The organism is Haloferax sp. KTX1 (assembly GCF_902410085.1).
Lineage (GTDB): Archaea > Halobacteriota > Halobacteria > Halobacteriales > Haloferacaceae > Haloferax > Haloferax massiliensis.
The window spans coordinates 1-182662 of the sequence record NZ_CABPRH010000010.1 but is presented as its reverse complement, the minus strand read 5'-3'; the positions used below and the strand labels follow the sequence as shown (position 1 = coordinate 182662).

Genomic DNA, 182662 nt, shown 5'->3' with positions numbered 1-182662 from the left:
ACCCATCCCCGCCGGCGTTGATTCAGTTCTCACGCAACCCAGTGCAGACTGAGCGGTCCTCCCGTTCCCCTGACTGCCGGCCCCTCCCGGTCTCCGCGCCTCCGTCCGATTTTTCTCCTCGGCACCCGCAGGTTCACCGTGGACCGCCGCCAGTTCCTCCGCACCGTCAGTGCGAGCGCGCTCGCCGCCTCGACCGCCTCCGTCGCCGGTTCCCGTCCCGCCGCCGCCCACCCCGGGCCGTTCGAGCCGCTGGGCCGCATCGACGTCGACGGCGCGAAAGAGGCCGTCGTGTCGGCCGACGGCGAGACCGTCTTCGTCGCCGCGACCGACGGCTACGCCGCCGTCGACATCTCCGCACCCGACCGCCCCGAACTCGTCGCCGAGCGCCGCGACCTGCGTTCCGACCGCGAGGACGGCCCCTTCCGCGGCCTCTACGACGCGAAACTCGACGGGGACACGCTTCTCGTCGTCGGCCCGGCCAACCCGATTCCGGGCGCGCCGGCGGGCGTCCTCGTCGTCGACGTCTCGGACCCCGCGAACCCCGACGAAACCGCGTTCCACGAGACGGGCTTTCCCATCCACAACTGCTTCGCCGCCGATGGCCGGGCGTATCTGACCGCCAACGACGGCGACCGGAACCCGCTCGTCGTCCTCGACGTCGACTCCGGCGACGAGCTCGGCCGCTGGTCGGTCGTCGCCGCCGACGACCGCTGGGCCGACGTGCCGCCCTCGATGCGTTCCGTCCACGACGTGTGGGTCCGCGACGCGGTCGCGCACGTCGCCCTCTGGGACGCCGGGACGTGGCTCGTCGACCTCTCGGACCCCGCGTCGCCGTCGGTCCTCGGGACGGTCTCGCCCGGCGACCCCGAGGAACTCGCCGCGTTGCCCCCTCGCGGCCGCCACCGCGAGCGACGGACGCCGCCCGGCAACCACCACTACGTCGCCACCGACGACGCCGGCGACCTCCTCGGCGTCGGCGTCGAGTCGTGGGCCGTCGAGGTCGACCGCGACGACGGCCCGACCGAACTCGTCGGCGGCCCCGGCGGCGTCGAACTCTGGGACGTGTCGGACCCCGCGAATCCCGCGCGGCTCTCGACTATCGACCCGCCGGCCAGCCCGGACCCGACGGTCGGCGGCGTCTGGACCACGGCGCACAACTTCGACTTCCGCGACGACCGGCTCTACACCTCGTGGTACCGCGGCGGCGTCAAGCGCCACGACGTGTCGGACCCGACCGACCCCGTCGAACTCGCGTGGTGGCGCGACCCCGAGCGCGCGAGCTTCTGGACCGCGCAGTACGCCTACCCCTTCGCCGACGAGGGCGTCTTCGTCGCGTCGAGCCGCGGCGTCGACGACGCGTCGCCCGCGCTCTACACGTTCCCCGACCACGCCGGCGACCAGCGCGACCCGCCGACGCTCGGCGCGGCAACGACCACCGAATCGCTCGTCAACACGCCGACCCCGACCGGAGACGACGCGGCCCCGCCCGCGTCCGACACGAACTCTCCCACGTCGGCGACCGACGCGCCGGGGTTCGGACTCGGGGTCGGCGCGGCGGCCCTCGGCGTCGCCGGCTGGTTGGCCCGTCGTCGCGGGCGGCGCGACTGAGTGGGACCGACGCGACGGCCGGCGTTCCGGTCGAAGCGGTGACTCCCCGCCCGCGTGGTTCCCGCGTCGAATCTATCACGAACGACCGAGACAGCCTTTCTCTCGTCGGCCGGCGCGGTGGGAGAACCGTTTCATTCTAATCCGTGGGGTTCGAAGCATCGGGGTATGAGCGACGAGTCGGAGAGCCTCAAAGAGCGCGTCGAGACGTGGATGGTCGGTCAGATGCCGATTATCCAGATGCACGGCGGCAACAGCGTCGTGCGCAAGGCCGATGCGGAATCGGGGGAAGTCGTCGTCGAACTCGGGGGCGCGTGCGCCGGGTGCGGCATCTCGAACATCACCGCCCAGAACATCCAGTCGGACCTCATCATGACGTTCGACGAGGTGACCGACGTGCAGGTCAAGGTCCCCAGTTCGGGCGACCACGGCAGCAGTACCGTCGAGGGCGGCCGCGGCGGCGAACTGCAGTACGGCGACGAGGGTCCGGGGCACTTCTAACCCACCTTTTTTCACGGGGTCCTCGGCAACTTCGTTGCCTCGAACCCCGCCAAAAAATCTGGACCAAAAAAGGCGGCTACTCCCTTCGGTCGTAGCCGTACTGTTCCCTCCGATACGAGCACTCTGTTCCGCGATTCTCGATACGTACCCAGCCGTGTCGACCGCGTGACTAGCTCGGTCTTCCTCACGCTCGCTCTCCCCGTGGCCTTCGCGGGTGTTCGTCTGCCGGCCCAGATGTCGACCTATCGACGACTACCGCCGCCACGACGACTGCGTCCTCCCCGGCAACGACGACTGACCGGCTTCCGAAGTTGCGACGCCTACCCCGACAGCGCCGACTCCAGACTCGACGCCACCGACCGCGCTTTCTCGGCCAGTTCCTCGGAGATGTGGCCGGCCTCGACGGCCGCGTCGAGTTCGTCGTCGTCGACCCGCTCGACCGTCCCGTCGGCGTGTTTCACCACGTCCACGTGGAGGTCGACGTACCGAATCTGGTCGGGGAAGCACTCGACGGGCGTGCAGATGTTGACGTAGGTCCCTTTGACCGCGCCCTCGGAATCGCGGTACACCGTCGGATACCACCACCGGCCCTCGCGGAACTTCGTGACCGCCACGTCGCCGGACTCGCGGTCGACGCCGAGGGCGTCGTAGGTGCCGCCGCCGGTCATGCCGCGCCGGAGTTCGACGGTTCCCTCGGGGTCGCGCTCCGTCACCTCGCCGGAGCCGAGCGTGATGAGCCGACCGTCAGGTTTCCCGTGGCCGATTTCCACGTCGTCGCCTTCGAGCGGGCCGAACTGCGCGGTCACCACGTCGAAGGGGAACGCGCCGTCGTCGTCGCCGACCGACTCGCAGAGCGACTCCGCGAGGTCGACGCCGGCGGAGGCCTTCGGCGAGGCGGCCTTCGTCCGGTGGTGGCCGGGCATCGTCGTCTCGACGCCCCGGCGCTGGGAATCGAGTTCGAAGCGCGTCTCGCGGCCGAACCAGACCCACGTCGTCGCGGTGGGAGCCGCGACCGCCCGCGGGGCGTCGACGGGCTCGGCGAGCGCGTCGTCGAGTTCCCCGGCGACCTCGGCGGCCCGGTCGAGCGCGTCGTTCAGGGCGCTCATGTCGGCGTCGACGGCGTCGCGGTGCCAGCGGATGCCCCACCCCTCGGGCGGGTCGCCGCCGAGGAGGTCCGTCATCCCGGCCAGTTCGCGGGCGGCGGCCTCGTCGCGGGTGTCGACGCGGACGCCCTCCGAATCGGGGTCGAGGGTCGCCAGTCCCGCGACGGCGCGGACGTCGCCGGTCAGTTCGGCGCGGCGGGAGGCCCACGGCGGGGCCGACTCGGCGACCTGCACGCGGACCTCGTCGCCGACTTCCACGTGGCCGTCGACGTCGCCGTACGAGAGGTAGCCCTCGGTCTCGCCGAGGTCGCAGACCGCGCCGCCGCCGAGGGTGTCGGTCACGCGGGCGTCGAACACCGCGCCGGTCGGCGCGGGGTCGTCCCACGCGAAGGTGTCGACGCCGAGGTCTGAGAGGCGCTCGGTGGCCGTTTCGACCGCCTCGGGCGCGCCGGTCGCGCCGACGCCCTGTCGGTTCCGCGTCGTCTCGACCGACACGTCGTGGTCCGACGCGTCGAACTCTGCGTCGAAGCGCTCGCGGATCGGGCCGGACGCCTGCACCACGTCGTGGCCGGCGTCGAGGAAGACGCCCGTGAGGGCGGTGGCGTAGATGCCGCGGACGCGGACCCTCATAGCTCGTCGGCGTCGCGGGCGAAGGTGACGCGGGCGTCGACCGTCGGGCCGAGCGTCAGTTCGACCTTCTCGTCGGTGAGCACGCGGCCGCCCTCGATGGGGACGCCCCACGAGTCGAACTTGAGGTAGCCGCGGAGGTCCGCGCCGTGGGTGTAGAGATCGACGTGGTCGACGGCGTGTTCCTGCACGTCGCTGGCGCTGTGGGCCATCTCCATGTCGGAGTAACACGTCCCGCCGTCGCCGAAGAACGCGGCGATGGCGTCTGCGTCCGAGTCGACTGCGTCGCTCACGAGGTCCGACGCGGCCCGGAGGTCGTCGGTGTCGAGGCCGACCTCGCGGAGCGCCGCCTGTTCGCGGGGGTCGAAGTGCATACCCGCCCTTCGGAGCGGAGGCATTAACGTCGTACGGTCGGCCGTCGGTCGCCGAACCGACGGCTCCCCGCTGGGCGGCCGACCGCTCGCGGGATGCCGTGGCCAAAGCTATTACCAGATGCGATACCCTTTACCCCACGTGATGGACCAGCAGGACCCAGTCGAGCAGGCGTCCGACGGATCGGCCGACCTCTACGACATCGCGACGTGGGAGGAACGAACCTCGGTTGACGGGCTCGCGGTCGCGCTCTACCGGGTGTTGGTCGCGTCGACCCGCGCGCTGGTCGTTCTCGCCGCGCTCCTCATCCTCGTCGGTATCGGCGGCCTGTCGGCGCTCACCGACCCGCAGGTCGGCGCGCTCACCCTGCTGTCGGCGCTCCCGGCGCTCGCGCTCGCCGGCTACGTCTACTACTCCGACGTGACCGACGACGAGCCGCTGTCGATGCTCGTGGTGACGTTCCTCCTCGGCGTCCTCACCGCCACGTTCGCCGCGATTCTCAACTCGCTTCTGAGCAACGTCGGCCAGACTATCGCGGCCGAGTTCCAGTTGGCGCTCGGCTTCCTCGGCAGCGCCGTGTTCTACTTCCTCGTCGTCGGCCCGGTCGAAGAGACCGTCAAGCTCCTCGCGGTCAGGCTGTACGCCTACTCCCACGACAGCTTCAACGCCGTCATCGACGGGGCCGTCTACGGGGCGATGGCCGGCCTCGGCTTCGCCACCATCGAAAACGCCCTGTACATCACCCGCAACCTCACCTCGTCGGGGCTCGACGTCGGCTCCGGCGGCGTCGGCATCATCGCCGCCGGCGGGACGATTACCGCGGTCCGCGCGCTCGCCGGGCCGGGGCACGTCATCTACTCGGCCATCGCGGGCTACTACCTCGGCCTCGCCAAGTTCAACAAGGAGAACGCCGGTCCGATCGTCATCAAGGGCCTCGTCCTCGCGGCGCTGGTCCACGCGACGTACAACTCCACGGTCGGCATCGGATCGACCGTCATCGCGGGGATAACCGGCCTCGGCGGTCTCGCGGCTTTCCTCGTCTACGTCATCATCTACGACGGCGTCTTCGGGCTCTACCTCATCGGGAAGCTCCGCCGCTACAGTCGGGCCTACCACCGCGCCCACGCCCCCGGTCCGAGCGCGGCGTCGTTCAGCTCCGAGCAGACGGAGTTCGAGGACTGAGTCGGCGATGACGGCGCGGAAAAGCGAGCCGAGACGAACCGCGTGGCCCCCGTCCCGCTACTCGGCGACCAACCGCTCGGCGTAGCCGTCGAGCATCGATTCGACGTACTTCGCCACCACGTCGACCTCGACGTGAATCGGGTCGCCGACCTCCTTTTCGGAGAGCGTCGTCAGGTCGTAGGTCGTCGGGATGATGGCCACGGCGAATGAGTCGTCGCGGCGGTCGGCCACGGTGAGGCTGATGCCGTCGAGGCAGACCGAGCCCTTCTGGACGACGTACCTCGCCAGCGACTCGGGGAGGTCGAACTCGAAGAACCAGTCGTCGCCGACGCGCTCGACGTTCGCGACCGTCGTCGTACCGTCGACGTGACCCTGCACGATGTGACCGTCGAAGCGGTCGTCGGCCGCGAGGGCGCGTTCGAGATTGACGCGGTCGCCCTCGACGACGTCGCCGAGATAGGTCTTCTCGACCGTCTCCGCCGCGAGGAACACCTCGAACCAGTCGTCGCCGAACGCCTCGACGGTCAGACAGACGCCCGAGACCGCTATCGACTGGCCGTGGTGGAGGTCGTCGAACGCGAGGTCGGTCCGGATGCGGAGGCGGCGACCGCCGTCGGCGTCGGTCACGTCGACGATTTCGCCCGGCCCCTCCACGATTCCCGTGAACATACCCGCGGCTTCGGACGGGTGAAGTTAATGCCTACCGTTTCCGTTTCCCATCACGGTTTCGTGACTCACTCGCCCATACAATTTTACGCTCGTCGTCCGGAGAGTCGGTATGGACGTTCTGGCTCGCCTGCGGAGCAGTTTCGTCACGGGTCTCATTCTCGTCACCCCGCTGGCCGTGACCGTGTTCGTCCTCCAGTTCGCGTTCACCCGCATCACCGCCGCGCTCCGCCCGGTCGTCCGTCAGGTGACGCCGTTCCTCGCCGATGCGCTCAACTACTCCGGCGACATCGTCCTCATCTCGCAGGTGCTGTCGGCGCTCATCATCGCCGTGGCCGTCTCGCTTCTCGGCTACCTCGCGTCGATGAGCCTCGGCCAGCGGCTCTTCGGGAGCTTCGAGCGCGGCGTTCGGCTCCTCCCGCTCGTCCGCACCATCTACTTCGGCGTCCGGCAGGTGTCGGAGTCGCTCACCGAACCGACCGCCGGCTACGACCGCGTGGTGTTGGTCGAGTACCCGCGCGAGGGGCTGTTTTCCATCGGCTTCGTCACCAACGAAGCCCCGCCGTCGGTCTCCGAGATCTCCGACGACGACCTCTTTACCGTGTTCGTCCCGCACAGCCCGAACCCGACCGCCGGCGCGCTCATCATGGCTTCGTCCGACGAGATTCGCGAACTCGACATGCCGGTCCGCCGCGGCCTCCGCCTGCTCGTCACCACGGGGCTGAGCGTCGACGACCCCGAGACGCTCCCCTCGGGGCCCGCGGGATACGACCCCTCGAACGGCGAGGGCGGCGTCCGGGCGGAGTCGGACCAGCGACGCAACGCGGGCGAGAGCCGGGCCGAGTGACCTATATTCCCCAGATGAGGGCGATGCCGGCGGTCGTGACGACCGTGAGGAGGAGTTGGAGCGGCGCGCCCACGCGGAGGTAGTCGGTGAAGCGGTAGCCCCCCGGCCCGTACACCATCAGGTTCGTCTGGTAGCCGATGGGCGTCATGAACGCCGTGCTCCCGCCGAAGGTGACCGCGAGGGCGAAGCCGAAGGGGTCGGCACCGAGGCCGAACGCGGTGTCGATGGCGACCGGGAGCATGAGGACGACGCTGGCGACCGGCGTGATGACGTTCGCCAACAGCCCCGTGAGCAGGTAGAACGCGGCGACCACGGCGATGACGGGCAGGTAGGTCGCGGCGACGCCGACGAACTCCGAGAGGAGCGCGACGCCGCCGGTCAGCTGCAGCGCCCGCCCCAGCGGGATGACGCCCGCCAGCAGGAAGATGACGTTCCAGCTCACCGCGCCGTAGGCGTCGCTCGCGGACAGACAGCCGAGCGCGACCATCGCGGCGACGCCGCCGAGCGCGGCGATGGCGATCGGGACGACGCCGAGCGCGGCCAGTCCGATGACCGCCGCAATGACGGCGAACGCGCGGAACGCCGTCGGCGACAGTCCGCCGTCGTCCTCGATGAGTTCGTCGGCGACCTCGCTGGTCACGACGAAGTCGCCGCTGTCGCGGAGGTAGCGAGCCGTCTCGTTCGTCGTCTGGAGGAGCAGCGAGTCGCCGACCTGGAGGTCCACGTCTCTGAAGTGCTCGCGGATGAGGTCGCCGCCGCGCCGACGGACCGCGAGCACCGTCGCGTCGTAGCGCTCGCGGAGCCGCGCGCCGCCGATGGTCTCGCCGACGAGGCCGGACTCGCGGGGCACGACGAGTTCGACGAGCGCCACGCGGTCGGGGCGGTCGAGTTCGGCGTCGGTGACCGACGCGCGCGGGAGGAACCGCAGGTCCGCGAGGTCGCAGAAGCGCCGAATCGTCGCCGGGTCGCCCCGGATGGTCAGGATGTCGCGGGCGGCCACCTCGCGGTCGGAGTCGGCCGCGATGAAGTGCTCACCGCCGCGGAGCACGTCGAGGATGTCCACGTTGAGGTCGCGGTAGGTGTCGTCGGAGACCTCTCCCGCCGAGATGCCGACGAGCGGCGACCGCGCGGGGACGAGCACGCGGGCGAGAAACGGCTCGACGCCGTAGTTCCCGGTTCGGTTTCCGGGCTCGATTCGCTCGGGCAGGAGCCGCGGCGCGACCGTCAGGAGGTAGCCCGCGCCGACGACGAACACGACCGCGCCGAGGGGCGTGAACGTGAACATCGAAAACGGCGGCAGCCCGGTCGCCTCGGCGTAGGCCTCGCTGGCGACGAGGTTCGTCGCCGTCCCGACGAGGGTGAGCGTGCCGCCGAGCATCGAGGCGTACGAGAGGGGAATGAGGAGCTTCGACGGCGAGACGTTCGCCTGGTCGGCGAGGTCCGAGACCATCGGCACGAACACCGCAACGACCGGCGTGTTGTTGACGACGCCCGCGACGGGGCCGGTGAGGCCGACGATTGCGCCGAGCAGTCGGCTCTCGCTCCCGTTCGTGAACGAGGCGACCGCGTCGCCGAGGACGCGAATCGCGCCGGTCTGCCGAACCCCCTCGCTGAGGGCGTACATCGAGAGGACCGTGATGGTCGCGGCGCTCGAAAACCCAGATAGCCCCGTCTGGAGATCGACTCCCGTCCACGGTTCGAGGACGACGAGCGCGACGATGACGCCGATTGCCGTCACGTCCGGCGGGGCCGCCTCCGTCACGAAAAGCGCCATCGTGACGACGACGAGCGCGAAGACGACGAGCATCCCGGACGTGACGGCGACCATGCGGGCAGTCGACCCGGCGGCGGCTTAATGCTATCTCGCGTGACTGTCGACCGCCGCGACGAGTCGCTCGGTTCCCGCCGGTCGAACCTCGGCGGCGGCCGTGCCCGACCGCCGGTCGCGACGCTTTTAGTCGCCCGCGGAGTAGCCTCGGGCGATGCGACTCGGAATCCTGGAGATGGTCGGTCTCGCGGCGACCCTCATCTTCGCCATCCCCGTCGGCGGCTTCGGCCTCACGCTCCTCGCCGACGGGCGGACCGTCTTCGGCGGCGCGATGCTCCTTCTCGCGGTGCTCATGGTCGCGCTCCCGAAGTTCCTCACCATGCCGCAGGACGTCCCCTCGCTCGCGGCCGAGAAAGTCATCGGCGGCGTCGCAAAAGACCCGGACGACGACGAGTAACTACCGGCGACTCGGGTCGAGGCCGGTCGGCGCGTCGCCCAGCAGTCGCGGGCCGTCGTCGCCGACGACCAGCACGTCGGTCAGTTCGACCCGCCCGTGGTCCGGGTGCGTGACCGCGGCGCGGACTCGCAGGACGTTGCCGGCGACGAGTTCGCGGTCGCCGTCGAGCGGCGGGTCTTCGCGGGACGCGAGGCCGATGCCGCCGCCGACGTCTCTGGTCACCTCGTCGGCCATCGAGAAGCCGAACGCGGCGGTCTCCGCGCGGAGTTCGCTCCCGAGGAAGCCGGCGTCGTCGCCGGGGTCCGCCTCGACCAGACTGACCTTTCTGGCGGCGTCGCAGGCGACGTGCGCCCGGCGCTCCCACCCGCCGTCGGGGTCGACGACGAAGGTGCGAGCCAGCGCGCCGCGGTAGCCCGCCGGGCCGCGCGGGCCGACCGCGACGACTATCGGTTCGCCCGGTCGGAGTTCGACCGGCTCGCCCCCGTCGCCTCGGGTTCCCGCCCGGACCTCCGTCGCGCCCGCTGAATCGACGCCCTCGGCCGCGAGCGTCGCGTTCACCTGTCGGCGGAGCCGCTCGGTGGAAAGCGGCGCGCCGTCCCAGCGGAGGGCGGGCCGTTCGTCGTCACCGTCGCCCTCACGGCCGCTGTCGCCGTCGCGGTCGTCGGCTTCCTCGACCGTCGCCGCCGCCAGTATCGCGGCCGCGCGGCCGACGCCGCGAGTCGCCGCGCGCTGGGCGGCCTCGATTGCGTCGCGCTCGGCGGCGTCTTTCACCGCGCGGGCGGCTTCGACCGCCGCGGTCGACGCGAGGTCGTAGCCCGCCGCTTCGAGGTGGAGCGCGGCGTCGTGCGGAATCGTTCGGGGCGCGAGGACGGTCCCTTCGGGAGCGTCGGCCGAGTGCTCCGCAAGAACGGCCGCGGCGGCCTTCCCCGGCGGCCTGTCGTCGACGCGGACCGAGGCGACCGACAGGTCCGGCGGTTCGACGGTCGAGGGGACCCGGAGATGCGTCTCGCCGTCGACGCGGACGTACGCGAGGCCGCAGTCGAACGCGCGGCCGGTGAGGTAGCGACTCGTCGGGTCGGAGCCGCTGGGGACGGCGACGAAGCCGACGGCGTCTCGCTCGGACACGGCGGCGTCGATGGCGTCGCCGCCGCGAGGTCTCCCTCGCACGGGACGTTACGCCTCGGGCTCGGGCGCGGGCGGTTCCTGCGCGTCGTCGACGAGGTCCTGCGCGGGTGCCTCGCGAATCTCGTCGTGGAGCAGGACGCTGATGGGCAGCGTCGGCGCGCCGGTGACGAGGTTTTCGAGGACGATGAGGCGCTCCCGGGCGCGGGACATCCCGACGTAGAAGACGCGGCGCTCGTTGTCGGTGATGAGCGGGACGGGGCTCGTCGTCGAGGTGAACTCCTCGATACCGCGGGCTTCGAGTTCCTCGTCGGAGACGGAGGCGGCCATCTGTTCGACGACCTTCTCGGTCAGGTCGGTCGCCATGAACACGTGGTCGGCCTCGCGACCCTTCGCGGAGTGGATGGTGCCGACGCGGACGCGACTCGGGTCCATCCCCTCGTAGTCGCCGCCGAAGTACGCGTCGACGGACTTGCGCTGGAAACTCGTCACCTTGCGGACCATGTCGCTGGCGGACGAACTGTCCGGAGCGAACGGCGCGAAGTTCTTGATCTCCTTCGGCGTGAACTCGATGTTCGTAATGTCGTCGACGCCGACTTCCTCCTGTCTGTCGTCGATGGCGTCGAAGAGGTCGTCGCGGTCGTTCGTGCCGAACGCGGAGTCTTGGAGCATGTCCGCGAGGCGGCGGGCTTCGAGCCCGTCGACCGGCTCTTCGGCGTCGAGCGCCTCGACCGCGCGGACGTACTGCGTGAGGCGGTCGGTCCACATGCGCTGGTCGGTCAGCGTCGAGAAGGGGATGCCCGACGGGAGGAACTCGTCGATAAACTGGAACATCTGGTAGCGCGCGCGGAACAGCACCATCACGGTGCCTTCGTCCTTCTCGACGGTGTAGCGGACGTTCCGGGCGAGTTCGAGCATCGACGGGCTCTCGACGGCCTCGACCGCGCCGCCTTCCTTGCGGGGTTTGAGGTCCTTCTCCTGACGCTTGTCGATGTGGCGAATCTCCCGGTTGACGACGTTGAGGACGTTCGACGGGAGCCGGTAGGAGTTCGGGAGCACCACGTCCTCGTCGCGCTCGGCGTCGAGGAGGAGGTTCGGGTCGGCACCCTGCCACGCGTAGACGACCTGGTCGTCGTCGCCGGCGATGAGGACGCCCCGCATGTGGGGCTTCCACTCCTCGTACACGTCGTACTGGAGGGTCGTGATGTCCTGGAACTCGTCGATGACGAGGTAGTCGACGTTGGGGACGAGCGCGCGCTGCTTGACGCGTTCGAGCATGTCGGCGAATCCGACGAGTCCGTATTCGCCCTTGTAGGCGCGCCACGCGCGGATGGCCTCGGGGATGTCGATGCGGTCGTCGTCGGAGGGCCACGTCGGCGTGTACTTGTTGCCCTCCTGGGCGTTCGGGTCGACCTCCGGCGGGAGGCGGACCTCCTCGACGTTCCACTGGAAGGGCACGTCGTACCAGTCGGAGACGTCGCGGCGGGTGCGCTGGAGCCACTGGCTCGTGGCGATAATCTTGTTCCCGATGGTGGTCGAGCGGGCGGTCCGGCGGCCCGCGCCGCCGTACTCGTCTTCGAACTCGATGCCGTACTCCTCGCAGAACTCCTGTTTGTCGCTCTCGCCGACCACGTCGTTCCGCGAGAGACTCAGCAGTTCGTACGCCTTCGCGTGCATCGTCGAGACGTTCCCCTTCAGCGACCGCGGGTTGATGTCGAGCCGCTCCGCGAGCCGGTCGCGGACCTCGGCCGCCGCGGCTCGGGTGTAAGAGACAACGAGAATGTCGCGGATGGTGACGCCGTCTTGTTCGAGAATCTCCTCGACCTTGTCGAGCAAGGCCGTGGTCTTCCCGCTCCCCGGGCCGCCGAACAGCCGGGTGACGGTCGCGTCGGATTCGCTCATTGTGCACGTTCACGGTCTTATCGGTGATAAGCGACGTGCTTCGGACGAGGGCGAACGCGCCCGGAGTGGTGTACTCGCCGGGCGTTCGCGAACGGCTCACCGAGCGGGTGAAAACCGTCGAGAACAGGTGCTCGTGGCTTGGTCAGTTCGGACGCGTCAGGCCTCCGGCACCCACCCGCAGACGGAGCAGGTCGCCGCGCCCATGTCGTGCAGGGCCCCGCAGTCGGGACACTGCAGCTTGTTATAGGATCGGTCCCAGCGTGCCGGTTCTGTCTCGTGACCGCGGTCGGCCAAGAACTGGTCGAACAAGTCGTCACTGGGTGCTGAGGCCATACATGGTATGATATGGCATACCCCTATTTAGTTCCTACGACGACTCCGAGCCGTCGAAAACCGGGTGACTGCGCCGGACTGTCCGGCTCGTTTACAGGTCGTACAGCGACCCGTATTTCGACTCGACGTAGTCGAGGAAGTCGTCGGCGGCGAAGTCCTCGCCGGTCGCCCGCTTCACGAGGTCGTTGGTCTCGTAGCGGCGGCCGTGGCGGTGGACGTGCTCGCGGAGCCACTCGCGGAGGTCGCCGAACTCGCCGTCGGCCAGTTTCCCGTCGAGGTCGTCGATGTCCGCCTCGGCGGCCGAAAACAGCTGGGCGGCCATGACGGAGCCGAGCGAGTACGTCGGGAAGTAGCCGAAGTTCCCGTACGCCCAGTGGATGTCCTGCAGACAGCCCTCGGAGTCGGTGTCCGGGCGGATTCCGAGGTACTCCTCGTACTTGTCGTTCCACGCCTCCGGCACGTCCTCGACTGCGAGGTCGCCGGCGATGAGGTCGCGTTCGAGCTCGAACCGGATGACGATGTGCAGGTGGTAGGTCAGCTCGTCCGCCTCGACGCGGATGAGGTTGTCGTCGTACACCTGATTGGCGGCCTCGTAGGCCTCCTCGACCGTCGCGTCGACCTCCGGGAACCTGTCTTCGAGCGTGGGCAGGAAGTGCCGCCAGAAGGCCCGCGAGCGCCCGACGTGGTTCTCCCAGAGCCGCGACTGCGACTCGTGGACCGAGAGGTTTCGGTTCTCGCCGAGCGGCGTCGCGTACTGTTCGTCCGGCAGGCCGAGGGTGTACAGCGCGTGGCCGAACTCGTGGACGGTCGAGAACAGCGAGCCGAGCACGTCTGACTCGTCGTAGCGGGTCGTCACGCGGGCGTCGAACTGCGTCCCAGACGAGAACGGGTGCGGGGCGGTGTCGAGGCGGCCGCGCTCCCACGGGTAGCCGAGCGTCGTGAGCGCGTCGCGGACGAGTTCCTCTTGGTCCTCTTCGGGGAACTCGCCCTCGAAGGCGTCCACCGCGAGGTCGACGTCGGACTCGCGGATGTCTTCTATCATCGGGACGAGCACCTCGCGCACCTCGGCGAGAATCTCTTCGGCCTGTTCGAGGGGCAGACACGGCTCGTAGTCCTCGAACAGCACCTCGTAGGGGTCGCGGTCGGGGTCGATGTGCTCGGCGTACTGCCGCTTCAGTTCGACGTGTTTCTCCAGATGCGGCGCGAACGTCTCGAAGTCGTCTTCGGCCTTCGCCTGCTTCCACGCCGGGATGGCCTCCGAGGACGCCGCGGAAATCTTCTCGACGAGGTCGTTCGGCACGCGGGCCGCCCGCTCGTAGTCGCGGCGGAGTTCGCGCAGCACGTCGGCCTGCTCGTCGGTCGGGTCGTCGGCCTCGGCCGCGTCGAGGAGGTCGCCGAACTCGTCGTCGGTCAGGAGTTCGTGGCTCAAGGCGGAGAGCGCGGACATCTGCTGAGAGCGCGCGGGCGTCCCCTCGTCGGGCATCATGACCTGCTGGTCCCACGAGAGGATGCCGCCGGCGTTCTCGACGTTGGCGATTCGCTTGTACTTCGTGAGGAGCCGGTCGTACGCCGACTCCGAGTCGGATTCCGCGGAGGACTGTGCCATATTCGAACGGTGGCCCGGAGGCGTATTAAACCGCAGGAGGCGGGCATCGGTGCGGGTGTTTCGAGGTTCGTCTGCGACCGGTCGCTCACACTCCGCCGACGCGACGGCCGACACCGACGGCGTCGCAATCGACAACGCAACGGCCGTGACCAACACCGCGAAAGCCCCCGCGAGCGACGGCTCCCGCGGCGACGCGCGCTCCTCGGCCTCCGGCCTGCGGTGCTCACGCCGCCGGGGTTCGCCCTCGCTCGCGGCCCCTTTCAGTCCCGCCCGGTGGGTGTTCGGCCGTCGTCGCGGGTGGGGCGTTTAGGCGTAGTTGCCGGCGGATTTGACCGCGCTCACCAGCCTTCAACGAGCGCGCGGTACGTCTCGTAACACCGCGCCAGCACGTCGAGCGACACGCTCTCGTCTCTCGTGTGCGCCTCGCCGGGCTCCGAGGGGCCGTAGACGACGCAGGTCGTGCCGGCCTGCACCAGCCACCCGGCGTCGGTCGCGTGGGGCTTCGTCGTCTGTTCCGGCTCCGCGTCGCCGCGGGCCTCGTGGACCGACCGGGCGGCGTCGAGGACGCGCTCGGCGAAGTCGGCGTCGTCGCACGCCATCGGCGGGAGGTCCTGTTCGACGACCCACTCGACGCCCTCGATTTCCGCCGCCAGCGCGAGGTCGGCGAAGCCGCCGGGGACGGTCCGCTCGTCGATGGTCACCTCGCAGCGGTCGGGGATGACGTTCCACGCGCTCCCGCCGTCGATTTCGGTGACGGCGAGGCTCCCCGAGACGGGGTGGCCGAGGACCTCGGCGTCCGGCACCGAGAGGCCGCGGACCACGTCCACGGCGTCGGTCGCGCGGTAGACGGCGTTCTCGCCGCGCTCGGGTTCGCTGGCGTGACAGGCGGTCCCGGACGCGACGAGGGTGATCGCCCGGCGGCCGCGGTGGGCGACGACCACGTCCGTCCGGTCGGGGCCGGTGTAGTTCGTCGAGCCCTCGGCGACGACGGCGTAGTCGAGTTCGAGGCCGTCGTCGAGGGCCGCACGGACGCCCTCCCCGCCGATCTCCTCGCCGACGAACGAGGCGAAGACGACCTCCGAATCGGCGTCGGCGGCCGCGTCGCGGAAGGCGAGCATCGACGCAGCGACGGCCCCTTTCATGTCCGCCGCGCCGCGGCCGTAGAGGCGGCCGTCGCGGCTCTCGACCACGTAGTCGCCGTCGTCGGTCGTCTGTCGGTCGGCCGGCGGGACCACGTCGTGGTGGCCGACGAGCGCGAGCGATTCGCCGACGCCGGGATTGACGCGGGCGACGACGTTCCCCGCGTCGTCTCTGGTCACGTCGGCGTCGGTCTCCCCGCGGAGCCACGATTCGATGCGGTCGCCGACGGCGGTCTCGTCCTCGTGGCTCGGCACCGACACGAGCGCCGCCGCGAGGTCGCGGAGTTCGTCCATGCCGGCCCGTCGAAGGGTCGCCTCAAAAGCGTGTGGCGTCCGGCAGTCCGCGCGCGGCCCCGCCGCGACCGCGGTCGGGCACCGTCCCGCGGCCGCCGGCAGTTATCAGATTCCGAGAACGCGCGACCCGGCTTATTGCGCGTTCCTCGCACGTCCGAGTATGCGACTCGTCTCGACGTACGAACGGTTGCTCCGGGGAAGCATGGACGCGCTCGGCATCTCGGGTTCGGTCGAGAGAAAAGTCGTCGCCGCCGTCGCCATCCAGTTCGCGGTCTCGCTCGCGCAGGCCGCGCTCCCGTGGGTGGCGACCGGCGCGTTTCGACTCGAACTCTCGGCGCTCCTCCTGTTCGGTGCCGCCCTCGCGTTCGTCAACACGATTATCATCACGCGAAAAGACATCGTCTCGCCCATCGAGTCTCTCTCGTCGGCGGCCGCGGGCGTCGCGGCGGGCGACCTGTCTTCCCGCCCCCCGGAGGTGAGCGGCACCGACGAGGTGGCCCGCCTCGCCGACGACTTCGGCGCGATGCACGACCACCTCTGCGTCGTCGCCTCGCAGGCGGGGGCGCTCGCCGACCAGCGGTTCGACGACCCGGCGCTCGACGAGGACTTACCGGGCGAGTTCGGCGACGCGCTCGACCGGATGCAGCGCGACCTCGCCGACTACACGCGCAACCTCCAGCACCTCGTGGAGGCGTTCGCCGAGGCGACCTCGCGGGCGCAGGCGGGCGACCTCACCGCCACCATCGACACCGACGACTGGGGCGTCGACGACGAGCGATACGCGGCGGTCGCGGCGACCTACAACGACCTCGTCCGCACGCTCTCGTCGACCATCGGCGAGGTGCAGTCGTTCGCACAGGAGGTGTCGCGGATGAGTTCGACCGCCCGCGAGCACGTCCGCCGGGCCGACGCCGCCAGCGAGGAAGTCGCCGCCTCGGTCACCGAAATCTCCGACGGCGCGGGGGCGCAGACCGACCACCTCCAGACCGTCTCCGACGAGCTCAACACGCTCTCTGCGACCGTCGAGGAGATAGCCGCCTCCGCCGACGAGGCCGCGACCACCGCCGAGACGGCCTCCGAGCGCGGCGAGGTCGGCCGCGACGCGGCGACCGAGGCGATGGAGGAGTTGGACACCGTCGAGGCGCGCATCGACCGCACCGCCGACGCCGTCGCCGAACTCACAGAGAGCATCGAGGAGATAGACGAAATCGCGGCGTTCATCGAGCACGTGGGCTCGCAGACCGACCTGCTCGCCATCAACGCGGCCATCGAGGCCGCCCACGCGGGCGAGGCCGGCGACGGCTTCGGCGTCGTCGCACAGGAGGTCAAGTCGCTCGCCGAGGAGACCCGCGACTCGGCCGACGAGGTGTCCGGGCTCATCGCCGACATCACCGAACACTCCGAGGAGACGCTCGCCGACGTGCGGGAGATGAACCGGCAGGTCGCCGACAGTCTGGAGACCGTCACCGAGGCCATCGGCGAGTTCGAGAGCATCGTGGACATGGTGACTGACATCGACGCCAGCGTGGCCGAGGTGAGCGCCGCGACCGACCAGCAGGCCGAGTCGGCGGCGGACATCGCCGCCCGCGTCGACGACGTGGCGAACATCTCCGAGGAGACCGCCGGCCAGTCGCGGACCGTCGTGGAGACGGCCCGAGAGCAGTCCGACTCCATCGGCGACCTCGCGGACCAGACCGAGGTGCTGTCGTCGCAAGCCGCCGACCTCGACGACCTCGTCGAGTCGTTCGAGGTCGTCGACGGGGAGCGGGCGGCCGCGTCGGGCGACGACTGAGTCGGCGTCGCGGGACGCGGTATCACCCGACGCCCCGCCGGCGGTGTCACCGCTTTTATCTACAACCTTATCCGTCACCCGCCCAAACTCACGCGCATGAAAATAGTGCCGGACACGAGCGCGGTCATCGACGGTCGCGTGTCCGAGCGAGTCGACGACGGCACCTACGAGGGCGCCGACGTCCTCGTCCCCGAGGCGGTCGTCAGCGAACTCGAATCGCAGGCCAACGACGGCCGTGACACGGGCTGGGAGGGCCTCTCCGAACTCCAGCGGCTCGCCGAGTTCGCCGACGACGGCGTCATCGACCTCACGTACGTCGGTCGCCGCCCGAGTTCGGGCGAGACGAAGGGCGCGGGCGAGGGCGACATCGACGCGCTCATCCGCGACATCGCCACCGAGCGGTCGGCGACGCTCCTGACGAGCGACGTGGTGCAGGCCGAGGTGGCGCGGGCGAAGGGCGTCTCCGTCGAGTACGTCGAGGCCGCGGTCCGCGGCTCCGGCGGGCTCATCATCGAGCGCTTCTTCGACGACCAGACGATGTCGGTCCACCTCAAGACAGACACCCGCCCGAAGGCCAAACGCGGCGCGGTCGGCGAGATGCACTACCAGCCCATCGACGACGAGCCGACCGACGAGGCGACGATGAAGGAGTGGGCCGACGACATCGTCAACTCCGCCCGCGCCGCCACCGACGGCTTCGTCGAACTCTCCGAGCCGGGCATGGACATCGTCCAGTTCCGCGACTACCGCATCGCGGTCGCCCGCCCGCCGTTCGCCGACGGCATCGAAATCACCGCCGTCCGGCCCATCGTCAAGACCGAACTCGACGACTACGAGTTCGCCGACGAACTCCGCGACCGACTCGCGGAGCGCCAGCGCGGCGTCCTCATCGCCGGGTCGCCCGGTGCCGGGAAGTCCACGTTCGCGCAGGCGGTCGCCGAGTTCCTCAACGACAGCGACTACGCGGTCAAGACGATGGAGAAACCCCGCGACCTGCAGGTCGGCCCCGACATCACCCAGTACACCGCCCTCGGCGGCGACATGGCGAAGACGGCCGACTCCCTGCTGCTCGTGCGCCCGGACTACACCATCTACGACGAGGTCAGAAAGACCGAGGACTTCTCCGTGTTCTCCGACATGCGTCTGGCGGGCGTCGGCATGGTCGGCGTCGTCCACGCCACCCGCGCCATCGACGCGCTCCAGCGCCTCGTCGGCCGGGTCGAACTCGGCATGATTCCGCAGGTCGTCGACACCGTCGTCTACATCGAGGACGGCGAGGTCCACACGGTGTACGACGTGCGCACCGAGGTGAAGGTGCCCGAGGGCCTCTTCGCGGAGGACCTCGCCCGCCCGGTCATCCAGATTCGGGACTTCGAGACCGGCGCGCCGAAGTACGAGATTTACACGTTCAACCGGCAGGTCGTCACCGTCCCGCTCGGCGAGGACGGCGAGGAGAAGGAAAGCGGCGTCTCCCGGCTGGCGAAACAGGAGATCGAACGCGAGATTCGCTCTATCGCCCGCGGGCACGTCGACGTCGACCTGCAGGGCCAGAACCGCGCGGTCGTCTACGTCGAAGACGACGACATCTCCTACGTCATCGGGAAGGGCGGCGGCCGCATCTCCGACGTCGAAGACCGCCTCGGCATCGACATCGACGTGCGGACCCACGACGAGAAGCCCTCGTCGTCGGGACAGCACGCGGGCGCGAACGCCGGCGGACAGTCCGGCGCACCCAGTTCCGGCGGGGCGGCCGACGAGGGCGTCGTCGTGACGCCCGAGGTCACCTCGCGGCACGTCGTCGTCCGGATGGACGGCCACGTCGGCGAGACGGTCGAGGTCCGCGCCGACGGCGAGTACCTGTTCACGGCGACGGTCGGCCGCGGCGGCGACATTCAGGTCTCCCGCGGCAGCGCCATCGCCGAGGAACTGGAGAACGCGATCGATAGAAAACAGCAGATTACGGTCGTTCCGGCCTAACAGAACGGCCGAATCGTCGTTTTTGTCGTCTGTCGGTCGGTTTCGACCGGGTCGACACGTCGCAACTGGTCTCTTACGACACCGACTGCGAAGCGTGCGGTGGTTCCGCGGCGGTTCTGGTTACTCGGCGCAGCAGGCCTTTTCCTTGCCGCCGTCGGCTTTGGCCTGCGCCTGCTGCGGCGCGAGATCGGTCAACTGATAGAGGTTCTGTCGGGCGTCGGCGAAGTAGACGTCCTCGTCGACGATACCGATTCCCTCCAGTCGTTCGAGCGCGTAGCGAACGGTTCGCGCCGAGAGCATCGACTCTTCGACGATGCCTTTCTGCGTGAGCGGACCGTTGTATTCGAGCACTTTGAAAACGAGCTTCGCACTCGGTGGGAGGTCGTCGAGACTCTCCTCTTCTGTTCCAGCCATCGTTACGAATCGAAACGCGCTACCAGCATAAACCTTGTTGGCCGGCGACCGGCCGACAACGCTTTATCCGGGGGCGGCGGGAGGAACGAACGGCTTTTGACGCCGGATATCGCAGGGGAACACATGGCCACGGAAACGCAGACCGGACTCTCCAGTCACATTCGCGGAGTGACGGTCACGACACTCGCCTGCCTCGCCGGCATCGCCGCCGCGGTGGTCTCGGGTGCTGTGGTGGGGACGAGTCCCGAGGCCGCGACCAATCAGTTGGCCGTGGGTATCCTCGGGGCGCTCGTCCTCGTCCAGTTCCCGGTGCTTCGCGTCGTCGGCGTCGACGTGAGCGACTTCGGCGCGAAGGACTATCTCTACGTCGTGTTCATGACCTTCGCGCTCTGGTTCATCACGTTCGCCATCCTGCTGACTTCGGGTGTTCAGCTCTAACGATGGCCGACGATAGTATCGCCGTCGTCGACTTAGACCGGTGTTCTCCCGACCGCTGTAGCTACGAGTGCTCGAACTTCTGTCCGCCGAACCGGACGGGCAAAGAGTGCATCACGCTCCGCGGCGAGGACGCCGAGCAGGGCGGTCCCGACCAGGTGCGCATCTCCGAGGAAATCTGCCTCGGCGAGACCTGCGGCATCTGCGTCGAGAAGTGCCCCTTCGACGCAATCGAAATCATCAACCTCCCCTCGGAACTCGACGAGGACCCGACCCACCGCTACGGCGAGAACGCCTTCTCGCTGTACGGGCTTCCGGTCCCCGAGTCCGGGTCGGTCACGGGCATCCTCGGACCGAACGGTATCGGGAAGACCACGGCCGTCCGCGCCCTCGCGGGCGAGATGGTCCCCAACCTCGGCAACTACGACGACGACCCGACGTGGGAGGCCGTCCTCGACCGCTTCCGCGGGACCGAGCTCCAGAACTACGTCGAGCGAGTCCGCGACGGCGAGGTGTCCATCGCGCGCAAGCCGCAGTACGTCGACCAGATTCCCAAGCAGTTCGACGGGACGGCCCGCGAACTCCTCGAAGCGACCGACGAGCGCGGCGCGCTCGACTCCTACATCGACCGCCTCGACATCGGGCCCGTCGTCGACAACGACATCGAGACGCTGTCGGGCGGCGAACTCCAGCGGGTCGCCCTCGCGGCGACGCTCGCCCGCGACCGCGACTTCTACTTCCTCGACGAGATTTCGCCGTACCTCGACATCGGCCAGCGCGTCACCGCCGCGCGGCTCATCCGCGAACTCGCGGAGGACGAAGACCGCGCGGTCCTCGTGGTGGAACACGACCTCGCCATCCTCGACCTGCTCGCCGACACGCTCCACGTCGCCTACGGTGAGCCGGGCGCGTACGGTGTCATCACCGACCCCAAGTCGGTCAGAAACGGCATCAACGAGTACCTGAAGGGCTACCTCTCGAACGAGAACATGCGCATCCGCCCGGAGGCCATCACCTTCGAGGAACACGCCCCGCGGGAGACGACGAAGGCCGAACCCCTCGTCGAGTACCCCGACCTCGCCAAGTCCTACGGCGACGGCGAGTTCTCGCTCGACGTGGAGTCCGGCACCATCCACAACGGCGAAGTGCTCGGCGTCGTCGGTCCCAACGGTATCGGGAAGTCCACGCTCGCACAGCTGTTTACGGGCGACCTGACGCCCGACGTTGGCGACCTCGACTTCGCGCTCGACATCTCGTACAAGCCGCAGTACATCGAAATCGACCAGCCGATGCGGGTCGACGCGTTCCTCTCGTCTATCACCGACCAGTTCGGCTCGTCGTACTGGAACACCGAAATCGCGAACCCGCTCCAACTCAACCGCATCATGGAGCGCAACCTCACCGACCTCTCGGGCGGCGAGCGCCAGCGCGTCGCCATCGCGGCGTGTCTCTCGCAGGACGCCGACCTCTACCTGCTCGACGAGCCGTCGGCCCACCTCGACGTGGAACAGCGCGTGCAGGCCACCTCGGCCATCCGCCGCTACGCCGAGAACCACGACGCGACGGTCATGGTCATCGACCACGACATCTACATGATGGACCTGCTGGCGGACCGCCTGATGGTGTTCGACGGCGAGCCGTCCATCGAGGGCCACGCCTCGAAACCGCAGGAGATGCGCGACGGCATGAACGACTTCCTGTCGGACCTCGACATCACGTTCCGCCGCGACGAGCGCACCCAGCGCCCGCGCATCAACAAGCCCGACTCGCAGCTCGACCGCGAGCAGAAGCGCGCCGGCGAGTACTACTACGCCAAGTAGCGACCCGGTCGCTCGTTCGCGTTTCCGTCCGCTTCGTTTCCGCTCTCGCTCTCGTTTTTCGTTCCGTCTCAGCCGGCCGTTTCCCGCCGACAGCGACCCGGTTACACGCCGCGCCGCGAGTGACTCCGATGTTACTACGGACGTTTTCACGGCCACGCTCGAAGACTGGCGTATGACGAACGATTCTCCATCCGACGGCTCGCTCACGGACGACACCCACCTCGGTCGGGTCGCGCTCCGCGTCGGCTCGCTCGACCGCGTCGTCCCGTTCTACCGCGACGTGGTCGGCCTCGCGGTCGAACGCGACCGCGACGGCTCGCGGGCGGTCCTCTCGGCGGGCGAGACGCCCGTCGTCGTCCTCGACGAGGACCCCGACGCCCCGGAGCGCGGTCGCCGGGAGGCCGGGCTGTTCCACCTCGCGGTTCGCGTGCCCGACCGCGGGGCGCTCGGCGACGTGCTCGCCCGCGCCCGAGCCAGCGCCGCGGACGCCGGTGCGACCCTCTCCGGCGCGTCGGACCACCTCGTCAGCGAGGCGCTGTACTTCCGTGACCCGGAGGGCAACGGCGTCGAGGTCTACCGCGACCGCCCCCGCGAGGAGTGGCCGTGGACCGACGACCGCCGGGTGTCGATGGACACGCTCCCGCTCGACCTCGGGTCGCTCGCCGCCGACGCCGCCGGGGAGGACCGCGCCCCGGACGGCACCGACCTCGGACACGTCCACCTCGAAGTCACCGACGTCGCCCGCTCGCGGGACTTCTACGTCGGCGCGCTCGGGATGCGCGTCCGCGACGAGGGCTATCCCGGCGCGTCGTTCGTCGCCGCCGGCGAGTACCACCACCACGTCGGCCTGAACAGTTGGAACACCCGCAGCGCCCCGGTCGGTGAGGGCCGCGGCATCGAGTGGTTCGAGGTCGTCGTCCCCGACGCCGCGACGCTCGACGCGGTCCGCGAGTCGCTGGCCGCCGCCGGCCGCGAGGTCGACGAGGACGGGTTCGACGAGGCCGAGTCTGGTGACGGCGACGCCCCAAACGCGACCGATTCGCTCGTCGTCTCCGACCCCGACGGAATCGGCGTTCGCGTCGTTCACGGGGGCTGACGGGTCGATTCGGCCGAACGAATCGTTTTGTCGCTCGTCGTCCAACGAGAGGGTATGATATCGAGCGATTCGAGCGAGCGCCGTCGCGGGCTCTCCCTCCGGAGCCCGGCGTTCGACGACGGAAGCCCGATACCCCGCACCCACGGCTACGCGACCGAAAACGAGAGCCCGCCGCTCCGAATCGGCGGCGTGCCCCCCGGAACCGTCTCGCTCGCCCTCGTGATGGACGACCCCGACGCGGTGAAACCCGCGGGCGAGGTGTGGGACCACTGGTTGGTCTGGAACATCGACCCCGAAACCGACGCCATCGCCGCCGGCGAGACGCCGCCGGGCGCGGTCGAGGGAACCAACAGCTACGGCGAACCGGGCTACGGCGGCCCGAACCCACCGGACGGCGAGCACACTTATCGGTTCCTGCTGTACGCGCTCGACACCGCTCTCGACCTCGACGCCGGTGCGGCGAAAGCCGACCTGAAGCGCGCCATCGCGGGACACGTCGTCGCCGAGACGAAACTGACCGGGACCTACGCGCCCTGAAACGGACGGAAACGGGTCACCCGGTCAGCGGCCGCCGTCGGACTCGACGACCGCGCCCGCGCCGGAACCGGCGCCCGGCCCGGCCCCCGTCCTCGCGCCGCCATCGCCGTCGCTGCCCTCCCGGAGCGTCACGTCGTAGCCGAAGGCACGAATCACGTCGAGGTTCGTCCGCACGTGGTCCGTGACGGCGGGAATCCGCACGCGCCCCCCGGCGAGCGCGACCCAGACGAGGAGTTGGTCGGCCATGTGGCGGTCCACGGGCGCGTCGCCGCGGAGCCAGTCGAGAAACGACGCGGCGGCCCGCGACCCGACCGTCTCGGCCGGCGTGCCGCGCTCGCCGTAGGCGTCGAAGCCGGCGACGACCGACCCCGAGCCGTCGTCGCCTCTCTCGTCTTCTCCGCCCCGGGCGACGACGACCACGACCGAGCCGGGCGAGTCGCTCTCGACCGACGAGACCGCGGCGCGAACCGGGAGGTCGACGCCCGCCTCGGCGAGCGCGTCGCGGACGCCCTCGACCTGTCGGTCGGCCACCGCGGCGTCCGCGAGCGAGTCGCTTTCGACCGAGTAGACCCGGAGTTCGTCGGGCTCCGCGCGGCGGGTCAGTCGGAGCGGGGTCGGCTCGGCCGGGTCGACGCGGAGCGAGAGCGCGCCGCCGCCGGCCGGGTAGAAGCCGCGGCGGGACACCGAGACGCCGAAGTCGACGCCGAACGCCGAACACAGCGGGCGCTTCACGTACCGGAGGTAGTCCGCCGGCGGCGACCACCGAACGTCGGTGCCGCCGGTGACGGAAAGCGAAAGCGGGCCGTCGAGGGCGACGGCCGGGGGAAGAAGCGTCTCGCAGACGAGCGTCGCGCTCCCCGCGGTGCCGACGGCCACCTCTACCGGGTCGGTTCGGACGTCGCGCGGAGAAAAGCGGAGCGTCGACGAGCCGACCGCATTGCCGGCGACCTCGGCGTTCGAGACGGCCGCCGCGACGGAGACGCAGGCGACGTGCTGGGCCTTCAGCCCGGGCGTCGAGCGGTCCCCGCGGACGTTCGTCATCTCGAAGGGCTCGCCGGTGACGACCGAGAGCGCGAGGGCGGTTCTGAGTGGCTGTCCGCCGCCGTTTCGGCCGTCGAGTCGCCGCATTCAGCGGACGACGGTGACGGGGCAGGACGCCCGCTCGACGAGTTCCTTGGCGACGCTCCCGACCAGCCCCTCGTAGCGCTTCGAGAGGCCGCGGTGGCCGACGAAGATACCGTCGGCACCCGCCTCGTCGGCGTAGGCCGGAATCGCCTCGACGGGGTCGCCGTAGAGGAGTTCCGCGGTCGCTTCGATGCCCGCGTCGGCGGCGCGTTCGGCGGCCGCCTGCAGGACGCGCTCGGCGCGCGATTCCGCGTCTTCGAGGCTCTCGGCGACGATTCGGTCGCCGGTTCTGGCGACGCCCGCGACCGGTTCCTCGCCGCCTTCGACGAGGACCTGCGGTTCGACCGCGTGGACGACCGTGACCGTCGCACCCAGCGGTTCGAGCATCGTGAGCGCGTGGTCGAGCGCTCTGTCGGCGGCCGCAGAGCCGTCTACCGCAACGACGAAGTTCATACTCGTATACAGGTGCCGAGACGAGAAAAAGGGTGAGACGGTGTTCGTGCCCCGAGAACTAGTGGACGAGCCGACTGCAGGTGCCGCAGAGGTTCTCCTCTTTCACGTCGACCTCGCGGACCGTCGGCGAGAAGGACATGACGCACTTGTTGTTGTCGCAGTGTTCGAGGCCGAGGGTGTGGCCGATCTCGTGGACGACCTCCTTTCGCACGCGGTCGGACAGCACCTCGTCGGCGGGCTTGTTCGTGATGCCGCCGTCGGTGGAGGTCTGGAGGCGATAGGTGGAGATGACGGAGCCGTTGCCGTTGAGGTACGCGAGGCCGAAGACGTAGTTTCGGCGGCGGTAGTAGAGGTCCTTTTCGGTGATGCCGATGTTCTTCTCGCCGCGCCCGATGCGGCTCGCCAGCTCGATGAACTGCTCGGCCCGGTACTGGTTTCGGCTCCGGTCGAACGCGCCCTCGGGAATCGCCTGATTCGAGTGGACGGTCACGTCGCAGTCGTAGACGGAGCGGAGTCCGGCGGATGCCTCCCGCTTGACGGCCGCAGAAATATCCCCGATAGGCACGATATCGACGAGCATGCGAGGGATTAAGCGGGGGCGCTTCATAAATATCCCGACGTGGAAAAATCGCTGCGCGACGCGCTCGTCGCACGGTTATCCGGCTACGACCGCGCGGTCGAAGTCGGGGTCGGTCGGGAGTCCTCGACGGCGGTCGCCCTCGCCGACCGCGGGGTCGACGTGGTCGCCGTCGACGTGCACGACTTTTCCGTTCCCGGCGGCGTCTCGTTCGTCCGCGACGACGTGTTCGCCCGCGCCGACGCGCCCGACCTCGGCCCCTACGCCGACGCCGACGTCGTCTACGCCCTGAACGTCCCCGTCGAACTTCACCGGCCGACCGCCGAAGTCGCCCGCCGCGCCGACGCCGACTTCCTGTTTACCACGCTCGGCTACGACGAGCCGTCGATTCCGGTCGCCCGCGAGTCGCTGCCGGGCGACACGCTGTACGTCGCCGAGCGCGGGCGACCGGGGCGACCCGGTCGGTCCCGAGAGTAACCGCGACCCGTCCGGTCCCAAGAGTAAGGCACTTGCCCGCTCGTCGCGGGCTTCCGGTATGCACGCGGACGCTGTCGTCCTCGATATCGACGGAGTGCTCGTCGACGTCGCCGACTCCTACCGGCGCGCCATCGTCGAATCCGTGGACCGACACTACGGCACGACCATCACCCGCGACGAGGTCCAACTGTTCAAGGACGCCGGCGGCTTCAACAACGACTGGGAACTGACGTACGCGGCGGCGCTGTCCGTCCTCGCCGCCCGCGAGACCGACCTGTCGGTCGCCGCGTTCACCGACGAAATCGAGGCCCGCGGCGGCGGCCTCGACGCCGCCGAGGCGACCGTCGAAGCCCTGTGTTCCGACCCGAGCGCCGTCTTCGACGAGTGGGACCCCGAGGCGCTCCGCGAGACGTTTCAGGCGCTCTACCTCGGAAGCGACCGCTACCGCGACCTCGAAGGCGGCGAGCCGCCGTTCGAGGCCGACGGCTACATCAACGACGAGCCGGTGCTCCTCCGTCAGGAGACGCTCGACGCCTTCGGCGACCGCGAACTCGGCGTCGTCACGGGTCGGCCCAGCGCCGAGGCCGACATCGCGCTCGACCGCGTCGGCCTCGACGTGGCCGACGACCACCGGTTCACGATGGACGATTGGGAGGAGGGAAAACCCCACCCGGCCGCGCTCGTGACGGTCGCCGAGCGCCTCGGAGCCGAGTCGGTCGTCTTCGTCGGCGACACCCTCGACGACGTGAAGACGGCGCTGAACGCCGACGCCGCGGACCCCGACCGCGTCTACTACGGCGTCGGCGTCCTCTCGGGCGGCCTGACCGGCGACGACGGCCGACAGAAGTTCGCCGAAATCGGCGCGGCCGCCGTCGTCGAGGACGTGAACGAGGTTCCGGACCTCCTCGACTGATGGGACACCTCCGCGCCTTCGTCGTCACGCTGCTCGCGCTCGACGCGCTCGTGGTCGTCGTCGGGACGTACCTCCTCCCGCCGGACCCCGTCACGCAGTTGTTCCTCGTCGGGCCGCTGTTGCTTTTGGCCCCGGTGGTCGCGTGGTGGCTCGTCTACCGCGACGGCTTCGAGCGGGTGCAGGCGCTCGTCGAGTCCGACGACGACGCCTGACGCCTCAGCCGGACCGACTCCCGAACCGTTCACCGAGGTCGCCGACCAGCTTGACGAAGACGTACACCGGGAGCACCCATAGCAGCGCGACGCAGAAGACACCGAGCGCCGTTCCGAGGACGCCGTCGATATCCGGCCCGGTTCCCATGAAGATCAGTACGACGAACCACAGCGTCAGCGCCTGAAAGTACCTCGACTCGTTCACGTTCGAGCTACTTTCACACTCGTTGATATTTCTTCTCGCTCCCGAACACAGGCAGAACCGACCGGTCGCACAACCCTTTAGGTCGGCTCGGTCCGGAGGTGTGAGTATGCGAATCGCACTCCTCGGTGGGACCGGCGACATCGGCGAGGGCCTCGCCCTCCGCTGGGCCTACCACACCGACCACGAGGTCATCGTCGGGTCGCGCGACCCCGACAAGGCCCGCGCGAAGGCCGACGAGTACGAGACCGAACTCTCCAGCCGCGGCCGCGACGTGAAGGTAAACGGCTTCGCGAACGAGATGGCCGCCGACCGCGCCTCCGTGGTCGTCCTCGCCGTGCCGCCGTACCACGTCTCAGACACCGTCGAGGCCGTTTCCGACTCCCTCTCCGAAGGCGACGTGCTGGTCACGCCCGCGGCGGGCATGAAGCGCGACGACGACGGCTTCCACTACCACCCGCCGAAGGCGGGGAGCGTGACGGCGCTCGTCGCCGACGCGGCTCCCGACGACGTGCCGGTCGTCGGCGCGTTCCACAACCTCCCGGCCGGTCGGCTGGCCGACCTCGACGCCGACCTCGGCATCGACACGCTGCTCGTCGCCGACGACGACGACGCCAAGGAGACGGTCCGCCTGCTCGCCGAGGGCATCGACGGCCTCCGCGCGCTCGACGGCGGCGGCCTCGCCAACGCCCCCGAAATCGAGGGCATCACGCCGCTTCTCATCAACGTCGCACAGCACAACGACGGGCTGCACAACCTCGGCGTCGAGTTCAAGTAAGCACTCGACCCGCGTCTCGGTTCGCTCCGAGTTCAGTTCTCACGACAGTTCCGACCGCGGCACCGTCGCCGCCTCGCCGTAGAGCGTCCGCGCCACGAGCAGTCCGACGACGGCGACGAGCGCGACGCAGGCGAGGTACTCGACGCGGAAGCCGACCACCTCGGCCAGCGGGACGGCCACGAGCGGGCCGAGCGTCGACCCCGAGTCGCCGAAGACGTTGTAGACGCCGCCGAGTTTGCCCACGTCGTCGGCCGGGCTGAGGTCGCCGAGGTAGGCCAAAAGCGGCGGGTTCGACCCGCCGACGCCGACGCCGATGAGCGCCACGCCCGCGAGCGTCGAGGGAAGCGTCGGCACGAGCGCCAGCAGGGCGAACCCGGCCGCGAGGACGCCCAGCGCGGGGAGCGTCAGCGCCGCGCGGTTCGACAGCCGGTCGGAGTACCGCCCGACGACGAGCGTCGTGACGCTCGACGCGACGACGCCGACGGCCATCACGACGCCGCTGACGCCGGCCCCCGACAGCCCGCCGAGCGAGATGTCGTTCGCCGTCGCGTACAGCACGGCCGTCGAGAGGAGGACGCCCGAAAACAGGAAGCGGACGGCGAAGTTGACGGTGCCGACGGTGAAGATGCGGACGTCGGAGCCGACCAGTCGCGGCACGTCGCGGAGCGAACTCGCCGCCGTCACGTCGGTTTTCACGTCCGGGAGGACGGAGATGGCGACGAGGGCGGCGAACAGGCCCGCACAGCCCGCGACGGCGAACGCGGTGGCGTAGCCGAACGCGTCGGTGACCAGACCGCCGACGACGAGACCCGCGGGGAAACCGAGGCTCTGCCCGCCGCGCATGTAGCCGACCCACTTGCCGCGGTTTTCGCCCGAGGTGACGTGCGTGATGGTGCTGAACGCGCCGACGAAGACGAACGCCGAGCCGACGCCCCAGCAGGCCCGCGACAGGAGGAAGACGGTCGCGCTGTCGAGCGGAATCGGACCGGGGTCCAGCCCGAGGACGTAGCCGAACGGCGACAGCCCCTGCACGACGAACCCGGCTATCATCGGCCGGCGCGTCCCCATCCGGTCGAGTATCTGCCCGGCGGGCGTGTTCACGACCAGTCGGGTGAACCGGTTCGCCGAGAGGATGAGGCCGACCACGAACGGCGTGATGCCGATGATGGGGCCGAGCGTCGGGAGCGTCGGGAACGCGACGCCCGCCCCGACGCCGCCGAAGAAGACACCGGCGATGAGGCTCCCGGCGACGAACTCGACCGACGGCTCGTCGCCGCCGAACAGCCGACTCACGCGGCCGACCCTCGGGAGGGGAGCGCGGCGCATTGTGACGTTGGGTGCGAGAAAACGGACCGGCGGATACGAGTTCGGGGGGCGTGCATCGAGAGAGTGCGCTATCGTAAACGCACGCTCTTGGTGTTTTGCAATCGGGCCGTCTCGTCCGGGAACTGCGGCCGGTGAGGGGCGGCGGTCGCAGTCGCAATCGAAGTCGCGGCCGCGGTCGCAGTCGCGTTCGCGGAAGACACGGTCGCCGGCCCCTCAGAACCGCGTTTTCAGCTCTTCGCGCAGGTCGTCGAGCGAGGCGTCTTTCATCGACAGGAGGACGAGCAGGTGGTAGACGAGGTCGGCGCTCTCGTAGAGCAGTTCCTCGCCGTCGTCGTCCTTGGCCGCGAGGATGGTCTCTGTGGTCTCCTCGCCGAGCTTTTCGAGGACGTAGTTCTCGCCTTTCTCGTGGGTGAAAAGCATCGTCGTGTAGGAGTCTTCGGGGAGGTCGGCCTTGCGCGACTCGATGGTCGCAAAGAGCTCGTCTAAGACCTCGTCGGTCGGGGTGTCGGCGTCCATGGTCGCACGACGGGCGGGCGCGGAAAAAGACCCTCTGGTTCCGACGGGGCGGCCGTCGGCTCGTCCCCACCAGTGAGCCGGCCGCTCAGGCGTCGGCTTCGGCCGCCAGTTCGTCGAAGAACGCGAGGTCGTGGAGGCGGCTGTCGGGCGTCAGTTCGGGGTGGAACGACGTGCCGACGACGGGGCCGTCGCGGACGGCGACCGGGTTGCCGTCCCACTCGGCTAGCACCTCCACGCCGTCTCCGACCTCGTCGATGAGGGGCGCGCGGATGAACACCGCGTGGAACGGCGAGTCGAGGCCGGCCACGTCCAGCGGGGCCTCGAAGCTGTCGACCTGCCGGCCGAAGGCGTTGCGGTCGACCGTCGCGTCGAGGAGGTCGAGCGTGGTCACGCGGTCGTCCTTGGCGTCGCGCGAGGCGACGATGAGGCCGGCGCAGGTGGCGAGGACGGGCTTTCCGGCGTCGACGTGGGCGCGAATCTCGTCGGCGATGCCCTCGCGTTCGAGGAGTCGGGAGATGGTCGTGGACTCCCCGCCCGGCATGAGCAACACGTCGCAGTCGGGGACGAGGCCGTCGCTTCGGATTTCGACGATTTCGGCGTCGACGCCGTGAGCGTCGGCGGCCCGCTCGACGGCGTCGGCGTGCTCGGAGACGTCGCCCTGCACGGCGACGACGCCGGCGCGTAGCGTAGTCATGGACGGGTCTCGGGAAGCCGCAGACAAAAAGCGTCCGTTCGGCGGTCGGCGGTCGGCAGTCAGAACGCGAGCGAGTTCAGCACCAGCACACCGATGCCGAACAGCGCTCCCGCGGCGAAGACGGTTTTGGGGTCGATTCGAATCGCGTTGCGGTCCTCCGCGTCGAAGTAGCGGACGAGGCCCGCGCTCGACATCAGACCGCCGCTGTTCTGGCCCTTGCTCATGTTCCACCGTCCGTGCGTCCGCCGCCTAAACGTTTCGGCTCGCTTCGGAGCCGCGTGGCGCGCGGTCGGGGCGCTCACCCGAATCGCCGGCGAACGCGCCCCTCTTCGACCCGGTTCGCGGGCGTCTCGGCGCTCGACGACGCTGAATCCGTCCGTAACGCCCGGACGGACAACCGGAGAGCCGCGGGCCCATGAGTAATCCTTATGCGCGGGGACGGGCAAGATGCGTCGGGATACGATGACTGTTCGACTCTTGGACTTCTACGCGGACTGGTGCGGCCCTTGTAAGACGCAGGACCCGATTCTCGACGAACTCGAAGGCGACTACGAGAGCGTCGAGTTCGTCAAGGTCGACGTCGACGAGGAGCAGGACGTGGCCAACCAGTATCAGGTTCGCTCGCTTCCGACGCTCATCGTCGAGAACGACGACGGCATCGTCGACCGCTTCGTGGGCGTCACCCAGCGCGACGACATCGAGTCGGCGCTGAGCCAGGCCGGCGCGTAAGCGCGCCGCGGACCGCCGCGTTTTCCGACCCATCCGGACGACCGCCGCCCGCCCCGCGAGCGCCGGCGGCGTGTCTCGCAAGCGTTATACGACCGGCGGCGGGATTCGTATGCATGGCTAGTGACGCTGCGACGAAGCGGACGCTTGAGAAGCAGATCTGCATGCGGTGCAACGCGCGGAACCCCCAGAAAGCCAAGCAGTGCCGCAAGTGCGGCTACAAGCACCTTCGACCCAAGTCGAAGGAACGCCGCGCCGCGTAAGCCCGCACGCGTTTCTCTCAGGCGTCTCGCCGATACAGTTCGACCAGCACCGCGAGCAGCGCGAGCTGGACGAGCTTGTCCGCGACGCCGCCGATGCCGAAGATATCCGGCCAGTTGAGCGCGACGTAGAGGACCACTTGCCCGGCGGTGAAGGGGATACCGAGCAACACCACCCGCGAGCGGAGGCGCTCGTCGCCGCGCAGGACGCCGACGATGCCGGCGGCGAAGCCCGCCGCGGCCCCGATGAACGCGATGCCGAGCGGATCGGCGAGGTTCGCGGCCAGCGCGCCCGCCCCGAGCGCGAGGTGAATCAGCCCCGTCACGGCCGCGAGGCCGACGCCGGCGTAGTGCAGTCGCGTCAGGTCGCCGCCCGCGTCCCCGGTCGCGTCGGTCGCCATCTCACTCCTCCGGGTACTTCGGCTCGCGCCGCTCCGCGCGTTCGATGGCGCGTTCGAGCGCGTCGCGGACGGTGTCGCCGCCGGCCTCGTTTTCGAACGGGTCGCCGTGACCGGCGTACAGCGCCTCCACGGTCGAGGGAAGGCGGTCTAAGAGCGTGTGTAGGCTACTGATAAGGCGCTCGCGGGACTGCCCCGGCATGTCGGTGCGGCCGAAACTCCCGTCGTCGAACGCGCCGTCGTTGTAGACGAACACGTCGCCGGAGAACAGCGACCGCCCGCTCACGAGCGAGACGTGGTCGTCGGCGTGGCCGGGCGTGTAGACGACCTCGAACGACTCGTCGCCCATCTCGACGTGGTCGCCGTCCCCGAGTTCGTAGGTCCGAAGCGGGTGGTCGGCGTAGGCGTACACGTCGGGGTCGAACCGCTCGACCACCGCGTCGAGTTCGCCCACGTGGTCGGAGTGCTGGTGGGTGACGACCACCGCGTCGAGGTCGTCGGTGTGCTCGGCGACGACCGCCTCGACGCCCGGCATCGTCCCGGCGTCGACGAGGACGGTTCGCTCGCCGAGGACGAGGTAGGCGTTGCAGGTGAACGTCTCGGCGTCGGCGGTGACTGAAACGACTTCCATACCGCCTCGTACGCGCCCGACCGGAAAAAGTCGGGCGGACGAGGCGTCCCTGCTCGCGCGAATCGCCCCCGAACATCGGGCTCGCGCGACAAATCCTTTTTGGGGCTCGGTCGTGTACGTATGACTGTATGGGATTTGGGAGCTACGACGAGTCCGAACAAGGAGACCAGAACGTCGACTTCGACGAGGAAGACGGCGTCACGACGAGTGAGGAGAAACACGAGGGCGAGGTCGATTTCGAAATCGGCGCGTCCAACGACGAACTCCTCGACCGGCTCCAGGAGATTAAAGACGAGTGAAGCCGGGGTCTCGCGCCCTCGGGGTCGCGGAATCTTACTCCGGAGCGGCGCGCGCACCCACAGACGACGCTGACGACGCTCATTTTTCCACAGACCCGTCTCCGGAGAGCGTCCTCTGCGGCGCGGTCGTCCGCGCCGACCGGGTCGTCGACGGCCTCGCCTTCGAGACGTGCGCCGTCGGCGGCGACGACGCGACCGACGCCATCGCCTCGCTTTCCGCCTCCCTCGACCGGGAAGACGTGCGCTACCTGCTCGTCTCCGGCATCGCCCCGGCGTGGTTCAACCTCGTCGACGTCGAGCGCCTCGCCTCCGACCTCGACCGCCCGGTGTTGTCGGTCTCCTTCGAGGAGAGCGAGGGGCTCGAATCCGCGCTCGCCGAGCAGTTCTCGGGCGCGGCGCTCGACCGGCGACTCGCCGTCTACCGCGCGGCCCCGCCCCGCCGACCCGTCGAGGTGAACGGCGAGACGGTGTTCGTCCGGGCCGCCGGCTGCGACGACGACGAGGCCGCGCGGGTCGTCCGCGGATTTACCCCGGCCGGCGGCCGCCCCGAGCCGATTCGCGTGGCTCGGATGGCGGCCCGCGCCGCGCGACGCTTCGCCGGGGATTAAGCCGTCCCCGCCCTCCAATCGGGTATGGAACACATGGAGGGCCTCTGCGTGAGGGGCTGTGAGCGGTGCCCCGAACTCGTCGACTCGCGGAGTCGCATCGTCAACGGGGTCGGCCCCGACGACGCCGACCTGCTCTTCCTCGGCGAAGCGCCGGGCGCGAAGGAAGACGAGGGCGGCGAGCCGTTCGTGGGTCGCTCCGGCTCCGTGCTGGACGACGCGCTCCGCGAGGCCGGCCTCGCCCGCGCCGACGTTCGCATCACCAACTGCGTGCGGTGCCGCCCGCCGGACAACCGCGACCCGACGAGCGACGAGCTGTCGAACTGCCGGGGCTACCTCGCCCGCGAACTCGAACTCGTCGACCCGGAGCTAATCGTCACGCTCGGCAAAGTGCCCTCGCAACACCTCCTCGACCGCGGCGTCGCCATCACGAACGAATCGGGGTCGGTCGTGGACGCCCGCGTCGGCGACGCCTCCTACCGCGTCCTCCTCTCCGTGCACCCCGCGGCGACGCTCTACGACCGGAGCCAGCGCGAGGGCTTCTTCGAGACCATCGCGCGCGCGGCAGACCTCTCGGGGCTCGCCGACTCCGCGGACGGACAGGCCAGTCTCGGCGACTTCTGAGTGCGACGAGGCGATAAAAATTGTCCGCGGGAACGACTCCCGAACCGGGTCGCCGCGTTACTCCCAGATGGAGCGGGCCATCCGCTGGGGGAACTCGACGACGAGTTTGAGGAGGCTCGTCCCCTCCTCGTTGCCGCGGATGTACGACCGGACCCGCTGGCTCACGAACTCGACGGAGACGACGAGCATGAAGATGACGAGAATCGTCGCCATCATGTTCGTGTACCGGAACAGCCCGCGTTGGGTCTGGAGCACCTGACCGAGCCCGCCGCCGCCGATGAGTCCCATCGTGACGCCGATGCGGACGTTGATTTCGAGGATGTACATCGTCCACGCGATGAAGGGCGTAAAGACCTGCGAGAGCATCCCGAAGACGACCTTCTGGGGGCTGTTCGCGCCGGTCGATTCGATGGCCTCTATCGGGCCGTCCTCGACTTCTTCGAGGGCGTCCGTGAACAGGCGACCGAGGTTTCCCATCGTGTCGGTCCCGATGGCGAGCGTCGCCGTGAACGGCGAGACGCCGCCGAGGGGGATGTAGATGAGCGCCCACACCAGCGCCGGGATGGCGCGGATGACGCTCATCGTCCCGCGGAAGATGAAGTTGAACGGGTAGGGCGTCACGCGCTCGGAGCCGAGGACGCCGAGGATGAGCGCGCCGGGGATGCCGAGGACCGTCCCGGCGAAGCCCATCGCGAACGTGACGAACACCGCGCCGAGAACGGGGTTGCCGTCCTGGAACTGGAGGAGGAGGTTCCGCTCTTGGATGAACGCCCAGTACTGGCTGACGTCGACGAAGGGGACGACGCCGAACAGCGTCCCCGGCGGGAAGAAGTCGCCCAGCGCGTCGGTGAACTCCGGCCAGTACTCGACGATTTCGCCGACGGAAAAGCCCACCTCGCTCAGCGCGTTCGTGAAGAACCACGCGAAGAGGACGAGAACGACGACCGAAAACAGCAGTCGGACCCGCTTTGCGATCTGGATGTTCCGCAGCGCGTCCTCGATTCGGTCGGTATCAGTACTCATGTGACCTCGCTCCGCTCGTGGCGGCCGCGTTGTTCTCGGGCGGGCCGTCGGCCCGTTCTTCGCGGATGGCCTCCGTCTCGATGTCGCCGTAGATGCGGTCGATGACGTCGACGTTGAAGTCCTCGCGGTAGCCGTCGAAGACGATCTGTCCGTCTTTCATCCCGAGGAACCGCTCGCCGAACTCCCGGGCGATGTTGACTTGGTGGAGGCTCGCGATGGTCGTCAAGTCGCGCTCGTCGGCCGCGTCGCGGATGTACCGCATCACCGTCTCCGCGCTCGCGGGGTCGAGGCTCGCGACGGGCTCGTCGGCGAGCAGTAGGTTCGGGTTCTGGACCAGCGCGCGGGCGATGCCGACTCGCTGTTGCTGGCCGCCGCTCATCTTCCCGGCGCGCTGGTTGGCCTCGTCGAGCAGCCCGACGGTTTCGAGCGCGCGGAGCGCCTCTTTCTTGTCGTCGCCGTCGTACAGGCCGAGCAGGCTGCCGAGAAACGAGGTCCGGCCGAGCGCCCCGGTGAGCGCGTTGCTGTACGCGCTCATCTGTCCGAGTATGTAGTGTTGCTGAAATATCATTGCCACGTCGTTTCGAGGTCCCATCACGTTCGCGTCGTCGATGGTGATCGACCCGCTCGTCGGGCGAGTGATCCCGTTGAGACAGCGGAGGAGGGTCGACTTCCCCGCCCCCGATTGCCCGAGGACGACGACGAACTCGCCGTCCGGGATAGTGAACGAGACGTCGTCGAGGGCCGTGACATCTCCGTAGGATTTGCTGAGGTTCGTTACTTCGATCGTACTCATTATCGTGTCTGTCGCGTCGCGTGGTTCGCGCGCGGTCGAAACCGTTCGTCGGGTATCGACCGCACGGCACGGGAACAAAACCGGGGGGTTCGCTCTTACTGACCGAGCGTGACGCCGAGTTCGTCGAGGACTTCCTGAACGGGCGCGTAGTCGTCGACGGACCCCTGGTCGACCCCGGTAAACCAGAGCTGTTGGTCGTCGCTGAGGTCCTCGTTGATGAGGTCCTCCTCGGTCACGTTAAGCAGCGCCTCCTCGATGTCGGCGTACAGCCCCTGGTCCATGTCGGTGCGGCCGAGAATCGGCGCGCGCGGGATGGGGTCGGAACAGGAAAGCAGCTGCAGTTCGGGCGACTCGGTCCCGAGGTCGCCGTCGTTTTCGGCGGACATTTCGAGGAACTGCTCGGGGAACTGGTCTTCCGGGACGTGCGGTGCCGTCGAGAACGCGCCCGTGCCGGCGGCGACGACGTCGTCGCGGTTGACGAGCGTCTCGCGGGCCGTGGAGTGGTCGGAGAACTGCGCCTCGAAGTCCGCGGGGTTGCCGTCGGGGGCGCCGCCCGTGTCGAGTCCGGCTTTGCTCAGCATGTACAGCGGGAACAGCGACCCGCTCGTCGAGAGGCGGTCGGCGAACGCGACCGTCTCGCCTTCGAGGTCGGTCAGCTCTTCGATGCCGCTGTCGGGCGTCGTCGTGATGAGAGAGAAGTACCGCGAGGCCCCGTAGGCGATGCGGATTCCGATGACCTCGGTGATGCCCTCGTTGCCGCCCTGAATGGCGATTGCGGGCGCGGCGTCGGCGATGTCCGCCTGTCCGCTGTCGAGCGCCTGCAGCACCGCCGCGTAGTCGGCCGCCACGGTGGATTCGACCGTGACGCCGACTTCGGACTCGATGTAGTTGAAAAGCGGCTGATACTGCGCCTCCACGTCCACGTCCGACTCCGCGGGCGTCAGCGCGAACATGATGGACTCCGGTGACGACTCCGTCGTGGTCGACGTCGTCGTCGCCTCGGTCTCCGAGGACTCTCCCGACTCCGTCGTTGTCGTCGTGGCTCCCGAGTCGTCGCCGCCACCCGTACATCCACTGAGCGCCGTCAACCCCGCGACGCCAGTGACTCCTGCCGTTCTGATGAATTCTCGTCTACTCGCCATTGAACTCGTTTTATGATTCCGACACTTGTTGTTAAGATTTGCTATTTTTTCTCTATATTTGTATTGAATAGAAATGGGGTTTCCCGGTTGAGGGCTCTATCGCCCCAGCGAGCGCCCGTGAAGTCTTCGCGTCCGGACTTCGGACCTCCCCTCGCGGGACGGGTCGGGGGCGCGCAGCAGATTGTGCGGCCGGTCTCCGACGGCTCTCGCGGAGAACTCACCCCGAGGGAAAGTCACTTTGCTCCCCTCTGCGGACCATTCGGTATGAGCACGACACAGCCGCCCGAGGAGACCCTCGCCGACGTGGTGATGGTCGACTACGGGCTCGGAAACCTCCGGAGCGCCATGCGCGGACTCGAACGCGCGGGGGCGAACGTCGTCATCTCCGACGACCCCGCCGACTTCGACGACGCCGACGGCATCGTCCTCCCGGGCGTCGGCGCGTTCTCCGAGGGGATGGAAAACGCCGGGCCGTTCCGCGAACCGCTCGCCGAGGTCGCCGCCGACGGGACGCCCGTCTTCGGCATCTGCCTCGGCATGCAGATGCTTCTGACCTCCTCGGAGGAAGCCGACCACGCCGGCGAGGGAGAGGTGGAGGGACTCGACTTCATCCCCGGTCGCAACGTCCGGTTCGACGAGGGACAGAAGGTCCCGCACATGGGCTGGAACGAACTCAACGTCAAGCGCGACCACCCGCTCGTCGAGGGCGTCGACGGCGAGTACGCCTACTTCGTCCACTCGTACTACGCCGACCCCGACGACGAGCACGCGGTCGTCGCGTCGACCGACTACGGCGTGGAGTTCCCCGCGGTCGTCGCCAACGAGGCGGGCACCGTCTTCGGCACGCAGTTCCACCCCGAGAAGTCCGGCGAGACCGGCCTGACCATCCTCCGCAACTTCGTCGAGTTCTGCGCGGAGCGATAGGCCGAATCTGCCTGCCCCGACGGTCTTTTGTCGCCGCTTCGTGAAGGGGCGTCCATGCAGGCAGTCACGCTCGGTCCGGCGGGCACGTACTCCCATCGCGCCGCCCGCGCGGTCGCCGACGACGTCGCCTTCCGAGAATCGGTCACCTCTATCGTCCAAGCGGTCGCCGACGGGTCGTTCGAGCGCGGCGTCGTCCCCATCGAGAACAGCATCGAAGGGAGCGTCACCGAGAGCCTCGACGCCGTGGCGAACTCGGAGGTGAGCGTCGTCCAGGAAATCGTCACGCCCATCCGCCACGCGCTGTTGGCCCAGAGCGCGAACTTCGACGTCGTCGCCAGCCACTCCCAGGCGCTCGCGCAGTGCCGGACGTACCTCGAAGAGAACTACCCCGACGCGAAGCTCGAAGCCGTCGCCAGCACGGCCCGCGGCGTCGAGCGCGCCCGCGCCGACCCGACGGTCGCGGGCATCGGCCACCCCGATAACGCGGGTGACGACCTCGAAATCATCGCCGAGGACATCCAAGACCAGTCGTCGAACGCCACTCGGTTCCTCGTCATCGGCCCCGAGTCCGCCCGCTCGGACGCCGGCGGCAAGAGTTCGCTCGTCGTCTACCCGAACGCGAACTACCCCGGTCTCCTGTTGGAACTGCTCGAAGCGTTCGCCGAACGCGACATCAACCTCTCGCGCATCGAGTCGCGCCCGAGCGGCAACCGCCTCGGCGACTACCTGTTCCACATCGACGCCGACGCCGGCCTCTACGAAGAGCGGATGCAGGGGGCGCTCGAAGAAGTCGAGGGGATCGCCAGCAACGGCTGGGTCCGCGTCCTCGGGTCGTACGACACGCGACACGTCCTGTACTGACGCCGTCTCGACGCCGAGACGCCCGTCCCCCGCCGTACTGTTCGGTCCCGCCCCGCCCGGTCGCTCTCAAAATGTGGGTCTGGGCACATCTTTCTTTGTCGTCGGCGACGTATCTAGGCGCGTATGCAGAGAAATCCATTCGACGAGATAGAAGACCTGTTCGACCGGATGGGCCGGTCGTTCGAGGAGTCGGGAATCGCCCGACTGCAGGACATCTCCCTCGACGTCGTCGACGACGACGAGGCCGTCGAGGTCGTCGCCGACCTCCCCGGCTTCGAGAAGGACGACCTCGACGTGAGCGTCAGCGGCCGACGGCTCACCATCGCGGCCGACCGCGAGGAGTCGTCGGAGGTCGACGACGACCAGTACGTCCGTCGCGAGCGGAGTCAGCGCTCGGTCTCCCGGACGATTACGCTCCCCACCGAAGTCGCGCGCGACGAGGTGTCCGCATCGTACAAAAACGGCGTCCTGACCGTGACGCTTCCGAAGGCCGAACCCGCGGGCGACGACTCGACGCAAATCGACATCGAGTGACGCGGCTCATCTTTTGAATACCGGCGCTCGGGCCCCCGAGCCGTGCGAACTGCTATCCACGTTCCGGCAACGATTATCTCCTCAGACGGCGTCCATATGCCTCGGTGAAAACACACATGATGCGACGTACCAACCCCTTCGACGACTTCGAGGAACTGTTCGAGCGAATGTCCCGCCAGTTCGACGAGATGGGACGCCAGTTCGACCGCTCGGGCATGATGGCGCAGGTCCGCCACGAGATGGCAATCGACGTCACCGACCACGACGGCGAAATCGTCGTCACCGTCGACCTCCCGGGCTACGAGAAGGAGGACATCTCCCTGTCGGTCGCCAACCGCACGCTGACGGTCGAAGCGACGCGCGAACTCGACGAGGAACGCGCCGACGGCGAGTACCTCCGCCGCGAGCGCCGCCACGAGTCCGCCCGCCGCACGGTTCGCCTCCCCGAGTCGGTCGACGAGGACGGCGCGTCCGCCAGCTACCACAACGGCGTCCTGACGGTCACGCTGCCCAAGCGCGACGCCGAACCCGACGACTCCCGCCGCATCGACATCGACTGAGTCGGCGGTGACGCTGGAGTCTCTGACACGTCGCCCGCGATGGTCCACCCGTGGTGGGTCTCTCACGTTCTCCGTTTTGCTGTCTTTGTGATACACCGTCTCACGACTCGATTTCTCCAGTCGCACCCACGCCACTGAGAGGCAACATCTGCCGGAATCAGACAGCCGCGCAAGTCGAGTATAGGAGTTATTTTAGGCCGGGGTACCACTACCACGGATATGGACTACGACCCGCAGGAACTCGAAGCGCGTTGGCGGGAGCGCTGGTCCGAGTCCGGCCGATACGAGGCCGACCCGGACGCAGACGCCGACGACGCGACGTTCGTGACGGTGCCCTATCCGTACCCCAGCGGCGGGATGCACATCGGGCACGCGCGGACGTACACCGTTCCCGACGTGTACGCTCGCTACCGACGACAGCAGGGGGACAACGTCCTGTTTCCCATCGCGTGGCACGTCACCGGCACGCCCATTATCGGCGCGGTCGAACGCCTGAAAAACCGCGAGGAGAAACAGCTCTCGGTTCTGACCGACACCTACAACGTCCCCGAGGACACGCTTTCTGACCTCGAATCGCCCATGGGCTGGGCGCGGTACTTCATCGAGGAACACTACAAAAAGGGGATGCAGTCGCTCGGCCTGTCGGTCGACTGGCGGCGCGAGTTCACCACGAACAACGAGCGCTACTCGAAGTTCATCGAGTGGCAGTACCGGACGCTCCGCGAGCGCGGCCGACTGGAGAAGGGCCTCCACCCCGTCAAGTTCTGTACGAACGAGGAACAGCCGGTCACGACCCACGACCTGCTGGAAGGCGAGAACGCCGAGTTCCAGGAGTACACGCTGGTTCGCTTCGGCTGGGAGCGAGACGGCGGCGACGTGGTCGTCCCGATGGCGACGCTCCGCCCCGAGACGGTCCGCGGCGTGACCAACGCCTACATCGACCCCGAGGCGACCTACATCGTCGCCGAGGTCGACGGCGAGACGTGGTTCGTCTCCGACTACGCGGCCGACAAACTCGAATATCAGGCCCGCGACGTGGAGATTCTCGAAACCGTCGATGGTGCCGAACTCGTCGGTCAGACGGTCGAGAACCCCGTCACCGGCGACGACGTGCTCGTCCTGCCGGCCGACTTCGTCGACGCCGACAACGCGACGGGCGTCGTCATGTCGGTCCCGGCCCACAGCCCCGACGACTACGTCGCCCTGCAGGAGGCGAAAGCCGACGCCGACTACCTCGAATCGTTCGGCATCGACCCCGCCGACGTGGCCGCCATCGAGCCGATTCCGATTCTCGACATCGACTCCGACGACGACGCGTACGGCGAGATTCCCGCGAAGTCGGCCGTCGAGAACCGCGGCATCGAGTCCTCCGACGACCCCGCCCTCGAAAAGGCGACGAAGGACCTCTACAACAAGGAGTTCCACGCGGGTCGGCTCAAGGAGTTCTACGGCGACTACGCCGGCGGCCTCGTCGAGGAGGTCCGCGACGACTTCAAGGCCGACGGCATCGAGGCCGGCCAGTTCGACGTGATGCAGGAGTTCTCCGAGGAGGTCGTCTGCCGCTGCGGCGGCGACGTCGTCGTCGCCGAACAGGACACGTGGTTCCTCTCGTACGACGACGAGGACTGGAAGGGGCTCGCCCACGACGTGGCCGACGGGTTGGACGCCATCCCCGAGAACACCCGCGACGAGTACCACCACACCATCGACTGGCTCAACGGGTGGCCGTGCATCCGCAACTACGGCCTCGGCACTCGCCTGCCGTGGGACGACCAGTTCGTCATCGAGCCCCTCTCGGACTCGACTATCTACATGGCGTACTACACCATCGCCCACCGCCTGCAGGAGATTCCGACCGAGGAACTCACCCAGGAGTTCTTCGACGCGCTGTTCTACGGCCCCGAGGCCGTCGACGACGCGCCGGAGAAGGCGCTCGAACTGCGCGAGGAGTGGGACTACTGGTACCCCGTCGACTACCGGTTCTCCGGGAACGACCTCATCACGAACCACCTGACGTTCTACCAGTTCCACCACGGCGAGCTGTTCGACGAGCCGCAGTGGCCGCAGGGCATCGTCATCATGGGGATGGGTCTGCTCGAAGGCCAGAAGATGTCGTCGTCGAAGGGCCACGTCGTCCTCCCCGGCGAGGCCATCGGCGAGTACGGCGCGGACACCGTCCGCTTCTTCCTGCTCAACTCCGCCGAGCCGTGGCAGGACTACGACTGGCGCGACGACCTCGTCGGCTCGGTCCACGACCAACTGGAACGCTTCTGGAACCGCGCCCAGGAGATTATCGCCGACCCCGGTCCGGACGAACGGCCCGAACTGGAGACGGTCGACCGCTGGCTCCTGTCGAAACTGCAGGACACCGTCCGCGACGTGACGACCGCGATGGACGAGTCCGAGACGCGCTCGGCCAGTCAGGCGGCGTTCTACAACTTCGAGGAGTCGCTGCGGTGGTACCGCCGCCGGACCGACCTCGACCGCCCGGCCGCCAAGTGGACGCTCCGGACGGTCCTCGAAACCCGTCTGCGCCTGCTCGCCCCGTTCATCCCGTTCATGACGAACGAACTGCACGAGCAGTTGACCGGCACGCCCGCCGAGGACGCGCCGTGGCCCGAGCCGGACGCGACCTTCGAGGACGAGTCGGTCGAACTCGAAGAGCGACAGGTCGAGCGCCTGACCGAGGACGTGCGCGACATCATCGACGTGACCGATTCGGACCCCGACACCATCCGCGTCTACGTCGCCGCCGACTGGAAGCGCGACGTGTTCGAGACGGTCGTCGACAACGGCGACAACGTCGGCGCGATCATGGGACAGGTCATGCAGGACCCCGACCTCCGCGAGAAGGGCAACGACGTCAACGACCTCGTACAGGACCTCGTCGACCAGACCCGCGGCCGCGACGAGTCGACGCTCCGCGCCCAGCTCGAACTGGACGAGGCCGGCACCTACGAGCGCGCCGCCGACTTCCTCGCCCGCGAGTTCGACGCCGACGTCGAGGTGTTCGCCGAGGACGACCCCGACATAGTCGACCCGGCAGACCGCGCCTCGAAGGCGATTCCGTTCCGCCCCGCGGTCCACCTCGAATAGCCGGGGCGCGACGAACCCGACGCGGACTGCCCCCTCCGGCGCTCGATTTATCCTCTCGCCGAACTAACACTACCGCATGAGCGAAGACGACTCCCCGAGCCTCGCACGGAAGGCCTACCGCACCGTCACGCCGGGGTCGCACATGCGGCCCGACAGCGAGATGGACTCCATCGGGTGGACGATGTTTCTCATCCTCGTCGTCCTGTTGGTTCCGTTTCTGCCCTTCATCGCCATCGTCTACGTCCTCTCGAAGGCGTTCGGCTACCTCAACGCACAGCGCGGGCCGAGCCCGTAGCTCGCCGAATCGGACTGCAAAAGAAACGGGTGAATGCCAGCGGGGTCGCGTCGGGCGACCTTACTCGGCGAGCCCGAGGAGGTCGAACGCGTAGCCGTTGTCGTTTTCGAACGCGTGCTCGTAGGCGACGTGGGCCGCCGCGACGTCCTGAATCGCCAGTCCCGTCGAGTCGAAGACGCTGATGCCGTCGTCGCCGGTGCGGCCGTCGAGGTTCCCGAGGACGATGTCGCCGATTGCGCCGTAGATGTCGTCGTCGGTGAGGACGCCCTGATTGTACGGGACGTTGATCTCGCCGGAGTGGGTGGTCTGGGCGTGGTCGTCGATGACGAGCTTGGCGTCCAACAGCACCTCGTCGGCGAGTTCGTGTTTGCCCTCGGCGTCGGCACCCATCGCGTTGATGTGGGTGTGGTCGCCGACCGCGTCGCGCGGGACGATGGGCGACTCGACGGGCGTCACGGTCGACAGCACGTCACAGCTCGCGGCCTCCTCGATGGAGCCGGCGCGGATGTCGAACTCGTCTTCGAAGGCGTCGATGAAGTCGGCGACGCGTTCTTCGTCGAGGTCCGAGATGACGACTTCCTCGATGTCGCGGACCTCGCTGATGGCGCGAAGCTGCGTGTACGACTGGACGCCCGCGCCGACGATGCCCATCGAGGAGGCGTCCTCGACGGCGAGGTGGTCGGTGGCGACGGCCGCGGCCGCGCCGGTGCGGAGCATCGTGAGTTCCGTCCCGTCGAGCAGCGCCAGCGGGAAGGCGTTCTCGGGGTCGGAGTAGATCATCGTGCCCATGACCGTGGGCAGGTCGTACTTGTCGCCGTTGTCGGGGTGGACGTTGACCCACTTGATGCCCGCGGCGTCCCAGTCGCCCGCGTCGAGGTAGGCGGGCATCGACCGGAAGTCGCCGTTGTACTGCGGCAGGTCGATGTAGGACTTCGGCGGCATCTGGGCGTCGCCGGACTCGTAGGCGGCGAAGGCGTCCTCGATGGCCGAGATGAGCTCCGGCATCCGGACGTTCTCGTGAACGTCGTCCTTGTTCAACAGCAGCGTCTTGCGCATGGGGACACGTTGCCGTACCTGCTACTTAGTTCGTTCCATTTCTGAACACAACTGCAACTGTTTCTAAGAAAGTGGTAGAATTATCCAACTATGGTGGTATCGGTGACTCAACGTGGTCGGCCCTCGGTCGATTGTCGGGCCAGTCGCAATCGACGGCCTCCGACTGGCTCTGAATCGCGTGCCGTCGTTTTGCGGATGTCGCCGGGGCTACTCGGCGATTCGACTGCCGCCTAAAATGAAATGGTCTGTCGCGCGGTGCAGGCGTCGGGGGTGAGTGAAGGCGTTAGCCTAGCTTCACATCGCGCCGCCCATACCGCCCATGCCGCCCATGCCACCCATGCCGCCGGGTGCGCCGCCCTCGTCGTCGCCGTCGCCGCCGGTGGAGAGGTCACCGGCCGCGATGATGTCGTCTATCTTGAGGACGAGGTTCGCGGCTTCGGAGGCGGAGGCGACGGCCTGCTCCTTCGCGTGGGCCGTCTCGACGACGCCCGCGTCGAAGGCGTCTTCGACCTCGCCGGTGAAGACGTTCAGACCGGCGCGGACCTGACCGTCCTCGTGGGCCGCGCGGAGGTCGACGAGCGTGTCGATGGAGTCGAGACCGGCGTTCTCGGCGAGCACGCGCGGGACGAGTTCGAGCGCGTCGGCGAACGCCTCGACGGCGAGCTGCTCGCGTCCGGAGACGGAGTCGGCGTAGTTGCGGAGGCGCGCGGCGAGTTCGACCTCGATGGCGCCGCCGCCGGCGAGCACGCGGCCGTCGGCGACCGTCGAGGCGACGACGTCGAGGGCGTCCTGGACGCCGCGTTCGAGTTCGTCGACGACGTGGTCGGTGGAGCCGCGGAGCAGGAGCGTGACGCCGTGGACGTCGTCGCCGATGCCCTCGACGTAGAACAGCTCGTCGGCCTCGTCGCGGCGGACGGAGGCGCGGCCGAGGTCGGCGGCCTCGATGGAGTCGAGGTCGGAGACGACCGCCGCGCCGGTGATGTTCTTGAGGAAGCGGATGTCGGACTTCTTCGTCCGGCGGACCGCGAGGATGCCCTGCTTTGCGAGGTAGTGCTGGGCGAGGTCGTCGATGCCCTTCTGGCAGAAGACCACGTCAGCGCCGGAGTCGACGATCTGGTCGACCTTCGCCTTCAGCTGGGCCTCCTCCTGGTCGAGGAACTTCTGGAGCTGGTCGGGGTTCTCGATGGAGACGTTCGTGTCGATGTCGGTCTCCTCGACCTCGACGGGCTCGTTGAGCAGCAGCACGTCGGCCTCGTCGAACTCGACCGGCATGTCGTCGTGGACGGGGTCCTTGTCGATGACGGCACCGGAGAGGAGTTCGGACTCGGACGCGGAGCGACCGGTCTGGGTCTCGATGGCGACGTTTTCGAGGTCGACGACGTGGGAGCCGTCGTGGGCCTCGACGGTGACCTGCCGGACGGCGCGGACGATGAGGTCCGCGAGAAGCTCCTTGTTGAGCTCGGAGCTCTTGCCCGTCATGGAGGTCTCGGCGACCTTCTTCAGGAGTTCCTCGTCGTCGGGGTCGACGCGCTCCGCGATGTCGTCGATCTCCTCGCGCGCCTTCTCGGAGGCGAGGTTGAAGCCGCGGATGATGGCCGTCGGGTGGATGTCCTGTTCGAGGAGGTCCTCGGCGTTCTTGAGGAGTTCACCCGCGATGGCGACCGCCGTCGTCGTTCCGTCGCCGGCTTCGTCCTCCTGCGTCTCGGCGACCTCGACGATCATCTCGGCCGTCGGGTTGTCGATGTCCATCTCCTTGAGGATGGTGACGCCGTCGTTCGTGATGGTGACGTCGCCCATCGAGTCGACGAGCATCTTGTCCATCCCTTTGGGGCCGAGTGTGGAACGTACCGCCTCGGCGACTGCTCGTGCGGCGCGGATGTTGTACGCCTGCGCGTCGCGGTCCTTGACGCGCTGTGCATCCTCGCCCATGATGATCATCGGCTGACCCTGCTGCATTCGCTGGCTCATAGACAGGCCCTGATTGTTTGTGATTCTATAAAAAAGCTTCGCCGACGAATCGGAGGCCGGAATCCGAGCGTTCGGCGCGTACTCCCGATAACCGCGCGACTGAGGTCCCCTTCGAGGTGTTCGGGGAAACGTATGGTACGTCATTTCACACCACAATTTGCGCCCGGCCGAACCGCTTTATACGCTACTCCTCGACCGGCTCTTTCCAGTGGACCGTCACCGTCCCGACGGCGAACGCGTCGTCGCCCCCGTCGTCGCGGACGACGCGGATGGTGTTCGTCCCTTCGACGAGGCTCGCGCCGGTCACGGTGTCGACCCAGTACTGCCAGCCGTCGCCCGGCGGGATGTCGAACCCCGAAAGCGGGTCGCCGTTGATTCGAATCTCGTGGCCGTACTCGCCCACGTCGAACGCCTGAATGCCGAGATACGGCTCTCTGGGGTCGTCGGTCGGGACGTCGAACTCGAACGTCGCCGTCTCGTCTCCGGCGTCGTCCGCCCAGTCGAGGTCCAGCGTCTCGCCTTCCGGATGGAGATGCGACCCGATGAACACGGTCGCGTAGTTCGCGCGGTGGTGCACGCTCACACGTTCTGCTGCGCCGGATAAAAATTCGCGTGGTCGGCGGCCGGGTCGGCCGCGTCGTCAGTCGTCCTCTGGGAGTTCGTCCGCGAGGAACTCGCCTTCGGCGTCGTCGTTCGCGGCGTCGAGCGGGGGCTCGTCGTCGTTCTCGTCTAACACCGATAACTCGCGTTCGTACAGCCGCTCGGTGAGTTGGGTCCGCTTGTTGAGGCCCTTCTTCTCGCGGCCGGTCTTGGTGTCAGGCATTGTCAATCGTGGTATTGTATCCCATGGGGATGAATGTTTTGTCCGGACAGTTGATACGGTCGACTCTCGACGGGTGCCTCGGGTCGCGTCGAACTGGGGGTGCCCTGCCAGTGTCGACGTAAGTGGTCCTTGGTTGGTGGCGCGATAGACTCCGCCGACGGTTCCCGCCGTCCGGCGATTGAGGGAGAAGCTATGTGTCTCGGGCGCGAGGGGCGGGGTTCGAGTCGGTGTGCTCGGTGCGGGTCGGGGTCGAAGCTGTGGCTTTTCAGAGAAGCGCCGGGAGCGGGATTTGAACCTCGGTCACTCCACTCGCTCTCGCTGGTTTCGCTCCTTGGTTCATTCCCTCTCGGAGACGCTTCACGAAAACAGCCGTCCGCGACGCGCCGAAACGCGTCGCTCGGAGGTGTAGTTATCAGAGAAGCGCCAGGAGAGGGATTTGAACCCCCGATCCCAGAGGGAACACGCTTTCCAGGCGTGCGCCTTACCGCTCGGCCATCCTGGCTTACAACGCAACGTTCCCGCCTGGATAATTTAAGCCCTTCCTTTCCGTTCGAGTCGCGGTTCGATGGCGTATGTCACGGACGCGACCGCGACGCCGGCGGCGACCGCCACCGCGGCGACCGCCCCGAACGACGCGTCGATACCGACTCCGAGGAGGACCGCGCCCTGCGCGAGGACGCCCACGAGGAGGAGGCTCGCTGCGCCCCACGCGAGCGCGGACCGGACGCGGCGGGCCACGTTACGCCTCGTCGACGACGGCGACGGCCTCGATTTCGACGCCGACGCCCTTCGGCAGGTTACCGACCTCGACGGCCGAGCGGGCCGGCGGCTCCTCGTCGAAGTAGGTCGCGTACGTCTCGTTCATCTCGTCGAAGTCGTCGATGTCGGCGAGGAACACGGTCGTCTTCAGCACGTCGGTCGCGTCCGCGCCGGCCTCTGCGAGGATGGCCATCACGTTGTCGAGCGACTGCGTCGTCTGCGTCGCGATGTCCTCGTCGTCGAGGAGGTCGCCGTCCGGCGTCAGCGGAATCTGTCCCGCCGTGTAGAGCAGCGAGCCGTTGGTCGTCGCCTGACTGTACGCACCGACCGCGGCCGGCGCTTCGTCGGTCTCGATGACGCGCTTCATACGCGGTGGATTTCGCCACGACGCCATAAAATAGGGTGGAACGACCGGGTCCGCGGCGGGACGTCCCCGCCGCGGTCAGCCGGGTTACACCGATTTCCCGGAGAGGCTGATACCGGTCGTGAGGACGCCCGAGGCGAACAACAGCCCCATCCCGAGCGCGGTGACCACGTCGCCGTCTCGGAGGGCGACCCCCGCGACGGCGACGCTGACGACGACCAGTCCGAGGCCGAGGAGAGTCAGCGGTTTGGTGAGCGATTCGACGGTGGGTTCGGTGTTGGGGAGCGTAGCCATGATTGGATGGGTTGGTGTGGGTGTCGGGTGCGGTCGGTCAGGAGTACGATTCGCCGGTCTCGACGGGGCCGCTGAACGTCGAGTAGAGGATGCCGAAGTAGGTGAACACGAGCGGCAACAGAAGCGCCGACGCGACGCTCATGATGTTCAGCGGGAGCACCGACACGATGGCGTCCGCGACGGTCAGTCCGGTCGCGGGGTCGGCAAGCGGGAACATGAGGGTCGCCACGAGCGCGACGAACGCGAACACGAGGACCGGCACGGTCCCGAACGCGAGCGTGTAGCGCCCCTCGCGGAGCGAGAGCAGGTAGCCCGCGGCGGCGGCGAGGCTGACGACGACGAGCGCCAGCGGCACCGGCGCGAGGACGCCGAGGTCGGGGCGGACGGCGACGAGGTAGCCGAGCGTGACGACGACGAGCGCGAGGTAGGCCGCCATCGCCCGGGGGCCGTAGCCGGCCACGTCGCGCTGGAGGCTCCCGCGGGTCTTCATGGCGAGGAAGCCGACGCCGGCGACGACGGTGAGCGCGACGACGGCGAGACCGACGACGACGCCGGGCAGCGACAGGAGCGACTCGACGCCGAGGAGCCAGTGGGCGGCGAACACGCCGAGGAAGAAGGGCGCGCTCACGCTGCCGACGACGAACGCCCGACCCCACCACGTCTGCCACGCCTCGTCGTGGCGCTGTTCGTACATCTCGGGGGCGAGCCCGCGGAGGATGAGCGCCCCGAGGATGGCGAACATGAGCAGGTAGTGGCGGCTGAAGAGGTTCGCGTACACCGCCGGGAACGCGGCGAACAGCGCGCCGCCGAAGACGACGAGCCACACCTCGTTGCCGTCCCAGAAGGGGCCGATGGCGGCCAGAAGCGTCTCGCGTTCTTCCTCGTCGTCGCGGGTCGCGAAGATGGCTCCGACGCCGAAGTCGAAGCCGTCGAGGAACAGGAACATCCCGAGGATGAAGAAGACGAGCCCGAACCACAGCTCCTGCAGCGGCAGGCCGAAAAGCGGGCCGGTGGCGAACGCGCCGTAGTCAGTCATCGCCGGTCACCCCCGCGGGCGAGGCGGCCTCCGAACCCGCCTCAGTCTCGTCGACGCTCGGCGGCCCCTCGCGGATGATGCGGCGAATCACGTAGGTGTAGAGCGCGAGCAGGCCGGCGTACACGACGGCGAAGCCGGCGAGCGTGAGCGTCGCCTCGAAGCCGGTGAGTCCCGGCGACACCCCCTCGCTCGTCCTGAGGACGCCCTGAATGACCCACGGCTGTCGGCCCACCTCGGTGACGATCCAGCCGACCTCGACGGCGAAGATGCCGAGGAGCGACGAGCCGACGAACGCCTTGTGTAACAGGTCGTCGTCGTACAGCTCGTCGGTCCACCAGCGGTAGGCCGCCCAGAACGCCAACAGGATGAACCAGAACCCCGCGGCGACCATGAGCCGGAACGACCAGAACACGACGGCGACCGGCGGGGCCTCCGTGTCGAACTCGCTCAGGCCGGTGATTTCGGCCTGCGGGTCGCCGCCGCTGGCCAGCCACGACGCCCCGCCGGGGATGCCGATGCCGAACAGTTCCTTGGCGCGCGGGTCGGTGATGCCGTCGAGGCTCGTCGGGACGGCGAAGATGTACTCGGGGACGTAGCTGTCGGTCTCCCAGACGGCCTCCATGGCGGCGAACTTCTGCGGCTGGGTCTCGTAGACGTGCCGGCCGTAGGCGTCGCCGTGAATCGCCTGAAACGGCGCGGTCACGAGCAGGACGACGAGCGCGATCTTGAGCGTCTTCCGCCAGAAGCGCGCGCCCTCGCGGTCGTCGTCGGCGTCGATGCCGCGCTGCCAGACGTGGTACGCCGCGACGCCGGCCATGAACAGCGCGACCGACAGCACCGCGGCGTTCTGCATGTGGACGAACATCCACGGGAACCGCGGGTTGGCGTACGCCGCGATTGGGTCGACGAGCGAGACGACGAGCTGGCCGCTCTCGCGCGCGAGTTCGTACCCCCGCGGCGTCTGCATCCACGAGTTGGCGACGAGAATCCACACCGCCGAGAGCCACGTGCCGAGACCGACCGCGACGGCCGAAACCATATACAGCGCGTCGGAGACCTTCTCGCGGCCGAAGACGAACACCCCGAGGAACGTCGCTTCGAGCATGAACGCCATCATCCCCTCGGTGGCGAGCGGGCCGCCGAACAGCTCGCCGGCCGCTGTCGAGAACGCCGCGAAGTTCGTCCCGAACTCGAATTCGAGGACGATGCCGGTCACGGTGCCGACGACGAACGAGACGGCGAAAATCTTCGTCCAGAACCGCCTGAGCTGTTCGTACACCGGGTCGTCGGTGCGGATGTCCTTCCACGTGAAGTAGATGAGGAAGGGCGCGAGGCCCATGCTCATCACGGGGAAGATGATGTGGACGATGGTCGTGAGCGCGAACTGCAGCCGACTGGCGATGACTGGGTCGAGCATGGTGTGGGTTGCGGATCGCTGACGACGGGGCGAACCGAGGAGTGGGCGGGAGCTTCCCTCTTAAACGCCTTGGTATTGGGGGAGGGTCAACCCCCGCATGCTTCCCACGAACTGAAAATCATCGTAGACGGGTCCTACCCCCCGAATTCGACATAATAGACCGGGTTAAAAGTCGGGCGTTCGCGGGCTTCCGCGAACCGACGAAGATATGCCCAAACAGGTCGGATTCAGAACATGAATCTCGCGTATCAGCTCTTCTACGCCACGGCCGTTGCGCTCGGCGTCGCGTACCTCGCGTTCCCCGCGCGAGTCCACGCGTTCGGGTACGAGTTTCTCCGCGGTTCGTCGTCCGAGGGTTCCGGGGAGTCCGCCGCACCCGTCTGGCTCTACCGCGGCATCGGCGCGCTTCTCGTGTTCATCGGGGTCACTGGACTCGTCTGAGCGCCGGTCTCAAACCCGGAACCCGGCCGCTCCCGGCGACGCGGTCAGTCGAGGACGTCCACGTCGTAGCCCGCGTCGTGGAGCTCCCCGAGGAGCGAGTCGACGTGGTCGGGGCCGCGCATTTCGAGGTCGATTTCGACTTCCGTCGCGTTCAGCGCGATTTTCCGGGAGGTGCGGTCGTGCCTGACGGCGTAGATGTTCGCCTTCTCCGCGGCGATAATCCCGATGAGCTGTTCGAGCGAGCCGGGGCGGTCTTTCAGTTCGGTCCGAATCTTGAGGTACCGGCCCGTCTCGACGAGGCCGCGCATCACCACGGTCGTCAGCGTGTTCATGTCGATGTTGCCGCCGCACAGCGCGGGGACGACGACCTCGCCCTCCTCGTAGTCGAACTTCTGGAAGAGGAGCGCCGCGAGCGCGACGGCCCCCGCGCCCTCGACGAGCGTCTTCGCGCGTTCGAGCAGGTAGGTGAGCGCCACGGCGATCTCCTCGTCGGAGACGGTGACGACCTCGTCGACGCGCTCGCGGATGACCTCGAAGGGCTTGTCGCCGATTCTGCGGACGGCGATGCCGTCGGCGATGGTGTCCACCTCGTCGATGGTCTGAATCGACCCCTTGTTCAGCGAGTCCGCGGCGCTGGAGGCCTGTTCCGCCTGCACGCCGATGACGCGGGCGTCGGGGTACTGTTCTTTGATGGCCGTCGAGATGCCGGAGATGAGGCCGCCGCCGCCGATGGGGACGACCACGGTATCGAGGTCGGGGCAGTCCTCGGCGATTTCGAGGCCGATGGTCCCCTGCCCGGCCATGACGTACTCGTCGTCGAAGGCGTGGACGTACGTCCGGCCCTCCGACTCCTCGATTTCGTGGGCCTTCGCCTGCGCCTCGTCGTAGTCGTTGCCGTAGAGCACCACGTCGCCGCCGTAGCGCTCGGTCGCTTTCACCTTCGAAATCGGCGCGTACTCCGGCATGACGATTTTCGAGTTCACGCCCGCCCGCGAGGCCGCGAGCGCGACGCCTTGGGCGTGGTTGCCGGCGCTCGCGGTCACGACGCCGGCGTCTTTCTCCTCGTCGGAGAGCGTCGTGATGCGGTTCGTCGCGCCGCGAATCTTGAACGACCCCGTGCGCTGGGTGTTTTCGAGCTTCAGGTACACCTCGGCACCCGTCATCTCCGAGAAGGTGTGGGAGTACTCCAGCGGCGTCCGCCGGGCGACCGCTTCGACGCGCTCGCGGGCGGCTCGTACGTCGGTAAGCGTGAGCATGGTCGGAAATCGCCCGTGTCTGTGTTTAATCGTTCGGGAACCGCTCCGCATCAGGGGCGTGATGTCAACCCTCACGGTCGTCGGTTGAGAATCCGGCCTCGGCCCCGGCAACGCGCGCCGTCGCCGTCGCTCGCCGGTCGGTGAAGGGGAAAGGGGGAATGCACGCGTGTGACGTGCAACTGTCTTTCTGGTCCCCGTACATATAAACGTCCCCCACCCGGAGTGAAAGTGAAATCGGACGACGGCGGCGACCAAGCGCTCGCGTCTGACGCTCGGCATTCGCGCGTCGCATCGAACGCGACCGACGGGACCGCCGCTTCCGGTAGCGTCAACTGCGCGAGGTCCGTGGCCTCGGCATGAACATCGGTCGCCTCCGGCGGGTCTGGAAGCGCATCTTCTCGCTCGCGTGGCCGGTGATGGCCGAGCAGACCGCCCAGACGGCGATGCGGACCGTCGACGTGGCCGTCACCGCGGCGCTCTCCCCGGCCGCCGTCGTCGCTATCGGCCTCGCCGACCTCTACGCCCGGTTCCCGCTCCGCATCGGCCTCGGCCTCGGCGGCGGCGCGATCGCGCTCTCCAGTCAGGACACGGGGAGCGGCGCGGACGCCAACCGGAGCGAGGCCATCTCGACGGCGCTCCTCCTCGCGTTCCTCGCGGGCATCCCGTTCCTGATTTTCGGCTTCACGCTCGGCGAGGCGGCCATCGGCGCGTTCCCTGCGAGCGACCGTGCCGTCGCCCTCGGCACGACGTATCTCGCGGTCATCTTCGCCACGTCGCCCGCGCGGTTGGTCTCGCTCGTCGGCTCGCGGTCGCTGCAGGGCGTCGGCGACACCCGGACGCCGATGCTGGTCAACGTCTTCGCCAACGTCGTCAACATCGGGCTGTCGGTCGGTCTCGGCTTCGGACTCGCCGGTCTGCCGGCGCTCGGCGTGCTGGGCGTGGGCATCGCGACTTCCACCGCCAACGTCCTCTCGGCGGGACTGCTTCTGGTCGCGCTCGCCCGCCCCGCGTCACCGACCTCGCTGGTCCTCCCCCGCGACCGAACGGTCGCCGGCCAACTCGTCCGTATCGCCACCCCGCGGGTCGGTGAGGGTATCGCCGCCGAACTCGCGGAGTTCCCGTTCAACGCCCTGCTCCTCGGCTTCGGCGACGCCGTCAACGCCGGCTTCCAAATCGGCCGCCGGGTCTACCAGCAGGTCGCCAGCCCGCTGGCGCGCGGCTACAACGTCGCCGCCAGCGTCCTCGTCGGACAGGCCCTCGGGTCGGGCGACAGCGAGGCCGCGCGGTATCAGGGCGAGGCGGTGGCGCTCCTGTCTGTCGTCACGGTCGGCGGTATCGGTCTCCTGCTCGCGGCGTTCACCGAACCCGTCGTCGGCCTCCTCGGCTCCGGCGGCGGCGCGGACATCGAGTGGGCCGTGAAGTTCGCCGTCGCCTACGGCCTCGCCGCGCCGGGACTGGCGCTCTTCGTCGGTCTCTCCGGGTCGCTCCAGGGCGCGGGCGCGACGCGAATCCCCTTCGTCGCCCGGCTGACCGGGGTGTTCGGCTTCTTCGTCGGCCTGTCGTACCTGCTGGTCGACGTGTTCGGCTACGGCCCGCTCGGCGCGCGAATCGGCATCGTCCTGTCCTTTACGTGGATGGGGCTGTTCGCGCTCGTCGCGTTCTACTACGCCGACTGGGCGGGCCACGCCGACTCGCTCATGGTCGAACGCGGAAGCGTCGGCGTCGACGACGTGGGCGAAGACGACTGAGCGCGGCGCGCTCGGACGACGGACGGCGGAGACGGAAGCGGGAGCGCCCCCGGCGGGCGACGCGTCGCTCCGGGTGACGGGGAACGGGAAAAAGTCGCGTGCGACGCGTCGCCTATCGCTCGTCGACCGACGGGAAGTCGAGGTCCTTCTCGCCGGTGTAGCGGGCGCGGGGGCGGATGAGGCGGTTGTCCTCGTACTGTTCGAGGACGTGCGCTATCCAGCCGCCGACGCGCGAGACGGCGAAGATGGGGGTATAAAGGTCGATGGGGATGCCCATCTGGTAGTACGTCGACGCGGAGTAGAAGTCCACGTTCGGCGCGAGGCCCTTCTCCTCGCCGATGTACTCCTCGATGGCGACCGACATCTCGTACCACTTCATGTCGCCGGCGGCCTCGCCGAGCGCCTCGGACTTCGCGCCGAGAATCTTCGCGCGGGGGTCCTTGACGTTGTAGACGCGGTGGCCGAACCCGGCGACGCGCTCGCCGCGGTCGAGGGCGTCTTCGACCCACTCGGTCGGGTCCATGTCGCTGTCGTCGACGTCCTTCAGCATCCGCATGACGTTCGCGTTCGCGCCGCCGTGGAGCGACCCCGAGAGCGTGCCGACGGCCGAGGTGACCGCGCTGTAGAGGTCAGAGAGCGTCGAGGACGTGACCATCGCGGAGAACGTCGAGGCGTTCAGGCCGTGGTCGGCGTGGAGCACGAGCGCCATGTCGAACGTCTCGGCGAGCACCTCGTTCGGCTCCTCGCCGTTGAGCATGTAGAGGAAGTTCGCCGCGTGATTCAGGCTCTCGTCGGGTTCGACGTAGTCGTCGCCGCGACGGAAGCGGGCGTAGGCCGCCAGCACCGACGGCATCTTCGCCGTGATGCGCTTTGCCTTTTCGAGGTTGACCTCGCGGTCGGTCACGTCCTCGAAGTCGGCGTTTTCGTCGTACGCCGACATCGCGGAGACGAGCGTTCGGAGCGCCGCCATCGGCGACTCGTCCTGCTCTGCGAGCGCGCGCGCCACGTCGAGGACGCCGTCGTCGAGGCCGCGGTGGGCCGCGAGTTCGTCGGAGAACGCGTCGAGCTCCTCCCGCGTCGGCAGCTCCCCGTGCCACAGGAGATAGAGCACTTCCTCGTAGCTTGCGTCCCGTGCGAGGTCTTCGATATCGTACCCGCAGTAAACGAGTTGTCCCGCGTCGCCGTCGATGAAACTGAGCTTCGATTCGGTGACCAGCACACCTTCCAGCCCCCGCTTCAGTTCGCCTGACATACCCAAAACGTTGCCTACCATATCAAAAAAGCGTTACCGTTTTCACTCATATGTTATCGACCGCCATACACATACGACGGCAGCCCCGTCCGTCGGTTTCGCGGACAGTCGGTGTCTAAAATAGTGTTCGACAATTGTCGTCATTTCCGGCCCCCTTATACGGGGCTCCCGAGCGGGTCGCACGCGCCGCTCGGACGACCCGCGCAGTCATATACGTCGGCGGCGTAGTTCTCTCGAACCACGGTGGCACCACTATTCCTGGCAAGCCTTTTGCCGTCCCGTCGTGAAGCCGGGCGCATGAATCCGGAGGACATCGAGTACGAGCCTGTCAGCGTCAAGGCCGTCCTCGCCGAGATGAAAGACACCGCGGAGTTACTCATCGACCTCTCGTACTCCGCCGTCCTCCACGCGAACGACGACCTCGCGGCCGAGGTCCTCGACCTCGAAGAGCGGATGGACATCCTCCAGCTACAGGCGCGTATGAGCCTGATGATGGCCGCCCGCAGCCCCGAGGACGCCGAGGAACTCGCGCCCGTCCTCGGCGTCGTCGGCGCGGCCGAGAAGATTTCCGACGCCGCGGGCGATATCGCCAAGGTCGTCATCGAGGACATCGGCCTCCCGGACGCCATCCGCGCGGCGCTCCCCGAGGCCGTCGAGACGACGATTCGGTGCGAACTCACCGACGAGTCGCCCTACGCGGGCCGCGCGCTCGGCGACATCAACATGGAGACCGAGACGGGCGTCCGCGTCGTCGCCATCCACCGCGCCGGCGAGTGGGTGACGAACCCCGACCACGAGACGACGCTCCGCGCCGGCGACGTGCTCCTCCTCCGCGGCCGCGACGACGGCCTCCAGACCGTCCACGAGGCCGCCACCGGCCTCCGGTACGACCCGCCGGACGTGCCGGAGCCGACCATCGAGGACCTCGAACGCGCCGTCGACTCCATCGTCCTGATGAAGGACATGAGCGAACTCGCCGTCGACCTCGCCTACGGCGCGGTGCTGTTCGACAGCGAGGGCGTCGCCGAGGAGGTCGAGGAGCTCGAAGCCGAGGTGGACGCGCTCAAGTCCCGGTTCGAGGCGTGGACGCTCCGCGCGGCGAGCCGGGTCGAAGACCCCGTGTCGCTCCGCGGCCTCGTCCAACTGGCGGGCGCGACCGAGATGATTTCGGACGCCGCGCTCGAAATCGCGGAGGGCGTCCTCCGCGGCATCGACGCCCACCCGGTCGTCGCCGCCGCGGTCAAGGAGTCCGACGAGGTCATCATCCGCCTGCGGGTCGCCCCCCGAAGCGACCTCGCGGAGGCGACCCTCGGCGACCGGCGCGTCAAGACCGAAACGGGGATGCGCGTCATCGCGGTCCGCCGGGCCGGCGGCCGCGAGTGGGTCGTCTCGCCGGGGTCGGAAACGCGGCTCCACGGCGGTGACCTCATCATCGCCAAGGGGACCAGAGCCGGCGCGGAGCGACTGGGCGAACTCGTCGGCGACGAGCGCGAGTTCGACGAGTAGGCCGGGGTCGAAGGCCGAACCAACGGAACCGGCGACTCAGAGCGTCTTACTCAGCCGATACGCCGAGACGAGCGTGAGCACCGTCGCGACGAGCAGCGCCGTCGCGGAGGCGAGGACGAACGCGAGGAGGAGAAACCAGCCCTCGGGCCCGAGTATCGGGTACTCGCGGGTGCCGGCGAAGGGGCCGAACAGTTCGAGGACCCGAAACAGGTAGGCGACGACGGCCAACGCGAGGCCGACGGCCGCCCCGATAGCGGCGTTTCGGGGCACGTCCAGCGCCTGCACCAGTCCACCCGTCGGCGGCCGTTCGGGAACGTCGTCTGTCACGGTCGCCGGTTGCGGCCGCGAGACCATAGCGGCAACGCTTTCCTCGGGGGACCTCAGCGGACCGAACCCCTAAAGGGAGGTGGGTCCGAGGTTGGCGGTATGATTACCTTGGGAACGGCGAGCGCGGCCCCCGGGGAGATGGACGTGGGCCGCCTCGAAGTCGGCGAGTCCCGCGACGGCGGGAGCGTCGGCCTGCCCGTCGCCGTCATCAACGGTGCGTCGTCGGGCAAGACGCTCTACATGCAGGCGGCCTCGGACGGAGACGAACTCAACGGCGTCGGCGTCATCCAGCGGGTCGTCCCGCAGCTCGACCCCGCGGAGATTTCCGGGACGATTCTCGTCGTCGGCATCGTCAACTACCACGCCTTTCAGGTCGCGCAGCACCGGAACCCGATAGACGACACGAAGATGAACCGGGCGTACCCCGGCGACGAGCGCGGCACCTCCTCGGAGCGCATCGCGGCCGCGACGTTCGCCGCCGCCCGCGACGCCGACCTCATCGTCGACCTCCATCAGGGCTCGACGAGCCGGATGATAGACGAGGTCCGCGTCCGCTGCGGCCGCCACCACCGGATGCACGCGAAGTGCCTCCGGCTCGCCAAGACGTTCGGCTGCGGCTACGTCCTCGACCAGAAGGGGCCCGACGGCCAACTCGCCCGCGCCGCCCCCGACGCCGGGATTCCGACTATCGACCCCGAACTCGGCGGCTGCGTCGGCTGGGACGAAGAGAGCATCGAGAAGGGCGTCCGCGGCGTCTACAACGTCCTCCGCGGCTACGACTTCCTCGACGGCGACGCGGAGCTCGAAGCCCAGACCCGCGCCCGCGGCTTCGACCAGTACGGCTCGCCGGTCGGCGGGCTCGTCCGGTTCAAGCGCGACCTCGGGGAGCGCGTCTCCGCCGGCGACGTGGTGTTCGAGGTGACCGACGTGTTCGGCACGCTCAAAGCCCGCGTCACCGCCGACCACGACGGCCTCTTCTGGCGGGCGCGACGCCTCCCGCAGGTCGCCTCCGGCGAGTACGTCTGCTCCGTCGGTATCGACCTCGACACGTACTGACACCGGCTCCATTCCACTCCACTCGACCCTATCCCACTCGACTCACCCACCCACGTTCATGACGACATCACCCGAACTCCCGACCCGGCTCCGACTCGCGTGCGACGCCTGCGGCGAGACCTACGACGCGTGGCGCTGGCGCTGTGTCTGCGGCGAGCCGCTGGACTTCGCGGCCGACCCGTCGCCGTCGGCGGCCGCCCCCGCCGACGCCGACCTCGACTACCGCGACGGCCTCTGGGCGTTCGACGAGTTCCTCCCCACGGAGCCGCACGCCAGCCTCGGCGAGGGGATGACGCCCCTCGTCGACGCCGCGGAGTGGGAGGCCTCGTTCAAGCTGGAGTACGTTTTTCCCTCCGGTTCGTTCAAGGACCGCGGCGCGACGACGATGCTCTCTCTCGCGTCCGAACTCGGCGTCGAGCGCGTCGTCGAGGACTCGTCGGGCAACGCGGGGGCCGCCGTCGCCACCTACGCCGCTCGCGCCGGCATCGACGCCGAAATCTACGTGCCCGCGTCGGTCAAGCCCTCGAAGCTCCGCGCCATCGAGCGCGCCGGGGCGAAGCCGGTCCGAATCGAGGGCTCCAGACAGGCCGTGACCGACGCCTGCGTCGAGGCAGTCGAGGCCGACGACGCGTGGTACGCGAGCCACGCGTGGAACCCCGCGTTCTTCGCGGGGACGGCCACCGTCGCCTACGAAATCGCCGCCCAGCGCGACTGGACGGTCCCCGACGCGGTCGTCACGCCGCTGGGCCACGGGACGCTCTTCCTCGGCGCGTACCGCGGCTTCCGCGCGCTCTACGAGGCGGGGTGGACCGACCGGATGCCCGAACTGTACGGCGCGCAGGCCGCCGGCTACTCGCCCATCGCCGACGCCCGCCACCACACGGCCGACGAGACCAACGACGTCGCCGACGGCATCCAGATTCTCGACCCCGTCCGCGAGGCCGAGATTCACGAGGCGCTGGACGACACCGGCGGCGACGCCATCGCGCTGTCGGCCGACGCGGTCGAAGACGAACTCGACAGACTCCACCGCCACGGCTTCTACACGGAGCCGACCTGCGCCGTCGCGCCCGCGGCGCTCCGCGAACTGCGTCTCTCGGGCGTCCTCGACCGCGACGCCGACGTGGTCGTGCCGCTCACCGGGAGCGGACTCAAATCGTGAACTCGCTCAGTACACAGCCGAGATAGCGGCGGTCACGGCCGGAACCAGCCGAACAACGACCAGCCGCGCCCCGCGCGTTCGTCTCGCTCTCCGCCCCCGTCGCCGCCTTCGTCTCCGCCGTCGCTCACCCGCGCTTCGAGGTCGCGCCGTCGCTCCCGCTCCGCGTCGAGTTCGCCGCGGAGCCGCTCGTTTTCGGCGACGACGTCGTCGAGCCACGCCCGGAGTTCGTCGAACCGATCGAACGCCCCGCGCTCGCCAATCGGCGACGCGTCGGTGGGTGTCGCCGGCCGTCCTCCCGGGTCGGTCGCCGCGTCGTCCTCGTCGCGTCCGCCACGCCGCCGGCCGTCGTCCGACGGCGTGGACGACCGACGGACCGCGCTGGACCAGCCCGACGGGTCGTAGAACTCGCTCGTCTCCCGAATCGCTCGCTGGACCGTCTTCGCGCCGTAGGTCGACCCGTCGGCGTACGCGACCTCGTCCCACTTCGGCCGAAAGAGCCCGGAGTCCCGAAACAGGCGACACATCTGTCGCGCGTCGCCGGCCGTCCAGAACGCGAGGATGGAACACAGCGCCGCGTCCGCCTCGTCGCGGTCGTCGTAGTCGCTCGCGTCACCGCGCCACAGGTGGGTGAACGTCACGCGGTTCACGGCGGTCGAGGCGCGGTCGACTATCTCGTCGTCGTCGAGGTCGTTACCCGGACCGCTCATCTCGTCGAGGCGGGCGTCGGCGGGGGCTCGCCCCGCGCTCGGCGCGTCTGGGTTGGTCGAGTCGAGTGCGTTGACCGACTCGACCGGCGTCACCGTCGGCGGCTCCGGGTCGACTTCGACGTAGGCCCCGTGAACCGCAGCGAGCGCGTCGCTCCGCTCTGCAATCGCCGCGGGCGCGCCGTCGACGCGGTCGCCGGTCACGGGGCGGAACCGCGCGCCGTCCGAGAGTTCGAGGGCTTCGGCTCGGGTACGTCCCGCGGGGAGCGTCCCGCGGACGATTACCTGCAGGCCCGTCCCCGAGGGGCGGACCTCCGCGTAGGAGCCGAGTCGGTCGACGAGCGCCCGCGCCCAGCCCTCGGTCGCGCCGGTCTCGCCGTCGCGGCACCTATCGAGCGTGATACCGACGAACGGGTCGTCGTCGGTGAAGACGTAGCCCACGCCGTCGGCGGGGCCGTCCCGAACGCGCGCGAGCGCTTCGTCGAACGTCGCCCACGTCGAGGCGTCGGTCACGGACGCGGGGCCGCCGGTCGCGTCGCACGGGACCGCCCTCTCCCCGCCGTCACACCGCCGCATTCGCCACCCGACCCAGTTGGCCCGTTCGAGCAGGTCGTCCGGGAGCCGTTTCCGCGTCGGGATGGGTGGCGTCATCGCTACTTCCGGTCTCTGGAGCGATGCAAAAGCTGTTTCCCGCGAGCTATCTGTTTTGATAATTTGGTGTCAGTATCACCGCTCTCCGGGGCGGCCGGTCTCGACTGCGACTCAAAGAAACGCTCACTGCGCGCGGGGTTTGCCCGCGGATTCGGTCTCGGTATCGGTCGTCTTCGCGCCCTCGTAGGTGTTGAAGCCCAGCAGGTCGTTGAGCGGGCATTTCTGGGTGACCGCCGTGGTCGCGAGGACCGCTCCGACGAGGAGCGCCGCGACGGCGACGACGAGTCCGAGGGTTCCGGCCGCGATGGTCAGGAAGCCCGCGAGACCCGCCGCCCCGACGATAATCAGTACCGGCCCGAGGACGGCGCGCGCGATGCGGTCGTAACCGCCGACGTTCTTCTCCATGGTTGATTCACCGGTCCTAGCTACGCGCTCGGCGGCTAAATCGTGGATTGGTGGTTCTCGCGCCCGGAGAAGCGTGACTGTCTCGTCGGCCGACGCGTCGACCCGCCCGCGCTCTCGCGTCGGCTACCCGCGGCCGCCCCAGTCTATCCAGTCCTGTTCCCAGCCGTGGCCGGCGTGCCACCCCCGGCCCTCGTACTCGGGGTCCTCGCGTCGCGTCCGGTTTCTGACGATGCTCCCGGTCTGCTCGCCGTCCACGAGCAGCGGTTTGAACGACAGCGGGCCGAACGACTCGGCCACCTCGCCGTCCTCGACGGCGACGAGCGTCTGCTCGCCGACGCCTCTCGGCATGACGAGTCGGCCGCCGTCGGCGAGTTGCGCGAGGAGTCGGGCGGGCGGGCGGACCGCCGAGGCCTCGACGAGGATGCGGTCGAAGGGCGCGTAGTCGGCCAGCCCCTCCGCGCCGTCGCGGCAGTCCACGAGGACGCCGCCGTAGCCGGCGCGCTGGAGGTTCTCGCGCGCCTCGTAGACGAGCGAGCGCGTGATGTCGACGGCGTGGACGTGCGCGTCGCCGACGATTTCGGCGAGGACCGCGGCGGTGTAGCCGACGCCCGCGCCGACGACGAGCACCTCGTCGTCCGGCCGGGGGTCGAGCGCGGAGAGCAGGCGCGCGACCGTCGTCGGCGCGAGGATGGTCGTGTTCGTGTCGCGGTGCTCCGTCGGGCGGTTCTGATACGGCGAGTCGGTGACGAACTCGTGTCGCGGGACGCCGCGCATGGCGATGGAGACGGCCTCCGGGAGCGACTCCAGCGAGTGCTCCAGGCCGTCGACCATGTCGTCGCGCAGCACCGAGTTGTCCATGGTCGACCTCGGAGGTCGGTCCTAATCAACCGCACGCTCGCCGACGACCGCCTGCAGGTCGGTCCCCGGCACGTCTCGGACCGCACAGCCGCCGAATCCGGCCGATTCGACCCACGAGCGAACCGTCGCCTCGTCGTAGAGGTCGCCGCGGCCGGTCGCGAGCGCGTCCACCGCTCGCCCGGCCGTCGCATCGGTCGAACACCGGCCGTGCAGGCTGTCGATGAACACCGCCGACCCGCCGGGTTCGAGGGCGTCGTACGCGCCCGAGACGAGGGTCCGAGATTCGGCCGGGTCGCGCCCGGCGAAGGCGTCGCCGGCGAAGACCAGCTTGAACCCCGACGCCGGCGGGTCGGTCGGGTCGCCCGCGACGAGGTCCACGCCGGCGCGCGAGAGGAGCGGTCGGACGACCTCGACGGTCTCCGCGTCGTCGACGAGCGTCACGTCGCGGCCGCGGGCGAGAAATTCCCGGGCGAAGACGCCCGACGCGCCGCCGAGGTCGAGGACGCGCGTCGCGTCGGGGGCCTCGCGGACCGCGGCGGTGACGCAGGCCCGGACGACCGGTTCCTCGGTGGCGTCGTGCGCGCCGAGTCGGTTCCGAAGCCAGTCGTCCGGGAACGCGGGCGACTCGCCGGTCGCCATCGTCCTCGGGAGGTCGGCGTAGAGCGAAAAGCGGTCGAGCGCGTGCGGGAGGCGGCCGATGGAGCGCACGTCGCGCTTGGCGAGGAAGCCGAGCGCGCGGTTGGTTATCTCGTACTCGTCGCCGACGCGCTTGATGAAGCCCATCGCGGCCAGCGCCTCGACGATGATTCGGGCGGCTCGGGAGTCGATACCGGCGGTCTCGGCCACCGCCTCGGCGGTGCCGGCGCTCGTCGTGAGCGCGTCGATGACGCCGCTCTCGCGGGCGGCCCACAGGAGCGCGAGCGATTCGACCGACGACTGCGACCGGTCGCGGGTAGGCATGGTCGCATCGACGGGGCGGAAAACAAAAGGTCGTGCGTTGGGCGGGCGGGGCGGCCCGTCGGCGGCGGTTCGGCGTCGGCTCCGCCTTACCAGGCCGACCACGCGGTCGAGGTCTGGTCGCGGGCGTAGACGCGCTTCGCGTCCTTCGCGTACACCATGTCGCCGGGGTGGTCGAGCTTGCCGTGGCGGTACTCGGGGGCGTCCGAGCGGACGACGAGGCCTTCGATTTCGACCTCCTCGTCGCCGAACGCCTCCGTCTCGCCGACGACGAACTCGTAGTCGCCGGGGACGTTGACGGTGACGCTCCGGGTGTCCTCGCGCTTGCCGTCCTTCGGGTGGATGGTGACGTTGACCGCGACGTTGTCGACGACGCGGGTCCAGACGGTCTTCACGTCCGCGACTTCGGCCTCGTCGGCGCGCTGTTCGGGGCCGACCTCGATGCCCGTGATGCGCACGAGCTGAATCGCCTCGGGCGTGTCGACGATGAACTCGTCGCCGACCTCGATGGTCGCGCCGACCGGCACGGGCACCTCGGTCGAGACGGAGTCGCCGTCCTGCGAGACGACGACGTTCATCTCGGTCTCGTCGGGAATCTCGACTTTCTCCTTGTGGACGTGGCCGCATTCGGTACACCGGACGGTCGAGTGACCGCCGGGCTTCAGCACCTCGTGGACGGTGGGTTCGTCGGGCGAACACGTCGGACAGGAGAGGGGGACGCGCTCGCCGGCGTCGGGTAGGCTCATACGGGTCGCTAGCCCATCAGGCCGTAAAAAGCCGCCTTTCTCCGTTTCGGCGTGGGAGTCGGTGGCAGGACGCTCGCTCGGCGAACCGAACGGCCGGCCGCGGTCGCGGCGTGCGCCCGCTCAGGGCTGCGGCAGGTCGACTTCCTCGCCGTCGGCGTACACCGTCGGCTCGCGGATGATACCGTCGAGGTGGAGCGGCGCGTCCGTGTCGCCGCCGATGCCGGCGTCGTCGCCGATGGCGATGTGGACCGTGCCCGCGGCCTTCTCGTCGAGCAGGACGGAGCCGACGAGGTCGGTCACGCCGACGTTGGTGCCGATGCCGATTTCGGCGAGGTTGTAGGCGTCGTCGCCGACCTCCTCGGCCGCGGCCTCGACCTGCTCGCGGATGTCGTCGTCGGAAATCTCGGTGACGGAGCCGTCTTCGACCTCGAAGCGGAGCTCCTGTCCCTCGTCGAGGAGGCCGTGGGGCATCATCGTCCCGTCGACGACGTAGGTGCCCGTCGCGGACGCGGGGCTGAGGAAGATTTCGCCCGCGGGGAGGTTCGAGAACGAGCCGGCCTCCGCGATTGCGCCGGTGTCGGCGAGCCACTCGCGGTCGCCGCGGACGAACGTGATGTCCGTGCCCTTCTCGGTCGTGACGCGCAGTTCGTCGGCGTCGCCGACGGCGTCGAGCATCGCCGCGCTGTGGTCGTAGATGGCGTCGTAGTCGGCGTCGAGGCCGGTGACGAACACCTCCTCGGTGATGCCGGGGAGGGTCGCGCCGCGAGCGCCGGCGTCGCAGGCGTCGCCGCGGGCGCGGGTGTGGCTCAGGCTCTTCGTCGTCGGCGCGAGGAAGGCGTCGCAGGCCCGCATCGCGGCGGCGACCGGCGCGGGCGGCTCCTCGCCGTGTTGGTTCCCCGGCGGGTAGCGGACGATTGCGGCGTCGTCGGTCACCTCGCTCGCGACCTCGTAGAGCGCCTCGCCGATGCGCTCGCGCTTGTCGTCGGTGACGACGACGAGCGACTCGTCGGGTTGGAGGTCGAGACACTGGCGGACCGCCGTCTCGCTGGCGGCGCGGAGGTCTGCGTCGGATTCGGGCATGTTCACACCTGCGCCGCCGGCGCTGTTAGGCGTTCCCATCCCGTTCCCCCCGTTCGGTTCTGGCCTCTCCCGCCCCGAATCGAGGGTTTCACTCGCCTCGGAGGTAATCGAGGGACTCACTCGCCCGAGAGTTAATTTCTAAGTATTAACCATCGAAATAACTATAGTCGGCCCCGGTCGTTTGTCTCCCATGATACGAGTGGGTGTCAACGGCTACGGCACTATCGGCAAGCGCGTCGCCGACGCGGTCCACGCGCAGCCCGACATGGAACTCATCGGCGTGGCCAAGACCCAACCCAACTTCGAGGCGCACACCGCGGGCGAACGCGGCTACCCGATGTACGCCGCGATTCCGGAACGCTCGCCGCTGTTTTCCGAAGCCGGCGTCGACCTCGCCGGCGAGGTGGACGAACTGGTTGCCAAGGCGGACATCATCGTCGACTGCACGCCGTCCGGCATCGGCGCGGAGAACCGCGAACTGTACGAGACCCACCACACGCCCGCCATCTTCCAGGGCGGCGAGGACGCCGACGTGGCCGACGTGAGCTTCAACGCGCGGGCCAACTTCGACGCCGCCACCGACGCCGACTACGTCCGCGTCGTCTCCTGTAACACGACGGGACTGTCGCGCATCATCGCGCCGCTCGAAGCCGAGTACGGCGTCGAGAAGGTCCGGGCGACGCTCGTCCGCCGCGGCGGCGACCCCGGTCAGAACTCCCGCGGGCCGATAAACGACATCCTCCCGAACCCCATCAAGATTCCTTCTCACCACGGCCCCGACGTGAAGACCATCTTCCCGGACCTCGAAATCGACACGCTCGGGCTGAAGGTGCCGGCGACGCTGATGCACGTCCACGCGCTCAACGTCACGCTCGAAGACGACGTGACCGGCGCGCACGTCCGCCAACTGCTCGAAGGCGAGAACCGCGTCTACGTCATCCCGGAGGGGATGGGCATCGACGGCGCGGGCAAACTCATGGACTTCGCGCTCGACGCGGGCCGCCCGCGCGGCGACATGTGGGAAAACTGCGTGTGGGGCGAGTCCATCGGCGTCAACGGCCGGGACCTCTACCTGTTCCAGGCCATCCACCAGCAGTCCGACGTGATTCCCGAGAACGTCGACGCCATCCGCGCGATGTTCGACACCGAAGACCAGCAGACGAGCATGGAACTCACGGACCAGACGCTCGGTATCGGCATCTCCGGTAGCCCGTCCGGATTCGCTGAGCAGGCGCGCGCGGAGTTCGCCGACGACTAATCGGCGAATCGCCTGCTCAGTTCGGTGCGGTTCGATTCGATGCGGTTCGGTGCAGTACGGGACGGTTCGGGACAGTGTAGTGCGTCCACGACTTTTCCACCCACTCGCTTCGCTCCCTCAGAGCGACCGCGACGCGACGTTCCCGGTGTCGAGGTCCACGACCGCGACGTGGAACTCGTCGTCCGCGCCGGGAATCGGCAGGCCGCCGGGGTTGACGTGCGTCGTCTTCCCGCGGTGTTCGACCACCCGCTCGTGGGTGTGGCCGCGCAGGACGAAGTCGTACGTCTCGGACTCGACGAGCGCGTCGACCAGCCCGGCCTCGGTGCCGTGGTAGACCGCTATCTCTTGGCCGTCGAGCGTCAAGTGCGCGAAGTCGTCGTGGTAGGTGCCGAACGACTCGACCGCCTCGCGGAGCGCCCACTCGCCGTCGTTGTTGCCGCGGACGGCGTGGAAGTCGAAGTCCGCGTCGAACGGCGCGGCCGAGAAGGGGGCGACGATGTCGCCGCAGTGGACGACCGCGTCCACGCCCTCCGATTCGAAGTGCGAGACCGCGGCTTCGACGTAGTCGAGGTTGTCGTGCGTGTCGGAGACGACGCCGAGTTTCATGCGCGTCGCTTCGGCGGCGTCGGCTATCAACGTTGGGTGACACTTATGTCCCGCGTGGTCCCCGTTCGGGACGTGTCAGAACGCGACGACTCCGACGGCGACGCGGGCGAGACGGGCGGCTCCGCCGAGACCGCCGCCGACGATACCGGGGAAGTCGGGTCGTCGGCGCTCAGCGTGACGCTCGGCGGCGGAACGAACGTCGCCATCGGCGCGGCGATGGCGGGCTACGCGGCGTTCAGCGCCGGGTGGACGCTGGCGGTTCGCGCCTCGGGGGACTTCCCCGACGACAACGCCGTCGGCGGACTCCTCACGCTGTTGGTCTTCGCGGGCGGCGTCACGATTCTCGTCGACGGCGCGGCCGGCGCGTTCGCCGAGAAGAGAGACGGGTGACGCTACGCGCGTTTAGTCCTGCTTCAGCGCCTCGACGCCGGCGAGCGGCGCGCCGGTCAGCGCGCGGATGTACGCGCCGCCGGCGATGGAGACGTGGCCGAAGTCGGACTCGTCCATGCCGTACATCTCGATGGCGCGGGAGGTGTCGCCGCCGCCGACGACCGAAAAGCAGTCGGTCTCGGCGATGGCGCGGAGGACGCCGGTCGTGCCGACCGCGAAGCGCTCGTCTTCGAACAGGCCGAGCGCGCCCTTCACGAAGACGGCCTCGGAGTCGCGGATGATGGGGTCGTACTCGTCGACCGTCATCGAGCCCACGTCGAGGTACGCGCGGTCCTTCTCGGTGATGTTGGCGACCGCGATCTCGCCGCGGTCGTCGGTCTCGTTCTCGTAGGCGAGGTCGACCGCGAGCTTAATCTGGTCGCCGCGCTCGTCGAGAAGCGACTCGATGGTCTCGCGGTTTTCCTCCCACTGGTCGTCGAAGAAGTCCATCCCTTCGAGGTCGAAGCCGACGTCGTTGCCGGCGGCGCGGAGGAACAGCTCACCCGCGATACCGCCGAGGAGGAACTGGTCGACCTTGTCGCCGAGGTTGTTCATCACGTCGATGACGTCGGTGGCTTTCGTCCCGCCGACGACCATCGTCACCTGCCCGTCGAACTCGCGGGTGGCGATAGAGGAGTTCGCCTCGTACTCGGTCTGCATCACGCGGCCCGCGTAGGCGGGTAACACGAGCGGGAAGCCGACCAGCGAGGCGTGCGAGCGGTGGGCCGCCGAGTAGGCGTCGTTGACGTAGGCGTCGACGTGCTCGGCGAGGGTCCGGACGAACTCGGTGTCGGCCTTGACTTCGGGGTCCTCCTCGGGAAGCTCCTCGTCGCACATCCGCGTGTTTTCGAGGAGGAGCACCTCGCCCGCTTCGAGCGCGTCGATGGCGGCGATAGCGTCCTCACCATACGTATCGGCGACGAATCCCACGTCGCGGTCGATGTGGCTCGCGAGGATGTCGGCGTGCTGTTCGAGCGAGACGAAGTCGTCGCCGCCGGGGCGGCCCTGGTGGGCCATGAGGACGACGCGGTGGCCGGCCTCGGCGAGCTCGCGGACGGTCTCCGCGTGGCGGTCGAACCGTCGGTTGTCTTGGACCTCGCCGTCTTCGACCGGCGAATTGAGGTCGAGTCGGACGAGTACGCGCTGCTCCGGGTCGAGGTCGTCGAGGGTCTTGAACATCGGGTGGAAGAACGTGGAGGGATTACTTAGTGGTGGGTAGCTCGCGCTGAAATCGCGGGCGATTCGCGGCGGCGGTGTCTACTGGTGCGTGACGAAGTGGGCGACGTCGAGCATCCGGTTGGAGAACCCGTACTCGTTGTCGTACCACGTCAGAATCTTGTAGAGGCCGCCGTCGTTGACCTGGTTGGTCGTGTTGAGGTCGACGGTGCTGGAGAACGGCAGGCCGAGGATGTCACGCGAGGTGACCTCGTCGTCGGTGTAGCCGAGGACGCCCGCGAGCGGGCCGGAGTCGGCCGCGGCGCGGAAGGCGTCGTTGATCTCCTCGACCGAGGGCTTGTCTTCGAGGCGGACGACGAGCTCGGTGAGCGAGCCGTTCGGCACGGGGACTCGAATCGCCATGCCGTCGAGCTTGCCGTCGAGCTGGGGCAGAATCTGGGTGGCCGCCTGCGCCGCGCCGGTCGTCGTCGGGACGATGTTCTCGGCGGCGGCGCGCCCGCGGCGCTGCTTCGCGTGGGGGCTGTCGATGAGGTTCTGGCTGCCCGTGTAGGCGTGGACGGTCGTCAGGAGACCGTTCTCGATGCCGAACTCCTCGTCGAGCACCTTCGCGACCGGCGTGACGGAGTTGGTCGTACAGGAGGCGTTCGAGACGACGTCCTCGCCGTCGTACTCGTCGTGGTTGACGCCGTAGACGATCTGCTTGACCGGCTCGTCGCCCTTCGGCGGCGCGGAGATGACGACCTTGTCCGCGCCCGCTTCGAGGTGTGCGGAGGCGTCTTCCTTCGTGCGGAAGATGCCCGTACATTCGAGCGCCACGTCCACGTCGAGTTCGCCCCACGGAAGCTCCGCGGGGGACTGGACGTTGTAGAGGCCCACCGAGGTGCCGCCGATGGAAAGCGAGTCGCCGTCGCGCTCGACGCCGTCGAGTCGGCCCATGACGGAGTCGTACTTCGCGAGGTACGCCATGTCGTCGAAGTCCATGACGTCGTTGATGGCGACCAGTTCGACCTTCGGGTTGTCGAGGACGGCACGGAAGATGTTCCGGCCGATGCGGCCGAAGCCGTTGAGTGCCACCCGCACCACGTCCGATTCGTCCACGTTCTCGCCCGCGCTGAGGTAGGATTTTTCACTCATGTTCGAGTAGTATCCGTATTGATATGCCGGGCGCAAGAGTATATCTGTTTCGGTAAATCCGACTGAATCGAACGTTACCTTTCATTCACAATCACAATCCCGACAGAAACGAACAGGATCGATCAGACACGTGCGGAGATTGATACGCTAACCGGTGGGTCGAGCGGTCGGGTTGTAGACGGGCGCTCGCGGCCGAATTCTGGCGATTCGCTGGCAGGTGACTGTCACAGGCAGAAACGTTTTATCCTCCGATTTCATAGCGGCCCTCATGGTCAGAGACGACCGCGACGACCCGTTCGACAACATCTTCGACGAAATCGAACGGATGATGAACGACATGACCGGAGGCGACGCCGGATTCGCCTCCGAGACCCACATCGACGTGTACGATGAGGGCTCTACACTCCGACTCGTCGCGGACCTCCCGGGCGTCGACAAAGACGCCATCGACCTCAAGTGCGACGGTGAGACGCTGACTATCAGCGCCGCCGGTGACCGCCGCGAGTACGACGAACGCATCCGCCTCCCGGCCCGCGTCGACGAACACTCCGCGTCGGCCACCTTCAACAACGGCGTCCTGCAGGTCACGTTCGACCGCGCCGAGGACTCCGCCGCCATCGACGTCGAGTAACGACTCGACTTCGCCGCGGCCCGCTCAGGATTTCTTTGCGACCCGCTCGACGAGCGCCGCCAGTCGGTCGAAAAAGCCGTCGTCGTACTTCGCGTCGTCGTCGATGGTCGGCCGCGCGTTCGTCTCCGAGACGACGACCCGTCCGTCGGATTCGAGCAGGTCCACGCCGAGATAGCGGATGCCCAACTCCTCGGCGACCGCCTCGGCGAGGTCGCGGTGTCGCTTCGGGAGGGCCACGCCGACCGCCTCCGCGCCGCGGTGGACGTTGTGCTTCCAGCGCCCGCCGTCGCGCGCGCCGTCGGACAGGCGGCGCTCCACCGCGCCGACGACCTCGCCGTCGAGCACCATCGCCCGGTAGTCTCGCGCGTCCGGGAGCCACTCCTGAATCAGGAAGGACTTGTCGCCGGTCGCTCGGAAGTCGTGGACGAGGCTCAGCACGTCCGCGTGGCCCGAAAGGGAGTCCGGGTCGTGGGCCTTGGCGATGCCGACGCCCCGGGTCGTGGAGTTCGGCTTGACGACCACGGGATAGTCGAGGTCCGCGGATTCGACGGCGTCGAGCAGGTCGGACTCGTCGGCCGGGTTCGAGACGCAGACGCTCCGCGGGACCGGCAGGCCGGCGCGTTCGAGCGCCGCGATGACGCCCGCCTTGTTCCGCGAGGTGAGGACGTCCTCGCGCGTGTTCACCCACGGGAGGTCGTGTCTGGCGGTGACGACGCCGCCCTCCATCGGGCGGGAGGGATAGACGAAGCCGACGTCGAACGGCTCGGCCGGCGGCGTCGAGAGGTCGAGCGCGAACCCCTCGGCGGGGAGGTGTCCCACGTCGATGCCGCGGTCGCCGAGCGGGCCGCGCATTCGCTCGAACGTCTCGCTGGAGGTGGTGACCGCCAACCGAAGCATACGCTACGAGGCGGGGTCCCGGGGCAAAAATGGTGGGTTCGAGGCGAGGCGCGTTCCGAGCACGCGCCGGCGCGCAGACGCGAACTTACGCGACGAGCAGTTCTTCGCCGCGGTCGACGACGATGCGGCACGGCGGCGACATCTTGTTGTACGCGCGGCGGAAGGCGTCCTTCGCCGTCTCCGCGTCCTCGACGTCGCAGTAGATGGTGAACACGGTCTCGCCCTTGGGGATGCGAGCGGCGGTCCCGACGACCTTCCCGAACGACTGGCGCATCCCGTCGGAGACGCGGTCCGCACCCGCGCCGGTCGCCTGCTTGTTCTCGCGGATGACGTGGTGCGGGAACTTGCGCAGAATCATCTTGTACTGCTTTTCGCCCGCGTGCTTGAGCATGAGGCGGTTGGCAGACAGACGCGCGGATTCGAGCGAACCGTGGCGAATCTGCACTTCCTCTTCGACCTTCAGGCTGATCTGGACGGGGTAGTCCTCGGGGTCGGCCTGCAGGTCGCCCATGTTGTGCTGTGCGATCTTCGAACCGGGGATGCCCGTGATGTACTCGCGTCGGGTGTACGCCGGGTTCGTAATCTCCCGGTACATAGAGGCGGGTTTGTCTGACATGGTTACTTGTGAAACCGAAGGGTCAGGCGGGCTAAAAACGCTTCGAAGCTTCATTCGCCCGCCGCGGTCGTGTCAGGGGCTCGCACGCCGGTTCGCCGCGATGGGCCGCCGAACCGTAGTCGAGCAGCGCCGAGCGCCGGTGGCGGACGGGCCGCCCGTCCCCGCCGGGAGACACGCTTATGCGCCGCCACCGTCACGATTCGGACCATGTTGCTCGTCTGCGACTGTATGCCCGCGAACGGCCCCGCGTACTTCACCGACGCGCTCGCCGACCTCGCGCTCGACGGCCGCGAGGGGACCGTTCACTCGCTTCCCGACGACGGTCTCCCGACGCTCTCGGACGTCGACGCCGTCGTCCTCACCGGGAGCACCGCGGGCGTCTACGAGACCGACGGGCGGCCGTGGCTCGACGACGCGCGCCTGCTCGCCCGCGACCTCGTCGCCCGCGAACTGCCCACGCTCGGCGTCTGCTTCGGTCACCAACTCGTCAACGACGCCCTCGGCGGCACCGTCGAAGCCGGCGACCAGCGCCGCGGCATCGCCGACGTCGACCTCGGCGACGACCCCCTGTTCGAGGGCGTCTCCGGGCGCATCCCGATGGTCCACGGCGACTACGTCGTCGCCCCCGGCGACCGCATGGAGACCGTCGCCGCCGCGGACTACTACGACCACCTCGCCACGCGCCACGAGGACGCGCCCGTCTGGACGGTCCAGTACCACCCCGAGTTCACGGCCGCCCTCCTCGACCGCGTCGCCGACGACTTCGGCTGGCCCGAAAGCGACGCCGACCGCGACTTCGGCGGCGTGACGGCCGACCGAACCGTCGAGAACTTCGTCGCCGCCGCCGGGCTGGACTGATTAGGCGTCGTCGCCGTCGTCGGTGTCGCCATCGCCGTCGCCGTCTGCTGTTTCTCTTTCGTCCCGGCTCTCGCCGTCGTCCTCCTCGGCCGGCGGCTCGCCCGTCTCGGGGTCGAGCGCGACGAACTCCAGCCCCTCGCGGTCGAGCATGTCGGCGGCTCGCTCCGTGACCGAGGGGGCGACGAGCACGCCGCGAACCGGCTCGTCGTCGCCGAACTCGCGGTGGAGCGCGTCCACGTACCGGCGAAGCTGACTCGCCGCCGAGGGGCCGACGCGCCGGCGCTTCAACTCCACGACGACCGCGACGCCGTCGGCGTCCTCGCCGAAGATGTCGATAGCGCCCGCGTCGCTCTGCCGCTCGGTTTCGAGCGGCTCGAAGCCCGCTTCGAGGACGTCGGGGTCCGAGAGGATGTGCTGGCGCAGGTCCTCCTCGCTGCCGACGAGTTCGAGGTCGCTGCGGTCGTTGACGGCGTAGGCCGAACACTGCTCGACGCGCTCGAACTGCACGTCGAGTCGCTCGTCGGGGCTCGTGCGCGTGCTTCGGACCCGGAGCCGGCCGTCGCGGACGCTCGCGGAATGGGTGCATCCCGGCGGCTGCCAGTTGACGGGCGTCCGCTTCTCGTCGGTGTGGACCAGAATCGAGCCGTCCGGCTTCAGCACCACGAGGCGGTCGCCGGGACCGAGTTCGCTCGTCGCGCGGCCGTCGTAGTCGACCGTACACCGACCGAATATCGTCACCATGTCGCCGCGCTCGAAGGCGGCTTCGAGGTGGACGAGGGCGTCTCGGTGCGTCGGCCGGTGGAGTGTGTTCACCGTCATCCGGGTGTCGTCCCGCGGTTCGTCGTCGTCGGGGATAAGCCCCGCGTCGCGCGTCGCCCGCGGCGCTCGCCGGTCGTTCCGATTCGCTGGCAGGCTTATGTCGCCTCCGTGCGTATATCTCACATGCCCCCGAGTTTCGCCGACCACAACCGAATCGAGATGCCGGCCGAGGAGATAGACCGCCTGCTCCGCGAGGAGGGCGTCGGCGTCCTCTCGCTCGCGGACGACGGCGTCGCCTACGGGATTCCCCTCTCGTTCGGCTACGACGCCGACCGGGGGCGGCTCTACTTTGTTTTCCTCCGCCCCGGCGAGTCATCGAAGAAGACCGCGTTCGCCGAGCGGACCGCCCGCGCGAGCTTCGCCGTCTGGAACGCCCCTTCGCGGGACGAGTGGGAGAGCGTCGTCGTCGACGGCGAACTCCGCCGGGTCGACGACGGCGACTGGGACCGCGTCCGCGACGTGCTCGAAGACAACGCGTGGTACCCGACCCTGTTCTCGGAGACGGAGCCGATGCAGGACATCCTCGGGTGGGAGCTTCGTATCGACGCTCGGTCCGGTCTCCAGCGCCGGCGCGCGTGAGCGCCGCGCCATCGAGTGACCCGCCGCGGCCACCGGTGCGGTCAACCCTCGAACGCCGGGGTTGACCCCCGAACGCCGGTATCGTTATCGAACCCGGGACCGTCTGAGAATGCAGCCTATGCGACGGACGACGTTCGAGGAGGGAAGGAAGCTCGCGGCCGCGGTGCGGACGCCGAACCCCTCTCTCTCCGGCGTCGTCCGCGACGCGAGCGCGGAGGTTCTCGCCCTCGTCGACGCGCCGTTCCGAGACGTGGCCGACGCCCGCGACCGCCTGTCGGCGCTCGAATCGCTCCTGTACGAGCGCGGCGACCGCCGCGCCGCCTTCCTGACGATTTACGTCCGCGTGACCGCCGAGGTCGACCGCGGACTCGGCGGCGACAAATTCACCGACCCCGAGTGGGTCGCCGACTACCTCGTCACCTTCGCGGACCACTACCGCCGGGCGTTCCGCGCCTTCGAGCGCGGCGACCACGACGACGTGCCCGACCCGTGGCGACTCTCCTTCGAGACGGCGCTCGCCGGGGAGTCGCTCGTCGTGCAGGACGTGTTGCTCGGCGTCAACGCGCACGTCAACTACGACCTCGCGCTGGCGCTCCACGAGGTCGGCATCGACCCCGACCGCCCCGCGAAGTACGACGACCACCGCCGGATAAATCGGGTCCTCCGCCGTCTCGTCGACGAGGAACAGGCTCTCATCGCCGAGCGGTACGCCGACGGCGTCGCCGACATCGACGAGTCGCTGGGGCGGTTCGACGAGGCGCTGTCGTTTTTCACGCTCCGCGAGGGGCGACGGAACGCGTGGCGCGGCGCGGTCGCCCTGACGGACGGCCGGTTCCGCCCGGTCGAGCGCGTCGTCTACTGGTACTTGCGGAGCCTCGCGATGGGCGCGGGCCACTTCATCCTCGCGCCGAGTTCGAACCCCGCGGTGCGCCGCAGACTGGCGCAACTCGAAGCCGGCGACGGGCCGAGTACTTAAACCTCCCCGGATAGCGCGGGAGGAGATACCTCCCGTTGTCGGCTGTCTATAGATGTATGAACGCGTCATCCGTCTCCGCCGTCGAACAGTCGCTGACCCGAAACTCGCGCCGCAGCCACGTCCTCTCTGACCCGTCGAGCGCCCTCTCCGCGCTCAGCGACGGCGACAGTCGGCGCATCCTCGCCGCCTGCGACGAGGCCCCGCGGACCGCACAGGAGTGCGCCGAACTCTGTGACGTGCCGCTGTCGACGGTCTACCGGAAGCTCGACCGGCTCACCGAGGCGTCGCTCCTCGACGAGCGACTCCGTATCCAGACCGCGGCGCACCACCCGCGGGAGTTCGCGACCAACTTCGACACGCTCTCGTTTTCGTTCGACGACGCGGGCGTGTCGCTCGCGTTCCGGCAGGTCGCCACCGACGGCGGCGAAGACGGCGCGGAGGGTCGGTCGCGATGACCGCGACGAGAGCGTCGACGCCCTCGCCGTCGCCGACCGCGGCGCGGAGCGTCGACCCGACCCCACGGACGGAGCGAACGGAGACGGCGCTCGCCTCGCCGGAGGTGGACTGATGAGCGCGATGTCGCCGACGGACGACTACGAGTTCACGTGTCCGCAGTGCGGCGAGGGGTTCGCCGTCAACGGCGGGATGCGCGCGGCGGTCCTCGAACGCGGCTGTCCCATCTGCGGAAGCCCCGCCTCGACCGACGCCTTCGACCCATGTCCCGCGTGAGCCTCACTCCGTCGTCGCGTCCGGCCGCGGCGCGCGGCCCGGCGCGCGCTCGGCGTTCGAAAAACAGTAGGCTACATATACGTGTGCCACGCGTACTACGAACCACATGAGCGACAGCGCGGACTACACATTCGTCTGCCCGGAGTGTGCGGAGTCCATGCTGGTCAACGACTCCATGCGCGACGCCCTCCTCGAAAACGGCTGTGTCATCTGCAGCGCCGCGCTCACGCCGGACGCGTTTTCGACCGCTTGAGCGCCCCTCGGCCGCGACCGAGTCCCCCGGTTTCGCCAGACTGGGTACTCTCGGACGTCGCCGAGAAGTAACAGTAATTACGTCGGCCACGAGTTTGGTGGTACGAACCGATGTCTCTGGACCAACAGACCGAACTCTCGCCCGACGAGATACACGGGGTTCTCGCTCGTCACGAGACGGGCGTCCTCTCGCTCGCGAAGGCGGACGAACCATACGCGATACCCATCTCCTACGGCTACGACGGCGAGAGCGGCCGCTTCTATCTTCGGCTCGTCTCCACGCCCGAAAGCGAAAAGCGGCAGTTCCTCACGTCGTCGCCGCGGGCGCGACTCGTCGTCCACGAGTCGAACGACGGGAGCTATCGGAGCATCATCGCCGAGGGGACGCTCGAACGCGTCGACCCCGACGAGCTGACCGTCGAACGAATCGTCCAGTACGGCAAGGCCAAGCGCCCGCTGTTCGAAATCTGGGGCGAGACGAAACGCGACCTCGACATCCAACTGTTCGAACTCGACCCCGAGACGCTGGGCGGCCGGGCCGTCGAACTGGACGACGCGGAGCCCGAACAGTAATGCCCGCTGTCGTCGCATCCGGGACGGCCCTCGTCGCGGCGGTCGCCCCGTCCCGCGGCGACCCCCAAATCGCCCGCGCGTAACACGATGCCAGCCGGTATTCGCGCCACGGTCGAGTTCGCCTCGCCGTCGGTCTGCCCCGTCGCCTCGGTCGCTCACTCGACGGACTCCGTCGTCGACTCCGTCTCGACCAGCGTCGTCTCGACCCCCGGCGACGTCAGCGTCTCCGAGTTCGTCGTCGAGGCCGACGACCCGCCGGAGGCGTCCGCGCTCGAACCCATCTTCTCCTACGGGTCGAAGCATCTCTACCGCTACACCCACGACGGGAGCGCCGGCTGTCCCTGCGAGTGCCTCGGCGAGTTCGGCTGTCCGGTCGACCGCTACTTCGCCCAGCGCGGCAGCCTGACGCTCGTCTTCCACGCCGCCGACTACGAACAGCTCCAGGCCGTAATCGGCGAACTCCGCGAGCGCTTTCCGGGACTCGACATCAAGCGCCTCGTGCGCTCGCCGACCGGCGACGCCCCCGGCGACAGCGTCTTCGTCGACCGCGGGAAGCTCACCACCCGCCAGCTCGAAGTCCTCCAGACCGCCTACGGGATGGGCTACTTCGAGCGCCCGCGCGGAGCCAACGCGACCGAGGTCGCCGCGGAACTCGGCATCAACCAGTCGACGTTCTCGGAACACCTCGCCGCCGCCCTGACGAAACTGCTCGGCGATATTCTCGAAGAGGGCTAGCGGCCGCCGCGTCCCCGCCCGCCGGGAGTATATAAACGTCCCACGCTATCGGGGTTGTCCGTTGGTCCCCGTTCGCCGATTCTACAGAAGTATGAGTCAGGCTTCGCTCCCGTTCGATTTCCGCTCTGCAACCGCGTCGTCCGAACCCCGCGTCGTCGACGACCACGCCGAGGTCGACGCGCTGTTCTCGCTTCTCGAAGACGACGACTGCCGGTGCATCCTCGACGCGACTGACGGCGTCGCCCGCTCGGCGAGCGAACTCTCGGAGGCGTGCGACCTCCCGCTTTCGACGACCTACCGAAAACTCGACCCGCTCGCGGACGCCGGCCTCCTCTCGAAGCGCCTGCGCATCTCGCGGTCCGGCGCCCACACGGCCGAATACGAACGCACCGTCGACGACGTGACCGTCTCCGTCACCCCGTCGGGCGTCGAGGTTCGGGTCTCGCACCGCGACGTGACCGAGTCGGCGTCGGTGACGGCCTGAACGGCGCGCTCGCTCGCTGACCCGTACTCGCCGCCGACAGCGCCGAACCGACGCGATTCGCGGTGCCTACTTAAGATTTCACTCGTCGTACGGTCGTCGTGTACTCCGAGCGTATTCCCGTCCTGATTGTCGCAGTTCTCGTGCTCCTCGCCGGGTGTGCCGGCGGTGCGGACGTCGCGCCGGCCGCCCAGACCGACGATACCGGCGAATCCACCGGCGGCGGCGCGGCCGTCGACGGGTCCACCGACGGCGACGACTTCGAGTTGAACGACCCCGATCGCCTCCTCCGCGACGCCGGGAGCTTCACGGTCAGTTGGTCGTACGCCGGCGTCGACGCGGACGGCGTCGAAACCGCGGTCACCCGCGAGTTCGCCGCCGACCTCGAAGCCGAACGGTCGTACACCCGCACGACCTCGACGACCGACGGCCAACCCGACGCGGGGGCCGTCGAGCAGTTCGTCGCTGACGGCGTGACGTACGTCCGGGTCGGCGACGGCGACGAGGCCACCTACACCTCCTACGAGGGGTCGACGGAGGTTCTCGCCACCGCCATCGCGCTCTCGCAGGCCCGCGCGTACGGCGCTGACGACGACCTCACGTTCGCCGGCACCGAGACGTTCGACGGCGCGTCCGTCGAGCGCTACGAGCTGTCGGCCGCCAACGAGGCGCTGATTCTCGCCGGGTCGGCCGCGGCGCAGGGCGAACCCGGAAACCTGGAGGTCACGAGCTTCGAGTACGTCGTCCTCGTCGACGGAGACGGCCTCTCGCGCCACGAATCGTGGGCGTTCTCGGGGCGGATGGACGACGGGACCGAAGTGAGCGGGTCGTGGGAGTACTCCCTCACGGGCGTCGGCTCGACGACCGTCGACGAACCCGCGTGGCTCGACGAAGCGCGGGCGTAGGCGGGGATTCAACTGTCACTCTCGGTCTTAACATGGGACCGCCTCCCGGATTTGAACCTCACTCGCGACTCGGAGAGTTGCTCGCTGGTTCAAATCAGTCCGGCGTCGTTTCTTCGATTCTTCGCTCCGCTCAGAATCTCAGAATATGCCGCCTCCCGGATTTGAACCGGGGACAGCTCGATCTTCAGTCGAGTGCTCTCCCAGTCTGAGCTAAGGCGGCGCGATTCGACAGACGCGCAGGAGCGAAAAAACCATTTCGAATTGCGGCGCTACGACCCGCCGTACTCCGACTCCTCCCACCCCGTCACGTCGCTCGGGATGAGTTCGCCGTTGACGTGCCACTCGCGCGGGCGGAACGAGATGCCGAGCAGGGTCGCGTAGAACCCGGCGACGAACGCGACGATGATGTTGCCGGGGATGCCGCCGATGCCGGCGCTCCCGACGAGCGTCGCGCCCTCCGTGTACGTCGTGAGTTGGATGACCCACGCGACGAGCATCACGAGGAACAGCGGCAGGTACACCCGGCGGAGCCGGTGGGCCAGCGCCTCCTCGTAGGGTATCTTCATGTTCGGGGTGCGGTAGTCCTCGCCGAGCTTCTCCCGCCAGTTCTCGTCGAGAACGCCGCCGTCCGGGTCGAGCGCGTACGCCCAGACGTTCTGCTGAATCAGCCGGACCCGAGAGCGCCAGATGTCGTACGCGCGGAAGCGACGCGCCTCGATACTGAGGAAGATGCTCAGCGTCACCACCCCGAGAAGGATGAGGTAGTGCGGGTGCGTTTGTGCGGAAAACGACCACGTCAGAATCCCGGCCATCAGCGTAATCGCCCAGTTGCTGGTCCGGTCCAGCCGCTCCCGCCACGACTTCATCCGGTGTATCTCTCCCCGATAGAGGTGCGCAAACGACGACCCCGGCCCCATCGTCTCGTCGAAGACGCCCGCTCCGATGTGGGTGTCGTCCATTCCCGCGGGTGGTTCTAGCTCCCCGTCGTCGGACATTGTTGTTCGTTTGATGCACAACTACCGAGGGATAAGAGCCTTCTGGGTCGCGGGTCGGAACGGTGGCTCCCGCGCGCCGGGGCGACGCCGCACGCCCGGCGGCCCTGCGGCTCTGGGTGTGTGAAAAAACGCTCAGAAATCGATTCGTCTGTCTCTGAATTCGGAGACCGAATTACAGGCGCGTGACGTTCGTCGCGCGCGGGCCCTTGGGGGCCTGTTCGATGTCGAACTCCACTTCCTGACCCTCTTCGAGGTCCGGACCGCCAACATCTTCCATGTGGAAGAACACGTCGTCGTCCGCGTCGTCAGTAGAGATGAAACCGTAGCCGCCAGTGTCGTTGAAGAAGTCGACCTTACCTTTCGCCATTGCGACTGTACAACGTGCCTGCGAACGGATAACCCTTCCGCATGTGTGGGTCCCGCTCGCCCGGTTCGCCGTGGTCGCCGAGCGCCGCCGCTCGCGGGTGTGAAAAACGGAAGAAAGTTCGTCAGTCTGTGAATGTACTGCGGTGAACGGAAACCTGCTTAGAGGCGGGTGACGTTCGTCGCGCGGGGGCCCTTGGGGGCCTGCTCGATGTCGAACTCGATTTCCTGACCCTCTTCGAGGTCCGGACCGCCAACATCTTCCATGTGGAAGAACACGTCGTCGTCCGCGTCGTCAGTAGAGATGAAACCGTAGCCGCCAGTGTCGTTGAAGAAGTCGACCTTACCTTTCGCCATTGCCTTTGAATCAAGCGACCTCACGCAGATAAGTCTTCTGAAGACTGTCTCAGAGTTCTGTAGTGCCGTCTCTTCGGTTCTCCGGAGTTGGAACGTCTACATTCCGTGTTGTTCGATTGCGTCGTTGAGAACTCGGTCCTCGCCTCCCGGATTTGAACCCCACTCGCAACTCGGAGAGTTGCTCGCTGGTTCAGAATCCGGTCGGTGGCAGTTACAGTACCTGCCCCGCTCGCTCCGCTCGGTGGTCAGGTACAGAAAAATGCCGCCTCCCGGATTTGAACCGGGGACAGCTCGATCTTCAGTCGAGTGCTCTCCCAGTCTGAGCTAAGGCGGCTCGCACTTTTCCGAAGCCGGACCGCATCAAAAAGACTTTCGAATCGCCCGTCGGCGCTGGGTCAGCGGTGTCGGCCGCCCGTCGGACTCGCCCGCGCCCGCTCCGCCCGCGAGCGAATCTCCTTGAGCAGCTTCCGCTCCATGAGGAACTGGACCGGTTCGACGACCAACCGATTCATCACGCGCTCGCGGAGCGTCTTCGACCGCCCGCGGAACCTGACGACCAACCGCGTCGCACCGGGTGCCACTTCGTGCAGCGCGAAGGTCCACGTCGCCGGGCTCTCTCCGGTCTCCCACCCCGGCGCGCTCAACACGAGGCTCCGCTCGGGGTCCACGAAGGCGACCCGGAACGACGGCGCGCGCGACCCCGGCGGGCCGAGCCGTATCTCGTCGCCCACGTCGAGTCGCTGGTGCTGCGGGAGGATTCGGTCCGCGTTGTGAATCTGCAGACCGAACAGGTTCTCCAGTCGCTCGTAGCTGTAGAACCCGCCGCGGCCCTGCCCCAACTGGGCGAGCCACGGCCAGACCGCCCGCGCGGGGGCCGTAATCGTGATCGCCCGCGTCGAGGTGACGTCCGCGTCGCCGACGAAGTCGTCGCCGGGGAGCCAGCCCGTCGCCTCGTCGTCGGTCGTCCCCCAGCGCCTGTGCCACGGCCGAACCGCGAGGAGGTACGCCCCGACGACGCCGATTCCCGCGAGACCGAGTGCCCGGATGAGTCGTCTCGTGCCCATTTCCTTCACCGTTCGTGCCCCCTTGGAGAGGTGGTGAGATAACCCTACCTCCGGGCGTCCGAAGCCCGAACGAGCGCGACCCAGACGACCCCGCCGAGGACCGCGCCGACGAGGTTCGCCCCCGCGTCGGCGACGCCGAACGACCGATACGGGAGCACCGCCTGCACGACCTCGATAGCCGCGCCGAACGCGCCGGCGGCGACGACGGTCGCCGCGACCTCCTCGCGCCCCCTCGCGCGCACCGCGGACGCGAAGGCGAGCCCGAGGCCGGCGTACCCGGCCGCGTGGACCCACTTGTCGAGGCCGACGAGTCCGAACGGACCCATCGGTGTGAGGCTCCCCGGCGGCGTCGGAACGACCGACGCCACGAGGACGACGAGCGCGTATCCCAGGGCGACGGCCGCCCGCCGCGGGTTCTCGCGGAGTCGCGCGATTGGGTTCACTACTCGCCGATGGGCGCGACTCGGCCTAAAAGGGTTCGCGTCCTCGTGGCTCCGACCGCGACCACGTGAAATTAAATAGCAGGTTGGCGACACGTTTCGACAACCGTGCCGCTACTCCCCCGCTGGTTCACCTCCAAGAACTTCGCAGTACAGCTCATCATCCTCGCGTTGGTCTTCGACCCGCTCGGATTCGTCGGCGGCTACCTCCTCGCCCCGTCGCTGGGTGTCGAACCGCTCGTCGGCGGCGCGTTCGGTCTCGTTGCCGCCACCGTCCCGGTGTCTCTTTTGGTGATGCAACGAAGTGTGTGAGCGGAATCGGGCGGATTCGAACCTCGGTCGCAACGAGTTGCTCCCTGGTTCGAATCGCCCTCACGGAACAGATTTGTGACTCTCCGTTCGGTTCGTCACAAAATCTGATGGGCTCGGGCGGATTCGAACCACCGACCTCAGCCTTGTAAAGGCCGCGTCATAACCAACTAGACCACGAGCCCTGCACCTCAATCGAACCGGTTCGCGCTCATAACGGTTTTCGTTTCGACCGGTCCCCGGAACCCTTAGACGCGCGGCGACCGTCACGTCGGGCAATGACCTCTCGCGCGCGAATCGCGCTGCTCGTCGTCGCCGTCGTCGTCGCGGTCGCGAGCGTCGCGTACCTCACCAACCCGGCGGTCGTTCCCGGCTCGACCGACGGCTACGAACGGACCACGCTCACCGTCGTCGACGACGAGACCGGCGAGACGCTGGCGACCGTCGACGCCCGCGTCGCCGACACCCGTGCCAAGCGCTTCACCGGCCTGAGCGACACCGAATCGCTCGCCGAAAACGAGGGGATGTGGTTCGTCCACGACTCGTCTGGCACCTACGCCTACGTGATGCGCGACATGGACTTCCCCCTCGACATCGTCTTCGTCGCCGAAAACGGCACCATCACGCGCATCCACCACGCCGAACTCGACCCCGAGGGGACGAGCGAATCCGACCTCACCCGCTACCGCGGAACCGGGAGGTACGTCCTCGAACTCCCCTACGGCTACACGAACGAGACCGGCATCTCCGCGGGCGACCGGGTCGAAGCCGAGTAGAAGCGAAACGCCCGAAGGGCCGGCGACCGTAGGCCCCACCATGACAGAACACGTCGCGGCGCTCGCAGAACTCGAAGGCTGGCGCGCCGAGGGGTTCGCCGCGCGGGTCCACTACCGCGGGGCGGACGACGCCTACAGCATCGAGTACTACGAACCGTCCGACTGCGTCCTCTACTGGAAGGTGAAAGGCGACGGCGAGGTCGCGGTCCCCGTCGGCCGCGACACGGTCCCCGACCCGCTCCGCGAGCGCGTCCGGCAGGATCTCGTCGAGGCCGGCGTCGACCCCGACGTCGAAGACCGAGTCGTCTGACGTCCGGGCTGCGTCCGACCCGCTCCGACCGGTCTGTGTTCCAGTACGTCACGGATACTGATACGTAGTTGGTAATAATCTCATAATATCTGTATTTGTGCCGACGTGTTGTAGTCGAATATGTTCTATGTCGACACACATCACGAGGAGAGGTGCGCTTCGCGGACTGGGGCTCGCCGCGCTTCCGGCGCTCGCGCCGGGCGTGTCGCGGGCGAGGCCGACCGGGACGGTGCTCTCGGGATGCGCGAGCATCACCGAGTCGGGGCGGTACTACCTCGACGGCGACCTCGACTGTCTGGAGGTTCTCGCCGACGACGTCCGCGTCGACGGCCGGGGGTACGCCGTCGGCGGCGAGACGACGATTTCGGGCAGTCGCGTCTCGATAGCCGACATCGTACTGACGAAGGGCGGACGAATCACCGATTCGAGCCGGGTGACGATAGCGGACTCGCAGGTCACCGGCTATCCGAGCGACGAGAGACAACAGTTCGTCATCGCGGACTCGTCGCGCTGTGCGGTGACGAACACGACCTTTTTCACCTGGGAGGTGGGCGTCGCTCTCCGACGCACCGCGCGCACCCGGTTCGAGTCCTGCACGCTCGTCAGCCCCGTCGTACTCACGCTCGCGGACTCGCACCGAAACGAGTTCGTCGACTGCGAGTTCCTGACCGAGGACTTCCCGGTGAGACTCGTCGGAAGCTCTCGAAACCTGTTCCGACGGAACCTCGCCGACGGCGGTGGTCCCGGCTTCCACCTCCGCGACAGCCACCGAAACCGCTTCGTCGAGAACGAGGTGGACATCATCATCGCAGGCTTCGAACTCGTCGGAAGCGACCGCAACGCCCTCCACGAGAACGTCGTGACGACCGGCCTCTCGGCCCACGGCGTCACGCTGGAGGACTCTCACCGCAACCGACTCGTCCGGAACGACCTCTGCGGCGTCAGCCAACAGCCGGTCGTCGAGTCCGGCGGTTCGAGCGGGAACACGGTTCGCAACGCCCGGTGTTAATCTACCGGCGGACCCCTCCCGCACCCGAGTACTTTACTGCGAGCGCCCCCTGAAACGCTGTCGTGTCCCCCGATACCGACGACGACCCGTTCGAGGACCAACGAGCGCGGGTCGACAACCCGATGCGGCGGCTGTTCGCCGAGTACGGCCGCGACAACACCTTCGAGTTCCTCGTTGGCGTCCTCGCGAGCGTCGCCGCCCGCGTGCTCGACCTCATGCCGCCGGTCATCCTCGGCCTCGCCATCGACGCCATCATCCGGCAGGAAACCTCTTTCGCGGCCGGCTTCCCCGTCGTCCCCGAGGCGTGGATCGCCCCGTTCGTCCCCGCGACCAGAGACGGGCAGTTCTTCTTGGCGGTCGGCATCATCGTGTTCAGCTTCACCGCCGGCGCGCTGTTCCACTGGCTCCGCAACTGGGGGTGGAACGCCTTCGCCCAGCAGATTCAACACGACGTCCGGACCGACACCTACGACCGGATGCAACTGCTCAACATGGACTTCTTCGCCGACAAGCAGACCGGCGAGATGATGTCCATCCTCTCGAACGACGTGAACCGCCTCGAACGGTTCCTCAACGACGGGATGAACTCCTTTTTCCGCCTGTCCGTGATGGTCGTCGCCATCGCGGTGGTCCTCCTCTCGTACAACTGGCAACTCGCGCTCGTCGCGCTGCTGCCGGTGCCGCTCATCGCGCTGTTCACGTGGAAGTTCGTCGGCATCATCCAGCCGAAGTACGCCGACGTCCGCTCGTCGGTCGGCAAACTCAACTCCCGGTTGGAGAACAACCTCGGCGGTATCCAGGTCATCAAGACGTTCAACGCCGAACCCCACGAGTCCGACCGCGTCGACGGCGTCTCGATGGACTACTTCGACGCCAACTGGGACGCCATCAACACCCGCATCAAGTTCTTCCCCGCGCTCCGCATCCTCGCCGGTATCGGCTTCACCCTCACGTTCGTCGTCGGCGGCCTGTGGGTCATCAACGGACAGGGTCCCGGCCCCTTCACCGGCGACCTCGAAATCGGCGAGTTCGTCACGTTCATCCTGCTCACCCAGCAGTTCGTCTGGCCGCTGGCCCAGTTCGGACAGATTATCAACATGTACCAGCGCGCCCACGCCTCCAGCGCCCGCATCTTCGGCCTGATGGACGAGCCCGCGCGACTGGCCGAACAGCCCGACGCGCCCGACCTCGCCGTCTCCGAGGGCCGCGTCGAGTACGACGACGTGACCTTCGGCTACGGCGACGGCGAGACCATCGTGGAAGACATCTCGTTCGAGGTCGACGGCGGCGAGACGCTCGCGCTCGTCGGCCCCACGGGCGCGGGGAAATCGACGATTCTCAAGCTCCTGATGCGCATGTACGACCCCGACGAGGGGCGCGTCGGCATCGACGGTCAAGACGTGCGCGACGTGACCATCTCCAGCCTCCGGGAGTCCATCGCCTACGTCAGCCAGGAGACGTTCCTGTTCTACGGGACCGTCCGCGACAACATCACCTACGGGACGTTCGACGCCGACGACGAGGCGGTCGTCGCGGCCGCGAAAGCCGCCGAGGCCCACGAGTTCATCTCGAACCTCCCCGAGGGCTACGACACCAAGGTCGGCGAGCGCGGCGTGAAGCTCTCCGGCGGCCAGCGCCAGCGCGTCTCCATCGCCCGCGCCATCCTGAAAGACCCCGACATCCTCGTGCTCGACGAGGCCACTTCTGACGTCGACACCGAGACCGAGATGCTCATCCAGCGCTCGCTGGACGAACTCACGGCCGACCGGACGACGTTCAGCATCGCCCACCGGCTGTCGACCATCAAGGACGCGGAGCAGATCCTCGTCCTCGAAGACGGGCGCATCGTCGAGCGCGGCACCCACGACGACCTCCTGTCGGAAGACGGCCTCTACGCGCACCTCTGGGGCGTTCAGGCCGGCGAAATCGACCAACTCCCCGACGAGTTCGTCGAGCGCGCCGCCCGCCGGCAGGCCGAGGTCGACGCCGGCAACGACTGAGCGAAGCGCCCACCACTAAGGGCGGGGCCGTCCCTTCTGTCGCCATGCGACTCTCCGAGGCCACCTGGACCGAGGTCGCCGACCTCGACGCCGACCTCGCGCTCCTCCCGGTTGGAAGCACGGAACAGCACGGCCCGCACGCGCCGCTCGGCACCGATGCGCTCAACGCCGAATCGGTCGCCGAGGCCGGCGCGGAGGCGTTCGACGGCGAGGTCGTCGTCGGCCCGACCATCCCGGTCGGCGTCGCCGAGGAACACCGCGCCTTCGACGGCACGCTGTGGGTCTCGCCGGACACCTTCCGCGCGTACGTCCGCGAGACCGTCGAATCGCTCGCTCACCACGGCTTCGACCGCGTCGTCGTCGTCAACGGCCACGGCGGCAACATCGACGCGCTCGCGGAGCTCTGCCGGCGCGCCTCGCGGACGGGCGACGTCTACGCGGTCGCGTTTACGTGGTTCAATGCCGTCGGCGAACACTCCTCGGACATGGGCCACGGCGGCCCACTGGAGACCGCCTTACTCCGCCACACGAACCCCGAACTGGTCCGCGAGGACCGAATCGACGAGGCCCGCGCGGGCGGTGCCGACCGCTGGGGGGAGTGGGTCTCGGGCGTCAACCTCGCCCACGACTCCGACGAGTTCACCGACAACGGCGTCGTCGGCGACCCGGCCGACGGTGACGCCGAACGCGGCGCGGCACTGGAATCGCTCGCGGCCGGCTCGCTCGCGTCGCTCCTCGACGCGGTCGAGAACCGAGAACTCGACTGAGTGGTCGGCGTTCGGCCCACCGGCGCACCGATGGACCCGCGGCCCGGCGGGCGAGTTACTCCTCTTCTTCCTCGTCTTCGTCGTCGTCCGCCTCGTCCGCGTCTGCGTCGGCCGCCTCGGCCGCGTCGGTGAGCGCGCCGCGGAGCTGCGGCATCGTGTTGGTGAGGTCGCCGACGAGTTCGTGGGCCTCCTCGACCATCTCGATGAGCTCTTCGAGCTCTTCGATGGCCTCTTCGAGGTCCTCGGGGTCGTCGAACGCCTCGGCGCGCTGGCCGATGACGTACCACTTCTTGGCCTGTCGGACGTGTTCGGCCGCGCCCTCGACGTTGAGCGAGGACCGGAGGCCGTTGAGGACGCCGAGGACGTTGTCGGCCTCGGCCTCCCACACGTCGTCCGGGTCGGGGAGCGCCGACCGCGCCTCGCCGAGGTGCTCCTCGACGTCGGCGCGCATCTCCGCCGCCGCCTCTCCGAACAGGTCGTCGTCGCCGAGCGTGCTTTGACTCATGCTCACACGTTCGGCGCGTGGGGGTTTAAAAACGACCCCGAAAGTGAAAGTGAAATCGAACGACTCCGCGCTCGTCGCGGGTGGATTCTCAATCCACGTCGCCGAGGTAGACCGCGTCGTGTCCGTCGTCCACCTCGTCGGGGTCGCCGTTCCGAAGTCGGTCGCCGAGCGGGCCGGGGAAAAATCGGACCTCGCCGAGGTCGTCGAGCGGGAGCCATCGCACGCCGACCTGAACCGAGTCCCGTTCTGTCGGCTCATCAGGGTCGTCCGGGTCGTCTCCCACCCGCTCGCACCAGAAGAAGTGGTCGACTTGATGGCCGTCGTCGCCCCTGTCGTCGTAGTGCGTCGAGGGGACGAAGTCCCTGACGTACGCGAGCGACCCGACGGCCACCTCGTAGCCGGTCTCCTCGTACACTTCCCGGCGGACCGTCTCCGCGAGCGACTCACCGCGCTCTTGGCCGCCGCCGGGCGCGACGTACCAGTCCTCGCCGTCGGTGCGGTACCGAATCGTGAGGAGTTCGCCGTCGCGGACGACGAGGCCGCGGGCGGCGCTTCGCGGCCGGCTCATTCGACCGACACGAGTTTCATCAGCGGGTAGCCGTCTTCCATCTCCATGCGCGTCCGGACGCGCACGCCCTCGTAGTCGATTTCCATCTCGACTTCCATGAACCGCCCCGTGAGTTCGGTGTAGTCGGCGGCCGACTCGGCGAGTTCGGCGTCCAGCGCGTCATCGAGGATGTGCACGGAGACCGACTCGCAGTGCGGTTGGTTCTCGATGGCCTCGGCCATGGCCCGTTCGAGACTGCGGGCGCTGTCGGGCGAGACCGGCGTGCCGGCGAACTGGTGATAGAGCGTCCCGAACTTGATGCCCGCCTCGAAGCAGGCCGTCTGCGGGTCTGTGACCATACCGGGAACTCCGCCGCCGCCGGGTAAAGTTCGCCGGTCGTGGTGGCGAGCGAGCGCGAATCGGTCCTTACTTAGCCTCCCTCGCCGGACGTTACACCGAATGGACCAGCCGGTTTTGCTGACGGGGGCTGGCGGGCGCGTCGGCCAGGCGATACTAGGGCACATCGGCGACGCCTACGACTGGCGGCTGTTGGACCGCGAGCCACTCTCCGACGAGAAGATTCCCGAATCGGTCGACCCCACGGAGGTGTACGTCGCGGACGTCACCGACGAGACCGCCGTGCGAAACGCCATGGAGGGCGTCGAGGCCGTCATCCACCTCGCGGGCGACCCGCGGCCCGAAGCGCCGTGGGACAGCGTCCTGCGGAACAACATCGACGGCACCCAACAGATGTTCGACGCCGCGGTCGACGCCGGCGTCGAGAAGTTCGCGTTCGCCTCCTCGAACCACGCCGTCGGGGCGTACGAGACCACGGACCGGACGCCCGATATGTACCGCCCGCACCACGAGTTCCGACTCGACGGGACGGAACTGCCGCGCCCGAGTAACCTCTACGGCGTGAGCAAGGCCGCCGGCGAGACGCTCGGCCGGTACTACCACGACCACCACGACATCTCTGTCGTGAACGTCCGCATCGGCAACCTCACCCAGCACCACCCGCCGAAGGAGTACGAGCGCGGACAGGCGATGTGGCTGTCGTACCGCGATTGCGCGCACCTCTTCGAGTGCTGTATCGAGGCCGACTACGACTACGAAATCGTCTACGGTATCTCCGACAACGACCGCAAGTACTACTCCATCGACCGCGCCCGCGCGGTGCTCGGCTACGACCCCCAGGACAACTCCGCCGAGTTCACCTTCGAGGGCGAACCGCTGGACGAAGCCTGATTGCGGCGTCGAAACGCCGATTTTCGGCCCCGTTGCACGCCCGTTCTTTGGCTGGGTCGCCGTGTGAAACGCCCGGTCTGGATGCGTGCGAACGGAACGGGAGAAAGTTTATAGAAATCCGACACGAACGAGAGTGTAATGTCATTACTGGGTTCCAATGCGGAGAACTCGGGACTCTCGCTCCGCGACGCGGTGTTACTCGTCTGCTCCCTGTTCGTCTTTCACCTCGGTCGGGGATGGGCGCGGGGACTCGTCGAAGGGGACTATCTGATCGGCATCGTCGGCTTGCTCCTCGCCCTCGCCCCGGTCGTCTGGCTACTGCTCGTCATTCGAGAGGCGTATTTCTGAACCGATACCGTCTCCGACGACGTTCGACCGACCGCTCTTTTTCTCACTCGAACAGGCCGCTCACGTCGTCTTCGCGGCGTCGCCGCCGGCGGACGTGCTCGCCCAATCGCTGAAACACCAGCCCGCGCTGGGCCTCGTTGCGCACGAAGTCGAACACCATCGCCGTGAACTGCGTCTGTTCCCCCTCGGCGATCTCCTCGCGGGCGTATTCGACCGCGTCGGCGACGACATCCTCGTCGTAGCCGTTGAGTTCCTCCGCGAGCGTCTCGGCGGCGACGGCGACGGCGTCGAAATCGAGGTCGTCGTAGGTGACGACTCGCCCGTCAAGCCGGAGCGCGAGCGGGTCGTCGGCGACGGCGGGGTCGGCTTCGAGGCGCGCGAGAAACGCCCGCACCGCGGCGAGGTCGACGCCGCGGTAGTCGTCGCCGAGGTCGGCGAGGTACTGCCGGGCGCTCCGGGCGAGGCCGACCGCGCCGGAGTCGTTGCCGTCGCGGGCGTGGTGGACCGCCGCGGTGAACTGGATGAGGCCGTGGAGGAACCGCTCGTCGTCGGTGTCGCGTTCGAGCGACAGCCACCGCGACTCCCACGCGCCGTGGGCCGCCCGGTACGCGCCCGCGTTGTAGATGGCGGCGCCTGCGCGAAGCGAATCGTCCATGCGAACCGTTCGCCGTCCACGAGTAAAGATTCCGCGAAGACGGGGCTCGCCCGCCGTAGGCCTTGCATACTTATCCCTCTGGGGAGCATATGAGGTATGATAGCACATGAATACCCTCGAAACCCTCGTCGGAGGTGTCGAACGATGACCCAGTCTCCGGTTTGTATCCGCTGCGGTGAGCAGTACCTGTTCACGCGGGCGTACAAAGGCAACTACTGTCGGGACTGTCACGGGTCGTGGGCCGCGAAGGCCCGGTCCGAGGAGACGCCTCGCCCCCGTCCGCAGCGGTCGCGGACGACCTCGTCGGTCCGCCGCCGGGAGGACGACGAGCGGTCGCCCGACCTCGAACCGCCCTACGACGAGGCGTAAGCGCGCTTTTTCCGGTCTGGACTGCCGAGAGCGCTCGGCGTTCCGCGAGTTCCCCCGACGTTTCGGTTCGATTCGACCCGGTAGGAACCCGTTAGCGACGGTTAGTCAGTGGGTTCACCCCGTCGATTGACTCGGCCGGTGTCTCTATACGTCGTCCGGACCACCCCTACCGAAATGTCGTCCGAGCCGATTACCATCCATCTCGTCGGGGACTCCACGATGGCCGATAAGGAGGCGAACGAGCGTCCTGAGACCGGGTGGGGAATGCCCTTCGCCGACTGTTTCGACGACGCCGTCACGGTGGCGAACCACGCCCGAAACGGCCGCAGCACCCGCACCTTTCTGGAGGAGGGTCGTTGGCGTCCCGTGGTCCGCCAGTTGGCCGAGTCCGACTACGTGTTCGTCCAGTTCGGCCACAACGACGAGGTGCCCTCGAAGGAACAGCACACGACCGAAGCGGCGTTCGTTGACAACCTCCGCAAATTCGTCGGCGAGACGCGCGAACGCGGAGCGACGCCGGTGTTACTCACGTCCATCGCGCGCCGCCACTTCGACGACGGCGGCGTCCCGAAAGACACTCACCGCGAGTACGCCGACCTGACGAGAACCGTCGCGCGCGACCGCGACGTTCCGTTCATCGACATGGACGAGCGAACGCGGTCGCTCCTGGAGGAACTCGGCCCCGCAGCGTCGACGGCGCTCTACAACCACCTCGAACCCGGCGAACACCCGAACTATCCGGAGGGAATCGCCGACGACACGCATTTCAGCGAGCGCGGGGCGCGCCGCATGGCCGAACTGGTGCTCGACGGAATCGAAGAACTGGAACTCGGACTGGCCGCTCACGTCGAGTCCTGACGGAGATTTGAACTCACTCACTTCGCTCACTACGTTCGCTACGCTCCCTGTTCAAGTCTCCTCGGTGGCCGCTCACCGCGGACAGACCGAGAGCCACGGAGGGCTCTCGGACAGTAGTGTTCTAAAGGAAAGCGTCCTGACGGAGATTTGAACTCCGGTCCCTGGCTCCGCAAGCCAGGAGGATAGTCCACTACCCTATCAGGACTGTCTTACTGCATTCTCCGGTACTCGACGGTTACTTAAGACGGTTACGATGTGGACTCCCAGTGAACCGCGGGACCACGGCACGAGGCGGGCGTCGGTGTGCGTGTCGCACGCAAGGACTTTTTCGCCGGCAAGCCTAGCCCCGGACGTGAATCGGCGCGCGCTCCTCCTCGGAACCGCCGGACTGTGTGCCTCGCTCGCGGGGTGTTCGAGCGGCGGCGACGCGGCGGAGCAGTCACCGGCGGGCACCGGCGACGAGACCGGGACCGCGTCGCCGACGGCGACGGGGACGCCCCGACATCCGCGACTCGTCGGACGGTCGTTCACGCCCGTCCGCGCCGACGCCTGCCCGGCCGACGGCGGAGCGCTCGCGTCCGAGACGGAAACCGGCGTCTCCGTCGTCGGGTGCGTCTCGGGGGCGACCGACTGCGCCATCGCCCGACTCGCGCGGGCCGACTACGACGCGGCGTCGGACACGGCCACGCTCGTCGTCGAAACCGTCGAGCGCGCCGACGCGGAGAACTGCGCCGAATCGCCTGTCGCCCGCGGCTACGAGGCGACCCTCCGATTCGAGAGCGGCCTCCCCGGTCGGGCGGTCGTCGTCCACGACGACGCGAACGGCCGCCGGGAGGTCGCTCGCATCGACGTGGCCCCCTGACGGTCGCGTCCGAACGTTCAAAGCCGAGGGCGCGGCCACCCTCGCTATGTCGCTCGATTTGCGCCGTCGGTCGCGCGTTCCAATCCGGAGGAAAACAACGCTTAAGCGCCGCCCTTCCCTGTTCGACCATAGTATGAGTACGACGTTTGGTCTGCGGCGACGCGCGCGCTTCGTTCCGGGAGGTGACGCCTGATGGGCGTCATCCGGGAGGTCTACGACGACCTCGACACCGATGTCGAGTTCGAGGAGTTCGAGGCGGCGGTCAACGACAAGGTCGAACAGATGGGCGGCCTCGCCGACGAGGAGACGGCGGCGATGCTCATCGCCCACGAACTGCGCGACGAGGAGGTACACGGCATCGCCGACATCGAACCCGGCATGGAGGACGTGAAGTTCCTCGCCAAGGTCGTCAGCATCGGCGAGGTGCGGACGTTCGAGCGCGACGGCGAGGACGAAGACGGACGGGTCGTCAACATCGAGGTCGCCGACGAGACCGGACGCATCCGCGTCTCGCTGTGGGACGAGATGGCCGCCGGCGCGAAGGAGAACCTCGAAGTCGGCACCGTCCTCCGAATCGGCGGTCGTCCGAAAGACGGCTACAACGGCGTGGAAGTCAGCGCCAGCAAGGTCGAAGAGGACCTCGACGCCGAGGTCGACGTGCAGGTGCTCGACACCTACCGCGTCGAGGACCTCGCGCTCGGCCTCTCGGACGTGAACCTCGAAGGCAAGATTCTCGACGCCGGAACCGTCCGGACGTTCGACCGCGACGACGGCACCGAGGGTCGCGTCTCGAACCTCTCGGTCGGCGACCCGACCGGTCGCGTCCGCGTCACGCTCTGGGACGAGCGGGCGGACCTCGCCGAGGAACTCGAAACGGGCCAGTCGGTCGAGGTCGTCGACGGCTACGTCCGCGAGCGCGACGGCTCGCTCGAACTCCACGTCGGCTCCCGCGGCGCGGTCGAGGTCATCGACGCGGACATCGAGTACGTCCCCGAGACGACCGACATCGAGACGCTGGAACTCGGCCAGACGGTCGACATCGCCGGCGGCGTCATCGAGGCCGACGGCAAGCGCACTTTCGACCGCGACGACGGCTCGGAGGGACAGGTCCGAAACATCCGCGTCAAGGACGGCACCGGCGACATCCGGGTCGCCCTCTGGGGCGAGAAGGCCGACGCCGACGTCGACCTCGCGGACTACGTCGTCATCACCGACGCGGAGATCAAAGAGGGCTGGCAGGAGGACCTCGAAGCCTCCGCCGGCTGGCGGTCGTCCGTCACCGTGATGGACGAGGCGCCCGAGGGCGCGGCCGGAACCGACGCCGGCGACTCGGCACCCAGTCCGCCGAGCGACCAGGGCCTCGGCGCGTTCTCCAGTGACGGCTCGTCCGGGTCGTCCGACGGTACGTCCGCCGCGAACGGCGGGTCCTCGTCCGACGCGGCCGCGGCCGAGTCCGCCGGCGAGGAAGTCGAGTTCACCGGGACGGTCGTGCAGGCCGGGACGCCGGTCATTCTCGACGACGGCACGCAGACCAAGACCGTCGACACCGACGCCGACCTCGGCCTCGGCGACGAGGTGACCGTCTCCGGGACGGAGACCGACGGCCGCATCAGCGCCGAGGCGGTCGAAGTCCACACCGGCGCACAGCGGTAGGACGGAGAGGCCGCCGGTCGCCGACAGACCACCGGTCGCCGGTCGCCGGCCTGCTCCCGTCCCGGCGTCGGCGAGCCGTCGAATCTGACTCATTGTTCGCCCGGTTTCTGCGGGCTCTCGGCGCGAAATCCGACCGCTCGGGAGCCCTCCGTGCGATAAAATACAGAAGGGACCGCGACGGAAAGGATTATACGCCGCACGGACCCGATATGTGGGTATGAGTGTCGAGCTACCGTTCGCCCCGGTAGACGCGATTATCCGGCAGAACGCAGGTGAGTTGCGAGTGAGCGCCGGCGCCGCCGAGGCGCTCGCCCGCCGGATTCAGGACCGCGGCGCGGAACTCGCGATAGACGCCGCCGACCGGGCGACGGCGGACGGTCGCAAGACGTTGATGGCCGAGGACTTCGGCGTTCAACAGGTCGTCGACCGCGACGAACTCTCCCTCCCTATCGCCCCCATCGACCGCATCGCTCGCCTCCGAATCGACGACCGCTACCGGGTCGCGATGGACGCTCGAATCGCCCTGGCCGATATCCTCGAAGACTACGCCGTCAACGTTGCGAGCGCCGCCGTCAAACTCGCCCACCACGCCGACCGGCGGACGGTCCAATCCGAGGACATCGAGACCTACTTCTCCCTCTTCGAATAATGCAATTCGGCTACAGCGAAACGTGTCTCGACCACGACACCGGGCCGCGGCACCCAGAGACGGCCGACCGACTCCGTGCCATCCGGCGCGGACTGGCGAAGCGCCACGGCGTCGAGTACGTCGACGCCCCGCCCGCCGAGAAATCGACCGTCGCGGCCGTCCACGACGACGGCTACGTCGACGAGTTCCACGACTTCTGTCTCGACGGCGGCGGCAACTGGGACCCCGACACCGTCGCCGTCGAGGCGTCGTGGGACGCCGCGCTCACGTCCGCCGGCCTCGCGGAGTGGGCCGCCCGCGCCGCGCTCGACGGCGACGACGGCCGCGACACCCCGTTCTCGCTCGGCCGGCCGCCGGGCCACCACGCCGTCGAGGACGACGCCATGGGATTCTGTTTCTTCAACAACGCCGCCGTCGCCGCGCAGGCGGTCATCGACGACGGCCTCGCCGAGCGCGTCGCCATCTTCGACTGGGACGTCCACCACGGCAACGGCACGCAGGACATCTTCTACGACCGCGGCGACGTGTTCTACACGTCCATCCACGAGGACGGCCTCTACCCCGGCACGGGCGAGGTCGAAGAGACCGGCGCGGGCGACGGCGACGGCTCGACCCTCAACGTGCCGCTCCGCGCCGGCGCAGGGGACGCCGACTACGTCTACTCGTTCGGCGAGGCCATCGCGCCCGCCGTCGAGCGGTTCGACCCCGACCTGTTCATCGTGAGCGCCGGCTTCGACGCCCACCGCCACGACCCCATCTCGCGGATGCGCGTCTCGACCGAGGGCTACGCGATGCTCACCGAGTGCGTCCAGGACCTCTGTGAGTCGACCGACGCCGCCATCGCGTTCGTCCTCGAAGGCGGCTACGGCCTCGACACGCTCTCCGAGGGCGTCGCGACCGTCCACGAGACGTTCGACGGCCGCATCGCCATGGAGCCCGAGGAAGACCCCGACGAGAAGAACGTCGAGCTAGTCGACGACGTGCGCGCCGCTCACGGCCTCGGCGCGAAGTAACGACCCAACTCGGCACCGAACGACTCGGCGAGCGCGGCAACGTCGTCGCCGACGAGCACGTCGTAGCCGTCCTCTCTGAGCGTCGATTCCACGTGTTTTCCGAGCGCCACGTCGAACAGCGCGTCGCTTTCGAGGAAGTCGGTCGCCGAGGTGAACTCCCGCGCTCGCTCGACCACGTAGCGGTCGCCGTCGAGGAACGGCCCGTAGTGGTCGTCGCCGTCCTCGTACGCGCCGTAGAATCCCTCGGCGTGCCGACGGACGTGGACCGGCGGCCCCTCGTGGCGCTCGACCGCCGGGCGCTCGGCGACAGAGAGTTCGGCGAAGAGGACCGCCTCGCCCTCGGCGGCAACGTCGTCGGCGGCGAACGTCGCGCGCCGGAACACGTCGAAGCCGCGCCTGTCGAGGCCGTCGGCGACGCCGGTCAGCGACTTCCTGAGCTGTGGGTAGAGCTGGTCGTCCACGAGGTCCGGGCAGTCGAAGACGACGGCGACGGCCGTGGTCCCGCGGCGGTCGAGGTGGTCCCGAACGTCGTCGGCGTCGAGCGCCGGCGGGTCGGGCCGAAAGAACAGCGATTCGCGCGGGTCAGAAAGCAGGTCGCGGGCGTAGTGCTGGAGTCGGGCGACGTTCTCAGCCGAGCAGACCGCGGCGACGTTCCGCTCGGGGTCGGTCGGGTCGATGACGACGAGCGGGTCCGAAAACCGCCGCATTCCGTGGTCCTCCGGGTCGAACTCGACCTGCGGGCTCCAATCGGCGGCCGCCCGGAGCAGCGGTTCGAAGCCGCCGTGTCCGACGACGAGGAGTTCGGCGAGATAGCCCGAGAAGCCCTCGGTGCGGAGGTCGCTCCCGTAGGCACCGATGCCCTTCAGGAAGCGCTTGAAGACGCGCACGTCCGCCGCGAGGTCGTCGTCGAGGCGCTCGGTCAGGTAGGCGTTGTGGAAGGGCGTCCGGTCGACCGCCGAGCGGATGTCCGAGGCGGACGGCACGTCGTAACAGGGGACGAGGTCCACGTCGAAGCCGTCGTAGTCGCCTTTCACGTAGGGGTGTTCGGCGTACTCCTCGTGGCCGTCGGGGAGGACGGCGTGGCCGACTTCGAGGCCGTACCGTTCGAGTTCCTCGCGGTCGAGGTCGGCCGGGAAGCGCACGAACAGGTCGATGTCGCGGTCGCCCGAGAGCCACGTGCCGCGGGCGGTGCTGCCGACTTGGAGCGCGTCGGCGTCCACCGGCAGGTCCGCGAGCGCGTCGTGGACGCGGGATTCGAGGGCCGCCGCGGCGTCAGCGAGCGCCCGACGCTCCGCCTCGTCGGGGTCGATGCGCTCGCGGACCGCGGCGACGACCGCGGCGAGGTCCGAGTTCGTCATGCCCGCTGGTTTCCCGCGGGCGGGCGAAAGCGTGACGGTGCTCGTGCGACCGCGTCAGGCGGTGGCATCCGCCAGCCGTCGGTTAAAAACGAAAGCCCTATCAAGAAACATCGAATACGAGAGAGTGCAGACGAAAGCCGCCGTAGCTCAGTTGGTAGAGCACCTCGCTGTTAACGAGGTTGTCCCAGGTTCGAGTCCTGGCGGTGGCGCTTCTCCGTTTCTCGCGCCGACGAGCGGTTCGTCTCCGATTCGCCGGCGACGGCTTCTGATAAGACATAAGAGGGACGACGGGAAAGAATCGACCGAGGGCCCTTAGCTCAGTCTGGTCAGAGCGCTCGGCTCATAACCGGGTGGTCATGGGTTCGAACCCCATAGGGCCCATACGGTCCCGTTACGACTCCGAGCCGTTTACAGCGGGCGGCCCGGCTTTCTTCGACCTCGGGTCGCATAGCGTGTCGTGAGAGCGCACGCCTGCCGCGTGTCAACCGTACGTCGTTGTCGGCCGCGAGTATATAAATGGACTAACTGGCTAGCATAACCTCCATGCTGTTTTGTCGCGTATATACGGGTAATGTCTGAACACGACGATTCCACGGACTCCGCCGAAACGGCCGTCGTAACGGGCGCGAACAGCGGCCTCGGCTTCGAGGTGACGAAGGGGCTCGCCGAGCGGGGCACGCACGTCGTGATGGCGTGTCGAAGCACCGAGCGCGGCGAGGCCGCGAAACGGGAAATCGAGGCCGAGATACCCGAGGCGTCGCTGGAAGTGCACGAACTCGACCTCGCCGACCTCGACTCCGTCGCGGCGTTCGCGGAGTGGTTCGCGTCGGCGTACGACGAACTCGACGTGCTCTGTAACAACGCGGGCGTGATGGCCATCCCCCGGAAGGAGACCGCACAGGGCTTCGAGACGCAGTTCGGTGTGAACCACCTCGGTCACTTCGCGCTCACCGCCCGGCTCCTCCCCGTCTTAGAGCAGACGCCGGGCGAGTCGCGCGTCGTCACCCAAAGCAGTGTCGCCCACCGGAACGGCGAAATCGATTTCGACGACCTCCAGGGCGAGCGGTCCTACAGCGCGTGGGGCGCCTACGGGCAGTCGAAGCTGGCGAACGTCCTGTTCGGGTACGAACTCGACCGGCGGCTTCGCTCGGCGGACGCGAGCGTGGAGAGTATCGTCTGCCATCCCGGCTGGGCCGCGACGAACCTCCAGTTCCGCGGCCCCCAACAGTCGGGCTCTCAGCTTCGTCTCTGGATGATGAAACTCGCCAACGCCGTCATCGCCCAGAGCGCCGAGCGGGGCGCAGAGCCGATGCTCTACGCCGCGACCGACCCGAGCGTCGAGGGCGGCGACTTCATCGGTCCCGACGGGTTCCGGAACATGCGCGGTTCGCCCGAGGTACAGGAGTCGAGCGAGCGCTCCTACGACGTCGACCTCGCCCAGCGGCTGTGGGAGGTCTCTGAGGAGCTCACCGGCGTTTCCTTCGACCGGCCGCTGCTCGCAGCAACATAGCGCGCCAGCGAGTCGTTTTCGGAGACGCGGGACGTGAGTCCACAGAACGCCGAGTCCGCCCCGAGTTCTCTTTCCGAAACAGCGGACGTGCCCCGAGTGGAGCGCTCACCGACTGGTAATGGGGTTCAGGACGCTTCCGTTGGCAATCGTCTGACTGATGAGTCGGTGCTCCGCTCGACGGAGGAGGTCCGACAGGGCGGGTGCCGAGATATCGAGCTCTCGCGCGACATCGGCCGTCGACGCGCTCCGGGGCGTGTCGTAGTACCCGCGCGAAAAGGCGAGGCTCATCGCCTCGTACTGCCTGTCGGTCAGCCCGAACTGCGCCTGCTTGTCGGGACGTTCGGGGTCCGAAGAGATGTTGAGGAGTTCGAAGGGAAGCCCGTACGCCTGACAGCGGTCTCGCAACGTACTGAGGGCCTCGTAGTCGGCGAATATCTTTCGTTCGACCCAGCCCTCTCCGGTCACCGTCGCTTCCATCAACACGCCCTCGAACTCGCTGGGGTCGTGCGATTCGAGCTGATCCGTGGTTCTCTGGGTGACGACCTGGTAGAACCATCCCTTCGGCGTTTCCCCGACGGGCCGCACGTCGGCGACTTCCGGTTGAGCGTCGACCTCTGCCTCGAACGCCGCCTTCGCTTCCGGTTCGACACTGACCATGAGGAGGAATCTCGCGTCGTCGAGTCGAATCAGTTGCGAGAGCGAAATCTCCCGGGTCGGAAGCGACCGAGCTACCCCGACCAGAGGGAGCAACTCCGACCGCAGGAGGATTTCCGAGACGATTGCCATATCTATCGGTCGGTGTCGAACCACATATTTCCTGTCCGTGGCCGCGGTCGAGTCGGAGCACCCCGCGTCGGAGTCTCGACGGCCGAGACGCGAATTGACGCGACTACCGGTCTCACAGCTTTTATTTCGGTTCCGGTCGACTTCACAGTTCCAACTGGCTCTGCGTTCGTAGTTGATGGCGAGGACGAGCTACACAGCGGGAAGTCGGCGGTCACACCCGGACTCGCTAGACGGCGCCTGCGGGCGTCTCCCTCCAGAATTTCGATGATTAGCTCCGTCTGAGAATTTTTACTATTATCGCGAGTAAATGAATATCAATCGTTAAGTACGATGGGTTCGATATTTTTCATGCATGTCACGCGATAGCCAGTCTGATGACAGCCGACTCAGTCGGCGCCAGTACGTCGCCGGCGCGGGAGCGCTCGCGACGATGGGGCTCGCCGGCTGTTCCGGCGGCGGCGGTTCCGACGACGGTGGCGACGGCAGTACTACTGAAGCGGATGGCGACGGCGGCGACAGCAGTACCAGTGAAGACGGCGGCGACGGCGGTAATAGCGCCCCGGTCGAGGTGCTTCACGGCTGGACCGGCGGCGACGGCGCCGCGGCGGCCGAAGCGCTCGAAGCGGCGTTCAACGAGGCCTACCCCGACGTCGGCCTCGACATGAACCCCATCGGCGGCGGCGGGAATCAGAACCTCGACGCGGTCGTGGCGAACCGGCTCCAGAGCGACGACCCGCCGGGTTCGTTCGCCAACTGGCCGGGCCCGAACCTCCTCCGCTACGAGGGCGTCCTCGGCAGCGTCGACGACGTCTGGGAGGAGAACAACTTCGAGGAAGTGATGATCGACGAGGCGGTCGAACTCCACAAGCAGGGCGGCAGTTACCGGGCCGTCCCGCTGGGCTCCCACCGCCTGAACTGCCTGTTCTACAACGTCTCGGTCGTCGAAGAGGCCGGCATCGACGTCGAGTCCCTGAACAGCCCCTCGGCGCTCATCGACGCGTTCGAGACGGTGCAAAGCGAGACCGACGCGGTGCCGATGACTCACGCGATGTCCGGCACGTGGACGACGACGCAGCTGTGGGGCGCCGTGATGCTCGGCGTGAACGGCTACCAGCCGTACATGGACTTCCTCAACGGTGAGGCCTCCGAGAGCGCGGTTCGTTCGGCCTTCGAGACGACCGCCGAGATGCTCGAAAACTACATCTCCGACGACGCGGCCTCGCTCAACCTCACCTCGTCGAACCAGAACATCATCAACGGCAACGCCGCGTTCATCCACCAGGGCAACTGGGCGGCCGGCGCGTTCCGGAACGCCGAGAACTTCGACTACGGCGAAGACTGGGGCTTCAAGACGTTCCCCGGCACGGAGGGGATGTACACGCTCCACATGGACTCGTTCCTCTACCCGGCCGACAACCCGACGCCGGAGGCGTCGAAGGCCTGGTCGGCGTTCGTCGGCAGTCCCGAGGCGCAGATCGCGTTCAACCAGTACAAGGGCTCGATTCCGACGCGGACCGACGTGAACATGGACGAGTTCGGCCCGTACCTCCAGGAGACCGCCGAGGACTTCGCCAACGCGGAGTACCGTCCGCCGAACCTCCAGCACGGCCTCGGCGTCCCCTCCGAGACGATGACGGCGCTCAACGAAGTCATCTCCTCGGAGTTCACCGGACCGTACAACGTCGATGCCGCGACGCAGGGGTTCCTGGACGCGGTCTCGAACTGAACCCTAAGAAATGTCAAATTTTTATCAACGAGTGCGCCGCGCGATCACCCCCAGCTCTGGCGACGAGCAGCGGGTCGACGGTGACGGAGGCGAGCGCGACGAGGTCCGCACCGACGGTGGCGTCGTGAACGAGGACTCCCGGAGTTCGGGGTCCGAGTCGGGCGTTTTGGACCGTCTCGCCTCGGGAATCGACGGGCAGTTCGGAAGCGACTTCCTCGAATCGTCGATCTTCTGGGTCCCGCCGTTCCTGCTGATGGGGCTTTTCGTCTACGGCGCGGTCATCTGGAACTTCCTCATCTCGCTGACCGACTACCAGCGGTTCGCGAACGCCCCGGACTACTCGAACCTCGATTTCGAGATGTACACGCGGGCGCTCGCGGACTCGGGGTTCATCGACGCCGCGGTCAACACGTTCATACTGCTCGTCGCGTTCACGGTCGGGACGCTCGCGGTCGGTCTCGTACTGGCGATTCTGATCGACCGCGGAATCCGGTTCGAGAACTCGTTCCGGACGATCTACCTGCTGCCGATGAGCCTCTCGTTCGTCGTGACGGCTCAGTTCTGGCTGTGGATCTACAACTTCAACAACGGGATTGCCAACCGCGTCATCGGCGTCTTCGGACTCGGCCCGATTAGCTGGCTCGGCAATCAGGACATCGTCCTCTGGGCCGTCATCTTCGCGCTGATGTGGCAGTTCTCCGGGTACGCGATGGTCGTGTACCTCGCGGGGCTCCGCGCGATTCCCGACGAGCACTACGAGGCGGCGAAGGTCGACGGCGCGTCGACGCTGAAGATGTACTGGCGGGTCATCATCCCGCAGTTGAAGGGCGCGACGATAAGCGCCGCCGTCGTGTTGATGGTGTTCGGCATGAAGGCGTTCGACTTCCTCTACTCGCTGGTCGGCGGTTACCGGCCGCCGAACGGTGCCGACATCCTGGCCACGAAGATGGTCCGCGAGGCGTATGCGAACCTCAACTGGGCGTACGGCGCGGCGATCGCAATCGTCCTCTTTGCGATGGCGCTCGGCGTCATCGGCCCGTACCTCGTCTACGAATACCGGAGGAACAACCTATGAAAGACGACACGCTTCGAACGGACGGCGGAACTGCGACGATCGCGACCCGGCTGCGCCGGAACGTCGATCAGATGACGATCGAGGACGCCGGCCTGTACGTCGTCCTGCTGTTGGCGGCGGGGTTCTACCTCGTCCCGATCGAGTCCGGCTTGGTCACGTCGGTCAAGACCGGGACCGCTATCGTCCAGACCGCGCCGTTCGCCCCGCCCGGACCGTCCGGGTTCACACTGGCGAAGTGGCAGACCGCGGTCGAAGCCCTACTGCGCGGGATGGGCAACAGCATGCTGTACGCCGTGCCCGCGACGATCATCTCGGCGTTCGTCGGGAGCATCACCGCGTACGGGCTGACGATTCCGGACTGGAAGCAGTCGTACAAGGCGATGGTGCTGGCGCTCATCATCGCGGGGATCTTCATCCCGTACCAGGCCGTGTTGGTGCCGCTGACGCAGTTCTGGTCGCAGTGGGCTCAGCTCACCGACCTGCTTTCGTTCGTCTGGGCGCTCGGCATCCCGAACGACTACGTCGGCATCGTCGAACTCGTGGTGACCCACGTCGCCTACGGGATTCCGATCTGTACGCTGCTGTTCCGGACGTACTACAAGACGATGAGCGAGGAGATGATCGAGTCCGCGCGCCTCGACGGGGCGACGCTCCGGCGGGTGTACCGACGCATCGTCTTCCCGCTTTCGGGGCCGATGTTCGCCGTGGTCCTCATCTACCAGTTCACCCAGATCTGGAACGACCTCCTGTTCACGCTGGTGCTCGTCTCGACGGAGTCGAGCCCCGCGGCCCCCGTCGTGTTGATCCTCGCGGGGCTCGGTACCTCGATGGAGGGACAGGACTTCGCGCTCCGGATGGCCGGGGCGTTCTTCGCGGCGCTCCCGACGCTCGCGGTGTACATCTTCTTCGGCGACGAGTTCGCCGAGGGGGTGGCCGCGTGACGCGTCGGCACGGCGACGTGACCGCCGTCGAGGCCGTCTCGCACGGCGACCGCGGCCGCCGGAGGCGCTCGCCGCGGCGCGGAACCGACAGCTCACCAACGATACCTACTCAGAGATATGGCAACGCTTGAACTCGATTCGATAACGAAGACGTTCCAGGACGGCGACGAGGAAATCGTCGCTGTCGACGACATCTCGATGTCCATCGACGACGGGGAGTTCCTCGTCGTCGTCGGTCCGTCGGGCTGTGGGAAGTCGACGACGCTCCGGATGATCGCGGGACTGGAGTCGATCACGTCGGGCACGATTTCGCTCGGCGACCGCGTCATCAACGACGTCCCCTCTCAGGAGCGCGACATCGCGATGGTGTTCCAGTCGTACGCGCTGTACCCGCACATGACCGTCCGGCAGAACATGTCGTTCGGACTGGAGGAGTCGACGGACCTCCCGGACGACGAGATCGGCCGGATGGTCTCGGAGACGGCAGACCTGCTCGACATCCCGAGCCTGCTGGACCGGAAGCCGAGCGACCTCTCGGGCGGCCAACAGCAGCGCGTCGCGCTCGGCCGCGCCATCGTGCGCGACCCCGAGGTGTTCCTGATGGACGAACCGCTCAGCAACCTGGACGCGAAGCTCCGCGCGCAGATGCGGACGGAGCTCCAGCGACTGCAGGACGACCTCGGCGTCACGACCGTCTACGTCACTCACGACCAGACGGAGGCGATGACGATGGGCGACCGAATCGCCATCCTCGACGGCGGGGAGCTCCAGCAGATAGCGACGCCGCTTGAGTGTTACCACGAGCCGGCGAACCAGTTCGTCGCGAGCTTCCTCGGCGAGCCGTCGATGAACTTCTTCGACGTGACGCTCGAAGGCGACCGCCTGGTCGGGGACTCCTTCGAGTACCCGGTCGGCGCTGAGATACGCGACGACGTCGGCGACGCGACCGACCTCGTCCTCGGGATTCGACCCGAGTCAGTCGAACTCGTCGACGCCGCGAGCGGCGACCACGACTTCGAGATGGCGGTCGACGTCGTCGAACCGATGGGCGACGAGAACACGCTGTACCTGTATTTCGACCCCGACGCGGACCCCGAGACCGCAGGGACGCTGGTTGCGACCACGGACGGCCTCACGCGCATCAGTCCGGGCGAGACGGTCGTCGCGCAGATTCCGGAGGAGGCGATTCACCTCTTCGACCGGAAGACGGGCGAGGCGCTCCACAATCGGTCGATGGAGGAAGCCGCACAGCAGATCGACCTCGGCTGAGCGGACCGGCACTCCTTTTCCCGTCGTTCGGTCGCGCGCCGCTTCTCACCAGGGGTGGGTCCGGTCGACGCCGTCGGCGATGAGCGCCGCGGCGGCGACGTGGGCGTACGCGCACCAAGCGAGCGCCAGGAGGGCGGCGACGCTCCGCGCGATCGTCGCCGCGAGCGCGCTCCACGAGAGGACGACGAGGACGGCCCCGCCCACCCACGCGAGGAAGTACGTGCCCGAGGCCGCTCCGCGAAGGGCGTCTCGCCGAAGCCCGGAGCGGAGTCCCTCGCGGACGCTCACGGCGGTCGCGACAGGCAGGAGATACGCGCAGACGACCGTGACGAGCAGCGCCACGGTGGCGAGCATCGCCGTCGTCACGCCGCTCAGCACGGCCGGAACCGTGCCGGTCGCGGTCACGTAGCCGACGGCGACGACGGTGACCGCGGCCGGGAGGAGGTAGACGGCGGCGACGCCGACCACTCGCCCGGCGAGTCTGAGCGTCTCGGTCGTCGCCAACGGGGGAAAGCCGTCGCCGGCGAGCACGCCGCCGAGGAGGCCGAAGAAGGCGAGAAGCGGGGCGACGGCAAGCAGCGCCGGAGCCAGAAGCGTGAGGTCGGGCCAGAGTCGCGCCGCGAGGCGGAAGAGCGTCCCGGCGAGAAGGAGTGCGACGAGGCACGTCGCGGTGCCGTCCACTCGCGTGCGGTCCGCAAACGGGTACCGGAGAGCGTCGACGAACACGTCACGCCCCCCGCGTGCGGTCGGAGACGCCGCGCGTCGGCGAGTCGTCGGGCGCGCTAGTCACTGATCGGAACACGGCTATTCGCTCGACGGCACCGCGCAAAAGGGTGTTGATAGCACGACTAATCGGCCCCGAGCGGGGGAACACACGACACGTTCGAGACCGAATCGGATTCGAGAAACCGTGACCTCGTCCGCGGCGACCGCGGGGTCGAAAATAATATACTGAATCTGGTAGGTGGTCCGGTGAGACCGGAATCTATCAGCCGAATCGTTCCCCTCCATGCGCCTGCTTAGCACGTTCTATTCGCCGCTTTAGAAGCAATTGGCGAGATTCGGGAAACGGGATTTTAGGCGACACGAAAAATTGTTCGTTCTCGGATAAGTATTAAGTGGTCCCAGCCCCAACTACCAGTCGAGATGAGCACACAGAAGTCAGTCCTCAAGGAAGCAGGCAGCGTCGGCGACAACCCGGTTCGTCTCGACACCGAGAAGGCCGAACAGATCATCGAAGCGCTGAACACCGACCTCGCGGACGCGTACGTCCTCTACCACCAGCTCCACAAGCACCACTGGAACGTCGAGGGTGCCGAACACCTCCGCCTCCACGAGTTCCTTCAGGAGGCCTACGAGGAAGTCGAGGAGGCCGCGGACGAAATCGCAGAGCGTCTCCAGTCCATCGGCGGCGTCCCCCACGCCAGCATGCCCGCGCTGAGCGAGGCCGCGACCGTCGAACCCGAGGACGAGGACGTCTACGACATCCGCACGTCGCTCGAAAACGACCTCGAAATGTACGGCGACATCATCGAGAGCTACCGCGAGCACATCGAACTCGCCGCGGGTCTCGGCGACCACGCGACGGCGCACATGCTCCGCGAGCAACTCATCGAAATCGAAGAACACGCCCACGTCATCGACCACTACCTCGAAGACGACACGCTCGTTCAGTAAGCGTCGCCGCCGACGCGTCGGAGGACGCGGTTCCCGTTCCGACGGCCGACCCTTTTCTCGCGAACACTCCCGCGACGCGTAGCGACTGGACTCGTCGCGTTCGCATCCCGAGCACACCCCTTCGAATGGGACGCGACGAGACTGGACCGAGTGAGGTCGGGCGTTACCGAGTCACGTCGATGGTCACGTCGCTCGAAATCCAGCCGTCGCTGTTGCCCGACTCCATGAACACCGACTTCCCCGGCCCGCCCTTGCAGACGGATATCTCGGGGGAGTCGGGTCGGTCGGGCTCCGACGCGGATTCAGAGTTCGACTGCGTACCAGCGGCCATTGCGAGACTTTAGGGAAACCTAAAACAAAAAGGGTACGGTTCTGATTCGGCGCTTGGCGTGCTAATTGTTGACAAATCAGGGATTCGGTGTCGGTCCGTGCCGAGCCGTTCACCTCGCGGGCGTGTCGGGCGACGGCTGCGACCTCGTCTCGGTGCTCCCGTCCGCCTCGTCGTGGTCGGCCTCGCCGCGGAGCAGTGTCGCCGCGAGGCGCTCGGCGACTGTCCGGCTGACGTTTCCGACGAGTTGCATCGCCTCGTCCTCGTGGTCGTCGAGGCCGAGCACGTCCCGGCAGAACCGCGAGAGGGTCCGGTAGGTGTCGTAGAGGTCCGCGGCGGCGTCGCGGCCCTCAGCCGTGAGCGTCGCGCCCTCGTACGGCTCGTAGTCCACGAGCCCCTTGGCGTCGAGGTTCTGGAGGCGCTCCGTCGCCGCGGGCGGCGAGCGGTCGAGCGCGTCGGCGACGTATCCCGGCGAAATCGGCGCTTCCTCGTCGCCCTCCCGCTCAGCGATGTACAGGGTGAGGAGGTACTGCGGCGCGCCGATCATACGCGGCGGACGAGGTGGTCGCGGACGGCTCGCTGACAGTCCGCGCAGACGCCGCTCGTGCGGACCGCGGCCGTCAGGACCGGGTAGTCGGTCGCGCGGTCCTCGTAGAGGTACGCCGCGAGATGTCGGTGGTCGACTTCGACCGCCGCGGTTTGGTGGGTCGCCCCGTCGAGACGCCGCTGTCGCTCGCGGACCAGTCTGTCGCACGCCTCGCGGTGGTCGGCGAGCGTCTCGTGACGCCGCCGGAGGGCGTCGAACCCCAGCGCCGAAAGCGGCGTCTCGTCCGCCCGCGTCAGCCAGTCTTCGCACTCGTCCAGCACGGCGAGCGCCGCCCGGAGCGACCGCTCCTCGCCGTCGAGCGCCCGCCGCATCCCGTCGAGGCCGCGCTTCCGGTCCGCCGCCGCCGACACGACCGCCTCCTTGACCGCCGGCGTGAACCGCCCTCCCGCGTCCGAATCGAGCGCCGCCGCGACCTCCGGCCCGAACTCCTCGCGAATCGTCACCGAGAGCGGTTCGGACTCGTTCCCGTCGGCGACGCTGTGGGGCCGTATCGTCTCCGCGAACAGTTCGCGGACCCGTCGCCGTCCCGCGCCGGCGGCGGGGTTTCGCCGGGTCGGCGTCGGCGTCGATGCCGTTCCGCACGCGGTCGCTCGCGCGGTGTCCGCCGGCGGGCGCACCGACTGTGCGGCGAGCTTTCGCACGCGCCGCTCGAACCGCTCGACGGCCCGCCGCTTCGCCAGCACCTGCTCGCGCTCGCGCTCGACGCGGCCCAGCGCGTCTCGGACGCCCGCGGCCTCGTCACCAGCCACGTCCGCGCCCCGTCTGTCCGGTGCGCCCGACCCGGTGGTCTCGCCGCCGAGGCAATCGCGCACGTTCAACACGCACCCGCGTCGGTTCCGCCGCCGCACGCGAGCGCGCCGCGTCGGCTCGACTCCGACGACCGTTGCGATTCCTTGTCGGCCATACTCTTTAGGGCGGCCTAAAACGACATAGTGTCTTCGGTTTTTAGGCCATCCTAAAGAATGATCGCACGGTGGGAGACGGGTACCGGCCGCGTCGCCACGGTCGGTTCGCGGCGGTGCAGTCGAGACCGGACGCCGGCGGGCGGTCACTCCTCGGTCGCGTCCGGGCGGGTGCCCTTCGGGACGGCCCAGCCGAGTTCGGTGAGCGACGCCACGCAGACCGCCGCGACGACGACGTGCATCGCCATCAGCACGACCACGCCCGGCACCGTCGCGCCGGGGTCGGCGTACAGGAGTCCGATGTCGGGGAGGAACGACGCCACGAGCACCGCGGCGGCGACCCTGACGAACGTCCGGTCCGCGTCGGCGACGCGCCCCGTGAACAGCCCGTAGACGAGCGTCGCCCCGACCGCGCCGGCGGCCGAAAAGAGCACGACCGGCGGGTACGAAAGCGGCGCGAAGGGCTCGACGAGCCCAGTTTCGAGGACGAGCGTCAACAGGAGCGCGTTCGCGACGCTCGCGACCGCCGCGGTCGCCAGCCCGCGACGCGTGAGGTCCGTCCACGTCGGGCGGACCGCGGGTGTCACGGTTGCCATGCTAGCATGTAGCACGCCCCGGGTGATGAAGCTACGCGTCTTCGGCGATTCGTGACGCTCCGTGAGTCCGACACGCGGGTCGAAACCGGTCGGGGTGTCGCCCCGACTCAGTTGCCCGATTCGGCTCCCCCGATTCAGCCTGCCGGCTGCCTCCCCGACTCAGTTCTCGGTCAGGAGGCGGCGGAGCACGTAGTGGAGGATGCCGCCGTGTTCGACGTACGTCACCGCGGCGGGCGTGCCGACCTGCGCGGTCACGTCGAACTCGATTTCGGTCCCGTCGTCTTTCGTGGTGACGACGGTCAGTTCGTCGTTGACTTCGAGGCCGTCGTCGAGGCCGCGGATGTCGAACTGCTCGGAGCCGTCGAGGCCGAGCGACTCCCACGAGTCGCCGGCTTCGAACTGGAGCGGGAGGACGCCCATGCCGACGAGGTTGTCGCGGTAGATGCGCTCGTAGCTCTCGGCGATGGTCGCGCGCACGCCGAGGAGGTCCGTGCCCTTGGCCGCCCAGTCGCGGCTGGAGCCGGTCCCGAACTCGACGCCCGAGAGGACGACGAGCGGGGTCCCCTCCTCGCGGTAGCGCTGGCTCGCCTCGAAGACGGTCGTCTCCTCGCCCGTCGGGTGGTGAATCGTGTAGCCGCCCTCCACGTCGTCGAGCATCTGGTTCTCGATGCGGACGTTGGCGAACGTCCCGCGCATCATCACCTCGTGGTTGCCGCGGCGGGAGCCGTAAGTGTTGAAGTCCACGGGGTCGACGCCGTGGTCCACGAGCCACTGGCCGGCCGGGAGTTTCGACCCGAACGGCCCCGCGGGGCTGATGTGGTCGGTCGTCACCGTGTCGCCGAGCGTCAGGAGACACCGGGCGTCCTCGATGTCGGAGACGCCGGGTTTCTCCAGCGGGAAGTCCGTGAAGAACGGCGGCTCGCGGATGTAAGTCGACTCGTCGTCCCAGTCGTACACGTCGCCGGTCGGCGCTTCGAGCGCCTCCCAGCGCTCGTCGCCCTCGAACACCTCGGCGTACTTCTCGCGGAACATCGAGGGGTCGACGCTGTCGTGAATCGTCTCTCGGACCTCGTCGGCGTCCGGCCAGATGTCCGCGAGGTAGACGGCGTTGCCGTCGTCGTCGGTGCCGAGCGGGTCGGTTTCGAGGTCGATGTCCATCCGCCCGGCGAGGCCGTAGGCGACGACCAGCGGCGGGCTAGCGAGGTAGTTCGCGCGAATCTTCGGGTGGATGCGCGCCTCGAAGTTGCGGTTGCCGCTGAGGACGCTCGTCGTCCACAGCCCGTGGTCGTCGATGGCGTTCTCGATGGCTTCCGGGAGCGGCCCGGCGTTGCCGATGCAGGTGGTACAGCCGTAGCCGACCACGTCGTAGCCGAGCGCTTCGAGGTGCGGGAGCAGGTCGGCCTTCTTCAGGTACTCCGTGACGACGCGGCTCCCCGGCGCGAGGCTCGTCTTGACGTAGTCGGGGACGTCGAGGCCCTTCTCCAGCGCGTTGCGCGCGAGGAGACCCGCGGCGACCATGACCGAGGGGTTCGAGGTGTTCGTACAGGACGTGATGGCGCTGACGACGACGCTCCCGTGGCCGATTTCGACCGTCTCGCCGTCGAGGTCGACCTCGACGCGCTTCGTCAGTTCGCCGAGGTCGGGCTCCTCGGGTGCCGCCTCGGGCGTCTCGGTCAGTGTCCCGCCGTCGCCCGCGAGTTCGCCGTCGCCGCCGTCGCCTCCCTCGCCGAGCCAGCGGGCGATTGCCTCCTCGTCGACGTCGTCGACGACCTCCTCGAACTCGCCGTGGAGCAGTTTCCGGAAGTGCGTCTTCATGTCGCCCATCGGGACGCGGTCCTGCGGGCGCTTCGGCCCGGCGAGGCTCGGTTCGACCGCCGAGAGGTCCACGTCGACCGTCTCCGTGTACTCGGGGTGTTGCTCGCCGAAGAGGCCCTGCGCGTCGAGGTACTCGCGGACGAGTTCGATGTGTTCGGGCTCGCGGCCCGTGAGTTCGAGGTAGTCGAGCGTCGCCTCGTCGACCGGGAAGACGCTGATGGTCGACCCCTGTTCGGGGGCCATGTTGGAGATGGTCGCCCGGTCGGGGACCGAGAGGTTCCCCACGCCGGGGCCGAAGAACTCGACGAAGCGGTCGACGACGCCGACCTCGCGGAGCTGTTCGGTGACGTGCAACACGAGGTCGGTCGCGGTCGCGCCCTCGGGGAGTTCGCCGTCGAGTCTGACGCCGACGACCTCCGGGAGCTTCATCGTGATGGGCTGGCCGAGCATCGCCGCCTCGGCCTCGATGCCGCCGACGCCCCAGCCGACGACGCCGATGCCGCCTATCATGGGCGTGTGGCTGTCCGTGCCGACGAGCGTGTCGGGGAGGAGCCAGCGGTCGCCGCGCCACTCGCGGTCGTGGACGACCCGCCCGAGGTGTTCGAGGTTCACCTGGTGGACGATGCCCGTACCCGGCGGGACGACGCTGAAGTTGTCGAAGGCGTTCTGCGCCCACTTGAGCGCCTTGTAGCGCTCGGCGTTGCGCTCGTACTCCAACTCGACGTTCTTCTCGTAGGCGTCGGGCGAGCCGAAGAAGTCCACCTGCACGCTGTGGTCGATGACGAGGTCACACGGAACCTCGGGTTCGACGATTCTCGGGTCCTCCCCGGCGCGGTCGGCCGCCGACCGGAGCGCCGCGAGGTCGACGACCGCGGGCACGCCCGTCAGGTCCTGTAGCACCACGCGGGACGGCGTGAACGGGACTTCGACGTTCGGCACGTCCGGCTCCCACGAGGCGGCGTTTCGCACGTCCTCCTCGGTGACGATGTCGCCGTCGACGTTCCGAATCACCGACTCCAAGAGGATGCGGATGCTCACCGGTAGCCTGTCGAGTTCGCAGAGGCCCTGTTCTTCGAGGACAGTCAGGTCCGCCATCTTGTACGTGGTTCCGCCGTGTTCGAACTCACGGATGGCGTCCAGCGTATCTCCATCGCTCATGGTCGACAGATAGGGTCTCCGCGGGCTTGAATGCGGGACTCGTTCTCACGTCGTCGGAATCGAGGCGAACGGAGGGGCAGAACGGTACCATCTACAGGGGGCCGCGGCTCACGGCGACCGTTGGCGAGACTTCCCCAGTTCGCCCGCGACGATGACGCCGCCGTGTTCGAGAAGCGCGTACGAACAGTCCCAACAGCTGTACCGCAGGTCGTGGCCGCGGGCGACGGTCACGTCGGCGCGCTCGCCGCAGCGGTAACAGGTCTGATGGTCCGCCGGGTGGATGACGCGCATCGCCCTCGGACTACTCCTCCGGGACGCCCGCGACGCCGACGAACTCGTTGACCTCGTCTTGGACGTACCGGCGGACGAGCTCGCAGTAGTCCCACAGGAGGTCGTTGAACTGCTCGCGCTCGGGTTCGGTCAGGCTCTCGCCGCCCCGCGACCACGACGCCGGAATCTCCGAGTGACGGGTGCAGACGACCGAAATCGGGTGGTTCTTCGGATGGCCCATGACGACGGCGTACTCGTCTGTACCCCAGAGGCCGTCGCCGCCGTCGCCCGCGAGTTCCGCGTCCACCTCGTCGAGAAGCTGTCGCTCCTCGGCCGTGACGGCGGCGTCGTCGCCGGCGAACAGCTCGCGGTACGCCCGGTCGCGGGCCGTGTACGTCCACCCGTCGAGCCGCTCCCGCGCCCCTCGAAGGAGTCGTCTATCAGCTTCCATGGGTACCAAAAGGCGCGCCGAGGTGATAGGCGTAGGCCCGTTTCGCCCCGTCTCCTCCCGTCCCGTCGATTCAGTCGAGCGACCGCGCCGCGGTCAGTTTCTCCCTGAGCCGGTCGGCGTCGACGCGGAACTTGAACGCGGGTCGGCCGTCGACGTAGACGTACGGCACGCGCTCGCCGTACGTCTCGCGGAGTTCGTCGTCGGCGTCGACGTTCACGAGGTCGATATCGACCGGGACGTCCGCCTCCGCGGCGACGTCGCGGACGGTCGTCTCCGCCTCGTCGCAGAGGTGGCACTCCGTGCGCGTGTAGATGACGATGGGGACGGCGTCGCTCATCGCCCGATGTCGTCGCCGCGGCCTGTTGAGTCTTCTCGTCGGCGTCGTCTCCTGCGGCGGTTGTCCCGAACCGTCAGTCCTCGACGATGCCCGTGAACTCGTCGACGGGCATCACCGAGTAGTCGACGCTCAGGGTGTCGCGGGTCGCGCGAATCTTCCCGACGAACGTCGAGATGTCCGAGAGCTGTCCTTCGAGGACAAACAGCTCCATGCAGTAGTGGTTGCCGACGTGGTTGTGGAAGTTCGACTTCACGAGGCCCTCGTACTCGTGGCGCAGGCCCATCATCCGCTCTTCGACCGCGGTCGTCTCGTAGTCGAAGATGACGGTGACGACGGCCATCAGCTCGCGGTCTTCGAGCTTCTTGTCCTCGAACTCGCCGAGGAGGTTCCGGGCCGCCTCCCTGACGACCTCGCTTCGTCCCGTGTAGCCGTGCTCGCCGGCGAACGAGTCGATTCGTTCCAGAAGCTCCTCCGGCATGGAGACGCTGACGACGGTCATATATTAACTCCGATGAGAAATCCTATTAAAGATTCGTATCGACCCCCGAATCGTCCCCGCTCGTCCCGCGACGGCGACCGCGTATCTGAAGTATCTGTCGGCCGACTCTCGGCGGACATTTCTCCCCGATTCGCGTCGAAACCGCGGCTGACGGGGGTTCCGTCCGGGTGTTCTGCCGCCGTCGGCGTTGTCGATTCAGATACCGGAGGCGAACTGTTGATATAGGAGAAGCAACCAGTCACAAATCGATCGAATCCTCGTATGGCGACAACATCCGAACCCGGGCTCTCCGAGACGCGAATTCACGAGGTACTGAGTAACGACCGCCGGCGGATGGCCATCGAGTACCTCCAGGACGGCGACCTGACCCTCCGAGAACTCTCGGAGCGCATCGCGGAAGCCGAGACCGGAGAGTCGCCGCCGCCGCGAAACATCCGACAGAGCGCCTACGTCTCGCTGCAACAGACCCACATCCCGAAGCTCGCCGAACTCGACATCGTGACCTACGACGAGGAGTCGAAGGTCGTCTCGCTGGCCGAGGCCGGCGACGTGACGGTCTACATGGAAGTGGTCCCCGAGGGCGAACTCTCGTGGAGCGAGTACTACGCCGCCCTCGCCGCGCTCGGTATCGTCCTCATGATCGCCGTCGTCGTCGGCGTCCCCGTCGTCTCGAACGTCGGCGCGCCCGCCCTCGCCGCGCTCGTTTTCGCCGTCCTCGGCGGCTCCGCGGTCTACCAGCGTTGGTCACAGGAGCGCTGACGCGCTTCGTCGCCCCGCTTTTCTGTCGGTTTCCCGCCCCCGCCCTTCGCAACCGACCGGACTCTCTTTCGACCGCTCGACGCTCGGAGACGACGGTCCCGGCGACGCCCGCCGGCGTGACAGTTAGGTCGTCTCCGCCACGACTCGGCGTATGCACGACTCGGACGACCCCGACGGACCGCCGACGGTCTGCGGCGAGTGCGGCGCGCGACACTCGTTTCGGCGGCGGTACGTCACCGGCGGCGGCTGGCGAACCGTCTACCGGTGTTCCGAGTGCGGGTCCCGCGCGTCGAGCGACGCCGACGACGGCCCCGCGTGACCGAGCGAGTCGCGGCGGGGGCCGGCGGCGACCGCGGCGTCAGCAGTAGGTATCGCGCATCGTCCGCGCGAACAGCCCCTCGCGGTCGAGCGCGATGGCGACGAGGACGAACTCCTCGTCGAGGGGGCGCAGGACGAACACCTCGCGGGGCGCGTCCGGCGCGTCGGTCTCGTCGTCGAGGCGGTCCAAAAGCGGGTCCAGCGGGACGACGCCGTCACCGAACTCGTCGAACAGGTCGCGCGCGCCCGGCTGTTTCGCAAAGACGTAGAGCACGGCGTTCGGGTCGCCGTCGGTGCCGTAGGTGACGCGCGAGCCGATGGCCTCGCCGTCGCCGGTCGCCCGCCACGTCTCGCGGGCGGCCTCGAACAGCCCCGTCGCGGCCCCGACGAACCGAAAGCGGGTTCGGTCGCGGACCGTCACGGCCGCAAAGCGCGGGTCGCCGTCCTCCCAGCGCAGGGTGGCCCCGATTTCGTTGCCGGGTTCGAGCGCCGACACGCGCTCGGCGAGGGCGTCGTCGTAGCCGGTCTGCGGCACGTAGGTCGGCGAGTAGGCGTCGTCGGCGTCGGTCTCGACGGCCGGGTCGGTCCAGTCGACGCGCTCGTCGGGGAGTTCGAGCAAGAGGAGTTCGTCTCCGTCGCGCGGACTGCGATAAACCCGGAACCGGCCGGCCGTCGTGACCTCCATATCCGCGGCTACTGGGCGGACGGAAATACGCCTGCCGGTCGGCCGTCCGGTCGTCTCCTCGCCCGTCGGCGTTACCGCGAGATGCCGTCGCCCTCGTCGGCGACGACGCGCTCGACGTCCTCGGGGTTGACGACGGCGATGTCGCCTTCGACCGTCCGCTTGAACGACGCCGTCGCCGAGGCCCACTCCAGCGACTCGGCCACGCTTCCCCCGTCGAGGTGCTTTGCGAGATAGCCGCCGACGAAGGCGTCGCCGGTGCCGATGGCGTCGTACGTCTCGGCCTCGTAGACGCCCTGTTCGAACAGCGCGCCGTCGGACACCGCGAGCGACCCCGCCTCGCCGCGGGTGACGACGACGGTCTCGATGCCGTAGTCCTCGGCGAGTCCGCGGGCGACCGATTCGGCGTCGCCGTCGCGTCCGAGGACGGTCGCCGCGTCGCGCTCGGCGGCGAAAAGCAGGTCGATGGAGCCGAGCAGGTCGCGGTAGGCCTCGGCGGCCTCCTCGGGCGACCAGAGCTTCGTCCGGTAGTTCAGGTCGAAGGCGGTCGTCGTCCCGGCGTCCCGCGCCGCGTCGAGCACGTCGGCCGTGGTCTCGCGGAGCGTCTCGGAGAGCGCGGGCGTGATGCCGGTCGTGTAGCACACCTCGGCGTCGCGGACGGCGTCGAGGTCGAACTCGTCCGTCTCCAGCGTCGTCACGGCCGCGTCGGCGCGGTCGTAGACGACGTTCGTCGGGCGCGGGGCCGCCCCGTGTTCGAGGTAGTACACCCCCTGTCGGGAGTCGTCGGCCCAGACGACGCCGTCGGTGTCGACGCCGTGGCTCCGGAGTTCGCCGACGATTCGCCGGCCGAGCGGCGAGTCGGGGAGCTTCGAGCACCACGCGGCGTCCCGTCCGAGTCGGGCGACGGCGACGGCGACGTTGCTCTCCGCGCCGCCCGCCTGCACTTCGAGTTCGCGGGCGGTTTCGAGTCGCTCGCCACGCGGCGGCGACAGCCGAAGCATCGTCTCGCCGAAGGTCACGAATTCGGTCATGGGAGGCCGTTCGCGGGCGCGATATAAACCTCCGGCGTTGCCGTCGAACGAAGCGCCCGCGGTCGATTCGCCCGCTCTCTTGGCCGGCTTACGCGGCCGTCAACCGTCGGACGAGGTAGATGAACGCGATGGGGATGCTCAGGAACGGAACCGCCACGAGGTAGTACACGGGTGAGGGGACCCAGTCGCTCTCGCGGGCGAGGTCCAGCCGGTCGGCGTGGAGCGCCAGCGGCCCGACGACCACGGCGGCCGCCGTCCCGTAGAACCGAATCGCCTGCCCGACCGCGTCGGCCCACGGCGGCACGCTCGGCCCCGTCGCCGCGGTGAAGAGGTACGAGACGACGAGCGCCAGCGGCCCGAAGCAGATGCCCAGAACGACCAGCGGGTTCATCGCCTCCACCGTCTCGGTGCCCGGACTTGAATCCTCGCCGCGGCTATCGGTTCCGAGAATCGGCGAGCGGCCGTCGGGCGACCGAGACGACAGACCGGTCGGCGTCGCCCGCCGACCCGCCCCGCTCACTCCTCGCGTCGCCGCCCGCCGTGGCCGGGGTAGTCGCGCTCGAAACGCGAGGCGATTTCGTCGCGGTCGAACTCGATGACGACCGGTCGGCCGTGGGGGCAGGCGTAGGGGTTCTCGCAGTCGTCGAGCGCCGCGAGCAGGTCGAGCACGGAGCCCTCCCGGAGCGACGTGTTACCCGTAATCGAGGGGTAACACGCGAGGTCGGACAGCAGTTCGTCGGCGACGGCGTCGACGGTCTTCCGACCGCCGTCGGCCTCCTCGCGGACGAACGCCGTCAGCGCGTCGCGGAGCAGTCCGGGGTCGAGCGCGGCGTCGAACACCGCCGGCACGGTGCGCACCGAGACGGTCCGCTCGCCGGTTCGCCCGGCGTGGAAGCCCACCTGCGCCAGCGCCTCGCGGTACTCCTCGAACAGCGCCGCCTCGCGCGCGGTGAGTTCGAGGTCGACCGACTCGGCCAGCGCCTGCGTCGGCGTGTCGCCTTCGACCTCGCCTCGCAGGCGCTCGTAGTTCACGCGCTCGTCGGCGGCGTGCTGGTCGACGAGGACCAACCCCTCGTCGGTCTCGGCGACGATGTAGGTGTCCGCGAGTTGGCCGATGATTCGCATCGACGGGAGCGAGTCGAACTCGGGCGAGAGGTCCGCCTCCTCCCCGGAGAGGTCGCGCTGGGTCGTCGGCGCGGCGATGCGCGAGGGAGGGCTTCGGGACGCGTTTTCGTCCCCCTCCGATTCGGCCGACGACGCCGCGTCCGGCGTCGGTTCAGATTCGTCCCCGTCGTCGGTCGAAAGCGACGACTGTTCCGTCGTCTCCGGCCCCGGCGCGAGGTCGTACTCGCGGGGCGGCGTCGGGGGCGTGGACGACGGCGTCGAAGTGGAACCGGACGAGTCGGTCGGCGTTTCGGCGGCCGAGCCAGATGCGTCGCCGTCAGCCGGGTTGTCAGCGTCGACGCCGGCTCCCCGTTCAGTTGCAGTCGTGGTGTCCGGGCCGGCGTCGTCGGTCGCATCCCGACTGGTTCTCGCCTTCGACTCTCGGGCCTCCCGCGCCGACTGCACGTCCCGCGCGGACGGAGAGTTCGCGTCTCCCGATTCGCCGTCCGACGCCGACCCTCGGACTTCGTGGGGGTCCAGTTGCGCCGCGTCGTCGTTCGCAGAGCCGGGTTGGATGGCCGCCTCGTCGGCTTTCGACCGGCCCCGCGGGGCCGACGACCGGACGAGACCGTGGCTCAGGAGGGCGTCTTCGACCGCCTCGGTCACCTCGCGCTTGACGCCCGCCTCGTCGTCCCAGCGGACCTCCATCTTCCGCGGGTGGACGTTCACGTCCACGGCGTCGGGCGCGACGTCGACGAACAGCACCGCGAAGGGGTACCGGTCGGCGTCGAGTTGGCCGCCGTAGGCGTCGAGGACGGCCTCGCGGAGCACGCGGTCGGTGACGTAGCGGTCGTTGACGAACGTCGAGAGGTAGTCGCGGGCGCTCCGGGTCGTCTCGGGGTGGCTCACGAGCCCCGAGACGGAGACGCCGGGGGCGTCGTGTTCGACCGGGACCATCGACTCCGCGACCTCGCGGCCGTACACCGACAGCACGGTCGATTGCAGGTCGCCGCGGCCCTCGGTGGCGAACACCTCGCGGTCGTCGTGTTCGAGCGAGACGGCCACGTCGGGGTTGGCGAGCGCGTAGTGGGTGACGACCGCGTTGACGTGGTCGAACTCGGTCGCCGTCGTCTTGAGGAACTTCCGGCGGGCGGGCGTGTTGTAAAACAGGTCGTCGACCTCGACGACCGTCCCCTCGGGACAGCCGGCCGGTCGAATCGACTCGACCTCGCCGCCCTCGTACCGGAGTTCCGTGCCCACGTCGCCGCCGCGGGGCTTCGACCGGATGGTCAGCCGCGACACCGCGCCGATGGTGTGGAGCGCCTCGCCGCGGAAGCCGAGGGTGCCGACGCCGGCTTCGAGGTCCTCGATGTCGCCGATTTTGCTCGTCGTGTGCTCGCGGACGGCGAGTTCGAGGTCTTCCTCGCTCATGCCGACGCCGTCGTCGCGGATGCGGACGCCCTCCACGCCGCCGGCGTCGACGGCCACGGAGATGCGCGTCGCGTCCGCGTCGAGGCCGTTTTCGAACAGTTCCTTGACGACCGAGGCGGGTCGCTCGACCACCTCGCCGGCGGCGATGCGCTGGACGGTCTTCTCGTCGAGCTGTCTGATGTCGCTCATTCGTCGTCACCGCCGTCCAGTTTCGACTGCCACGCCTGCACCTTCGCCATCAGGTCCAGCGGCGACGTGTCGTTCACGTCTGTCGATTGCAGTTCGTCGAGAACGGCTTCCGCCTCCGGGTCCAGCGCGGCCTCGGCCTCCGGCTCGGCGTCGGCCTCCATTTCGGAACTCGCGTCGGCGAGCGCGCCGACCGACCCGTTTCCGGTCGCGCCGTTCGCGGGCGCGCCGGGGCCCGACGAGTCGCCGCCGGAGCCGCCGGCCTCGGTGACGTTCATCTGCCCGCTCCCCACGTCGAAGACGGCCTGCACGGGCTCCGAGGTCCCGGACCCCTTCGCCTCGATGGCCTTCTCCTCGCGGAGTCGGTCGAGCACGTCGGCGGCGCGGTCGACGACCGGGCGCGGAACCCCAGCCAAATCGGCGACGTGAATCCCGTAGCTCCGGTCGGTCGGCCCGTCGACGACGGTTCTGAGGAACGTCACGTCGCCGTCGCGCTCGTCGGCCGCGACGTGGACGTTGGCGACGCGGTCGAGGTGGTCCGCGAGGGTCGTCAGCTCGTGGTAGTGGGTGGCGAACAGCGTCTTCGCGCGCACCTCGTTGTGCAGGTACTCGGTGGCCGCCCACGCGATGGAGATGCCGTCGTAGGTGGCGGTTCCGCGGCCCACCTCGTCGAGGATGACGAGCGAGTCCTCGGTGGCCGAGTGGAGGATGTTGCTCAGCTCCTGCATCTCCACCATGAACGTCGAGCGACCCTGCGCGAGTTCGTCCAGCGCGCCGACGCGGGTGTAGATGCCGTCGACGACGCCGACGGTCGCCGAGCGCGCGGGGACGAAGCTCCCCACCTGCGCGAGGAGCGTGATGAGCGCCGCCTGCCGCATGTACGTCGATTTGCCGGACATGTTCGGCCCGGTGACGATGAGGAAGCCGCGCTCGTCGTCCATGCGGAGGTCGTTCGGGACGAAGTCGGTCGTCGTTTCCACGACCGGGTGGCGACCGGCCTCGATGTCGAGCGCTCCGGCCTCGGTGAGTTCGGGGCGCGTCCAGCCGTTGCCGGCGGCGTGGGTCGCCAGCGACGCCAGCGCGTCCACTTCGGCGATGGTTCGACCCACGTCCTGCAGGAGTTCGGCGTGCTGAGCAACGCGCTCGCGGAGCTCTTCAAACAGCTCGTATTCGAGGTCACCGCGGGCCTCTTCGAGCCGGAGAATCTCGCGTTCCTTCTCCTCTAACTCCTCGGTGACGAACCGCTTGGAGTTCTTCAGCGTCTTTATCTGCCGGTAGTGGTCGGGCACCCGGTCGGCGACCGACTTGCCGACCTGGATGTAGTAGCCGTCGGTCTTGTTGCGGTCGACGGTGACGTGCGAGAGGCCGTGGGCCCGCTTTTCGCGGTCGGCGAGCGTGTCGAGCCACGACTTCGCCGACTCGTGGCGCTCGATGAGGTCGTCGAGGTCGTCGTCGTAGCCCGTCTGGAACAGGCCGCCCTGCGTGACCGTCTTCGGCGGGTCCTCGGCGAGCGCGTCGGCGAGTTCCGCCCTGAGGTCGGCCGCGGCGTCTCGGTCGGGCCGCGCGACGACGTCCGCAAGGGGGGAGTCCGCGAGTTCGGTCCCCTCGATGGCGTCGGCGAGCGCGGGAAGCACAGAGAGGGTGTCCCGGACCGAAAGCAGGTCGGACGCGCCGGCGCTCCCGGATGCCGACCGGGAGGCGAGTCGTTCGAGGTCGTACGCCCCGTCGAGCACCTCGCGGACGCGCTCGCGGGCAAGCGCGGCAGAGGCGAGCGACCCCACGGCGTCGAGTCGGCGGGCGAGTTCGTCGCGGTCGCGCCGCGGGCGGGTCAGCCACTCGCGGAGGAGTCGGCCGCCGGGCGAGGTGACGGTGTGGTCTATCGTGTCGAACAGCGACCCCGAGCGGTCGCCGTGCATCGTCTCGATGAGTTCGAGGTTGCGCTGGGTGGTCGCGTCGAGTTCCAGCAGGTCCGAGGGGTGGTAGACCTGCAGGCGCGTCATCGACCGGAGGACGCCCGCGCCCGTCTCCTCGACGTAGGCGAGGACGCCGCCGGCGGCCCGAGTCGCGAGGTCGGAGTCGAGGCCGACGCTGTCGACGGTGGACGCGCCGAACTGCTCGCGGACGGCGTGGCGGGCGCGACCCGGCGCGAACGCCTCGGCGGAGAAAAGCGAGAAAGAGGCGTCGGTGGCCTCGCGCAGGCGCGAGAGCGTCTCGTCGTCGCTCCGCAGGTCCGGCCCGGGGAGGACCTCGACGGGGGCGAAGCGGTAGAGCTCGGCCGCGGCGTCGTCGACGGTCGCGGCCTCGGTCACGAGGAACTGGCCGGTCGTGATGTCGGCGAACGCGAGGCCGACGCCGTCCCCGCCGGTCACGACGGCCGCGAGGAACTGCGCGTCGGCGCGGGACGTTTCGAGGAGCGTCCCCGGCGTGACGACCCGCTTGATTTCGCGGCGGAGGTCGCCGGACTCGGTCTCGTACTGGTCGGCGACGGCGACCCGGTAGCCGCGCTCGACGAGCGCCTTGAGGTAGGGCGTCAGGTCGTTCAGCGGCACGCCCGCCATCGGGTACGACGACCCGTGCGAGGACTTCTGGGAGACCGTGAGGTCGAGTTCGCGGCCGACGGTCTCGGCGTCGTCGGCGAAGAACTCGTAGAAGTCGCCGCACTGCATGGCGAGCAGGTCGGCGTCGGTCTCCTCTTTCAGCGAGAGGAACTGTCCGACGATTCCCTGAGTAGTCATGTCCGCACGTGGGCGGGCCGGCGGATAAAACGCTACGATGCCCCGACCGTCGGGGGCGCGCGTGTCCCGGGTCCTGACCGCCCGACTCGCCGACCCGACCCCGTGTCGAATGGTACCACGTCCACGTTTCGTGTCCGATATTGGACAATGATCCAAAAAATACAGCGTATGATACTGTGAGAGCTGAAATTATATACGGGAGTCGTCTCGGGAAACCTGTGACAGTCGGGTACGACAGACGAACGTTTCTCCGCACCGACGACGGCCGTTCCGACTGACTCGTCCCCGGTTTCGGCCCTCACCGGTCCCCCTTCGGCTCTCCCCCGCCCGACGACCGCTTTTCTCGACCGTTCGTTTCCCGCACCCGCCCGGTAGAAGATACCGCTTCTGTACCACCGAATATCAACAATGATAGCTCGAAGCGTAGCGTTATACCGGCAATCGACGTGAGGTGGACGCATGGACCTGCTTTCGCGACTCGCGGCGCTGGTCCCGGGGGCCGGGGCTCGGACGCGGACCGACGGCGGCGCACAGGCGGACGAACGAGAGACGGTCGCGGCGGCGGCCGAGCAGTTGCACGCCGGTGCCCTGCTCGACGGCGTGGGGATGCCGGTGTTCGTCCTCGACGCCGACGGTCGAATTATCGCGTGGAACGCCCCGATTACGACGCTCACGGGCGTCCCCGCGGCGGAGGCGCTCGGGTCGGAACACGTGAGCGAACTGTTCTACCCGGACGGCCGGCGGGCGAAGACCCTCGCCGACAAGGTGCTCGACGACCCGCGGGGCGCCGACGTGGTCCACGGACTCGACGTGGTCGACGAGGGCCGCCGGCTCTACCGCGACACCAGCACGATGACGGACCGGCACGGCGCGAAGCGGCACATCTCGTTCACGGCTCAACCGCTGTTCGAGGGCGACGAACTCGTCGGCGTGGTCGAGGCCGTCCACGACCGGACCGACGCGGTGGAGAAACAGCGGGCGTCCGAGGCGCTCGTCGAGGAGGTCTCGTCGACCATCGGGAGCCTCACCGCCGGCGACCTCTCGGCCCGGGCGTCGTTCACGGACGACCGCGGCGTCCTCGACGACGAGACGCTGGCGGTCGTCTCGGACCTCAACGAGATGGCGACCCGGTTCGACCGCCTCGCCAGCGAGGTCGACGCCACGACCGCCGACCTCGGCGGGGCGATTCAGCGGGCCGCGACCGCCGCGACCGACATCGAGTCGCAGGTCACGGAGCAGGCGGACCTCCTCTCGACCGGCTCCGAGGAGATGCAGGAGCTGTCGGCCAGCATGGAGGAGATCGCCGCCACCTCCGACGAGGTCGCGTCGGCGGCGAACCAGGCCCGCGTGGCCGCCGAAAACGGCCACGAGGCCGGACAGAGCATCAGGACCGCGACCGACCAGGTCATCGACATCTCCGACGAACTGCTCGACAGCGTGACCGAACTCCAACAGCGCATGGGCGTCATCGAGGAGGTCGTCGAGGTCATCGCGGAGGTCGCAGACCGGACGAACCTGCTCGCGCTCAACGCGAACATCGAGGCCGCCCGCGCGGGCGAGGCGGGCGAGGGCTTCTCGGTCGTCGCCGACGAGGTCAAACAGCTCGCCAACCAGACCCACGAGCACACCGAGGAAATCGCCGACAGCATCACGGAGATTCAGGAACAGGCCGACGAGACGGTGCTGGCCTCCGAGCAGTCCCACGAGCAGATTCAGGTCGCCTCCGGCGAAATCGAGGACGTGCTCGCCTCGCTCTCCGAAATCGCCGACGCCGCGGATTCCGCGGCCAACGGAGTCACCGAGGTCGCCCGCGCGACCGACTCGCAGGCGACGAACATCGAGGAGGTCACGAGCACGATTCAGACGGCCCAAGAGCACGCGACCGCCGCCGAGTCGTCGACGACCGACATCACCGACGCGACGGCCGACCAGACGGTCGCCCTCGACGCGCTCGCCGACCGGGTGGACGCGCTCGTCGGCGGCGACGCCGCGGCGGTCGAGGAACTGGACGCGATGGACTTCGACGACACGGTCGACGGCGGCGACGCCGACTCGGTCCGCGCGGCGACCGACGGCGGCTCGGACGACGAGTTCGGCGGGTTCCAGTTCGACCGGTAGCGCGCCCGTCCCACCGCCGAGACGGCGGCGTTGTTGCAATCCCCACCGTTGCTACGACGAACCGGTGTACCTCAACGAACCGAAACAGCGGGGTTGCGTGTCGGGTTCGTCAGTCGACGTGCCGTGGGTTCTCATCGCCGTCGAAATCGTCATGCAACAGGTACTTGCCCGCCAGCGGGAACCGATTAGAACGATGTCTGAGTCGAATTTATCTAACCGTGTCGCACTCGTGACGGGAAGTAGCCGCGGAATCGGAGCCGAGACGGCGAAACTGCTCGCTGACCGCGGCGCGAAGGTCGTTATCAACTATCGCTCTAGCGAGACGGAGGCCCACGCGGTGGCCGAAGAAATCCGTGACGACGGCGGTGAGGCGCTCGTCGCGCAAGCCGACGTGCAAGACGAGTCCGCGGTCGAAGGAATGGTCGAAGGGGTCATCGAACAGTGGGGTCGAATAGACGTGCTCGTCAACAACGCGAACATGCCGTTCGCGACGAAGTCGTTCGATTCGATGACGTGGGACGAGTTCTCGTCAAAACTCGACGCCGAGCTCAAGGCCGCGTTCACCGTCTCGAAAGCGGTGTTGCCACAGATGGTCGAACAGGAGTACGGCCGCGCGATATACGTCTCCAGCGGCGCCGGTAAGAGTCCCTCGCCGGGATTCATCGCCCACGGCACGGCCAAGAGTGGTCTCGACGCGTTCGCCAAGTACATCGCCCAGGAGTACGGCCCCCACGGCATCACCGCGAACGTCGTTGCGCCGGGGCTGGTCGAAACCGACGCCACGGCGGGTCACATCGACGACGTACGCGAGCAGGTCGCGTCCCAAACCCCGCTGAACCGGGTGGCCCAACCCGAGGACGTGGCACACGCGATTGCCGCACTCGCCGGTGAGGGCGCCCAGTTCGTGACCGGAACCTACACGCCGGTCAACGGCGGTAGCGAGATGGAATAACGGAGCCGAACCGCGCTCTCCTCAGTCGAGGCTGATTGCACAGCTTTCGACGTAGTCGATGTCCTCGATGGAGTCGACGCCGCCCTCGCCGCAGACGGGGCAGTCCGGGTTCTTCCGGTACGGGACCGTCTCGAACGTCATGTCCATCGCGTCGTAAAACAGGAGCCGCCCGTCGAGGACCTCGCCCTCGTCGAGGAGGAGCTTCATCGCTTCCGTCGCCTGAATACAGCCGACCGTTCCGGGGAGGACGCCGAGGACGCCCGTCGTCGCGCAGTCGGGGACGGTCCCCGGTTCGGGCGCTTCGGGGAACAGACACCGGTAACACGGCCCGTCGGGGACGAGCGTCGTCGCCTGTCCCTCGAACTTGTATATCGCGCCGTGGACCAGCGGGAGTCCCTCGAACCGACAGACGTCGTTGAGCAGGTAGCGCGTCGGGAAGTTGTCCGAGGCGTCGACCACCACGTCCGCGCCCGCGACGAGTTCGTGGACGTTCGACTTGTCCACGCGGGCCTCGACCGGCTCGACCGACACGTCGGGGTTGAGCCCGCGGACGAACGCCGCGGCGCTTTCGGCCTTCGGCGTCCCCACGTCGTCGTCGCGGTGGATGACCTGCCGCTGGAGGTTGCTCCGCTCGACCACGTCGTCGTCGACGACGACGAGTTCGCCGACGCCGACCGCCGCGAGGTACTGGATGGCCGGCGCGCCCAACCCGCCCGCGCCGACGACGACGACCCGCGCGGAGAGCAGTCGACCCTGTCCCTCCGGGCCGACCTCGTCCATGATGATGTGCCGCGAGTAGCGGTCCAACTGGGTGGCGTCGAGTGAGAGCGTCATATCCCGAGGTTGGCGTCGCCCCCGAATAAAGCCGCGGCACGGGCGCGCCCCGCGTCTCGACTCTCGGCCCGTCGCCGCTGCCGACGACATCGCCGGAAGCGACGCGCCTTTGGCGCTCCGCCCGTCACGTCGGGTATGGTCGCCGAGACGACGCCCGACGAACTACGCGAGAAACTGGCCGACGACGACGAACTCGCCGTCGTCGACATCCGAGACCCCTCGTCGTACGCGTCCGGACACATCCCCGACTCGGAGAACCTCCCGGCGGCGACGCTCGGCCCCGAGGTGTTCGACCGCGAGTGGCCCGACGAGGTCGTCGTCTCGTGTTACGTCGGCAAGAGTTCGAAGCAGGTCGCCTCGGTGCTGGACAGCAACGTCGACGCCGACGTGTCCAGCCTCCGCGGCGGCTTCGACGCGTGGGACGGCGCGGTCGAAGACGGGTCCGAGGGCGAGGCGGACCTCGGACCCACGTCGCCGTTCTGAGTCGTCGACGCTTCTTTTCCGACTGCGCTTTGACTCACTGAGCCACGTCCGAACCTACTCGCCGGGAACCGTGACGGGCGACCCTCGCCGCCGGTTTCGATTCCGGAAGTAGAAGGCGAGGACGGCGAGGCCGCCGAGCACCGGCAGGAGGACGAACGCGACGAAGAACCCGACGGCCCACATGTCCGCCGTGTCCATCGCCCGGCGCTTCGCGTCCCGGTATATCCACGCCGCGCCGAGGACCGCGGCGGCGAGGAGTAGCGGCCCGCCGAGTTCGATACTGACCATGGGGTCGGGTCAGTAGTCCGGCCCGGCCGGAATAAGCCTACGGGCCGTCGATTCGGACGGAGGCGGAGCCGCGGCTCGGCGGTCGATAAAGAGAGAAAACTGCGCGGTGCGCGGGGCGTTACTTGCCGCGGCCGTTGCCGGCGCGGATGGACGGACGGATGTGCTCCGTGCCCTTGCCGCGGTTCTGGAGCCCGCGGTTCTTCTTGCCCGCGTTGGTGAGACCGCGGAAGGCGCGGCCGTCGTGGGCGTCGTCGCAGATCCAGTTGAGGTCGTCGTCGTTCTGGATGGCCGGGTGCTCGGGGTCGACGAGGATGACTTCCTGCCACTTCTGGGAGCCGTCCTGTCCGACGCCGTAGGAGTTCAGCACGCGCAGGTTGGGGTGCTTGCGCGAGGCGCGCTCCTCCGCGATGCGCGGGATGGACTTGCGGCGGCCGATGCGGTTGACGCCCTGGCGCTTCGTGCGGCGGCCGGCCTTGTGGCGCTGCTTGCGCGCGCCGCCCTTGCGGACGGAGACGCGGACCACGATAATGCCCTGCTTGGCCTTGTAGCCGAGCTCACGGGCCTTGTCGAGGCGGGTGGGGCGCTCGATGCGCTCGATAGCGCCCTGCTCGCGCCACTCCTGTTTTCGCTGCCACTGGAGTTCGGCCAGCTTGCCTTCCTTCGGGGTCTTCCACGCTTCCTTGATGTGGGAGTAGAAGCTTCGTGCCATTGTGTATCACCGCGGGCGCTTGCGATTCAGTCCGTCGGGGAATCCCCCTGAGACCACATTTCGTCCCGTGCGTGACGGGTGCCCTCTGGCGTGCCCGCGTTGCCAGCGAGTTGGCGGACCTACCGGCAGGGGAGGGTTAAGGACTTCGGATTCACGCGACGCGCGTGCTACCGACTCACGCGGAGAGACGGCCGAAAAAGACGATATCGAGGGTTCGTTCGCCCGGCTCAGCCTTCCATCCCGCCGAACGACAGGCCGCCTTCGATGTAGCGCTGTGCGAACAGGTAGATGAGCATGATGGGCGCGGCGAACGTGAGCGCGAACGCCGAGAACCGGGCCCACGGGATGGAGTACCGGCCGACGAGCGAGTACAGCCCGACGGGCAGGGTGTAGTTGTCCGTCGAAAGCAGCGTCTGGGCGACGACGAACTCGGTCCATCCGGTGAGGAAGGTGAAGATGAACACCGTCGCCAGCCCCGCCTTCGACAGCGGCAGGATGACCTCGGTGACGATTTTCCACGACGGCGCGCCGTCTATCATCGCGGCCTCCTCGTAGGAGACGGGAATCCCGTCCATGTACGTCTTCAGGAGCCACGTGTTGAACGGAACCGCGGTGGCGGCGTAGTACGCCGACAGCGCGAGCTTGTCGTCGTTGAAGCCGAACTGGACGAACAGGGCGTACAGCGCGATGAGGAGCGCGACGCCCAGCCCGCCGCCGATTTGGGTGAACAGGACGTAGCCGTACAGCACCTTCGAGCGGCCGATGAACTGCCGGCGCGACAGCGCGTACGCGCCGGGGACGATGAGACACATGGCGAGCAGCACCGTCGGAATCGCCACGGTGAGGCTGTTGGCGAAGAACCGCTTGAACTCCGATGTCTCCGTGACGCCGTACTGCGACACGTCGAGGAGCGTCAGTCCGGGCGTCTGGAGGAACACCTCGTAGCCGCCGAGACCGAGGCTGATGCGGTAGCTCGGAACGATGAGGTCGCCGATTACCCAGAGGAACGGCTCGATGGTCGGGTCGGCCGGCCACAGCCGAATCCCGCTCGACGAGTACAGCGACGCGCCGGTGCCCGAGAAGGCTCCGACGGCGACCCAGTACAGCGGGAACAACAGGAGCGCGACGACGACCGCGGCACCGAGGGTGATGCCGGCGGTCTTCAGCACGGTCGCGGGGCTGATGCGCCCCTCGCGCACGCCTTCGAGGGTGTACTTCGCGTCCTTGACCGACTCGACGGGAGCCATCGCGGCGTTCCGCGCGTCGGCGGCGAGTTCGGCCGCGATGTCGGAGATGACGCTCATGCGTCGTCCACCCCGTCGGCGAGCTGTCCCTTCTTGACGTTCAGCATCATGAAGACGCCGATGACGGCCACGGCGACGAGCATGATGGCCGCGCCCTCGCCGTACTTCTGGAAGCGGAACGCCTCGCGGTAGCCGTAGACGATGAGGAGTTCGTTCGTCCGCGACGGCCCGCCCTGATTGAACACGTACGGGATGAGGAACTGCTGGAACGACGCCGCGGCCGTGAGAATCGAGGCGAACAGCACGGGGCGCTTGATGGAGGGAAGCGTCACGTGCAGGAAGCGGGCGAAGAAGCCCGCGCCGTCTATCATCGCCGCCTCGTGGAGCTCCTCGGAGACGTCCTGCAGGGCGCTCACGGTGATGATGACCATGAACGGGTACGCCAACCACGCCTCGGTGACGTTGTAGGCGAGGAAGGCCATCCAGCGGTCGGAGAGCCACGCGACCGAGCCGAGACCGGCCGTCCGGAGGAACTGGTTGGCGAGGCCGAACTCGGCCGAACTGAAGATGCCGCGCCAGATGGTGATGGTGAAGATGCCCGGCAGGCCGAGCGGGACGATGATGAGCGCGCGCATGAACCGCTTGCCGCGGACGCGCTTGCCCGTCACCACGAGGCCGACGCCGAGACCGACGAGCACCTTGAGCGCGACCGACGTGGCGACGAACAGCCACGTCACGCCCATCGAGTTCCAGAACTGACCGTCCGAGAGGACCGTCACGTAGTTGGCGAGGCCGACCCACTGCTCTTTGCCCTGGAACAGCGTGGCCGGTTCCGCGTTTGTGAACGAGAGGTACACCAGGTACAGGACGGGAAACAGCATGAACGCGAGGAAGACGAACAGCCCCGGGAGCACCAAAAGCAGGGGGAGGTCGTCCCTGCTCACCACCGGGCTGTCCGCGACGCGCTCGACGGCGCTGTCGACGACGCTCATCGTCCTTACTCCCAGTTAGACCGGATGTTCTCTTCGGCCTTCGTGAACGCGGCTTCGAGCTCCGCGTCGCCGTTTTTCACGCTGTTGAAGGCGTCTTCGAGCGGCCCCCACACGTCGCCCATGTTCGGGTGCGTCGGGATGGGCGTGCCCAGCGAGACGGACTCCGAGAAGCCCTGGACGGCCTCGGGGAGGTCGCCGCTCGCGGCGAGTTCCTCGTGGACCGGGATGTAGCCGAACTCCTCGGCGTTCGCCGAGAGCACGTCGGTGTTCGTCGTGTACCACTCGGCGAACGCGCGGGACGCCGCCGCCGTCGCCTCGTCGCCCTCCAGCGTCGAGGTGAAGTAGAGCTGTTTGACCGTCGTGTACGGCTTGGGCTCCGCGTCGCCCTCGGGCGAGGGGAGCCGGGCGATGCCGGCGTCGATGTCGTTCGAGCGGACGTCGCCGAGGAACCACGGCCCGTTGATGGCGAAGGGCGCGTTGCCTTCGAGGAAGACCGCCGCCTGCGGGTCGTAGCCGGTGTCCTTGGGCTGGTACGGGACGAAGTTGTCGAGGGCGAACTGGAACCCGTCGAGCGTCGCCTCGTTCGACAGGCCGAGTTCGACGTTCGACTCGTCGAAGTAGTAGCCGCCGAAGGCGTGCGCCCACGCGCTCATGAAGTAGGCGTCGAGCGGGTAGCTGAGCCCGTACATCCCGTTTTCGGGGTCGTGGTACTCCTCCATGACCGCCGTCATGTCGGCGACGGTCTCGGGCGCTTCGTCCACCATCTCGCGGTTGTAGATGAGGCCGACGGTCTCGGCCGCGTAGGGGAGCGCGACGGTCGCGCCGTCGAACTGGACCGCCTCCTGCGCGGGTTCGGTGTAGACCGACAGGTCCACGTCCAACTTGTCGCTCTGGTCCGAGAGGAAGCCGTTCTGGTAGTACTCGCCGGTCCAGTCGTGGGCCCAGTCGAACATGCCCGCGCCCTGCCCGGCCGGGATGGCGGAGGTCGTCTTCTTCCGGAGGTCGGCGATTTCGGCGGGCTTGGCCGTGTGGGTCGTCTCCGAGGTGAACGTCTCGGCGTTCGCTTCGAGCGCCTGCTTCTCGGCTTCCGCGCGCTGGTGCCAGAGCGTGAACGTCCCGCTCGGGCCCGCGGAGTCGGCGTCCGCCCCCGCGGTGGTCTCGTCGCCACCGTCGTCGCCTTCCGCACCGCTCTGTTCGGGTGTCTGCGTCGAATCGGTCTCCGACACGCCCACGCAGCCCGCGAGTGCGCCGACGGCCGTCGTGCCTGCCAGTTGCTTCAGGATTGTGCGGCGGTTCATTGGCATAACGAATCTATGATGAACTATGTGTTCATATATTTAATAGTTCGGAATGACGCCCGCATTCGCGGCGAAACCCGACAGCTCGGAGAGTAGTGAGATATCCGAGAACCGCCGATAGAAGGCGTATCGGGGCATCGATAGCCGTTTGAAATTTAATACGAACTATTGCATCACAAATTCAGAAAATAGGAAAACGATTATGGACGATGGGGACAGACGGGAAGTAATGGCACGTCTCACGCTCGAAGCGCTTCGCAAGGAGTACGACCGGGGTCGCGTCGTCGCCGTCGAGGACCTCTCGCTCGACGTCGAGGACGGCGAGTTCATCACCGTCGTCGGCCCCTCGGGCTGCGGGAAATCGACGACGCTCCGCATGGTCGCGGGGCTCGAATCGCCCTCCGGCGGCGCGATTCGAATCGGCGGCGAGGACGTCACGGACCAGCACGCCCGCAAGCGCGACGTGGCGATGGTGTTCCAGAACTACGCGCTGTACCCGCACAAGACCGTCATGCAGAACATGGCGTTCGGCCTGCGGATGAGCACCGACCTCTCGAAGGACGAGCGCCGCGAGCGCGTCCGCGACACCGCGGCGATGATGGGCATCGAGGACCTCCTCGACGACAAGCCCGACGAGCTTTCGGGCGGGCAGAAACAGCGCGTCGCGCTCGGCCGCGCCATCGTCCGCGAACCCGACGTGTTCCTGTTCGACGAGCCGCTTTCGAACCTCGACGCGAAGCTCCGCACCACGATGCGGACCGAGATTCAGCGCCTCCAGAACGAACTCGGCATCACCTCGCTGTACGTCACCCACGACCAGGAGGAGGCGATGACGATGGGCGACAGAATCGTCATCCTCAACGACGGGAAGCTCCAGCAGGTCGGCCGCCCGAAGGACGTGTACGAGAACCCCGCCAACGAGTTCGTCGGCGGCTTCGTCGGCTCTCCCTCGATGAACTTCCTCGACGTGTCGGTCGAACGCGAGGGCGACCGCCTCGTCCTCGTCGGCGACGGGGCGTTCTCGTACCGCCTGTCGGAGTCGTTCTCGGCGACGCTCCGCGAGGCCACCGACGCGACCGACCTCCGAGTCGGCGTCCGCCCGGAAGACGTGGTGACGGCCTCCGCCGGCGAGAACGTCGTCGATTCGACCGTTGGCGTCGTCGAACCCATCGGTTCGGACAACTACCTCCACCTCGACATCGGCCCGGACTTCATCGCCCGCGTCGACTCGGACGTCGAACCCGAGACGGGCGAGACGGTCGGCGTCACGTTCGACGAGTCGGACCTCCACGCCTTCCACCCGCGGACCGGCGAGTCGCTCCTCTCCCGCGAATCGAAGCGGCGGGCGGCCCCGACGCAGCAGGCGTGAAGAAGTAGTTCGCTGTTTTCTCTCGGTCCCCTCGCCGTTCGACAGCCGCGCCGCCGCCGACTTACTTCCCGTCGAAGGCGTCGTCGGCGTCGAGCGTCGCCAGCGTCGCCAGCCGGAGCGCGTGCGGCCAGCCGAGCGGCGTCGCGCTGTCGGGCGTGCCGTCGTCGAAGAACTGCTCCGCGAGGTAGCCCTCGTCGGTACACAGCGGGCCGTCGGGGAGGACGAGGTCGAGGAGCGCTCGGCCCTCGTCGGCGAACGCCCCCGCCCGGTCGTCGTCGTGGGCGGCCAGCAGGGCGGCGAGTTCGACGCCGGCGTTCGCGCCCCACGCGGTCGAGACGGTCCAAATCTTCTCCGAGGACTGCTCGCGCGTCCGCCAGTCGTCGCCCTCGAAGCGGACCAGTCCCTTCACGTCGCTGTCGTCGGGGTCGTGCCAGAGGCCGTCGAAGACGGATTCGACGTGGCGGACGAGCCGGTCGAGTCGGTCGTCGTCGACGGGTTCGAGTCGGTCGTAGGTCCGGTGTGCCGACGCGAGCGCGAGCGCGGCGGAGTCGTAGCGGTCGTCGAGTTCGCCGTCGGCGACGCGGAGGGCGTAACAGCCGCGGCCCTCGCTCCAGAGGTGGTCGATGCCGTCGTAGACCTCGCGGGCGCGCTCCGCGGCCCGGTCGGTCAGCGCCGAGTCGAGGTCGGACAGCGCGAGTTCGGCGTAGGCTTCGAGGAACGTCGCGGCGGTGTGGCTGAACCGGCCGGTCATGTTCTCCCACGCGTTCTGGCAGTCGACGGGGAGGCCGTCGTCGCCGAGGGTGTCGTCGAGGCTGTCGAGGGCGCGCGCCAGCGTCTCTTCGATGTCCGCGCGGAGGTCGTCGTCGGCACAGCGGTCGTGGTAGGCCGCGAGGAAGGCGATGACGCTCCCCGTCTGGTCGGCCTGATAGTCGGCGTCGTCGCCGGATTCGAGGCGGGCGTTCGCCCACCCGGGCGCGAGCGACCCGTCGAAGGGCCAGACGCGGTGGGGCCACGAGCCGTCCTCGCGCTGGGTGCGGCAGTATGCGCGGGCGCTGCGCTCGTGCCACGCGCCGAGGCCGAGGTCGAGTCGCTCGTCGGACTCGAAGAGGAACGTCGAGATTTCGGCGTCGTCGCGGAACCACGCGTAGCCGTAGCCGCCGGAGTAGGCGTAGTAGGGGTCGAAGTCGGGGCCGGCGATGCGGAGGCCGAGCGCCCCCGAAAGCAGCGAGAGCACGCGGATGTCAGCGCGCATCGCGGCCGATTCGCGGTGGTCGGGAACCGAACCTTCGACCTGCCCAGCGGCGCGCTCGCGGAGGTCGTCGGGGTCGCGGGCGACGAGGCCGCGGACGCGGTCCAGCGCGTCTTCGCGGGCCGTCTCGGTGTCGTCGGTGAGCAGGTGGCCGACGGCGGCCGAGCCGGCCTCGAACGGGACCGTCCCGACGATTGCGCCGCTCAGTTGGCCCTCCTCGTAGCAGTCGTCGGTGCGGGGCCGCGGCAGTTCGACCTCGCCCTCCGAGAGCAGTTCGTCGAAGCCCTCGGGCACGCGCCCCTCGACGTGGTCGAAGGCGGGCGACGACGCGAGGAAGTCGTGTTCCTCGGCGTGGTACGCCTCGACGGCGTCGCCGTGGGTCAGTTGCCCGACGAGCGTGTCGCGGCCGTCCGGCTGGAAGTGGACGAACGCGACGAGTTCCACGTCGGCGTCGGTCTCGAACCGACTGACGTGGCCGTCGCCGACCGCGAGGTCGTACTGGGTCACGTCGCCGTGGGGCGTCTCGTGGTCGGTGACGACGAGCGCGCCGTCGCCCGCGTACGACTGGCTCGCGCCCTCGTCGAACCAGTGGACGCCGGCCTCGTCGCCGACGGGGCGCACGCCGAACCGGGAGCGCTCGACGCCCCAGCGCCCGGACAGCGGGTAGCCGAAGTCGCGGAGCGAGCCGTCGGTCTCGACGTGGACCAACCGGTTGCCGAGGCCCGAAAACAGGCCGCTCGTCGTCCGTCGCTCGCCCGGGAACCGCGTCGGGTGGTCTGCGTGTCGCTTGTAGTCGGCCAGCGCGTCGCGTAGTTGCATTGCTGAGTCGTGGGACCCCTGTAGATAATAATCTTGGTGTAATGTTCCTTCAAACTTTCATGCCGTTTCGAAACGGTAAGGGTGCCCCATCCCGGAGGGTGGATATGCATCACCCCGGTCCGCCGCGAGTCACGACGGTCGGCCGCCCCGTCGAACTCGCCCCGAGAGCCCCGAAACGAGACGCAGCGTACCGCTGGCGCGTTCTCGACGCGCCCGCGGAGAGCGCCGCGACGGTCGGCGCGGGCCCGGTCGTCCACCTCGACCCCGACGTTCCCGGCACGTACCGCCTCGCACTCGACGCGCCGGACGGCCGCCACGAACAGACCGTTCGCGCCTTCCCCGACGACCGCCGCCCGGCGACGATGGCGGTCCCCGCGGCCGACCTCGAATCCGCGTCGCCGGGCGAGACGTCCGTCATCGGCCCGTTCAACGACCGCCTTGTCGGGCGCGACCGCCCGCGCCGCGCCGGCGACCGGTACGCCCTCGACGTGGCGCTCCCGCCGGGCACGCATCCCTTCGGGTTCGCCCCGCACGACGACCTCGCCGAACAGGTCCGCGGCGAAGTCGACGTTCCCGGACCGGGTCGCCCGCGGGTTCGACTCGACGCGCAGGACGTTGCAGACGGCGACGAACTGGTCGTCGTCGCGGACGCGGAGCCCGCGCCCGACGCCGCGGAGGCGACGCTCGCCGTCGAGTTCCTGTTCGACGGCCGCGACGCGCTCGGACCGGGCGACTGCGAGGTCGACGGCGATAGCCTGCGCGTCCCGGTCGAGACGCTCCGCGGGTTCGACTCGTCGGAGCCGGTCCGCGTCCACGCGGTCGCCGTCCAGACGACGACCGAGTCGGAGGGGCCGTACGTCCGGCATTCGATTCTCGACACGCTGGTCGTGGACTCCGGGACCATCGGCGACGAAACCGGCTCCAACCCCTCCGTCTCGCGCCCCGGCGACGCGCCCGAGTGGGCCCACCACGCGACCGTCTACGAGGTGTTCGTCCGGTCGTTCGTCGGCGAGACGCCCGACCCGACGTTCGACGAACTCGCCCGTCGCGTCCCCTACCTCGACTCGCTCGGCGTCGACTGCCTGTGGCTCACGCCGATACTGGAGAGCCACACGACCCACGGCTACCACGTCACCGACTACTTCGAGACCGCCTCGGACCTCGGTTCGCGCGAGGACTTCGAGGCGCTCGTCGACCGCTGTCACGACGCCGGCATCCGCGTCGTCTTCGACCTCGTCATCAACCACACGTCGCGGGACCACCCGGCCTTCCAGTTCCACTCGACCGACGTGCCCGGCTACGAGGACCACTACGCCCGCGTCCCCGAGCGCGAGGACCCCTCCGACGTCGACTGGGGCGGCCCCGGCGCGGCGGAACACTACTTCAACTGGACGCGCATCCCGAACCTCGACTACGACTCGCCCGCGGTCCGGTCGTGGATGCTCGACGTGGTCGCCGAGTGGGCCGGCGTCGTCGACGGCTTCCGCTGCGACGTGGCGTGGGGCGTCCCCCACGGCTTCTGGAAGGAGGTCCGCGAGCGGGTGAAAGCCGACGATCCGGATTTCCTGCTCCTCGACGAGACCATCCCGCGGGACCCCGCGTACCACGAAACCGAGTTCGACGCCCACTACGACACGACGCTGTACGGGGCGCTCCGCGAGGTCGGCGCGGGCGAGAAACCGGCGACGGCCGTCCTCGACGCCGTCGCGGACGCCCGCTGGCACGGCTTCCCCGACGACGCCGTGCAACTCCGGTACATCGAGAACCACGACGAGGAGCGCTACCGGAGCGAGGTCGGCGAGGACGCGCTTCGGGCGGCCGCGGCCGCGACGTTCACGCTCCCCGGCGCGCCGATGATTTACTACGGCCAAGAGGCCGGCGTCGAAACCCAGCGCGGGACGATGCGCTGGTACGACGCCGACAGCGACCTCGTGGGCTTCCACCGGCGGCTCTCCCGCCTCCGCGACGCGCACGAGGTACTCCGCGTCGGCGACGTCGAACCCGTCCCCGCCGGCGTTGCTCCCGTCGGAGACGGCGGCGTCGAGTCCGACCGCGTGGTCGCGTTCGCCCGCGACGACGGCACCGACCGACTCGTCGTCGTCCTGAACTTCGACGGGGAGCCGACGACCGTCGAACTCGGCGCGGACGTCGAGGGGACCGACCTCCTGACGGGCGAGCGAGTCGGCGCGGGCGGGACGGCAGCGGGCGACGGGGGCGTCCGCGTCACCGTCGCCGACGCGGTCGTGCTCCGCGCCGTCGGCGAGTCGAGCCATTAAGTACCATGGTCGATGACAGTCCGACCATGGACGACCGGGAACTCGCCGACCTCCTGAAGCAGTTCGGGCTCTCAGAGAAGGTCGTCGACACGTATCTGACCCTGCTCGAACTCGGGGAGGCGAAGGCGAGTCAGATCGCCGACGCGGCGGGCGTCTCCAAGCGCTACGTCTACAGCGTGAGCAAGGAACTGGAATCGCGCGGCTTCGTGGAGATCAACGACCACGTCGTCCCGACCACGATTCGGCCGCTGCCGCCGATGGAGGTCATCGAATCGCTCTCCGAGAGCGTCGAGTCCATGCGCCCCGCGCTGGAGGAACGCTACACGGCCACCGCCCGCGACGAAGAGCGCTTCGAGGTCATCAAGTCCCGCGTGACGGTGCTCAAGCGCATCGCCGAGCTCGTCGGCCGCGCCGACTCCGAAATCACGCTGTCGCTCCCCTACGACGTGCTCGGCGAGGTCGAAGACGAACTCCGCGCCGCCCGCGAGCGCGGCGTCCTCGTCTCCCTCGTCGTCAGCGGCGTCGAACCGCACGACGACCTCGCGCTCGACGGCGCGGCCTCGCTCGTCCGCGTCTGGCACGAACTCATGCCCACGATGCTCACCGTCGACTCGCGGACGGGACTCATCTCCCCCGGCGAGATGGTCGCCCGGTCGAACTCCGAGTCGCAGGCCATCGTCTTCGCACAGCCCCACCTCGGGCCGGTCATCGTCGGTTCCTTCTTCGGGAACTACTGGCCGATGGCCGCCGAGGCGTACACGACCGACCCCGACCCGCTCCCGGCGACGTACCACAACTTCCGCCACGCCGTCCTGCAGGCCGCCCTCTGCGACCGGGCGGGCATCGACCTCGACGTGACCGTCCGCGGGCGGATGGTCCACACCGACGGCCCGACCGAACTCCGCGGCCGCGTGGTCGACATCCGGCAGGGCCTCCTCGAACCCGCGAACAACTCCTTCCCGGTCGAGAACGCCTTCGTCATCGAGACGGCCGAGGGGACCTACAGCGTCGGCGGACAGGGCGCGTTCGTCGAGGACTTCGAGGCCGACTCCGTCGAGTTCGCGGCCGTCGAGTAGACCGTCGCCCCCCGTTTCCGAGACGCCAGCGCCGCCGGCCGTGCGGTGCGTTCGCAGGCCCGCCACCGAATTATTACGTGGGCCTCTCGTTTGACGCGCATGGACCGCGACGGAGCCCGTCGCCTCGCCGCGCGGACGCTCGCCGTCACCCGCGAGAAGAACGTCACGGTGACGGCCGCGAGTCTCGCGTACTACGCGTTCAACTCGCTCGTCCCGCTGACGCTCCTGGTTTTCGTCCTCGTCACGACGTACGGCCGGGTCGAGTCCCTGCTTCCCACGTTCGAACTGCTGGTCGGCGTCGACCTCACGCAGTTCGAATCGACGCTCAGGCAGGTGAGCGGGCAGTCCGCCGGGCGGTTACGCGCGGCGGCGCTCGCCCTCGGCATCTTCCTCTGGAGTTCGTTCCGGCTGTTCCGGGGGATGGACAGCGTCTTCAGCGAGGTGTACGGCGCGCGAAAAGAGGTCTCGATGTTCAGGCGGTTCCTCAACAGCGCGCTGGTCATGGCGACGGTCGCGGTCGGCGTCGCCGTCATCGCCGCCGCCGGTCTCGTCGTCTCGTTCCGCGTGACACAACTGCTGTGGTCGGTCGCCGCGCCGATTCTCCTGTGGGTGGTGCTCACCGTGCTTTTCGTTCCGATGTACGCGCTGTTTCCGGGCGTCGACGTCGCCCCGCTCGAACCGGTTCCGGGGGCCGCGCTCGCGGCGCTCGGCTGGACGGCGTCGCTACAGGTGTTGCGCGTCTACTTCGGCGTCTCGCAGAGCATCGAACTCTACGGGGCCGCGGGCGGCGTCCTGCTCGTTCTGACGTGGCTGTACGTCGGCTCGCTGGCCTTGCTCCTCGGCGTCGTCGTCAACGCGGTGCTGGCGAACCGGGTCGACGCCGACGCCGACTGGTACCCCGGCGACGAGGCGACGGGCGACGCTGACGCTGACGGGTAGTCTCGAAAAAAGCGTTCAGCCGACTTCTACAGGATGAACGTGATGACCGCCAGCACGAGGAAGACGACGACGAGGATGCGCGCGACTTTCATCGACAGCCCGGCGACTCCTCGGAAGCCGGCGAGTCCGGCGACGATAGCGAGTACGAAAAACACGATACCGTAGTAGAGGAGGCCGCCGCCGCCGGCCTGCAGCGGCGTGGCAGCGGGCATGCCGAGCGCCGCGAGTGACGCGAGCGTCATCGACCGGCGGTGGGCGACGTCCCCCCGCGTTTCACCTCCCGCACGTGTGCGACGGGTTTCGGCGGCTTCGGAGCGCGAGCGTCTCCGGTCTCGTCGGCGTGAACTGTGTGTCTCATCGCGGTCGTGATTGCCGCCCGCACACAATGAGGCCGGTCCCTGCATTGGCAAGGCTCGGTCCATCGCGGGGCGTGCTTCGCCGACGCCGACGCCGACTTAGCGGCGGTTCAACGCTTCGGCGGCGAGTTGCGCCGCGAACCCGGCGCTGCTCCACCGGAGCGAGAACGCCCCGGCAGCCATCAATAACACTCCCCGTTTGGTTCGCCCCTTCGCCAGCGCTCTGGCCCCCGCGACGACCGAGGTCACCGCGCTCAGCGCTCTCGTCCACTTCGAGTCCAGCAGTTGGTGTCCGATCACGCTCTGAACGAGTAGCCGAAGCGGTGTAAGCGGCGGGCTTGCGCGTGCACCGGGCCGCCCGCTGGGCGGGTCGCCGCCCGCAGACAAATGTACCACGCTCGCCTATCCACCGCTATGGCAACTATCGTACGGGGAGCGATCCCGTCCGAAGAATTCGCGTTAGGTCACACGCTCTCCGCGCTTCCGGGCGTCGAAATCGAGTGCGAACGCATCATCGAAAGCGGTGAACACACCGTGATGCCCCTGGTGTGGATTCGTCACGCCGACCGCTCGGACATCGACGACGCCCTGCGGGAAGACCCGTCAGTCGACGAAGTCACCTGTCTCTCCGAGTTCGACGACGAATTCCTCTACCGGATGGCGTGGGTCGACCACGTTCACCTGCTCCTGCAGATGATAACGAACTCTCACGCGACGATTCTCGACGCGTACGGCTGGGGCGACGAGTGGCAGTTCCGCGTACTCTACCCGGCTCGCGACGACTTCGCGCGAACGCACGACTTCGCGGCGGAACACGGGCTGAGATTCGAAGTCGAGTCGATTCGAGAGATGGACGCCGAACCGGCCGGCCGGTACGGCCTCACCGAAAGCCAGTTCAAGGCGCTCGTGACGGCGGCGCAGGAGGGCTACTTCGAAGTCCCCCGGCGAGTCTCGCTCTCCGAACTGGCCGACAAGATGGGCGTCTCGCACCAGTCGCTCTCCGAGCGACTCAGACGGGGGACAGATGCGCTCGTCGAAGACTCTCTGCTCATCGGGTCGGTCCCGGACGACTTCCGGGACTGAGACGCCGGAATCCGAATTTCATATCGCAGTATGTGATTTATTTTCACCCGTCGAGCGGTCTCCCACCGGGTGAGACCGGTAGCTGACGCTCGCACGGGTGGGAAACCGGGTCGCCGAGCGAAAGGTCGTCAGGCGTGGGCGGTGACGCTTTCGAACTCGTGTTCGGCGATGGCGGCCGACAGCGCGTCGATGTCGACGTCGTCGGGCATCTCGCCGGGGTACTTGCGGCGGAAGTAGCCGACGATGTTCTTCGCGTCGCGCGCGAGGAGTTCGCGGGCGTTGTCGTGGTCGGTCGGGACGGCCTGCGGCCAGTCGAAGACCATGATTCCCTGTTCGCCGACCGCGACGTTGTACTCGGACATGTCGGCGTGGACGTAGCCGGCCTCGTAGGCGTCGGCCATCTCGGAGAGAATCAGGTCGAGGACGCCCGTCACCTGCTCGGGTTCGAGTTTCGCCTTGGCGAGTTCGACGCCGTCGAGTTTCGCCATGACGATGGCGTGGCGGTTGTGGTCGACGGGACGCGGGACCGACACCTGTGGAAACAGCGTTTCGAGCGCCTCGTACTCGCGTTCGGCCGCCTTGCGGGCGGTGTAGAGCCACGAGACGTGGTGGTTCTCGGAGGTGTAGTCGCGCTCGCGGCGCACCTCGCGGAAGTTGGTGTACCCCTCGCGGTGGAACTTCAGCGCCAGCGGCTTGAACGACTGCACCTCGAACACGTCGCTTTCCTTGCCGACGCCGAGCGGCGCGCCGAACCCCTGGATGGTGTCTCGCTGGGCGAATGTCCGGAGGGCGAGCGCGTCGTACCCCTCGACCGTGAGCTTGTACCCCTCGTACTGGATGGTCTTGCGCTCGACGAGCTCGCGGGTCATACAGCGGTCGATGCGGTAGTCGACCTCCTCGGCGGTCAGCCCCGAGTTCTTCGGGAGCTTCCCCCGGTTGACCCACTCGCTGAAGCGCATGCCCTGCTCGACGCCCGAGAGGAGATAGAAGTCCTCGGGTTCGAGTTCGGCCATGACGCCGGCGACGTTCCGTACCATGCACGTCCGTCCGTCGGCGAGGCGTAAAAGGCCCGCGAGTCGGCGAACGTCGCCCGCGATAAATCTCATGTGACGATACGAAATTCGGGAATGACGACTCGCGGAGTGTCGGAAGACGGTGCTGGCGGTCGGCGTCTCGCGTCAGAACTGACCGGAGAAGTTGCTACGGAGAGGTGGTCTACCTATCGCTCGGGACGTTAGTAGTCCGCGAAACTGCCGTTACAGAGACACCTGCTCACCGTCCTCGGGGACGAGGACGTTCTCGGTCTCCGCTCGCAGTTCCTCACGAGAGAGCAGACAGTGATTGATGGCTTCCATGTGGACAACTGCCACGGTCGCATCCGTGGCCTCCCGGACGGCCGCGATGTCCTCGACGCCCATCGTGATTGGTTCGCCCTGATCGAACTGTGCTTCCCCACCGTTGAGGACGACCATCTCAGGTTCGAACCGGTCGAGCGTTTCCGCTACCGGGTCGTACCAGATGGTGTCCCCGGCGACGTACAGCGATTTCTCGCCCTCGAAGACGAACCCGGAGACCGGACCCATCCCCTCGGCGAGTTCGCCGTGGCCGTGCTGGCCCGCCGTCCGGTGAATTGTCACCCCGTCGAACGACGTCTCGTCCTCGACGGGTCGCACGTCGGTGAAGCCCTCGTCGCTGAACGCGTCCGCGTCCTCGGGCTGGCAGAACAGCGGCACGTCCGCATCGAGTTCCTCTCTGGCCGCCTCGTCCCAGTGGTCAGGGTGGCGATGCGTGACGACCACGGCGTCGTAGTCGAGTTCGACGTCCGGGAGCGGCACTAACGGATTTCGCTTCTGGTTCGCCGTCGTGAGGAACTCGGGCACCGCCGGATTGTCCGTCACCGTCGGCATCTCGCCCTGCGGCGTGAACATGGGGTCAACGAGGAACGTGGTGTCGTCGACCGTCGCAAGCACCGTCGCGTTTCGCACGAGTCGTACGCGAATCTCGGAGTCGCTTGTCATACGCACCTTGCTTGGGGAGTTGACCGGTTACGATTTGTTCTGAAATATTCCAACTCCCTCGATTCGGGCGTGGTGGCAACTACTCGATGAACTCGACGTCTCCGAGGTCGAGCGACGTGTCGATATCGACCGTCATCGAGTCGGCGGCGAACTGTTCGGCGAGCCACGCCTCGGCCCGGTTGAGTCGATACTGGAGCGTGGAACTCGGCACGCCGATTTCCTCGGCGATTTCGCTAACCGAGGCCTCTCGGGGTTCCTCGTAGTAGCCGCGAGTGAGTGCGGCTTCCAGTGCCGTCTTTTGCGCTGTCGTAAGGTCGTTCTGTGTTCGTCCGTCTTCGAGCAGGCAGGGCGGTTCGCCGAGTCGTTCGACCGTCAGCGAAAGTCCGTCCCGGAGATTCGCTCGAACCTCGTCGTGTAAGGCTCCGAGCGAGCCGTCGACGAGGATGTGCCAACGGAACTGGTCGCGGCGGCGTTCCGACCGCAGTATCACTCCCTCTCCGAGGTGGTTCGCGGCGGCGGTTGGGATCGACCGTCGGTCGTCGCCTTCCCGCTGGAGCGAGTAGACTTTCCGCGATTCCGGGTTCGACGAGAGAATCTCGTACCTGTACTCGGTGATCGGTGCGCCGCACATTCCGACCGAACTCGAATCTTGGGCGACCCGTTCGAGGCGCTCGTCGTACTCGTCGAGGACGGACGGTGTGCCGACGAGTTTCTCGACGCCCCATACCGCCTCGTTGGTCGCTTGTACCTGCATCGACCGCGCGTACAAATCGGGGTGCTCGATGAAGGCGTCCATCAACGGGTCGACCCCTCGTTCGTACTCGACGGTGAACACGACCTCGCGCATTGTGGGATAGTTCCGCTCAGTGCGTATAACCACTCGGACTGGCTCCGACTCCAGAACCGCTCTTCTGGTCGGTTGTACGTCTCCCGAGCGGCCGATTCAATCGGAGAAAACCCGAAAATAAATCACTCCTCTCGCTTCCGCGGTTGTGGACTCACGCCGCGTCGAGGTGGAACTCGACGACCGCGCCCTCGTCGTCGTCGGTCTCCGGGAGCCGAAGCTCACCACCGTAGGCCTCGACAATCCACTTCGAGAGCCAGAGGCCCAGCCCGTTGCCGTGGGTGAGGTCGCTCTCTTCGACGTTCTGTTCGATGAGTTCGCGCTGGTGGTCGGGGATGCCCGGCCCGTCGTCCGCGATTCGCACGACGACCTCGCTGCCGACGCGCTCGTAGGTGATTTCGACCGTCGGGGCGGGGCCGGCGTGTTCGAGCGCGTTCTCGACGATTTCGCGGAAGGCGATTTTCAGCTTCTTCCCGCCGACGACCGCGGCGGAGTCGTCGCCGCGGACGGTGATAGTCGCCTCCGGGTTGGCCGCCGAGCGGTCGTCGACCAGCGGTTCGAGGAGCGCGCGCAGGTCGACCGTCTCACCCTCGGGGTCGCTGTCGACGAGTTGGGTAACCGTTTTGACCTGGTCGCTCATCGTCCCGAGGTCGTCGCCGGTCGCTTTCAGGCGCTCGCCGATGCGGACGGCCGCGTCGTCGCCGCCGTCGGTGGCGAGTTGGTCGCCCCAGCCGAGCAGCAACTGCGCGGTGTGCCGGAGGTTGTGGCGGACGAGTCGGTTGATGACCGCCGACCGCTTGTACTGTTCCGATAGCTCGCGGGTCCGAATCCGGCGCACGTCGTTGAGGCCGATGAGGACGTGCGCGACGGCGCTCACGCCGACGACCACGGCGGCGCTGAAAAGCGGCTCGCTGACCGTCCCGCCCGCGGCCCGCTGGTAGCTCCCGATGAGCGCGAGGACGAACGCGGTGACGACGACGCCGAGGAGGTTCCAACCGGCGACGCGGGCGATGTGGATGGTCTTGAGGTCGCTTCGGTAGACGACTGGACCGAGGGCGACGAAGAGCACCGAGATGACGAGTCCGAAGGCCGCGGCGACGAGTCCCGCGAGGTCGGATGCGACCGAGCCGACGCTGTTCGAGACGATGACGAACAGGGCCAGCCCGGTGAGACTGAGCGACCCCGCGCTGACGAGACGAGAGACGTTCACAGTTCGTTGACTCCCGTTGGAGTAATAACGTTTCTCTGAAACGAGTTGTCACTCGGCGTTGACGCGGTACGGAAGCCCCTCGGGGTCGAAAACGCCGTCCGCGTCGCACTGCGTCGACACCGGGCCGACGGTCGCCTCGCTGTCGGTCGGATACCACGCGCGGCCGGCCGGCGAGACGACGAAGCGGGCGTCCCGGTCGCCGACGAACACGAGCCCGCCGCCCTCGAACGACTCCAGCGGCTCGATGCCGAGCGCCTCGGTCAGAGACGCCACGAACGACTCCACGTCGGGGACGGCCATCCCGACCTCGGTCGCGCCGCGGAGGTCGGTCGCCGGGTCGAACTCGCCGGTCGCGTCGCCGTCGTAGCAGACGTACTCGATGACGTTGCCCTCGGGGTCCTCGAAGTAGACGGAGTCACAGCCGAGGAAGTCGAACCGGACGCTCGGCCCCTCGTCGGTGTCGAGCACGGCCACGCCCTCGCGGTCGGTCAGCCACGCGACCACGGAGTCGGCCGCGGCGGAGACGGTGAACGCGAGGTGGCCGGGGTCGGTGTCGCCGAGTTCGAACCACAGGGTCGTCTCCCCGGCGGTCGCCGAGCGCTGCGACCCGGGAACGGCCGCGAAGCCGAGCGTCTCGACGTAGAACTCACACAGCGAGATGGGGTCGGTCGCGGCGAGGGCGACGCGGGTGAACTTCATGGTCCCACGTCACCGCGACGCGGTTTAACGGAATCGCTCGCGTCGGCCGACTCGGTCGCGGCGACGGTCGGTGACCTGACCGGTGACCGCCGCGGCGGGCCGCCCGGACTCGCCGCGACGGTCGAGCGTCGAAATCGCTTTCTCCCGGATGGACGAAACCGACGTATGAACGACTCGCAGGAATCGATTGCCGACCGCGAGTGGCGGCTGATTCGCGAGGAGGTCCGACCGGGACCGATGCAGATGGCGCTCGACGAGGTCGCGGGCGAGACGGCCGCCGCGGGCGGCCCCCGGACCGTTCGCGTCTACTCGTGGGAGCCGAGTTGCCTCTCGCTCGGGTACGGACAGGACCCCGAGACGGTCGATTGGGACTACTGCGACCGCGAGGGTATCGACGTGACCCGACGGCAGACCGGCGGCGGCGGCATCTACCACGACCGCCACGGCGACGTGGCGTACTCCATCGCCGCGCCGAAATCGGAGCTCCCGGGCGACCTCATGGACTGCTATCACCTGCTGTGCGAGCCGATTCTCGACGCGATTCGCGCGGTCGGCGTGGACGTGGACTTCGTCGACGACGACGTGCCCGTCATCTGGCACCCCGCCTGCTACCTGCGGGCGCTCCACCCCGCCCACGACATGGTCGCCGCGGGCCGGAAGGTCGCGGGCAACGCCCAGTACCGCCGCCGCGACGCCGTCGTCCAGCACGGCTCTCTCACCTACTCGGTCGACGCCGAGACGCACCTCGGCGTCTTCGACGGCCACGACGTGACGCCCGAGGCGTTCCGCGAGCGCGTCGTCGGCATCGACGAACTCGCAGACGCCTCCCGCGACGAATTCGTCGCGGCGCTCACCGAGTCGCTTTCGGGGTTCGTCGACGCCGAAGAAGGGTCGTGGACCGACGCGGAGCTCGACCGCGCGCGGGAGAAAGTCGAAGAGAAGTACCGCGCCGACGACTGGGTTCGCCGCCGGCCGGGGTCGCGGTCCGAGTGAGCGGCGGCCGTCCGGGCCGCCGACTCCGAAGTCCCTTTGTTCGGGTACCCCGTCGGACTCTCCATGCAAGTCGGCGCACACGTCTCGATGTCCAGTTCGAAGGTCTCGTCCGACGACGAGACGCCACCGCACGGTAACGTCGCCAACGCCGTCTTCCGGCAGGTCGCCTTCGGCGGCAACTGCGGGCAGATTTTCACCACCTCGCCGCAGGTGTGGCGCGACCCCGACATCTCCGACGCTGAGGCCGAACTGTTCCGCGAGGAGACCGCCGACAAACTGGCCGGCCCGTGGGTCATCCACTCGTCGTACCTCGTCAACCTCTGTACGCCCAAAGACGGCCTCCGGCAGAAGTCGCTTGACTCGATGCAGACGGAGGTCGACATGGCCGACAAACTCGGCATCGAGTACGTGAACGTCCACCTCGGGGCCCACACCGGCGCGGGCGAACAGCAGGGCCTCGACAACGCCGTCTCCGTCCTCGACGACCTCGACATCCACGACGGCGTCACCGTCCTCATCGAGTCCGACGCGGGGTCGGGCACGAAGATGGGCGACGACTTCGCCCACCTCGGCTACGTCCTCGAGGAGTCCGAACAGGACCTCGACGTCTGTCTCGACACCGCCCACGCGTTCGCCGCGGGCTACGACCTCTCGACGCCCGCCGCCGTCGACGAGACGTTCGAGGAACTCGACGCCGAGGTCGGCCTTGAGCACCTCAAGTGCGTCCACCTCAACGACTCGAAACACGAGTGCGGGACGAACAAGGACGAACACGCCCTCATCGGCGAGGGACTCATCGGCGAAGAGGGCATGCGCGCGTTCATCAACCACGACGCCATCGTCGACAACGACGTGCCGCTCGTCCTGGAGACGCCCACCGAGGACGGTAAGGGCTTCGCGTGGAACATCGACCGCGTCCGCGAACTCCGCGCCGACGCGGAGTAAGCCGCCGAACGGGCGGCCGCTGACCCGTCGCATCGACTGTTTCGACTGTTTTTTGGGTCGCCGCGCCCGACTCCGCGTGTGCGACGCTTCTCGGAATCGTATCTCCGGCGGACGCGAGAGGGTATGTGGGACGACTCCCGCGCGGCCCTCGCCGACCTCGACCTCGGCGATCGGACCCGCATCCTCGACGTGGGCTGCGGGACCGGCGAGTTCACGCGCGTCCTCGCGGAGGCCTCGGATGCTCGCGTCGTCGGCGTCGACGCCGACACCGACCTGCTTTCTGTCGCCGCCGACCGCGCCGGCATCGAGGCGGTCGCCGGCGACGCGACCCGACTCCCCTTCGCCGCCGACAGCTTCGATTTGGTCGTCTGTCAGGCGCTCCTCGTGAACCTCCCCGACCCGACGGCCGCGCTCAGCGAGTTCGCCCGCGTCTCGTCGGACCTCGTGGCGACGGTCGAACCCGACAACGCCGCCGTCGGCGTCGATTCGACCGTCGAATCCGAGGCAGCGCTCGACCGCCGGGTCAGAGACGCCTTCCGCGACGGCGTGGCGACCGACGTGGCGCTCGGCGACCGCGTCCGCGGGCTGTTCGCCGACGCCGGCCTCTCGGTCGTCGGGACCCGTCGGTACCACCACCGCAAGCTGACCGAACCGCCGTACGACGACCACGACGTTCGGAGCGCGGCCGAGAAGGCGACCGGTGAGGGGCTCGACCGCCACGAGGCCGACCTCCGCCGCGGGCTCGACGACGACTCCTACGAGTCAGTCCGCCGGGAGTGGCGCGAGATGGGCCGCGAGGTCGTCCAGCAGATTCGAGACGGGGAGTACCGCCGGGCCGAGGTCGTCCCGTTCGACGTGACGACGGGTCGGGTGTAGCCGGGCCTGCTCGTCGGGCCGAACCGATGGCCGAGTCACCGGCCGAAAAACGAGACCGTCCGTTCAGTAGCCGACCGCGAGCTGTTCGTGGACGGCGTCGCCGCTCTCCAGTTCGTCAGCGAATGCGATTGCGAAGTCCTCCATCGAGATGCGGCTCTCGCCGTCCTCGTCGGCGACGAGTTCGCCGCGGGCGGTCCGGAACTCGCCGGTGCGTTCGCCGGGTTCGATGAGCGCCGCGGGCGCGACGTAGGTCCACCGCAGGTCGTCGGCGTCTTCGAGCAGGCCGTACGCCTCGATGGCGGCGCTCGCGACGGGTTTCCACTCCTCGGGGAACTCCGGCGAGTCGATGAGTCGCGTGTCGGGGGCGACGTTCAGGATGCCCGCGCCGCCGGTCCAGACGAGGCGGTCGACCGAGGCGCGGCGCATTCCGTCGAGGACGGCGTCGAGCATCTCGACGAGCGCTTCGGGCGACTCGTCGTCGCTCGGGCCGAGCGCGGAAGCGACCGCGTCGTGGCCCGCGGCGAGCCGCGCGAGTTGGTCGGCGTCGGTCGCGTCGCCGGCGACCGCCGAGAAGTCGGGGTCGTCGACGCCGCCGACCGCGCCGCTTCGGGAGACGCCCGTAACCGCGTGCCCGCGGTTCAGGAGTTCGTTGGCGATTCGCGTGCCGATTCGGCCGCTCGCACCGAGGAGGAGTACGTTCATGATGGGTGTGTTGTGTGTCGTGAGTCGTGTTCGCCGTTCGGTTCGCCGCGACGATGCGGTCACATCGCCATACTTGATCAAGGAGAGTGAGTTTAATATACCTAAGCGAACCTCGGTGTGAGTAGGTCACACCGATGTCACCGCACCAGAGCCTCGAAGCGAAGTACGAACAGTGCCCGGTCATCAAGACGCTCGAAGAGATCGGCTCGCGGTGGCGGATGACGGTTATTCACGTGTTACGCGAGGGTGACCTCCGGTTCAACGAACTCAAGCGCGCGACGGGCGCGAACTCTCAGACGCTCTCGCGCGTGCTGGACGACCTCCAGGAGCTGGGGTACGTCGAGCGGGAGGTCGAAGACGGCAGCCCCATCGCGGTGTACTACTCGCTCACACGGAAGGGCGAAGAGCTGCTCCCGGCGTTCGACGACATCTACGAGTGGGGAGAAAAATGGATGTCCGCGGACGGTGGCGCTGAGTCGTAAGCGGCGGTTCGCGGGCGCTCAGCCGAGGAACAGGTCGACGAAGTTCCCGTTCGACTTGCCGCGGTAGAGTTCCGAGTAGCCGCAGTTCGCACACGAGACGACGGTGAACTGGCGGTTCTGGATGTCGAACATCTTCGAGAGGCCGCTTCCCGTGGTTGCGATGGAGTCGATTTCGGTCTCGGAGTGGCCGCATTTCGGACAGCCGTCTCGGTCGGCGCTTGGTGGAGGGCTCATGTTGAACCGTTGAACTACCCCCGTGAAAAATGTACCTCCGAAACCACTTCCTTTCTCGCGCCCGCTGGTGAGCGTATGCCCGCCGGTGGTCTCGTGTTCCTCCTCTTCGTCCTCCTCAGCATCGGTGCCGCAGTCGCCCTCTACGCCGCGATTCGAGACGAGACGCGGGACCCGCCGACGATGAGCCGCGACGAGGCGGAGCGCCGCGCACGCGACGAGGGGATGCGCTACAACGAGGCGCGCGGCCGCGAGACCGACCGCGCCGACGACCGCGACTGGTAGCCGGTCGCCCCCGACTCGGTCCGGCCTCGACTCGGCTCCGCCCTCAGACCACGTCGCCGCGGACCGACGTGCCGGTCTGTTCGGCCCGGTAGGCTCGCATCGCCTCGACGGCCGTCTCGGCCTCGTCTCCCTCCAGTCCGAGCATCTCCAGCGCGCCCGAGAGCGTCGGGAAGGCGAACTCGCCGTTTCGGAGCTTCGACATCGCGTCCGACGACCGCTGGCCGTCGGCGTAGAGGCAGACGCCGCGGGGGTCGAGAATCTGCTCGTAGGCCTCGCGTTCGACCGCGCCCTTCAGCCGCTGGGTGACGTTGTCCTCGAAGGAGGCGTTGCACACTTCGAGGTGAACCGGTTCGTCGTCGTCGGGGAGCAGGTGGGCGGCGAGACACTTTTCGGGGGCCGCGTAGCCGTTTGTGTTGGCTCGAAGCAGGTCGGGATGCTCGCGCGCCCACTCGGCGCGGACGCTCTTGCCGACGCCCTTCACGCCGTGAGACCGCTCGAACGACTCGGCCGCGTCGGGGTCGCCGCGGAGGAGGATGTCTTTCGTCACGTACACGTCGAGTCGGTCGAGGGGGTCGAGGCCGAGCGCCACGTCGCCGTAGACCCACACCTCGCGGACCGGGACGGGGAGCGTCTCGGACTCGACGGCGTCGACGACGGCGGCGACGCGGTCGAGGGCGGCGTCTCTGTCCATCGACTGTCCCTGTGGGTCGGAGGGCCAAACCGGTTGCGACCGAGCGCGGTCGGGTCGTCGGCCGAGCGCGCGAGCGACGCCGCGGTCGCCCCGAGGCGAAACCCGTATCCCTCCTGCCGGGCAACCGACCGGCAATGGAGTGCGACAAGTGCGGCCGCGACGCGGTGATGCACGCGGCCTACTCCGGGGCCCACCTCTGCGACGACCATCTCTGCGCCTCGGTCGAGAAACGCGTTCGCCGCCGCATCCGCGAGGACAACATGCTCCCCCGCGACGCCAGCCCGGAGAACCCCCAGACGTGGGTCATCGGACTCTCCGGCGGCAAGGACAGCGTCGTCCTCACACACATCCTCGACGACACGTTCGGGCGCGACCCGCGCATCGAACTCGTCGCCCTCACCATCCACGAGGGCATCGAGGGCTACCGCGACAAGTCCGTCGACGCCTGCGTCGACCTCGCCGAGGACCTCGACATCCACCACGAACTGGTCACCTACGAGGACGAGTTCGGCGTCCAGATGGACGACGTGGTCGAGAAGGACCCCGAGAACATGGCCGCCTGCGCCTACTGCGGGGTGTTCCGCCGCGACCTGCTCGAACGCTTCGCCGACGACCTCGGCGCGGACAAACTGCTCACGGGCCACAACCTCGACGACGAGGCGCAGACGGCGCTCATGAACCTCTTCGAGGGCGACCTCAAGCAGGTCGCAAAGCACTTCGACGCCAGCATCGGCGACTTCGAGAAGCGCCGCGACGCCGGCGAGTTCATCCCGCGGGCCAAGCCGCTCCGCGACGTCCCCGAAAAGGAAGTCGCGCTCTACGCCCACCTGAAGGACCTCCCGGCGCACATCACCGAATGCCCCCACTCCTCGGAGGCCTACCGCGGCGAGATTCAGCAGTTGCTGTTGAAACTCGAAGAAAACCACCCCGGCACCCGCCACTCCATCATGGCGGGCTACGAGGAGTTGGCCGAACTGACCGCCCGCGAGTACCGCGGCGAGGGCCGCGTCGACCTCAACGACTGCGAGCGCTGCGGGTCGAAGACCGCCGGCGACGTCTGTCGGAAGTGCCGGCTCATCGAGTCGATAGAAGCGGTCTGATCGGGACGGAACCGCACGGAACTCGTTTTCGGACGCGTCTTACGAGTCGGACAGCGTCGCATCGACTGAACCGGCGGCGACGCTCGCGGGGCGAAGAAAAATCGCTCGTGAAAAAGAACCCACGAAACCCGACGGGCGCGGCGGCGTCCGCGCGGGTCGGACGGGCGTTACCGGATGACGTCGAGACCGTTGTTCTTCTCGACTTCGTCGCGGCCGCCGTCGGACCACGTGCCGCTCTGCGCCGTCTGGGCTCGTTCCGAGCTATCGAACTCCGAACCCGAACCCGAGTGCTGTTGTTGCGACTCGCGCGACTGGATGCTCTGACGCGACTTGTCGGCCTGCTTCTGCGTCGTCGGGCCGAGGACCTGCGCGGACTGGACGCCCGTCATGATGGCCATGACGCGGACTTTCCCCTTGTACTCGTCCTGAATGCGAGCGCCCCAGATGACGTTCGCGGCGGCTTCCAGTCGTTCGGTGATGTTGCTCGCGATTCCCTCGGCCTCCTTCAGCGTGAGGTCGGGGCCGCCCGTGATGTGGACGAGACCGCCGGACGCACCGCGGTAGTCCACGTCCAAAAGCGGGTGGTTCATCGCGTCGTTGACCACCTCTTGGGTCTTGTTTTTGTCTTGGGTCTCGCCGACGAGCATCACCGCGACGCCGCCCTGATTCATGATGGTCGACATGTCGGCGTAGTCGAGGTTGATGAGCGACGGTTGGGTGATGGTCTCCGAGATGCCCTTGACGGTCTCGGCGATGATCTGGTCCATGACCGAGAACGCCTTGCCGATAGGCAGGTTCGGGACGTAATCGAGGAGGCGGTTGTTGTCCAGCACGATGATGGAGTCGGCCTCGTTCCGGAGGTTTTCGAGTCCCTCCTCGGCCTTGACCGTCCGGGCGCGCTCGACGTTGAACGGAGTCGAGACCATGCCCACGACGATTGCGCCCTGCTCCTTTGCGATCTTCGCGACGACGGGGGCCGCACCGGTCCCGGTGCCGCCGCCCATCCCCGCGGTGACGAACACGAGGTCGGCGTCGCCGAGCACGTCCTTGATCGTGCCCTGTGCCATCTCGGTTGCACGTTCACCCATCGACGGGTCACCACCGGCACCGAGACCCTGCGTCAGGGACTTCCCGACGAGGATTTTCGTGTCCGCTTCGATCATCTTCAGGTGCTGCTTGTCGGTGTTGATGGCGACCGTGTCGGCCCCCTCGACACCGATGTTGTACAGGCGGTTGATGGTGTTGTTGCCGGCACCACCGGCGCCGACGATGACGATTCGCGGGTCACCGAACTGGTCGTCGCTGTCGTCGAGCGACGACTGCGTCTTGCGCTCGGCCTCGTCCCGTTCCATCGCCTCGCGAACGATATCCTGCATAGTTACACCTTTGCCCAGCCGCGCTTGCTGGTAGATTCGCGCTGTCGCTTGTCTGTCGTCTGTTCATTGAGCATCTCGCGAACGGCGGAACGGATTGCTTCGGATCGGTTCGGGAACTCTCCCGTCTCGACCATCCGCTCGACCTCCTCGATCTGCTGCTTCGGAATTCGTAGTGTCACACGCTCCATGTTTACATTCCCCCGGTAAGACGGCGCGCCGCACTCGTGTGCGTGTGTCTTACACCCGGAAACCGACGGACGACGCCGGGTTTCGGGCCGCCGTCGGGTGGCTGTAAGACAACCGTCTTACGCGATAATCACCACAGAGGGATAGAATATAAATGTAACGGCGATTGTAAGACAGGAGCTGAATATCCCGTATAGGGGGCTTTAATCGCCGGTTATGCTTGTTCCAGAACGTCGGCCGCGGGCGTCCGACGGCCGCAGTCGGGGCAGAACGCCCAGTCGGAGCGGAGCTCGTCCCCGCATTCACAGAACACGCGGTGGGACGTCTTCTCGCCGCAGTTCGGACAGTACACGTGGTCTGGACCCACGGATTCGCCACATTGGCTACAGCTCATCTCGGAGCCGTCCGCGTCTGCGGACTCCAGTTCCTCTCGTGTCTTACGAACCGTATTCGGGCTCGATTCGCCGTCGACGCCCGCGTTTACGCGGGATTCGTCGCTCGAACCATCGACGTTGATGTTGACGTTCAACTCCGAGGGCGTCGGACGTTCGGCCTCGCGGGCCGCCGCGGCTTCCTCGACGAGCGACGGGAGGCGTTCGTCCAGTCGGTCGTCGACGAGTTCCTCGACCCGCGCCGAGAGCGCACCGTCCAGTCCGTCGTCTCCGGCGGCGGTGTCGGACGCGTCGCCCGCGGCGTCGTCACGTTCCAACTCGTCGAGGTACTGACGGAGCGCCTCGCGCATCACCTCGCTTTTCGAGGTGTCGAGGCGGTCCAGACGCTCGACGAGGGCGTCGTCGGCGCGGAACGTGATTTTACTCATTACTCGGGGATTATCTCGGCGGCATATCAATGTTCGCACGTGTCTGACACACAGCACACGCACGCGGCGGCGAGAATGATAATGGTTAAACGCGTCGGCCGGATAGCAGTCGGTGACCGCTCTTAGCTCAGCCTGGCAGAGCAGCCGACTGTAGATCGGCTTGTCCCCCGTTCAAATCGGGGAGAGCGGACTGAACTTCAACACCCGCGAGCGGAGCGAGCGGTGTTGTATGTGAAGGACGTCTCGACCCGATTTGAGCAGCGAGCAACGCGAAGCGTTGCGAGTGAGTTCAAATCGGGGAGAGCGGATTTTCACCTCATTTTACTCCGAAAGCCTCGGCTTGTCCCCCTCCCCACGAGCGCAGCGAGTGGGGAACAGCGAGCAACGCGAAGCGTTGCGAGTGAGTTCAAATCGGGGAGCGCGAGCCATCGTCGAGATGGGACACGGCCACACTCGTTTTCGATTCTCCGCCACCAAATCCCACACGAACAATCGGAGTATATCTCGCCGCGACCCCGTGATTTACTGCCGTCTACCCGCAACCCGACAGCATGAATCTTCGACCGCTCGGCACGACCGGATTCGACGTCTCTGAAATCGCGCTGGGAACGTGGCAACTCGGCGGAAGCTGGGGCTCGGTGACCGACGAGGAGGCGTACGACGCCATCGAGGCCGCCCTCGACGCGGGCATCAACTTCCTCGACACCGCGGACGTGTACGGTGACGGCGACAGCGAGCGCCGAATCGGAGACGTGCTCGCCGACCGCGACGACGACGTCGCCGTCGCCACCAAGGCGGGGCGTCGGCTCGACCCGCACGAGGCCGACGGCTACAACCACGAGAACCTCGAACGGTTCGTGGACCGAAGCCGGGACAACCTCGGCGTCGACTCGCTCGACCTCGTCCAGCTTCACTGCCCGCCGCGGGACGTGTACTACCGACCCGAGGTGTTCGACGCGCTCTCGGAGCTCCGCGACGCCGGGAAGATAGACCACTACGGCGTGAGCGTCGAGAAGGTCGAAGACGGGCTCAAGGCCATCGAGTACGACGGCGTGGAGACGGTCCAGATTATCTTCAACCCACTTCGACAGCGACCCGCGGAGCTGTTCTTCCGGGAGGCCGAGCGCCGGAACGTCGGCGTCATCGTTCGCGTCCCGCTCGCGTCGGGACTGCTCACCGGTGCCCTCTCCGAGGACGCCGAGTTCGGCGAGGACGACCACCGGAACTTCAACCGACACGGCGAGGCGTTCGACGTGGGCGAGACCTTCGCCGGAATCCCGTTCGAAGACGGCCTCGCCGCCGCGGACGCGATGCAGGAGGTCGTCCCCGAGGGGGTGTCTCTCGCGCAGTTCACGCTCCGCTGGATTCTCTCGTTCGACGCCGTGAGCACCGTCATCCCCGGGTCGAAGTCGCCCGAACACATCCGCGACAACGTCGCCGCGGCGTCGCTCCCGCCGCTTTCGGCCGACCAGTTCCAGCGCGTCGAAGAGGTCTACGACGCGTACGCGCGAGAGCACGTTCACCACCGGTGGTAAGCTAGCCCAGTCGCGGGCTCGGGGTGTGACTCCGCGGTTCCGTGGCGGACGGATAGTTGCTACCCTCCCACAGAAGACACTTACCACCCGACACGTTCGGTTCCGGTCGTGCCCTCCCGCAAGACGCTTCTTTTGGCAGTCGCCGTTGGGGTCGCGCTCGTCGGCGGGTCGGTTGCGCTCGACGCGACGACCCCCGACAGGACGTACACCTACGAGGTGAGAGAACTGTCTCCCGCTCCTGAGGACGCCGCCGAGGCCGTCGTGGACGACACCACGGTCGACCCGGCGGGGCCGTCGGCGGTGTTCGTCGCCAGCGACGGTCCCGGCGACCGACCGGAACGGACGGCACTCCGCGAGGCCGCAAACGGGTCTCGAACGAAGGCGGAGTCCCCCGACTCGCTCGTCGACCGCCGGTACGCCGTCGTCGGGACTAGCGGCATCACCTCGGACGTCGATGAGGTCTACCGCCTCCACGAACGCGAGGACGGTGGGACGGTACGAGTCACCGCCGAGCGAGTCGCGTTGCACGCGTTCTACGACGAGCTCGCGGTCTCCGCCACCACCCCGCGACGACGCGAACTCGTTCGAACGGGAGAACTTCGGACACGCGAACGCCTTACTGCGGTTCTCATCGCGTACGACGGGCGGTACTACCGCGTGACCCAGCCACCGCTATCAGCCCGGTACGCGGGTGTGAGAACCGACCTCCACAACGCGGGGTACGTGCTCGGAAACGGGGTTGCACTCGTCGCAGGGGTGTGGTACGTCCTCGAACGGTGGGGGCGATACGTCTGGGGCGATGGTCCCGAGGTTCGTCGCTGACAGCCAGTGAGGAACCCGGCGAGACCGGGACGTTCGAACCCCCCGCTTCGCTATATTCAAGTACAGTTTCGCCAATGAAATTCTAGTGGCAGTCACGTTCGACCTCTTCGGCACGCTCGTCGACGCCGAGTACCCGTCAGACCCCGGCGCGGCGGTCGCAGACGCGCTCCGCGAGTACGGCGTCGCCGTCCCCGACGACTGGGACGACGCCTACCGCGAGGTCCACATCGACGCGCCCGAGGGCGCGGAGGTCCCGCTTCCGGCCCACGTCGCCGCGGCGCTCCGGTCTCGGGGCGTCGACTCGCCGGACAACGCCGCTCGGCGGGCGGTCATCACGGCGTTCGACCCCGAGGTGACCACCCGTCCCGGCGCGGTCGAGGCGGTCGCGGCTGCCCGCGAGGTTGGCCCGGTCGGCCTCCTCTCGAACTGCTCGGTCCCCGAACTCGTCGCCCGGACGCTCATCCGGTCGGACCTCGACCGGCGCGGCTTCGACGACATCACGACGAGCGTCGCCTGCGGGTGGCGAAAACCCCACCGGCAGGCGTTCGAGGCGGCCGCCCGCGGCCTCGACGTCGACGCGGCCGAACTGGTCCACGTCGGCGACGACCCGGACGCAGACGGCGGTATCGAGGCGGTCGGCGGCCGGTTCGTGAACCTCCGGGAGACGACGCTCGAATCGGTCGCGGCGAGACTGCGCGCCGGGGAGGACCCGTGCCCGTGACCGCCGCGGCCGCCGTCGTCGCCGCCGCGGCGCTGGACCGGGGCTTCGCCGAACCCCCAGCACGTATCCACCCGGTCGCGCTGTTCGGCCGACTCGTCTCGCCCGTCGACCGCGAGTGGTCTCGCCCGACGCTCGTCGGCGGGGTCGCGGCCGTCGCGCTTCCGGCGCTCGGCGCGGGCGTCGCCGCGGGTGCGACGTGGGCCGCGTCGCTCGGCTCGCCGTGGTTCGGGGCGGTCGTCGCCGCGCTCGCGCTGTTTTCGACCACGAGCCTTCGGATGCTCCTCGACGCGGCCGAGACGGTCGTCTCGGCCACGGCGGACGAGTCCGACCTCGATGCCGCCCGGTACGAACTCCGGGCGCTGGCCGGGCGCGACCCGTCGTCGCTCTCGGCGGCCGACATCCGGAGCGCCGCCGTCGAGAGCGCCGCGGAGAACCTCGCCGACGGCCTCGTCGCCCCGTTGCTCGCGTTTGCGCTCCTCGCGCCCGTCTCGCTCGCGCTCGCGGTCGGCGCGGCCGCGTGGGTGAAAGGCGTCAACACGCTCGATTCGATGCTCGGCTACCGACACAAGCCGGTCGGTCGAGTCCCCGCGCGCCTCGACGACGCGGTGATGTGGCTTCCGGCGCGCGTCTCGGCGGTCTTACTGGCCGTCGTCGCCGGCGCGCCGGCCGCGGTGACGCGGGTCGGCGAGCTGGCGCGGCGGCCGTCGTCGCCCAACTCGGGGTGGCCGATGGCGACGCTCGCCGTCCTGCTGGAGACGCGACTGGAAAAGCCCGGTCACTACCTGCTCGACGGGGGGCCGGAGGCTCCCGACGCGGCGACCGCCGCGCGGGGCGTCCGACTCGTCTCGCGGGCGGGCCTCCTCGCGTTCGCCGTCGCGGGGGTGGTCGCGTGGTTCTGACCGCCCTTCGCGGCGCACTCGGCTTCCTCACTCGCCTCCCCGTCGGCGGCGACGAGTCGAACTGGGACGCCTTCAGGCGCGCGCCCGCGGCGTTTCCGCTCGCCGGCTACGTCGTCGGCGCGCTCGCCGCGCTCCCGCTCGTGCTCCCGCTTCCGATTCCGACCGCGGCCGCGCTGTACCTCGTGACGCTGTACCTCGTGACGGGCGTCACCCACGCCGACGGCCTCGCGGACCTCGGCGACGCCGCGGTCGTCCACGGCGACGCCGACCGCCGGCTGTCGGTCCTGAAGGACTCACAGACGGGCGTCGGTGGCCTGCTCGCGTTCGGGCTGACGCTCGTCGTCCTCGCGCTCGGCGCGTTCGGGCTCGCGGGCGCGGGTGGCCGTATCGACCTCATGGCCGCCGTCGCAATCGCGCTCGCCGCCGAGGTCGGCGCGAAAGCCGGCATGGCGACGCTGGTGTGTCTCGGCGCGCCCGCCCACGAGGGACTCGGCTCGGCGCTCGTCGGCGAGAACAGCCCCTCGGGGCTCCTCGCCGTCGCCGTGGCCTGTCTCCCGGTCGTCGCGCTCGCGCCGGTCACGGGCGGTCCCGCCGTCGTCGCGGCGCTCTGCTGTGGCCCGGTCGTCGCGCTCCTCGTCCGCTCGTGGGGTCGCGCCCGACTCGGCGGCGTCTCGGGCGACCTGCTCGGCGCGACGAACGAACTGGCCCGCGCCGCGGCCGTCCACGCGGGGGTGGTGACGTGGACGCTCTCGTGATGTGCGGCGGCCGCGGCACCCGCCTCGACGCGCCGGTCGAAAAGCCGCTCGTGGACGTCTGCGGGCGGCCCATGCTCGACCGGGTCGCCGCGGCGCTCCGCGGTTCGAGCGTCGGGACCGTCCGCGCGGTCACCTCGCCGCACACGCCGAACACCCGCGACCGCGCCGCCGACCTCGGTCTCGACCCCATCGAGGCCCCCGGCGACGGCTACGTCTCCGACCTCGGATACGCGTTAGACCGCGTCGGGCGGCCGGTCGTCACCGTCGTCTCCGACCTGCCGCTCGTCGCTCCCGAACACGTCGACGCGGTCGTTGCGGCCGCGGACGGCGGGGCCGCCACCGCGTGCGTCCCCGTCGAACTGAAGCGCGACCTCGGAGCCAGCGTCGACGACGCGCTCGTGTTCGACCACGAGGGGACCGCCGTCTGCCCGACCGGGTTGGGCGTCGTCGGTCCCGCGGACGCAGACGCCGATATCGACGCCGAGACGAACGCCGACACTAACACCGACACCGACACCGACACCGATTCCGACAACGCTCACTCGACTATGTACCTCTCCACGGACTCCAGACTGGCACTCAACGTGAATCGCCCGACAGACATCGCGCTCGCGGAGGCCCGATGCGAGTAGTCCTCGTCGCCGGCACGACCGAGACGGCGAAGATTCCCGGCATCAGCGCCGCCGGCGCGGACCCGTCGCTCGTCGGTCACACGCCGAGCGCCGACGCCGAAATCATCGAGTACGGCGAGCCCGTCCGCTCGCCGGTGACGCCGGTCAGTCCGACGGGCTGTCCGACGCCCGCGGCCGTCACCCGCGCCGTCAAGCAGCTCACCGGCTTCGACGTGCTCACCGTGGACGCCGGCCTCGCCGAGCCGAGCGCCGCGCCGACCATCGACGTGGGCGCGCGACCCGGCCGCGACATCCGCGAGAGCGAGCCGGTCCCGACCGCGCCCGGCGCGTTCGAGGCGGCCCGGCGGATGGGCCTCGCGCTCCCCGAGGACGAACTCGTCATCGGCGAGACGGTCCCCGGCGGGACGACCACCGCGCTCGCGGTGTTCCGCGCGCTCGGCGAGGAGTTCCCCGTCTCGTCGTCGCTCCCGGACAACCCGACGAGCCTGAAAGAGGAGGTCGTCGCCGAGGCGTTCGAAGCCAGCGACGTCGAACCCGGCTTCGCGGCCCACAAACCCCGGCGCGCCGCCCGCTACCTCGGCGACCCGGTGCTTCCGGTCGTCGCCGGACTCACCGTCGGCGCGCTCGAAAACGGCATCGACGTGACCCTCGGCGGCGGGACCCAACTGCTCGCGGCCGCCGCGCTCGCCCGCCACGCCGGCGCGAGCGGCGACCTGACCCTCGCCACCACGTCGTACCTCGCCGAGGACGTGCCCGAGTTGGCCGACGCCGCCGAGGCGTTCGACCTCGAACTGACCGTCACCGACCCCGGCTTCGAGACGCACCCGCTGGACCGCTACGCCGCGGGCGAGGCCAAGGAGGGCGCGGGCATGGGCGGGGCGCTCATGCTCGCCGACCGGATGGGCGTCCTCGACGACGTGGAGGCGGCCACGCTCGACGTGCTCTCGACGCTGGACCCCGAAGCCGTCGAGACCGGGACCGCGGCGGCCGACGCCGGCGGGGCCGACACTAGCGGCGTCGACGCTGGTGGGGCCGACATCGACGATGGACCCTGAGTCCGTCCGCGCGGGGAGCCGCGTCCCCCACGGCGGGACCACCGACCCGACCGTCCTCGACTTCAGCGCGAACACCAACCCCGAGCGCCCCGACGGCGTCGAGGCCGTGTATCGGGAGGCGTTCGACGCCGCGACGCGCTACCCCGACGACGACTACGCCGACTTCCGGGCGGCCGCCGGCGACTACGTCGGCTGTGCCCCCGAAGCGGTCGTGCCGACTGCGGGCGGCCTCGAAGCCCTGCGGCTCGCGTTCGAGGTGACGCTCGCACCGGGCGACACCGCGCTCGTCCCCGAACCGAGCTTCGGCGAGTACGACCGCGAGATTCGCCTGCAGGGGGCGGAGCCGGTGGCGGTCGCCCACGACGCGATTCTCGACGCCGACCCCGCCGACCACGCGGTCGCGGTCGTCTGCACGCCCAACAACCCGACGGGCGAACTCGCGCCGGCTTCCGACATCCGGGCGTTCGCGGCGCGCTGCCGCGAGGCCGACACGGTCCTCGTCGTCGACGAGGCGTTCCTCGACTTCACCGCCGAGCCGAGCCTCGCTGGCGAGTCGGGCGTCGTCGTCGCCCGGTCGCTGACGAAGCTGTTCGGCCTGCCGGGCGTCCGCGCCGGCTTCGCCGTCGCCACCGACGACCTCGGCGACCGACTCGCCGTCGCCCGGCGGGCGTGGTCGCTCTCGACGCCCGCGGCCGCCGTCGGCGCGCACTGCATGGACGACACCGAGTTCGTCTCGCGCACGCGAGAGCGCGTCGCGGACGAGCGCGAGCGACTCCGCGAGACGCTGTCCGAGGCCTTCGGCGTGTTCCCGTCGGACGCGCCGTTTCTCCTGCTCGACGTCGGCGACCGCGATGTGGACGCGGTGGTCGAGACCGCCCGCAACCGCGGCGTCGCCGTCCGGGACGCGACGACGTTTCCGACCCTCGACTCGCACGTCCGAGTCGCGGTGAAACGCCCCGACGAGAACGACGAACTGCTCCGGGCGCTCGCCGCCGTCGCCGACGATGTTTGAGGCGACGCGCCGCGACGGCGTCTGCCGGCTCGCCCGCCCGGAGACGCGCTGGCTCTCCACGGGCCACGCCGGCGGCGAGTCGCGGGCCGACGCCGCGTTCAACGTCACCGTCCCCGAGGGCTGGCCCGAGACCGACCTCGACGCGTACGTCGAGCGGCGGCTCTCGGCGGCCGGCTTCGACGAGCGCGGGCCGGCGCTCCTGACGGGCGTCGGGCAGGAACACGCCCGGCGCGCCCGGTTCGGCCCGGTCGAGGTCGTCGCCACCGCGGGCGTGTCGAATCCGGCCGAACTCCCGGTAGACGGCGAGTCGAGCGACTGGGGCGACGCGTCGCCCACCTCGGACGCGGCGGCCGGCGACGACCGAGAGGAGCGAGACGACCCGGTCGGCACGGTCAACGTCTTCGTCGGGACGACGCGGTCGCTGGAGCCGGGCGCGCTCGCCAACCTCGTCGCCGTGGCCGCCGAGGCGAAGGCGGCGACGCTCCTCGCGCGCTGCGGCGCGCCGGGGACGACGACCGACGCGGTGGTCGCCGCGTGCGACCCCGCCGGCGACCCGGTGACGTTCTCGGGGAGCGCGACCGAGGTCGGCAACGCGGCGCGGGTCTGCGTCCGTGACGCGGTGCGCGCGAGCCTCGATTCGCGGTACGACGCCGACTCGATTCCGCGGGGCGTCGACGAGGCGAGCTACGGCGTCGTCGCCGACGACCGCGCGACCGTCTCTCCGATCTGAGAACCGCCGGCCAAACGCCTTCTCGGCCGAGAAATCGACGCTGGTAGCTAAGTGGTTCCCGCAGAAGCCTTGATTATGGTCGGTAGCTAGCACGTCGGTATGGACCCCGGTTCCGTTTCCGACGTCGACCACGTGACCCACGGCGGGACCGCCGACCACTCGCTCGTCGATTTCAGCACCGGCTCGAACCCGGAGCGTCCGTCCGGTCTCGCCGGCGTCTACGAATCGGCGCTCTCCACGGCGCGGCGGGACTCGCTGGACGACTGCTCGCGGTTCCGCGTCGCCGCCGCGGCGTTCGTCGGCTGTAACCCCGACGAGGTGGTCCCCGCCGCGGGCGTCGTCGAGGCGATGCGGCTCGCGGTGGGCGTGACCGTCTCGCCGGGTGACAGCGTGGCGCTTCCGGCCCCCTGCTGCGGCGAGTACGCCCGCGAAATCCGGCTCCAAGGGGGCGAACCGGTCCACGTACCGCACGACAGACTCTTGGAGACTGTCGACCCCACCGCGCACGCGGCGGTGATTCTCAGCTACCCCGCGAACCCCGTCGGGACGGCGTACCCGAGAGACGAGCTCCGGGCGTTCATCGACGACTGCCGCCGGGCCGACACGCCCGTCGTCGTCGACGAGTCGTACCTCGGCTTCACGCGCCTCCCGAGCACGGCCGGCCTCGACGGCGTCATCGCGCTCCACTCGGTGACGAACGTCTTCGGCGTCCCCTCGCTCCGAGCGGGCTTCGCGGCCGCGACCGGCGACCTCGGCGACCGGCTCTCGCGGGCGCGCTGTACGCGAGTGCTGTCGGCCCCCGGGGTGGAGGTGGCGACCTTCTGTCTCGAACAGGACGACTTCCTCGAAGCGACGCGCGACCGGGTCGAGCGGGAGCGCCCGCGGGTAATCGCCGAGCTGGACCGACTCGGCTACGACCCGCATCCCGCCGACAGCGCGCTCGTGTTGTTCCGCGCCGCCGACGTCGACCGCGTGCTCCGCGAGACTCGCCGGCGCGGCTTCGCCGTCCGCGACGCCCGCGACTATCGGGGGCTCGACTCGCACGTCAGAATCAACGTCCGCCGCCCGGACGAAAACGACAGCCTGCTCGACGCGCTCGCCGAGGCGACCTGAGCGGCCGCGTCGACGCCGCCGACCCGACTCACCGACGCGAGCCGCACCGACCGACGGTCTCAGCTTCGTTCCGGGCGGGGCGCGAGACTCGTTTGCACGCCGCGATTCGAACGGACGTCACCGATTCAGGTACACGATGAACGCGATGGCGAGGAGGGTCGCGTACACCGCGAACGTCGAGTCTTCGACCACGAAAGCGAACGATTGGATAACTATTCTGAACATCGGTGGTCGTTTCACACCATGGTGTCCTCGCTATTAATGTTTGTTACTGGTTGACACGATATTCGTCGGCGCGCGTCCACCCCGTTCCGAACACTTATGCGAAATCGCCGGACACGTGGGGGCATGGTCGAGGCGTTCGCCGTCGCCAGCGGGAAGGGCGGCACCGGGAAGACGACGAGTACGCTCGCGCTGGGGATGGCGCTCGCCGAGGACTACGACGTGACCGTCATCGACGCGGACACGGGCATGGCGAACCTGCTTTTCCACGCCGGATTGGACGACGCCGACGTGACGCTCCACGACTTACTCGTCGACGAGCGCGACGCCGCGGTGTCCGACGCGGTGTACGAGCGATTCGGCATGTCGGTCGTCCCCTGCGGGACGAGCCTCGCGGCGTTCGAGGCCGCGGACCCCGGCCGCCTCCGCGACGTGGTCGCCGAACTCGCCGCCGGCACGGACGTGCTCCTCCTCGATTCGCCCGCCGCGCTCGGCTCGAAGAGCGCGGTGCTCCCCGTCGTCCTCGCGGACCGCATCGTCGTCGTCCTCCAACCCACCGTGCCGTCTCTGTCCGACGGGCTGAAAGTCCAGGAGTACGCCCACTCCTACGGCACCGACACGGCGGGCGTGGTGTTCAACCGCGTGCGCCCCGACGAGAACGTGGATACAATCGCCGAGCAGGCCGGCCGCTACTTCGGCGGGCAGACGCTCGCGTCGGTTCCCGAGAGCGACGCGGTCCGCGCGGCCCGCCGCGAGGGGAAACCCCTCCTCGCACACGCGCCCGACGGCCCGGCCGCTGACGCCTTCCGCGAGGCGGCCGCCCGACTCGACGTGCGCGACGGCGACGGCCGCGAGGTCGCAGAGCGGTTCAAAAGCGCCGTCGTCCCCGAGCGGATATGAGAATTCCACGGGGCGAACTCCGCCGGTCGCGCGTCGTCGACGACGCCGCGGCGGTGCTTCGGACGGTGCTCGACGAGGAGCTCACCGGCTATGTCGTCTTCGAGCCGCAGGACGCGCTGCTCCTCGGCGAGGCCACCCGCGGCGTCGTCACGTTCGAAGACGGGGTCCCCGTCCTCGCCTACGACACGGAGCGCGAGGTCGGCGGCCGCGACGGGCTGGAGGGGTTCGCCGTCACCGGCCCGACCCGCGCCGCGGTCCACGCCGTCGACGCCGACGCCCTCGCGGACGCCCACGAGGTCGAGGCGTTCCGCGTCCCGCCGGGCGAGCCGGCCCGCGTTCTCGCCGGCGACGAGCGGTTGGCGGCGAAGACCCTCGACGCCGCCCCCGACGCCCGTCGCGAGGAGGGGCGCGACCAGAGCGCGGTCGAATCGTTCCTCGCCGACGCCGACGCCATCGAGGAGATTCGGTCCGAGGCCCGCGAGGAGGCTCGCGCGCGGGCGTCGGAGTGGGGACTCGACGACGTGCTGGCCGACGACGCCGGCGATGCCAACCCCGGCGACGACGCTGACGCCGCCGCGATAGACGCCGGCTCAGACAGTCGCTGACGCGCTTCTCGACGGCTGAGAACCGTCTTCTGTGGCTATCGCTCTGCGGCGTCTCTACGGAAGTATGTCCGCCGAGAAATCCCAGACTCAGACCCTGACCTTCGCCGTCGCCGCGGCAGCCGAATCGCCGACCGAGACCCGCGTCGCCGCCCGCGACTTCGAGTTCGTCGTCGACGAGCCGCAGTCGCTCGGCGGGGAGAACGCCGGACCGAACCCCGTCGAGTACGTCCTCGGCGCGCTCGCCGGCTGTCTGAACGTCACGTCCCACGTCGTCGCCCGCGAGATGGACCTCGACGTTCGCGACCTCGAAATCGCCATCGAGGGCGACCTGGACCCCGCGAAGTTCATGGGCAAGCGCGACGACGGCCGCGCCGGCTACGAGGAGATCCGCGTCGCGGTCACCGCCGACGTCGACGCCGACGCCGAGACCATCGGCGCGTGGCTCTCCGCGGTCGAAGCGCGCTGTCCGGTCAGCGACAACCTGAACAACGCGACGCCGCTCGCGCTCTCGTTCGACCGGCGGGAGTGAGCGACCGCCGCCCGCGCGGGGACAGAGCCAAACCGCCGTCCTCCGTAGTGCCCCTGTGACCGTCCTGCGCCTCCTCCGACTCCGCCGCCCGGCCGACTTCGCGGACTGGTACCGAATCGGTGCCGAGTACGTCCACGACGTGGCCGCGGGCATGGGGCTCCGCGTCGGCGACTTCGAGTCGCGGGTGGTCCGCGCGACGGACGCCATGCGGGCGGGGCGGACCGACCTGCCGCCGGACCTCGCCCGCTCGGTCGCCGCCGACCTGCTGGCGGACGCGGCGTTCTGCGACCCGTTCTGCCAGTGGATGCCGCTGTGGTACGAACTCGGTCTCGCGGCCCCGTGTGCCTACGCCGACTTCCGGCTTCGACGGGTCGCCGAACGGTACGCCGACGACCTCCCGCACCTGTCGGTGCCGCGGTTCTCCCGCCCGGAAGACGTGTACGTCGACGGCCGGCCCGCGACGGCGTACGTCGACGGCTTCGCCGAGCGGTTCGTCCTCGCCGACGCCGTCCTCCACCTGGAGTGGTTCGTCTACGTCGCCCGCGAGTCGGGCATCTTCGTTCCCCCGATGTTGATCGAGCGGACCAGAGAGCAGACCGTCGCCTACTACGCCGGCCGACGGGCGGAACTCGACCCCGACGTGCGGACCTTCCAGCGACTGCTGTTTTCGGACGACGAGTGGGTCCGCCGCATCGCCGACGTGTACGACGTCGACAGCGTCCTGTTCGACTACTGGGCGCGAACCCTCGCACGGGAGCGCCGCCGGCTCTCGACGTTCGACGGCTGACCGTTCGGTCGCCGACGAGTGAGTTCTGTGCACACGCGTCATATGACATTTGAAAAATGTTTTAACGGTGGACGTTGTACGCGTCTACTGCAGGTAGATACCTGCACTTGGGTTGCGTATACAGGGGAGGTTTTTCCCCAGTGTCCGTGGAGTGCGGGCGGGTGCCCGGTCGTCCGCGCTCTTCCTTCTCATCCGCCGAGCCGCGCGTTCGTCGCGCAAAAAGTATCGGGTTCGGGTCGGTCACGCCTCGGGGAGTTCGACGGCCCCGAGTTGCGTGAGCATGCCGAGCATGTCCGGTTGGACCCACCGCTCGGCGATCATGTCGTCTTCGATTCGGGTGAACACCATGTTGCCGACCTCGATGGTCTTCCCGGTCGGTTCGATACCCATGAACGCGCCGTCGTGCGTCCCGCGAAGTGTGACGCGCATCGCGACCGTGTCGCCCGCCGAAATCGTGTCTTCGACCGTCGCCGAGAAATCGCTGAACGACTCTCTGAGCCCCGAAATCTGGGCCTTGAGTTCCTCGCGTCCGCGAACCTCGCCGAGCGGACTGTGGTCGAGGACGTCCGCGGCGCAAATCTCGTCGAGGAGACTGATGTTCCCCTCGGTCACGACTTCCTCCGGGAAGCGTCGAGCGATTCGCTCGTTCCCGGTCGGCGTCGGTGTCGGTGTGCTTGCTGATGCCATCTGTGTGTTTTCCCTCTGTCGCATCCGTCCGCAGACCGCAGCGTTCTCGCCCGCCGTCGGCGGCGGATACACTCGCTTCTACGCCGTGCGAGACGTTAACTATTGTTTGTTATAAACTGCGAGTTCCGGCGAGTAGTACTGTTCTTGTAACGCACAAACGATTGTGGTGGGATGAGTAGTGTTGTCGTTCACTCTGTGTATATGTCCAGAGAAATTGTTCCGAAATAGTTCTCATATACGATATACGGCCATCTTTCGAGTCGTATATTGGATTTATACGGACATCCGTGTTTCTCTGAAATCGTGACCGCTCGTTCCTCCTCTGGGAGTATTGTGAAAATCGTAGTTTTCAGAGTCGGCGACGACCCTCTCGGCGCGGTAATCTTTGTAGCGAACCTGAGTGCATTTCGGGCCGACGCACGTACGGCGAACCCTCAGTGATGACTCACTCACAGCAGACGGGCCGACGGTCGCCCCCGCGGTCGGCGACCGACCCGTTCGAACGCAATACGTATATGGGTGTGCTCGCTCGATTTCCGACAATGAACGACACGGTAGTACGGTGTTGTGCGGATGAGTGAGGTCCGCAACGACGTTCAGGCGTACACGCTCCGACTCGAACTCGTCGACGAGCCCGGCGAACTCCTGCGCTCGTTGCAGCCCATCGCCGAACACGGGGGGAACCTCCTCTCGATTTTCCACGAGCGCGGCAACGTCACCCCGCGCGGCTACATCCCGGTGGAGGTCGACATCGAGGCGACGCCCGACCGGTTCGACAACATCGTCGAGGGGTTGAGCGAGGCCGGCATCAACGTCATTCAGGCCGGAACCGAGCGCTACAGCGAGCGGCTGACCATCATCCTCTCGGGTCATCTCATCGAGACGGACCTCTCCGACACGCTGACGCAGATCGAAGCGACGCGGAACGCGACGGTCACCGACATCTCGCTGTCCGCGCCCGCGGGCTCCATCGACGTCTCCAGCGCCCGCCTGCAACTGGCCGCCGAATCGGGGTCCACCGAAGACGTCCTCTCGGCGATGCGCGACATCGCCGACGAGAAGGACCTCCAGCTCGTCGAGCCGCTGACGGTGGGTGGTCGCGCGTGAGGCTCTGCGTCCTCGGTGCCGGCGCGGTCGGCAGCGCCGTCGTCGAACTGGCCGCCGAACACGGCCACGTCGTGACCGCGTTCGCGGACTCCGAGAGCGCCGTCGTCGACGCCGACGGCATCGACGCCGAGGCGGTGCTGTCGAAGAAACGCGCCGACGGCGTGGTCGGCGACGCGGACCCCGCGGCGGTGTTCGACGCCGACTACGACGTGCTGGTGGAGGCGACGCCGACGACGCTCGGCGACGCCGAACCCGGCTTCTCGCACGTCGAGCGCGCCTTGGGCGACGACCGCCACGTCGTCTTGGCGAACAAAGGTCCGGTCGCCGAGCGCTGCGCGGACCTGCGCGCGCTCGAAGCCGAAAGCGAGGGGACCGTCCGCTTCGGCGCGACCGTCGGCGGCGCGCTTCCCATCCTCTCGACTATCGAGGACGTGGGCCCGTCGCGCGTGTCGGCTGTCTACGGCGTGTTGAACGGGACGGCGAACTTCGTCCTCTCGCGGATGGCCGCCGAGGGACTCGACTACGAGCACGTGCTCGCGGAGGCACAGGACCTCGGCGTCGCGGAGGCCGACCCGACCTTCGACGTCGACGGCACGGACACGGCGCTCAAGGGAATCATCGTCGCCAATGTCCTCTCGGACGGCGAGACGGAGTACGCGCTCGACGACGCCGAAGTCGAGGGGATTCAGGAGCTTTCGGGGAGCATGCTCGACCTCGCCGCCGAGGACGGTCAGACGATTCGACTCATCGTCGAAGTCGCGGACGGCGCGGTTCGCGTCGGCCCGCGGTTAGTGCCCGAAAACGGGGCGGTCGCCCCGTCGGGAACGGAAAACGCCGTCCAAATCGAAGCCGACTACTGCGGCCGACTCGGCATCACCGGCCAAGGGGCCGGCGGTCCCGAGACGGCGAGCGCGGTGCTGACGGACGTCGAGCGACTCGCCGACTGACGGCGGGCGACGAGTCCGCGGCGAGAAGAGATGAAACGAGTCTGCTGACGGCGGGCGACCGGCGAGTCGCGGTCGTCAGTCCGAGAGCGTCAGTTCCTTCGGCACCGACACCTCGCTCCGGATGGTGTCGATGACCTGTCCGTCGCCGCGCTCGTTTTTCGTGAGTTCGATGAGCGAGGCGAGCTTTTCGAGCGGAATCTGCCCCGGCGCGTAGTCGTTGTCGTCCGCGAGGAGGGGCGCGTATCCGAGCTTCGACCCGTAAAGGTGGCCGATGACGCGCGTGTGGCTCCCGATTTCGCCCATCGAGATGCCGGCGACGTCGATGCCGCGGTTGGTCGCGTCGTTGACGGCCTCCAAGAGCGTGAGCGTGTCACCTTGCTTCTGGGGGAAGACGGCCACCTTGGCGACGTCGCCGAACTCCGCGCACTGCTCGATGATGGCGTCGAGCACGTCGCGGTCGGGCGTCTCCTCGAAGTCGTGATGCGAGATGATGAGCTGCACGTCGTTCTCGCGGAACTCGTGGGGCAGCCACTCCTTGGCGCGGACGGTTTCGAGTTCGATGTCGACGAACTCCACGGCGTCGTACCGAGATGCGGAAAACAGGTCGTCCAGCCGGCCGGTGTCGCTCGCCTTGCCCCCGAACCAGCGAGCGCGATTGGTCGCGATTATCGGGAGTTCGCCGTCGTACGCGGCGAGTTGTTCGAGCGGGTCGTCCGCTTGGTCCATTCGGAATTCGATGAGGTCTGCCACCCCTCGTGCGTCCACCTCTCGTGTGAGGTCGTTTGTTGTCGCCGCCAGTGCAGACTCGTCGAGTTTCATGTGAACGCCTATCACCCCGTCGCCTATAAATGTTAGCTGTCGACGCAAGAGTTCTCACCTCCTCGTAGACGGTGAGAGACGCCGTTTTCGGCGGATTATCAGGAACGTTCGTCGATGATGTCGAGCGTGAGCCGAACGGTTATCAGTCCCAACTTGAATGTAGCCGAGAAATCGTCGATATTCGGGAGTCAGAGTCGGCTATCTGTTCTTCGACGGGGCGAACGGGCACCGGCAGTCGGCGTCCGTCGGTGACGGGATGTGTCCGTGAGCGGCCGGCCGTCCGGTCGTCAGGGAACCTCGGCTCGAACGGCGTTCGCTCGGGCCAAAACGGCTCTGTTTGAGCCGAATATAACTAAATTCATTGAATACACTATATCTGATACTATTGGCGAATTATCGAGCGCGACGTTCCCGAACCGAGACGCTTCTCGCTGCCGACGGTCGCGGGCGGTCATCGGACGCACCCGCCGGTTCGGCGCGAACTGTCGCGTCGATGCGCCACGCGTGTCTCTTCAGGGCTCAGCTCGCCGAGGCGACCCATTCGAGGAGGTTCGACAGCGTTCCGAGGTCGATGTCGTCCTGAGCGCGTTCGTCCTTGACGATGGTCGCATAGGCGATAGACGCGCCGTAGAAAACCCCGATGACGCGGGTGTGGCGGCCGATATCTCCCAGCGCGTAGCCGGTGACTCGCACACCCCGCTCGGAGGCGGCGTTGAACGACTGTAACAGCGCGAGCGAGTCCGACTTCTCCTCGGCGGCGACGACGAGCTTCGCCACGTCCCCGTATTCAATACATTTTGGTATTATCACTGATAGCTCTGATTTTTGAAGGGTTTTCTGTCGGTCGTAGTGGGAGACGATTAGTTCGACGTCATGCTCGCGCAGTTCGTCCCGAAGCCACTCGCACTCGCGGAGCGTTCGCAGTTCCACGTCGACCATCTCGACGGCGTCGAACACTTCTGTGATCCCTCGGTGGTCAGTCACGCGGTCGTCTGCGATTACCTTGCCTTATTTATACAATACTATTTGCCCAACGACCGCATCAATCGCTCGACGGAAGAACACCGGTCGAGGAGGTCACTAATTAGACAGTGCCAGCGGGGGAAACGCGTTAGGTTTCTCAATAATCACAGTAGGATTCCGACGAGCGCGCCGACGCTCGACCACGCCACCAGCGGCGCGAAATTGTGACCGCCGTTCGTCCGCCTTACATCGCTGGACGGAGACGCGCCAATAGATCGAGCTCCCATTGCTGCGTCCGTTCCCAGAGCAACATCGCGGGCGGGAGTGCGATCACCGCCGCCAGGAACGAATAAGTAACGCTCAGGCCGATCAGGACGCCGAAGTTGCCGAGAATCGGGGTGATGGCGAGCGCGAGCGCGCCGGTTCCCAGCGCGGTCGTCAGCATACTGCCGAACAACGCGCCTCCCGTTCCGGTCAGCGTGATCATCATCGCTTCGTGCGCACCCGTCGTCGCGTCGTACTCGTCGATGAAGCGGTGAGTCGTGTGTACCGAATAGGCGATACCGACCCCGACCGAGATGGAGAGAATCGTCGCGGTCAATGCGTTCAGCGTGATGTCCAGATACCGCATCGTCCCGAGCAGGAACGCGATGGCGATCAGTATCGGGAAGACGTTAACTACGCCGAGCATCGGTTTGCGTTCCAGGATTCCGTATATCGCCACGAGGAATGCGGCGGTCAGCACGACTGCGAGGACGAGTCCCTGAATCGCCGACTGGAAGATACGGTCCATCACCGCCGCGCGGACGACGATATCTTCCGTGGACGTCGCTTTAAACTGGAACGTGTCTGCCAACTCGTCCCCACCGGTTGTCACCGCTGTCTGTGAGGCATCGGAGTCGGTCTGATATTCGACCAGCGCGGACCGGTAGTCTTCAGTGAGGTACTGTTCGGCCCGCCCGCTCGCCGAGGATGCGAACAGTTCGTCGTAAATTCGTTCGAGGTTCTGGTCGGGTATCCCGTTATCGTTCTGGTCGTTCCGAGCGACTAAGGCGGCGAACTCTTCGTCTTGATCCGCGTGGGATCGAATGACGGTCACGATGCTCCGTGCCTGTGCTTGCCCACCGGGTCCAACTGCGAACGACTCCGGGGGGTTGTCGTTCGGAGCCACGAGGGTTTCGAGCGCGTGATCTTCCTTGAAGTTTCCTTCGGCGTATATTTTCACGGTACTCCCCTGACTGCTCCCGAACTTCTCATCGAGCAAGTTGATCGTTGACGTGATCGTATACTCGCCTGGCGCGAACGGTTCAGGTAAGCCCGTGACGTAGGCTGGGAGCTCCTCGGGCGGGAGGAAGTCCTCGTTTTCGAACGAGGTGCCGACGCCGGCCCCGTACGCGCCCATGGCGACACTTGACAGGACTAGTCCCAAGACGATTACCGTCGGTGCGTGCTGGCTCACCCGTGCGGGGAACGCTAACACCCGTCCGAGGGCTGAGTCCTCGGACGCTATCGGAGACGAGTTGAACTCCGGGACGCCGAGACGCGTGCGCACGTTATCGCACACCAACTTGGCTGCGGGTAGAAACAGCCCGAAGATGAAGAACGTGAACAGGATACCGACCGCTGACGCGATGCCCAAATTCCGAATCGGCGTCAGGTCGGAGATGACGTTTGCACCGAATCCGAACACCGCAGTCACGGTGACGATGACGAACGCGATCAGGAGCTGGGCGTTCGCTTCTCGCATCGCTTCGACCGCTTCGAACCCGCGTTCCGTCTCCTCTCGGTAGCGGTTGATGATGTGGATCCCGAAGTCGACGCCGACCGCAAGCAGTAACACCGGGACCGAAATCATCTGCTGGCTGAACGGAATCCCCGAATACCCGAGGAACCCGAACGTCCAGATGATCGTCATCACGAGCGCGACCAGTCCCAACAGGACGTCGATGGGGTCACGGTATGCGACCACCAAGAAGAACAGTAACAGGAGGATCACGACGGGCATCACAATCAGGAGCGAGTCCTGCACAGACTGCGAGATCTCTGTTTCGGTCGTCCCTGACCCGAACGCACGAACGTCGCCCGGCGTATCGTCAGCGACCGCTTGAAGGTCCGTCTGGACGGCAGTCAGGTCGTCATCACCGAAGCTCCCGGGGAAGTCGTGCGAAATCGTCGTAATCGATGCAGACGCGGAGACGCTGGTCGGATTGAAATCGTTTGACACTACCCCGGTAAGTCGGGACCCGTCTCGGAGTTCTCGAACGGCCTGTCTGATTTCGGACGGAGTCGCACGTTCGAGCGTTCGCCGATGCTCTGCCGGCGTCGTCGCTGACGGGTTGAGATGCTGCGCAATGATTGGAGCCGGGCCACGAGCCGATTCCATCCGGAACTCGTCGCGTTCGGCAACGCGTTCGAGCAGGCGAGCGTCACGGACGAGTGCCTCCTTCGTCAGGACGTTGCTGTTCGTCCGAATGAGTTGCGTCGTCGTCTGGGCATCCGTCTGGAACGGCTCCTCGAAGTTCTGTTCGACCTCTTCGAGGGTCGCCTGTTCGGGTAAGTCATCCGTGAACGCGTCAAGCCCGCCCGCGCTCATCTGTACAGACCCTAACCCGCCGACGAAAACCCCCGTGAGCAGCAAAAAGGCGACGACAACTGCGCGTGGGCGGTCCACGATCGTCGTGTTGAATCGTTCTGTCGCCGTTTCAATCCTCTCAGCCAGTGGCATTACTTCCGCCTCCAGTAGACGACTGCGACACCGCCTGCGACAACCACCCCCAATCCGAGGATGAGCGTGATGGGCGACGCGCCGCTGTTCTGCGGTTTGACAGCGTCCAGCGGCTTTCTGAACGTGTCGGTGAGATGGGTGCTGCCGTCGCTGTCCGTATACCGGAAGTCGAACGAAATCGGATACGTGCTTCCCGCCGTTGCAGCGGACGCCGCCGTCACTTCGAACGCCAGCGTCGTGGACTCACCGGGCTCTAAGGACTCGATATAGCTCGTGTCCGAGGCCCCGGCGCTGAGGGGGTCGTCGGCGAACAGCCGCGCTTCGACGTCGGTGACCGTCTCGTTGAGGTTGTTCGTCACTTCGACGGTGACGACCCGCGATTTACCCACGGTGATCGTCCGGTCGGAAACCGCGAGTCCGAATTCGTCTCGGTCCGGGCCGATAGTCGCCAGGAGGTCGAGTTTGTCGTAGGTCCGTTGATCTCCGTCGCCGTCACGGTACCGAACCTCGACGTTGAGTAATTTGTCGCCGACCTCTGCCTCACTCGTAATTTCCATCGGGAGTCGGAAGGACTTGGACTCGCCCGGAGCGAGCGACCCGACGGCGGTGGAATCCTCGCTCGGGACGACGGATGCCGGATTGTCCACCGGGCGAATCGTCACGCTTCGTACCGTGTTGGGGCCGGTGTTCTCGACTGTGCCGACGATTTCCCCGTCTTCGCCCACTCGGAGCGACGAGGACACGTCCGAGAAGGCGAACGACTGTGCGGGGAGCGACTCGACAGTGGTCGTGATCGGGTCGGACGTACGACTAATGCCGTCGGTGTCGTCGTAATTGACCACCAGATCAACCGCGTATGCGCGCACCGCCGAGTTGGACTCTAGTGCGGCACTGTACGTGATCGTCCGGTTTTCGCCCGGCTCCCAGTCGCCGACGGACGCCGTCGAGGACGCGTCGCCGGACTCGAACGTCAGGGAGCTACTCTTTGACTCTGCGTTCACACTCGCGGCTTTCGCAACTTCCGAGCCGGTGTTCCTAAGCGTGACCGAGATATCGTTATCGTCGCCGACTTGGGCCGTCGCGTTTGTCTCGATGACCTCGAACCGAGCGTCGTCCTTGATCTGAATCGTTATCGAGCCGGTCTGCGTTCGCGTGGAATCGGTTCCTTCGGTGGTTCCGCTGGGACCGTACCGAAGTTGGCGGGTGTACGAGTACTCGTAGGTGACGGGAACCTGATAGGTCCCCGGCTCGGCGTCTTCCGGAACCGTGACCGAGACCGTCTTCTCCGTGCTTCCAGTCGGGAAGTTCCCGATAGAAACCTGTCCGGTTTGGACGTCGATCGGTGCGTCTTCGTCGTCTACCTCGAACGTCAATCCCCTCGCAGTCATCACCTCCTCTTCGTACTGCGATGGGCCGTGTTCGATAATCAGTCCGCGATTGACAACCGAGATTGTGAGCTCGTCAGTCGTGCCAGCTGAAAGCGTCCCGGACGACGTTGCAAACGTGATATCCGGGTTCCCAACGATGTCTCCGGACTGTGACGTCTGAGCGGTCGCAACAGCGGGGACCGCACCAGCGATGAACCCCACGACGAGAACGGCGGCGAGCGCGATGGCCAGCGGCCGCGAGCTACGAAGTGTATCCTGTATCATTCTGATCCTTATTGAGTACTCAGTCAAATTCGTGGCGGGGAGATTAATGTGTCGGTTCAGGTCAACAGCGTGCGCGACTCTGACGCGGAGACCACCGCGTGTAGATGGCGGATAGATAGCCTCCAGCGACCATCATTCGAAGAGGGTAACCGCTAATTAGGTGCAGGGGCAACTCGACAGCATGGACAAACGGGCCCCTCTTTTTGTCGACGAGCCTGATGATACTAAGACGGAGATATTGAAAGCGACGTTTGACGCCCTTGCCGAGCACGGATACGCCAATCTGACGATCGACCGAATCAGTCAGCACTTTTCCAAGTCTGAGGGGTTGGTCTTCTACCATTACGATGGAAAAGACGACGTTCTTTTGGACCTCCTCAACTACTTACTTTCTCGGTTTAGACAGGTCGGAATGCCCGTCTCTGACGATGGAGACCCGGAAACCAGACTTCGGAGCCTCTTTGACCAAGTTATCCCCGAGCCCGACGAGCAACAAATCCGAGATTACGAAACGGTACTGACGGAGTTGCGAATGCGGGCCGCACAAGACGAAGCGTTCCAAGAGTGCTTCAATCAGTCTCAAGACGTTTTCCGCGAAACGATACGGGAGATACTGCAGGACGGTATCGAATCTGGCGATTTCAGGGAGATGGATCCGGAGCTAGTCACGAACTTTCTGGTAACGCTCGTGAGCGGGCAGACGTTTGAACGGGTGACGACAGGTATCTCTCGCCCCATCCAGTCAGAGCTGGATAACTATATCAAATACAGGCTCTTGGCAGACGCGGAGGACAACGTCTGAGAACGTGGGAAGACAGCTCTCCCACTGTTCACCCCTTAACTAGACGGTGCCCCGAGAACCCGATAGATAATAATCGCAGATATGATGGAAAATAGATAGTTCTGTATCGCGGAATTGGCCCGATTAACGGTTCGAAAACGGAATATTCCCACTACACACGGTCGAAATGGCTGACTTCGCGTATTACTCGGTCGTACGTGTTCTCGTAGTTTGGCGATGACTCATCACTGCTAATATCTACACGAATCGCTGATTTAGCCATCCTATGGGGTGGTTCTCCCCTACAGTCTCTCTCCGCTGTACGAGTCGCCGGAACGTATCTCTCGAAGGTAATTCGCGGGTTTAGTCTGATCGTTGTCGTTAACGAGAGTCCCCGACGGACCGGCTGTTTCTCCGGCCGCGCGACGCCCGCCCCGGCCCTCAGTTCGGACGCACGGCGACCGTCAGGTCCGTCCGCGACCTCGGCGTGGCGATTCGGACGTCCACGAGGATGGCGACGACGGATTCAATTGCGACGCTGAAGAAATACTTGAGATAATATATCTACTCAAGAGTACTAGAAGATCTATCCTATTGGATCGCTTCCTACTGTGCCTGTGGACTGTTTTGATGGAGTCGTATCCGTTTTCTGGACGTGGTGACGGGCCTGATCGCTCTCGACGGCGTGCCCTACATGGCGAACATCGTTGACCAAGACGAGGGCTTGGAAGCGTCGCTCACCGAAACACTGATTCTGGACGCCTACAGGACATTCCTCGCCGCCGACTGGACCGGATCCATGGGAGCGCGCACTGGATCCAAACCGGAAGACGACGCCGAACACACCTACGAAGTCCTCCAGCCACGTGCCGAGCGCGTGAGCGCTGTTTCAGCCGGTAGTTAGTTCGGACGCATTGCAACCGCCATTTCGACTGGAGCACACCCCTGCAGACGCCCCGCAACAACAGCCCAAAACAACAGCCCAAAAAACAGCCATTGCGCCGACCAAACAAACACTGGCCATCGCGACACAAACAACGGCAGCCATCGTGAGGCGGTATGCAACTCGAACGATACGTGAGAGACGCGTGCTGGCGAGCGACAACGGGCAATACGGCTGTCGCCGCGCGCTGAAGAGGTGGGGGAGTAGCGACGAGTGAGTCGGGGTGCACGCGGCGAAAGTGGCCCGAACGACACAATCGAAAACAGGCAATACACCACCTGTACGATGGGTTGTACTGGGAACTGGGGTACGTAGATAGTCGTGTCTCGCGGCGTGGAGACGGGTGTCCACGCCAGCGGACGAGGTGAGTGTTGAACCGAAACACGTCGCGAGCGGCAGCAAGCGTGGGTACTTCGAGCGAATCGAAGTCTCGATAGAGATCGAATTGGAGGGATCGACGCGTCGTCGCCACACCCCTGACCTCGTCATGACCGAAGACACCCTTGCGGAGAATCGGCGTGCATGTACACCCCTGGAAATCGGGGCTGTAGCGCGTGTATCGCGGTTTATCCTCCCCACGAGGGGTGTAGGGATCGGCCCTAATTAGCACCCTCGTGAACGCACGGGAAACAGCTATCATGGACCTGTCGAGACCACAACTCGCAATGACGCCACCACTCCCGACACGAGAACAGCTGCCAAACGCTCTCCTCGAACAGGCGACGTGGGTGGGATGGCGCAGACAGACGCGTGGTGGAGACGAAACGAAGGTTCTTCGGGACGTGACAGGAGGGGACGCATCGGCAACCGACCCGGTGACGTGGACGACGTTCGACATAGCGCGTGCGTACGCGACCGATGGCCCAGCCGACGGCGTGAGCTACGTGTTTACCGACGACGACCCGTTCGTCGGCGTCGCTTTCGACGCCTGTCGGGACAGCGAGACGGGTGTGACCGACGACTGGGCAGAGGAACTCATCGAACGGGTATCGAACGCCGCGAACGGCGGGACGTTCAGCCGCCTGTGGTGCGGGGATACGACAGGGAACGACAGTCACTCCGAAGCGGACATGGCGCTGTGTTCACTCCTCGCGTTTTGGACGGCGGGCGACGCCCAGCAGATAGACCGACTGGTTCGTGACTCCAGGCTGTCCCGGCCGAAATGGGACGCCGTTCAGTTCTCGGGCGGGTCGACCGACGGCGAGACAACCATCGAGCGGGCAATCGCCGGGACGAGTGACTAGTACCAGCCGTCGGGGTCGAAGACGGATTTGGGGTCGAATCGCGACCGAGCAGCGGCCGAGGCCACCGACACGCCGGCTGACCGAACCGCCCTATCGACAGCATAGCGGCCGACAGTCACATCCTCACTCGGCGGTCGCGAGGCGGCCAAAGTCCGGGTGCGTGAATTAGAAGCAGACGCGGCTGAGGATCGCGGCGGGTGGTCGTTGTTCGGGTGGTTGCGGTCGTGACGTGGGTTACTCGTCTTATGTGCTAAGGACTGAGACAACAGACTCCAGACACCCACGGCCGACACATCCAGTCTCGCCAACAGAGATAGGTTCGGTCATGCTTCTTGCCGACCCACTTCCATTGATATCACCGATGAGCGCTACATGATCGGACACAGCATCGGTGACCATATCCAGTACTTGTCCACCGAAGTATTGGACTCCAACCAAGACCTGTGGGACTGTCGTCTCCGTCGTGGAATCGAGATACCGACGTTGGCGTCGAAGTTGGTGGTTAATCTCGTCGATGGTGCTGCTATTCACGCCACGTTTCACCTCAACCACGCCGTAGAGAAGCGACTCAGGAACGATTGCGAGTGGCTTTCCATCACGATAGGCCCATGCGACATCCCCCCGATAGCAGACAATATCGAATTCTGGAGAGGCACTCGTATCAACGCTCGATGCACCCGCTGCTGATGCTCCGGGATACTTTTGAGAGCCGTAGTCATCAACGACAACGCCATGCTCGAAGCGCAACTCCATATCGTACTGCTCGTAAGCGATTTTCTGGAGTTCCCTTATGACAACGCGTTCTAAAAATCGACCGACACCTTTTGGCTCACCGTCGTTACCATACTGTCCAGCGGTTAGCCCTGCTTTTGAGGCCCGGTATTCTTCTCTCGTGATCCGTTCTTCTGGGCTGTCTGCCCACTCACCAGTAGACATGTCTACATTGTGTGGACACAACAACAAATTATCTTTCCTACATGTTCAGGGCAGACGGATTTCGGCGGTGGAAGTCGACACGCAAGTGTAGAGGCTTCTGGTAGTCCCTTCGAACGCCCCCGCGGCGACAACTCGAGGGCCTCCGTGCGCGCCTCGGCCTCCGGCCTGCGGTGCTACAGTCGGCCGTCTTCGTTCTCGCCGCGGCCCCGTTCAGTCCCACCCGGTGGCTGGTCGGTGGTCGTCGCGTCTGTGGTCGACTCGTAGTGCGCGCCAGTATGTTGTGGCGCGCCTGCAGGGGTGCAGGCGCGTATGTTGGCCTGCGTTGATTCACCAAGTGTACTATGAGACGGAGCCGACTGTTGACGAAGCGACCAAACAAACGATGGCATTCGAACTGTACGCGTGGCTTCGGCTCTACGCGGACGAGGGTGTCGACTCTGCAGATCTCGTCCAGTTGTTGTTGCAGACGGCTGTCGTCGTCGACGAACCGGACGGGGTGCCGCGGACGCCGCGGGGATACGACGGCGTACAAACAGCTGTTAGCGCGGACGGACGAGGTGCGCGAGCGGTTGGACGTCAAAGAGACGAACGACTGCGACCATCTCTGACGACCTTCTCTAATTATATTTATTATGTTGTCATAACTACAACTATGCCTCTAACCGTTGACCAGATTCACAGTAATCTCTGTGGACTGTACTGGAAAGATTTTGAGCGACTTATCGCTGATATCTGGGAGTCCCAAGGGTATGATACTGAAGTCACGGACGAATCTGAGGAATGGGGAGAAGATGTTAGAGCAACCCGAACGCTTCCATACGAGGTTGAGATACACTTCCAAGCGAAACGTCTCAAAAAAGGAAGTAAGGTTGGAAAAGGAAAAATAGAGCAGTATGGATTACCAGCATATGCTCCAGCTGATGTGATGGTCGTTGTCACAACGGGAACGTTCACCGCAGGTGCTGTCGAAACTGCTCAACGAAGACGAACGCCGAAGTTAGTTGATGGAATATCGCTTGCGAGGTATATCCTCGAAATTGGTGCTGAAGAACTTGTAGAGCAGTACGTCGACAGCCAGCAACCATCCCGTCACAAGAACGAAGAAGATACCTCTGACGTCTCTACTGAAGCTCTTGGTGACATTCGAGGCATCGGTCAAGTGACTCTTGAGAAACTGTACTCAGCGGATATCCTGACTATTGAAGATTTTGTGGACGCAGATATTGAGTGGCTTTCTGATGAAACAACTCTATCTGCCCGAAGTCTCACAAAGTGGCTAACAGAAGCGGCCTACCACCAAGGGAAGCATGCTCTTGTTGTGGAATTGCTTCAAAACCCTGACGAGGACGTAATAGTGATTCGTGGGATTGGTGATACGTACACCACCCAGCTAGCTGAGGTAGGGATTAAGACTCTTGGTGAGCTGGCTGTCTGTGACCCGGAAGCAGTCGCGGCTAAGGGCAGTTTCACAGAATCTCAAGTAGAACGGTGGGGACAACGAGCACGATACTACTCAGGATAGCTTCGAATCACTATAGAAACGTTTTCAAACAGCTCTCTTCTCGAAACGCCGGAATCGAGAGGTAGAACTTGTGTTCCGACCAGAGTTCGTCGAAGGCGATTCGGTCGGTTCCCTGTGTTTCGGCGACCCGCTTGAACGCCGCTTGCATGTCGTCAACGGCGATTCGTGTTGATGGATTGCTCCCCGAAGTGGGGTTGAAAACTTTGCTGACCGCCGTTCGGTCTGTTCGACTGCCATCGCTCTCGTGGATACACTTCGTGTCGGCGAGTGCGCTCGTGACGTGTATGTCAAGCGGGACACGCAGGTCTGCCACCCACGAGTCTCGGAATTCGAACGCGTGAACGACCTTTCGGAGATACTCGTTCGCAATCTTCCGACCAACGTCGTCGATTGAGGTGAGTAACTCGTATGCCTCGTCGTGTGTGTCTGCTGCACGGAACGCGTCAGTATCGAACTGCTTCTGGGCGGCAGTCAATCGAGTCGTGCCAATGGATCCTGCTCGTTGCCGGACCGTAATCGCAAACACACGGTCGAGGTCGCCTTCAATCGTCTCGGGTGTAATTTCGTAGATAGTCTCGTACTTCTGGCGTGTGTAGTGGACGTGTCGGCCGACGCCACCGTTGTCGTCTGTCGGAAGCGCTTCGAGGACGGCCCCCAAGCGTTCCTCATCAATCTCGAGTTTCATGTGAACTATTCGCACTGAAGCTATGTGACGATATCGCTGGCTGTCACGTCGGGTCCCTCCAAGCGTTCATCAACGGCGTGACCGAATAGTGGGCGTCTTCCACGCGTCGCTCTCGGAGTGAACAGCGACGCGCATCCGTACGCTTGGGAGTGACTGCTCGGGTTGTGCGCGCTCCGGCGGGCAGACCGTTCCTGCCGGGCCCGAGCATTTCGCGCTGCCGTTGCGTCTGCGACGGACGGGGCACGGTCACGGGGCCGGGTCGGGCCGGGTGCAGCCACCCGATACCGGTCAGCCCCGAGGGCGGGCCTGCGAGCGCTCGGCCCGCATCCGGGCCATGACCGAAACCGGGCTGGCTGCATCTTCACCAGCCGTTGGGTCGGCGCTCCCTCGATACGGTCGCGCCGCCGGCCGGCTGGTTCAGACGTGGCCGCTTGCGCGGTCCGGGCGGGCTGCTCGCCGCTCGGGCACTTGCCCTCACCCCTCGTTCGCCCGGGCTGCGGTGGCTACTGGGGGCTCGCCGTGCTCACCCCCAATATGCCACGGTCCGGGGCTCACTCAGGGCTGGCTGTGCGGCCTGCCGGGCGTGCGCTCAAACTCGGCCGCGACGAGCTGTGGGTCCGCGGGCGTCCAGCCCGCACCGGGCTGCCGCACGAGGCGTTTCCGTTGCGTCTGCGACGGACGGGACAGGCTCGTGCGGGTCCGGGCACGGTGCTGTTCCGGCGGGTCCTCGCTCTCTGCGGCCTCGCTGTGGCCGTATGCGACGCCGTTCAGGACTGTCAACCCCCCGCTTACCGCCTCGTCGTCCCGGTTCAGCCGTTGCGTCTACGACGGACGGCCTGTACGGGGTCGACGACGCGCGGGTCGGTGGATTGACTGCCCTGACCGCGCGCTCACCTCGAGGTTCACCCCCGCGCTCGTCTGTGAGGGACACCTGTTGGCGACGCGCCGCGCCGGACAAGCCGGCGAAGGCGCGGCGGCGTCGCCGTGAGACGATTGGTATCGGTCAGTCTGTGAGAAGACTGCGGCTGGAGAGTCGTAGTGTCGGAAGAAGACGCCGAGTGAGCGCCTTCAGAGATCAACAATGAGTAGTAAGAAGCAGTTCCGTAATGAAGTTTCGCACACCAACCACCCCCGAGCGGTCGACGACGACGTGGTCGATGAGACGCCAGCGCTCCATCCCACAGTTGAACTCGAAATCCAGGCCAAAGTTGACCTGAACAATCCGGACGCGGTTGGTCGGGGGCTGACCCTCGCGGAAGAAGAGCGAATGGCTGCACGTGAGTGGGAGATCGAACAGACGCGTGACCGGTGGGACCGGAGACAGACGTCGAGTCGGGAGGCGCGGACGGCGACGGCGGTGGAGCAACAACGTATCGAGGCAACGAGAGCGTTCAAGAAACGCGCGGGGTGTGTCAATCGGTGGGCTGACCCGGAAGAACCGGATCCACGTGAGCAACTGACGGCTGAACAGTTGGGCGTCGTGAACAGAGAGGCAGGACGAATGCAGTCGAAACTCGAAGGGTGGTCGCGGTCGGTGATCAGCCGGCGGTTAGCCGAGGCGGTCGCAGACGGGCAGTCGATGATGAGTGCGGTCGTGGGTGTGTTCGAAGAGTTTCAACAGGCTCCGGGGACGGTGATTCCGATTGCGGCGGTCAGTGAGGTCAGCCGTCGAGAGGTATCAATCGAGGGGACGATAACCCAACTCTGGACGTCGTCGAATTCGGCGATCCAGCAGGTGGGACTCATCGAGGACGAGACATCGCGAACGAAATTCACGGTGTGGCATAATAGTCGGCAGCCAGCTGTCAGAGAAGGCGAGCGGGTGACGCTGCGGAACGTCGCGAAGAGCTGGTACGGTGGGCGCGTGTCGGTGGCCGTGACGGGGTGGTCGGACGTCAGATTCCCAGAGCGCGAGGCGTGGTGGGCTGAGTAGGCGTCGCGGGCGGTGTGTTCTTTTTGACGTCTCCACCAGCCCGGCCCCACC

At 67.6% G+C, this 182662-nt stretch carries 199 protein-coding genes, 8 tRNA genes and 3 pseudogenes; 105 read left to right on the top strand and 105 right to left on the bottom strand.

The window, feature by feature from the left end; translation table 11 throughout:
• Positions 1-138: 138 nt before the first annotated feature.
• Both FY251_RS15900 and FY251_RS23145 read left to right on the top strand, forming a co-directional pair.
• Positions 139-1608 carry an LVIVD repeat-containing protein gene (locus FY251_RS15900; RefSeq protein WP_255516719.1) on the top strand — a complete coding sequence of 490 codons (1470 nt, stop codon included), beginning with the start codon at positions 139-141 and terminating at the stop codon, positions 1606-1608.
• A gap of 165 nt (positions 1609-1773) precedes the next feature.
• Positions 1774-2106, top strand: a complete 333-nt coding sequence (locus FY251_RS23145) for a NifU family protein (RefSeq protein WP_004969091.1) — start codon at positions 1774-1776, stop codon at positions 2104-2106.
• Between the two features lie 320 nt (positions 2107-2426).
• Here the strand turns inward: FY251_RS23145 and FY251_RS15895 are convergent, their stop codons facing one another.
• Both FY251_RS15895 and FY251_RS15890 read right to left on the bottom strand, forming a co-directional pair.
• On the bottom strand, positions 2427-3839 hold the full coding sequence (locus FY251_RS15895; protein WP_148416054.1) for a DUF402 domain-containing protein: 1413 nt from the start codon (positions 3837-3839) through the stop codon (positions 2427-2429).
• The gene (locus FY251_RS15890) at positions 3836-4210 is read right to left on the bottom strand and encodes a hypothetical protein (RefSeq protein ID WP_148416053.1); all 375 of its coding nucleotides are present in this window, start codon (positions 4208-4210) and stop codon (positions 3836-3838) included. Before FY251_RS15890 ends, FY251_RS15895 begins: the two co-directional genes overlap by 4 nt.
• 142 nt (positions 4211-4352) lie before the next feature.
• On the opposite strand from FY251_RS15890, the gene FY251_RS15885 reads away from it, so the two are divergent.
• On the top strand, positions 4353-5390 hold the full coding sequence (locus FY251_RS15885) for a PrsW family intramembrane metalloprotease (RefSeq protein WP_089779562.1): 1038 nt from the start codon (positions 4353-4355) through the stop codon (positions 5388-5390).
• 57 nt (positions 5391-5447) lie between these two features.
• Here FY251_RS15885 and FY251_RS15880 read toward each other — a convergent pair whose 3' ends face one another.
• A complete protein-coding gene (locus FY251_RS15880) occupies positions 5448-6059 on the bottom strand; it encodes a riboflavin synthase (protein WP_148416052.1) in 612 nt (203 codons plus the stop codon).
• 109 nt (positions 6060-6168) lie between these two features.
• Between FY251_RS15880 and FY251_RS15875 the strand changes: the two genes are divergently transcribed.
• The gene (locus FY251_RS15875) at positions 6169-6903 is read left to right on the top strand and encodes a DUF502 domain-containing protein (protein ID WP_148416051.1); all 735 of its coding nucleotides are present in this window, start codon (positions 6169-6171) and stop codon (positions 6901-6903) included.
• A 1-nt stretch (position 6904) separates the two neighbouring features.
• On the opposite strand, the gene FY251_RS15870 is transcribed toward FY251_RS15875, so the two are convergent.
• The gene (locus tag FY251_RS15870; RefSeq protein WP_148416050.1) at positions 6905-8731 is read right to left on the bottom strand and encodes an SLC13 family permease; all 1827 of its coding nucleotides are present in this window, start codon (positions 8729-8731) and stop codon (positions 6905-6907) included.
• A gap of 154 nt (positions 8732-8885) precedes the next feature.
• Here FY251_RS15870 and FY251_RS15865 point away from each other — a divergent pair, with 154 nt between their 5' ends.
• Entirely contained in the window at positions 8886-9128 is a 243-nt protein-coding gene (locus FY251_RS15865; RefSeq protein WP_148416049.1) for a hypothetical protein, read from the top strand.
• Here FY251_RS15865 and FY251_RS15860 read toward each other — a convergent pair whose 3' ends face one another.
• From FY251_RS15860 to FY251_RS15845, 5 genes are all read right to left on the bottom strand, one after another.
• Positions 9129-10295, bottom strand: a complete 1167-nt coding sequence (locus FY251_RS15860; RefSeq protein WP_148416048.1) for a M24 family metallopeptidase — start codon at positions 10293-10295, stop codon at positions 9129-9131. It abuts the gene before it with no gap.
• Between the two features lie 6 nt (positions 10296-10301).
• Positions 10302-12152 carry a UvrD-helicase domain-containing protein gene (locus FY251_RS15855; RefSeq protein WP_148416047.1) on the bottom strand — a complete coding sequence of 617 codons (1851 nt, stop codon included), beginning with the start codon at positions 12150-12152 and terminating at the stop codon, positions 10302-10304.
• Between the two features lie 156 nt (positions 12153-12308).
• On the bottom strand, positions 12309-12485 hold the full coding sequence (locus FY251_RS23310; protein WP_305037588.1) for an HVO_0416 family zinc finger protein: 177 nt from the start codon (positions 12483-12485) through the stop codon (positions 12309-12311).
• A 91-nt stretch (positions 12486-12576) separates the two neighbouring features.
• Complete coding sequence (locus FY251_RS15850) at positions 12577-14091, bottom strand: carboxypeptidase M32 (RefSeq protein WP_148416046.1); 1515 nt, start codon at positions 14089-14091, stop codon at positions 12577-12579.
• Positions 14092-14429: 338 nt separating this feature from the next.
• Positions 14430-15524, bottom strand: a complete 1095-nt coding sequence (locus FY251_RS15845) for a M20 family metallopeptidase (protein ID WP_148416045.1) — start codon at positions 15522-15524, stop codon at positions 14430-14432.
• 160 nt (positions 15525-15684) lie between these two features.
• On the opposite strand from FY251_RS15845, the gene FY251_RS15840 reads away from it, so the two are divergent.
• Both FY251_RS15840 and FY251_RS15835 read left to right on the top strand, forming a co-directional pair.
• A complete protein-coding gene (locus tag FY251_RS15840; protein ID WP_148416044.1) occupies positions 15685-17316 on the top strand; it encodes a methyl-accepting chemotaxis protein in 1632 nt (543 codons plus the stop codon).
• A gap of 96 nt (positions 17317-17412) precedes the next feature.
• On the top strand, positions 17413-19293 hold the full coding sequence (locus tag FY251_RS15835) for a PINc/VapC family ATPase (RefSeq protein WP_148416043.1): 1881 nt from the start codon (positions 17413-17415) through the stop codon (positions 19291-19293).
• 120 nt (positions 19294-19413) lie between these two features.
• Here the strand turns inward: FY251_RS15835 and FY251_RS15830 are convergent, their stop codons facing one another.
• The gene (locus tag FY251_RS15830) at positions 19414-19707 is read right to left on the bottom strand and encodes a helix-turn-helix domain-containing protein (RefSeq protein ID WP_004044502.1); all 294 of its coding nucleotides are present in this window, start codon (positions 19705-19707) and stop codon (positions 19414-19416) included.
• 123 nt (positions 19708-19830) lie between these two features.
• On the opposite strand from FY251_RS15830, the gene FY251_RS15825 reads away from it, so the two are divergent.
• The 4 genes from FY251_RS15825 (at position 19831) to FY251_RS15810 (ending at position 23595) form a co-directional block, all read left to right on the top strand.
• Positions 19831-20145 carry a hypothetical protein gene (locus tag FY251_RS15825; protein ID WP_148416042.1) on the top strand — a complete coding sequence of 105 codons (315 nt, stop codon included), beginning with the start codon at positions 19831-19833 and terminating at the stop codon, positions 20143-20145.
• A gap of 2 nt (positions 20146-20147) precedes the next feature.
• Positions 20148-21962 carry a ribosome biogenesis/translation initiation ATPase RLI gene (locus tag FY251_RS15820; protein ID WP_148416041.1) on the top strand — a complete coding sequence of 605 codons (1815 nt, stop codon included), beginning with the start codon at positions 20148-20150 and terminating at the stop codon, positions 21960-21962.
• Positions 21963-22134: 172 nt separating this feature from the next.
• The gene (locus FY251_RS15815) at positions 22135-23058 is read left to right on the top strand and encodes a VOC family protein (protein WP_148416040.1); all 924 of its coding nucleotides are present in this window, start codon (positions 22135-22137) and stop codon (positions 23056-23058) included.
• A gap of 54 nt (positions 23059-23112) precedes the next feature.
• The gene (locus tag FY251_RS15810; protein WP_148416039.1) at positions 23113-23595 is read left to right on the top strand and encodes a YbhB/YbcL family Raf kinase inhibitor-like protein; all 483 of its coding nucleotides are present in this window, start codon (positions 23113-23115) and stop codon (positions 23593-23595) included.
• A 24-nt stretch (positions 23596-23619) separates the two neighbouring features.
• Here FY251_RS15810 and rtcA read toward each other — a convergent pair whose 3' ends face one another.
• The 3 genes from rtcA to FY251_RS15795 are packed head-to-tail and all read right to left on the bottom strand — an operon-like array spanning position 23620 to position 25753.
• Complete coding sequence (gene rtcA, locus FY251_RS15805; RefSeq protein WP_148416038.1) at positions 23620-24723, bottom strand: RNA 3'-terminal phosphate cyclase; 1104 nt, start codon at positions 24721-24723, stop codon at positions 23620-23622.
• Positions 24724-25173 (bottom strand): universal stress protein, encoded by a 450-nt coding sequence (locus FY251_RS15800; protein WP_148416037.1) that lies wholly within the window; start codon positions 25171-25173, stop codon positions 24724-24726. It abuts the gene before it with no gap.
• 58 nt (positions 25174-25231) lie between these two features.
• Positions 25232-25753, bottom strand: a complete 522-nt coding sequence (locus tag FY251_RS15795; protein ID WP_004969113.1) for an archaemetzincin family Zn-dependent metalloprotease — start codon at positions 25751-25753, stop codon at positions 25232-25234.
• Positions 25754-25792: 39 nt separating this feature from the next.
• On the opposite strand from FY251_RS15795, the gene FY251_RS15790 reads away from it, so the two are divergent.
• From FY251_RS15790 to FY251_RS15780, 3 genes are read left to right on the top strand one after another with little or no spacing between them, the layout of a single operon-like run.
• Positions 25793-26227 (top strand): UPF0146 family protein, encoded by a 435-nt coding sequence (locus tag FY251_RS15790; RefSeq protein WP_148416036.1) that lies wholly within the window; start codon positions 25793-25795, stop codon positions 26225-26227.
• Positions 26228-26285: 58 nt separating this feature from the next.
• Positions 26286-27140 (top strand): TIGR01548 family HAD-type hydrolase, encoded by an 855-nt coding sequence (locus FY251_RS15785; protein WP_148416035.1) that lies wholly within the window; start codon positions 26286-26288, stop codon positions 27138-27140.
• Positions 27140-27352, top strand: coding sequence for a hypothetical protein (locus FY251_RS15780; protein ID WP_148416034.1), 213 nt, complete (start codon positions 27140-27142; stop codon positions 27350-27352). The genes FY251_RS15785 and FY251_RS15780 overlap by 1 nt, the downstream gene beginning before the upstream one ends.
• Before the next feature lie 4 nt (positions 27353-27356).
• Here FY251_RS15780 and FY251_RS15775 read toward each other — a convergent pair whose 3' ends face one another.
• The gene (locus FY251_RS15775) at positions 27357-27557 is read right to left on the bottom strand and encodes a hypothetical protein (protein WP_148416033.1); all 201 of its coding nucleotides are present in this window, start codon (positions 27555-27557) and stop codon (positions 27357-27359) included.
• A gap of 106 nt (positions 27558-27663) precedes the next feature.
• Between FY251_RS15775 and npdG the strand changes: the two genes are divergently transcribed.
• A complete protein-coding gene (npdG, locus tag FY251_RS15770) occupies positions 27664-28332 on the top strand; it encodes an NADPH-dependent F420 reductase (protein WP_148416032.1) in 669 nt (222 codons plus the stop codon).
• Between the two features lie 39 nt (positions 28333-28371).
• On the opposite strand, the gene FY251_RS15765 is transcribed toward npdG, so the two are convergent.
• The 4 genes from FY251_RS15765 to FY251_RS15750 form a co-directional block, all read right to left on the bottom strand.
• Positions 28372-29625 carry an MFS transporter gene (locus FY251_RS15765; RefSeq protein ID WP_148416031.1) on the bottom strand — a complete coding sequence of 418 codons (1254 nt, stop codon included), beginning with the start codon at positions 29623-29625 and terminating at the stop codon, positions 28372-28374.
• A gap of 246 nt (positions 29626-29871) precedes the next feature.
• Complete coding sequence (gene hisE / locus FY251_RS15760) at positions 29872-30174, bottom strand: phosphoribosyl-ATP diphosphatase (protein WP_148416030.1); 303 nt, start codon at positions 30172-30174, stop codon at positions 29872-29874.
• Positions 30175-30259: 85 nt separating this feature from the next.
• Complete coding sequence (gene pdxT, locus FY251_RS15755; protein ID WP_148416029.1) at positions 30260-30868, bottom strand: pyridoxal 5'-phosphate synthase glutaminase subunit PdxT; 609 nt, start codon at positions 30866-30868, stop codon at positions 30260-30262.
• A 59-nt stretch (positions 30869-30927) separates the two neighbouring features.
• Positions 30928-31092: a preprotein translocase subunit Sec61beta gene (locus tag FY251_RS15750; protein ID WP_007274930.1), complete on the bottom strand. Its 165-nt coding sequence runs from the start codon at positions 31090-31092 to the stop codon at positions 30928-30930.
• Between the two features lie 238 nt (positions 31093-31330).
• Here FY251_RS15750 and trxA point away from each other — a divergent pair, with 238 nt between their 5' ends.
• Entirely contained in the window at positions 31331-31597 is a 267-nt protein-coding gene (trxA, locus tag FY251_RS15745) for a thioredoxin (protein ID WP_049917914.1), read from the top strand.
• 113 nt (positions 31598-31710) lie between these two features.
• A complete protein-coding gene (locus FY251_RS15740; protein WP_004044485.1) occupies positions 31711-31857 on the top strand; it encodes a 50S ribosomal protein L40e in 147 nt (48 codons plus the stop codon).
• A gap of 17 nt (positions 31858-31874) precedes the next feature.
• On the opposite strand, the gene FY251_RS15735 is transcribed toward FY251_RS15740, so the two are convergent.
• Positions 31875-32255 carry a hypothetical protein gene (locus tag FY251_RS15735; RefSeq protein ID WP_148416028.1) on the bottom strand — a complete coding sequence of 127 codons (381 nt, stop codon included), beginning with the start codon at positions 32253-32255 and terminating at the stop codon, positions 31875-31877.
• Position 32256: 1 nt separating this feature from the next.
• Complete coding sequence (locus FY251_RS15730; protein WP_148416027.1) at positions 32257-32883, bottom strand: MBL fold metallo-hydrolase; 627 nt, start codon at positions 32881-32883, stop codon at positions 32257-32259.
• Between the two features lie 128 nt (positions 32884-33011).
• On the opposite strand from FY251_RS15730, the gene FY251_RS15725 reads away from it, so the two are divergent.
• The 3 genes from FY251_RS15725 to FY251_RS15715 are packed head-to-tail and all read left to right on the top strand — an operon-like array spanning position 33012 to position 34411.
• The gene (locus FY251_RS15725) at positions 33012-33182 is read left to right on the top strand and encodes a DUF5786 family protein (protein WP_004044482.1); all 171 of its coding nucleotides are present in this window, start codon (positions 33012-33014) and stop codon (positions 33180-33182) included.
• Positions 33179-33790, top strand: a complete 612-nt coding sequence (locus FY251_RS15720; RefSeq protein WP_148416026.1) for a DUF99 family protein — start codon at positions 33179-33181, stop codon at positions 33788-33790. Before FY251_RS15725 ends, FY251_RS15720 begins: the two co-directional genes overlap by 4 nt.
• A 24-nt stretch (positions 33791-33814) precedes the next feature.
• Positions 33815-34411, top strand: coding sequence for a uracil-DNA glycosylase family protein (locus FY251_RS15715; RefSeq protein WP_148416025.1), 597 nt, complete (start codon positions 33815-33817; stop codon positions 34409-34411).
• Between the two features lie 57 nt (positions 34412-34468).
• On the opposite strand, the gene phnE is transcribed toward FY251_RS15715, so the two are convergent.
• The 3 genes from phnE to FY251_RS15700 form a co-directional block, all read right to left on the bottom strand.
• Positions 34469-35434: a phosphonate ABC transporter, permease protein PhnE gene (gene phnE, locus FY251_RS15710; RefSeq protein ID WP_089779502.1), complete on the bottom strand. Its 966-nt coding sequence runs from the start codon at positions 35432-35434 to the stop codon at positions 34469-34471.
• Entirely contained in the window at positions 35424-36227 is an 804-nt protein-coding gene (gene phnC / locus FY251_RS15705) for a phosphonate ABC transporter ATP-binding protein (RefSeq protein WP_089779500.1), read from the bottom strand. The genes phnE and phnC overlap by 11 nt, the downstream gene beginning before the upstream one ends.
• 95 nt (positions 36228-36322) lie before the next feature.
• On the bottom strand, positions 36323-37180 hold the full coding sequence (locus tag FY251_RS15700) for a PhnD/SsuA/transferrin family substrate-binding protein (RefSeq protein ID WP_255516720.1): 858 nt from the start codon (positions 37178-37180) through the stop codon (positions 36323-36325).
• Between the two features lie 453 nt (positions 37181-37633).
• Here FY251_RS15700 and hisH point away from each other — a divergent pair, with 453 nt between their 5' ends.
• The 6 genes from hisH to FY251_RS15670 all read left to right on the top strand — a co-directional run bounded on the left by hisH (position 37634) and on the right by FY251_RS15670 (position 43639).
• Positions 37634-38293: an imidazole glycerol phosphate synthase subunit HisH gene (gene hisH / locus FY251_RS15695; RefSeq protein WP_148416023.1), complete on the top strand. Its 660-nt coding sequence runs from the start codon at positions 37634-37636 to the stop codon at positions 38291-38293.
• Positions 38294-38347: 54 nt separating this feature from the next.
• A complete protein-coding gene (pheA, locus tag FY251_RS15690; RefSeq protein WP_148416022.1) occupies positions 38348-39154 on the top strand; it encodes a prephenate dehydratase in 807 nt (268 codons plus the stop codon).
• Positions 39155-39277: 123 nt separating this feature from the next.
• On the top strand, positions 39278-39688 hold the full coding sequence (hsp14, locus tag FY251_RS15685; protein ID WP_148416021.1) for an archaeal heat shock protein Hsp14: 411 nt from the start codon (positions 39278-39280) through the stop codon (positions 39686-39688).
• Positions 39689-39804: 116 nt separating this feature from the next.
• Complete coding sequence (gene hsp14 / locus FY251_RS15680; RefSeq protein ID WP_148416020.1) at positions 39805-40248, top strand: archaeal heat shock protein Hsp14; 444 nt, start codon at positions 39805-39807, stop codon at positions 40246-40248.
• A gap of 219 nt (positions 40249-40467) precedes the next feature.
• Complete coding sequence (leuS, locus tag FY251_RS15675) at positions 40468-43344, top strand: leucine--tRNA ligase (protein WP_148416019.1); 2877 nt, start codon at positions 40468-40470, stop codon at positions 43342-43344.
• 76 nt (positions 43345-43420) lie between these two features.
• The gene (locus tag FY251_RS15670) at positions 43421-43639 is read left to right on the top strand and encodes a hypothetical protein (protein ID WP_148416018.1); all 219 of its coding nucleotides are present in this window, start codon (positions 43421-43423) and stop codon (positions 43637-43639) included.
• 60 nt (positions 43640-43699) lie between these two features.
• Here the strand turns inward: FY251_RS15670 and FY251_RS15665 are convergent, their stop codons facing one another.
• The 10 genes from FY251_RS15665 to FY251_RS15620 all read right to left on the bottom strand — a co-directional run bounded on the left by FY251_RS15665 (position 43700) and on the right by FY251_RS15620 (position 51356).
• Positions 43700-44695: an ornithine cyclodeaminase family protein gene (locus FY251_RS15665; protein WP_148416017.1), complete on the bottom strand. Its 996-nt coding sequence runs from the start codon at positions 44693-44695 to the stop codon at positions 43700-43702.
• Positions 44696-44989: 294 nt separating this feature from the next.
• Positions 44990-46633: a thermosome subunit beta gene (gene thsB / locus FY251_RS15660; protein ID WP_148416063.1), complete on the bottom strand. Its 1644-nt coding sequence runs from the start codon at positions 46631-46633 to the stop codon at positions 44990-44992.
• 214 nt (positions 46634-46847) lie between these two features.
• The gene (locus tag FY251_RS15655; RefSeq protein WP_148416016.1) at positions 46848-47240 is read right to left on the bottom strand and encodes a hypothetical protein; all 393 of its coding nucleotides are present in this window, start codon (positions 47238-47240) and stop codon (positions 46848-46850) included.
• Between the two features lie 63 nt (positions 47241-47303).
• On the bottom strand, positions 47304-47486 hold the full coding sequence (locus FY251_RS15650; protein ID WP_089779480.1) for a hypothetical protein: 183 nt from the start codon (positions 47484-47486) through the stop codon (positions 47304-47306).
• A gap of 421 nt (positions 47487-47907) precedes the next feature.
• A tRNA-Ser gene (locus FY251_RS15645) sits at positions 47908-47988 on the bottom strand.
• 29 nt (positions 47989-48017) lie between these two features.
• Positions 48018-48224, bottom strand: coding sequence for a hypothetical protein (locus FY251_RS15640; RefSeq protein WP_148416015.1), 207 nt, complete (start codon positions 48222-48224; stop codon positions 48018-48020).
• A gap of 1 nt (position 48225) precedes the next feature.
• Positions 48226-48612 carry a Rid family detoxifying hydrolase gene (locus FY251_RS15635; RefSeq protein WP_148416014.1) on the bottom strand — a complete coding sequence of 129 codons (387 nt, stop codon included), beginning with the start codon at positions 48610-48612 and terminating at the stop codon, positions 48226-48228.
• Between the two features lie 84 nt (positions 48613-48696).
• Positions 48697-48903 carry a hypothetical protein gene (locus FY251_RS15630; RefSeq protein ID WP_007274912.1) on the bottom strand — a complete coding sequence of 69 codons (207 nt, stop codon included), beginning with the start codon at positions 48901-48903 and terminating at the stop codon, positions 48697-48699.
• Positions 48904-48940: 37 nt separating this feature from the next.
• Positions 48941-49939: a cytochrome d ubiquinol oxidase subunit II gene (locus tag FY251_RS15625; protein ID WP_148416013.1), complete on the bottom strand. Its 999-nt coding sequence runs from the start codon at positions 49937-49939 to the stop codon at positions 48941-48943.
• On the bottom strand, positions 49932-51356 hold the full coding sequence (locus FY251_RS15620; protein WP_148416012.1) for a cytochrome ubiquinol oxidase subunit I: 1425 nt from the start codon (positions 51354-51356) through the stop codon (positions 49932-49934). The genes FY251_RS15625 and FY251_RS15620 overlap by 8 nt, the downstream gene beginning before the upstream one ends.
• Positions 51357-51590: 234 nt before the next feature.
• Between FY251_RS15620 and FY251_RS15615 the strand changes: the two genes are divergently transcribed.
• Positions 51591-51797, top strand: coding sequence for a hypothetical protein (locus FY251_RS15615; RefSeq protein ID WP_148416011.1), 207 nt, complete (start codon positions 51591-51593; stop codon positions 51795-51797).
• A gap of 44 nt (positions 51798-51841) precedes the next feature.
• Here the strand turns inward: FY251_RS15615 and ilvA are convergent, their stop codons facing one another.
• The gene (gene ilvA / locus FY251_RS15610; RefSeq protein WP_148416010.1) at positions 51842-53053 is read right to left on the bottom strand and encodes a threonine ammonia-lyase; all 1212 of its coding nucleotides are present in this window, start codon (positions 53051-53053) and stop codon (positions 51842-51844) included.
• Between the two features lie 356 nt (positions 53054-53409).
• Between ilvA and FY251_RS15605 the strand changes: the two genes are divergently transcribed.
• A complete protein-coding gene (locus FY251_RS15605) occupies positions 53410-54801 on the top strand; it encodes an MATE family efflux transporter (RefSeq protein WP_148416009.1) in 1392 nt (463 codons plus the stop codon).
• 112 nt (positions 54802-54913) lie between these two features.
• On the opposite strand, the gene citZ is transcribed toward FY251_RS15605, so the two are convergent.
• Entirely contained in the window at positions 54914-56053 is a 1140-nt protein-coding gene (citZ, locus tag FY251_RS15600; RefSeq protein ID WP_148416008.1) for a citrate synthase, read from the bottom strand.
• Between the two features lie 297 nt (positions 56054-56350).
• On the opposite strand from citZ, the gene FY251_RS15595 reads away from it, so the two are divergent.
• Positions 56351-57559 (top strand): potassium channel family protein, encoded by a 1209-nt coding sequence (locus tag FY251_RS15595; RefSeq protein ID WP_148416007.1) that lies wholly within the window; start codon positions 56351-56353, stop codon positions 57557-57559.
• 36 nt (positions 57560-57595) lie between these two features.
• Here FY251_RS15595 and FY251_RS15590 read toward each other — a convergent pair whose 3' ends face one another.
• Positions 57596-57913, bottom strand: coding sequence for a hypothetical protein (locus tag FY251_RS15590; protein WP_148416006.1), 318 nt, complete (start codon positions 57911-57913; stop codon positions 57596-57598).
• 72 nt (positions 57914-57985) lie between these two features.
• On the opposite strand from FY251_RS15590, the gene FY251_RS15585 reads away from it, so the two are divergent.
• A complete protein-coding gene (locus tag FY251_RS15585; RefSeq protein ID WP_148416005.1) occupies positions 57986-58942 on the top strand; it encodes a succinylglutamate desuccinylase/aspartoacylase family protein in 957 nt (318 codons plus the stop codon).
• A gap of 58 nt (positions 58943-59000) precedes the next feature.
• Entirely contained in the window at positions 59001-60104 is a 1104-nt protein-coding gene (locus FY251_RS15580) for a pyridoxal-phosphate dependent enzyme (RefSeq protein ID WP_148416004.1), read from the top strand.
• Between the two features lie 32 nt (positions 60105-60136).
• On the opposite strand, the gene FY251_RS15575 is transcribed toward FY251_RS15580, so the two are convergent.
• The 6 genes from FY251_RS15575 to FY251_RS15550 form a co-directional block, all read right to left on the bottom strand.
• A complete protein-coding gene (locus tag FY251_RS15575) occupies positions 60137-61459 on the bottom strand; it encodes a hypothetical protein (protein ID WP_148416003.1) in 1323 nt (440 codons plus the stop codon).
• A gap of 123 nt (positions 61460-61582) precedes the next feature.
• Positions 61583-61864 carry a DUF2892 domain-containing protein gene (locus FY251_RS15570; RefSeq protein WP_148416002.1) on the bottom strand — a complete coding sequence of 94 codons (282 nt, stop codon included), beginning with the start codon at positions 61862-61864 and terminating at the stop codon, positions 61583-61585.
• Positions 61865-61987: 123 nt separating this feature from the next.
• Positions 61988-62722 carry a protein-L-isoaspartate O-methyltransferase gene (locus FY251_RS15565; RefSeq protein ID WP_148416001.1) on the bottom strand — a complete coding sequence of 245 codons (735 nt, stop codon included), beginning with the start codon at positions 62720-62722 and terminating at the stop codon, positions 61988-61990.
• 21 nt (positions 62723-62743) lie between these two features.
• Positions 62744-63682, bottom strand: coding sequence for a bifunctional 2-polyprenyl-6-hydroxyphenol methylase/3-demethylubiquinol 3-O-methyltransferase UbiG (locus tag FY251_RS15560; RefSeq protein WP_148416000.1), 939 nt, complete (start codon positions 63680-63682; stop codon positions 62744-62746).
• 86 nt (positions 63683-63768) lie between these two features.
• Positions 63769-64425: an HVO_0476 family zinc finger protein gene (locus tag FY251_RS15555; protein WP_148415999.1), complete on the bottom strand. Its 657-nt coding sequence runs from the start codon at positions 64423-64425 to the stop codon at positions 63769-63771.
• A gap of 120 nt (positions 64426-64545) precedes the next feature.
• Positions 64546-65505 carry an aminopeptidase gene (locus FY251_RS15550; RefSeq protein ID WP_148415998.1) on the bottom strand — a complete coding sequence of 320 codons (960 nt, stop codon included), beginning with the start codon at positions 65503-65505 and terminating at the stop codon, positions 64546-64548.
• Between the two features lie 190 nt (positions 65506-65695).
• Here FY251_RS15550 and FY251_RS15545 point away from each other — a divergent pair, with 190 nt between their 5' ends.
• Entirely contained in the window at positions 65696-66763 is a 1068-nt protein-coding gene (locus FY251_RS15545; RefSeq protein ID WP_148415997.1) for a type II glyceraldehyde-3-phosphate dehydrogenase, read from the top strand.
• A gap of 117 nt (positions 66764-66880) precedes the next feature.
• On the opposite strand, the gene FY251_RS15540 is transcribed toward FY251_RS15545, so the two are convergent.
• Complete coding sequence (locus tag FY251_RS15540; RefSeq protein ID WP_148415996.1) at positions 66881-67369, bottom strand: metallophosphoesterase; 489 nt, start codon at positions 67367-67369, stop codon at positions 66881-66883.
• 72 nt (positions 67370-67441) lie between these two features.
• On the opposite strand from FY251_RS15540, the gene FY251_RS15535 reads away from it, so the two are divergent.
• The gene (locus FY251_RS15535) at positions 67442-67759 is read left to right on the top strand and encodes a hypothetical protein (protein WP_255516718.1); all 318 of its coding nucleotides are present in this window, start codon (positions 67442-67444) and stop codon (positions 67757-67759) included.
• A gap of 12 nt (positions 67760-67771) precedes the next feature.
• Here the strand turns inward: FY251_RS15535 and FY251_RS15530 are convergent, their stop codons facing one another.
• Complete coding sequence (locus tag FY251_RS15530) at positions 67772-68977, bottom strand: phosphoglycerate kinase (RefSeq protein WP_148415994.1); 1206 nt, start codon at positions 68975-68977, stop codon at positions 67772-67774.
• 78 nt (positions 68978-69055) lie between these two features.
• Positions 69056-70108, bottom strand: coding sequence for a type I glyceraldehyde-3-phosphate dehydrogenase (gap, locus tag FY251_RS15525; RefSeq protein ID WP_148415993.1), 1053 nt, complete (start codon positions 70106-70108; stop codon positions 69056-69058).
• Positions 70109-70376: 268 nt separating this feature from the next.
• Here gap and FY251_RS15520 point away from each other — a divergent pair, with 268 nt between their 5' ends.
• Positions 70377-70739, top strand: coding sequence for an Hsp20/alpha crystallin family protein (locus FY251_RS15520; protein WP_004970480.1), 363 nt, complete (start codon positions 70377-70379; stop codon positions 70737-70739).
• A gap of 24 nt (positions 70740-70763) precedes the next feature.
• On the opposite strand, the gene FY251_RS15515 is transcribed toward FY251_RS15520, so the two are convergent.
• Entirely contained in the window at positions 70764-71636 is an 873-nt protein-coding gene (locus tag FY251_RS15515; protein ID WP_148415992.1) for a RimK family alpha-L-glutamate ligase, read from the bottom strand.
• Between the two features lie 85 nt (positions 71637-71721).
• Entirely contained in the window at positions 71722-72252 is a 531-nt protein-coding gene (locus FY251_RS15510; RefSeq protein ID WP_004044437.1) for a 50S ribosomal protein L16, read from the bottom strand.
• A gap of 207 nt (positions 72253-72459) precedes the next feature.
• Here FY251_RS15510 and FY251_RS15505 point away from each other — a divergent pair, with 207 nt between their 5' ends.
• Positions 72460-73110: a type 1 glutamine amidotransferase gene (locus tag FY251_RS15505; RefSeq protein ID WP_148415991.1), complete on the top strand. Its 651-nt coding sequence runs from the start codon at positions 72460-72462 to the stop codon at positions 73108-73110.
• On the opposite strand, the gene nucS is transcribed toward FY251_RS15505, so the two are convergent.
• Positions 73111-73929, bottom strand: coding sequence for an endonuclease NucS (nucS, locus tag FY251_RS15500; protein WP_148415990.1), 819 nt, complete (start codon positions 73927-73929; stop codon positions 73111-73113).
• Between the two features lie 123 nt (positions 73930-74052).
• On the opposite strand from nucS, the gene FY251_RS15495 reads away from it, so the two are divergent.
• The 9 genes from FY251_RS15495 to FY251_RS15460 all read left to right on the top strand — a co-directional run bounded on the left by FY251_RS15495 (position 74053) and on the right by FY251_RS15460 (position 79159).
• Positions 74053-74508 (top strand): pyridoxamine 5'-phosphate oxidase family protein, encoded by a 456-nt coding sequence (locus tag FY251_RS15495; RefSeq protein ID WP_148415989.1) that lies wholly within the window; start codon positions 74053-74055, stop codon positions 74506-74508.
• A 118-nt stretch (positions 74509-74626) separates the two neighbouring features.
• Positions 74627-75484, top strand: a complete 858-nt coding sequence (locus FY251_RS15490) for a DUF5995 family protein (protein ID WP_148415988.1) — start codon at positions 74627-74629, stop codon at positions 75482-75484.
• Positions 75485-75540: 56 nt separating this feature from the next.
• A complete protein-coding gene (locus tag FY251_RS15485) occupies positions 75541-75939 on the top strand; it encodes a helix-turn-helix domain-containing protein (protein WP_148415987.1) in 399 nt (132 codons plus the stop codon).
• A 112-nt stretch (positions 75940-76051) separates the two neighbouring features.
• Positions 76052-76213, top strand: coding sequence for a zinc ribbon domain-containing protein (locus tag FY251_RS15480; protein WP_089779424.1), 162 nt, complete (start codon positions 76052-76054; stop codon positions 76211-76213).
• A 106-nt stretch (positions 76214-76319) separates the two neighbouring features.
• Positions 76320-76466, top strand: a complete 147-nt coding sequence (locus FY251_RS22635; RefSeq protein ID WP_008091730.1) for a hypothetical protein — start codon at positions 76320-76322, stop codon at positions 76464-76466.
• A 110-nt stretch (positions 76467-76576) separates the two neighbouring features.
• Positions 76577-77038 carry a pyridoxamine 5'-phosphate oxidase family protein gene (locus FY251_RS15475; protein WP_148415986.1) on the top strand — a complete coding sequence of 154 codons (462 nt, stop codon included), beginning with the start codon at positions 76577-76579 and terminating at the stop codon, positions 77036-77038.
• 87 nt (positions 77039-77125) lie between these two features.
• Entirely contained in the window at positions 77126-77773 is a 648-nt protein-coding gene (locus FY251_RS15470; RefSeq protein ID WP_148415985.1) for a helix-turn-helix domain-containing protein, read from the top strand.
• Between the two features lie 91 nt (positions 77774-77864).
• Positions 77865-78257 carry a helix-turn-helix domain-containing protein gene (locus FY251_RS15465; protein ID WP_148415984.1) on the top strand — a complete coding sequence of 131 codons (393 nt, stop codon included), beginning with the start codon at positions 77865-77867 and terminating at the stop codon, positions 78255-78257.
• A 98-nt stretch (positions 78258-78355) separates the two neighbouring features.
• Positions 78356-79159, top strand: a complete 804-nt coding sequence (locus tag FY251_RS15460) for a hypothetical protein (RefSeq protein WP_148415983.1) — start codon at positions 78356-78358, stop codon at positions 79157-79159.
• 146 nt (positions 79160-79305) lie between these two features.
• Here the strand turns inward: FY251_RS15460 and FY251_RS15455 are convergent.
• The 7 genes from FY251_RS15455 to FY251_RS15425 form a co-directional block, all read right to left on the bottom strand.
• A tRNA-Phe gene (locus FY251_RS15455) sits at positions 79306-79379 on the bottom strand.
• Positions 79380-79428: 49 nt separating this feature from the next.
• Complete coding sequence (locus tag FY251_RS15450; RefSeq protein ID WP_148415982.1) at positions 79429-80154, bottom strand: DUF2270 domain-containing protein; 726 nt, start codon at positions 80152-80154, stop codon at positions 79429-79431.
• 172 nt (positions 80155-80326) lie between these two features.
• Positions 80327-80521 (bottom strand): cold-shock protein, encoded by a 195-nt coding sequence (locus tag FY251_RS15445; RefSeq protein ID WP_004057909.1) that lies wholly within the window; start codon positions 80519-80521, stop codon positions 80327-80329.
• 158 nt (positions 80522-80679) lie between these two features.
• Positions 80680-80874: a cold-shock protein gene (locus tag FY251_RS15440; RefSeq protein WP_004057907.1), complete on the bottom strand. Its 195-nt coding sequence runs from the start codon at positions 80872-80874 to the stop codon at positions 80680-80682.
• 260 nt (positions 80875-81134) lie between these two features.
• A tRNA-Phe gene (locus tag FY251_RS15435) sits at positions 81135-81208 on the bottom strand.
• A gap of 61 nt (positions 81209-81269) precedes the next feature.
• The gene (locus FY251_RS15430) at positions 81270-81938 is read right to left on the bottom strand and encodes a hypothetical protein (protein ID WP_148415981.1); all 669 of its coding nucleotides are present in this window, start codon (positions 81936-81938) and stop codon (positions 81270-81272) included.
• Positions 81939-81982: 44 nt separating this feature from the next.
• Positions 81983-82381, bottom strand: a complete 399-nt coding sequence (locus tag FY251_RS15425; RefSeq protein WP_148415980.1) for a VanZ family protein — start codon at positions 82379-82381, stop codon at positions 81983-81985.
• Between the two features lie 105 nt (positions 82382-82486).
• On the opposite strand from FY251_RS15425, the gene FY251_RS15420 reads away from it, so the two are divergent.
• A complete protein-coding gene (locus tag FY251_RS15420) occupies positions 82487-82690 on the top strand; it encodes a hypothetical protein (RefSeq protein WP_148415979.1) in 204 nt (67 codons plus the stop codon).
• 108 nt (positions 82691-82798) lie between these two features.
• Here FY251_RS15420 and FY251_RS15415 read toward each other — a convergent pair.
• Positions 82799-82872 (bottom strand) — tRNA-Val (locus FY251_RS15415).
• A 93-nt stretch (positions 82873-82965) separates the two neighbouring features.
• Here FY251_RS15415 and FY251_RS15410 point away from each other — a divergent pair.
• From FY251_RS15410 to FY251_RS15390, 5 genes are all read left to right on the top strand, one after another.
• Complete coding sequence (locus FY251_RS15410; protein ID WP_148415978.1) at positions 82966-83463, top strand: DUF192 domain-containing protein; 498 nt, start codon at positions 82966-82968, stop codon at positions 83461-83463.
• Positions 83464-83503: 40 nt separating this feature from the next.
• Positions 83504-83773 (top strand): hypothetical protein, encoded by a 270-nt coding sequence (locus FY251_RS15405; protein WP_148415977.1) that lies wholly within the window; start codon positions 83504-83506, stop codon positions 83771-83773.
• Positions 83774-83900: 127 nt separating this feature from the next.
• Positions 83901-84782, top strand: coding sequence for a NosD domain-containing protein (locus FY251_RS15400; protein ID WP_148415976.1), 882 nt, complete (start codon positions 83901-83903; stop codon positions 84780-84782).
• 62 nt (positions 84783-84844) lie between these two features.
• Positions 84845-86782, top strand: a complete 1938-nt coding sequence (locus FY251_RS15395; protein ID WP_148415975.1) for an ABC transporter ATP-binding protein — start codon at positions 84845-84847, stop codon at positions 86780-86782.
• A gap of 44 nt (positions 86783-86826) precedes the next feature.
• Positions 86827-87549: a creatininase family protein gene (locus tag FY251_RS15390; RefSeq protein WP_148415974.1), complete on the top strand. Its 723-nt coding sequence runs from the start codon at positions 86827-86829 to the stop codon at positions 87547-87549.
• A gap of 55 nt (positions 87550-87604) precedes the next feature.
• On the opposite strand, the gene FY251_RS15385 is transcribed toward FY251_RS15390, so the two are convergent.
• From FY251_RS15385 to FY251_RS15375, 3 genes are all read right to left on the bottom strand, one after another.
• A complete protein-coding gene (locus tag FY251_RS15385) occupies positions 87605-88054 on the bottom strand; it encodes a DUF5790 family protein (RefSeq protein ID WP_148415973.1) in 450 nt (149 codons plus the stop codon).
• An 88-nt stretch (positions 88055-88142) separates the two neighbouring features.
• Positions 88143-88622: an NUDIX domain-containing protein gene (locus FY251_RS15380; RefSeq protein ID WP_148415972.1), complete on the bottom strand. Its 480-nt coding sequence runs from the start codon at positions 88620-88622 to the stop codon at positions 88143-88145.
• Positions 88619-88960 carry a dihydroneopterin aldolase family protein gene (locus tag FY251_RS15375; protein ID WP_148415971.1) on the bottom strand — a complete coding sequence of 114 codons (342 nt, stop codon included), beginning with the start codon at positions 88958-88960 and terminating at the stop codon, positions 88619-88621. Before FY251_RS15375 ends, FY251_RS15380 begins: the two co-directional genes overlap by 4 nt.
• 100 nt (positions 88961-89060) lie before the next feature.
• Here FY251_RS15375 and azf point away from each other — a divergent pair, with 100 nt between their 5' ends.
• Both azf and FY251_RS15365 read left to right on the top strand, forming a co-directional pair.
• Positions 89061-89849 carry an NAD-dependent glucose-6-phosphate dehydrogenase gene (gene azf, locus FY251_RS15370; protein WP_148415970.1) on the top strand — a complete coding sequence of 263 codons (789 nt, stop codon included), beginning with the start codon at positions 89061-89063 and terminating at the stop codon, positions 89847-89849.
• Positions 89850-89987: 138 nt separating this feature from the next.
• Positions 89988-90197, top strand: a complete 210-nt coding sequence (locus FY251_RS15365; RefSeq protein WP_148415969.1) for a hypothetical protein — start codon at positions 89988-89990, stop codon at positions 90195-90197.
• Between the two features lie 43 nt (positions 90198-90240).
• On the opposite strand, the gene FY251_RS15360 is transcribed toward FY251_RS15365, so the two are convergent.
• Positions 90241-90852, bottom strand: coding sequence for a DUF309 domain-containing protein (locus FY251_RS15360; RefSeq protein ID WP_148415968.1), 612 nt, complete (start codon positions 90850-90852; stop codon positions 90241-90243).
• A gap of 144 nt (positions 90853-90996) precedes the next feature.
• Between FY251_RS15360 and FY251_RS15355 the strand changes: the two genes are divergently transcribed.
• Together FY251_RS15355 and FY251_RS15350 are read left to right on the top strand one after the other, a co-directional pair.
• On the top strand, positions 90997-91221 hold the full coding sequence (locus FY251_RS15355; RefSeq protein WP_148415967.1) for a hypothetical protein: 225 nt from the start codon (positions 90997-90999) through the stop codon (positions 91219-91221).
• Positions 91222-91395: 174 nt separating this feature from the next.
• Complete coding sequence (locus FY251_RS15350) at positions 91396-92079, top strand: rhamnogalacturonan acetylesterase (protein ID WP_148415966.1); 684 nt, start codon at positions 91396-91398, stop codon at positions 92077-92079.
• A gap of 132 nt (positions 92080-92211) precedes the next feature.
• Here the strand turns inward: FY251_RS15350 and FY251_RS15345 are convergent.
• Positions 92212-92284 (bottom strand) — tRNA-Arg (locus FY251_RS15345).
• A 147-nt stretch (positions 92285-92431) separates the two neighbouring features.
• On the opposite strand from FY251_RS15345, the gene FY251_RS15340 reads away from it, so the two are divergent.
• The 4 genes from FY251_RS15340 to FY251_RS15325 all read left to right on the top strand — a co-directional run bounded on the left by FY251_RS15340 (position 92432) and on the right by FY251_RS15325 (position 96256).
• Entirely contained in the window at positions 92432-92941 is a 510-nt protein-coding gene (locus tag FY251_RS15340) for a hypothetical protein (protein ID WP_148415965.1), read from the top strand.
• A gap of 192 nt (positions 92942-93133) precedes the next feature.
• Positions 93134-94594: a single-stranded DNA binding protein gene (locus FY251_RS15335; RefSeq protein ID WP_148415964.1), complete on the top strand. Its 1461-nt coding sequence runs from the start codon at positions 93134-93136 to the stop codon at positions 94592-94594.
• A 217-nt stretch (positions 94595-94811) separates the two neighbouring features.
• Entirely contained in the window at positions 94812-95243 is a 432-nt protein-coding gene (locus FY251_RS15330; RefSeq protein WP_089779382.1) for a histone, read from the top strand.
• Positions 95243-96256 (top strand): histone deacetylase, encoded by a 1014-nt coding sequence (locus FY251_RS15325; RefSeq protein ID WP_148415963.1) that lies wholly within the window; start codon positions 95243-95245, stop codon positions 96254-96256. Before FY251_RS15330 ends, FY251_RS15325 begins: the two co-directional genes overlap by 1 nt.
• Here FY251_RS15325 and cca read toward each other — a convergent pair.
• Positions 96235-97614 carry a CCA tRNA nucleotidyltransferase gene (cca, locus tag FY251_RS15320; protein WP_148415962.1) on the bottom strand — a complete coding sequence of 460 codons (1380 nt, stop codon included), beginning with the start codon at positions 97612-97614 and terminating at the stop codon, positions 96235-96237. The genes FY251_RS15325 and cca overlap by 22 nt on opposite strands.
• Positions 97615-97750: 136 nt before the next feature.
• Between cca and FY251_RS15315 the strand changes: the two genes are divergently transcribed.
• The 3 genes from FY251_RS15315 (at position 97751) to FY251_RS15305 (ending at position 99124) form a co-directional block, all read left to right on the top strand.
• A tRNA-Asn gene (locus FY251_RS15315) sits at positions 97751-97823 on the top strand.
• Positions 97824-97920: 97 nt separating this feature from the next.
• Positions 97921-97995, top strand: a tRNA-Ile gene (locus tag FY251_RS15310).
• A 190-nt stretch (positions 97996-98185) separates the two neighbouring features.
• Positions 98186-99124 (top strand): oxidoreductase, encoded by a 939-nt coding sequence (locus tag FY251_RS15305; protein WP_148415961.1) that lies wholly within the window; start codon positions 98186-98188, stop codon positions 99122-99124.
• 105 nt (positions 99125-99229) lie between these two features.
• Here the strand turns inward: FY251_RS15305 and FY251_RS15300 are convergent, their stop codons facing one another.
• Positions 99230-99910 carry a helix-turn-helix domain-containing protein gene (locus FY251_RS15300; protein ID WP_148415960.1) on the bottom strand — a complete coding sequence of 227 codons (681 nt, stop codon included), beginning with the start codon at positions 99908-99910 and terminating at the stop codon, positions 99230-99232.
• Positions 99911-100478: 568 nt separating this feature from the next.
• Here FY251_RS15300 and FY251_RS15295 point away from each other — a divergent pair.
• The 4 genes from FY251_RS15295 (at position 100479) to FY251_RS15280 (ending at position 104921) form a co-directional block, all read left to right on the top strand.
• Positions 100479-101636 (top strand): ABC transporter substrate-binding protein, encoded by a 1158-nt coding sequence (locus FY251_RS15295; RefSeq protein WP_148416062.1) that lies wholly within the window; start codon positions 100479-100481, stop codon positions 101634-101636.
• Positions 101637-101667: 31 nt separating this feature from the next.
• Positions 101668-102711 (top strand): carbohydrate ABC transporter permease, encoded by a 1044-nt coding sequence (locus FY251_RS15290; protein ID WP_148415959.1) that lies wholly within the window; start codon positions 101668-101670, stop codon positions 102709-102711.
• Complete coding sequence (locus FY251_RS15285) at positions 102708-103652, top strand: carbohydrate ABC transporter permease (protein ID WP_148415958.1); 945 nt, start codon at positions 102708-102710, stop codon at positions 103650-103652. Before FY251_RS15290 ends, FY251_RS15285 begins: the two co-directional genes overlap by 4 nt.
• Positions 103653-103769: 117 nt before the next feature.
• On the top strand, positions 103770-104921 hold the full coding sequence (locus tag FY251_RS15280; protein ID WP_148415957.1) for an ABC transporter ATP-binding protein: 1152 nt from the start codon (positions 103770-103772) through the stop codon (positions 104919-104921).
• Between the two features lie 45 nt (positions 104922-104966).
• On the opposite strand, the gene FY251_RS15275 is transcribed toward FY251_RS15280, so the two are convergent.
• Entirely contained in the window at positions 104967-105647 is a 681-nt protein-coding gene (locus FY251_RS15275; RefSeq protein ID WP_148415956.1) for a hypothetical protein, read from the bottom strand.
• Between the two features lie 420 nt (positions 105648-106067).
• Between FY251_RS15275 and dpsA the strand changes: the two genes are divergently transcribed.
• Complete coding sequence (gene dpsA, locus FY251_RS15270) at positions 106068-106598, top strand: DNA starvation/stationary phase protection protein DpsA (protein WP_089779366.1); 531 nt, start codon at positions 106068-106070, stop codon at positions 106596-106598.
• A gap of 163 nt (positions 106599-106761) precedes the next feature.
• On the opposite strand, the gene FY251_RS22630 is transcribed toward dpsA, so the two are convergent.
• From FY251_RS22630 to FY251_RS15230, 9 genes are all read right to left on the bottom strand, one after another.
• On the bottom strand, positions 106762-106929 hold the full coding sequence (locus FY251_RS22630; protein ID WP_004970437.1) for a hypothetical protein: 168 nt from the start codon (positions 106927-106929) through the stop codon (positions 106762-106764).
• 109 nt (positions 106930-107038) lie between these two features.
• A complete protein-coding gene (locus tag FY251_RS15265; protein ID WP_148415955.1) occupies positions 107039-107473 on the bottom strand; it encodes a metal-dependent transcriptional regulator in 435 nt (144 codons plus the stop codon).
• On the bottom strand, positions 107470-108282 hold the full coding sequence (locus FY251_RS15260; protein ID WP_148416061.1) for a hypothetical protein: 813 nt from the start codon (positions 108280-108282) through the stop codon (positions 107470-107472). The genes FY251_RS15265 and FY251_RS15260 overlap by 4 nt, the downstream gene beginning before the upstream one ends.
• A 299-nt stretch (positions 108283-108581) precedes the next feature.
• Positions 108582-109031 (bottom strand): DUF6069 family protein, encoded by a 450-nt coding sequence (locus tag FY251_RS15255; RefSeq protein ID WP_148415954.1) that lies wholly within the window; start codon positions 109029-109031, stop codon positions 108582-108584.
• A 159-nt stretch (positions 109032-109190) separates the two neighbouring features.
• Positions 109191-112004, bottom strand: coding sequence for an aconitate hydratase (locus FY251_RS15250; protein ID WP_148415953.1), 2814 nt, complete (start codon positions 112002-112004; stop codon positions 109191-109193).
• Positions 112005-112112: 108 nt separating this feature from the next.
• Positions 112113-112295: a hypothetical protein gene (locus FY251_RS15245; protein WP_148415952.1), complete on the bottom strand. Its 183-nt coding sequence runs from the start codon at positions 112293-112295 to the stop codon at positions 112113-112115.
• 10 nt (positions 112296-112305) lie between these two features.
• The gene (locus FY251_RS15240) at positions 112306-112725 is read right to left on the bottom strand and encodes a hypothetical protein (protein ID WP_148415951.1); all 420 of its coding nucleotides are present in this window, start codon (positions 112723-112725) and stop codon (positions 112306-112308) included.
• A gap of 70 nt (positions 112726-112795) precedes the next feature.
• Positions 112796-113062: a glutaredoxin family protein gene (locus FY251_RS15235; RefSeq protein ID WP_148415950.1), complete on the bottom strand. Its 267-nt coding sequence runs from the start codon at positions 113060-113062 to the stop codon at positions 112796-112798.
• Between the two features lie 73 nt (positions 113063-113135).
• Positions 113136-113561 carry a CopG family ribbon-helix-helix protein gene (locus FY251_RS15230; protein WP_004970423.1) on the bottom strand — a complete coding sequence of 142 codons (426 nt, stop codon included), beginning with the start codon at positions 113559-113561 and terminating at the stop codon, positions 113136-113138.
• Positions 113562-113822: 261 nt separating this feature from the next.
• Between FY251_RS15230 and FY251_RS15225 the strand changes: the two genes are divergently transcribed.
• A complete protein-coding gene (locus FY251_RS15225) occupies positions 113823-114320 on the top strand; it encodes an ArsR family transcriptional regulator (protein WP_148415949.1) in 498 nt (165 codons plus the stop codon).
• A gap of 151 nt (positions 114321-114471) precedes the next feature.
• Positions 114472-114639, top strand: a complete 168-nt coding sequence (locus tag FY251_RS22625) for a hypothetical protein (protein WP_187367422.1) — start codon at positions 114472-114474, stop codon at positions 114637-114639.
• Positions 114640-114678: 39 nt separating this feature from the next.
• Here the strand turns inward: FY251_RS22625 and FY251_RS15220 are convergent, their stop codons facing one another.
• The 5 genes from FY251_RS15220 to mutS form a co-directional block, all read right to left on the bottom strand.
• On the bottom strand, positions 114679-115323 hold the full coding sequence (locus tag FY251_RS15220) for a DUF6663 family protein (protein ID WP_148415948.1): 645 nt from the start codon (positions 115321-115323) through the stop codon (positions 114679-114681).
• Positions 115324-115394: 71 nt separating this feature from the next.
• Positions 115395-116351 (bottom strand): bifunctional 2-dehydro-3-deoxygluconokinase/2-dehydro-3-deoxygalactonokinase, encoded by a 957-nt coding sequence (kdgK1, locus tag FY251_RS15215; protein ID WP_148415947.1) that lies wholly within the window; start codon positions 116349-116351, stop codon positions 115395-115397.
• Between the two features lie 88 nt (positions 116352-116439).
• Entirely contained in the window at positions 116440-116742 is a 303-nt protein-coding gene (locus tag FY251_RS15210; RefSeq protein WP_148416060.1) for a hypothetical protein, read from the bottom strand.
• Between the two features lie 125 nt (positions 116743-116867).
• Positions 116868-119075: a DNA mismatch repair endonuclease MutL gene (gene mutL / locus FY251_RS15205; RefSeq protein ID WP_148415946.1), complete on the bottom strand. Its 2208-nt coding sequence runs from the start codon at positions 119073-119075 to the stop codon at positions 116868-116870.
• A complete protein-coding gene (gene mutS, locus FY251_RS15200) occupies positions 119072-121807 on the bottom strand; it encodes a DNA mismatch repair protein MutS (protein WP_148415945.1) in 2736 nt (911 codons plus the stop codon). The genes mutL and mutS overlap by 4 nt, the downstream gene beginning before the upstream one ends.
• Positions 121808-122266: 459 nt before the next feature.
• Here mutS and FY251_RS15195 point away from each other — a divergent pair, with 459 nt between their 5' ends.
• Positions 122267-123925, top strand: a complete 1659-nt coding sequence (locus FY251_RS15195) for a methyl-accepting chemotaxis protein (RefSeq protein WP_148415944.1) — start codon at positions 122267-122269, stop codon at positions 123923-123925.
• Positions 123926-124022: 97 nt separating this feature from the next.
• Entirely contained in the window at positions 124023-124877 is an 855-nt protein-coding gene (locus tag FY251_RS15190) for an SDR family NAD(P)-dependent oxidoreductase (protein ID WP_255516716.1), read from the top strand.
• A gap of 21 nt (positions 124878-124898) precedes the next feature.
• On the opposite strand, the gene FY251_RS15185 is transcribed toward FY251_RS15190, so the two are convergent.
• A complete protein-coding gene (locus FY251_RS15185; protein ID WP_148415943.1) occupies positions 124899-125711 on the bottom strand; it encodes a molybdopterin-synthase adenylyltransferase MoeB in 813 nt (270 codons plus the stop codon).
• Between the two features lie 135 nt (positions 125712-125846).
• Between FY251_RS15185 and FY251_RS15180 the strand changes: the two genes are divergently transcribed.
• Complete coding sequence (locus tag FY251_RS15180) at positions 125847-126194, top strand: rhodanese-like domain-containing protein (RefSeq protein ID WP_148415942.1); 348 nt, start codon at positions 125847-125849, stop codon at positions 126192-126194.
• Positions 126195-126248: 54 nt separating this feature from the next.
• On the opposite strand, the gene FY251_RS15175 is transcribed toward FY251_RS15180, so the two are convergent.
• The 5 genes from FY251_RS15175 to FY251_RS15155 all read right to left on the bottom strand — a co-directional run bounded on the left by FY251_RS15175 (position 126249) and on the right by FY251_RS15155 (position 130725).
• Positions 126249-126482, bottom strand: coding sequence for a hypothetical protein (locus tag FY251_RS15175; RefSeq protein ID WP_148415941.1), 234 nt, complete (start codon positions 126480-126482; stop codon positions 126249-126251).
• Positions 126483-126600: 118 nt separating this feature from the next.
• Positions 126601-127191, bottom strand: a complete 591-nt coding sequence (locus tag FY251_RS15170; protein WP_148415940.1) for a 50S ribosomal protein L15e — start codon at positions 127189-127191, stop codon at positions 126601-126603.
• Between the two features lie 227 nt (positions 127192-127418).
• Complete coding sequence (locus FY251_RS15165; RefSeq protein WP_148415939.1) at positions 127419-128495, bottom strand: sugar ABC transporter permease; 1077 nt, start codon at positions 128493-128495, stop codon at positions 127419-127421.
• Positions 128492-129427 carry a carbohydrate ABC transporter permease gene (locus FY251_RS15160; RefSeq protein WP_148415938.1) on the bottom strand — a complete coding sequence of 312 codons (936 nt, stop codon included), beginning with the start codon at positions 129425-129427 and terminating at the stop codon, positions 128492-128494. Before FY251_RS15160 ends, FY251_RS15165 begins: the two co-directional genes overlap by 4 nt.
• Positions 129428-129432: 5 nt before the next feature.
• Positions 129433-130725 carry a substrate-binding domain-containing protein gene (locus FY251_RS15155; protein ID WP_148415937.1) on the bottom strand — a complete coding sequence of 431 codons (1293 nt, stop codon included), beginning with the start codon at positions 130723-130725 and terminating at the stop codon, positions 129433-129435.
• A gap of 229 nt (positions 130726-130954) precedes the next feature.
• On the opposite strand from FY251_RS15155, the gene FY251_RS15150 reads away from it, so the two are divergent.
• The gene (locus FY251_RS15150; protein WP_148415936.1) at positions 130955-132094 is read left to right on the top strand and encodes an ABC transporter ATP-binding protein; all 1140 of its coding nucleotides are present in this window, start codon (positions 130955-130957) and stop codon (positions 132092-132094) included.
• Between the two features lie 61 nt (positions 132095-132155).
• Here FY251_RS15150 and FY251_RS15145 read toward each other — a convergent pair whose 3' ends face one another.
• Entirely contained in the window at positions 132156-134162 is a 2007-nt protein-coding gene (locus FY251_RS15145; RefSeq protein WP_148415935.1) for a glucan 1,4-alpha-glucosidase, read from the bottom strand.
• Positions 134163-134266: 104 nt separating this feature from the next.
• Here FY251_RS15145 and FY251_RS15140 point away from each other — a divergent pair, with 104 nt between their 5' ends.
• The 3 genes from FY251_RS15140 to FY251_RS15130 all read left to right on the top strand — a co-directional run bounded on the left by FY251_RS15140 (position 134267) and on the right by FY251_RS15130 (position 138453).
• Positions 134267-136438 (top strand): alpha-amylase family glycosyl hydrolase, encoded by a 2172-nt coding sequence (locus FY251_RS15140; RefSeq protein WP_148415934.1) that lies wholly within the window; start codon positions 134267-134269, stop codon positions 136436-136438.
• 5 nt (positions 136439-136443) lie between these two features.
• A complete protein-coding gene (locus FY251_RS15135) occupies positions 136444-137514 on the top strand; it encodes a TrmB family transcriptional regulator sugar-binding domain-containing protein (protein ID WP_187367421.1) in 1071 nt (356 codons plus the stop codon).
• 99 nt (positions 137515-137613) lie between these two features.
• A complete protein-coding gene (locus FY251_RS15130; RefSeq protein WP_148415933.1) occupies positions 137614-138453 on the top strand; it encodes a YihY/virulence factor BrkB family protein in 840 nt (279 codons plus the stop codon).
• Between the two features lie 26 nt (positions 138454-138479).
• Here the strand turns inward: FY251_RS15130 and FY251_RS15125 are convergent, their stop codons facing one another.
• The gene (locus tag FY251_RS15125; RefSeq protein WP_148415932.1) at positions 138480-138695 is read right to left on the bottom strand and encodes a DUF1328 family protein; all 216 of its coding nucleotides are present in this window, start codon (positions 138693-138695) and stop codon (positions 138480-138482) included.
• A gap of 528 nt (positions 138696-139223) precedes the next feature.
• On the opposite strand from FY251_RS15125, the gene FY251_RS15120 reads away from it, so the two are divergent.
• On the top strand, positions 139224-139892 hold the full coding sequence (locus FY251_RS15120; RefSeq protein WP_148415931.1) for a helix-turn-helix domain-containing protein: 669 nt from the start codon (positions 139224-139226) through the stop codon (positions 139890-139892).
• A 128-nt stretch (positions 139893-140020) separates the two neighbouring features.
• Here the strand turns inward: FY251_RS15120 and FY251_RS15115 are convergent, their stop codons facing one another.
• The 5 genes from FY251_RS15115 to FY251_RS15095 all read right to left on the bottom strand — a co-directional run bounded on the left by FY251_RS15115 (position 140021) and on the right by FY251_RS15095 (position 144663).
• Entirely contained in the window at positions 140021-140929 is a 909-nt protein-coding gene (locus FY251_RS15115) for a serine/threonine-protein kinase RIO2 (protein ID WP_148415930.1), read from the bottom strand.
• Between the two features lie 219 nt (positions 140930-141148).
• Positions 141149-141910, bottom strand: a complete 762-nt coding sequence (locus FY251_RS15110) for an MBL fold metallo-hydrolase (protein ID WP_148415929.1) — start codon at positions 141908-141910, stop codon at positions 141149-141151.
• Between the two features lie 79 nt (positions 141911-141989).
• Positions 141990-142757 carry a helix-turn-helix domain-containing protein gene (locus FY251_RS15105; RefSeq protein ID WP_148415928.1) on the bottom strand — a complete coding sequence of 256 codons (768 nt, stop codon included), beginning with the start codon at positions 142755-142757 and terminating at the stop codon, positions 141990-141992.
• Between the two features lie 151 nt (positions 142758-142908).
• Positions 142909-143964, bottom strand: coding sequence for a sensor histidine kinase KdpD (locus tag FY251_RS15100; RefSeq protein ID WP_148415927.1), 1056 nt, complete (start codon positions 143962-143964; stop codon positions 142909-142911).
• 48 nt (positions 143965-144012) lie between these two features.
• On the bottom strand, positions 144013-144663 hold the full coding sequence (locus tag FY251_RS15095) for a VOC family protein (protein WP_148415926.1): 651 nt from the start codon (positions 144661-144663) through the stop codon (positions 144013-144015).
• A gap of 165 nt (positions 144664-144828) precedes the next feature.
• Between FY251_RS15095 and FY251_RS15090 the strand changes: the two genes are divergently transcribed.
• From FY251_RS15090 to FY251_RS15080, 3 genes are all read left to right on the top strand, one after another.
• Positions 144829-145656, top strand: a complete 828-nt coding sequence (locus tag FY251_RS15090; protein ID WP_148415925.1) for a biotin/lipoate A/B protein ligase family protein — start codon at positions 144829-144831, stop codon at positions 145654-145656.
• Positions 145657-145719: 63 nt separating this feature from the next.
• Entirely contained in the window at positions 145720-146601 is an 882-nt protein-coding gene (locus tag FY251_RS15085; RefSeq protein WP_148415924.1) for a deoxyribonuclease IV, read from the top strand.
• A 123-nt stretch (positions 146602-146724) separates the two neighbouring features.
• Positions 146725-147477 carry a methyltransferase domain-containing protein gene (locus tag FY251_RS15080; RefSeq protein ID WP_148416058.1) on the top strand — a complete coding sequence of 251 codons (753 nt, stop codon included), beginning with the start codon at positions 146725-146727 and terminating at the stop codon, positions 147475-147477.
• 63 nt (positions 147478-147540) lie between these two features.
• Here the strand turns inward: FY251_RS15080 and FY251_RS15075 are convergent, their stop codons facing one another.
• Entirely contained in the window at positions 147541-148179 is a 639-nt protein-coding gene (locus FY251_RS15075; protein WP_148415923.1) for an NAD(P)-dependent oxidoreductase, read from the bottom strand.
• Between the two features lie 134 nt (positions 148180-148313).
• Between FY251_RS15075 and FY251_RS15070 the strand changes: the two genes are divergently transcribed.
• Positions 148314-148661, top strand: coding sequence for a helix-turn-helix domain-containing protein (locus FY251_RS15070; RefSeq protein ID WP_089779297.1), 348 nt, complete (start codon positions 148314-148316; stop codon positions 148659-148661).
• Between the two features lie 18 nt (positions 148662-148679).
• Here FY251_RS15070 and FY251_RS15065 read toward each other — a convergent pair whose 3' ends face one another.
• A complete protein-coding gene (locus tag FY251_RS15065; RefSeq protein ID WP_007274834.1) occupies positions 148680-148895 on the bottom strand; it encodes a zinc ribbon domain-containing protein in 216 nt (71 codons plus the stop codon).
• A 75-nt stretch (positions 148896-148970) separates the two neighbouring features.
• Here FY251_RS15065 and FY251_RS15060 point away from each other — a divergent pair.
• Positions 148971-149156, top strand: a pseudogene (locus FY251_RS15060) (hypothetical protein); the annotation flags it as partial.
• Between the two features lie 64 nt (positions 149157-149220).
• Here FY251_RS15060 and FY251_RS15055 read toward each other — a convergent pair.
• Positions 149221-149868 (bottom strand): hypothetical protein, encoded by a 648-nt coding sequence (locus FY251_RS15055; protein WP_148415922.1) that lies wholly within the window; start codon positions 149866-149868, stop codon positions 149221-149223.
• Between the two features lie 134 nt (positions 149869-150002).
• On the opposite strand from FY251_RS15055, the gene FY251_RS15050 reads away from it, so the two are divergent.
• Positions 150003-150968, top strand: coding sequence for a TIGR00269 family protein (locus FY251_RS15050; protein WP_148415921.1), 966 nt, complete (start codon positions 150003-150005; stop codon positions 150966-150968).
• Between the two features lie 167 nt (positions 150969-151135).
• Here FY251_RS15050 and ftsZ read toward each other — a convergent pair whose 3' ends face one another.
• The 3 genes from ftsZ to FY251_RS15035 all read right to left on the bottom strand — a co-directional run bounded on the left by ftsZ (position 151136) and on the right by FY251_RS15035 (position 153350).
• Positions 151136-152344, bottom strand: a complete 1209-nt coding sequence (ftsZ, locus tag FY251_RS15045; protein WP_007274830.1) for a cell division protein FtsZ — start codon at positions 152342-152344, stop codon at positions 151136-151138.
• A gap of 2 nt (positions 152345-152346) precedes the next feature.
• Positions 152347-152532 carry a ribbon-helix-helix domain-containing protein gene (locus tag FY251_RS15040; RefSeq protein ID WP_004970382.1) on the bottom strand — a complete coding sequence of 62 codons (186 nt, stop codon included), beginning with the start codon at positions 152530-152532 and terminating at the stop codon, positions 152347-152349.
• 212 nt (positions 152533-152744) lie between these two features.
• Complete coding sequence (locus FY251_RS15035; protein ID WP_148415920.1) at positions 152745-153350, bottom strand: zinc ribbon domain-containing protein; 606 nt, start codon at positions 153348-153350, stop codon at positions 152745-152747.
• A 116-nt stretch (positions 153351-153466) separates the two neighbouring features.
• Here FY251_RS15035 and FY251_RS15030 point away from each other — a divergent pair.
• From FY251_RS15030 to FY251_RS14980, 11 genes are all read left to right on the top strand, one after another.
• Positions 153467-153540 (top strand) — tRNA-Tyr (locus FY251_RS15030).
• Between the two features lie 361 nt (positions 153541-153901).
• Positions 153902-154885, top strand: a complete 984-nt coding sequence (locus FY251_RS15025; protein ID WP_148415919.1) for an aldo/keto reductase — start codon at positions 153902-153904, stop codon at positions 154883-154885.
• A gap of 108 nt (positions 154886-154993) precedes the next feature.
• Positions 154994-155707, top strand: a complete 714-nt coding sequence (locus FY251_RS15020; RefSeq protein WP_148415918.1) for a hypothetical protein — start codon at positions 154994-154996, stop codon at positions 155705-155707.
• Between the two features lie 85 nt (positions 155708-155792).
• Positions 155793-156428 carry an HAD family hydrolase gene (locus FY251_RS15015; RefSeq protein ID WP_148415917.1) on the top strand — a complete coding sequence of 212 codons (636 nt, stop codon included), beginning with the start codon at positions 155793-155795 and terminating at the stop codon, positions 156426-156428.
• The gene (locus FY251_RS15010) at positions 156419-157327 is read left to right on the top strand and encodes a CobD/CbiB family cobalamin biosynthesis protein (RefSeq protein WP_148415916.1); all 909 of its coding nucleotides are present in this window, start codon (positions 156419-156421) and stop codon (positions 157325-157327) included. The genes FY251_RS15015 and FY251_RS15010 overlap by 10 nt, the downstream gene beginning before the upstream one ends.
• Positions 157318-158082: an adenosylcobinamide-GDP ribazoletransferase gene (gene cobS, locus FY251_RS15005; protein WP_148415915.1), complete on the top strand. Its 765-nt coding sequence runs from the start codon at positions 157318-157320 to the stop codon at positions 158080-158082. The genes FY251_RS15010 and cobS overlap by 10 nt, the downstream gene beginning before the upstream one ends.
• On the top strand, positions 158082-158714 hold the full coding sequence (locus FY251_RS15000; protein ID WP_148416057.1) for an NTP transferase domain-containing protein: 633 nt from the start codon (positions 158082-158084) through the stop codon (positions 158712-158714). The genes cobS and FY251_RS15000 overlap by 1 nt, the downstream gene beginning before the upstream one ends.
• Positions 158705-159769 (top strand): nicotinate-nucleotide--dimethylbenzimidazole phosphoribosyltransferase, encoded by a 1065-nt coding sequence (locus FY251_RS14995; RefSeq protein WP_148415914.1) that lies wholly within the window; start codon positions 158705-158707, stop codon positions 159767-159769. The genes FY251_RS15000 and FY251_RS14995 overlap by 10 nt, the downstream gene beginning before the upstream one ends.
• A complete protein-coding gene (gene cobD / locus FY251_RS14990) occupies positions 159759-160781 on the top strand; it encodes a threonine-phosphate decarboxylase CobD (RefSeq protein WP_148415913.1) in 1023 nt (340 codons plus the stop codon). The genes FY251_RS14995 and cobD overlap by 11 nt, the downstream gene beginning before the upstream one ends.
• A complete protein-coding gene (locus FY251_RS14985; RefSeq protein ID WP_148415912.1) occupies positions 160774-161511 on the top strand; it encodes an adenosylcobinamide amidohydrolase in 738 nt (245 codons plus the stop codon). The genes cobD and FY251_RS14985 overlap by 8 nt, the downstream gene beginning before the upstream one ends.
• Before the next feature lie 99 nt (positions 161512-161610).
• A complete protein-coding gene (locus tag FY251_RS14980) occupies positions 161611-162624 on the top strand; it encodes a histidinol-phosphate transaminase (protein WP_148415911.1) in 1014 nt (337 codons plus the stop codon).
• Positions 162625-162741: 117 nt separating this feature from the next.
• Here FY251_RS14980 and FY251_RS23140 read toward each other — a convergent pair whose 3' ends face one another.
• Positions 162742-162864, bottom strand: a complete 123-nt coding sequence (locus FY251_RS23140; RefSeq protein ID WP_255516715.1) for a hypothetical protein — start codon at positions 162862-162864, stop codon at positions 162742-162744.
• Between the two features lie 108 nt (positions 162865-162972).
• Here FY251_RS23140 and FY251_RS14975 point away from each other — a divergent pair, with 108 nt between their 5' ends.
• From FY251_RS14975 to FY251_RS14960, 4 genes are all read left to right on the top strand, one after another.
• Complete coding sequence (locus FY251_RS14975; protein WP_089779272.1) at positions 162973-163746, top strand: P-loop NTPase; 774 nt, start codon at positions 162973-162975, stop codon at positions 163744-163746.
• Positions 163743-164351 carry a hypothetical protein gene (locus FY251_RS14970; RefSeq protein WP_089779270.1) on the top strand — a complete coding sequence of 203 codons (609 nt, stop codon included), beginning with the start codon at positions 163743-163745 and terminating at the stop codon, positions 164349-164351. The genes FY251_RS14975 and FY251_RS14970 overlap by 4 nt, the downstream gene beginning before the upstream one ends.
• 64 nt (positions 164352-164415) lie before the next feature.
• Positions 164416-164880 carry an OsmC family protein gene (locus FY251_RS14965; RefSeq protein WP_148415910.1) on the top strand — a complete coding sequence of 155 codons (465 nt, stop codon included), beginning with the start codon at positions 164416-164418 and terminating at the stop codon, positions 164878-164880.
• Between the two features lie 55 nt (positions 164881-164935).
• Positions 164936-165667 carry a hypothetical protein gene (locus FY251_RS14960; RefSeq protein WP_148415909.1) on the top strand — a complete coding sequence of 244 codons (732 nt, stop codon included), beginning with the start codon at positions 164936-164938 and terminating at the stop codon, positions 165665-165667.
• A gap of 240 nt (positions 165668-165907) precedes the next feature.
• Here FY251_RS14960 and FY251_RS14955 read toward each other — a convergent pair whose 3' ends face one another.
• Positions 165908-166354 (bottom strand): ester cyclase, encoded by a 447-nt coding sequence (locus FY251_RS14955; protein WP_148415908.1) that lies wholly within the window; start codon positions 166352-166354, stop codon positions 165908-165910.
• A 573-nt stretch (positions 166355-166927) separates the two neighbouring features.
• On the opposite strand from FY251_RS14955, the gene FY251_RS14950 reads away from it, so the two are divergent.
• Entirely contained in the window at positions 166928-167461 is a 534-nt protein-coding gene (locus tag FY251_RS14950) for a hypothetical protein (protein WP_004970351.1), read from the top strand.
• The gene (locus tag FY251_RS14945; RefSeq protein ID WP_148415907.1) at positions 167458-168408 is read left to right on the top strand and encodes a homoserine dehydrogenase; all 951 of its coding nucleotides are present in this window, start codon (positions 167458-167460) and stop codon (positions 168406-168408) included. Before FY251_RS14950 ends, FY251_RS14945 begins: the two co-directional genes overlap by 4 nt.
• 75 nt (positions 168409-168483) lie before the next feature.
• Here FY251_RS14945 and FY251_RS14940 read toward each other — a convergent pair whose 3' ends face one another.
• On the bottom strand, positions 168484-169158 hold the full coding sequence (locus FY251_RS14940) for a type I 3-dehydroquinate dehydratase (protein ID WP_148416056.1): 675 nt from the start codon (positions 169156-169158) through the stop codon (positions 168484-168486).
• A 588-nt stretch (positions 169159-169746) separates the two neighbouring features.
• A pseudogene (locus FY251_RS14935) lies at positions 169747-170181 on the bottom strand (type I 3-dehydroquinate dehydratase); the annotation flags it as partial.
• A gap of 57 nt (positions 170182-170238) precedes the next feature.
• Here FY251_RS14935 and FY251_RS24240 point away from each other — a divergent pair.
• Positions 170239-170315: pseudogene (locus tag FY251_RS24240) on the top strand (IS6 family transposase); the annotation flags it as partial.
• 119 nt (positions 170316-170434) lie between these two features.
• On the opposite strand, the gene FY251_RS14925 reads toward FY251_RS24240, so the two are convergent.
• Complete coding sequence (locus tag FY251_RS14925) at positions 170435-172915, bottom strand: RND family transporter (protein WP_148415906.1); 2481 nt, start codon at positions 172913-172915, stop codon at positions 170435-170437.
• The gene (locus FY251_RS14920) at positions 172915-174303 is read right to left on the bottom strand and encodes a COG1361 S-layer family protein (RefSeq protein WP_148416055.1); all 1389 of its coding nucleotides are present in this window, start codon (positions 174301-174303) and stop codon (positions 172915-172917) included. Before FY251_RS14920 ends, FY251_RS14925 begins: the two co-directional genes overlap by 1 nt.
• Before the next feature lie 424 nt (positions 174304-174727).
• On the opposite strand from FY251_RS14920, the gene FY251_RS14915 reads away from it, so the two are divergent.
• The 3 genes from FY251_RS14915 to FY251_RS14905 all read left to right on the top strand — a co-directional run bounded on the left by FY251_RS14915 (position 174728) and on the right by FY251_RS14905 (position 177535).
• Positions 174728-175369, top strand: a complete 642-nt coding sequence (locus FY251_RS14915) for a TetR/AcrR family transcriptional regulator (protein ID WP_255516712.1) — start codon at positions 174728-174730, stop codon at positions 175367-175369.
• A gap of 637 nt (positions 175370-176006) precedes the next feature.
• Positions 176007-176252 (top strand): hypothetical protein, encoded by a 246-nt coding sequence (locus FY251_RS14910; protein ID WP_148415904.1) that lies wholly within the window; start codon positions 176007-176009, stop codon positions 176250-176252.
• A 677-nt stretch (positions 176253-176929) separates the two neighbouring features.
• Positions 176930-177535: a hypothetical protein gene (locus tag FY251_RS14905; RefSeq protein WP_306466182.1), complete on the top strand. Its 606-nt coding sequence runs from the start codon at positions 176930-176932 to the stop codon at positions 177533-177535.
• A gap of 243 nt (positions 177536-177778) precedes the next feature.
• Here the strand turns inward: FY251_RS14905 and FY251_RS14900 are convergent, their stop codons facing one another.
• The gene (locus FY251_RS14900) at positions 177779-178471 is read right to left on the bottom strand and encodes a hypothetical protein (protein WP_148415903.1); all 693 of its coding nucleotides are present in this window, start codon (positions 178469-178471) and stop codon (positions 177779-177781) included.
• Positions 178472-178853: 382 nt separating this feature from the next.
• Here FY251_RS14900 and FY251_RS14890 point away from each other — a divergent pair, with 382 nt between their 5' ends.
• Positions 178854-179993 carry a restriction endonuclease gene (locus FY251_RS14890; RefSeq protein ID WP_255516711.1) on the top strand — a complete coding sequence of 380 codons (1140 nt, stop codon included), beginning with the start codon at positions 178854-178856 and terminating at the stop codon, positions 179991-179993.
• Positions 179994-180003: 10 nt separating this feature from the next.
• Here the strand turns inward: FY251_RS14890 and FY251_RS14885 are convergent, their stop codons facing one another.
• A complete protein-coding gene (locus FY251_RS14885; RefSeq protein ID WP_148415901.1) occupies positions 180004-180678 on the bottom strand; it encodes a hypothetical protein in 675 nt (224 codons plus the stop codon).
• 1081 nt (positions 180679-181759) lie between these two features.
• On the opposite strand from FY251_RS14885, the gene FY251_RS14875 reads away from it, so the two are divergent.
• Positions 181760-182611, top strand: a complete 852-nt coding sequence (locus tag FY251_RS14875; RefSeq protein WP_148415900.1) for a DNA-binding protein — start codon at positions 181760-181762, stop codon at positions 182609-182611.
• Positions 182612-182662 lie beyond the last annotated feature (51 nt).

Coding starts and splice junctions, on each gene's coding strand:
- FY251_RS15440 (WP_004057907.1), bottom strand. CDS start 80,874: ATGGCGAAAGGTAAGGTCGACTTCTTCAACGACACTGGCGGCTACGGT.
- FY251_RS15255 (WP_148415954.1), bottom strand. CDS start 109,031: ATGGCAACCGTGACACCCGCGGTCCGCCCGACGTGGACGGACCTCACG.
- FY251_RS15830 (WP_004044502.1), bottom strand. CDS start 19,707: ATGGCTGGAACAGAAGAGGAGAGTCTCGACGACCTCCCACCGAGTGCG.
- FY251_RS15585 (WP_148416005.1), top strand. CDS start 57,986: ATGATTACCTTGGGAACGGCGAGCGCGGCCCCCGGGGAGATGGACGTG.
- FY251_RS15750 (WP_007274930.1), bottom strand. CDS start 31,092: ATGAGCAAGGGCCAGAACAGCGGCGGTCTGATGTCGAGCGCGGGCCTC.
- FY251_RS15560 (WP_148416000.1), bottom strand. CDS start 63,682: ATGCCTACCCGCGACCGGTCGCAGTCGTCGGTCGAATCGCTCGCGCTC.
- FY251_RS15220 (WP_148415948.1), bottom strand. CDS start 115,323: ATGGAGGTCACGACGGCCGGCCGGTTCCGGGTTTATCGCAGTCCGCGC.
- FY251_RS15730 (WP_148416027.1), bottom strand. CDS start 32,883: ATGGAAGTCGTTTCAGTCACCGCCGACGCCGAGACGTTCACCTGCAAC.
- FY251_RS15740 (WP_004044485.1), top strand. CDS start 31,711: ATGGCTAGTGACGCTGCGACGAAGCGGACGCTTGAGAAGCAGATCTGC.
- FY251_RS15825 (WP_148416042.1), top strand. CDS start 19,831: ATGGCCACGGAAACGCAGACCGGACTCTCCAGTCACATTCGCGGAGTG.
- FY251_RS15050 (WP_148415921.1), top strand. CDS start 150,003: ATGGAGTGCGACAAGTGCGGCCGCGACGCGGTGATGCACGCGGCCTAC.
- FY251_RS15355 (WP_148415967.1), top strand. CDS start 90,997: ATGACCCAGTCTCCGGTTTGTATCCGCTGCGGTGAGCAGTACCTGTTC.
- FY251_RS15285 (WP_148415958.1), top strand. CDS start 102,708: ATGAAAGACGACACGCTTCGAACGGACGGCGGAACTGCGACGATCGCG.
- FY251_RS15865 (WP_148416049.1), top strand. CDS start 8,886: ATGCGACTCGGAATCCTGGAGATGGTCGGTCTCGCGGCGACCCTCATC.
- FY251_RS15055 (WP_148415922.1), bottom strand. CDS start 149,868: ATGGACAGAGACGCCGCCCTCGACCGCGTCGCCGCCGTCGTCGACGCC.
- FY251_RS22635 (WP_008091730.1), top strand. CDS start 76,320: ATGAGCGACAGCGCGGACTACACATTCGTCTGCCCGGAGTGTGCGGAG.
- FY251_RS15000 (WP_148416057.1), top strand. CDS start 158,082: ATGTGCGGCGGCCGCGGCACCCGCCTCGACGCGCCGGTCGAAAAGCCG.
- FY251_RS15885 (WP_089779562.1), top strand. CDS start 4,353: ATGGACCAGCAGGACCCAGTCGAGCAGGCGTCCGACGGATCGGCCGAC.
- FY251_RS15840 (WP_148416044.1), top strand. CDS start 15,685: ATGCGACTCGTCTCGACGTACGAACGGTTGCTCCGGGGAAGCATGGAC.
- FY251_RS15670 (WP_148416018.1), top strand. CDS start 43,421: ATGAGCGAAGACGACTCCCCGAGCCTCGCACGGAAGGCCTACCGCACC.
- FY251_RS15135 (WP_187367421.1), top strand. CDS start 136,444: ATGGTCGATGACAGTCCGACCATGGACGACCGGGAACTCGCCGACCTC.
- FY251_RS15160 (WP_148415938.1), bottom strand. CDS start 129,427: ATGAGCGTCGTCGACAGCGCCGTCGAGCGCGTCGCGGACAGCCCGGTG.
- FY251_RS15070 (WP_089779297.1), top strand. CDS start 148,314: ATGTCACCGCACCAGAGCCTCGAAGCGAAGTACGAACAGTGCCCGGTC.
- FY251_RS22625 (WP_187367422.1), top strand. CDS start 114,472: ATGCACGACTCGGACGACCCCGACGGACCGCCGACGGTCTGCGGCGAG.
- cca (WP_148415962.1), bottom strand. CDS start 97,614: ATGACGAACTCGGACCTCGCCGCGGTCGTCGCCGCGGTCCGCGAGCGC.
- FY251_RS15080 (WP_148416058.1), top strand. CDS start 146,725: ATGTGGGACGACTCCCGCGCGGCCCTCGCCGACCTCGACCTCGGCGAT.
- FY251_RS15385 (WP_148415973.1), bottom strand. CDS start 88,054: ATGAGTCAAAGCACGCTCGGCGACGACGACCTGTTCGGAGAGGCGGCG.
- ilvA (WP_148416010.1), bottom strand. CDS start 53,053: ATGCTCACGCTTACCGACGTACGAGCCGCCCGCGAGCGCGTCGAAGCG.
- FY251_RS15635 (WP_148416014.1), bottom strand. CDS start 48,612: ATGAAGCGCGTCATCGAGACCGACGAAGCGCCGGCCGCGGTCGGTGCG.
- FY251_RS15510 (WP_004044437.1), bottom strand. CDS start 72,252: ATGTCAGACAAACCCGCCTCTATGTACCGGGAGATTACGAACCCGGCG.
- FY251_RS15550 (WP_148415998.1), bottom strand. CDS start 65,505: ATGCCCGAATCCGACGCAGACCTCCGCGCCGCCAGCGAGACGGCGGTC.
- FY251_RS14905 (WP_306466182.1), top strand. CDS start 176,930: ATGGACCTGTCGAGACCACAACTCGCAATGACGCCACCACTCCCGACA.
- FY251_RS23310 (WP_305037588.1), bottom strand. CDS start 12,485: ATGGCCTCAGCACCCAGTGACGACTTGTTCGACCAGTTCTTGGCCGAC.
- FY251_RS15810 (WP_148416039.1), top strand. CDS start 23,113: ATGATATCGAGCGATTCGAGCGAGCGCCGTCGCGGGCTCTCCCTCCGG.
- FY251_RS15870 (WP_148416050.1), bottom strand. CDS start 8,731: ATGGTCGCCGTCACGTCCGGGATGCTCGTCGTCTTCGCGCTCGTCGTC.
- FY251_RS15195 (WP_148415944.1), top strand. CDS start 122,267: ATGGACCTGCTTTCGCGACTCGCGGCGCTGGTCCCGGGGGCCGGGGCT.
- FY251_RS15480 (WP_089779424.1), top strand. CDS start 76,052: ATGAGCGCGATGTCGCCGACGGACGACTACGAGTTCACGTGTCCGCAG.
- FY251_RS15185 (WP_148415943.1), bottom strand. CDS start 125,711: ATGACGCTCTCACTCGACGCCACCCAGTTGGACCGCTACTCGCGGCAC.
- FY251_RS15350 (WP_148415966.1), top strand. CDS start 91,396: ATGTCGTCCGAGCCGATTACCATCCATCTCGTCGGGGACTCCACGATG.
- FY251_RS15595 (WP_148416007.1), top strand. CDS start 56,351: ATGAATCCGGAGGACATCGAGTACGAGCCTGTCAGCGTCAAGGCCGTC.
- phnE (WP_089779502.1), bottom strand. CDS start 35,434: ATGAGTACTGATACCGACCGAATCGAGGACGCGCTGCGGAACATCCAG.
- FY251_RS15475 (WP_148415986.1), top strand. CDS start 76,577: ATGTCTCTGGACCAACAGACCGAACTCTCGCCCGACGAGATACACGGG.
- FY251_RS15590 (WP_148416006.1), bottom strand. CDS start 57,913: ATGGTCTCGCGGCCGCAACCGGCGACCGTGACAGACGACGTTCCCGAA.
- FY251_RS15570 (WP_148416002.1), bottom strand. CDS start 61,864: ATGGAGAAGAACGTCGGCGGTTACGACCGCATCGCGCGCGCCGTCCTC.
- FY251_RS15115 (WP_148415930.1), bottom strand. CDS start 140,929: ATGGTACGGAACGTCGCCGGCGTCATGGCCGAACTCGAACCCGAGGAC.
- FY251_RS15180 (WP_148415942.1), top strand. CDS start 125,847: ATGGTCGCCGAGACGACGCCCGACGAACTACGCGAGAAACTGGCCGAC.
- FY251_RS15580 (WP_148416004.1), top strand. CDS start 59,001: ATGACGACATCACCCGAACTCCCGACCCGGCTCCGACTCGCGTGCGAC.
- FY251_RS15780 (WP_148416034.1), top strand. CDS start 27,140: ATGGGACACCTCCGCGCCTTCGTCGTCACGCTGCTCGCGCTCGACGCG.
- FY251_RS15090 (WP_148415925.1), top strand. CDS start 144,829: ATGAACGACTCGCAGGAATCGATTGCCGACCGCGAGTGGCGGCTGATT.
- FY251_RS14875 (WP_148415900.1), top strand. CDS start 181,760: ATGAGTAGTAAGAAGCAGTTCCGTAATGAAGTTTCGCACACCAACCAC.
- FY251_RS14950 (WP_004970351.1), top strand. CDS start 166,928: ATGAGTGAGGTCCGCAACGACGTTCAGGCGTACACGCTCCGACTCGAA.
- FY251_RS15280 (WP_148415957.1), top strand. CDS start 103,770: ATGGCAACGCTTGAACTCGATTCGATAACGAAGACGTTCCAGGACGGC.
- citZ (WP_148416008.1), bottom strand. CDS start 56,053: ATGTCAGGCGAACTGAAGCGGGGGCTGGAAGGTGTGCTGGTCACCGAA.
- FY251_RS14900 (WP_148415903.1), bottom strand. CDS start 178,471: ATGTCTACTGGTGAGTGGGCAGACAGCCCAGAAGAACGGATCACGAGA.
- FY251_RS15265 (WP_148415955.1), bottom strand. CDS start 107,473: ATGATCGGCGCGCCGCAGTACCTCCTCACCCTGTACATCGCTGAGCGG.
- FY251_RS15485 (WP_148415987.1), top strand. CDS start 75,541: ATGAACGCGTCATCCGTCTCCGCCGTCGAACAGTCGCTGACCCGAAAC.
- FY251_RS15035 (WP_148415920.1), bottom strand. CDS start 153,350: ATGAGTAAAATCACGTTCCGCGCCGACGACGCCCTCGTCGAGCGTCTG.
- FY251_RS15075 (WP_148415923.1), bottom strand. CDS start 148,179: ATGAACGTACTCCTCCTCGGTGCGAGCGGCCGAATCGGCACGCGAATC.
- hsp14 (WP_148416021.1), top strand. CDS start 39,278: ATGCAGAGAAATCCATTCGACGAGATAGAAGACCTGTTCGACCGGATG.
- thsB (WP_148416063.1), bottom strand. CDS start 46,633: ATGATCATCATGGGCGAGGATGCACAGCGCGTCAAGGACCGCGACGCG.
- FY251_RS15505 (WP_148415991.1), top strand. CDS start 72,460: ATGTTGCTCGTCTGCGACTGTATGCCCGCGAACGGCCCCGCGTACTTC.
- FY251_RS15715 (WP_148416025.1), top strand. CDS start 33,815: ATGGAACACATGGAGGGCCTCTGCGTGAGGGGCTGTGAGCGGTGCCCC.
- cobD (WP_148415913.1), top strand. CDS start 159,759: ATGGACCCTGAGTCCGTCCGCGCGGGGAGCCGCGTCCCCCACGGCGGG.
- FY251_RS15700 (WP_255516720.1), bottom strand. CDS start 37,180: ATGTTCGCGCTGACGCCCGCGGAGTCGGACGTGGACGTGGAGGCGCAG.
- FY251_RS15845 (WP_148416045.1), bottom strand. CDS start 15,524: ATGGACGAACTCCGCGACCTCGCGGCGGCGCTCGTGTCGGTGCCGAGC.
- FY251_RS15725 (WP_004044482.1), top strand. CDS start 33,012: ATGGGATTTGGGAGCTACGACGAGTCCGAACAAGGAGACCAGAACGTC.
- FY251_RS15495 (WP_148415989.1), top strand. CDS start 74,053: ATGCCCCCGAGTTTCGCCGACCACAACCGAATCGAGATGCCGGCCGAG.
- FY251_RS15025 (WP_148415919.1), top strand. CDS start 153,902: ATGAATCTTCGACCGCTCGGCACGACCGGATTCGACGTCTCTGAAATC.
- FY251_RS15620 (WP_148416012.1), bottom strand. CDS start 51,356: ATGCTCGACCCAGTCATCGCCAGTCGGCTGCAGTTCGCGCTCACGACC.
- FY251_RS15625 (WP_148416013.1), bottom strand. CDS start 49,939: ATGACTGACTACGGCGCGTTCGCCACCGGCCCGCTTTTCGGCCTGCCG.
- FY251_RS15155 (WP_148415937.1), bottom strand. CDS start 130,725: ATGAACCGCCGCACAATCCTGAAGCAACTGGCAGGCACGACGGCCGTC.
- FY251_RS15250 (WP_148415953.1), bottom strand. CDS start 112,004: ATGAGCGATGGAGATACGCTGGACGCCATCCGTGAGTTCGAACACGGC.
- FY251_RS14970 (WP_089779270.1), top strand. CDS start 163,743: ATGAGAATTCCACGGGGCGAACTCCGCCGGTCGCGCGTCGTCGACGAC.
- FY251_RS15875 (WP_148416051.1), top strand. CDS start 6,169: ATGGACGTTCTGGCTCGCCTGCGGAGCAGTTTCGTCACGGGTCTCATT.
- FY251_RS15515 (WP_148415992.1), bottom strand. CDS start 71,636: ATGCTTCGGTTGGCGGTCACCACCTCCAGCGAGACGTTCGAGCGAATG.
- FY251_RS15170 (WP_148415940.1), bottom strand. CDS start 127,191: ATGGCACGAAGCTTCTACTCCCACATCAAGGAAGCGTGGAAGACCCCG.
- FY251_RS15230 (WP_004970423.1), bottom strand. CDS start 113,561: ATGACCGTCGTCAGCGTCTCCATGCCGGAGGAGCTTCTGGAACGAATC.
- FY251_RS15085 (WP_148415924.1), top strand. CDS start 145,720: ATGCAAGTCGGCGCACACGTCTCGATGTCCAGTTCGAAGGTCTCGTCC.
- FY251_RS15835 (WP_148416043.1), top strand. CDS start 17,413: ATGAAAATAGTGCCGGACACGAGCGCGGTCATCGACGGTCGCGTGTCC.
- trxA (WP_049917914.1), top strand. CDS start 31,331: ATGACTGTTCGACTCTTGGACTTCTACGCGGACTGGTGCGGCCCTTGT.
- FY251_RS14985 (WP_148415912.1), top strand. CDS start 160,774: ATGTTTGAGGCGACGCGCCGCGACGGCGTCTGCCGGCTCGCCCGCCCG.
- FY251_RS15895 (WP_148416054.1), bottom strand. CDS start 3,839: ATGAGGGTCCGCGTCCGCGGCATCTACGCCACCGCCCTCACGGGCGTC.
- FY251_RS14955 (WP_148415908.1), bottom strand. CDS start 166,354: ATGGCATCAGCAAGCACACCGACACCGACGCCGACCGGGAACGAGCGA.
- FY251_RS15430 (WP_148415981.1), bottom strand. CDS start 81,938: ATGGGCACGAGACGACTCATCCGGGCACTCGGTCTCGCGGGAATCGGC.
- leuS (WP_148416019.1), top strand. CDS start 40,468: ATGGACTACGACCCGCAGGAACTCGAAGCGCGTTGGCGGGAGCGCTGG.
- FY251_RS15325 (WP_148415963.1), top strand. CDS start 95,243: ATGCAATTCGGCTACAGCGAAACGTGTCTCGACCACGACACCGGGCCG.
- FY251_RS15300 (WP_148415960.1), bottom strand. CDS start 99,910: ATGGCAATCGTCTCGGAAATCCTCCTGCGGTCGGAGTTGCTCCCTCTG.
- rtcA (WP_148416038.1), bottom strand. CDS start 24,723: ATGCGGCGACTCGACGGCCGAAACGGCGGCGGACAGCCACTCAGAACC.
- FY251_RS15565 (WP_148416001.1), bottom strand. CDS start 62,722: ATGGACAACTCGGTGCTGCGCGACGACATGGTCGACGGCCTGGAGCAC.
- FY251_RS15575 (WP_148416003.1), bottom strand. CDS start 61,459: ATGACGCCACCCATCCCGACGCGGAAACGGCTCCCGGACGACCTGCTC.
- FY251_RS15390 (WP_148415974.1), top strand. CDS start 86,827: ATGCGACTCTCCGAGGCCACCTGGACCGAGGTCGCCGACCTCGACGCC.
- FY251_RS15450 (WP_148415982.1), bottom strand. CDS start 80,154: ATGTCCGACGACGGGGAGCTAGAACCACCCGCGGGAATGGACGACACC.
- mutL (WP_148415946.1), bottom strand. CDS start 119,075: ATGAGCGACATCAGACAGCTCGACGAGAAGACCGTCCAGCGCATCGCC.
- FY251_RS15470 (WP_148415985.1), top strand. CDS start 77,126: ATGCCAGCCGGTATTCGCGCCACGGTCGAGTTCGCCTCGCCGTCGGTC.
- FY251_RS15630 (WP_007274912.1), bottom strand. CDS start 48,903: ATGGCTACGCTCCCCAACACCGAACCCACCGTCGAATCGCTCACCAAA.
- FY251_RS15140 (WP_148415934.1), top strand. CDS start 134,267: ATGCATCACCCCGGTCCGCCGCGAGTCACGACGGTCGGCCGCCCCGTC.
- FY251_RS15360 (WP_148415968.1), bottom strand. CDS start 90,852: ATGGACGATTCGCTTCGCGCAGGCGCCGCCATCTACAACGCGGGCGCG.
- FY251_RS15540 (WP_148415996.1), bottom strand. CDS start 67,369: ATGAAACTCGGCGTCGTCTCCGACACGCACGACAACCTCGACTACGTC.
- FY251_RS15335 (WP_148415964.1), top strand. CDS start 93,134: ATGGGCGTCATCCGGGAGGTCTACGACGACCTCGACACCGATGTCGAG.
- FY251_RS15735 (WP_148416028.1), bottom strand. CDS start 32,255: ATGGCGACCGACGCGACCGGGGACGCGGGCGGCGACCTGACGCGACTG.
- FY251_RS15545 (WP_148415997.1), top strand. CDS start 65,696: ATGATACGAGTGGGTGTCAACGGCTACGGCACTATCGGCAAGCGCGTC.
- FY251_RS15225 (WP_148415949.1), top strand. CDS start 113,823: ATGGCGACAACATCCGAACCCGGGCTCTCCGAGACGCGAATTCACGAG.
- FY251_RS14965 (WP_148415910.1), top strand. CDS start 164,416: ATGTCCGCCGAGAAATCCCAGACTCAGACCCTGACCTTCGCCGTCGCC.
- FY251_RS15245 (WP_148415952.1), bottom strand. CDS start 112,295: ATGCGCGTCATCCACCCGGCGGACCATCAGACCTGTTACCGCTGCGGC.
- FY251_RS15530 (WP_148415994.1), bottom strand. CDS start 68,977: ATGTTCAAGACCCTCGACGACCTCGACCCGGAGCAGCGCGTACTCGTC.
- FY251_RS14925 (WP_148415906.1), bottom strand. CDS start 172,915: ATGCCACTGGCTGAGAGGATTGAAACGGCGACAGAACGATTCAACACG.
- FY251_RS15795 (WP_004969113.1), bottom strand. CDS start 25,753: ATGCTCGTCGATATCGTGCCTATCGGGGATATTTCTGCGGCCGTCAAG.
- FY251_RS15165 (WP_148415939.1), bottom strand. CDS start 128,495: ATGAGCGTCATCTCCGACATCGCGGCCGAACTCGCCGCCGACGCGCGG.
- FY251_RS15665 (WP_148416017.1), bottom strand. CDS start 44,695: ATGCGCAAGACGCTGCTGTTGAACAAGGACGACGTTCACGAGAACGTC.
- FY251_RS15520 (WP_004970480.1), top strand. CDS start 70,377: ATGGTCAGAGACGACCGCGACGACCCGTTCGACAACATCTTCGACGAA.
- FY251_RS14890 (WP_255516711.1), top strand. CDS start 178,854: ATGGCATTCGAACTGTACGCGTGGCTTCGGCTCTACGCGGACGAGGGT.
- FY251_RS14920 (WP_148416055.1), bottom strand. CDS start 174,303: ATGACTGCGAGGGGATTGACGTTCGAGGTAGACGACGAAGACGCACCG.
- FY251_RS15375 (WP_148415971.1), bottom strand. CDS start 88,960: ATGGTCACAGACCCGCAGACGGCCTGCTTCGAGGCGGGCATCAAGTTC.
- FY251_RS15490 (WP_148415988.1), top strand. CDS start 74,627: ATGCGACGGACGACGTTCGAGGAGGGAAGGAAGCTCGCGGCCGCGGTG.
- FY251_RS15145 (WP_148415935.1), bottom strand. CDS start 134,162: ATGCAACTACGCGACGCGCTGGCCGACTACAAGCGACACGCAGACCAC.
- phnC (WP_089779500.1), bottom strand. CDS start 36,227: ATGAGTACGATCGAAGTAACGAACCTCAGCAAATCCTACGGAGATGTC.
- FY251_RS15110 (WP_148415929.1), bottom strand. CDS start 141,910: ATGACAAGCGACTCCGAGATTCGCGTACGACTCGTGCGAAACGCGACG.
- FY251_RS15880 (WP_148416052.1), bottom strand. CDS start 6,059: ATGTTCACGGGAATCGTGGAGGGGCCGGGCGAAATCGTCGACGTGACC.
- dpsA (WP_089779366.1), top strand. CDS start 106,068: ATGAGCACACAGAAGTCAGTCCTCAAGGAAGCAGGCAGCGTCGGCGAC.
- FY251_RS15105 (WP_148415928.1), bottom strand. CDS start 142,757: ATGCGCGAGGTCGTGTTCACCGTCGAGTACGAACGAGGGGTCGACCCG.
- FY251_RS15800 (WP_148416037.1), bottom strand. CDS start 25,173: ATGAACTTCGTCGTTGCGGTAGACGGCTCTGCGGCCGCCGACAGAGCG.
- FY251_RS15120 (WP_148415931.1), top strand. CDS start 139,224: ATGGCAACTATCGTACGGGGAGCGATCCCGTCCGAAGAATTCGCGTTA.
- hisH (WP_148416023.1), top strand. CDS start 37,634: ATGAGCACGACACAGCCGCCCGAGGAGACCCTCGCCGACGTGGTGATG.
- FY251_RS15605 (WP_148416009.1), top strand. CDS start 53,410: ATGAACATCGGTCGCCTCCGGCGGGTCTGGAAGCGCATCTTCTCGCTC.
- npdG (WP_148416032.1), top strand. CDS start 27,664: ATGCGAATCGCACTCCTCGGTGGGACCGGCGACATCGGCGAGGGCCTC.
- FY251_RS15130 (WP_148415933.1), top strand. CDS start 137,614: ATGGACCGCGACGGAGCCCGTCGCCTCGCCGCGCGGACGCTCGCCGTC.
- FY251_RS15095 (WP_148415926.1), bottom strand. CDS start 144,663: ATGAAGTTCACCCGCGTCGCCCTCGCCGCGACCGACCCCATCTCGCTG.
- FY251_RS14995 (WP_148415914.1), top strand. CDS start 158,705: ATGCGAGTAGTCCTCGTCGCCGGCACGACCGAGACGGCGAAGATTCCC.
- FY251_RS15210 (WP_148416060.1), bottom strand. CDS start 116,742: ATGAACCCGCTGGTCGTTCTGGGCATCTGCTTCGGGCCGCTGGCGCTC.
- FY251_RS15235 (WP_148415950.1), bottom strand. CDS start 113,062: ATGAGCGACGCCGTCCCCATCGTCATCTACACGCGCACGGAGTGCCAC.
- pdxT (WP_148416029.1), bottom strand. CDS start 30,868: ATGACTACGCTACGCGCCGGCGTCGTCGCCGTGCAGGGCGACGTCTCC.
- mutS (WP_148415945.1), bottom strand. CDS start 121,807: ATGACTACTCAGGGAATCGTCGGACAGTTCCTCTCGCTGAAAGAGGAG.
- kdgK1 (WP_148415947.1), bottom strand. CDS start 116,351: ATGACCGAATTCGTGACCTTCGGCGAGACGATGCTTCGGCTGTCGCCG.
- FY251_RS15650 (WP_089779480.1), bottom strand. CDS start 47,486: ATGCCTGACACCAAGACCGGCCGCGAGAAGAAGGGCCTCAACAAGCGG.
- FY251_RS15615 (WP_148416011.1), top strand. CDS start 51,591: ATGAATCTCGCGTATCAGCTCTTCTACGCCACGGCCGTTGCGCTCGGC.
- FY251_RS15410 (WP_148415978.1), top strand. CDS start 82,966: ATGACCTCTCGCGCGCGAATCGCGCTGCTCGTCGTCGCCGTCGTCGTC.
- FY251_RS15815 (WP_148416040.1), top strand. CDS start 22,135: ATGACGAACGATTCTCCATCCGACGGCTCGCTCACGGACGACACCCAC.
- FY251_RS15380 (WP_148415972.1), bottom strand. CDS start 88,622: ATGAGCCGGCCGCGAAGCGCCGCCCGCGGCCTCGTCGTCCGCGACGGC.
- FY251_RS15855 (WP_148416047.1), bottom strand. CDS start 12,152: ATGAGCGAATCCGACGCGACCGTCACCCGGCTGTTCGGCGGCCCGGGG.
- FY251_RS15125 (WP_148415932.1), bottom strand. CDS start 138,695: ATGACGCTCGCGTCACTCGCGGCGCTCGGCATGCCCGCTGCCACGCCG.
- FY251_RS22630 (WP_004970437.1), bottom strand. CDS start 106,929: ATGGCCGCTGGTACGCAGTCGAACTCTGAATCCGCGTCGGAGCCCGAC.
- pheA (WP_148416022.1), top strand. CDS start 38,348: ATGCAGGCAGTCACGCTCGGTCCGGCGGGCACGTACTCCCATCGCGCC.
- FY251_RS15040 (WP_004970382.1), bottom strand. CDS start 152,532: ATGGAGCGTGTGACACTACGAATTCCGAAGCAGCAGATCGAGGAGGTC.
- FY251_RS15850 (WP_148416046.1), bottom strand. CDS start 14,091: ATGGCACAGTCCTCCGCGGAATCCGACTCGGAGTCGGCGTACGACCGG.
- FY251_RS15150 (WP_148415936.1), top strand. CDS start 130,955: ATGGCACGTCTCACGCTCGAAGCGCTTCGCAAGGAGTACGACCGGGGT.
- FY251_RS15890 (WP_148416053.1), bottom strand. CDS start 4,210: ATGCACTTCGACCCCCGCGAACAGGCGGCGCTCCGCGAGGTCGGCCTC.
- FY251_RS15365 (WP_148415969.1), top strand. CDS start 89,988: ATGTCATTACTGGGTTCCAATGCGGAGAACTCGGGACTCTCGCTCCGC.
- FY251_RS14885 (WP_148415901.1), bottom strand. CDS start 180,678: ATGAAACTCGAGATTGATGAGGAACGCTTGGGGGCCGTCCTCGAAGCG.
- FY251_RS15465 (WP_148415984.1), top strand. CDS start 77,865: ATGAGTCAGGCTTCGCTCCCGTTCGATTTCCGCTCTGCAACCGCGTCG.
- FY251_RS15445 (WP_004057909.1), bottom strand. CDS start 80,521: ATGGCGAAAGGTAAGGTCGACTTCTTCAACGACACTGGCGGCTACGGT.
- FY251_RS23145 (WP_004969091.1), top strand. CDS start 1,774: ATGAGCGACGAGTCGGAGAGCCTCAAAGAGCGCGTCGAGACGTGGATG.
- FY251_RS14980 (WP_148415911.1), top strand. CDS start 161,611: ATGGACCCCGGTTCCGTTTCCGACGTCGACCACGTGACCCACGGCGGG.
- gap (WP_148415993.1), bottom strand. CDS start 70,108: ATGAGTGAAAAATCCTACCTCAGCGCGGGCGAGAACGTGGACGAATCG.
- FY251_RS15065 (WP_007274834.1), bottom strand. CDS start 148,895: ATGAGCCCTCCACCAAGCGCCGACCGAGACGGCTGTCCGAAATGCGGC.
- FY251_RS15785 (WP_148416035.1), top strand. CDS start 26,286: ATGCACGCGGACGCTGTCGTCCTCGATATCGACGGAGTGCTCGTCGAC.
- FY251_RS15305 (WP_148415961.1), top strand. CDS start 98,186: ATGTCTGAACACGACGATTCCACGGACTCCGCCGAAACGGCCGTCGTA.
- hisE (WP_148416030.1), bottom strand. CDS start 30,174: ATGGACGCCGACACCCCGACCGACGAGGTCTTAGACGAGCTCTTTGCG.
- FY251_RS15240 (WP_148415951.1), bottom strand. CDS start 112,725: ATGGAAGCTGATAGACGACTCCTTCGAGGGGCGCGGGAGCGGCTCGAC.
- nucS (WP_148415990.1), bottom strand. CDS start 73,929: ATGACGGTGAACACACTCCACCGGCCGACGCACCGAGACGCCCTCGTC.
- FY251_RS15400 (WP_148415976.1), top strand. CDS start 83,901: ATGTCGACACACATCACGAGGAGAGGTGCGCTTCGCGGACTGGGGCTC.
- ftsZ (WP_007274830.1), bottom strand. CDS start 152,344: ATGCAGGATATCGTTCGCGAGGCGATGGAACGGGACGAGGCCGAGCGC.
- FY251_RS14975 (WP_089779272.1), top strand. CDS start 162,973: ATGGTCGAGGCGTTCGCCGTCGCCAGCGGGAAGGGCGGCACCGGGAAG.
- azf (WP_148415970.1), top strand. CDS start 89,061: ATGGACCAGCCGGTTTTGCTGACGGGGGCTGGCGGGCGCGTCGGCCAG.
- FY251_RS15555 (WP_148415999.1), bottom strand. CDS start 64,425: ATGAGCCTACCCGACGCCGGCGAGCGCGTCCCCCTCTCCTGTCCGACG.
- FY251_RS15175 (WP_148415941.1), bottom strand. CDS start 126,482: ATGGTCAGTATCGAACTCGGCGGGCCGCTACTCCTCGCCGCCGCGGTC.
- hsp14 (WP_148416020.1), top strand. CDS start 39,805: ATGATGCGACGTACCAACCCCTTCGACGACTTCGAGGAACTGTTCGAG.
- FY251_RS15330 (WP_089779382.1), top strand. CDS start 94,812: ATGAGTGTCGAGCTACCGTTCGCCCCGGTAGACGCGATTATCCGGCAG.
- FY251_RS15820 (WP_148416041.1), top strand. CDS start 20,148: ATGGCCGACGATAGTATCGCCGTCGTCGACTTAGACCGGTGTTCTCCC.
- FY251_RS15405 (WP_148415977.1), top strand. CDS start 83,504: ATGACAGAACACGTCGCGGCGCTCGCAGAACTCGAAGGCTGGCGCGCC.